Here is a 170,467-nt window from a genome sequence, read left to right as displayed (position 1 = left end):
CTCTTGCTAAATGTTTCAGAATTTGTAATTCTACATCCATTGCCCTACTTACCTTCCAGAGTTTTTTCTTTTAATCCTTTTATTCAGAATACTCGGAAAGTGACAGAAGAGGGATAAGCTTCTCGGCGGACGGTATTCGTAATCGTAGCGATCTCTTGATTTTGAGCGGTACTCAGATCCGCACCCCGACTGACAAAAAACTGAGTCAACTGTTCCAGTCGCTGCTGCGTTGCCGGCATTGCTTCCGAACTGCATCAGGTTCCGCCACTGGTTTCCTCCAGGTTAAATTGAAGGATTGCCAACCAATATAGCCATTTGAATTCATTCATAAACTTTTCTTTTTTCTTTCTTTCTTCCCTTCTTACTTCGCGCCTTTGCGGTTCAATCACACTCTTTTTATGATCGCTAGGGAAGAATGCCAATTTTCGTATAAATAGGGCGAACCAAGCGTCTTATGCCAGGAAGCTGTTTTGTAAATACGAAAGAACCGAGAATACAAAAGATTCCCCCCAGCATTAACGTATTGGGAGCGCCGATTTGACTTGCTAAAGAACCCGCAAACAAATTTCCTAAGGGAATAACGCCAAAAAATGCCATTGTGTAGATGCTCATCACCCTACCACGCTTATCATCCTCGACAATGGTTTGGAGAACTGTATTACTAGATGTAAATTGCAAAGTAAAACTCAATCCAACCACTAACATCATTAGTAAAGAAAGTCCCAGCAGGCGAGACAAAGAAAAACCAATCAATCCCATCCCCATGAAAGCCGGAGAATAAGCAATCAATCTGCCCAAGCCTAAAACATTTTTCCGCGTACTTAAATGAACTGCACCAATTAACGCTCCTACTCCCGCCGCCGCCATCAGAAAGCCCAGAGTTTCAGCATTCCCATAAAGAATTTGCGTGGCAAATATTGGTGTGAGAACGGTATATTGCATTCCCATAAAACTAACTAACGCTAGCAGCAAGATGATAGAACGAATTGGTGGAAAGCCAAAGGTATACACAAATCCTTCTTTCAATCTTTGCCAAGGATGAGCGTGAGAGACTGCTATTTTACTGGGCTTTACCTTCATTGCTAATAAAGCGGCAATGACGGCAATATAGCTGAGACCATCAATTAAAAAACAGTAACCTGCTCCAACTGAGGCAACAAGCAACCCTCCAATGGCAGGGCCAATCAATCGCGCCCCATTAAACATGGAAGAATTCAGCGCGATCGCATTCGCTAAATCATCTTTTCGTTCGATAATTTCTGGTACGAAAGCTTGACGAGTGGGGGCATCAAAGGCGTTAATGATTCCTTGAAATATACTCAAAACAATTAGATGCCAGACTTGGGCGATTCCGGTTAGCGCTACAAAAGCTAGCGCTAAGGACTGGAGCATGGCGAGGCTTTGAGTAATGACTAAGAGCCGATGACGAGAGACTCGATCGACTACAACCCCACCAAATGGAGTCAGTATAAAACTGGGAAATTGCCCTGCAAACCCAACTACACCCAGTAACAAGGCTGAATTCGTGAGACTATAAACTAGCCAAATCGTGGCGATTTGCGTCATCCAAGTTCCAACGAGTGAAAGCCCCTGACCGGCAAAAAATAACTGATAATTTCTCGATCTCAATGCCGGTAAAACTGGCAGAAACTTGATGGCGTTTTTCTTCATAATTTCTTGGTTTTCAGCGAATGCTTAAATAGCGGACAAGTTAGTTATTTCTTAGCAGGGAAGACCCAGCCAGGGTTTAAATTGGGGGTAAATTGGGGGTGTCCCTCTGCGGGCGGAAGCCGTGTGGCTTCCTGGGTTTCAACATCAGTATCAGGGGTTGCTTGTAGTTCTGATTACCTATCTACTGTCTGTTGATTTATTGCTACTGGAACAGCACATCCTCTAGAGAGGCATCTGTCCTTGGTTCAGTTTGTTGTTATCAATTTTTAGCTGCTCGGCAAAGTATTTAATAAGCGGTCATTCCGAATACGTAATGTTCGTGAAGTTATGCTTAGCCAGCGTTTACTTCGTATACGTAATATTTTTAAATAAATCCTTAATGCCCTGCTTCACTCAGCCGGATGAAGATTGCCCCTATCTTCTACAAGCCTTAAGAGAGATTCGCGATCGCTTGATCTACCAATTGAGAAAAATGTTCGCGTTCAGCCATCGGAATCCCTTTCATCGCCTGTTCCCGAATTTCTAGCGCGATTGGCGGTAGGACTTCTTGTAGTTGCTTGCCTGCTTCCGTCAACCAAATGCGCCAAATCCGGCGATCGCGAAGGTCGCGTTCCCGACGAATCAGCCCCCGCTCTTCCATCCGATCTAGCACCCCGGTGATCGTACCTCCCACTTGCTGTAGTTTTTCCCCAATACTGCAAGTGGCTAAGCCGTCTTCTTCCCACAAACAGCACAATACAACCCAGTGAAAGGGAGTCAGTCCCAAAGGCTCCAGCCGTTCCTGAAACTTGCGGCTAAACACCTGGGAGAGCAGTTTGATCCGGTAGCCCAAACTATAGGGTGCCATTACTTCGTGCCATTGCTCAAAAGGCTTGCTCTCAGCAGATGTAGAAGACATTGGTTAATTATTTAGCGTGCGTAATATTAATTTAGCTTTGTTTCTCGGTTGCTGGCAAGGGAAACCCCGCCAGGATTTGAAAGAGGGTTTTTTAACGCAAAGAACGCAAAGGCGGGCGCAGAGGTACGCCAAGCTAAGGTTAACAGCAGTCACTGTCAAGGGTGTAGCTTTAGCCTGTGGGCATATCTTTACAGTTCGTAATTTTTCTAAACTGGTGATGTAAAGATAGCTTCAGTTTTAGGTGATGATGCTGCGACCGAATCAACGTACTAAGTTAGACGATACCGATGATACAGAGTTTTACTCCTATCCGCGCTTTGTGACGCACGTAGACGAAGGGTTTATTCAACAACTGACGGATCTATACCGCGATCGCTTGAAGCCGAATACCCGCATCTTGGACATGATGAGTAGCTGGGTTTCCCATCTACCAGAGGAGATGAAATTTGCTCACATCGAAGGACACGGACTGAACGAAGAGGAACTGGCGAAAAATCCCCGCTTCGATCGTTATTTTGTTCAAGATATCAACAAAAATCCGAAGCTACCCCTACCGAATGAAGATTTCGACGCCGTTCTCAACTGCGTCTCGGTGCAGTATCTGCAATATCCGGATGCTGTATTTGCGGAAATTTACCGCATCCTCAAGCCAGGTGGAATCGCAATTATCAGCTTTTCCAACCGGATGTTCTATCAAAAAGCGATCGCTGCGTGGCGGGATAGTTCCGAAGCTAGCCGGGTTGAGCTAGTGAAAAGCTACTTCACCTCAGTCCCTGGATTTAGCTCCCCAGAAGTCATTACTCACCAATCCTCCGCCCCGAAGTTCCTACAGTGGATGGGTACCAGTGGGGGAGATCCTTTCTACGCTGTCATTGCTCACCGCTCTTAAGCGGCAGAATCTCCTCCCCCTTTCTCCACAGGGATTCCGAGGCACCCAATCCCTCCGCTTGATTGGCGCTACACTTCACTTCTCTCTCTCCCTGAAAAAAGGGTTCGAGGAATTCTGATGTAAAATCTCGCGCAAGTAGAATGTAGGGAGAAGAAGAATTGGGGTTGAGACTTGTCACAGCTTAAGTGAGTGAACCGCTTGAGAATCGCTTAAGTTTCTCCATAGCTAGATGCCAAAAATGTGAAGATGGTGATAAAAATGAAACCTCAAGCTATCAGGAGGCGGTAATGATTTTTCAAAATGGGCGGAGAATTTTCGCAGCGATGTTGCTCTCGATGTTGCTGCTAGTAACTTCTTGTGCAACCCAAACTCCCTCTCGTTACGACCAAGCGCAAAAGGAAAGCACTCAAAGGAATGCTCCTCCAGCAGTTGCTAAACAGGCTGAACAGGGAAGCAGCTTTAATAAATTCTTTCCAAAAAGTAGCAGTGGCTTCCAAACTGTACCAGCTCAAGAGAAAAAAGGCTTTGCTGAGTATAAGTTGAAAAAAGACGGCAAGGATGTTGCCGTACTGTCTATTTCTGATACCACTAGCACCCCCACAGCCGCAGCGAAATTTAAGAGCAGCAGTAAAACAATCGCTGGCTATCCAGCGGTGAATCAGGGGAATAATGGCACTGCTGTTTTAGTAGGCGATCGCTACCAAGTCAAAATTCAATCCCGCGATGCTTCCTTTACTCAAAGCGATCGCGAAGCTTGGCTGCAAAAATTCAATCTCAATGGTCTGTCTCGACTAAAGTAAGTAGTCCTGAGAAATCAGTCATGAGTCATTCGTTTGCAATTAATGGCTCATGACTGATTACTGCTGACTACTGATGAATGACAACTGAAAAAACAAGGAGACTACGACTGTGAGCAAATCGATTTTTGAACTGGTTGATGAGCTACCAACCAATAACATCACCACGATGGCTTTGCGATCGCTTGATTTTGTCGTTCCGGGGCAATGGCAAAATATTGTTGGCTTTGACAACACAATTCGTGCTGTCACTGGCGAAACTGATGAAGCGTTAATTCAGCAAATTGGCGAACGCGCCGTCTATCTGTACAACGACAAATCGCAGGGATATCAGCGAGCCATGTGGCTCTATCAAACTGTTGATAGTGCAGATAAAGCTCTCGGTACAGCCGCCTTGGCGAACAAAGTAGGCGAAAAAATTCCGCTTTTCGGTTTTTTAAACAACATCACTCCTAAAGCGGACAAAGCTCAAACGATTGATTTGTGTATAAAATTGGTGGTTGAGTTGGTTGCCTTTTGCCAAATCAACGGCATCCCAGGAGACAGCATTGGAGATTTTGTCGCCTCTTTAGCTGATTATAGTGGCGAATCTTTGATGCGGATGGTGGCTTTAATTAGCTTTGATGGTTTAGTTCCCCTTGGCTCTGACTTCCTCCTCAAAGCCACCTCCGGATTGAATCAAGCGAGTCCCGCCGAGTTAGAAGGAAATCAGACTTACCAGCGTGTCCACGATTTAATTCCTGGCGGCAGTCCGGAAGGTAAGCTCAACTTTATCGGTCAAAGTTTCGATTCAGTTAAAGGCTGGATGAGTGGTTTTGTCACCTCACACAATTTAACCCCACAAAAAGTTGTCAGTAACCTGCAAAATTTTGTGGAAGTTTCCGGTGACAAGTTGGACTATCTGGGTGCCTTTCTAGATGTGACAACGAACTATTACGAACACACAGGCACTCAAACCTTGGCTCGTCGCTTGATTGAACGCGCCTCCGCCGAAATTTAAAATCTTCGTGCTGGTATGTCTTAGCACAAGTGTATTTAGCTGCCGGTATTTGCAGATACCGACAGCTTTAATTTTTGTCAATATTTTGTGACTTGTATCACAGAAATCTTTATCCTAAAAGGTAACTAGGTTCAGCCGACATGATATGCAGGGGTAGAGACTTATTTCACCTCAGCTGTGATGCCGACGCGATGCACTATCTAAATATCTTTAGTGCATCGCAATCACGCATTTAAATCACACATATTTAATGGAGATGTATTGTCATGGCACAGGAAAGCGCTGCCAGTTTGTTCAAAGCAGTTAAAGAAGATCAAGCATTACAAGCAAAACTCAAAGCAACCACTAACCCGGAAACCTTCATCCAGATTGCCCGTGAACGTGGCTATGACTTCACGGTTCAAGAACTGAATAATGAAATCGAAAATCTATCTGAGGAGGAGTTGGCATCTGTCATCAATCCGGGTATTGGCCCCCGGAGACACCTAACTCCTAGGTAATCTGATTGATTCTTGCCAAAACTACTCAATCATCAATTAAAAATGCAAAATTAAGAACTTGGCATTTTTAATTTCTAATTTTTAATTGATGATGGTGCTAGGGAAAATTCATGGTTTTACTGGTGGGAAACGCGATCGTGTTTTACGCGCGATCGCACGGTGCAACCTAAGCGGGCGCGTCCAATTGAGCCAGAATTTCTGAGGCTTGGGCGCAAAGCGTGTCGTGACAGTGACCATTACTCCCAATCAGACAACCCCATTGATTCACATCCCCCTGGTTGTACTTGGGGGGAGTGCCATCAGCGTGGGTGAATTGTCCGCCTGCTTCCGTCAAAATCAGCTCTGGAGCCGCCATATCCCAATCTTTGGGAGCAGATTTACCAGACAGAGAGATATAAACGTCTGCTTGGTGGTCGATGATGGTGGCAATTTTGCAGCCGACACTGCCGACATAGTGTTTATTTTTAAACGGCAGGTGTTGCACTAGCTGATTGAAGCGCTCATCTCGATGGGTGCGGCTAACGACTAAGGTGAGTTCCTCAAGGGCGTTGCGTTCCGATACGCGAACTGGCTTGGGTTGACCTTCACGAGTTTCCATATAGGTGCCGCCGCCTTTGGTTGCGTAATACAATTTTCCTGCCTCTGGCAACGCGACCACTGCCAGAATGGGACGCCCTTGGTGCGTTAAGGCAATATGAATTGCAAATTCACCCGTCCGATCGATAAAGTCTCGCGTTCCATCGAGGGGGTCAACGATCCAAACCCAAGGTTGCTCTACTGCTGGTGTCTGAGATTTATAAGTTTCTTCGCTTAAATATCCGAAATCCGGGCTGTTGAGAGACGCCTGCAAGTTATAGAGGATGTATTCGTTGACGGCGACATCTGCTGCCGTGACTGGGCCATCTTTTTTGTTTTCAACTTCCAAATCATCGGTGCTACGATCGCCGCGATAGTAAGACTGGAGGATATCGGCGGCACCCCAACCTACACTTCGAGCGATCGCGACAATTTCTTCTAGCCCCTCATATCGGTTTTCGCCCAACGATTTTAATACTGTCACTTTAAGCTTCCTCGGCTGTCGGCACTTGGGTGGAGGCTATCCAGTAGCGGCGACAACTCCACAGCAGCGCAGCGCCAACCGCTATGTAAATTAAACCCCTCACTTCAAAACTAACACCCGCACGACGTAATCCGATACCAATGGTCATCATTGCCACAATTAAAGCAATAGTTTTGACTCCAAACATTTGGAAAATACTCTTAAACGGGTTTGGTTCCTGTAGCATTTCTACTCGATTAATGACGCGATTTGCAGTGCGATCGAGAATCAGTTTCCCTTTAATTAGACCCAGGCTAAGCGCTGCTGCACCCCACCCCAAATGCTGTCCATCTAACAATCCCAAATAAGGGAATTTAAACCAGAATACTAACCCCATGCTAAAAAGCCCTAAGCCTACTAGCGTCCAGAGGCTACCAGCAATCCAAAGATGTTGTCTGCGGGTCAAACCGCTTTGTTTATAAGTGCTTTCCATTTCTGAGAGTTTCTGTCCTAAGCCAGTTGAGTTATTATATGCTGCCGGTTCCCTCTCCCAAGTTTAAGATTGGTTAATTCTGATTACTTTGGTGCTGTTTTCTGCATCCATCGACGAGTGCCAAAAAATTGACAGGAATGAGAGGCAATTTTTGCCGCCGATGCGATCGCATCGGCAAAACTTTTCCGTAGGATATAGTTACAAAAGGCACCGTGAAAAATGTCCCCAGCACCCATCGTATCAACGGGATTTATTTGGGGAACTTCTATCGATCCGCTTGTACCCTGCGAAAGATATTGGATAGGTTTCTCTCCGCCAGTGATAGCGATGTGAGGAATCCCTAGTGTGGATAGATAAGAAAGAACTTCCTGCTGTGCGCGATCGCAACTTGGGGGATGAAAATTTTCCGAACAAATGGCGTAATCTACAAAGGGCAATATTCTTTCAAATCCAGGCTTCCAACTGCCGCCATCTATGACAACGGGGATCTGATTTTCTTTAGCTAATCGGGCAATTTTCTCGCCAACTGCCATTTGGTGCCCATCAATGAGTACAATATCAGTTTCCTGTAAAATATTGAGGGGCAGACATTCACCGCTAACTTGTGTTTTCGTCGCATTGATCGAGATTGCCGCGCGCTCGCCTGTTGCCTGAGTCGTGATAATAGAAGATACCGGCGGAGGTTCAGATTGGCTAGGTGACAGGTCTATCAGCGTCACTGAGTGACTGTCCAAATCAGTCCGGATCAGGCAATTAATTGGATGAATACCAACTATACCTAAAAGACTTGCTCGATTGCCCAAATAACTAAAAGTCACGGCTGCATTGGTCGCAGGGCCTCCTGCCGCCACCGTATAGTCAGATGCAACAATTTTCTGATTTTGTTCGGGTAGACCCGTCGTTAAATACACCAGGTCTAAGGTAACTAATCCTACAAAAAGTCCCTGAAAAGCCATTGATTATTTTTCCTGTTCCGACTGACCCAATTCTCTACGGACAAGTGGGTTAAATGCTAGTTGCTAAAATTATTACCGACAACGATTAACACATAAAAATTAACTCAAAAGTTTATCTAGAAAGCCAATTAATTGTGAAATGCAGCAAATTTTTTGGGCATCCTAAAAGTAGCGGGAACCTTTGTTGAACATCCTTGCAGATTAATCAAACCTACCGCTAATCCTTAAGGATTCACGACTAATGCTGCAATTTTTAAAAAATTTAATCTCTCCAAATTGGTTTATTCCCCACGGGCGCGGCTATCTCTGGCAACCAGGGTTAGTCTCGCTGCATATTGTGGCAGATGCGTTGATTGCGATCGCCTATTACTCGATTTCCCTCGCCTTGCTCTATTTCATCCACCAACGACAGGATTTGCCCTTCCGAAGGATATTTTTCCTGTTTGGAGCTTTCATTGTTTCCTGTGGCACGACCCACCTGATGGAAATCTGGACGCTCTGGCATCCAGCTTATTGGCTTTCGGGTGCCGTCAAAGTGATTACTGCTATCATTTCCAGTTACACAGCTGTCGAACTGATTCGTTTGATTCCCAAAGCACTGGCAATTCCCAGTCAGGCACAACTAGAAGCAACGAACCAAAAACTCAGTCAGGAAGTCATCGAACGCCAGCAAGCAGAAGCAGCATTGCGGCATAGCGAAGCTCGCTTTCGCTCAATTTTTGAGGGAGCAGGCATGGGAATCGCGATCGTAGACATGGAAGGTCATGTCGTGACAACGAATCCGGCACTCCAACGGATGCTGGGTTGCAAAGAGGATAATTTGCCGGCAGGATATATTCAAGAAGATACCACTCCAAACGAAGTGGGTTGGGATCGTTACATTAACTTACTCGCCGGAAAATATGACTATTCTCAGATGGCGAAGCGTTATCTGGGAAAGGATGGACATCTGATTTGGGGTCGCGATTGCTATCAAATGGAGCAGCGTTACCTGGGAAAAAATGGGCAGATGTTGTGGTGCAACATTACTGTTTCCCAAGTGCGGGACGCTGAGGGCAAACCGCAATTTGGCATTCGCCTGGTGGAAGATATCACCGCCCGCAAGAAAGCAGAGGCAGCACTCAAACAGTACCAAGAACATCTAGAAAAAGTGGTGGGAGAACGAACTGCCGAACTCACCAAAGTCAACGAAAAACTCTCCTGGCAAGCAAACCACGATCCACTGACGGGAATCGCCAACCGTTACGAATTTGAGCAACGTTTGCAAGAAGCGGTGTCAAATACCAGAATGCAAAACCAAGAACACACGCTTTGCTATCTGGATCTCGATCGGTTCAAGATTGTTAACGATACTTGCGGTCATGTTGCTGGCGATGAATTATTGCGTCAAATCAGTAGTTTGTTGCAAAGCCGGGTGCGGAGAACTGATGTTCTGGCACGATTGGGCGGTGATGAATTCGCCGTGCTGCTGTACCAATGTCCGACAGATGAAGCATTACGAGTTGCTCAGTCGCTCTTGGAGACCATTCAGGAGTTTCGATTTGCGTGGCAGGATAAAACTTTTACGGTCGGTGTCAGTATTGGTGTCGTGACATTTGACGCCAATTCTTCCAGTTTGTCGGGCGTTGTTAGTGCTGCCGATGCAGCTTGCTATGAAGCTAAAAATCGGGGACGGAATCGCGTGTATGTCTACCAAGCTGACGATCAAAAACTGGCGCAGCAGCACAATGAAGTGCAATGGTTGAGCCGATTGAATCAAGCGATCGCGCAAAGCGGGTCTGTGAAGCTTTTGGCTACTCCTGAAAATACGTTACCAGCCAAGAATCAATTCTGCTTGTACTACCAACCGATTGCCCCTTTGAATGCCGAACTAACCACCGGCGAACATTACGAAGTTCTGCTGCGTTTCGTGGATGACAGAGGCGAGTTGATCCCGCCAATGGCATTTCTCCCCGCCGCTGAGCGATACAACCTAATGCCTGCAATAGACCGCTGGGTGATCCGTACCTTCTTGGCGATGCTTCACCAATCAGAAATTCAGAATTTAGAACCCCAATTTCAGAATTTTGCATCTTACCCTAGGGGAAGGATTCGCAACTCCTTCGTTGCTGGTGCTAGCAATGTTGCCACTTCGCCTCCGCTAACACCCTACATCCTTCCTCCTTCATCTTTTCCCCTGTATACTATCAATCTCTCTGGTGCTACCGTTAATGACGACCAGTTTATAGAATTCCTTAAAGAGCAGTTTTCTGTCTATAAAATCCCCCCACAGATGATCTGCTTTGAGATTACTGAAAGTGTTGCGATTGCAAATTTGAGTAAAGTCTCAGGGTTAATTAAGGAAGTTAAAGCTTTAGGGTGTCGTTTTGCTTTAGATGGTTTTGGCAGCGGGATGTCCTCGTTTGCTTATCTCAAATATCTGCCACTAGATTACTTAAAAATTGATGGAAGTTTTGTCAAAGATATTGCCGATGACCCAATTCATTTGGCACTGGTGGAAGCGATTAACCGCGTTGGGCACGTCATGGGTCTGAAAACAATTGCTGAGTTTGTCACGAATGACTCGATTTTAGAGAAGGTAAAATTTTTAGGAATAGATTATGCCCAAGGTTATGTCATCGCCAAACCCCAGCCACTAGAATTCAATTAAAAATGTAAAATTAAAAAGGAAATTGTTCTTTTTTAATTTTACTTGTTAATTTTTAATTGATTTGATGCAAACTGAGCCAAAATTGGGGACACTTTACATCGTCGGGACACCGATAGGCAACCTGGAAGATATGACCTTTCGGGCAGTGCGAATTTTGCAAACGGTGGACGCGATCGCAGCCGAGGATACGCGCCACACGGGGAAGCTGTTGCAGCACTTTCAAATTAAAACTCCCCAGTGGAGTTACCACGAACACAACCAGCAGCAGCGGATTCCAGAGTTGTTGGAACAACTCAAAATCGGGAAAGCGATCGCACTTGTCACCGATGCCGGAATGCCGGGAATCTCCGATCCAGGCTACGAACTGGTGAAAGCTTGTATCGAAGCAGCCATTTCCGTCGTTCCCATCCCTGGTTGTACTGCCGTCACGACTGCCTTAAGTGCCGCCGGACTCCCCCCAGACAAATTTGTGTTTGAAGGCTTTTTACCCGCAAAAGGTCAAGAACGGCAAGAACGTTTGGAAGCTTTACAAAGCGAAAGCCGTACGATTGTATTTTACGAAGCTCCTCATCGGTTGCGACAAACACTGCAAGACTTAGGGGCTGTATTGGGACTCAGCCGCCAAATTGTACTGGCGCGGGAGTTAACCAAGTTGCACGAGGAATTTTGGCGGGGCACCATTAGGGAAGGAAGCGATCGCTATGCCACCCGCGAACCCCAAGGAGAATTTACCCTCGTCGTTGCCGGTGCCGAGTTAACGATGCCAATGCTGTCGGAAGAGGCGCTAAAAGCCGAGTTACAACATCTCCTGCAAGCAGGAATCTCGCGATCGCAAGCCAGTCGCCAGTTAGCAAAAGCCACCTCTTTTTCCCGCCGCCACCTCTATCAGTTAGCGCTAGAAATTCCGGCTGAAGCTCTAACTGAGGAGAAAGAAGTAGATGAACCCTAAAATTAGTTATTAGCCTTTAGTTCTTAGTTAGTAGCAACATAAGCACTAAGGGCTAAGGAAAAATGACAATTACTCATTACCTCATCTCAATAACAGACTCGATACATAATTGCGTTAGGTTTAGCCCGTGAAAGCTCGATTTTTTCTCTCTAGTTCCTTGCTTTTGCTCATGACACTCGTGGGTTGTAGCACGGCGACGCCGCCAACTCCACAAGCATCCGTTTCACCTACCAGCACAGCGACACCCCAGACAGTACAAGGGTCGCCTAGTCCCACCCCGGCTACAGAATCTCCAAGCCCTAGCCCAGTTTCGGAAACAATTTCTGAAAGCCAAAAAATTTCAGCCACAGGGATTGGCCCGGCTAAGCTGGGAATGACTTTAGGCGAACTCAAAAAAGAGCTGGGTTCAAAAGCTGAATTTAAGGTGCAGTCGCCTTACATCGTGGATTTTGATGCGATCGCTGTCAGCCAAAATGGAAAGGTGCAATATTACATCCTCTACCCAGCCGGGAACCCCTTAGCTGATTCGGGCAAAATCGATGCTTTAGTAACCGAAAATTCCGACTATAAAACTGAAAAAGGAGTCGGTCCCGGAACCTCTCTCAAACAAGCAGAGGCAGCCTACGGAGACGCCACCTTGTCTTACAACCTTGACAATGAAGGCAGAGAATACGTCCGGTTTGCTAATCAACCAGCTAAGAGTATCTCCTTCCGTCTTGGAAATGCTAATGATGCAAGCTTGATAGGAGTTTATTCTTCAAAATCAGGATCGGGCGGATTGTCTGAGACAAAGCAATTTAAAGACGCTGCCTCTATTCGCTCAGTTGAAGTGAATTGATAAAGGAACTGCGTTTTAGATTTTCGAGTTCGCAATCCAAATTGTGAACTCCTTAGGGTTATTCCATCTCTGCCAGTAGGCACTTCCAAAAATTTATTTGTGGCGACCTTTAGGCGAAAGGGTATCGATATTCTCCCTCATCGCTTTTCAATCTATGCAAGACCCACATCTCTTGAAATCTGGTAGGGTTGCAGCTAAAGGATTGTGAAACTTATCGGTAATACATAAGCTTTTCGGAAAGCTTAGAAGGTTATGAGTAGTCATTCGTTAAGAATGACTACTCACTAATTACTCATCACCTCAGCCGCCCTGAAACACTTCCAAAGAAAACATTTCCGTCATCGTCCGTAAATAAGGTAACAAGATTGCCATATCATCAGCGCTCAGATGGGAGTGCATTGCCCAACCCATTGCCTGAAGCATATCTTGCACCAATCTCCAGCTCACATTTAAGCGAGGATATAACATCACGCATAAAGGAAACAGTTCTCGCTGTACGGAGCAGATATCATGTTCCAAAACGCATAAACACAGATAAACCTGAAACATCTCAGCATCGCGAATGCTAGCGGTTCTGACGACTGCTTCGCTCAGAGATCCGCTGTAAGTGCGATGGTTGGAATGTAAGCGGCAAACCTGATTACAAACCGTTTCGGCAATTTTGCTACTAATCGGTAGAAGATGCTGAACTGCGGCTAAAACTGGAGAATCATAATTATAGTTAGCCGCTGCTGAGTAGGCAGCTCGTAGCGGCATATACATATGATCGTCCATCATTTTTAAGTACGGCATCCACAGCGCTTTCTCTGGCGGCGAAAGCCACTCCAGTAACATCTGACCTGTGTAATGAAACTGCATACTTACAAAGCCGATGGCACGGGGATCGACGTTAGTGTATTTGTCGCGTACCTGCCCAAAGTCACTACCTGCAATCACTGACACCCGTTGTGCTGTAGCTCGCTCAGCATAACCATTCAAAACTTTTTGAAATAAGTAGCGAGTATCGGCAGCAATTTCTAATGGATTGATTAAGTCTGGGTTGATGCCATGACGCCGAATCTCTTCCGATAACAGCGTTTCTGTCTTAGTCCAGGCTCTAGCACTCGCCAAAGTCAGGTTTTGCATTAGCTTGTTCGCTGTGCAAGCTCGACCTTCCTTGGACGTTACTTCTTTTAAAAATTCATTTTGTCTTAGATGCTCGGTATCATAGTCCACTGTAACTGCACGATAGTATTTTCGTGCCCACAGTGCTGCCAGAGAATGAACATTCGATTTTGATGAGTTGCGGATTGCAACGTGAGGAGACTGAACTTTAGCCGGAGCAGATGCTAATGAGGGAGTCATCACAAAATCCAAAATTGTTAAAAAAAGGGAAATTTAGCCATCCAAGGCAATTCAGCCAAGGTTTCTCAATCTGGAAAAATCAAGCTAACACATAGTAGGGTTATCCGGGTCTGTTGCCAAAAATACAAAACTTGAAAATGGTTTTGTATTTTACCAACTTTTTACAAAAGTTATACAAATTCTTTAATTAAGATTGAGTATTCAGTATTTTTACTGATTTCTGACAATCGGAGAACAAATATTTACGAATGTTAACTTAAATCAACGATTCTCATAAATTTGCTGATTTATTTGTCCAGCGGAGGGTTCTACACGCTTTCTTCACTCTGGCTAGCTATTATGTAGTGTTACATTTAAGTAATTTCCTCTACCGGAAGTTACAACCTGAGATAAGAGTTCGGTAAAACTAAGGGTTGCGGTACTGACTCGGCTGCATACAATAACTTTAGTTAGAAACCATAGCCAAAATTATGACTAGACTCTTCATCAAATTAATAGGATTCATCCTGCTTCTGGCTGGAGTTTACTTTTTAGGTAAAAATATTATTTTTGCTAGTCACTACTTCCCTTACTATTGGCGGAACTTACCAGCAATGGGTTCCGTTTTAGCCATTATGGGCGGTGTGATTTGTCTGATGTTTTTTAGAAGAGAAACGGGCACCTTTGGGGCATTTTTGTTGGGTTTAGGAATTGTGCTAGTTTTTATGAGCGGTGGCGTTATTTTAAGACAAACTAGCCTCTGGAACTTCTTTGTCGGATTTGCTGCTTTGGCTGGCGGCTACAAATTGCTCAATGAGGGAAGAATTACTTTTTAAGTTAAGCCGCTTGTTACCGAATCGTCTATTTATGAGTAGAGACGCAATTAATCGCGTCTCTAGTGTTTTATATTGCTGTAATGATTCGTTTTGAGAAGATTTGAGTTTAGCTAGTGAGTGAGTCCCAAAAAAAAGATGCTGAAAGCGATCGCGCTTATTTTCTAATTCTTAGAATTAACGATAAACTCACTAATAATAATGGGCGTCCGGCTGATAATAGTGCTGGGATTTGCTGTTAGTTGCTCTAAGGAATAGGGTTCAATTCCATAGGTTATTACGCGCAATTGTTGCGTGGAGGCATCTACTTCAAACTCAGTCCAGCCATAGACATGAGCCGCCACATAGCTACCTTTAAGCAGGGTAGCATCAATTCCCGAACCTTCCAGCCCTAGAGGATTGTAGCCGAAGGGGATAAGACGGGCATCCACTAAATTTTTGACAAATTCATCCTTCTCGTGGATAGTTGGCAGAGCCTCATAAGCAGCTTTTTCCTCTGACGTGAGGCTGGAAAATCTTACGCTAGTAGGCCCAAACGGCTCATAGAATGCCACCGGACTCGTCATAATGTCAAAGGCATCAACCGGGATCTGAACCCCATCGGGAGACTCTTGATAGGTGAGATTGTTCACCGCTGTGCCATGAAAATCAGCAGAGATAAACACAACATTTTTGATGCAATTTTCTTTAATAAAACGCAGCAGTTGGGTGCGTTCTGCTGCAAAACCTTCATAGCGGTCGTTGGCAACGGGGATGCCCAAATTTTGGATGGGTTCGGGAATCAAAATAAACTTCCAGGTAATGCAGTTATTTTGGGCATCTAGCAAATCCCGTTGTAAGTCCGTAAGTTGTTGTTGACCTAAGAACGTGCGATTTGGCTCAAAAGAACGAGTTAAAAACTCTTTTTCTTGTTCTTTAGTAGGGTTAAAAGAAAGCGGCAAATTAGCATCGCGGAAAGAGCGGGTATCTAGGATGAAAACAGCCGCGTCGCTGCCATAGGTGTTGTAGCGATAAAGCTTGCGCTTATTTGTCGTGCGTTCTTCGCCCGTTTCCCCATAAAATTCATCGCGTAGAGGATGGTATTCCTGAAATGCTTGTAGAGCATTTTTAAACAGTTCGGTATTGTTAATTAACTCGCCACCTGTGCCGAAGCGCACATTCCGATGAGAGGATGCTGGTGCGCCCCCTGCAAAATTATCATCAACTTCGTGGTCATCAATTGTAGCGAGGATGGAAGTAGAGGCGCGAAGATCCGCCCATGTATTTAACCCCAAACGGGCGGAATAAACTTCGTTGAACTTGATGCGAAACTCGTCAAGGGTAGAAGCGGGTCTGTCTAAATCCGGCGTCTTCAGGTCAGCGTAAGCAGTATCACCATGTGCAACAAAGAACTCTAGTTGACGTTCTGGTACATTAGCGATCGCTGGGTAGGGTGCTAAATCGCCGTGCCAGTCCCCCGCCACCCCGAACCGCAAACCAGCAGGAGTCCCCAACTCAGCGGCGGTACGGAACTGACCACCAGCACACGTTCCAGCAGCGTCGGTGACTCGATAATAATAAGTTGTCCTAGGCTTTAAGTTAGTTAACTCTACCTTTACAGGTTGGTTGGAATCGGTAACTAAGCCGCTGGCAGTGCCAAGAATGGTGCAGAAGTTCGGGTGAATTGAGTATTCAAAGAAAACTGTCCCTTTGGCGGTGCTGCGTGTCCACAAAACGGTTGAGGTTTGTGTTGTATCCCCAGAAGCAACGCCATTAGGTAAGGTAGATAGACTCAAATCAATAGAGGTAAACATAGATGTTTCCGAACGAGAATCTGATATATATTTTTTCTTCTCTTTAGGAAAGCCCCGTTCCGGAAACCCTCTATTTTTATTTACTTTCAGAAACTTGGAATGATTTTCCTTAACGCGCCCATTGCTGCAAAATGTAATCGTAGAATCGCTCCTTATCTACCTTTTGCATCACCCGAATTTTCCTCGCACCTGGTTCCACTTTGGTTCGTCCTTGACTGATGCCAGTAGCCACAATTATTGTCTCCTCTTCTCGCACTTCATAAAACTCCGGATGAGCAAGGTAAGCCGTCGCTAAAATATCCCAAAAATAATAATCTTGAGGAATCACCAGCGCATAACATTGCCCTGCTAAATCGGAAATAGGATAACGCCGCTGTTTACCTAATTGGCGCACTACTTCTGAAGTCACCGGCACATTGTTAGTCAGGTCTAATGGGCAAAGTACGATGGGGATTGATGTTTGCCAAACTCGATTTGCTGAGATGGGGTCCCAGTAGACATTCCATTCAGCCGAACCATCTTGTCCTGGTTCGATATCGCGGCTAACGTTACCCGGAACATTCAACGCACCTCCCATCCAAACAATTTTCTCGATTTTCCCTTCAATCTCCGGTGCCATATCCAGTGCAGTGGCTACTGTTGTCAAAGGGCCAGTTACCATCAGTGTGACGGGTGCGGGTGCAGCTTGGAGCGATCGCACCATAAATTTCTGACCCGATTCTGGCACTAGCGGTGTCTGAATTGTTTCTCGTTCGTTAAGAATTGGGAGATGATCGACAACAAACGAATCGCGGCGAAATAGTCGCGGAAATGGATTAATCCCCCGCACTGTACTTTCTGCCACTGGCACTTCTGAACGTCCCATCAAATCTAGAATTTTGCGCGTAGCACTCACGGCTGGCTGAATATAGCAATCTGCTGGCGTGACAACGATGCCGAGTGGCTGAACGTCATCCATCGTCATCACCAGCATCGTGGCGAGATAATCATCAACACCGCCATCGTGATCCATGAGTACCAGTTGTTTGGACATAAATCTCTGCCTGAATTAGGGTCAGAATCAGATACAACGCATTGTGCTAACATCGGTGATTCTCCCCTCTGAAGTGGAGTTAAAGATAGCGATCGCATCTTCTGTTGCACATGGGTAAGACAACAAATATCTATCACCATTCTCAGAGATAACACTTGTTTGAGCCAGCACTACAGGGGATATGCTGATTCCCGCAAGGATGCCGATACTGATGCAGATAAGGGGTTGAATAAATGCTGACTTCCAGTGGCTTTTTAGCTTCATAAGAAGCTATGCCAAAATAGCCTATTTTCAAAATAGTTGAATTGTAGAGTGGGCAATGTCTGCCAACACTTTTTTAAACGCAAAGGTACGCTAAGGAAATCGCAGAGGTTCGCAGAGAATTTCCTTGGCAAACGTTTGGGGTAGGGACGGGTTTAAAACCTGCCCTACTGCGTACCTTTGCGTTAAAAAAATTACGCTTCTTCTCGGAGTTTATCCAAGACGCCACGATCCTCTAGCGTAGAGGTGTCGCCAGACACTTCTTGACCGGAGGCGAGATTTCGCAATAATCGACGCATAATCTTACCCGAACGAGTTTTGGGTAAGGAGTCGGTGAAGCGGATTTCGCCGGGACGCGCGATCGCACCTATCTCCGCGACAACGTGTTTTTTGAGTTCTTTGCTCAGTTCTTCACTGGGACTATGCGTACCTTCTAAAGTTACAAAAGCTACTACTTCTTCACCTTTGAGTTCATCCGGCTTACCCACGACCGCAGCTTCAGCGACCGCAGGATGAGAAACTAAAGCGGATTCAACTTCCATCGTCCCTAAGCGGTGTCCTGACACATTCAACACATCGTCAACCCTTCCCATCACCCAAAAATAACCATCTTCATCGCGTCTGGCACCATCTCCAGCAAAGTAGACATACTGCCCATCTTTGGGGGGGATGTGTTCCCAGTAGGTGCGGCGGAAGCGGTCTGGATCGCCGTAGACGGTTCGCATCATCCCAGGCCAAGGATGCTTAACGACCAGATATCCACCTTCGTTGTTGGGGACTGGGTTACCTTCCAAATCCACAATATCAGCGAGGATTCCAGGGAAGGGTAGGGTAGCAGAACCAGGTTTGGTGGGAATTGCCCCAGGTAGCGGCGTAATCATAATGCCAGCCGTCTCAGTTTGCCACCAGGTATCGACAATCGGACACTTTTCGCTACCAATTACGCGGTGATACCACATCCACGCCTCCGGGTTAATTGGTTCGCCTACGGTTCCCAGCAATCGCAGAGAAGAGAGATTTCTGGCGTTGGGTAAGTCTTCGCCCATCTTGATGAAAGCGCGAATTGCAGTCGGTGCGGTATAAAAAACGTTGACACCGTGTTTTTCAATGACATCCCAAAAACAACCGGGATTCGAGGCACGCGGCGCACCTTCGTACATTACGGTGGTGGCACCGTTGGACAAGGGGCCATACACAATGTAGCTATGACCAGTAATCCAGCCTACGTCAGCGGTACACCAATAGACATCGGTATCTTGAAGGTCAAAGATCCACTTGGTGGTCATGTGGGTGTAGAGATTGTAACCAGCAGTGGTATGCACAACGCCTTTCGGTTTGCCTGTACTGCCGCTGGTGTATAAAATGAACAGCAAATCTTCGCTATCCATCGGTTCGGCGGGACAATCGGCGGAGATATTCTTTTGCATCTCATGCCACCAATGGTCGCGTCCGCCTGTCTGCATATAAATTTCTTGTCCAGTGCGCTTGACAACTAGGACGTTTTGGACGCTGGGGACAGCGCCATCAGCTAAAGCTTTATCAACTTGATCTTTAAGGGGAACGATCGCATCTTTGCGCCAACCGCCATCAGCCGTGACAACTACTTTGGCTTGTCCATCGATTAAGCGATCGCGCAAGGCTTCGGCACTGAAACCGCCAAAAACAACGCTGTGGGCTGCACCAATTCTGGCACAAGCTAACATCGCGATCGCGGCTTCCGGAATCATCGGCATATAAATCCCGACGCGATCGCCTTTTTCCACACCCAGCTGCTTCAGGACATTGGCAAATTGACAAACTTCCCGATGCAACTGGGCATAAGTCAGGGTGCGCGAGTCGCCCGGTTCCCCTTCCCAAATCAAAGCGGCTTTGTTCTTGCGCCAAGTAGTTAAGTGTCTATCCAGGCAATTGTAGGAAATATTTGTTTTACCACCCACAAACCACTTGGCAAAAGGCGGTTGCCAATCCAGCACCGTATCCCACTTCTGGAACCAGTGCAACTCTTGTTCTGCAAGTTCTGCCCAAAACTTCTGCGGATCGGCTTTGGCGCGGTCATAAAGTTGCTGGTATTCCTCCAGGCTTTTAATATGTGCCTTTTGTGAAAATTCAGCCGGTGGCTGGAATAAGCGTTTTTCTTGAAGGATGGATTCTATTGTGGGCTGAGACATGATGATTGCTGTAATCGGCGTTGTTACTCAAAACCATTCTGGAGGTAGATCCGACCAAAAGTGTTGTGAGTTTCGTAAAGAAAAGCAAACTGTCCTCAGCCCCCACTCTGCGATCGCTACTTAAGATACATCTAACCCCCTAATCCCCTTCCTTACAAGGGAAGGAGGACAATTGAAAGCTCTCCCATTCTGGAGAGAGGTTGGGGAGAGGTGACAAGAATTACCTATACAAACGGGATTGGCAGCCCATTTTCGGGAATTCTATCCAGTTCGATCCGGAAAGTCCCCTCAAACCCGGTTTCTCTGACATCAAACTGCCAGCCGCCGTTCACCTTCTGCATCTCCTCCTGCGGCGAAGGCTGGAAGCCTTCCCGCATAAACTGCTCATCGGCATGGAGGTAGAGTTTCAGGTTGGGCTGTAGATTGGTTGGTAGCAAGGCACGGACGTAGTACTGCTTGTTGAAAATCTTGTTGTCCGAGAACCCAAAGCCATAAAGATCGCGTTCGCCAATATAAAATTCTACGCGCAACACCATATCTTTGGCACTGAGGCTCTTTTTCGTGTCGAGGTATCCTTGCCAGATGAGTTTGTTAGTATCTGCCCAAGGAAAACCGAGACTCTGATTGGCTTCCGAAAAGTTAACATTTTTGTCAAGTGGATCAACTTGACTAAAGGGGCCATAGCAATTTTCGGCATCTTTACTTTGATGGAAAAGCTCGAAATCTACACCCCGCGGCTTGATAGAAACGCCCAGAAAAAATTCGCTCTTGCCGAAGAAATCCTTACCACGAGTAACTTTTCCCTTCACCAAGCGCAGACGCGATCGCACGTTCCCAAAAAAGAAGCGGGTTGCCACTTCAAACGCTTCTCGTGAAGTAATCAGCGAGTCGTCACCCCCGTGGCACTTGTGAACGAAAGTGCGCGGTGTTCCGGGGATTTGCGCCGAAGTTTGTTTGACTAAACCATCGCTGCGATTGTAGTTTGCCCCATACTCGCCCTCTAAAGAGAAGGCGCGATTTAACCGGGATGCGATCGCGGTGTCGTAGCTACGGTAGTTCGTTCCAACCACTGTCAGCAGTCGTTCTGCGGGAAAATAGTTGTGAAAATTAACGAAAGCCGCATCATTTCTAGGGTCTTTTTGAAAATCAGGATTAAAATGCTTTAACTCATCTTCCGCACTAATATTGATCCAATTTTTGAGAATTTGGAAACTGATGCCTTGGTGCGGCGTACCGAGGGTGACAATTTTGTTAATGTAATTCTCTGCCTTCTGTTGCTTCGAGGTTGGATAAGTGCGTTGAACTGCCTCGCGTGCGATGAGTCCACCCATTGAATGGGCAATGATATTCACCTTGGGCTTAAAGCCTTCCTTTTGGACTGTAAGTTCCCGAATAAAGTCGATCAAGCGAACCAGTGCTTCACCATACACGTTGAATTTTCGCTCGTCCAAGTCGTAGTAACGAAATACCCAGAGAGTTTGCCAGGGTTGCTCAACCGTTTCCAGCAGATGTAGCGCCATGCCGGGGTCGATAATGATCTTATTGCCAGAAAAATAGCCCAACTCCTTCAAGCGCATAAATTTTTCCACGACATCCTTATCTGTGGAGCGCTTCAGTTTCTCCGGTAGCAGCGGTTCGTAGGCATAAGTTTTACCGTAGTACCCGACGACGTTAGTGGTGTCTTGGTACTTCCAGTTCGACTTCATAAACCGCAGAATTAGCCCCTCGTAGATGTAGTTTTCACCTTGTTTTTGAGGGTAAACGGTACCAACATTAAATCTCTGGTAGGTGTCTTTTTTCTCGTCGGCAACGTCGAGTCCACCAAAACCTCGAATTAAAATGATTGGTTGGGGACTTCTTGTGGGTTCAGACATTGTGACCTCTGTACTTGGGGTATGAAGCACTATTGTCTACCCATTGGAGGAACCAGACTCCAGAGTTGTTTGCAGATGTTAATAAGCGCGATCGCAGTGGAAAGAGATGCGATCGCGTTTGCATGAAGTGCTGTTCGTTGCTTCTTGAGCAGCAGCTTCGGCTTGAGCTGTTGTCACTTCCGCTTGAGCGGCTTCAGCTGGCTCTTCAGGAGGAGATCGCATCGATAAACCAGTTAATGTTATTTTCTACACAGCGCTCGCAAACATGAGAGAGCGAGCGCGCATTGCGCCCATTTACCTGGAAAAAGCTCCCTATAAGCTCCATTCAGGCAAACCTGATTTTATTGTTGTCATATCTATTCCGGCTTTTTATGCCAGTTCCCATCATCTCCCTTTTCGTAATCGCGCTTTACCGCACTCCAAGCAACCTTGAAGGCAGTTTCTTCCTCTGTATACTCTTCGTTAGCCTTGTTAAAGGCAGCGAGAAAAATTTCTTGGGCGTGCTTGGGTAGGTGATTTTTTACCGAATCTGGTAATTCGTCAGTTTGTTTATAAGGCATAAATTTAATCACCTGATTCATGTAATACTAACTTGCAATTTTAAAATTTTAAAATCCTATCTCTAAAGACCTATTTTCTAATTTAATTAACTAGAGATAGCAAATAAAATAACTTGAGTCTCTCTAGAACCTGAATCAATAATCTCATTATGAACCTCTACCTTGGCATTGATTTTGGCACCTCTGGCGCACGAGCCGTCGCAATTCACGCGGATGGGACGATCCAAGCTGAGGCGGAATATCCCTTTGAGGGAGTGGCATTGGCTGCAAGCTGGGAGAAAGCTTTGTTTTCCTTGATTGAGCAAATCCCTTTGGAAGTACGCGGGGAAATTAAAGCGATCGCTATCGATGGAACTTCTTCCACAGTGCTGCTGTGCGATGACGCTGGTAAACCTGTTACTGAACCTATCCTCTATAACGATGCGCGAGGGGTGGAAGTCATGGCGCAGTTGCAGGAAATTGCGCCCCCAAACCACACGGTATTAAGCGCTACCTCCAGCCTCGCCAAACTTTTATGGTTGCTTCAAAATTCAGAGCAGGTACAAGGGTCTACTCCTATAATTCAAAATTATTACTTCCTTCATCAGGCAGATTGGCTGGCATTTTTATTACATGGAAAACTGGGCATAAGTGACTATCAAAATTGTTTAAAATTAGGCTACGATGTTGAAAATTCATGTTATCCAGAATGGTTAGTAAATCTCAAGTTACCCGTTCATCTTCCTGAAGTTATTGCCCCAGGGACACCTGTTGCTGAATTAAAACCTGAAATTGCTACTAACTTGGGATTACCCAAAGATTGCGTAGTGTGTGCTGGAACCACTGATAGTATTGCGGCTTTTCTCGCTAGCGGTGCAAAGTCTCCCGGTGAAGCGAGTACCTCCCTCGGTTCAACGCTAGTGCTGAAGCTGTTAAGTCGCACTCGCGTAGATGATGCAAAATACGGAATTTACAGCCATCGTTTGGGCGATTTGTGGTTAGTCGGCGGTGCTTCTAATACTGGCGGTGCTGTGCTGCGAAAATTCTTCACCGATGCTGAATTAGAAAGCCTCAGCAGTCAGATTGATGCAGAAAAAGAAAGTTTGCTGGATTATTATCCGTTGTTAAAAAAAGGCGATCGCTTCCCGATTAACGACCCCCATCTATCGCCGCGACTGGAACCGCGTCCAGATAACCCAGTAGAATTTCTACACGGTTTGCTCGAAAGTATCGCCCGTATTGAAGCACGAGGGTATCAACTTTTACAACAACTCGGTAGCACTCCTCTAACTCGCATTTATACGGCTGGAGGCGGTGCGAAAAATCCCACTTGGACAACAATTCGCGCCCGTCATCTGCAAGTGCCAATTGTTCCGCCAATGCACGCAGCCGCTGCTTATGGTTCGGCGTTATTAGCTATGCGCGGACTCAATATCAAGTGAGAATTCCTCTCCTAGTATCTAGAGACGCGATATATCGTGTCTCTACGTTTCCTTTACAAATTTGTACATCAATACACTATCGATATACTTTCCAGATGCTAATTTCATATCTTTGGGACATCTTCCTTCTTCTTGAAAACCGAATTTTTTGTAGAGAGCGATCGCACTGCGATTTGTAGAGAACACTGCAAGAGTCACCTTTTCTATCAGCGGCTCATTCGCTGCCCAATCAAGCAGTTCTTGCAGCAAAAACGATCCGATGCCTTTTCCTCTCCATTCTCTGTCAACAAAAATGGAGAGTATCCCGCTATGAGAGGTACGTCTTCGGTTTCCGTTTTCAAATTCAATGAATCCTACAACTGTGTTGTCAATCTCAGCCACCAAGTAAAGTTGTCCTGGTTGCTGAGAATGCTGTTCAATTGTTTCTTTTTCCTCCGATTTGGTTAAGTTAAATTCCTCAGCCTCAGTCACCATATACTTGCCTTCCTGAGCGACTGAAAATTGAAGCTCGACGAGAGCTTTTGCATCCTCAATCAAGGCACTCCGGACTGTAACAACATCTCCAGTTTTCGAGTGGTATTCCTTTGGGGCGATTTTACTCACGACTCAATCAATTGTTTTGAGTTTTGAATGAATCAGCTCTCCTGACTGTTTATTCCGCTCGTTGCAGTTGGGCAATCTTAGGATCGATGATTTTTATACCGATGCCAGGAAATCTCACGGCGAGAGTTATTTTGTTTCCTTGCCCGAAAATGTTAGTAATTTGACCGACACCAAAGGCTTTGTGGAGGACGCGATCGCTCACGCTCCAATTCTGCCCTAGACTGCTGGCACCATTGGATGTTTGTCTCGGAGATGTTGACGCCATACCAGCGCGACTATTAGCAGTTGCCTTGGGTAAATTACTACTCAGCAAATCTGCGGGTAACTCCTTGAGAAACTGAGAATGAATGGCTGGTTCGCGGGAACCCCAGAGGCGACGTTCGCGGGCATGGGTGAGATAGAGTCGTTCTTGAGCGCGGGTGATGCCCACATAACAGAGGCGGCGTTCTTCTTCCAGCTGCGCCGGATCGTTGAGAGTCCGAGTATGAGGAAGCAATCCTTGCTCCATTCCTACTAAAAAGACGACTGGAAATTCTAGTCCTTTGGCAGAGTGCAACGTCATCAGCGACAAGCGCGATCGCTCTTCTTTCACATCATCCAAATCAGAAGATAGGGAAGCACTTGCGAGAAAACCCTCTAAGCTTGAATCTTCGTTTTCTTCCTCAAATTGCAGAACAGCGTTTTTGAGTTCGAGGACGTTTTCCAATCGGTTTTGCGATTCGTCGGTGCCTTGATTTTTCAAATCCTGAATATAACCAGAATCTTGCATCACTCCCTGCACGATTTCCGAAGCTGGCAGCGTGTCCAATTGTAGCTGCCAGTGGCAAATCATCTGCACAAAGCTGTTGATAGACTTCGCCGCACGTCCAGCTAACGTCTTGACTGAGGTTTCATCTTTGAGGATTTCCCACATTGATACGCCTAATTCTTGGGCGACATCCGAGATCGCATCCAAGGTTGCTTTGCCAATACCGCGACGCGGAGTATTAATGATTCGCGACAAACTCAGCGCATCTGCTGGATTCACAATTAGCCGCAGATACGCGATCGCATCTTTAATTTCTTTGCGGTCGTAAAATTTTAAACCCCCAACAATGTTGTAGGGAACACCCGCACGCACCAAGCACTCTTCAAAAGCACGAGATTGAGCATTCGTGCGGTAGAGAATAGCAAAACTCCCCCAGTCTAACTCTGGATCTTTATGTTTCAGGTTGCGAATTTGATGCACGACGAACTCAGCTTCTGTAATCTCGTTGTCGGCTTTGTGACAAAAAATTTGTTCGCCTGCCCCGCGTGTCGCTTTGAGAATTTTATCAATCCGCTGAGTGTTATTTTCAATGAGTTTATTTGCCGCTTGGAGAATATTTTCCCTAGAGCGATAATTTTCCTCCAGCTTCACCATCGTCCGCGTATCGTCATCCGGCAAACCATCCCCAAAGTTTTCTTGAAATTCCAGCAAGATGGTGAAATCTGCCATGCGGAAAGAGTAAATAGATTGATCCGCATCACCGACGACAAAAACTGAGCGATTTTTCCAATCCCACTCATTCTTTCTAGTTTCTCCATTCGTCGTCAGCAGGCGAATCAAATCGTACTGAATCCGGTTTGTATCTTGATATTCATCTACCAAAATGTGACCAAATTTTCGATGCCAGTAACCTAAGACTTGCTCGTTTTGTTGAAATAGCTTTACCGGAATCGCAATTAGATCATCGAAGTCAAGCGCGTTATTTTCTGCCAGTCTATCTTGGTATTTGCTGTAAACTTCCGAGATTACCCGTCCGCGATAGTTCGCCTGTTCCGCCTCAAATTCTTTGGGGGAAAATCCCTGATTCTTGGCGTTGCTGATGGCATAACGAACCGAACGCGGCTCAAACTTTTTCTCATCCAGGTTCATTTGTTTGGTGACAATCTCTTTCACCAAACTTTGAGCGTCGGATTCATCAAATATTGAAAAATTGCGGCTCCACTTACGTCCTCTTTCGTCTTGATATTTTTCGATATCGTATCGAAGGATACGAGAGAACAGACTGTGGAAAGTCCCAATCCATAAGTCTTTGATGTAAATTTTGTAAACGCGCGATCGCAATCTTGTCTGTTCATCCGCTGGTAACGCTGTCAGCGGCTTCCCATATTCTTTTTCAGCAAGCTGTTCGGCAAACAGCTTTTCCATCCGCTGCTTCATCTCCCGTGCGGCTTTGTTGGTAAAAGTCACCGCCAGGATATTTTCCGGATCGACCCGGTGCTTCAAAATGAGATTGGCAATTCGATAAGTCAGCGCCCTCGTTTTGCCGGAACCAGCACCGGCAACAACCAGCAAAGGCCCGCAGAAATGCTCGACAGCGCGACGCTGGGAGGGGTTGAGGTGGCTAAGGAAGTCAGTAGTGGTGGTCATGGTTCAACTGGAGGGATGCGACGCAAGAGCGTATTTTAGCAAGGCTATCCCATACTACCTAACCTGGTTGACCACCATTGCCGTCCCTCCCTTAAGAGAGTGCGATCGCCCAGCATTAACTTTATCATCCCGAATGTGCCACTACGGGTAAGATTCATGCAGACATTTCGCCTGCATCAAGTCCCCACTCGTGCTTCAGAAAGGACTTGTACATATTTTCTTTGACAATCATTTGCTCGTACAGCATAATCAAAAATTCCTGTGCTTGTTCGCGGGACATATTTTGCACTTGGTCTGAGAAGCTTCTAATACTGAATTTTTGCTCTAAAGATAATTCAATTGACTGATTCATAGCGAGTTCCTTTACTCGTCATAAGATGAAATTTGAACCGATTTTTGATTCTCCCTTGTTGTTTGTTATTGACCAGGGAAATGACTCGTTTTTAAATGTTGTGTAGCATCAAAAAGAAAACTTGGTATTAGATGCATAGCAACTTAACCGACACTCAACGCCATTTTGTAGCCTGCATACACGGGAAATCTGAGAAAGAGATTTTGTGAAATTTGATTCACGTTCTTGTAAACTTGTCAAGTCAGCGCACCGGATTTATGCAAAATTTTAAATAAGTTAACATTATCTAGCAACCGTTACAGCGATAACCAATTGCAACGCCTCTGCTGCCGTATCCAGCAAAGCTACGAAGTGACGATTCCTTGTTCAAGTGAAGTCTAATATTGATAACTATGACGAGCATTTCTCCAGGACAAACGCTGCTAGAACGCCATCGGCAGCAATTTCCAGCTCTCGCGAATAAAGCCTATTTCAACTATGGCGGTCAAGGCCCGATGCCCCAAGCAGCATTGGATGCTATTTTCCAATCCTATGAATACGTGCAGCGTGTGGGGCCGTTTTCCAATGAGGTAGGGAGTTGGGTGGTACGGGAGGCGACGGAAACTAGAGTTGCGATCGCGTCTTCTCTGGGTGTCTCTCCCCAGACCATTACCCTGACTGAAGATGTCACCGTCGGCTGCAATATCGCCCTCTGGGGCATGGACTGGCAAGCCGGAGACCATCTGCTAATTTCTGACTGCGAACATCCAGGCATTGTGGCAACTGTGCAGGAACTCCAACGGCGCTTTAGCATTGAAGTATCCTGCTGTCCGCTCATGAGAACTTTGAATGAAGGCGATCCCGTAGCAGCGATCGCAGAATATCTGCGCCCCAAGACCAGAATGGTCGTGCTGAGTCATATCCTCTGGAACACGGGTCAAGTCTTGCCGCTGGCTGAAATTGCTGCCGCCTGCCGCAACCATTCCACCGAGAATCCCCCCATCAGAATTTTGGTGGACGCAGCTCAATCCGTGGGGTCAATGCCGTTAAATTTGACAGAATTGGGGATTGATTTTTATGCTTTCACAGGTCACAAGTGGTGGTGCGGGCCAGAAGGCGTCGGTGGTCTGTACGTGCGACCGGAAGCTTTAGAAAGCCTGAATCCCACGTTTATTGGCTGGCGCAGCATTATCGCCAATTCATCCGGTCAACCAATTGGCTGGCAACCGGATGGGCGAAGATATGAAGTAGCGACTTCTGCCTATCCCCTCTATGCTGGGCTTAGGGCAGCGATCGCTCTTCATCAGCAATGGGGAACCCCAGAATCTCGCTTCCAACAAATCCTAGAGTTGAGCCAATACCTCTGGCAACGTTTAGCCGAAGTTCCTCACATCAAATGTCTGCGAAATGCACCGCCAGAATCCGGTCTTGTCTCCTTCCAGCTTTCAGGAGGGGGCAATCACCAGCAATTAGTACAATCTTTAGAAAATCAAAACTTGCTGGTTCGGACAATCCGCAATCCCGACTGTGTACGCGCCTGCGTTCACTATTTCACCCTGCCATCTGACATTGACCAACTTGTTGAAGCCATTCAAAAATTGAGTCAGTAGTCACGGGTCATTAGACCTTAGGAATTGGCAACTAGATTAATGACTAATCATGACTGACTACTGACTAATGACTGCTAAACACCCAATTTTATACATCGCTATCACCAATCATGGCTTTGGTCATGCAGTCCGGGCGGCATCCGTCGCGGCGGCGGTTCAGCAAATGTATCCAGAAATTTTGCTGATTCTGGTAACAACAGCACCCCGTTGGTTACTAGAATCTTATATTCCAGGGGATTTTATTCATCGCCCCCGCGCTTTTGATATCGGCGTTGTGCAAGCTGATAGTTTCGCAATGGATAAAGCTGCGACTTTGGAAAAAGTGCAACAAATTCGCGCCCAAGAGAAATCGATAATTGCAAGTGAAGTAAACTTTATCCGTCAAAACCGAGTGGGTTTGATTTTGGCAGATATTCCACCGCTGGCAGCGTCAATCGGCAAAGCCGCTGGGATTCCTTGTTGGATGCTGAGTAATTTTGGCTGGGATTTTATCTATCGGGCGTGGGGAGGAGAATTTAATGCAATTGCGGATTGGATGAGTGAATGTTATGCAAAGTGCGATCGCTTGTTTCGCTTGCCCTTCCACGAATCGATGAGCGCTTTCCCACAGATCGTCGATGTCGGTTTAACCGGCGGCACTCCTCGCCACAGCGCAGACGCACTACGATCTCAATGGGGAATTACCACACCAACCGAGCAAACCATCTTGCTCACCTTTGGCGGTTTAGGGTTACAAGAAATTCCCTACAACAATTTGCTGAAGTTTTCCGATTGGCAATTTATCACCTTTGACCGGAATGCACCCAATTTACCGAATCTTATAAAAATTACAGACCAATCTTACCGCCCAGTCGATTTTATGCCAATATGCGGGCGCGTCGTTTCCAAACCTGGATACAGCACTTTTGCCGAAGCTTTGCGATTGGGAGTACCCATTGTGACGCTAACACGAGAAGATTTTGCCGAAGCGCCTCTGCTGCTTGAAGGCATCCAAAATCATACTTATCATCAAATTCTACAACCTGCTGAGTTCTTCCAAAGCAACTGGGAGTTTTTGCATCAACCAATGCTTCCACCCCATCAATCTCAGATGGTGGCGACAGATGGAACCGAAGCGATCGCCCGTGCTGTCGTCAGCTATTTCCAAAACCGTTAATTTTTTCGAGCCGCAATGACTCATTACCAACAGATCCTGACCGTTCAAACTCCTGGCAAATCTTTATACAAAATTACGCCCAAAGTTCAAGCGATCGTTTCAGATTCGCGTATACAGACTGGACTTTGCACCCTGTTTTTGCGTCATACCTCAGCCAGTCTGCTGATTCAAGAAAATGCCGATCCAGATGTTCTCAAAGATTTAGAGAACTTTTTAACAAAACTCGCGCCGGAAAGCGATCGCTACTTCCACAATGCAGAAGGCCCTGATGATATGCCAGCTCACATTCGCACTGCTGTGACTCATACTTCTGAACAAATCCCCATCGCTGGCGGTAAATTGCTATTGGGAACCTGGCAGGGAATCTATATTTGGGAACATCGGCAGCGCGGTCATTATCGAGAAATTGTTGTTCACATCGCGGGTGACTAAGCTAGATGAGCGTTCCAAAACGCTAGTGACTTCAATCCGTAACTGCGACACAACTTTGTAACTAGCGATTGATTGCTTCTGGGTGGCGATCAGCGCTGCTAGTTTCTACTTCTATTGAGTCTTGCTCGACAGGAAGTAATTTGAGCAGCTGTAAACCCAAGAGAATCAAATAAAGAGGATTCAGTAACCAATAGCGCTTCCATAGGCGTTTGGGTTCCTGTAAAAAGCGGAAAAGCCATTCTAAACCCAAGCTTTGCATCCAGAACGGAGCTTCAGGAATGTTGCCAGAATGAAAATCAAAAGCAGCACCCACCGCAACGATCGGACAATCTAGCTGATGGCGATGATTAAAAGCCCATGCTTCTTGGCGCGGACAACCCAAAGAAACAAAGACAATTCCCGCGCCAGATTCCCGAATTTGTTTAGTGTATGCCGCATCTTCTTGCGGCGTTAAAGGGCGAAACGGAGGAGAAACTGCTCCGGCAATTATCAAGCTGGGAAATTTTTCTTGTAGATTCTTCTGTAAAGTTTCCAGAACTGCTTCCGTAGAGCCATATAGAAAAATACTTATTTCTTTAGCAGCAGCTTGTTCGCAAATATTTAACATTAGCTCTGGACCCCGCACCCGCTCCGGGAGTATCTCTTCATCATGATTACGAAGAAGATTGAGCGCCCAACGCACCGGCTGACCATCAGGGGCAACCAGAGTAAACTGATTGAGTTGATAGCCATGACCGTCTGGGTCAAGATAACCGGAGGTAATGCTATGGACATTCACTGCTGCAACGGTACAAGATTGGCGTAATTGGGCACTTTGAATAATCAAATCCGTGCAGTCTTTATATTTAGTACGACTGACTCCAATTCCCAATATATTTGTCTTAATTGGAGTTGTTTTTAAAGTTCGGGTGTTCATCTTGACCTTGAACTCACATATATTTTGTAGAGCGATCATAATTTACCTTTGCAGTATAACTTTGCAAGTACTTTTACGAAATTTATTTTTAATGATTTTTAAGTATTGCTCTTTGAAAATAGGGCAAAGACTGAATCCAATAGCTGTAGCTTAAAATTTCTATCTCTATTTTTTTAATTCTTCAATGAAATTGGTAAGTTATTACCTATTTTTATTTTTTCTTTCATCAGCAAAATTGCTGAATTCAAATTGGTAGACGGGAAATGATTTTATCAACTTGGCTAGGTTCTTTCACCGTCTTTCACTTTTCCTTAGAGTTTTTAATGAGTGGTTATTTTCTCGTCGTCAAAGGAAAATAAATGGCTCTGATTCTAAGAAAAGTTAGGAAGCGAGCGAGCCGCGAAGCGTCTAGGGGCATTTTTGCCGAAAGCAAAGCAACCACAGACCTTACAGCCTTCATGCAGACAAGTTTATGCGAGAGTGCAGTGGCAATATATGCGTGTAATCACTGAAACCTGGAAGGGACACTCACAAATATTCAGTGATGTTCCTCACGCAATATAGACAGGAAATTAGGGAGGATGATAACAGAAGAGTTCTCACAAGCCTTTTGTCTGTCAAGTCGGCATCCGAGATTAACCGAGCAAAGAACAAAAAATAGCGATCGCGCGTCAATGATTAAGTAAGTCTAACGGTCAAAGTTTCTAGAAACGCTCAAATCTCACAGCCAGCATCCGGTAAAAGCAGAGTCGCAGTTGTAGATAAAGGACAGACAGTTAAATTTAGCTTTTTGAAGACTTGAAAAGATAACACAGGAGAAGCATCATGAATGTATCCCAGTATACAGTAAAAAATATTTCCCTGACAAGCTGGTTCTGGATGCCTCAAGAAGAGGTTTCCCAAAAGGTAGCCCCGATTCAACAACCCACAAAAGCACGGACGCGGTTGAACTTCCTGCAACCTCTGCGCGAGTGGATTGACAACATACAAGTGCGCGATCGCGAACTCGCTCATCGCCTGTGCAAGTCAATCCCCTCCCAGTGCCCCTTTGAGCGCGATATCAAAGTATTTGGTCGCACCCTGTTTCACATTCCTCCAATGTGCAAACTGAATCCGCTTTACGAAGAAGTCGTAAGCTTGCGTTTCCGGGCACTGTGCTATCTAGCAGATGAATGTGGAGAAGATGTCACCGCATACTGCTAAGATTCCTTCTCAGACGTCTTAAATTAAAGACGTGAAGATTCTGTGCATTATTGATAAGACATCATGGCTATCATTGCCCTGAGAGGCTGGTATCTCCAAGAGTATGAGCCGATTAAAGAATTAGAGAAACGTCCCCACGATCTGCGATTGAGCAAAAATAGCTTGCTGAAGTCTGGATTACGGGCAGATTTTTTAGAAGACAGCCAGGATGTTAAGCGCTCAGCTTGGTTTGGTCGTTATCTAGAAGGGGAATCGGTAGAGTTTTACATCGAAGGCAGCGGTGGCTACATAATCTCCAACATTGACCTGACAAGCCACGAGATTTATTTCACTAAACAGACGGTGATGGCGAATCTGGAACCGATTATCTTCCTCTGCCATCAGACTGAATATGCGGCGTCGAGTGAAGCCCTGCGAGAGGGACTGGCTAACGCCCTAGAAGCATTAAACACGCGATCGCGTCTTCCTTTGACGCTAGAAGTATCCAACCGCCCCACAGGTGCCTCAAATCGCCTCAACACCACGCAGATGCGAAAAATTCGGAAGAGTCTGCTATTTGTTGCTGATGGGACACCTATCACTAGCATTTCCAGGGAAGAAACGCCCCTACTCATTCCCAGTCCGAATGTTTGTGTAGAAATTGGCTACGCCTTTCAAAGTAAGCGTTCTGAACAAATTCTGCTAGCTCAAATGGAGCGTTCGGAGATGTCGGGACAGTTTCCCTTTGACCTTCCCAACCATCAACAACTGTTGTTTAACAGTGCGTCGGAACTGCATCAAACTTTACCGCCCCTGCTAGAAACCCTGCTGCATCGGTTTAATCTATTTTCCTAGTCATTCGTCACTGGTCATTACAGTATATAAATTTCAACCTGTGAAAACAGGTTCTAGCCGTGAAGCCTGAATTTTAATTCAAGGCTCTGAAGCCAGTGCTATTCGTCATTCGTTGGTTGCTACAGACTAATAACGAATGACCTTTTGAGAAAATTCTGTAGAAATAGCCTGTTATTTTCGACCATTCTCAGCTCATAATAATCAGGACGGATTGAAAATCAATCGACTGTATGCCGAGAACTCCCACCGAATACGCTGTACACCTGATGATAGAAGGTGGTCACAAAGCAGAAGTGCGTTTTGCAACCATTCAAGAGTTTCAGAAGTGGTACAGCGGCGAGCTGATGCCCAAAGCCGCCTCCACGGACTTTATCAGTGTGCCGATCAAAAATATCCAGGGCGAGTACATGGTTATACGTCCCGTCAGCATTAGGGCAATCCGAGTGGAACCTGTCTTCGCCGGAAGTGTCGATAGAAGTGACTACGAATAGCTATCACTTTCCCTTTTGGTGTAAGTAATGAGAAAGACATTGGCTTTACTGTCCCTGAGTTTTGGTGTAACTCTGGGAAATGTCACTTTGCCTGCCCTCGCTAAAGATCCCCTGTCCGTTCCGCTGATACCAGTCAACTCAAACCTTTTAAATCTCGTCTGTTGCCGGTCAGATGCACTGGGACTTGATGAGCAAATCTGGGGGCAAAACGGTCAAGCCGGAGACCGAAAAGCTTTAATCGCCTCGATTGATAACAGTCTGCGATATTTACAGACAAACAGTGCCGCTCAAGCCTACCAGCAGTATCCGGTGCCGGGAATCACCCGCGATCGCGTCCGCCGATCTTTAGTGCGCTTTCGGCAGCTAGTTCTCAACTCTGGTTCGGCTGCCGAACTGCAAGCTGCAATCAAGCGTGAGTTTGTCTTGTACCAGTCTGTAGGCAAGGACAACAAGGGGAACGTTCAGTACACCGCCTACTACGAACCAACCTATACAGCCAGCCGCAAGCAGACGGCAGAGCATCGTTATCCTCTCTATGGGATGCCGTCAAACTTCAACTCTTGGCCCAAACCCCACCCCACACGGGTTCAGCTAGAAGGGGAGGATGGCTTGCTGGGAGCGAACAGTCCGCTAAAAGGGCTAGAAATCGCTTGGATGAGCGATCGCCTGGAAGCCTTCTTGGTGCAAATCCAAGGCTCTGCTCAGCTCCAGATGACCGATGGAAGCGTGATGACGGTCGGTTATGCGGGTGGAACCGATTACCCCTACACCAGTGTTGGGAAAGAACTCGCTAAAGATGGCAAACTGCCCCTATCCGGTCTGACGTTACCTGTGCTGATCAAATACTTCCAGCAAAATCCTTTAGAGCTGAGTAACTATATCCCGCGCAATCAGCGCTTTGTTTTCTTCAACGAAACCAATGGTGCCCCAGCGATGGGAAGCGTTGGGGTGCCGGTGACAGCTGAGCGTTCGATTGCGACGGATAAATCTTTGATGCCTCCGGGTGCCTTAGCTTTAATTCATACAAGAGTTCCCTACTTTAATCGTGCCGGTAAGATCGAACAGCGTCTGGTGAGTCGCTACGTACTCGACCAGGATAAGGGAAGTGCAATTCTAGGTCCCGGTCGCGTAGATTATTTTATCGGAACGGGTAAACGGGCAGGCGATCGCGCAGGTGTCACCGGCGGCAATGGGCAACTGTATTACCTGCTGCTAAAACAGTAAATCTTTTAGCATCCCGCAACCTAAGAAATTGAGGCGATCGCGTCCTAATCCTACCTAGAAATTAAAAGTAAAAAGGCAAAAGTAAAAACTTGTTACTTTTGCCTTTTTTAAGTTTTTACTCTTTCCTTGTGTCCTATTTAATAAGGAGGTTCGCCGTACTCAAATTCATCGTGATAATCGTATGAACTAGACACCCCTGCCATCTCCATTTTGGGCGCGGGGGTTTCCTCTTTCGGTTTTTCTTTTCCGAAGTCTTGGTACTCCTCAAAAGTTTTGCAGATAAGCACAGACTCCTCAGAACTGGAAGAAATTAGATATTCTGTTAAATTCTTAGCAGTAGGATGCTCATAATCTACTGTACTAGCCACCAGAGCCGTATTTGTGCCACTGCCCCTTTCCTCCATTTCAATTAACGGACAAAAAATTCCATGAGCATGAAACAACGGCCCTTTTGGTGTTAAAGGCTGCTTTCGATACTGAGCATAAGCCTTTTCCAATTCAGCAATAAATCCACCGACGACTTGACCTTGTTTCATCTCGCAGTAGGATTTTCCAAAACTAGCACCTGCTGCACCATTCACCGTCAATTGCAATGGCAAGTGATGCAAAAGCTTTTGTTTCTCCCCCACTAAAAAAATCAAGTGGCGAGTGAATGTCTTAAACTTGAGCTTGTCTGCCAAAAAAGCATCGTAGTTATCTTTAAACGTACCCAATTTCATCCCAGTTTCACGGTCTTTCACAGACAATGGACCCCGCCGCACGATGACTAAGCGGGGGGTAGTAGTGATAAACAGCGTTTCGACTCCGGTGCTAAACTCATGCTGCACCTGGTCCCAAGTGGCATCCGGTTTAAAGCCAACCGCATTAGCGTTATCTAGCTTAATTGCCAATCCGTGCGGCTGGATGCCAGTTTTCCCATATCGAGGATTGATCATCTGGCACCAAGGGATAACTTGAGAAGGTGGTGCGTTGAACTTGTCGTCGTCGAAGTCAAAATTCGCAGATGCGTTCATGGTCTTAGGCATCCAAGTCGTGTGCTGATCAAGTTTACAAGTCTGGAGCAAGTGGTGATATCCGAAAAGATACCGTAGAAATGATAAAAGTAACACAAGTGCAGCTAACCGGCTTTATTGACACCCCTACTCCAGTTGAATGCCAGCAAGAAGCAGTGTTTCTTAGAACAGCTTGCTAGGATCGAACCAGCACATTAGGAAGAGGTTCTTTGCGTTCTGAGTGCAGGAACGGTTGTCCAGTGAGAAGATTTGGGGGAGTTGCTGCTGGATTTTTCTCAACAAACGGATTGAAAAGCGTGGTTAAAAGGGCAAGCAATTCAGTAAAGGAGCGATCGCACTTTTCTTCTGTGCCCTTTTCGCATCTACTCTATATACCCTGTTTGCATCACAGACAAATTTTTGCTTTTTCAGTAGATTTTTAGACCAAACGTGTATCATAGACTACAGATACTTGTCTCAAAATATCCGATGCAAAGACAGGTTGACTATTGCATAGCAGCCAGGAAGGGTTAATATTTACTATCCTTTACCAAAGATATTGATATTGATAAAACTTCGTTGGTTTTATCAAAATCTACAACATGGAAACATCCTTTGAACTAACCCTGCAAATCGTTATCACGGTTGTTGCAGGTATCAGCGCCCAGGTTTTAGCCCAATATCTTCAGGTTCCTAGCATCGTCTTTTTGCTGCTGTTTGGCATTCTCCTGGGACCTGATGGCTTGCGCCTGCTACACCCGCATTCTCTAGGTACGGGCTTAGAGGTCATTACTGCTCTGGCAGTGGCAGTGATTCTGTTTGAGGGGGGGCTGAACCTAGAGCTGAGAGAGTTGGGCAAGGTTTCCGGCAGCCTGCGAAACTTAGTGACGCTGGGAACGCTGATCACGCTTCTGGGCGGCGGTATGGCAGCTCACTGGCTGGGTGAATTTCCCTGGCCTATCGCTTTTCTCTACGCTTCCTTAGTGGTCGTAACGGGACCAACCGTGATCAGTCCTCTGCTGAAACAGGTGCAAGTAGATCGGCAAGTGGCAGCACTTCTGGAAGGAGAAGGCGTCTTAATTGACCCAGTAGGGGCTATTTTGGCTGTCGTCGTGCTAGACACCATTTTGAACGCCGATACCGACCCCATCGAAGCTTTCATCGGTCTCGTCTTACGCTTAGGCATCGGCGGCGGCATTGGCGTTGTCGGTGGCTGGTTGATGGGTTGGATTATCAAACGCGCCAAGTTTCTTTCAGAAGACTTAAATAACCTGGTCGTTCTGGCTGGGTTGTGGGGCTTATTTGGTTTGGCGCAAACAATCCGCAGCGAGTCGGGGTTGATGGCAACCGTGATGGCGGGAATTGTTCTGGGTGCCTCCTCAATCCCAGAAGAACGGATGTTGCGGCGATTTAAAGGACAATTAACGATTCTTGGCGTTTCGGTCTTGTTCATCCTGCTGGCAGCTGACTTGTCCATCGCAAGTGTATTTGCGCTGGGGTGGGGAAGTTTGTTTACAGTTCTGGCACTGATGTTTATCGTGCGACCGATAAACATCGGCTTATGTACCTTCAATAGCGACCTGAACTGGCGGCAGAAACTGTTTTTGTGCTGGATTGCTCCTAGAGGAATTGTTTCGGCGTCGGTTGCTTCTCTATTTGCCATTTTTCTAACCCAGCGGGGCATCAACGGCGGCGATTCTATCAAAGCGTTGGTCTTCCTCACGATTATCCTGACCGTATTTTTGCAAGGACTGACAGCACGTTGGGTCGCTCATTGGCTGCAAATTAACCTCCAGGAAGCAACGGGCGCTGTAATTATTGGTTGTAATCCCTTAAGCCGCCTGATTGCCCGTTTGTTTCAAGAACAAGGAGAGTCTGTAGTGCTGATTGACACAGACCCCGAAGCGTGCCAAAAAGCAGAGCAGGAAAATCTGCGGGTATTCTTAAGCAGTGGTTTGGATACGGAAGTTCTGGAAGAGGCGGGACTCGACTCGATGGGAACCTTCCTGGCAATGACCAATAATGGGGAGGTGAATTTAGTGTTGGCGCAGCGTGCTTCTGAGGAGTTTCGTCCTCCTCGTGTGTTGGCAGTATTTCCCCAAGCAAACACACCGACTAATAATAGTAAGGTTCACCAAGCTTTCATTCCTAATTTATCAATTAAGAATTGGAATCAATACCTGAACGATGGACAGGTGAAGTTAGGCAAAACGTCACTCAAAGAGCCTGGTTTTTCGTTTCAACAAGCCCATCTACAAGCCTTAATTCGTTCTGGAGAGCTAGTACCCTTACTATTTTTACGGGAGGGGCGTTTCCAAGTGGTACCTGCGACAGAGGATTGGGAAGCGGGAGATCAGATTATTTATGTGCTGCATGACCCTCGACCAAAACTCTTGAAGCGTTTATCGGGTGCGAGTCCATCTTCTCGTTTGGCGCTAGAGAAACTGCCGGAAGTTGAGGAGGTGCCCATCTCATCTGCAAGTGTGGGTGTCCTTTTAGAAGAACTCAAACCAGAACCTCAAACAGAACCTACAGAAGCGTGACACAAGACAGTCGCGACTATGCCAATCTGCCTGGAAAGCAAGAAAAGCGATCGCATATTCTTGCAATCGGCGGTTGAAGCCGCACAGCGACAGCAAGCACACAACCGAAACCTGCCAGGAGCAGGCTACTAAGTGGAACTAGATTTGCGACTATAAATTTGCTATTTCTGTGACTCAGCACTACTGAGGCTGAGAGATTTTGGATCGTTCTTTGCCTGCGCGGATTCTGACTCGGTGGCTAAGTTAGTGGCGGCTAATTTTATCTGAAGCCGCTTGTGCTGTCTTTCCTGGACTAATAACCCGCCTAGATGAATCAGAGCGATCGCGATCGCTCCCACGGATAAAATGTAGCTGTGTAGGGTGTAGAGGTGTTCGACAGTAGCAGTAGTAATGGCTCCACCACCTGTAACGATGTCTCGCAGTTGAGAGCCAATAAAAGGAATGGCTTCGATAGTTCCCAATTCGATGCTCAGACGCCAGTAGCCGAGTTGAGTCCAGTCGAGAATCATCGCCGTCCAACCGAGCGCGATCGCGGTTAATGTCAATAGAATGCCACTAATCCAAGCAGTTAGCCAACTATTCGTAAATTGTCGCCCCAGAAACATCACGACAATTTCGATTAAAGACACTGCAATTAACCCATTTCCCGCGAGATCGTGAACGCGGAGAATCACCCAGCCATTGGAAACTTCATTTGCGATCGCTTGCAGGGAATCATAAGCACCACCCGCCGCCGGTTCGTAGTAGAAAGCTAACAGAATTCCAGTCACAGCAGCGATTAGGCTCAAGGTTAGAATCCCAACAGCCAGGATCGTAGCCAGACGCCGAAGGACAAATTCATACTGCTCGGTTTTCATGGCTAAACTTTACTTTTCTTAACATTAGTCAAATGCTAGCCAGTTACAGAAGGAATTTCGTTGTCCTAACAGCGTATGCCTAAAGGCTGAATCGTTGTGATGAGTCATGAGTGATTCGCCAAGGGTCAATGACTCATCAGCATTACCCATGTCATGCCAAATACTCCACCCAAGACGGTAAAGCGACTGGCGAACCGTACCAAATGCCAGGAGTTCTGGGTGAGTGCTTGACACCTTCGATAACCAGATTGGTTGCTCCCTCCAGATGAGCCGCTTCAATCGGCGTAATCCCATCTCCCCAAGTGTTACCAATCCCGCAGGTGAGTTTGTAACTGCTGTAGGCTAGCCACTGCCCCGGACGCCTCGCCCCGAAGATAGATTTACCGGCAACGCAGATGTAACGCACCGTTGAGTAGAAGGCTCCTGGATAGTTCATTTTGACAAAATCTAGATTTTTCCGCGTCCAGCGTTCCCCGCTGATATGGGGCGTTCCCAAGGTGACAAGCGTGGCAACATAAGGGTGAGCGTGCCACAAACCAGCGTCTTCTGTGACATCTCCGTGAATAGAATAAGGTTTTTCCCCCAGGTAGATCCGGGAAATCCAGCCGCCAGCGGAGTGACCAATCAGGTTAAGCTGAGAAACGTTGTATTGCTGCAACATTTGTTTTACCGTGCGGTCGAGTTGCCGCAAAATCGGAATCATCGACCGTCCTCCTACAGTGGGCACCCAATCCCGACTTCGCAAGGGTACGGTTACAGTGGGGAAACCCGATTCTTGTAGAGATTGTTCGAGTGGACGGTAGGCGATCGCGCCTTCGAGATATCCGGGCAAAATGACAGTCGGTAAAGGCATTTGAGATTTTGGGTTTTGGCTTTTAGATTTTAAATTTTATTGTGCAATCAGGTATCTTGTACGGCATTGGCGTGGGTCCTGGCGACCCAGAACTGATTACAGTGAAAGGACTCGGCATTTTGCAACGGGTGCCAGTGGTGGCTTTTCCCGCTGGGTTACACGGTAAGCCAGGAATCGCTCAGCAGATGGTGGCTCAATGGTTGAATCCCCGCCAAGTGCAATTAGCTTTAACTTTTCCTTACGTACAAGAAAGCGAGATTTTGACTCAGGCGTGGCAAGTCGCAGCCCAAGAAGTCTGGCAATCTCTAAAATTGGGTCAAGATGTTGCTTTTGTCTCGGAAGGCGATGTCAGTTTCTATAGCACGTTTACCTATTTGGCGCAGACACTGCAACAACTGCATCCTGAAGTAATAGTGCAGACAGTGCCGGGAATCTGTTCCCCTTTGGCGGCGGCAGCGGTGTTAGGAATTCCACTGACAATTCGCGCTCAGCGCCTCGTCGTGTTACCAGCGATCTACACGGTAGGAGAGCTGGAAGCCGTTTTAGAATGGGCAGATGTGGTGGTGCTGATGAAAGTGAGTTCAGTTTACGAGCAAGTTTGGAAAGTGTTGCAGCAGCGCGGGTTGCTGGAACGTAGCTGGGTTGTGGAACGGGCAACGCTACCAGAGCAGGTAATTTATGCGGGGTTAAGCGATCGCCCGAATCTGAAATTGCCTTACTTTTCTTTATTAATTGTGCAAGTAAACGAGTCAGTAGATTAATTTCTTCAGGAACTTGAGGAAAGTGGCAACTTTTGGGCTTTTTTTCCAGTCTTGGCGATTGGGTCAGAGAACCTGAAAATTAACTTTTAAGCATTTTAGACTGAAATAATTGAGATTAAAATTCAGAATCTGAAACTAATATAAAAGCGGAGTGCTTGTTTTGATCGCGATCGCGTGCTTGCCGCACGTACCCACCTGACCTGATTCCCAGCCTGTCCTGTCGCTGAGGAGTGTAACTTACCTGCTATGTCCTATCTCTCATTCATTAGAAACCTGCCTGAAAAGTTAACTCAGCCGCCTCTGATTGCAGCTTTGGCTTCCGTGGGCATCCACGGAGTGCTGGCGATGACCCTTCCCAGTTTATCCGCGTCCTCCAAACCGGAAGAGCAGAAGCCGCGAGGGACTGTCAAAGTTGTGGAGTTAACACCGGCAGAGCAAAGCCGCATTCCGCAACTTGCACCGCCGCCCGTGTCGCTGCCACCCATTCCCAACCAAACCCAGCTGTTGCCACCTTTGCCGCCGCCGTCTTCCGTATTGCCGCCGATCCCTAGCTCCCCACCCTACAAATTTCCGCTGAACTCCACACCGCAACCTAACACTGGGGCTGGGTTGCCGGAGATTTTTCAGAGATCGAGCGATCGCCGTCAGCAAAGAGCTAGGCAAAATCCTTTCAATCCCAACAACCCAAACTTTATCGTAGGACGGCTTCCCGATCCCCCCAAAGTTCCCCAATCAGGTTCTCGGAAAGTTACACAGCAAGAGATTCGCCGTCGCCTGTTTCAGGGATTGCCCGCTGGTGTCCAGCCGGGGCAGGACGACATTTCCGCTCTATTTCCGCCGCCACCGCCCACTTCCGATCAACAGACACCTTTCAACCCTTCTGAGGAATCTTCTGGGAAACAGCCGCCTATCGATTTTGGACAACAGACGCCTAGCAATCCCAAGCCACAGAGGTCGATTGATTTTGGACAACAGACGCCAAATTCGGAATCACAAATAGCAGCGAATTCCGAACAACAAACGTCTAAAAATTCTGAGCAACAACCTCCAGCGACTTCCGGACAACAGACGCCTCCTCTTTCTCCACAACAAATAGCAATGGCGCGGCGCGAACTGCAACGGCAGCAAGTCCTTGCTGATATACGGCAGCAACGTCGAAACTACGCCTATGACGGCAATGGCACTCGTGATGACGATTACAGACAAAAGTTAGCGGGTTGGGGTTCTAGACTCAACAAAGTCCCATCGAAAGAACAAGAAATTACGCTGACTTCTCAATTTCGTGCGTGCTTTATTAAGAAGCCGGAAGCAACTGCTTTAGTTGGGGCGCAGGTGGATGCTAAAGGTAGTGTCACGACCGAACTGCTTAGGAGTTCTGGTTACAACATTTTGAATGAGAAAGCGCAGGAAGTCGTTAAGGCTCATTCCTTTGGTGCAAAGGAACAAGTTTATGTTGTTCAGGTCAAGTTTGCGTACAACGAAAAAGATTGTCCGCCGATGACAGCTTCACGAGAAGCTCGAAATTCTCAAGAAGTTCAAGATTCTAGAAAACCACGAGATTCTCAAGAATCCTCTGAGTCTCAAAAACCGCGGGATTCTCAAAATTCCCAAAACTCCCCTGAGCCGAGAAAACCACGAGATTCTCAAGAATCCTCTGAGTCTCAAAAACCACGAGATTCTCAAAATTCCCAAAACTCCCCTGAGCCGAGAAAACCACGAGATTCTCAAGAAGCTCAAGATTCTAGAAAACCACGAGATTCTCAAGAATCCTCTGAGTCTCAAAAACCACGAGATTCTCAAAAGTCCCAAAACTCCCCTGAGCCGAGAAAACCACGAGATTCTCAAGAAGCTCAAGATTCTAGAAAACCACGAGATTCTCAAGAATCCTCTGAGTCTCAAAAACCACGGGAATCTCAAGAATCCTCGGAGTCCAAAAAACCGCAAGATTCTCAAAATTCTCAAAACTCCCCTGAGCCGAGAAAACCACAAGAATCTCCGGATTCTCAAAATTCTCAACAGACACCCTGAACATAGTTCACAAGAAGCGAAGACAGTATTAGACAGTCTGGTTGGGTTGAGGAACGAAACCCAACCAATACTTATGCGTGTTGAGGTTCGTTCTTCAAGCTAGCCTACAACTTTCAATAATCTCGAACCTCAAGAGGGAGTAGCGGCTAGTGGTTGGAATCCATCTGGATTCATTAAAAGCGCCCTCTTGCAGGATAATAAACCCTTGGACTTTTGCGACCTCCTCTATGGCTTTAGATGCTTCCTTCTTGGCTCAGCTGCAAAATTCATCTGAGCGATTAATTCAGCTACTGGATAACTTTGCCCAAGCACGGGTGCTAGTTGTCGGGGATCTTACCCTCGATGAGTTTCTGACGGGTCAAGTGGAACGAATTTCTCGTGAAGCACCCGTGTTGATTCTGCGCCACGAAAATACCCGGCAGGTACCTGGGGGTGGAGCAAATGCCGTTTATAACCTGGCAACGCTGGGGGCACAGGTGAAGGTGGCTGGATTAGTCGGAAAGGATGACCAGGGGCAAGCATTGCGCCATATCTTTGAGGCAGCTGGAATTGATACCAGTGGAATGTTGCTCGATCCAGACCGCCCGACGGTGACGAAAACCCGGATTTCTGGTCATGCTCGGCAGTCAGTGACTCAGCAGATTGTGCGCGTTGACCGGAAATCGGATGAGTTGCCAGATCAAGATTTGCAGCTACAGCTTGCTAAGTATATTCAGCAACATCTAGATACAGTGGATGCGGTGGTCTGCTCGGATTATGGTGATGGCGTTTTCACTCAGCCTGCAATCGAGGCGGCGTTGTCTCACCAGAAGACAATTGTGGATGCTCAAGCCGGTCTCCAAAGATACCAAGGAGCAACGCTGTTTACGCCAAATTTGCCGGAGGCGGAGCAGGCGGTGGGGTATGCGATCGCGTCTGGACAAACGCTCACCCAAGCTGGACGCGACCTCTTGGCGCTGACTCAAGCTCAGCAAATGCTGATTACTCGCGGTGAAGCGGGGATGAGTTTGTTTGAGCGCAACGGAATAGAGCAACATATCCCAGCGTTCAACCGTACCGATGTGTTTGATGTAACTGGGGCTGGAGATACTGTGGTGGCGGCGCTGACGCTAAGCTTAGTTGTTGGGGCGTCATTCTGGGAAGCGGCGGTGTTGGGAAATTTGGCGGCTAGTATCGTGGTGCGCCAATTTGGAACGGCAACCACCAGTCCAGAAGAGATGAAGGCGGCTTTACTGGCGTTGTTAGAAGAAGAATAAACGAACCGCCAAGACGCAGAGTCCGCAGAGGGAAGAAAAGGAGAGAGTTTGATGAGAGGAAGCCGTCGGTTGTTGGTGACAGGTGGGGCTGGGTTTATTGGTTCCAATTTTGTGCATTATTGGGGTAAGGCTTACCCAGACGATCGAGTGGTGGTACTAGATGCGCTCACTTATGCAGGGAATCGCTATAATTTGGCGTCCTTGGAGGGGCAAGAAAATTTTCGGTTTGTCAAGGGGGATATTTGCGATCGCGCTTTATTAGACTCGCTGTTACAAGAAGAAAATATCGATACAGTGGCTCACTTCGCCGCTGAATCTCACGTTGACCGCTCAATTCTAGGTCCCGGTGCCTTCATTCAAACCAATATTGTCGGCACATTCACCCTATTAGAAGCTTTTCGGAAACATTGGGAAACAAGACAAGAGGGAATTTTTCTTCATGTTTCCACCGATGAAGTCTACGGTAGCCTCAATCCTAGCGATCGCGCATTTACAGAAACAACGCCCTATGCCCCAAATAGTCCCTATTCCGCATCGAAGGCGGGTAGCGACCATTTAGTCCGCGCCTATCACCACACCTACGGCGTCCCCACCATTATCACCAATTGCTCTAACAATTACGGCCCTTATCAGTTTCCTGAAAAGCTAATTCCCTTGATGTGCATCAATATTTTAATCGGCAAATCTCTGCCAGTTTATGGAGATGGGCAGAACATACGGGATTGGCTGTATGTAGGCGATCATTGTAGCGCTTTGGATGTAGTGATTCATCGCGGCAAACTGGGCGAAACCTACAATATTGGCGGCAATAATGAAGTTAAAAATATTGACTTAGTGAATATGTTGTGCCAGCTAATGGATGAATTAGCCCCTAATTTACCCGTGCATCCTTGCAAAAAATTGATCGCATTTGTGAAGGATCGACCGGGGCACGATCGTCGCTATGCGATTGATAGCACTAAATTAAAAACTGAGTTAGGGTGGACTCCTTCTGTAACGGTTGAAGAAGGTTTACGACGCACTGTTGAATGGTATCTCACTCACCGCAATTGGTGGGAACCGTTACTGTCTGAGGAGTACCAAGCTTATTATCGCCAGGTTTATGTTTCTTAAAAATTTCCTACCTTAACGCGAATGGCACTGATTTAAGAGCCGTAAAATAAATTTCCGGCTTCACCACGCAAACCCATTGAAACAAATTGAAATCGCTATCCAGTTGGCTTTAGCTAACTTTAGGGATTAGCTAGCCCGAAATTTGTTTCAGGGCAGAGCTGTGGGTAACGCTAAGCTTAAGCCAGTGCAATTCGATTTAAATTTCTTATGCCCCAGATCCAAAGGGCCAAGTTGTGTATAAGAATACGCTCACGGCGGCGATCGCGAGTAATCCCTGAATCAAATTCCCAATCAGCGAACCCACCACAATGCCTATCCCGGCTTTCAGCGCTAGCTTGATTCTCGGCTCAAATTCTAAGTCGCGCCGGTAGAGAAACTCTCCAGTAATCGCTCCCAGTAGCGGCCCGATCAAGATTCCAATCAGTGGCCCCGCAACCAGAAAAGCGGGCAACAATCCCAAAAAACCCAGCACTAAGCCAACAACGGCTCCAATCTGCCCCCACTTACTAGCCCCTGCTTGTTGTGCCCCCAAGTAGGTCGCTAAGAGATCGACGCCAACGCTAAGTAGCAACACTAGGATAGCAACGCCCAGCGCCACAGACACGCTGCTAAAACTGTGAACCGCTCCCCAAACCACAATAGCAATCACAATCAAGCTAGTTCCGGGAATGCCGGGAACCACTGCGCCCACGACGCCAACGAGCATGAGGACAACGAGAAGCCAGTAGAGAATCGTCATGGATATTTAAATTCCAGCGGGTGCAACATCATCTAAGTGGTAGCTGAGAGTAACGTCTAGTTTTTCAGCAATCCCAGCTATCCAGTTTTCATCTTGCTTGGTGTAACTGCGCGGAGCATTGGCACCTAAAATCAAGACGCCTTGATTGCCAATCGGCTGACAGATCGCTCCTTGAGTATTCTCTGGTAGATAGTCAAATTCAATCCGTCCTGGGTATATTTTTAGAGCCACTAGATAAACGGGTTTTTGTTTTTCCAACACCCGCTGTAAAATTGGCCCTGGTTTTACTTCTGGGTTGACGCCTAAGATACCCCGCCGCAATAACACTCGTCCTTTGTACCAAACGACGAGCGATCGCGTCCCAGTGTTCGCGAGCAACAGATGTGATGCCCAAGCCAGTTCTATCTTTACGGCTTCCGGCAAGTCGGGTGCTAGTTCAAACCCTTCCTCGCCGATCAATTCGACAGCTTCGGGCGATCGCGGCTGTACTTGCTGCCACAGCAACCCCGTTAAAATTAACACCGCACTGATTATCACGCCCAACGCATCCGAACGAGCTTGAGAATCCGCTAGCTGCGGTGTCAATAAACGGTTAATCAACAGCAGCACCCCTGCCAACCCACCAACCACAAGGGGGAGTTGCCGTAAAACCTGATTTTGATCTGGCTTAGCCATTTTCTTAGTGCTGAGGATTGAGGGCTGAGGAATGAGTAGGAATAAAAGAGTAGAAATTTTCTCGCCTTTTAACGTAATTCATTCTTCATCCTTCAGTTCAGATTTCATCCGGTTCAATGATCCGTTGAAACAGATAGCCAGTGCCTCGCGCCGTCAGTATTAGCTCTGGATTGCTCGGATCGTCCTCTAACTTTGCTCGAAGGCGCGAGATATGCACATCCACCACGCGAGTGTCTACGTGGCGTTCTGGCGTATATCCCCACACCTCTTGCAAAATCTCAGAACGGGAAAAAGGTTCTCCAGAACGGCTGACTAACAACTCCAGCAGACTGAACTCCATTCCGGTAAGCCGAATTCGCTCATCGCCTTTATAGACTTGCCGCTTATTGGTGTCAATCTTGATATTCCCGACATGGATGACCCCAGAACTGGGAATCCCAGAGGCACCCGTTTTGTCTACCCGCCGCAACACAGAGCGGATGCGGGCTTCCAGTTCCTTAGGTGAAAAAGGCTTGACAACGTAATCATCTGCACCCAGCTCTAAACCAGTGATGCGGTCGGCGACATCCCCTAAAGCCGTTAGCATGATAATTGGCACATCCGATTCCTTCCGCAATTCCTGACAGACGCCGTAGCCATCTAGCTTTGGCATCATCACATCCAAAACTACTAAGTCAGGAGTGGCATTGCGAAAGGTATCCAGCGCTTCTTCTCCATCGGCAGCCGTCACGACATCGTAGCCAATCATGGAAAGGCGCGTTTCCAGAATGCGACGGATGCTAGCTTCATCGTCAACTACCAGAATTTTTTCTTTATGGCTTTCCAAGCTCGTCAACGCTCCTTAAGTTCCGATTTCTAATCGTTAATTTTAGATACCATTACATTAAGATATCATTCTGTTTAGTCGGTTTGGAAAGCCTGAAATCCTCACAGTTGCTGGATTTTTATATTCTCTTATTCCTTGCGATTTATTAAGATTCTTTAACAAATCGAGAATGGTGCATGGCAAAGCCGCGAACTAACTATGTTTGTAACGAATGTGGGTCAGAATCTTCACAATGGTTTGGCAAGTGTCCCGTCTGCGGCACCTACAACTCCCTGGAAGAGCAGTTTGTGTCCCAGCTTAATTCTTCCCTTCCCAGCCGGGGTTTGCAAAGCTCACAGCGCAATGGAAAATTAGCTGCCAAAGCACCCCAGGCGAGGGCATCGCTGACATTCGCGCAAATTACCGACAAGTATCAGGAGCGATGGACTTCTGGTTATGGAGAATTCGATCGCGTACTGGGCGGGGGGGTTGTTCCTGGCTCTTTGGTGTTAATTGGTGGCGATCCGGGCATTGGTAAGTCAACGCTGCTGCTGCAAACAGCGAATCAGATGTCGCAGATGTATCGCATTCTCTATGTCTGTGGAGAAGAATCGGGACAACAAGTGAAACTGCGAGCTTCGCGTTTGGGTGTTAGCAACCTGAATCCGGATCGGGAAAACGGCGATCGCGTGTCTCTCCAGCCAGAAATAGAGGCATCTGTAGAGACATCTGTAGAGACTCCGGTGACATCTATCTCAGCGGGTGCGGATCTGTATGTGCTGGCGGAAACCGATTTAGAAGAGATTATCAGGGAGTTGGAATCTCTGAAACCGAATGTGGCAGTAATTGATAGCGTGCAGACGATTTACTTACCGTCTCTAACGTCGGCAGCGGGATCGGTGGCGCAGGTGCGGGAATGTACTGCTGCATTGATGAAGGTGGCAAAGAGAGAGAGTATCACCCTGCTGATTGTGGGACACGTTACTAAGGAGGGCGCGATCGCTGGGCCAAAAGTCCTAGAACACCTAGTAGATACTGTATTGTATTTTGAAGGCGATCGCTTTGCGTCTCACCGGCTTCTGCGTTCTGTCAAAAACCGCTTCGGCGCAACTCACGAAATTGGCGTTTTTGAAATGGCAGATCGAGGACTCCGAGAAGTTTCTAATCCCTCAGAGTTATTTTTGGGCAATCGGGACGAAGTGGTTCCGGGTACCGCTCTTGTCGTCGCTTGCGAAGGCACTCGCCCGATTGTCGTGGAACTGCAAGCCTTAGTGAGTCCAACCAGTTATAGTTCCCCCCGCCGCTCAACGACGGGTGTTGATTACAACCGACTGCTACAAATTTTGGCAGTATTAGAAAAACGAGTTGGCATCCCTTTATCTAAATTAGATTCTTATGTGGCTTCAGCGGGCGGTTTGAGTGTAGAAGAACCCGCTGTTGATTTGGGAATGGCGATCGCAGTTGTGGCTTCTTTTCGCGATCGCGTCGTCGATCCCCGCACTGTCTTAATTGGCGAAGTCGGCTTAGGCGGACAAGTCCGAGCTGTCTCCCAAATGGAACTGCGCCTGAAAGAAGCCGCCAAACTAGGCTTTAAGCGAGCAATTGTCCCCAAAGGGCAAACTTTCCCAGAATTGGGATTAGAAATTGTACCCGTCGCCAAAGTTATCGATGCCATCATTGCTGCTATCCCAGCCTCTCATCATCATGATGATGAAGAAATGCTAGATGATGATGATGAATAGACGGCATTAAGGTGCAAGTGGTAGCGCTTGGGGAATGATGCGCGATCGCCTTTATTGCGTTTTTTAAGCATCTTGTATCATTTTGGAATCTATCCATTTCTCCAATTTTTGCAATATACGCTCTCTCAAAAACCGTTATTAAGCGGAACCAAGGAGAAAGCGAATATAGCAATTCTATTTGAGTTGTGAGCCAGCTCTTCAGATCCCCGACTTCTCTAGAAAGTCAGGGATCTCGCTTGCCCGCATGATTTAGGATTGCTGTATATTGGCTCAAAAAAATGAATTTATTTATATTCCCAATTATAGAAATTTAACTTTCAATCCCTTAAGAAAATAAACTTTTTATAAAACTAAATAGTTTTATTTGTTAATATTTATCCGCAATTTTATCCGTAATATTACTGATGCAAAAATACAAAAAAATAGGCTGAATTAAGAAAAGGGTTAATAATAATTAACCGTCTGGGTGCAGATAATCGATCCTGTTATTGATGAAGAACTCTGGTAAACCTTAACAGAGAGTTACAGCCAATCCAGCACCCAGATTCAGTTTAATTTAGCAATGAATATTACTACCAAGAAAAACGCATGGAAGCTTGAAAGCTCAGTTCCATTATGGTTTTTCGCTTTTGTTCCTTATAAAATAGGCGAAGGTCTACTAATTATACTAATGCCCCTATTTATCATTCAGGTAGTAGGGGGAACCGTCTCTGATGTCGCTAAAGTAAACTCACTGATCGCCCTAGTAGGTATGTTTGCCTTCATTTTATGGGGCAACCTATCAGATAAGATGGGCTATCGTACTCCCTTCTTAATATTGGGATTTCTGGGATTCACTCTCTGCACATCAATGCTCAGCTTTAGCGATAACCTCTCACAAGTATTAATTCTTGGCAGTGTGGGGGGCTTTTTCATGGCAACGATTACCCCAGTAGGTTCAGCATTGGTACTGGATAGTTTTCCCGAACAGGAGTGGCCTAAGTTTTTCGGTAAATTTTATCAGGTAACAGGATGGAGTTTTGTCGCTAGTGTTCTATTCGGGATGACCTGGCTCAACTTTGCTTCCAAATTCGTGAGTAATGTTGCAGCAATGCGCGGATTATTATTATTTGCAGGGGTTGTTTCGTCGCTGAGTTTACTTCTGTGCTTTCTTTGGGTAAAAGAACCGAAATTTGTTCGCAAACGCCGAAAATTTAATCCGAAACTGCTAGGACAATTGACTGTAGGAGTGATTGAAAGGCGAGCAGTTTTTTACCCATCCCGCGCCCTGTACTTTGTACTGCGCCCAAGCACTCTGAGCCAAGCGGTTCAGCCACTAGGAAGCCCTTTAGGGCGTTATTATCTATGTTCTTTACTATTTTTCGTTGCCATCAACCTGGTTATTGTGCCCTTCCCGGTTTTTCTCACCAACACATTAAAAGCTACGAATACTCAGGTATTCTTAATTGCCTTAGTTAAGTCAACAATAGAGTCTTGGTTGTACGTTCCTGTCGGTCATTGGGTGCATCAGCGACCTGGTATCAAACTCCAAGCGCAGGCTACCGCTCTCAGGGGTGGCGTTTTTGGAATTTTTGTCTTGTTGGCTTTAATTCCGCCTCAACCGAGCAGTCTGGCGTTCGTTGGATTAGCCCAGATATTAAGCGGTATTACTTGGGCAGCGATCGCTGTATCTAGTAGCACGGCAGTGGGTATACTGGCTGGCAAAGACAAGGAAGGTTCGGCAATTGGGTTTTACAACGCAATAATTGGGGCATCAGGCGCACTGGGTAGCTTGGGAAGCGGATACCTTGCTGCTACCTTTGGGTATAGCGTTTGTTTTGGGATAGGCGCACTATTGACAGCATTCACTGCATGGTTGCTTTGGCAACTACAGCCTGTTGTATTAGCCAAAACGTCCTGAGTGGCTTTTGGGCTTTATAAATAGAAGATACTAGGCAGCAATTTTTGAAAGGGTCGGGCAAGTGCAAACTCCGGCAAGTGCAAACAAAGACAAATTCTTGAGCGCGATCGCTTGCACTCTGTCTGATGAGGATGCGATCGCATTGCCCCCAATTGTTTCTTGTCTATTTTTATACAACTGTAAGCAAATGGACACTTGTCCTCCTTTGCATCCGACCCAAGTTTGATATTCTGCTAACCACAAAAACAAACCGAAGAATACGGAAGCTTTATCTAATCTTCATAATTTAGTTAAGTATTAATATTCAGCAAAACTCCTTAAAGCCAAGGAAATAGCAGCTTTATGGTTTTACCTACTCTATTTGTAGGTAAATCAAGATATTTTTTTGATGAAGATTCCGTGAACCTACTGGGAATTCATAGCAAGCTATGTAAGTATTTTTAAGTAGACGCCTGTATTTTATAAATATTATGTACAACTCTTCCGAAAGCTCACCTTTAAGCACACGTACAAATTTTGATACGCAGAGTGGATGGATTTTGGGAAATCCCATGCAAATCAGCCGACGCAGCCGCCGCTTGCTCTTTTGCGCGTTCCTGCTTTTAGGGTTTGTAGGGTGTGTTTTTGGAATATTGCTGGGAGCGGGTCTGGATATTGGAAAAGCTATACTGACATTTATCGTCTTGTGGGCAGGATTGTGTACTCTTAGTGCCCGCTAAGCGTAAAACGAGAACGATTTTATAGGTCTAGTAGGAAATTGAGCAGATTTTACTCAATTTGCCTAAATAAAGAAAAGAAGTGCTCAGTTTGCATTCAAAAATTCCAGATATCCATTGCTGAGTTCTTTTACGGCTAATTCATAGAATTGCTTGCCGTGTTCGGGTGTTGCCAAAGCGGGATTAGAACCCATACGCCCATCGGGATAACGGTTACGGAAATCAGTAGCACCATAAATTGGGTGTCCAGAAGCGACTTGATCTGAGAGGGGCGCTTGTTTAATGGCTTCTGGATAGACGTACTGAGTGAGGGCAACTTCACTAGGGGTGGCATGAGAACCTTCTTGGTCTTTATATAGCTCTTTTGCCAGCTTGTAGACAGAACTGCACATGAACCAGTTGCCGACTTGACACTGCACTAACTGGGCATTAGGAATATTTAAATCAGCTAAATGAGCGTAAGTTTCCGAGAAAGCCGCCTTTAGCGTCGCAATATTACCGCCGTGACCATTAATAAAGAAAAATTTGGTAAATCCAGCCCTAGCTAAACAGAGGATATAGTCTCGGATTAGCTGAATCATGGTGCTGGGGCGCAGGCTAATTGTGCCAGGAAAAGCCGTATGGTGCAGCGCCATGCCAACATTGATAGTAGGGGCTACCATTGCGTCAATCGCTTCGCCAACCCCGCGCGCGATCGCTTGTGCACAAATTGCATCTGTCCCAATCAACCCAGTTGGCCCGTGTTGCTCTGTCGAACCAATCGGGAAAATTATCCCCTGAGAACGGTTGAGATAGACTTCTACTTCAGGCCAGGTACTTAAGTGCAGCAGCATAATCAGAATAATCAGAAATGTTGGGCGATCGCTAAAGATAAATTTGGGCGAAACAGCGCACCGACTCCATCCTAGCTGGGTTGAGGGGTCATGTACTCGAAAAGGAATCTCTGAGGCAGCAATTTTGTTGTATGAATGAGGATGGAATTACACTCTCAAGTTCCCCAATTATGCTTTCCCTCGACCTCCCGAAGAACCCATCTAGTCCAGAATTAGGGCGAACAAGCCAGATCCTAATTGTTGAAGATGAGGATCTCATCCGGGAAATGATAGTTTTGGCTCTAGAAGAGGAAGGTTTCGAGGTGGTAACAGCCGCCGATGGGCGTACCGCTTTGACATTTCTTCAGGGTGAGACCCCTGCTACGGTAGATTTCCCCTTTGACCTGATTATTCTCGATTTAATGCTTCCTCAGGTCAATGGCTTGGATCTTTGTCGCTTGTTACGGTATCAAGGAAATCCAGTCCCGATTTTGATTCTCAGTGCTAAAGCAACTGAAACTGACCGAGTTTTAGGTCTAGAAGTGGGAGCCGATGACTATTTAACCAAGCCATTTAGTATGCGGGAGTTAATTGCCCGTTGTCGTGCCTTATTGCGACGCCAACGACTTGGCGGATTGCCCCAAGCGCCAGTGCTGCAATTCAAGGATGTGACGCTTTATCCCCAAGAGTGTCGCGTGATTGTTCGGGGCGAGCAAGTTAACCTATCACCCAAAGAATTCCGCTTGCTGGACTTATTTATGAGTTATCCGCGTCGAGTTTGGTCGCGGGAGCAGCTGATCGATCAGGTGTGGGGTCCAGATTTTGTGGGGGACAGTAAAACAGTAGATGTTCACATTCGCTGGTTGCGAGAAAAATTAGAACGCGATCCTAGCCAACCAGAATACGTAATTACGGTACGTGGGTTTGGTTATCGGTTCGGCTAAAAGATGCAATATGAAGAAGGAAGAGTGAATTTTCAACCTTCCTTCTTCATCAGTAGAGGGGCACAACTAAACATGGCTGGTAGCGGTCGATGGTTGAGAGGCGCTGTTTTTATGAATCACTCCCCCCAACCATTCCCATCACCTTACGTTTATTGGCACCCACCTCTACTAACTTTGTATTTTTAACTGATAGCTTAAATGACCCTCATCGCATTTTTTGTGGGGCTAACTTTAGGAGTTGGGTTTTGGCTCTGGCGGCGGAACAAGCTTTACCGCCAGTTAGAGCAAATTCTTGGGTTGCTACCTTCAAGTGTAATTGGGGTATCTTTACCGCTGGTTTCGCAGCTACGCAGTGGAATTGCTTTGGCAAATCAGCAGTCTCTTCAGCTAAAGACGCAGTTGCAAATGAATCAAGAGATTCTGCAAGTGGCACCCATCGGCTATCTGGAGGTGGATGAAGAAAACCAGTTGATTTGGTGCAACGAGCAAGCCCGCATTTTATTAGAGCTTCATCGATGGGAACCAGGACAGGTGCGTTTGCTGCTGGAGTTAGTGCGATCCTATGAACTCGATCAGCTAATTGAGCAAACTCGACACCAGCAAAAGCCTTGTGAACAAGAGTGGGTATTTCACCCAGATTGTTCGGATGCAGCGGTAATTGGGGAGATGCGATCGCTTACTTTACGCGCATCTAGCTTGCCCTTAGCCTACGGACAAGTAGGTGTTTTTCTAGAAAATCGCCAACCTTTAATCGAACTTTCCCAATCGCGCGATCGCTGGGTTTCTGATTTAGCCCACGAACTCAGAACCCCCCTCACCTCCATCCGTTTGGTAACGGAAACCTTGCAAAAACGCTTGCAGTCTACAAAAGAGCGCTCATTAATTGACCGCCTCCTGCCAGAAGTCAACAGACTAATGAACCTAGTTCAAGACTGGCTAGAACTAAGCCACTTAGAGCAAGATCCCAGCAAACACCTCACCCTAAAATTAGTAGAACTGCGAAGCTTAATTCACTCTGCCTGGGAAACAATAGAGCCTTTAGCACGACAAAAGCAACTCAGCTTCAGCTATTCTGGTTCCGACACCTTACTCATCAAAGCCGACGCATCTCGTCTCACCCAAGTATTTCTCAACTTACTCGACAACAGCATTAAATACACTCCCCTTGAAGGAGCTATCCGTGTTGAAGTAAATCTTATTCCGAATAAGGATATCCCTAACTTGGTTCAAATCAATATTATTGATTCAGGGATTGGGTTCCCTGAGTTCGATTTACCCCATGTTTTTGAGCGGCTCTACCGAGGAGATCCCTCCAGGCGGCGTCAGCACAACTCCTCTGGAACTTCTGAAGAATTGTCAGTTGTGGTAACGACTGGCAGCGGTTTAGGCTTAGCGATTGTGCGGCAAATTGTCATCGCTCATGGCGGCTCCGTCAAAGCGAAGAATCATCCAGAAACCGGCGGCGCGTGGCTGCAAATTGAATTACCTTCCTTTCAATCCCCGCTTGAAATTTAAGGTTAGGCGTCGTTGCAGTTTCGATATTCACTTTGAGTTTTTTGCACCATTTAAGAAAATTAGTATTAACCAATCATGCTAGTCAGACAGAACCCACAATTTAAAAGGGTCATGAAACACTAAGATGACCAAAGTATGATTCGACTAAATGATTTTTCAAGGGTTTCAGCGACTGAACTCGGCTCGTTAAGTTATTAACTGTATCTTCCAAAATCAGCCCCTAGAGATTACATCTATCCTACGATAGGTTTTCATTTAGTCTATATGCATACAGCCAAATCAACAAATTTAAGCCATCTTAGAGAGTACAGTCGTTTTGTTTTTCTACCAGCAGAGGTGAATGCTTTCCTCTAAACACGTGCATACGGAACGGATACACTTCGATCGCAGAACTAGGGGCTTATTAAGGGATGTTTTGCGAATGGGAGCCTTAGTAGAAAACTCCTTTCGCCTCTCGCATCAAGCCTTATTTTCCCGTAACCTGGCAGCCGCTAGGGAAATTCCCTTATTGGATAAACAAATTGACCGATTTTATCGCCAAATCGAGCTAGATTGTGCAACTTTAATGACTCTGGAAGCTCCGGTTGCACAGGATTTGCGTTTACTCAGTGCTTGTATGCAGCTGGTGCGAGACTTAGAACGCATTGGTGATTACGCCAAAGACCTAGCAGAAATTGCGATTAAACTCTTTCCTTACCCGCCTCATTCTTGCCTACCGCAGATTGAGGTAATGTCCCATCATGCTCAAGCCATGCTGGCGTCGAGTTTAGTCGCGCTGGCAGATTTGGACGCAGCCGCCGGGAAAGCTGTCAAGCAGCAAGACGATGCCGTGGATAGCGCTTACGAAACGGTTTATCAAACCTTAGCCTTTCAGCGGGATATCAAAGGGGTGGTTGAACCGATTCTGTTGATGGGGTTGATCATTCGGCATTTGGAACGAATGGCAGACCACGCCACCAATATTGGTCAACGAGTTGCCTACATTGTCACGGGAACCCGGTCTTAAAGGCTACAGTCACGGCACGGCAGTGCCCATACTGATTTAAAAGTAAACTTGCACTCATATAGCATTTTTTACTTGCGTTCTATACAGTTCGCGATAAGGGTCTACAGCTAGCTACCTGTAGACCCCTATCGCTGTATTTCCCTCTTATTGAGAAGTGATATAACTGTTACCCTCACTGCTGCTAATGGACTGCATCACTATTACGCTGACACAGTTAACCCGTATTTTGAAGGCAATGGCGGTGGCAATAATGCCCTATCCCGCTTTTCCGAACGCAACCCCATTTATCGGATTGGACCTTTAGGTGCTGGTGTCGGATTGAACTACAAGATTAGCAACGCTCTGAAGTTGGACTTAGGTTATCTCTCCAACACAGCCAACAATCCCGAAGATGACAACGGGGTTTTTAACGGTAACTACTCAGGTTTGGCACAGTTAGTTTTTGGGACTAACCGATTTAAGGTTGGATTCACTTACATTCACGCCTATGATAATGGCGGCAATAATGCTCCCCGCTTTGCTATGGGCGGTACTGGTACTGGTCTTGCCAATTTGAATCCAGCAACGCTAGCTGCTGCGACTACAGGTGGTCTAACCCAAGCTCAGTTGAGCAGACCCGTTTCGAGCAACTCTTACGGGTTAGAGGCTTCCTTCCAATTAACCCCTCAATTTGTTCTAAATGGCTGGGTGGGCAAAACTGACGCTCGTTTGATTGGCTTAGGCGCTGCCGACATTTGGAACTTTGCCCTTGGTCTTGCTTTACCGGATTTTGGCAAAAAAGGCAATTTGCTTGGCATTATCGCTGGGGCCGAACCAACTCTCAGAGGTCTAAATGTTCCAGGCCCAGAAAACTTCGAGCGTGATTTTGCCTATCACATTGAAGGTTTCTATAAGTATCAGATGATAAATAACATCTCAATTACTCCGGGCATTATCTGGCTGACATCTCCTAACCAAAACAGAGATAATGATGACATCATTATTGGTACGATTAGAACAACGTTTACCTTTTAATTAGCGGTCAGGGTGAGGATCGATAGTCACAACTGACAACTAATCATATAAACTAATCTAATCGCTTAATCGCCAACTTTGCTCTTGCCGATTCGGAGCGCAACTTGAAAGCCTCTAAATCGGCTTTATTTGTTGGGTTCCTAGCTAGCGGATTGTCAGGATTGCTTAACCTGTAGATTACCAAATCCTTACCTATCCCTAAACTGACACAACTAGCATTAGAGGAAATTATGTCGCCTACAAGACAATGTTGAGCTTGAGTTGGCAGTGTTTCATGTTTAATAATGATGGAGTTTCTCCAGAAGACTCCCTATAGCGTTCCGTTAATCCGGGATTGTTTCCCTTGAGTTCAGTTAGGTGTGAGGAGATTAGATGTCTAAAATTTTGTGGAATACTCTAAAATTAGGGCCAGCGATACTAGGTGCATCCTTATTAGTTTGCAGTAGCACGCTTGCCGCACAGACGCCTGACACTCAAATGGCGAGCGAACCGATAGCTGCCACTAACCAGGTGACTGATTTATTAAAACCAGCCGACCAATCCCAGCAAGCGCAGCAGACACCTGTTCAAGAACTGGCTGTTCAACCAGAAATTAGTTCTATTCCAGTTTTCACCAACGGCACGTCTGCCCAAGAAACGCCGGTTGCTGAAGCTGAATTAGTGAGTCCGAAACCAGTTTTAGCAGATAACGCGATCGCGCAACCCACTGCTGATGCTGTCCCCACGAGCCAAAACAGCGAATTAGAACAAATCGACCAATACACCACCGAAGCCGGTACAACCGACTCGATGGATCAAGTCACCAACGTGTCGCAGTTGCAGGACGTAGAACCGACGGATTGGGCTTACGAAGCACTGCGGAGTCTGGTGGAGCGCTATGGTTGTATCGCCGGGTATCCCGATGGCACCTTCCGGGGCAACCGGGCACTGTCGCGTTATGAATTTGCCGCCGGAATGAACGCCTGTTTGCTGCAAATCGAAAAACTGATTGCGGCAAGTTCGGCTGACTTTGTCACTAAAGAAGATTTAGCGACGCTACAGCGGCTAATTGATGAATTTGGGGCAGAATTAGCCACCTTAAGAACGCGAGTAGATAACTTAGAAGGTCGCACGGCATTTCTGGAAAGCCATCAATTCTCTACAACGACTAAGCTGACTGGCGAAGTTATCTTTGCGCTTGCTGACGTTTTTGGTGAAGAAAGGGCTGGCGGGGGCGACATAGACGCTAACCTCATTTTTGCTGACCGTGCCCGTTTGAATTTTGACACTAGCTTCACAGGCAAAGACCGCCTGCGAACCCGCCTGCAAGCTAGAAACATCGTCCCCTTTAATACAGGTGTAACCGGAACCAACATGACCCGTTTGGGTTTTGACGGCGATAGCGCGAATGATGTCGCAATTGACGACTTTTACTATCGTTTTCCCCTAGGTGATAAGCTCTTAATCCAAATTGATGCCGCCAACGTTGAATTCAATGACAACGTCTACACCTTCAACCCCAATTTCGAGAGTAGTGGAAGTGGCTCTATCTCCCGCTTTGGGCGTTTCAACCCCATCTACCGACTAGGTTCTGAGGGGACTGGGTTGACTGCGACCTACAACTTTAGCAAGGCATTAAACCTATCTTTAGGTTATCTAGCGCCTCGGGGTAACGATCCTTCAAACGGTTCGGGGGAATTCAGTGGTGCCTATGCCGGTCTAGCTCAACTGGTATTCCGTCCTAGTGACGCCCTTAATGTGGGTTTGGTTTACGCCCATACTTATGAAAACCAAGAAAAAGGCGTCAGCTTCATGTCGAGTACGGGCAGTAGCTTTGCTAATCGACCCTTCGGGAACATTGCGACTTCTGGCAATCACTACGGACTGAATGCCAGCTTCCGGTTTGGCCCTGGCATTAACCTTTCAGGGTGGGCAGGTTACTCAGTAGCTACAGCTGAAATTAGCCCGGCTGGTCTTGCAACTACAGGATCTAATGCAGATATTTGGAACTGGGCTGTAAGCCTAGCCTTCCCAGACTTGGGTAAAAAAGGCAACCTGCTTGGTTTCATATTTGGGATGCCGCCTAAAGTGACTGACAACGATGTCAGTAACCGTAGCGATCGGGACACCTCATATCATGTAGAGGCTCTGTATCGCTACCGCCTAACTAACAACATTGAACTCACCCCAGGTTTGTTGGTGATTCTCAATCCGGAACACAACGACAATAACGACACACTCTACGTAGGAACGCTGCGAACAACCTTTAAGTTCTAAGCACCTGCGTTTCGGTTTCGGTTAGGGGCGGGGGATTCCTCGCCCGCTCGTCTCTGACCCAAGAAACGGTAGATTTACGCGAATAAAATGCTGCGTGCGATCGCTCCTATCTGAAACTTAAGCGATCGCACTTTCTTGTGCAGATCCAAGCCTCCGAAACTGCTTCGATCTGCGCTTCCCTGCTGGCAATCATCATCTTTGCTTAACCTGTAGATTACCAAAGCCTTACCTTTACCTAAACTTACAGAACTAGCATAAAGATCGGCAGGGGTAGCATTTTAATTTTGTAAATACGCTATCTTGTAGAGTTGGTTTTCATCTGCTCTAGTTCATTTCTACTTCCTGGCAGTAAATAAAACGACAATAACCGCCAGGAAAGAACATGCACCTAGCATTTTTGACAATTCTTCAGCGTCAGCTTTTTAAAGACTCAAAGATTCAGTATGTTTTCTCCAATGCATTCAACACGACGGGCTTTTCTCGTTCCCTTTATTGCCCTCTCACTGAGCGTGACTGCCTGTCAGTCGCCAAACACAACTCCTTCCACCAGTCCAACGGCAGGAACCCCTGGTAGCGCCACTCCTGCCGCAGCAAACGGTGGTGGCGGTGGCAACGTCTCCTTAACTGGTGCCGGTGCCAGTTTTCCAGCTCCCTTGTATCAGCGGTGGTTCTCGGAGTACAACAAGCAAAATCCCAACGTCCAAGTCAGCTATCAATCAGTTGGTAGCGGCGCTGGTGTGGAACAGTTCACCCAGGGAACGGTGGACTTTGGTGCCAGCGATACGGGGATGAAACAGGAGGAAATCACCAAGGTTGGCAAGGGTGCTGTGTTATTACCCATGACAGCAGGCAGCATTGTTCTAGCCTACAACCTGCCCGATGTCAAAGGTCTCAAGCTACCGCGTGCAGTTTACACCGATATCTTCTTGGGCAAAATCAAGAAGTGGAACGATCCCAGAATTACCCAAGCCAATCCTGGGGTGAATTTACCAGACAGGGAGATTACTGTTATCCATCGCTCCGATGGTAGCGGTACTACAGCAGTCTTCACCAAACATCTGAGTGCGATTAGTCCGGCATGGAAAAGTGGTCCTGGCGACGGTAAAACTGTCAACTGGCCTGTCGGCGTGGGTGCCAAAGGCAACGAAGGCGTCACCGCTCAACTCCTGCAAAGTGATGGTGCCATCGGTTATGTCGAGTACGGCTACGCCAAGCAACAAAATATCCCTGTAGCGGCGCTGGAAAATAAAGCGGGCAAGTTTATTGAACCCTCCAGCGAAAGCGCGGCTAACACGCTAGCCGCAGTGACTCTGCCCACAGACTTGCAAGTTTCTATCACCGACCCAACGGGCGAGAATTCTTACCCAATTGTCACCTATACCTGGGTCATGGCTTACAAGACCTATGAGAATCCTGACGAGGCAAAAGCCCTCAAGGATGTCTTGAAGTGGTCGTTAAACGAAGGACAAAAGTACAGTGAAGAGCTAGGATACGTGCCTCTTCCCCAGCCTGTTGTAGCCAAAGTTCAAGCAGCAGTGGATACCATCAAGCCGTAAGTTTCAGCGTTAGATATTGCCCGAATCGGCAAGAGGCTAATCCTTTCTGAACCAGAATGTTAGTCAAGTAGGGACTGCTTACCCTACTTGACTATGAAGACTTAACAATGAAGTTTTTGGGATTGGAGAGTGAGAATCTAGAACTTCCAATCCTGAATTCCCCTAGCACTATATTGCCTACAAAAGTAAAAACTTGGGAAAATTCAGAGATTCCCGGTAGACGTATACCTAGCTCTTGATATAAGATTAAAGGCTGTGACTTTTTGGCGAAACCAATGAACGCTCAGGAAATCATCCGCTCAATTGAAGCGGAGCATCTGAAAAAAGAGTTGCCCATTATCCATGTGGGCGACACCGTTAAGGTTGGGGTAATTATCCAGGAAGGCGGTAAAGAACGGACGCAGCCCTATGAAGGCGTCGTTATTGCCAAGGGCGGTAGCAGCATTAACTGTACGATTACCGTACGGCGGGTATTTCAGGGAGTAGGCGTTGAGCGGGTATTTCTGCTCCATTCTCCCCGAGTTGAAAGCATCAAGATTATTCGTCGGGGTAAGGTGCGTCGTGCTAAACTATACTATCTGCGCGATCGCGTTGGGAAAGCCACTCGCGTTAAACAACGCTTTGACCGTAGCCTGTAGTCCAATTTGGACAAGGCTATTCCCGATTGACGCCGCTAGGGGTTAAACTTAAATAGAGAAAAGTTCAGCCTCTCGCTCTCAAATCCACCTGTGCGCTCTTAGTTCAGTTGGTAGAACGCAGGTCTCCAAAACCTGATGTCGGGGGTTCAAGTCCTCCAGGGCGCGCTCTCATCACAAAACAGGACTGAGAACTGAAGAGTGTTCGCGAAGTAGCGCAACAGCGCTAACAGAGTGAAAACTTAGAGGGACTCAGAACTTAGGCATCAAAGCTCTGCCCGAAAGCATTCCTGTGGTTGCATAGTCAGCCTCAAAAACGTTTACTTTCGGGTAGACTTGTGTTGTGTAGGTGGTTCATCAGTATTGCCTAAGTCAGGTGCTAGACCCAACGATTGCATCGGTATCTGCGTAGATTGGCAGCACATTAGGCTGTACACAGCTAAAAGCGGTAGAAATGAACTGCTCAAGAGCTGTATTAACGGGAGAGATATTGTGGCAAAGAAAAACGAAGCCGAGAGCGAAGCAAAAACAACTGGGTTTAATATATCAACCTTTTTTCAGGAAACCAAAGACGAACTGAATAAAGTCGTCTGGCCCAGTCGGCAGCAATTGCTCAGCGAATCTGCTGCTGTGCTGTTAATGGTAACTCTTTCGGCAGTTTTAATTTATCTGGTTGATGGTTTCTTTGCTTGGGCAGCAAAGCAGGTGTTCGGATGAGTTTTGCAACCGACAATCCACAGGATTTCAATCAACTCGAAGACACGTCAGATGGCTCGGTAAAATCCCGGTGGTACGCTGTTCAGGTGGCATCTGGATGTGAAAAGCGTGTCAAGACAAACTTAGAACAGCGGATTCAAACTCTTGATGTTCGCGATCGCATTCTCCAGGTGGAAATTCCTCAAACTCGCACCCTGAAAATGCTCAAAGATGGCACTCGCAAGGAGTCGGAAGAAAAAGTTTTTCCCGGCTACGTGCTAGTCCGGATGCGGCTAACTCCTGGGGCAGATGGTGAATTGGAGATGGACGATGAAGCTTGGCAGGTTGTCAAGAACACCCCAAACGTGATTAACTTTGTCGGTGCAGAACAGAAACGCCGTTACGGACGGGGACGCGGACACGTTAAACCCTTGCCGCTGAGTTTTTCAGAAGTCGAACGTATCTTTAAACAAGCTACCGAGCAAGAGCCAGTAGTGAAAACTCATCTGGCTACAGGAGATAAAATTATTGTCCTTTCTGGTGCGTTTAAAGATTTTGAAGGCGAGGTCATTGAAGTCAGCCCAGAAAGAAGCAAGCTGAAGGCGTCACTATCCATTTTTGGACGCAATACGCCGGTAGAATTGGAGTTTAATCAGGTTCAGAAACAAAGCTAAATAGTTAAGATGGCAAAGAAAGTTGTTGCAATCATCAAGCTAGCTCTTAATGCGGGCAAAGCTAACCCTGCCCCGCCAGTGGGACCAGCGCTCGGTCAGCACGGGGTCAATATCATGGCGTTCTGTAAAGAATACAACGCCAAAACAGCGGATCAAGCTGGGATGGTAATTCCGGCAGAAATCTCAGTCTATGAAGACCGCAGTTTTACCTTTGTTCTTAAAACACCACCGGCATCCGTTCTGATTCGTAAGGCAGCTGGCATTGAGCGAGGCTCCAACGAACCAAACCGGAAAAAAGTGGCGTCAATTTCAAAGGCACAGTTGCAAGAAATTGCTCAAACTAAAATGCCGGATCTCAATGCCAACGACATTGATGCGGCAATGAAAATTGTGGAAGGAACTGCCCGGAATATGGGCGTTACTATTAACGAATAGCGATTCTTTGATTCGCTAATTGCAAGCAAGCGGAAAGCTGGCAACGTAAACCCAATCGGGGGAGAGGTAACATCTCGTTAGTGACCCCAGGAGAAAAATATGGCAAAGAAAGTATCCCGTAGGCTCCAAGAGCTGCAAAAGAAAGTCGAAGATCGACCCTACGAACCCACAGAGGCTCTCAACCTTTTAAAAGAGACAGCCACTGCTAAGTTTCCTGAATCTGCTGAGGCGCATATCCGCCTGGGAATCGATCCCAAATACACCGACCAACAGCTGCGAACAACCGTGGCTTTGCCTAAAGGAACTGGACAAACGATTCGAGTTGCCGTAATCGCCAGAGGGGAAAAGGTACAAGAAGCTAGCAATGCCGGTGCTGATATTGCCGGTTCCGAAGAGCTGATTGACCAAATCCAAAAAGGCATGATGGATTTTGACCTGCTGCTGGCGACACCGGATATGATGCCCCAGGTAGCAAAACTGGGACGTTTGCTCGGACCCCGTGGCTTGATGCCCAATCCCAAAGGTGGGACGGTGACGTTCGATCTGGTGCAAGCGATTGCTGAATTTAAAGCCGGTAAGTTAGAATTCAGAGCTGACCGTACTGGGATCGTCCACGTTTTGTTTGGCAAGGCTGCCTTCCCAACTCAAGATTTGCTCGTGAATCTTAAGGCGTTACAGGAAACGATTGACCGTAACCGTCCTTCTGGAGCCAAGGGTCGCTACTGGCGCACAGTGTACATATCTGCGACAATGGGGCCATCGATTGAAATTGACATCAACGCCCTGCGCGATCTAAAGCTGACTGAAGCTGCCTAAGATTCAGCCCTGTAGGGGCAAGGGTTTCCCACCCTTACAGGAGCAATCGATTGAGTAAACAACAGGAGCAAGATTTAAAGTTTTCAGCCCAATTAACTGAATAGCACGCGCCGGAGACAGCAGGAGCTAATGGCTTAATTTCCTGCCTAGGTTTGCGACTTTACCGCATTAAGGTCAATCTTCTCGCCACACGCAACATGGCAGAAGCTGCACCAAAAATGCGAACCCTGAAAAGGGTTCCTTGGGATATTGCGTAACCCCGGCTCAACCGCTGGGGTTTTTAATTGGGCTTTTTTAGGTTTGGCATTCTGCATTTTCTAAAGGAGGTGAAAGATACATGGGTAGAACGCCGGAAGATAAACGGGCGATGGTCGCTGAAATCAAAGAAACTTTAAATGTAGCTCAGCTGGCAATCGTCATCGATTACCAGGGGTTATCAGTTTCGGAGATTATGGACTTGCGGCGGCGGCTGCGTCCCAGCGGCACCGTTTGCAAGGTAAGCAAGAACAAGCTGATGGGAATTGCCATTGAGGGTGATTCCAACTGGCAACCGATGTCAGAATTCCTTAAAGGTTCTTCTGCTTTCTTGCTAGTCAAGGACGATTTGAGCGGCGCAATTAAGGCTTACCAAGACTTCCAAAAAGCCACTAAGAAGACAGAACTTCGTGGTGGTGTAATGGAAGGTCGAGCTTTGAGCCAAGCTGACATCAAAGCGCTGGGAGATTTGCCTTCCAAGGAACAACTCATGGCGCAAATTGCTGGAGCTATCAATGGCTTGGCAACCAAGATTGCTGTGGCTATCAACGAAGTTCCAGCTTCGCTGGCAAGAGGACTACAAGCGGTCTCCGAGCAGCAGCAAGAAGGTGGCAACGGCGAAAGCGATGCAACTGCTACTGCCTCAGCGTCTGAGGAATAAATTGGCGGTTACAGGTACAAAGTCTGCCGATGAAGGCAGCTACCTAAACGCCTAAAGAATGGATTCGCGGCTACACAAACAAAGCCTGCCTAGGCAGGCTGTAACAAAAATAACGTTACTGGAGTTTTGAAATGTCTGCTACAACTGACCAAATTCTCGATCAACTAAAATCACTGACTCTGCTGGAAGCTTCTGAACTCGTTAAGCAGATTGAAGAGGCTTTCGGCGTTAGTGCTGCTGCCCCTGCTGGTGGAATGATGATGATGGCGGCTCCTGGTGCTGCTGCTGCTGCGGAACCCGTTGAAGAGCAAACTGCGTTTGACGTGATTCTGGAAGATGTCCCAGCTGATAAGAAGATTGCCATTCTTAAGGTAGTCCGCACCATCACGGGTCTGGGTCTGAAGGAAGCTAAGGACTTGGTAGAATCTACTCCCAAGCCAGTTAAAGAAGGCGCTGCCAAAGAAGAAGCTGCTGATATCAAGAAGCAGTTGGAAGAAGCTGGTGCGAAGGTAGCAGTTAAGTAAAAGGCTAATGGCTAATGGCTTTTTTCAATGAGCCATTAGCCATTCAGTAGGCGGGATTAATTATTTGTAGGATGGGTTAGCGATCGCGTAACTCATGCAGATTTGGGGTTTCCTTGCGTTTTTCCAACTAACCTACGAAAATCTACGAAAATCTTCAATTTAATTGCATCCGCCTACTTAGCAAAAAATCACCGAATAGAAATGAAGTAATTTCCTGAAGCTAAACAGGAATTACGATTCAGGAGTATAAAGAAGGCTCCTTTTTTTTTGAGGTGATTTTTTAGGTAATCTAATCCCTCTTTTGTTCCTAGGGGGAATTCCGGGCGACCATGCGATCGAAGACTAAACGAGACATTTTGGGAAAAATTGTCTTATTTTGGGCGTAAGCGGCATCGTCACCAAAGACTGTCAAAATATAAACGGTGCTACCATCTCTGGTTGCGACGAATGCCGCTTCTTGGCGCGAAAAAGAAGTCCAACCCGCCTTTGAGTAAAAATCAATATCCACATCAGACAAAGCCTCGCCAAAAAATTCCTGGATGGGGTTGAAGTCACCCCAGGTTTTTGACTCTAGTGTCCTCATTTCTGGACGCAAATCTCTTCTCAGCCATCCGCACATTTTTTCGCTGGCAGTTGAGGAAACAGCCTGTCCAGTTCCACACATTTCGTACAGGAGTCTAGCTGCCTGATCGGTTGTTATCTTATTCCGAATGGGGTCTTTGGGATCGCCTCGCATTTGCAAATCAATCTCTAGAGGCTCTGGAAGCCTTAGGTAGGGGATTGGATAAGTTTTTTGGCTAATATTAATGTCTTTGTAGCCTGCTTCTCTAAAAAAATGATTAACTTGTTGACGCTTATCTAGCCATATTTTAAACTCTTCATCATTTTCTATTTTCGGTCTAGATTGCGTATCGGTTAACAGGTCAAGAATGACGCTAGATGCCTCGTTATCAGACTCCTTGATCATTTTGGACAGATATAGAGAAAATGCACCTTCGTCTGCCCAAATACCATTTTCTATCTGGCCATAGAGAGCCACCATCCAAAACATTTTGATGACGCTAGCAGGATATCTCAAGGTATCTTGTTTATATCCGGCAATTTCACCCGTTTTAACATCGATTAAGGTAATAGATAAAGGCTTTGTGGGTAAGTCTTTCTCAGTTGCCAATTTCACAACCTCATCAACAATTTCTTCCAACTCCTGGCTCTGTTTAAAGTTCGGCGGAGTCTTGACGTTGTAGACAAGTTGTGAGCTATTACGTCCGGGTAGGCGAGATGGAAGAGGTAATAATGCAGTTTTAACCCAAGGGGGAAGTACCGGCAAGGTAGAATTTAGTTGCTCGGATACGACTGCTGGACGCTGAGTTAACAACCGATTTAACGTTAATCCACAAGTTGTAAAGATTGTAGCGGAGGCGATCGCTAAAGCCGCAAATCGCAGCCGTCGCACCCGTCTCTTGACTTGATGGGCACGAGCTGCACGTCTGGCTTTAAATTTGGCAATTTGTTGGGCACGTTTATGCGGTTTTGGTTGTGGTTGCTGACCCACGAGCTACACCTTACGGTTTTTAAGTTTTCCTGATTTCCAGTTTTAAATAATTTTGAACAGAGCAACTGCACGGGTATTTATTGAATTTCCCTGATCGTTTTGTATTCAAGTATTTTCCATTTGCTGTCTACTGATTGCAAAGTGTATCGCACCAGTCGAGTTTTGAAGTCAGTTTCGTTGGGGTCGATATTACCGTTTTTATAGAGAGTACGTTCTTCAGTTACCCTGATTTCGATAGTTGCGCGATCGCCATCCACAATAAATTGTTCAACATCTCCGACTTTTTGAACGCCGTATTGGTAGTAAGCATTGTTATTCTCTAGCCAAGCCATTGAGCCGCCCTTACTAACGGTATTCTCATAGAGTTGTCCCGTGGTCAGTTCGGCAGCAAGTTCACGATTAAAGGGGGGAGCGAATATTTCTCGCTTACTGTTTACCCACCGATTAATTAACGCGACAGCTTCTTGTTGAGCTTGCTGAGGGTTTTCTATATTGGGAGAACGGTTAGCAAAAAAACTTGGTAACTTTCCAGTTGTGAATAAAATACCACCCAGAATTGCTACCCCAATCGCACTGCCTAAAATTACTGCCTTCTGCCAATCTCTTGAATCGGAGATAGTTCTGGTGGCAACAGGTTGGGAGGATGACACCGCAGCGGTTTGTAAAGAAGCAACTTCAGGAGGGTAAGAAGGCACCGTGGATGGCTGATAAGTGTTTTCTGGGGGTGGAGAAACGACTGACGGAGGAATGTAAGGAACTGTGGGGGGAATTGGAGAGACTGGAGTTTCTAAAGCATGAAGCATTTCTTGGACATTCGTATAGCGATCGCTCGGATGAGACTGAATCGCCTTATCCAGCACCGCCAGCAAACTGGCGCTAACATTCAAAGTGTACTGATGCCACAGAATCTCGCCGCTGTCACGATCGATATTTAAGGATTGAGGGAGTTTTCCGGTCAGTAGATAAATCGCCGTCAAACCCAAACTATACAAGTCACTCGAAAAAAGTGGGCGTCCGATTGCCTGCTCGCTAGGCATAAATCCAGGCGTTCCAATTACAATTGAGCTGATGGTACGCCCCTCAGAATTGATGATGGTGCCCATCGTTTCTTTCACCGCCCCGAAATCAATTAAGACGGGTTTGGTATCCCGTTTTCGCACAATCACGTTGGCTGGCTTAATATCTCGATGGACAATCCCTTTGTGATGCACGTAATCTAGGACAGGTAATAGATTTACCAAAATTTCCCGCACCGAACTCTCGCTGAGTGATCCCTGCTGTTGCACCATTTGAGCCAGCGTTTCCCCCTCAATCCATTCCTGAACTAGGTAGAACTGATCGCCAGCCGCAAAGTAAGCATACAGCCGGGGAATCTGGTAATTGCCTTCGCCCAACTCTTCTAAGATGGCGGCTTCGCGTTGGAATCGATCTTTAATTAGCTGGTACTGGGGATTATTCGTCACCGGCTTGAGTCGCTTGATCGCGCACCGGCGACCCGAAGGCATATGGATATCTTCTGCCAGAAAGGTTTCGCCAAACCCACCAGCGCCCAGCGTCTGAATTATGCGATAGCGATTGTCCAACAGCGTTGGCATCATTGGCCTTCACCGCGTAAGGTTTTCTTTAGAAGATAACATCAGGTATTCAGGACATTTCTAGCAGTTTCAGCAAAATTTACCAATAGTTAAAGAAGGATAAAGAAGGAGAAACCTCGGAAAGGTTTCATTTTCCTAAAAAAAGTTACCCACTTTTAGAGAATGCAATGACCACCCAGCCAGGGCAGCGGACTGTTATCAGCACCAATCCCTATTTGGTGCTAAATAATCAGGGGCAGATTTTACCACCCTTGGAACTGACAGCAGACCGACACATACTGGGACGCGATCGCGCTTTCGCCGATCTAATTGTTCCAGATGATTGGCGCGTCATCTCCGCTTGCCAAGCCGTCTTACATAGAGATGGGGATGACTATTACATTTATGACGGCGATGGACGCAAACCCAGTACCAATAAGTTGTTTGTAGATCACCGATTGATTACGCCCACAGAAGGCTATCGCCTGGAAAATGGCATTGAAATTCAAATTGGTCAAAATCCCCAGAATTTAATTCAGCTGAGGTATTTCAATCCCTCCAGCGCCAAAATGCTGACGCCACCGCGTCCCGTCTCGCTGAAAAATCGGTCGGTGGAAATCGGACGCGACGCCAATGCCACGATGCAGTTAGATTCGCCCATCGTTTCTCGACGTCACGCCACGATTGATACGGACTCTCAAGGGCGTTACATTCTGCAAGATCGCAGTACCAACGGCGTTTTTGTAAACGGGCAACGAGTAACGGGTTCTGCGGTTCTGGCACAAGGGGCAACTATTCGCATTGGGTCATTTACCCTGGTGCTACGCGGCGACAATCTGGTGGTACTCGACCAGGGCAATCAAATTCGCCTGGATGCTGAGGAATTGGTCATCGAACGGCGTCTGGATGACATTTCCCTGGCGATTGAACCGGGACAATTTGTGGCTTTGGTGGGGGGGAGCGGAACGGGTAAATCTACGTTGCTGAAGACTTTATTGGGGATTGAAAAGACGACGAAGGGTGCGGTGTATCTTAATGGCGACAATTTGCAGAAAAACTTTAATATGTACCGGACGCAAATTGGTTATGTGCCGCAAGATGATATTTTGCACCGAGATTTAACGGTGGTAGAAGTGTTGACTTATGCGGCGGCGCTGCGACTCCCGCCGGATACGGATGTGTCACAGGTGGTGCAAAAAACTCTGGCGGATATTGAAATGTGCGATCGCCAGGATGCCTTAATCAAACATCTCAGCGGCGGTCAGCGCAAGCGAGTCAGCATTGGGGTAGAACTTTTAGCCGATCCGAAGTTATTTTTCTTGGACGAACCGACTTCAGGACTCGATCCCGGTTTGGATAAGAAGATGATGCAGATGTTGCGGAGATTAGCGGATCGAGGACGGACGATTATTTTAGTCACTCATGCAACGGCGAATATCAAAATGTGCGATCGCGTTGCTTTTCTCGGTCGCGGCGGACGACTTTGTTACTATGGCATCCCAGAGGACGCGCTGAAATTTTTTGGGGTGACAACGGATAACTTTGCCGATATTTACACGCAACTGGATAAGGAGAAAGAGGAAGAAACCGAAGCAATTGTCCAACAATACGCGCATCAGTTTCGCCAATCGCCCGATTATCAACATTACATCGCTAATTCTCTCGGTTCTGGCAGTCATACACCACAAAACGCCAGTTCTCCCCCCCAGAAAACCAGTATCTCTCCTTTAAAGCAATTGGCTTTGCTAAGTGGACGCTACTTGAAGATGATAAGACGCGATCGCATCTATCTCGCCTTATCTCTTCTAACTTCTCCCATTGGTATCGCCTTAATTCCCTTAGCAATTGGAGGAAAAAATCCTCTCGTTCTTAGCAGCGAATCCGATCCTGCCCTTGCACCTTTAGCGCTGCGAGTATTATTTGTATTTACCTGCGCTGCGATTTGGGTCGGACTTTCCAGTTCTTTGCAAGAAATTGTGAAAGAATCTGCGATTTACTTGCGAGAAAGGTTGGTAAATTTAGGGTTAATTCCTTATCTCGCTTCAAAAATATTCGTTCTTTCCGGTCTAGCCTTATTGCAAACCTTGCTAATTTCAGCAGTAATTCTAATTGGTTTCCAATCTCCGCAACCTGAATTGATACCTTGGTCTTTAGGATTTGCAGTCAATACCTTTTTAACGCTTGTTACTAGCATGAGTTTAGGCTTACTGGTTTCATCTCTTGCCAAAAATAGCAGTCAAGCGAATAGTGCTTTACCTTTACTTTTACTACCTCAGATTATCTTTTCCGGCGTTTTATTTAAGATGGAAGGAATTGCCAGTAAAATTTCCTGGTTGATGCTAAGTCGCTGGTCGATTGGCGGTTATGGTTCTTTAGTCAATGTCAATGCAATGGTTCCCGATCCGATTTTTTTACCGAATGGTACGCTTGCGCCGATGCCGTTTGATAAAACGCCTATTTACGAGCCAACGTGGCAGAATTTAGGGTTAAATTGGGGTATTTTGTTGCTGCACGCGGCAGTTTATTTAACAGTTACTTTTTGGGTACAGAAGCGGAAGGATATATTTTAGTTTCTAACCCGTTCATCCGCCAGCGATTGAAGCCGCACACTTTAAGCCAAAGTTCACTAAGATAGTAGACTGAAAAGCACGATTTAGAAGCCCATGTAGGTGAGGCTGAGGGACAAAACCTAACAAATGTTTGTAAACTACAACTATTAGCATTGTCCCAAAGCGGACGATAAAAATACTAACATTTCCTAGCAGCAGACACATTGTAATCGTGCATATCTGCTTCCCAAATACTGATGTAAATAACATCACAATCTTGCCGGACAATCATGCCTTTTAAAGAGCCTTGAGTAAAACGGTAAGAACTCAAGCGACGCTGTTGCACTTTTTGGAGTCCATCTTTAATGTAATTATCGGCTCCACCTTTTAATAATCCATCCAAAGTAGTCTCCATGACTTGAGGATCTACTGTTGGGTAAAAGGAGGCTTCAGTTTGGCGAAGACGACCGGAATTTCGATCGAATAAGTAGCCAAGATCGATCTGATTTGGCACTAAGTTATAGACGACAGCGCGGGTTCTCCAAGCGCCACTCACATCTATGTTTGGAGTGCCGAGGGATGCTTGTATAGTGCTTCTTGATGTACCGACGGGAAATGTAGGAACGCTCGAAACTGGACGATTTGGATTTGGGTTATTGTTTTCGGGTATGGGTGCAGGTTCTGGAGTTCGTGCGGGTTCGGGCGATCGCGCTGGTTCGGGTGTCGCAGATTGAACGGGCGCGGGTTCTGTAGTGCGCGCTGGTTCAGGTTCGGGCGATCGCTCCGATTGTGGACTAGGAGATTCAGCAATAACTGGCGGCGTCGCTTCGTCCTGTCTTGTCGGAGAATTTTCAGGTGATGGTTCAGGCGATGTCTCCAGGGGACGATTTCTTTCTGGGGTTCGTTCTGTTTCTCTGGTGGTTGGTTGTGATGTTGATGGGGAAGATGACGTGACGGGAGAGGGTTGGCGAGAATTAAACAGTCGAGAAAGACCGACAATAGCGCCCACCAAAACAATTGCACCTACAATGCCGATTAACAGAGGATTCCATCGCCGTCCTTGACCAACTACAGGCGCAGGGTTTTGAGGGGTATGCGGCGAATTGACAGGCGCAGGCGAAACGTTCCTGCCACCACCCGGAGACACTGCAACGGTTGCCATATTAGACACTCCAGCACCCCCAGCAGAAGCCACCGTTGGAGTTGCACCCGATTGTAAAGCATCGAGCATTTCTCTGGAAGTGGAATAGCGATCGCGCGGATGCGACTGAATCGCCTTATCCAAGACAGCAACAAAACCCGGACTAACATTCGCTGCGGACTGATGCCACAAAATCTCCCCCGTTCGCGGATCGGTTGGTAAATCTTGCGGTAGTTTCCCCGTGAGTAGATAAATCGCCGTCAGCGCCAAACTATATATGTCGCTGGCGAAGACGGGTTGCCCGACTCCCTGTTCCGGCGGCATAAATCCCGGCGTGCCAATTACAATCGAGGCGGGAGCATTCCCTGGATGCACCGCCGCACCCATACTTTCCTTAACGGCACCAAAATCAATCAATACCGGCTTCCCATCCCGTTGCCGGATAATAATATTGTCCGGTTTGATATCCCGGTGAATGATGCCCTTGCTGTGGATATAATCCAAGACAGGCAGCAGACTGACAAGTATCTCCTTAACTTGACTTTCAGGCACTAACCCCTGAGTTTGCACCTTTTTGGTCAGGGTTTGCCCTTCAATCAATTCCTGCACCAGGTGAAACTGCCCAGCTTCCGAAAAGTAGGCGTACAACTTGGGAATTTGAGCGCTACCTTCACCCATCGCCTCTAAAATAGCCGCTTCCCGTTGGAATCGATCTTGCGCCATCTGGAACATCTGGGGATTGTTTGCCATTGGCTTGAGCTGTTTAATTACGCAGCGACGCCGTGACGGCATATGAGTATCTTCTGCCAGAAAGGTGTTACCAAATCCACCACTTCCCAGCGTCTGGATAATGCGATAGCGATTGTTCAACAGGTGTGGATTCATGGGATGTTAGGGCGGTCGGGGTTGCTTGGTGCAAGGATTGTAGAAGACTTGCGATTATGGCGTCCTTACTTTAGGTCTAGTAAGCCACTTTCTTTTAACTTTGGATTAAAGCGGAGTTCCTCTTGAACCCCACGAGTTTTGAGCTGTTGAAAAATTTCTTCTTCAACGCGCCTTGCTACATTTTTTAACAGCTTCCCTTGCCCGACTTCATCCATCGCTGGACTTGTAAACTTAGTTTGTTCCTCAGCCGTCATGGCTCGTTTTGCATCAATCGGATCGTTCCATGCAGCTTGTTCGGAACCATTACCGGGAGGGACGGCACCATTTTCTTCAATCCAGGCATTCCGAATGCTTTCTAGCAGGGTACGGTTCGGGCGATCGCTAGTATGTGCTTTTAGCCAATAGCAGCGTTCGTGTTGACGTACCAAATGTTGCTTGAGACTGAGATTGATATCGCGGGAATAGTTGATCAGTTGCAGCACTTTCTCTCGATCGAATATTGCGTATACGCCAATTTTTCCCTGAAATTTCTCTGGTAAATGTCCGGTTTCGTCGAGGTAAGGGATATATTCTAGGCTGGCAAGAGATGGAATATCGCTTTCAGAAGTCATCGGTATTTTTTGAGTTATTTATTTGACTTTTTGATAATCTCACAGAGGTGGCTCGAACAAATTCAAGAAAAAATATTGCTCTTGAATTTATCCCTAGATTTAGATTTAGGCTTAAACTCAGAGGTTCTTCCTTTAGGTGTCATCTTACTGCCAAAAAAGCGCTAGAAAATAATTAACCTTATCTCTACACTTCTGCGCTCACGCTTCACAAGCTTAGTGAAGGATAATGCACCTTCACTATCTTAAAGCGTCTGGAGCAGCGAACGTTGCCGCGCTAACAAGAATTAAATGATTAAGCTATAATAATCAATTTTTTTAATCTGAATGAATCCTTATGCCAATGGGGATGACACAGTTGCTCTATCCGGTAGAAGATTGGAATTATTAGAATAAATAGTAAGTATGGCTACCAGGGAGATTGGCAGAATTGAATACGCAAGGCAAATGGATCTGTGATGGTGTACCGAAAAACAACAATCAACAGTACCCAAGCAATGAAGCCCATCCACCCCAGGAAAATCACGGCCCAGATTGTATTGTTTGTGGCTTGCCTAGAGAGGCAATGAATCCTCAGAAAAGCCAGAAAACGGTCATTTCTAAACCGCCCGGTTCTAAGCCTTCACTTCTGCTGCCAATCCTGATTCTGCTGGGGATTCTGGCGGCACTGGCGGGGGGATTTGGGTTGTATAAACTGACACAGGGCAATAAACAACCGGCAATCGTTGCGTCTCCTGAGACTCAATCTCCCACTTCTAATGACAATGCACCCACGGCAACTGCCGATCCGCAAGCGATCGCAAGCGATACCGCTAATAATGCCGAGTTGATCAGTCAAGGTGAGAAAATCCTGTTAAAGGATGCAACAAATTCCCAAAAAACAGCCGCCGCAGTCGCGTTTGCCCAGAAAAATTGGGAGGAAGCGATCGCGCAATATCAACAAGCGGTTAGCGTCAACCCCAACGATCCCGAAAGCAAAATTTACCTGAATAACGCCAAAGCCAAAAAAGCCGGGAATCCCCTGACAATGGCAGTCGTGGTTCCCATCACCCCCAGTCCAGACACAGCGAAGGAAGTTCTCCGGGGTGTGGGACAAGCACAAGACGAGTTTAATCAGTCTCCGGCGACACCCGGACGCTTATTAGAAGTGGTAATTGTCAACGATGTTGACCCGGTAAAAGCGGTTTCCTTGGCGCAAGACCTCACCAAGTCACCGAATATTTTAGGCGTTTTGGGACACGGGGTAGATAATGGCTCTCAGCAAGCGATCGCCATGTACGAACAAGCTGGATTAACCGTCCTTTCTCCCATCAGCACTAGCATTACTCCCGGTTCTGGCGGTCAGTCTACCTTGCAAACCATCCCCCTCGCCAAAAAAGCCAACGAGTTGCTGGGTACTTATCTGCAAACCGTCGGCACCACCTTAGCAAAATATACCGCTGCAAAGTCCTCCGCGCCGTCTGTGGTGGTTTTTTACAACGCCGATAGTCCTTACAGTCAGCAATTGAAGCAGCAGTTCACCACCGCTTTATCTAAAGTAAATGGCAAAGTCGTTAAGGAAGTAGATGTCACGGGTGCCAACTTCAATGCTGCTACTGAGATTCAGAATGCAACTGCGGCGGGGGCGAAAATTGGTTTCTTGGCACTCAGTAAGAATAAAGTAGATCGAGCCGTTGCGATTGCCAAAGCCAATCCCACAGGGACGCAAGGGTTACAGTTAATTGGCGGAGATGAACTGTATAACCCAACAATTCTCACTTCTGGCGGCGACGCGATTAAAGGCATTGTGCTGGCAGTTCCCTGGAGTTCTCAACCGAACGATCCCTTCGCTAACCAAGCTGCCACGATTTGGAAAGGACGTGTCAGTTGGCGCACCGCTACCGCTTATGATGCGACGAAAGCTTTAACGTCTGCTTTTAGCCAAAATCCTTCTCGGTCAGGCGTATCTCAACTGCTGAATCAAGGAGTGCCCATTAGCGGCACTGCTACCGATTTTAATGTTCTCAATGAAGTTCCGCTTGTGCAAGCCGCGCCTGGTTCTAATGGCCCGCCGGGATCTAAGTATGAATTTAACCCGATTTAGAAGAGAACGAACCGCCAAGGACGCAGAGGACGCAGAGGGAAGGGAGGAGAGAGAGGAGAGAGGAGTTTTTGGGTTGATTGCAGTCCGGAGTTGGTAGTTGAAGGACTGTAGTTTATAGTTTGTTTTTGCTTGTCATGAGTCGTTGTTAATGACTCATGATTCATGACCAATTTACAACAGGGTTCTAAGTGAGTCGTTCTCGTCGCGGTTTGTGGTTGTATCCGTTATTCCAGATTCCGTTGATGTTGCTGGGAGCGTGTATAGTCGTGACGGCACTCATCTGGCTGTTAGGATTAGGTAGGCCGCCAGTAGCAGTTGCGATCGCTCTCGACCTCAGCAGCAGCACTTACAGTACGGAATTTAACGCCCCAGGTACAGTTATGTATCAAGAAGTCGCAGCGGTGCGGTCGTATTTGCAACAAAACACCCAGCAGTTGAGAAACAAAAACCAGATACAAGTTTTGGGATTTGGGGGAGTTGTGCGATCGCTTACGGGTGATTTTAAAACAGACAGTCAACAAGTGGACGCTGAATTAACTCAAGCTTTGGCAAATCCCGATCTCCCTCAACTGGTTGCGAACAATACGACAGATATTAACTTAGCAATTCAAAAAGGTACGGAAGCACTCGGCACTATTCAGCAAAAACGCTGTCGCGAATTACTGTTAGTCACTGATGGCGGTGCTAACGTGTCATCAGACATCGTCACCGATGCTAGGAATCGCAAAGTTAGAATTAATACAGTTGTGGTAGGGGCAGAATCTCCAGAATTGAGAGGTGCAGCTTTGGCTACTGGCGGTATTTACCTATCTGGTCAACAAAATAATCTAGAAATGCTCTTCACAGATACATTTTTTACTCGTTTCAACAGTAACCTTAAATGGCTTATTCTGGGTCTAGGGGTGACATGGATTGCTTTAATGTGGACGCTAGTTTTACCCCTAGATCGGTGGCTGTTTCAAGGTTTAATCGGTCTCAATCGTTCCCTTTCTGGTCAATTATCCTTAAGTAATGCCCTATTTTGGAGCGTTTTGACACCATTGATTGTTTGGCAGCTATTTAATTTATTGGATATCGTTGTTAGATGTTAGGTGAGAGTTTTGAAACGCAAAGGTACGCCGAGGTTTACGCAAAGGTATACGAAGAAACTCTCCCTTTGAGTCCCTCTGCGCTTACCTTGGCGCTCCTTTACATTAAAAATTCTAAAATATAGCTATTAGGAGAAAATATTATGGCAGTAGAAGAAAAAAGCATGGTTCCCACTGTATTAGTGGGTATCGGCGGCACTGGACATGAAGTATTGTCACGAGTGCGCCGCTTAGTAGAAGAAACTTATGGTAGTCTGCAAAATTTTCCCCTGATTAGCTTTTTAATTATTGATACCGATAGAGAGTATAAAGTCAATAATCCTGCCGCCGCCGGTTCTCCCTTCAAAGACAACGAAAAATATTGGGCAAGTGTTGCTGGTAGTGAAGTTAAAAAAATCATGTCGGATATGGGAAACTATCCCTGGATAGAGAGTTGGTTTCCTACCGAATTAGAACGGAATATTGGGGCAATTGAAGTTGGTGCTGGACAAATTCGCAGTTATGGGCGATTTGCTTTTTATTGCAATTATCACAAACTTCAAAGACGGTTTAATGAAGCCGCCGATGCCGTCAAAGGACACGAAACCTTTATGCGCGATCGCTATGGCATTAAGGTAGATACGACGAGTTTAAATGTCTTTGTAACGGGTTCTCTATCCGGCGGGACTGGTAGCGGAATGCTGATTGATATCGGCTATTGCGTCCGACATTGGTTGCGGGGGCAAGCGAGTCCGATGGTGACGGCAATTGTACCGATGCCGACGGCTTTTGCCAGTATTAATGTAGGCGATCGCGTTCTCGCTAACGGTTACGCTGCTTTGATGGAATTGAGCTATTTTTCTGATTATAGAACAGAATATATTGCCCAATTTAGCAGTGGTTTAGTGGATGAAATTCGCAGTAAATCTGCGCCTTTTGATTTTACTTATTTGGTTGGAACAAAAAATGGGGAGAGTGAATTTACTCTCGACCAAATTCGGGAGATGATTTCCCAAAATATCTTCCTTGATTTAACTTCTGATTTTGCGCCTTATAAACGTTCGATTCGAGATAATATCAAAGGAGCTTGGGCGCAAGCAGATCCTGGGGGACGCGGTTATCCTAAAAATTTCATGAGTTTTGGGTTATCTACGGTAGAAATTCCAATAGCTCAAATTCGCACTTATTTATCAGATAGACTTGCCGCTGATTTTATTTGCTGGTGGCTGAATGAATCGGTACAGTTGCCACCGAATGTGTTAGAAATGGTGCAAAGTGACCTGAAACGGATGCGCCTCACAGAAGGGGAACTGATTGCAGATTTAGCTGCGGCTGGTGACAGGTCATATATAACCGAAATCTCCGCTTGGGTAAACTCTATCCGCAATGAAATTGCTACGGATAATAAGTTGCAATGTACCCAGCAAGGCGTAAATATTGTTGGTTCAGAAAAGGGTAAAATTCTTCAATTTTTAGATTATCTCCAGCCGAAAGTTGAAGAATATAAAGCCAACCATTTGCGGAAATTAAGCCCGGATGAGCGATTGCACGGTGACTTCTTGCAAAAGATGTACGATAACCGCAACCGCATCGTGCAACAAGGACGAAAAGCCTTAGACGAAGAGTTTTATCGGATTATTGAGGATCGCACGAGAGGGCCAAAATTTGCCGATGCTTTCGTGACGGCGGTGCGTCAAATTTTTGAAAATGCCGCCGAAAAGTTTCGCCGGGAATCAGAAAAAGTTTGGCAACCCAAGGAAACCGAACGACAGAGAGATTACGAAAAGGCGCTGCAAGATATTGCTGAATTTAAGAATAAGTTTGCCCTTACTAAGCACGCAGATATGGAAAAATCCTGCGAGTTAGCGCTGACGGGTTTAGAAGGTAGCTTGGTGGCAACCATTCAAACTCAAGCCAGATATCTAGGCTTAGAAGTCATTACCAGAATGCTAGAACATCTGGATGAATTAAACCGCCGCTTGGCACGCTTAAATCAAAAATTGAAGCAAACCCGCGATAATTTTCAACAAAAAGCGGATCGACAAGCGGATAGTGCTGATGCTTTGATTGTGAATGGGATTAAGCTGTATAACCGCGAAGAACTCAATGAATTATATCGAGATTTAATTGAGCAACAAGCAGGTGCCAGTGAAGGTTCTAAGAGTCGCTACGAGTTGGGAATTGATGGGATTTGTAGCAATTTGTCAGTACAGGTTCTCGCAGAAGCAAGTCCGCTGTGGAAGCGTAACCGTGCGGCGGGTGAGTTGATGCGACTATTTGATGTGCCGAATTTAGCGGATGTGCAGGAGAATGATTTTAAAGAAATTATTGGCGATCGCGCTAAATTAGTCGTGATCAGTGCGCCGGAAAGTAGCCGATTGAAGCGGGAATTGGCAGCTGGCGCTCGCTTATTCAAAGTCTTCAACAACGACGAAGCCGAAATCCGCAACCGCATCGGCACTGCTTACAGCAAATCGAAGCCGCTGATTTTACTCTCTGACGCCGTTCTCAAGCGTCAAGACGCAGGCTTTACCCCCGCACTCAATGCCAAAGTTGCCCTGGTTGGCGGACGCAACAGCAGCGATCCAGCGGCAATTAAGCTCATCCCGATTCTACGGGAGAGAGTTGGCAGCAATGAAGGGATTACACCGCTGGGAGAAGCTGAACGTCACCGGATTGTCTTTGTACAAGAAATTGGTGGTTTTTCCTTGCGTTGCATTGAGGGAATGCCGGAGTTGCAGCAATCTTATCAAGATTGGAAAGGACAATCGATTCAGGCAAAACGGGCGCAACTTAAAGGTGAAAGCAAAGAACCGCCGATTCCCGTTCACATTCAAAAAGAGCCGCCGTTTTGGGATATCTTTCCAGAAAATCCAGATATTTTCCGCCTGGTTGTGCAAGCAAGGGCGTTACAAGTGCTGCGAATAGAGGAAAATCGCCTCACCAAAGAAAAGGTAATTCGCTACACCCGACAAACCGTAATTGGTTTGGAAAATGTCGATATCGCCTCCAGTTGGGAAGAAGCGGTGCAAGTGCTGCAAGTATTGGCGTGTCGCCCGGATAAAGAAGAAATTCAGCGTCAGGTAACGGCAAAATTAACCCAAGCTGACACGGTGCAGAAAAAACAAGCTCTGTATCACCAACTGAAAGTATATCTGGATCGGCGTGCCGTCGAACTAGAAAAAGAAGGCGCAACTGATAGCTTAAATTACAAGCGCGAAGCAAGAGTGATTCAGGAGATGATTGAAGCTTTTAAGCTTTATTCACCGGGTAGTCAACCTGTTGATTCTCCTGTTACAACTCAGCCAATTGGGGTTGCTTCAAATCATTCTCCGGCTCAAGAGACTCGCACTCACGTTTTCTGTACTAACTGTGGAAATCAGAACCCAGCGAACTCAAAGTTCTGTTCTAAATGCGGCACTAAATTAGTGCAACTGAGCTAACATCAATTCTTCGGGGAAGGGTAGCTTCAGGAACTGATGCTGCTCATCAGGCTAGCGATCGCTACCGCTAACTCGTCTGGCTCAATTGGCTTGGTGAGGTGTCTCTGGAAACCTGCCTTTAGTATTTGCTGATTGTCAGTTTCGCCAGCATAAGCGGTTAGGGCGATCGCTGGAATCTCTCCCCCCTGCTCTGCACTCCTGGCTCGGATTTGACGAATCAGCATATAGCCATCCATTTCAGGCATTCCAATATCGCTCAACAGCAAATCCGGCTTCATCTGAGCTAGCGCCTCCAGCGCCTCAGCCGCCGATGCCACAGCGCGTACCTGTGCGCCACACTCTTCGAGAATGAAGACGATTAACTCCCGCGTATCCACCTCATCATCTACAACCAGTAGCTTTACCCCTTCCAAATTTGGAGAATTATCAAGTAACGGATTGTCCTGACTCGTCTGAGGCGCAGTTGTCATTAGGGGTAGCGTCACAGTGAAGGTTGCCCCTTGCCCTTCTCCCGGACTTGCAGCCGTAACAGTACCGCCGTGAAGTTCTACGAGGTGGTGGACAATTGCCAGTCCTAACCCCAATCCCCCGGATACCCGTGTCGTTTGGCTATCAGCTTGACGAAAGGAATCAAAGACGAAGGGCAAAAAGTCTGGGTGAATTCCCCTCCCCATGTCTCTTACTTGGATTTGGGCATAGGAATTTTGATTGAATTTTGATTGAATGAATTCCGAATTCTCTGGACTGGGGACTTGTGAAAGTTGGATATCTACCTGTCCTCCTATCGGTGTAAATTTAACAGCGTTCGAGAGCAGATTCCAGACGACTTGCTGTAAGCGATTGGCATCCCCCAATACCTTACCCAGATTGGGAGCGATCGCTGAGTGAATTTGAATCGACTTCGCTTCAGCTGCTAGACGCACCGTTTCCATCGCCTCCTCAATCGTTGCCACCAAGTTAACCGGGGCAATATTTAAACTCAGTTTGCCTTGCAGAATCCGCGAAATATCTAGCAAATCCTCGATCAGCCGCGACTGTAATTCGGCATTGCGCTCAATCGTTTCTAGGGCGCGGGCGGTGGTTTTTTCATCAAACTTGCGGCTGCGGAGGAGTTTTGCCCAACCCAAGATCGGATTGAGAGGCGTTCTCACCTCATGGGAGAGGACAGCCAGAAATTCATCTTTCATCCGGTTGGCTGACTCCGCTTGGGCGCGTGCGATCTGTTCCAGCTTGAAGAGGCGATCGCGTTCTTCTTCGGCTCGCTTGCGTTCACTCAGATCGAGGACGTAGCAGACACCCTGCTCTTGTAGAGATCCCTCAAACAAAGCAGTCCCCACCAGTACAAAGACGCGGCTGCCATCTTTACGGATCAATTCTTTTTCAAAGGGAACGCAAACCCCCTGTTCTCTGAGTTCGTTAACCGCCTGCTGAGTCCGCTCGACGTATTCTGGTGGAGTCATCAGATTCCAAGCAATTTCACCAGCTTGTAAATCCTCCCGCGTATAGCCGACGATTTGCAGAAAGGCATCGTTGGCTTCGGTAATTTTGCCACTCAGATCGCCGAAAAAGATGCCAATGATATTTGAGTCAACGATGCGCCGCAACCGCATTTCGCTTTCTTGCAGGGCGATTTCTATTTGTTTGCGATCGCTAATATCAGTAACGGTGCCAACATAGCCGATTGTCTCACCGTTTTCTCCAATTTCAGGAGCCGCTTGACCTAATACCCAAGCCACTGAACCGTCGGAACGTTGATATCGATACTCTGATTGGAAAAGCCGGTTCTCCTGCGCGGCTTGATACCATTCGGCAAAGATACGTTGGCGATCATCCGGATGAAGGGCAGTTTCCCAGCCTGCCCCCAATGCTGCTTCTGAAGTGATTCCGGTAAGTTCACACCAGCGTTCGTTGGTATACAAACACTTTCCCTGACTATCCGTATGGAAGATTCCCACCCGTGAAACTCTCGCTAAGGTAGAATACCGTTCCTCACTCTGGCGCAGAGCTGCTTCTGCTTGCTTGCGTTTGCTAATGTCTTGGAACATTACGACACAGACAGGAGAGTGACCGTGCATCGCTGGCAGGGTATCCGCAAAGACCATCAAGGGACGGATTCCTCCTGGCGTGTGCCAGTTCATCTCAAACCCGTTGAGCCGTTCGCCGCGTGCCACTCGTACCCCTGGCATTTGCTCGTCGGGAATCTGCGCTCCCGTCGCATCCGTGCAATAGTAAACGGTGTGGTACTCTTCGGCTGGTTTATTTTTGGGAAATTCGCCTCCTGCCAACTCGTCAGCGGCTCGGTTGGCGAAGAGGACTCGACCCGTCCCTGGCTCAATAAACAACAAGCCAGATGGCAACAGATTCAGCACGTCTTCTAGCCATTGCTGCTGATTCTGGAGTGCTTGCGATCGCAGTTGCAGCGCTTCCTCTGCTCGCTTGCGATCGCTTATGTCTATCAAGAAGGCCATCCCTTCTTGTTGCTGGTCGTAAGGTTCCTGTAACAGGGCACCACCAATAAGAATGGGAACCCGGCTCCCGTCTTTACGGATATATTCTTTTTCAAATGGGGTACAAACACCATTTTTCTTGAGTTCTTCGGCTGCCTGTGCATCCAAATGCAGATATTCCGGCGGTGTTATCTGTTCCCAGGAAAGCCGACCCGAAACCAAATCCTCCCGCTCATATCCGACTAATTTCAGGAAAGCGTCGTTGGCGTAGTTGATTTTTCCGGTAAAGTTGGCGAAGGTGACACCAAAAATATTCGCCTCAACCAGTCGTCGGAAGCGCCTCTCGCTCTCTTGGAGTGCTTTCTCGGTTTGTTTGCGCTTGGTGATGTCGGTCAGCATTGTCAGCACCCCGATAAACTCACCTTGCCGATTGAGAATTGGGTTTGTGGAGAGGATTGCCCAAAGGTCTTCGCCATTTTTACGGCGAAGCCGAAAGTCAAATTGCTCTCGAATTCCCTGTTTACTTCGCTCAATGTGTTGCTCTGCCTCGATGCGTTCCTCTCGATTGATGAAGTCAAAAACAAAGCGATCGCCCATCTCTTGGACGCTGTAACCCAACATCTCAGCTAACCGCTGATTCGCGTAATCTGTCCGCAAGTTTGGGGTAATCAACCAGATGCCTTCGTGAGCTGTATCAATCAGGCGACGGTAGCTTACTTCTAGTTTTGATAAGCTTGCCTCACTTCGTTGCTTCGCAGCCAGTAATTCTGCATTTAACGAACTAATCAGCAGTGCGACTAAGCTAAATATGACTAGCTGGAGAACGTCCGTCTCACGGCTGATTGCTAGCTGATAGATCGGAGGTACGAAGAAATAGTTGTTAGCTAAAACAGCCACTATCGTAGCCACTATCCCTGGCCCCAGTCCGCCATACCAGGCACTGAACGTCACGGCGGCAAAAAACAACGGTGAAATGGATGTTTTAGTCAGCGGCAATAGCAGAAGCAGCAGCAGCGTTAAGGTGACTGACAAAGCCGCGATACCATAACGTTGCAGTTGAGAGCGCGTGACTTTTAACACTTTTAACATAGGACTGTTAGCTGAGTCCTCAGACTAACTTGATAAAACTGTTTTCACTTTATGACCTTATGATAGATAAATATTTTTGTCTATTTACCTTCTGGATTATTTTTAGCTATTTTAAAAATTCTATTTTTTATTTTTGGAGTCCTTTTAAATAAACGCTGCACAAGCTTGAAACAATTGCCTTGTAAGATGCTAAGAATTCAGATACCCGACTTCTTCAAGAAGTCGGGTATCTCGCTTTGACGACTTATGGAGAAGCGCTCATCGTCAACTTATTAGCCCTGGAAATTGGAAATCGCGGCTAAACAAAATAAGTCCGCGCCAAGCGGACTAACGAAAAATCATAAATTTTAAACCAGAGAAGGCAGGTTTTGTGTGTATAGCTGCGGTTTCAACCACCTAGCCTATCTTAATTTAACTGCGCCTTTCTATAAATGGCACAAAGACGAGACGGTTTAAATATTTTTGCTTTGAACATAAAGTTCGGCGGCACGTTGATGATAATATGCTCGGCAGATTCTTTATATGTTTCAAATTCTGCTGGCATTCCTTTGGGAGTTGCAGTGCTGTAAGGAACAGGTTGAAAAAGTAATTCTGTAAACTCAACCCCTTCCCAGTTTGTCTGTTCGGTAATTTGGGTGAGAAAAGCTTCACCTGTTAATAAACTGAACAGAGCTTCCTTCGCTTCTGGAAGAAGCGCAAAACTACTGTCAAAATTCTCGACGATTTTAAGACCCATTTTACAAATACACTCTAATTAATCAACAACGGTCAACGCGCTGCTATTGGAAAGCAAAGTAGGTAGACCTAAGATATTTTACATATACATGGAGAGTAGATGGAACGCGATCGCGCGTTGATTCAGCCAAGGGATACCTCTAGACAAACGCCGCGCCCTCTTCGCGTTGGGCGATATTCTGCTTTGGTTCTGGGCATCCCTTAAAATGTTCCCAATCCTTTTCACTCATGGATACTGCCATCGGGCATAATTGCCTGAGTCAGAATGGCTCCGCTCAAGTCAACTTCCAACAAATCGGCTCCTCTGAGATTGGTTCGACTCAAATTAGCTCCATATAGATTCACTCCATTCAAGTTAGCTCCTCCTAAAAAAGCTTCACTTAAATTTGCATAACTAAGGTTCGTCCCACTGAGGTCTGCTTTCCATAAGTTCGCGCCAGTTAAATTGGCTTTACTGAGATCCGAGCGTCTTAAGTCGATTGCAGCCAAATCAGCTTGACTTAGGTTAGCGCCAACTAGGACAATTCCGCTTAGACAAGCAGTTCTTAAATTGGCTCCCATCAAGTTAAATGTAGAAATACATAGCTTGCCTGCCTGCATTGTTACCTTACTAAAGGTTCTTTGTCCGGTTGCGTATCGTTTGAGAAGTTCGTCAGCTTTTTTTTGAACTAACTCTGGCTGTGGATTCGCTGATGAATCAGTTTTCTGAGAGATAACTTCCATGTAATACTCTTGTGTTCAGATTGAATATTTTTTTATCATCCCCCTTTGGACATAAAAATAAGCATCGGAAATGATAAAGAATCTATAAAAGTTTAGTGAAGTTTGTCATTTTTTTAGAGGTAAAAAAATAATTAAAAATTTAAGATTGTAGTGCAATTTCTTAATATTTAGTCATACAGATGGTTATAAAGAGATGCCTGTAAAATATAGATTAAGTTACGTATTTTTCAGGAGAAATCAACAAGAAAAGTTTTCACAATTAAGTAATACTACGTAATGTGTAATGCTAATATATTTTGTTTTTTGTTTGCAGTATATAGACTTCTTAACTCCCCAATTTATCGGGAAGCTAGAAAAGAACTGACAAAATTTGGGTAATCGTAGGAACGAAAGACCGTAAAATCAAGGCATGATCTATCAACGCCCTCGCCCCGAAATCCCCGATTGCACTTGGAGTCGTCCCATTGGTCTCGGCTGGGACAAACCCCACACGGTTCGCTACCCTAGTAATCTCGACGATGGCCCTTGGCACGGGATGCCCTTGGGTGGCTTTGGAGCCGGATGCATCGGTCGTTCTTCGCGTGGCGACTTTAACTTGTGGCATTTGGATGGCGGAGAACACGTCTTCCGGAGCCTGCCTGCTTGTCAGTTCAGCGTCTTCGAGCAGCCAGAAGACTCCCCCGCGCAAGCTTATGCGCTTTGTACAGAACCGCCTGATGATGGGACTTTATCCCGGTGGTTGTGGTATCCAAAGGAAGGGAGGAGTCGTGAGTCGGGAGCCGGGAGTCCGGAGTCGGTCGGAAATTCTTCGGGAACCTATCATGCGCTGTATCCCCGCAGCTGGTTTGTCTATGAAGGGGTGTTTCAGTCTCAGTTGACGTGCGAGCAATTCTCCCCCATTTGGGCGGGTAACTATCAAGAAAGCTCTTACCCGACAGGAATCTTTCACTGGACTGCCCACAATCCTACGGATAAGCCGATCACGATTAGCATCATGCTGACGTGGCAGAATGTCGTAGGTTGGTTTACGAATGCAATTCAATCTCCAGAAGTGCGGGTGCGGGATGATGGCAGTCCGGTTTACGAGTACCAGCCGCGCTGGGGGGATAGTACCGGAAATTTAAATCAGTGGATTGTGGACTTCCACCGAGTGGGGTGTCTGCTAGATCGGGTGAGGCTACACGATGAAGTCGGAGAGGGAGAAGGACAGTGGGCGATCGCAACTGTCACAAATCCTAGTTTAGAAGTCTTCTATCACGGTCGTTGGAACCCGATCGGGGATGGCTCAGATATTTGGGATTTATTCGCTTGTAATGGCTCGTTGCCAGATCGAGAAGATGAAACTCCGGCAGCACCGGGAGAACAAATCGGTTGCGCGATCGCTGTCCGGTTTACTCTAAAACCTGGGAGAACTCGCCAAATTCCCTTCATCGTCTGCTGGGATTTTCCAGTAATGGACTTCTCACAGAGTAACCAGCAACCAAATCTAGGCACTCAATACTACCGCCGCTACACCGATTTCTTTGGTCGAAACGGCAAAAATGCCTGGTCGATGGTTCGCACCGCTCTCAAGCAAGATGATATGTGGAAGGATGCGATCCGAGAATGGCAACAGCCGATTTTGCAGCGTCAAGACTTGCCCAATTGGTTTAAAATGGCGCTGTTTAATGAGCTGTACTTACTTTGCGACGGCGGCACCCTCTGGACTGCGGCTTCGGAAGATGACCCTGTGGGGCAATTTGGCGTCCTAGAGTGCTTGGATTATCGCTGGTACGAAAGCTTAGATGTGCGACTTTACGGCTCATTTGCTTTGATGATGCTCTGGCCTAAACTGGACAAAGCGGTGCTAGAAGCTTATGCACGGGCGATTTCCACCCACGACGAGACGCCCCGAATTATCGGCTATAACCAAGCCTCAGCCATTCGCAAAGCCGCCGATGCGACGCCCCACGATTTGGGTGCCCCCAACGAGCATCCGTGGGAGAAAACGAACTACACCAGCTATCAAGATTGCAACCTGTGGAAAGATTTACCCTGCGACTTTGTGTTGCAGGTTTATCGAGATTTTGTCCTAACGGGTTCCACAGATATCGAATTTTTGCGCGAGTGTTGGGTGCCGATTGTGAAGACGCTTGCCTATGTCAAGCAATTTGATATCGATGGGGATGGAATTCCTGAAAATTCAGGTGCGCCCGATCAAACGTTCGATGATTGGAAGTTGCAGGGGGTTAGCGCCTACTGCGGCGGCTTGTGGATTGCAGCATTGGAGGCAGCGATCGCGATTGGTGAAATATTACACAAGTCTGAGTTCAATTCCGAAGAAAATTCCCCTGATTACCAATTACCGATTACCGAGTACCAAACCTGGCTAAAACAATCTCGGCAGGTGTATCAAGAAAAACTCTGGAACGGTCAATACTACCGGCTCGATAGCGAAAGCGGCTCTGATATCGTGATGGCAGATCAGCTATGCGGTCAGTTCTACGCTCGTTTATTAAAATTACCCGATCTCGTGCCGCTTGAGCGTGCCGAATCTGCCTTAAAAACTGTCTATAATTCTTGTTTTTTGAATTTCAATCGGCACCTCCCGTCCTCCCAACCTGAAACCTTTATTGGTGCCGTTAATGGCGTCAAACCCGACGGTACACCAGCAAACCCCGACGCGACTCATCCCCTGGAAGTCTGGACTGGTATTAACTTTGGGCTAGCAGCATTCATGATCCAGATGGGAATGAAAGAGGAAGCCTTCCAAATGACGGAAGCTGTGGTGCAGCAAATTTATGACAATGGGTTGCAATTCCGAACCCCGGAAGCGATTACTGCTGCCGGTACTTTCCGCGCCAGTCATTACCTGCGAGCAATGGCAATTTGGGCAATCTACGGCATGATAACGCACTTTTAACGGCAGTATCCCGATATTTTTCGTTATCCGAATTTCCCTTGGGGATGCTACACATTTAATCCCCCAACTCTCCACTCAATTGGAGAGAAGAGAAGCATTCAGTGTAGCGGTAAAAATGTGAAATGAAATCGTTTTTCCCCGATTAGCCAACAGCATCCTCTAAGGCGAAAGTGAAATTATCCCCCTTCCCTGGTAGGGGGATTGGGGGTTAAGTTTGCCTGATTCAAGAAGGATTGAGCAGTATCCCCGTTTGGAAAATATATCAGATTGATAGAATTTGCTGATACACTAACGAATTTAAAGATTAAATGTGAGACGCAATGTGGAATTTACGGAGTTAAGAATGTTTATTGTAAAGTTACGATGAACAAATCGAACGATTCCATAAAGCTTCCATCATTTTTTTGTAAAGATTCTGTAAAGTTGTATGGAAGCTATGAGATTCGTTAGCGCCTCGGTTGACAAATCCTCAGTAAATTCACTAAGACATATACATTGTTAACGGCTAAACAGCCTTAACTTTCCTTTAATGCTTTTTTTACAAAAACCTAAAGTTAAAAACTTTAGGCTGTTTATAGTTTTCGGGAAATTTATCGAAAAGATGCTTTCTGGCTAAGGATTCTAGCGGTTACTACTGCGATACCTACCGGAAACGCATATTGAGCCAATCACAAACCTTGAAAGCTAAGAGGCTCACTGATGAATCGGATGCTGGTACAGGGTCATCCTCCGCTTCAGGACATACAAAACGCTTACTCTAGCCTTCCCGATATCCTCAATCTCTTGAGGCTGTCCCAATCAGATACGAGCTTTGCTTCCGACTTGAATCAAGCATTTGAACTTTGCGATTTTCAACTGGGCGATCGCCTTGTCAACTATAGTGCCGCCACTGCCTCAGGAAATTCAGTTCGTGATGAACAAAATGAGGGGGATTTTTACCTAGTTTGTGAAGGTCGGGTGCGGCTACTAGCCTTAGACGCAGCACAGGGTAAGGAAGTTCCCGCTCTGGTGGTGGAATCGGGAGAAAGTTTTGGGGCAGAAAAGGTATTTGGCAATCATTGCGAGCTGACGAGCGCGATCGCTGCCAGTGCCGGAATTGTGGCTCGGATTTCAGTTGCAGACCTTCAGCCTTGGTTAGAGCGACTCCCGAATCTGCGAGACTACCTGCAACAGCAGGCAATTTGGCGGCAATGTCTGATTTTCTTCAAAACCTCTACAGACTGGCGGCGCTTGAGCAGCCATAGGCTACGACAACTGTTGCCCTACCTAGTAGAAACGCGGATCGAAGCGGGAGCATCTTTGATTGAATCCACACCCTCCGAGGCGGGTCGCTTTTGGTTACGCAGCGGTCAAATTGAAAGCCGACAAGACGCAGATTTACCCCCCCCTATCGGACAAAGTTGGGGGTATCCTCATCCCACACCGAGCAGTTGGATTGCCCAGACCGATTTAGTCGTTTATCAGTTGCCTAAGCAACACTTTGAGGCAGCACGAGCAATTGCGCTAATCGCAGCAACTTTCTCAGAGCAGTCAGAAGCAGTTGTCGAGCGATCGCTTGAAAACGGGCACCGTGAATCTACGGAGGAAGGGAAATTGCGGCATCAGCCAAAGAACCTGTCTCCACCAGCGTCTTGGAATGGCAATCGACCGCCACAAATTCAGTCAGAGGTGCAGGCAAATATCCAGCCCCCTGAATCGCCTCCGATTGCTTTTCCCAAACCCGTCAAGCGTCCGGGTCGATGGTTTTGGCAACGCTATCCCTTAATTGAGCAGCAAAGCTCTTCTGACTGCGGTGCTGCCTGCTTGGCAATGATAGGGCAATATTGGGGGAAACGATTTAGCATCACTTCCTTACGGAATCTCGCTGGCGTGGGGCGTGCCGGTGCTTCCCTGAAGAACTTAGGCGCAGCGGCAGAAAAGGTTGGATTTCACGCCCAACCCGTGCGGGCAAGTTTAAATCGCCTAGTCGAGGGGAAAAACCCCTGGATTGCTCACTGGCAGGGCGATCACTATGTGGTGGTTTACCGAGTCAAGGGCGATCGCATCTTGATTGCCGATCCTGCTGTTGGTAGGCGATCGCTTTCTGCGGCGGAATTTCTTGCGAGTTGGACAGGATACGCCCTGCTGCTCGATCCGACGCCAGCATTGCACGCCGCCCCAACGGAAAAAAATTCTCTCAATCGCTTTTGGGGTTTGCTTTGGCCTTATCGTTCCGCGATCGGACAAATTATCCTGGCGTCTCTGCTGATCCAGATTTTTGGTCTGATTACCCCCCTGTTTACCCAGATAATTCTCGACCGGGTGGTTGTTCACAAAAGCGCGATCGCCCTGCATGTCTTTAGCCTTGGTCTGCTACTATTTGGCGTTTGGCGCGTCTGCGTCACGGGAATTCGACAATACCTGCTGGATTATTTTGGCAACCGATTAGACCTCACCCTGATCGGCGGCTTTATCAGCCACACCTTGACCTTACCCCTTGCCTTTTTTGAATCGCGCCATGTCGGGGACATTATCACGCGCGTTCAGGAAAACCAGAAAATCCAGATGTTTCTAACTCGCCAAGCGGTCACAGCTTGGTTAGACGCCTCAATGGCACTCGTCTATTTGGGGCTAATGGCTTATTACAACTGGCGTCTCACCTTAGTAGTGGTAGCGCTAATTCCCCCGATTGTTATTTTGACGGTGGTGGCGAGTCCATTTCTCAGAGGAGTATCGCGGAAAATTTTTAACGAAGAGGCGGGACAAAATTCCTCACTCGTAGAAATGATGACCGGCATCGCCACGGTGAAAGCGGCAGCAGCAGAACGACAGTTGCGCTGGCGTTGGGAAGACCGCTTAACCAGCACCCTAAATGCCCAATTTCAGGGTCAAAAACTGGCAAACGGCTTGCAAGTTACCGGCGGCTTAATTAATACCTTGGGTACTACAGCATTGCTTTGGTACGGGGCGACGCTGGTAATTCAGGATCGGCTCACGATCGGTCAGTTTGTCGCGTTCAATATGATGATTGGTAGTGTCATCAACCCCGTGCTGCAACTGGTGAACCTGTGGGATGAACTGCAAGAAGTTTTGGTATCTGTGGAACGGCTGAATGATGTGTTTTCAGCTCAACCCGAAGAAAGTCCTCAAAAACCTTTGCTAGTTCTACCTCGGTTGCGGGGCGAGGTGAAATTGGAGAATGTTACCTTCCGCTACTCTCCAGATCAAGAGCGCAATACGCTTCAGAATCTATCTTTTGAAGTGACATCTGGGCAAACAGTTGCAATTGTTGGGCGCAGCGGGTCTGGAAAGAGTACGTTGGTCAATCTTCTCCAGGGTTTATATCAGCCAACCAGCGGTCGAATTTGTGTCGATGGTCACGATACCCGCCATGTTTCTCCCTCCTCCTTGCGGAGTCAGTTGGGGGTGGTACCGCAGGAGTGTTTTTTGTTTTCCGGAACCATTTTAGAAAACATTACGCTCTACTTGGATGACTTTACCTTAGAGCAAGTTGTTGAAGTGGCAAAACTTGCAGAAGCTCATGCTTTTATTCAAGATATGCCGTTGGGATATCACACGAAAGTTGGGGAACGGGGGGCAAATCTCTCCGGCGGACAGAGACAACGAATTGCGATCGCTCGAGCGCTTTTGGGAAATCCTCAAATTATGATTTTAGATGAAGCTACCAGCTCTCTAGATACTGACTCCGAGCGGCGATTCCAGCAAAATTTAGCTCGAATTAGCCGAAATCGCACAATTTTTATCATTGCCCACCGACTCTCAACGGTTCGACACGCTGACTGCATCCTGGTCTTAGATCGAGGCATTCTAATTGAGCGCGGTACTCATGATGAACTGATTTCGCTTCAAGGTCTTTATTACCATCTAGCGCAGCAACAACTGGATCTTTAACTCCAAATGTTCTAAACCGAGCCAACTTGTATGAATTATTACAGTTTTACTTGAAATTGGTTTCATCCGTTGGCAGGGATGTGGAGCAAATTACAACCGTTACGATGTTAAAGATTCTTGTTCTGCCAAATTCCTCTCCCACGACCATTTGTTCAGTAGCATTGCAATCATCAATTCCAGTCCTCGGTGAATTGGCAGCTAATTCAGAAAATTTTGCAAAAAATATGCCAATTTGGCAGACTTTCCAAGCAGCAGAAATTAGGATAAAAAGGGAGTTCCTGTGGAAAAATTGGTAACGATGAAAAGCCAAACCAAAATGTTGCTGAAACCGGCTAAAAATGGCACCGCTCGTTAAATCCAAGCAACGAGAGCCATCCTCAATCTCAAACTTTGAACTTGCTCATTCTGGGCCACAGCCATGCAAAAACCAATCAGATCGATTTCTGCATCAACGGCCTCAAACCTACCCTTAACTCCACCCGTTGAGCCTTTTGGCTCAGGCTATACAGGTAGCAACCAGAATTCATTCGATAGCCAGGGGATATTATCCCGTACTCCGACTCAAGGCGAGTCGGTTACTCATCCTGGCAAGATTCAGCGTCAGTGCGATCGCTCTTTTGCTGAGATTTATGGGGGTGCGACTGGCTCTATCGAAATGAGCGTACAGCCCACCTCGACTGAAACAGCTAGCAATTCTCAAGTTCATTTCGCGTCTGCCACTTCTCCAGAGACTCGAACCAACCAATGGTCTACCTCGTTACAGACGGTGCTTGACCAGCCACCTTCCACGCTTCCTCGTCAGCTGATATTGGGCGGAATGGCTTTCTGTCTGGCTTTTGGGGCTTGGGCTACCTTTGGGCAAATTGACGAAGTGGGTCACGCTCAAGGACGGTTAATGCCTAAAGGAGCCGTCTATAAGATTGACCCAGTGGAAATGGGGAAGGTTGCTAACATTGCCGTCAAAGAAGGTCAAGCGGTAAAAGCCGGTCAAGTGCTGGTGGAACTGGATACCCAAATTGCGGCGGGTGAAGTAGAGCGTTTGCAGCAAATGCTGGCAACGAATCAAATGCAACTTATTCAGAAACAAGCGCTTCTAGAGAAAACGCATCTGGAAGCGAAAACCCAGACAGCGATCGCTTCTTCAGACACTCAAGCAGCTTTTGCTGCGATCTCCGAAGTCAATGCCAAAGGATCTGCTACCCGCGAACAAATCGCTCAACTTCAAACGGCAAAGACGGCGAATCAAGAAAGACTCGAAACACTAAAACCCCTGTCGGCGACGACGGCAGAACTGCACAAGAAACTAAAAGCTGATGTAGCGGCGGCGGTAGAGGAAGTCGAGAGGGTAAAACCGCTGGTCAAAGAGGGGGCGATCTCCAAGAAATATTTGCTGGATGCCGAGCAAATGATGCGCGATCGCCAAAGTGCCATCACCAAAACTCAACTAGAAGAAGACACAACTCTTAAAGACCGACTGTTTGAGGCCCAGCAAGCTCTGCGAGATGGCGATCGCGCGATCGCCTCTAGTCTTGGCGATTTAAAGCAGACTCTTGCACAAGCACAGCAACTCCAAGCAGCACTCGCTCAAAAACAAGCTCAAGAGCGCAAAACTCAGATAGAAACACAGCAGCAAATTCAGGAATTAGAAGTTGAAATGACTCAGCTTAAAGCCCAAATTGCTGAAACTCAAAATCTGCTGAACGCCGCTAAAGCAAAGCTCAAACAACGGTTTCTGACTGCTGCCGTTGATGGAGTGGTGTCGTCTCTGAAAGTCCGCAACGTTGGCGAAGTGGTTCAACCCAGCCAAACTGTTGCCGAAATCGCTCCCCACAAAGCACCCATGATTCTCGTAGCCAGTTTACCCAATCAAGAAGCGGGCTTTGTAAAAACGGGAATGCCAGTAAAAATCAAATTCGACGCTTACCCCTATCAAGAGTACGGTATCGTTTCCGGGAAGATACAATCCGTCTCTCCCGATGCGAAACCCGATGAGCGACTGGGAGAAGTCTATCGAATTGAAGTAGCGCTGGATCGTAACTATATCAATGCAGATCGTCAAAACATCAAATTTAAAGCCGGTCAAACTGCCTCTGCGGAGATTATCATCCGCCGACGCCGGATTGCCGACATTCTGTTAGATCCCATCCGCCAGATGCAAAAAGGCGGCATCAATTTGTAAAACCAAATTTATCCAAGGGCAATTGTTATGGCTTATCACATTCCCTGTTCTAATCCTAAACTTGACAAAACCATGAATTCCGAACAGTTTAATCAAGTTGTTGAAGCCATCATGGAAGGAAAGTATTCTTGGGCTTGCGTTTTACTATTGCGGTTTGCTGGTTACAATCCCCTACACTACATCCCCTACCGAACATACAACCGATTGCTCAAAGAAAACTGCCAAGTTGGCAGACACACCAACTGTAAAACAGATACTTTAAATACAGATAATCAAAGGGCTGCAATCGGGTCAGAGAGCCTAGAGTCACACAAGTGCTTAAGCACAATTAAAGACCTTGGTTATCTAGAAGCGATCGCTGAGCCACAAGTACGGGGAAGCAGGGGTCATTTTGACCCCTGGTTAGTCATAAAAACTCAAAAAATAAACTCAATTTTTCGGGAATTAAAATAACAAAAAAATCTGCTCTTCAAGATTGAAGTTGATTTTTTGACCAGTCGTAAAAATCCTGCTGCGTTCATCGTTTACTAAAGAATGGGGCAGGTTTTTCTTTTACAATTGCCAAAAAACTGCTCTCACACTATTTTTTAAATCATCGAGGAAAAATGCCAAAATGGCAACACGACCTTAACCATACTGTTTATATTGTTTATATCAACCAAACAAGGTTGTTTCAGAAAAAAACTGAATTGCAAAGGAAACATTTAATGATTATTTCTGACCTAAGCCATTTGGAAGTTGCCGACCAATCTCCCAGTCTTGTTGGTGCTGGCTATAGCTACTCCAGCTACAGCAAATATAAGAGCAATTCCAGCTATCTCAATCAATACGCTTCTTCCAAAGCAACGGCTAAATCAGTATTTGGTCCAGCAACAGCCGTAGCAATTTCTACAAATGTAGCCACCGTTACCCAACTAAATTTTTAAACGTGGCGGTTGCTGTTAAATAATGCTCTAAATATTGAGCATTTATCAGGGTAAACCTCTCTGGAAGTCTATCGACAATAGGCTTTCTAACTCGGTTACTCAAAAAGTAAACCAAATTCTCAATCTGGAAAGGAGACATCGAATGATTATTTCTGACCTGAGCCATTTGGAAGCTGCGAAGCAATCTCCCAGTGTTGTTGGTGGTTGGTATAGCTATAGCTATAGCAATTATAAGAGCAATTCCAGCTATGTCGATCAATACGCTTCTTCTAAGGCAAGTGCTAAATCATTTTTAAGTTCAGCAACTGCGGTAGCAATCTCTACCAATGACGCCAGCGTTTACCAAATTAATTGATGAAAGGTGACTGCTGCTCTAAACTTTGAGCTTTTTCAGTAGTAAACCTTGGGGAAACTTATCCCCGGAATTGGCTTTTCAACCAGATTTCTGCAAAAACTAAACCCATTTTGAAAAGGAGACATCCCATGATTATTTCTGACCTGAGCCATTTAGAAGTTGCCGAACAATCTCCCAGCGTTGTTGGTGCTGGCTATAGCTACTACAGCACATCTAAGAGCAACTACAGCTATCTCAGTCAATACGCTTCTTCCAAAGCGACGGCTAAATCATTCTTCGGTCCAGCAACTGCCGTAGCAATTTCTTCCAATTCAGCCAACGTTTACCAAAGTAACTAATTAACGATGGCTATTGCTTATAGCCATTGAGCAAATTTAAGTCTGAGAACTGCTGAAAGCCAATTTTAAGTAAATAAAAAGGCTTTCAGCGGCCTTTTTGTTAGCAGGAGGACTCCCATGAGTGGATTAACAATCAATGATTTAAATTTTTTCGATTCGGGAATTTCGGACTCAAGTGGGGTGACAGGTGGCTCAAGCAAGATTACCTTGCACGACTTTTTGAAAGATATCAGCATCCCGATTGATTATATCGATGTCAAAGACACGGACTACTTTAGTTATTCGACTAGCAGTAGCAAGGGAACAAAAAATAGCCTGAAGGCCACAGCTAGTGCTTTTGGTAGCAAGGGTAATATGTCTGTTTCAACATGGACTTCCGGTGGTTATTAATCTAGATTTGGCAGATAACAGTTCAAGATATACCCTACCTTGGACTGTTTATCAATCCTTCTGTGACTGTAAAAACTGAAGATAATTATGCCTTAGTTTGCCCTGCTAACTTTATTTAAGTTGTTGATCTAAGGACATATAAACAATATGATTAAATCATCTCAATGCGTTTTGTATCTTGGTCTAGCTGGAAGCTTGATCGTATCTGTTGCTCTACCTTCCCAAGCTAACCCTCCGGGTGGCAAAGATTTCACCAGCGCTTTAAGCGTCATTAGTTCATTTTCCTCTGGAGGCAGTTCTAGTAGTGTCACCGCTACCAGTAGTGCAACAGCAACCTCGTTTGGTGATAGCGGTTTCAGCAGCAGTCAAAGTACCTCTAGCGCATTCTCATCTTCAGCGGGTTCTGGCAGTAGTAGTGCGACAGCAACATCTCCTACAGGAACTCCCAGTAGCCAAAGTGCGACAGTCTTTACTCCTGGCGCAACATCCAGTAGCGCTAGCGCCACAGCTGCCGCATCTACAACTTCTCCTAATATTACGAGCGTCACTGTTGCCGCACCCGCAACCTCTACCAATCCCACTAGCGTCACCTTTCCTACACCTGCAACCTCTGCCAATCCCAATAGCGCTAATATCACTAGCGCTAATATCACTAGCGCTAAAGTTAATGCGCCAGCAACAATCATCCCTAATGCTGCTGGAATCTCAACCACCTTGCCAGTGGCAACCTTCTCTAACCCTAACGTCCCAGGCACTTCCCGCTCATCAACCGTTGCCGCAACCTACATTAGCAACTTCTCTTTGCTATCATCTCTTCCAGACAAGAGTGAGATTATTGAACAACGTAAAGACCTTTCTGTTGAAAATAATAGTAGCAACAATGAAGGAGCTTCCTATAGCCTTGTAGGGCTAGGTAGCCGAGTTTTTCCAGGCCTTGGTCTGAGGCTAGTTACTGATTAAGTCTAACTGAGTGGAGTCATAACAATGATATGACTGATCTTTCAGGGGCATCTATTCATCCGAATGAAGTGGTTAATTTCCTGAAAAAAAATCTTCAGTTGAAGGATGTCCATCAAAAAATTTTATATCAAAGAATCATCGAAAAAGCGGCTCAGGAAAGAAACCTAACAGTCACCGCAGAAGAAATTCAGGCTGACGCGGATAGGCTGCGTTATGAGAAGCGTTTGGAGAAAGCCTCAGACACGCTAGCATGGCTGGCAGACCAGATGATTACTGTGGATGACTGGGAGGCAGGAATTAGCGATCGCATTCTTGCCCGCAAATTAGCTAATTCTCTATTCTCTAAAGAAGTCGAGAAGTTCTTCGCGGAAAATCGGCTTGATTTTGACCAAGTTTTACTCTACCAAATTATTGTTCCTTACGAAAAGGTCGCTCAAGAACTTTTCTATCAAATTGAAGAAGAGGAGATCGATTTTCATCAAGCCGCTCATCTTTACGATTGTGATGAAAGGCGCAGACATCATTGTGGATTGGAAGGCAAGCTTTTCCGCTGGAACTTAAAGCCAGATATTGCCGCCCTTATATTTAGTGCCCAAATCGGAGAAGTAATGGGTCCCATCCAAACCGAGCAAGGTTATCATCTCTTAATGGTTGAAGAGTTCATTCCTGCGGAATTAACCCCTGAAAGGTATCAAGAAATCCTTGATAGACTCTTTGAAGAGTGGTTAACCAGTGAGTTAAATTATATGATTCATAACCAAATGGTTTGAACAAGCCACCAATTTTGGGTGAGTTTAGAATTCTATCTAAACTCTTGCTTTTAATTCAGTATTCAGAAGGGAGGATATCAATCGTGATCCGTTCTAAAGTCTTAATTCAGCGAATCGTCTCATCTGATGGAAAAAGTGTTGCAGAAGCCAAGAGCGTAGTCATTACGTCGGATGATAGTGAGAGTACAATTAGTCAATGCGTCACGGTTGAAGTCTGTTCCGGCAATCGTTGTAGCAGTCGCTCAACATCTAGCGTGACTTCTAAATAGACACCTGCCTGAAAAGTGGGGTGGGATATAATCTTACTGCATCCAAACGAGAATTGTTATATCCCTAGCGATTACAGATCGCCCTTTCTACAAGCATTAGGATGTTCCTATTAGGGACTTCTAGAAAAAATAATCTCTATGCCATTGTAGGGGCACGGCATTGCCGTGCCCCTACAGCAACTATTCCCTACTAAGAGGCTGAAAAATGAAGGCTACGTAGGCACGCTTCGTTCGCGTAGCTACGACTTTAGTCGCCTGACGTTTTTACTTTGACTTCACTGCAACAGCTTTCTTTCTGGCTTCATATCCAACGCCCATTAAGCAGAATAAGAGTAAAGCTAAGGTACTCGAAAACTCTGGGGTTTCAGCAATTGCCTTACTTGCTTTCACTTTATTTGTCTTAGTTTCTACTAAGGTTAGATAAGTTAAGCTATCGAATTTACGCGAAAACTTACCTTGAATAAAAGCTTCAGCAGTTTCTTCGTTGCCTCCAAAAGAAGTCTCTAAAAAAACTTTATTTGGCTTAACGGTTACGTTGGCGCTCTTCTCATAAGCAAGAAAATCACCAGGTTCTAATGTCTTTATTTTTCCGGCTAAGCTAAAAAAGTCTAAAGGAATCCAAGTCTTCGTATCTTTATTATTCTGGGTGTTATATAACTGAAAATTTACCTCTCCAGACGCACTAGCATATTCAAATTCTGGTTCGTCAATAGAGGTTTTAAGACCTAAAAAAGCTGAAAAATCGAAAGAGAAAGTTTGACCTGCATTTACTAGAAAGTTATAGCCAATCACTCCAGCTACGCTTTTCACCTGTCCAAAATAGCTCTTACCTTCGCCCTCAATTTTACTTAAAGAGAAATTGAAAGCTGAGGTTTTTTTAGGGGAGGGATCGGCTGTAAATTCTGCAAAGGCATCAGCATCGGCAGTCACCTCACTACTGCTTGTAAATATCTCAGTAAAAGCCTCAGTAAAAGCCTCCACCTCAACAGGTGAGTGGCTAAATTTATTCAGTTCTACTGTCGCTTCAGACTTGGCTAGAGTTGCAGCCCAACCAGGCGCAGCAACGAACGCAGAGCTAGCCATCAAAGGCGTTGCGAACAGCAAGAAGCGTAAGCTGGGACGTTGTTTGGTTATCATAAAAACCTTATTTCCTTATGTCACTAAAATTTTGGGCATGAGAATTTTGACCTGCTGAAAGTTGCAGATCGAAGCGATGAACTAACAAAGGAACAATTTCACCTAGACTGTTTTCAATAACAATAAACAGCCTGTTTGTTAAATGGATGTCTCCATTTAACAAACCTTTGGGTTACGCTGAAAAGACTGACGAGAAAAGTTTCTATTGCACTTTAGCAAAGAAATACTTAAGGACTTTCACGTAAGTATCATAATCCCAATTCTCTAAAATTAGAGTAAAGCTCCAGTAAATATACTGAAATACTTTTTAAAGATTTGATGAAGTAGGAATGGTCATTCGGATGCTGAACAAAATGAAAAAATTGCCGTTCTATCTATTGGTTCTACAAGGAGTGTTGTTCGGGATAGAGCTACAAGTAGCAGCGCAGGCGCTGGTGCCTCTAAAAGCGGTGGAAAGGTTGGGCGGTCGCCAACAGATGCGATCGCTTGAGGCTGCTGTTACCAAGAAGCAGCTATCTGGAAGCCAGAAGTCAGACCGTTTTACTAATAAATTGCAACAGATTCCTCTCGATCGGGGCAGCGCAAATAAGTTGCCTCAAAAAAGTGAAGAGGGGTCAGCACTCGAAATTCCTACCTCTGTCACGTCTCCGTATTCTCACGTATGGGTCATCAAAGACAGCCAAAATCAGCCAGAGCAACAGCCTTTTGCGTGGATGGTCAAAGATACTAAAAAACAGCATGAAGATGGCAGTACGGTGCCGCTACAACCGATATTGGGGCTGCTGAAAGATACCAACCAGGCAGCGCTTCAGATGGCAGACGCGGGTGACGCGGGTAAAGCTACTAAAAAGTCTGGCTTTGATGAAATCGTTAAAAATACGGAGAAGGTGGAAGGGTTGTTTACCCTCTACCGCAACAAGAAGACGGGCAAAATTTATTTAGAAATCAAGCCCGAACAGCTCAATAAAAACTTCCTCGGCACCGTGACGATGGAATCGGGGATTGGAGAACGCGGGATTTATAGCGGAGTTCCCCTAAATGATTTCCTGTTTTATTTTCGTCGCGTGAACGAGAATTTACACTTTGTGGTTCGCAATGTTAACTTTCGCACGCGCTCTGGGGAGCCGCAAGAGCGATCGCTCAACCGGGCGTTTAGCGACTCTGTCCTCTACTCGCTGGACATCAAAGCGACTCATCCGCAACGCAAAACCCTGCTTATCGATATGGGGGACTTACTCCTCACCGATTTGCCTGGGTTAACCTCGATGTTAAAAACGTTTTTGGATACTTCCTACCGCCTCGACAGTAGCAAGTCGTATTTCGACACCGCCAAAGCCTTTCCCCTCAATATCGAAATTTCCTCGGTTTACGGTTTCTCATCGACGAGTAGCGAGGACGCAAATTTAGCGACTTTGCCCGATAGCAGGGCCCTCAGCCTCAAAGTACATTACAGTTTATCCCAGTTACCGGAAAACAACGGCTATATTCCGCGTCTCGCTGACGACCGAATTGGCTACTTTATCACCGCCTACAAGGACTTCTCCAACGACAACCGCAGAGAACCTTTCGTTCGTTATATTCATCGTTGGCACTTGGAAAAGCAAGATCCGAAAGCATCTCTGTCACCACCCAAGAAACCAATTGTCTTCTGGATTGAGAACACTGTCCCGGTTGAGTACCGCGACGCCATCCGCGAAGGCGTTCTGATGTGGAACAAAGCTTTTGAGAAGGCGGGATTTAAAGATGCGATTGAAGTGCGGCAAATGCCGGATAATGCCACCTGGAGTCCCGGTGATGTCCGCTACAACACCATCCGTTGGATCAATTCTTTGGATGGATATTCTGCCAGAGGACCATCGCGTGTCAATCCGCTGACTGGCGAAATCTTAGACGCCGACATCATTGTAGATGCCAACATGGTGCAATCGATTAAGCAGCGATATCGCACCCTTGTCGAGTCAAGCCAGCCGTCGGGAACCGGGTTATTTTCCCAAATTGCGGAGAATCCCAATCTCTGCAACGGATTGGAGAGAGAGGGAGAGAGAAATTCTCAATCATCTACCCCCGATTTCTCGCAACTCCTCCAAGATCACGATCTCTGCTATGGCATGGAAGCGGCTACTCAATCGGCGATGGGCGCGATCGCATTATCGCTGGTTCACAATGTCTTGCCTAGCAGCAACGAAATGAAAGAATTTGTGCATCAGTATATCCGCCACCTGATTTCCCACGAAATTGGACATACTTTAGGGTTGCGGCACAACTTCCACGGTAGCACGCTGCTAAAGCCAGAAGAATTGAACAACACCGACATCACGCGCATCAAAGGAATGGTGAGTTCGGTGATGGATTACGTTCCCGTCAACTTGGCACCCGAAGGCGTGAAGCAAGGAGAGTATTATCCAGGCGTTGTTGGCCCTTATGACAAATGGGCGATTGAGTACGGTTATAAACCGAGTGGGGCAACAAATTTTGTAGCTGAGAAGCGATTTTTAGAGCAAATTGCCTCCAAATCGCCCGAATCAGAATACGCCTATGCAACGGATGAAGACATCTTGGATCTCGATCCGGGTGCCAGTCTTTGGGATTTGAGTGGCGATGTGCTGCGCTACTCACAGTCGCAGATGGACAACGCCCGGATGATGTGGGGGCGTTTGGATAAGCGTTACCCGTTGCAGGGCGATAGCTATGAAGAAATGCGCGTGTTGTTTAACACGATACTAAGTTACTACTTCAGTAACGCTAATTTGATGAGTCAATACATTGGTGGGCAGTCATTTAGCCGCAACCATGCCGGAGATCCCAACGGGCGTTTGCCGTTTGAACCCGTGCCGCTAGAAAAACAGCGCGATGCATTGACAAAAATAGGAAAATATGTATTTGCCGCAGACGCTTTTGATTTTCCGCCGGAATTACTCAATCAGTTAGCACCGTCGCGCTGGAGACACTGGGGAAATCCGATCCCGATTTTCCGACTAGATTATCCCATTCACGAAAACCTACTGTTGCAGCAACGTCGCGTATTGCGATCGCTTCTATCCGAAGATCGCCTAAATCGTCTGCGCGACATTGAACTGAAAACAAAACCAGGAGAAGCGCTGACGCTACCGGAACTCTTCGACACCTTGCAAAATAGCATTTGGACAGAGGTACAGCAATCCGATCGCAAACCCGCGAATATTTCCAGCCTCCGCCGTTCCTTGCAACGCGAACATCTGGAAATCATGCTGGGGATGGTGTTGCGGACTGAATCGGTACCGGAAGATGCCCGAACCCTAGCATGGTACGAACTGCAACAACTGCGGAAATCGCTGGATAGTGCATCGAAGCAGAAGAACCTCGACACCTATACCAAAGCGCATCTTCTGGAAACACGCGATCGCATTAACAAAGCCTTAAATGCCCAGTTGGAATCGAAGTGAATCCACCATCGACGATAAATGGTGCAACTTGAAAGGGTTGGAGGAGAGGTTAAATCCAGGGGAAACAGCCATCCGCTATTAAATATAAACTTTTTTGGTTTTTTGGCTGGCGCATAGTATTTTTAGACTCCAAAGCGGGAATCTTAAACAGGGAGCCGCTGATGCATTCAAAGATGGCGTTGCAAACGACGTTCAACTTTAGCGTGCAACATAGCTCTCTAGGTTTTATTAAAAAGACAAAGGATTTATGTGCTGTCTTCAGTCCGGCTTAGATGGTGTCTATAAAGCACCAACCCCATCATTGTTTTAACTTGAATCAGTAATCGTCAATCAGTTTAAAGACAAAATGAAAAAATCGCCATTCTACGTGTGTTGTCTTCTGGGATTATTATTTGCAAATGTTTCTTCAGTTAAAGCAGCCATCACGAACGCCCAGAAGCCAGCGGTACATCCTCCAGTTTTAGCTAAAGATATAAATATAGAAAATTCGGATTTTCAATCCTTCGACGATACGGTTAAAAATACTCAAAAATTGGAAGGATTATTTACCCTTTATCGAAACAAACAAACCGGCACAATATATCTAGAAATTAAACCCGAACAGCTCAATAAAAACTACCTTGCCACCATTACCTTAGAATCGGGGATTGGCGAACGAGGTCTTTACAGCGGAATGCCGCTGCAAGATATGCTTTTCTACTTCCGCCGGGTCAACAACAATTTGCACTTTGCCGTCCGCAACGTGAACTTCCGCACTAGTCCCGGCAATCCAGAACAGCGATCGCTAGAACGAGGCTTTTCAGACTCCGTTCTCAGTTCCCTAAAAATCATCAGGATTCATCCGCAACGCCAAACCATTCTCGTCGATTTGGGGAACCTGCTACTCAGCGATTTACCGGGATTAAGTTCGTATTTAAAAACTGCTTTGGAGGCTTCCTACCAGCTAGAAGAAGACAAAACCTACTTCGGCGCTGCCAAAGCTTTCCCCCTAAACATGGAAATTGAGTCGATTTACGGCTTCTCCAACCCTAGTGGAGATGATGGGGCGTACCTGCCGACGCTGCCGGACAGTCGCGCCCTTTCCCTCAAGGTACATTACAGCCTCTCCCAGCTACCGGAAAACAACGGCTATATCCCGCGTCTTGCCGACGAACGGGTTGGCTATTTCACGACGGTTTACAAGGATTTTTCGAGTAAGAGTGGCAAAGATCCGTTTGTGCGCTACATCCAGCGCTGGAATCTAGAAAAGCAAGATCCCGCAGCTTCCCTGTCGCTACCCAAAAAACCAATTGTCTTCTGGATTGAAAATACTGTCCCGGTTGAGTACCGCGACGCTATCCGCGAGGGCGTTTTGATGTGGAACGCCGCGTTTGAGAAGGCGGGATTCAAGGATGCGATCGCAGTGCAGCAGATGCCAGAAAATGCGACTTGGGACCCGGCTGATGTGCGCTACAACACGATTCGCTGGTTCAATTCTTTGGATGCCGCATTTGCATTAGGACCGTCGCGGGTTAACCCGTTGACTGGGGAAATCTTGGATGCTGACATTATCGTGGACGCTGACTTTGTCAATTCGTTCAAGCAGGAATATCACCACCTGATCGAACCGAACCAGAAGGGGAACAGCAGTATTTGTCACCGTGGCTTCTTGCCTTCTCACTCGTCTAAACAAGGTGCAGCGCGGGGTGGTGCCAACAGACAGGTAAAACCTTCGTTATTAGAACAGGATGGTCATAACCATCGGTGCGAGGGAATGCAATTTGCCAATCAGATGGCAGTTGGGTCGTTGTCGCTATCACTATTGCAGAACGTTAGTCCCAGAAGCGATCGCATGAAAGAGTATATTCATCAATTTGTGCGATTGCTCATTGCTCACGAAGTCGGACACACTCTAGGCTTAAGACACAACTTCCGTGGCAGTACCCTCCTCACCCCAGAGGAATTAAATAATACCGACATCACCCGCGCCAAGGGAATGGTGAGTTCCGTCATGGACTATCTGCCACCCAACTTGGCACCCCAAGGCGTCAAGCAAGGAGATTACTATACCAGCAAGGTGGGTGCTTATGACGAGTGGGCGATTGAGTATGGTTACAAACCCAGTGGCGGGGTAATTCCCATCGCCGAACAGCGGTTTCTGGATGAGATTGCCAAGAAATCTAGTCAGCCGGAATTAGCTTATGCCTCCGATGAGGACAGCTTTGACCTCGATCCTACCGTGAACCAATATGACATGAGTCTCGATCCGCTAGGCTACGCGCGATCGCAACTGGATATTGACCGCCAGCTATGGGATCGTCTCAATAAAGGGTATCCCGGCACCGGCGAAAGTTACAGCGAAGTTAGCGATCGCTTTAACACCGCGTTCATGCACTATTTGCAAAACGTGTTCTTGATTACTAAATATATTGGCGGACAATCGTTCTACCGCGATCGCCCCGGAAACCGCAACGGACGCTTACCCTTTGAACCTGTGCCAGTCGCCAAGCAGCGAGAAGCCTTGGCAGCATTGCAAAAGTATGTCTTTGCAGAAGACGCTTTTAATTTCCCGCCGGATCTACTCAATAAGTTAGCACCCTCGCGCTGGATGGATTGGAGCAATAATATTGCAATTAATCGCCTTGATTTTCCGGTTCACGACAGCATCTTCTTCCCGCAAAGCATTGTTTTGAGAGAAGTGCTATCGGGCGATCGCCTCAACCGTCTGCGCGACTTGGAACTGAAGAGTCAGCCAAATCAAGCGCTGACGCTACCAGAACTATTTAATACCTTGCACAGTGACCTTTGGAGTGAGTTGCAGCCAGCAGATAGCAAGTCGGTGAAGATATCCAGCTTTCGTCGGGCTTTGCAGCGAGAACATTTGCAAATACTAATCGGCATGGTGTTGCGGACTGAGGACGTGCCCGAAGACGCCCGAACGCTTGCCTGGTCGAAATTGCGCCAATTGCGCGAAGACATCAACGGTAGCCTTAGGCACCGGAGTGGGAACTTAGATGAATATACCAAAGCCCACCTGCAAGAAACACGCGATCGCATCTCTAAAGCCTTAGATGCTCAGATGCAATCAAATTAAAATCACAGGTCAAGAGTCATTTAACTAATGATTCCTGACCTGTGACAAATAAGCATTTAATCATTAGTCATTAGTCTGTTGCCAATAACTAAGGACTAAGGACTAACTATTTTTTGATGCTCCTGGAATCGCAATATCTATCGACGTAACATTGGGCGTGATGCTGGTTAGAGGCGGCTGAATTGCAGCAGCATTTCCAACCACCAGCGTAACAATGTTCTCTGGCTGGAGATATTTTTCAGCAACCCGTTGAATATCCTCAATCGTGGTTGCTTCCACGTCGCGCTGGTAACGAAAGATAAAATCCTTCGGGTAGCCGTAATATTCATATCGCATCAATCGCGACAGAGTTTGGCTGGGATCTTGGAACTTAAAAACAAAAGAATTGAGTTCCGATTCCTTGGCGTAGGAAAGTTCTGCTGGCGTCACTGGATTGGTGCGGATGCGCTCGATTTCCGATAAAACGCCCTTAATGAAGGGTACAGTCGCATCTGAACGAGTTTGTCCCCCAGCAAGGAATACGCCTGGGTAGTCATATTGAGCGCCCCAATAACCGTACACCGTGTAAGCGAGACCTTGGCGCGATCGCACTTCGTTAAACAACCGTCCGCCAAAACCGTTTAACACTCCATTTAATACTGACAGAGCCGCATAGTCAGGACTGTTCAATTGACCGCCCAGATGACCCATGACAATATTACTCTGCGTCAGCTGCGGCTGATTTACCAGAAAAACCCCTCCTCGCTTTGCCTGTTCCGCTCCTGGTATCGGTGGAGTTTGCGCTGTGCCTTTTGGCTTCCAGTTCCCAAACTTTTCCTGGATCATCTGACGCATCGCCTTACTATCAAAATCCCCCACGATGCCCAGAATCATATTCTTCGGATGAAAATATTTCTGGTAGAAACTGATTAAGTCATCGCGGGAAATGTTGTCTAAGGTTGCATATTCTACGGTGCGAGCATAGGGGCTATTGTTGCCATAGACTAATTTCTCAAATTCGCGGGAAGCAATACCACCTGGGTCGTCATTCCGCCGCGCAATTTCACCGCGCTGTTGCGTCTTGGCTAAATCTAGCTTTTCCTGTGCAAAAATCGGCTCTTGGATTACCTCAGCAAACAAACTAAATACGTCCTTCAAGTCTTCAGAGAGCGTCGTAAAGTCAGCACTACCCGCAGTGCTAACAATACTGCTCTCTACCGAAGCGGCGCGTTGTTCCAACAATTGGTTTAGTTCATCGCTGGAGTGCTTCGCGGTTCCGCCAGTCCGCAGGACTTCCCCAACCAACGTAGCCAAACCTACCTCGTTTTCTGGTTCCAGACGACCGCCGGTGCGAATCATCGCCGTGCCACTCACGAGGGGAAGTTCGTGATCTTCCATCAGATACACAATCATCCCATTGTCCATCTGATAGCGCGTGTACGGCGGTACCTGAATTTCCGGCAACGGCGGAAACTTCAACTCCGTATAATGCCGTGCTGTATCCGCTACCGCTGGCATCAAAAATGTCAAAAGTAAAAAAGAGAAAGTCAAAAGAAACAGAAAATAATTTTTCCTTTGTTTTCCTTTGCCCTTCTTCCGCAAATTCTGCCTAAACCACTGCATACTCATTCCTCTTCCTTCTTCTTCCTCTCAGTCCTCAGTCCTGTTTAGGCAGAATTCGCCCAATTGTCCGGTTTTGTGGCTGGAAAGTTTCTTTCGCCACGCGCTGAATTTCTGCGGGTGTCACGGTAGCGATCGCATCTAGTTGCTTAAACAGGTTCCGCCATGAGCCGGTTTTCACTTCATAGTCCACCAGCGACATCGCCATGCCCATATTGGAATCGAGCGATCGCAATAAATCAGCTCTTGCTTGAGTCTTCACCCGATCCAAATCCATCGCCGCTACGGGTTCCGTCTTCAGCCGCTCAATTTCCTTGCTCAAAGACGCTGCCACTTCATCCACTGTATGACCGGGAGCTGTCAGCGCATAGAACAGCATCAAATTCGGATACTTATCTCCCGGAAAGCCACTAAAACCTTCCGCATTCAGAGCGACTTGCTGCTCTTCTACTAAAGACTTGTAGAGGCGAGAAGTCCGACCATCGCTCAACAATCGACCGATCAGTTCATAAATTGCATGATCCGGATGATTCATCGCTGGGCGGTGATAGCCTTCTAGATACCAAGGTTGGGATTGCAGCCGCAAGGTGACATCCTGCGCTTCCGTTTGCTTGGGTTCCGTCGGTAATTGCTCCTCCGTCGCAGGTCTCGCTTTGTAACGTCCAAAATAAACTTGAGCCAGCCGTTTCACTTCCACTGGGTTAACATCCCCAACGACCGCAATGGTTAACTTGCTGGGGACGTAGTGCGTGTCAAAAAACTCCTGCACATTTTCGCGGGTAAGATTGCGGATGTCCTGGTCGTAGCCAATCACTGGACGCTTATAGGGATGCACTTTGAAAGCCGCATCGAGAAAAGCCTCAATCATTTGACCGATGGGCGAGTTATCAGTTCGCAACCGTCGCTCTTCCAGGATGACTTCTTTCTCTTTATAAAATTCTCGAAACACTGGGTCTAAAAACCGCTCTGACTCCAGCGACATCCACAGCTCTAATTTGTTGGAAGGAAAGCTGTAGAAATAGACCGTGGAATCTGTAGAGGTTGCCGCGTTTAGACCGACGCCTCCCGCTTGTTCGACAATTTGACCCAGTTCATTTTGCTTGACATATTTCGCTGCTTCGGCTTCAACCTTGTTAAATTCTGCCTGCAACTTTGTCACTTCTGCCGGTTTCTTTGCCGCTTTTGCTGCCTCAATTTGTTCGGCTAACTGGTCTAAGCGGTCTAAAAGTGGCTTTTCTGCCTTATAGTCCTGCGTGCCAATGCGGGTGGTTCCCTTAAAAGCTAAATGCTCTAGAAAGTGAGCAACGCCTGTTTGACCATTGGGTTCGTTGGCACCGCCCACATCGGCATAGGTGTAAAACGACACAACTGGCGCTTGGTGCCGTTCCAATACAATAAACTTGAGACCATTCTCTAAGCGAAACTCTGTCACCCGCTGAATCACCCGGTCTAAATAGGGCTGAATCGATTGGGTTGTGGCAGTCCCATCCGCCTTTTCAAGCGTCTGGGTACGAGCTAACGCCACATTTGGCTGCATACCCCACCCCAGCAGCAGCGCGAGCAGAAAAGCCAGAATGCTTTGCCACTGACGCTGTCTTGACGGTTGAGGGCTGGGGTTCAAACTTTCCCGTAACGGTTGTGCTGTCGTTGGGATTGACACACACAGGAATCGACAAAACTGACTCATACAATACTAAAGATTAAGCAGCGCTAATTCCAAGATATTGACTCTAACGTGGATTGTGTGGTGTTAACAATCTGTGAAGGTTTGGGTGATTGATTACTCGCCTATAGCACAATTGCATTAGGGTGTTAGTGGTAATCCATCCATTTATTTCTTAATATGGGAATTTTTAACCGGAAAACAGTAGGGGGAACTAAGCAAGTTGCTCATACTGAAGACGATACCCACACCCGAATTTTACAGGCAGCACAGCGGTTATTTGCCCGCCAGGGATATGAGGGGACAACAACCCGCGATCTTGCCGCAACAGCGGGGGTTGCAGAAGGAACGTTGTTTCGTCATTTTCCGAACAAAAAGGCGATCTTGATTGAGGTGGCGACGCAAGGCTGGGTAGAAATTCTCACAGATTTATTAACGGAATTGAGTGAAATGGGCAGCTATAAAGCTGTGGCTCAGGTGATGCATCGGCGGATGATGAATCTACGTGAAAATGCGGATATGCTGCGGGTTTGTTTTACAGAAGCGCAGTTTCATCCAGAGTTGCGCGATCGCATCCAAGCTGAAGTCATTGTCAAAATGACGGATGTGGCAGAAGCTTTCTTTCAAACTGCAATGGATAGAGGCACCTATCGCCGCATGAATCCAAGAATTGTCGCCCAAGTTTTCTTAGGGATGTTCACAATTGCCGGTTTTAGTCACGACACGCTATTAGGAGAAAATGCTTCCCCGAAAGCAATGCAAGAAATGGCAGAAGGGTTGGCTGATATTTTCCTGAATGGTGTGTTGGCGAAATAAAGAAATTAAGATTTGCTCCGGCGTTTAGAATTTGCATTAATCCGAGCGTTTAGAATTTGCATTAGCTCTGGCGATTAGAAATCGCACCTACATAGACAAAATCCACCTTCGCGGGTTCAAAACAACGCCCCAGTTATTTCCTGTTCGCCCGGTGTCTTAAACTGATGCAAGTGCGCGACAATCGCTAAACCAACAATGAACGCTGAAGAACTTCTAGAAAAATACGCCAACGGCGAACGAAATTTTCGTTCTGCACAACTGAGTGGGGTAAATCTCAAAGAAGCAGACCTGAGTGAGATAGATCTATTTCGAGCGAATTTGACTGGAGCCGACTTAAGTAAGGCAACTCTAACCAAGGCTCATCTGGGGGAAGCAAATCTTAGTAGGGCAGCCTTGACAGGTGCAAAGTTGAATCGGGTGCAGGGTGCTTCACTAAATCTAAGTTGGGCAGACCTCAGCGGTGCTGACTTAAGTAATGCAAACTTGAATAATGCAAATCTGAGTGGGGCAGACTTAACTGGAGCCGACTTAACTCAGGCCGACTTAACGAGCGTGAAAGTTGAAAATACAAATTTCCAAGGAGCTAAACTTAGGGGAATAAATCTTCAGAAAGTTGATCTGTCATACGAGAATTTGGCTAATGCGAATTTGCCTGGAGTATACCTAGGACAGACAAACCTTCTAAGAACTTGTTTGCAAGGAGCAAATTTAGAAAGAGCTAGTCTCGAAGGATCAAATTTAATCAAGGCAAATCTGGATGGGGCAAATCTGAAGAAGGCAAACTTGACAGGTGCAAACATTTATAAAGCAAGCTTCAAGAATGCAGACCTTGATGGTGCGATAATGCCTGATGGAGAACGCTACAAGCCGGAAGCCTCCGATACAATAGCTCCTAAACAAGAAGCATCGTTACCAACACAAATATCAATGACACGCAAAGTAATTCGTACAGAGAACGCACCAGCACCAGTCGGACCGTATAATCAAGCGATCGCTGCCAGTGGTCAGATGATCTTCGTCGCCGGTCAAATTGCTATCGATCCCAGAATCGGCGATATTGTCTACACCGACGATGTAGCCAAGCAAACAGAACAGGTAATGGCTCATCTAGAAGCGATTCTGTCTGCTGCTGGGGCTAAATTTGAAAATGTGGTGAAAACCACCGTTTTTCTCAAAGATATGAATGATTTTGCTGCGGTTAACGCAGTTTATGCTAAATATTTTGACGCAGAGACCGCTCCCGCCCGTGCCTGCGTGGAAGTATCCCGTCTCCCCAAGGATGTACTGGTAGAAATTGACTGTATTGCGGTAATTTAAGACCGACAGCGCCAAGCGCGATCGCATTGTAGGTTAGAACTCGCTACTCTAACCTACGCCTGTATAGCCTGCAAGCGATTGGTAGAAGGGTTTGCCGACAAAGCGCTACCTGCGATCGCTTATGATAATAGTTATCATTATTAAAACTATCCCGGCATTCCGAGAACTACCATTTCATTGGAAATGCTACGCCGCATGGTGCGAATCCATGTCTGCATCGCTCAATTAACACCGACAGAGCAATGAACAATCTTACAGCACCCAAACAAAACCTAATTCCGGATATTCCTAAACGGGGAATGCCAGTCACGATCGTTACAGGCTTTTTAGGCAGTGGTAAAACAACGCTACTCAACCATATTTTGCATAATTGTCAAGACTTAAAGGTAGCAGTTTTAGTTAATGAATTTGGCGATATTAATATCGATAGCCAACTCTTAATATCTGTCGATCAAAATATGATCGAACTCACAAATGGCTGTATTTGTTGCACTATCAATGATGGATTGCTCGATGCAGTTTATCGGGTGCTGGAACGGAGCGATCGCATCGATTATTTAATTGTTGAAACAACCGGAATTGCCGATCCATTGCCCATTGCCTTGACCTTCATTAGTACAGATTTGCGCGATCTAACTCGGCTCGATTCTATCTTGACTTTGGTGGATGTGGAAACGTTTACACCGGAGCATTTTGAAAGTGATGCCGCCCTCAATCAGATTTCCTACGGTGACATCATTCTGCTAAACAAAACCGATTTGGTTCCAGAAGCGCAAGTCAAGGAGTTGGAAGACTACATTCGCGCAATGAAAGTAGGCGCAAGAGTTTTGCGAACCTCCTACGGACAAGTTCCTCTGCCATTAATTTTAGATGTGGGAGTTTCCCAAGCGGAATCTTATCCAGCTAAAGAGGAATCCAGCCATGATCACCATCATCATCACTATCACGATCATCATCACGCTCATTCCCACCACTTAGAAAATGATGGGTTCATGTCATTTTCTTTTGAAAGCGATCGCCCTCTCCTTTTAGAGAAATTTCAAGAATTTTTAACCGAACAACTTCCCGAAGACGTTTTTCGCGCCAAAGGTTTACTCTGGTTTAAGGAGAGTAGTTTACGCCACATCTTTCAACTGTGCGGTAAACGAATTGAGATGAAAACTGACAAGTGGACTTCTCAAAAAAGCAATCAACTGGTATTTATTGGGCGTAACTTGAATGAAGCCCAAATTCAACAGCAGTTAAAAGATTGCTTAGAGTAAATAAAATAGGGATTGTGTCTTATGGCAACTTCAACGATTTCTGCACCTAGTACTGTCGGAATTGGCGGAACCGTTCAGGAATATCTCTGGGCTTGGGAAGGACAAGAATTACCTATAGTTTATGAAACTCTAGGCAAAGGATCTCCTATATTACTTCTGCCAGCTTTCAGCACCGTTTCTACACGCGCGGAAATGCACGGACTGGCAGAGTTATTATCATCTCAGTTTCAAGCCGTTGCTCTCGATTGGCCTGGATTTGGGCGATCGCCTCGTCTACCCTTGAACTACCAACCCGCCCTATATCACCAATTTCTGCAAGATTTTGTCAAAAATGTTTTTGATACTCCAATAGCCATCATTGCGGCTGGACACGCTGCTGGTTATGCGATGCAACTAGCGCAACAACAACCGCCCCTTTTATCACGGATTGTTTTAGCGGCTCCCACTTGGCGCGGGCCATTTCCGACGATGATGGGTAAACAGCAAGGGTGGTTTGGAACGCTGAGAAATGTAGTGCGATCGCCCATTTTAGGACAAGCTCTCTACAAGCTAAACACCACAGAATCCTTCATGAGCTTGATGTATCGTCGCCATGTCTACGTTGAACCTGACTCGCTGACTCCTCCCCGGCTCGAACAAAAGTTGCAGACAGCACATCAACCAGGAGCGCGTTTTGCTCCCGCCGCCTTTGTCACCGGAGGTTTAGATCCGGTGAATCATAGAGACGATTTTCTCGCCTGGTTTCAGCCTTTACCGTTACCCGTGATGGTAGTCATTGGCGAACAAGCACCGCCGAAATCAAAGGAAGAAATGGAAGCAATGGCGAATGTCTCAGGAGTGCAGACAGTCAGGCTTCCCGGTTCGTTGGGATTACATGAAGAGTACGCAGATGCTGTAGGTGCTGCTATCTTGCCATTTTTGATGGATGGATGAGCGCAATCGCACTTAGCTTATATTTATGCGCTGATGCGATCGCATTTACTTGTCCTCAAGCCAAGCCAAGCTAACACAGCTAAGGATTTGGTTGCCGTTAAGCAAAACTTAGCGGGCAATTAATTGGCTATAATGCCATCAAAAACTGTCAGCTTTTGAATTATGAACAGAATTGCTCTTGCTTTGCTTACTTGTCCGATAATTTTGGCATCAATGCTCCTGCTAGCGAATACAGCACAAGCCGCTGAAGCTTCAAATATGATGCTGTCTGCACCAACTGCACAAGTTATTGTCGTGCAATATCAACAAGTGCCTGCATCTGTGCAACCGAGTAATCCTATCAAAGACCATCTAGGGTGCAGTTGTGCTGCTTGCACTAAGGCTCTGAGTCAAATGCAAGGTCAGTTTACGCTTTAGTCAAGATGGACGGCGATGCCAAAAAAGCGATCGCGCTTTCTTGAGTTGAAGAATTTCCTTCTCTTTACCCACTATGCCCGTCTTCAGGCGGTGATGGTGGGTTTTTGCTTAATCCACGTAACTTTTAGGCGATCGCTCTTGCCACGCTACTCGCGCTAAAATTACTATCCATTTAGTAATATTTAAAATCTCTATCAACTGTCAGCTTCAAGCTAACAATTCATCTAGCGCTACACTAAATCCTCTGAGTACAAGTTGCGTACTCACTACATCACCAGTATTAAACCCTAATGTCTGACTTTGAGTAATTAACGATACCCGACGACTCTCAGGAAATACTAGCCAGACTTCCGAACAACCCGATTCTAAATACTCGCTTGCTTTGGCAAACAAATCCTCGGCTGAATCCGTTGGAGAAGCGATTTCAGAAATCAGCGGTGGACTTTGTCGTAAAGCTCCTGCCTCACCAAACTGCGCTACCAATTCCGCTGTGAGATAGGATACATCAGGACGACTCCCCTGCTTTAAAGTCCGACAGGGAAGTTCTACAGCAACCTCCCCTCCTTGTCCAGATTGGGTAATGAAATTTTTCCAGCCCCAAGCTAACCTAGTCTGAACTATACTATGTTTTACCGTTATTCCCGTTTTCTCCACAAGTTTTCCATCCACCCACTCCATGTGTTCGGGGGGGTTAGTCATAAAGTCTTCTAGAGAGCAGCTTTCGGTTACAGTAGCGATCGCCATAGTTATCTACTCGCTTTGGTCAGGTACTAATATTATGGCAGGCTGCACATAGACGATACCCCCAACTTCCTGATAAAAAGAAGTTGGGGGTATGTATTATCTATAAATTACGAAAAATTATTAACGAACCCTAGCCGTTTCGCACTCCAAACGAGGTGCAATTAGCTCTTCAGATACCATCTCATCTGGAAAATGTTTATCTATAATTTCAGGGATTTCTGTAGCGTTAATCCGAGTGTAGCGGGTTTTATCCGGCATAACGATATTTGGCCCTGATTTGCAACGCTTCATGCAGCCAGTTCCTTTAATCGTAACCTGGTCGTCCAAGCCGCGATCGCGCAAACCTTCTTCTAAAGCCTGACAAACTTTATTAGCACCCAACTTGCAACAATCGGACTTTTTACACACCAAAATTGTCGCTTTGACGCCGGAAGGTAGAGGTAATTTTTTAGCAGGTGGAGGCGTTTTTTGAATTGCCTCTACTTGTCCAACTTCCTGAACTTGGCTGGGAGGAACACCCGGTTTAACCAGATAAGCTTTTTGTTTGACTTCTCCACTTTTTAACTTAAGCTTGGTTTCGCCAAAAACCTCAACCCAAGTACCGGGTGTCACTCCTGAGCGAAATAGGGAAATCCGAGCTTCTTTGGCAAGCTTGATCTGACATTCACCCTCTGAAGTTGCGAGTCTCAAATATTTGATTTTATAGCCATCTTCGATGACAAAACCGAGTAACCATCCCTCAAGGCGGAATTCTGAGTTGTTTTGTTTAAATTTACTCATGCTTTTTTACAACCTCTTTTAACTTTCTTTTGGATCGTTACTCGTCTGCCAGCAGCGTTCCAGATGGCTCACTAACTCGCCGCGCGATGCCGTTAACTGCCTAACCACACTCCACAGCTGAATCGCTGCTGTCGTGTTGTAGACCTCAACCAGCAAGGGCTGGTCAACCGCACACCCACAGGAAATTCCTAACTCTCGCAAGCGGTAATAAACTTGCCACCGATCTGCTCGATTCACCTCAACAACCTTGCCGGTTTCTGGTTGTGGCTCAATTGGCTCTATTGGATTCATTCGTTCCCACAGACGCGAAAAATTAGCATTGTCTATAACTTCCCTGGACTCGCTAGCCTTTCCGAAAATTCCCTGACGTAGGGAATTTTTACAATTTCACCCTAGTTAATACATATAACTCAAACGACAACAATTCTCAACTAGCTTAACTGAAAATTTAATTGCTTGCGAGAAATAGGCAAGGATACAACTGAGGAACTAGCGCTTGCTGCGGATCGGGTCAAACTGGCTCAGACTATAGTGAGACACCAAAATTGGGTTAGCGTGATACACTTACTGCATTAGCAACAACCGTTGCTTATTGAGAGGAGAATACAACGATGTCCGAAACTCAGAGTGTATTGCGCTCCTTCGGTCAGGTTTATGACAATCCGGTGTTGCTGGATCGCAGTATCACCACGCCGGTTTGTGAGGGCTTCAACATTGCTCTAGCGAGTTTTCAGGCGCTGTACTTGCAATATCAAAAGCATCACTTTGTGGTCGAAGGTTCAGAATTTTATATGCTGCACGAGTTCTTCAGCGAAAGCTACGAACAGGTGCAGGGACACGTTCATGATATTGGCGAACGGTTGGATGGGCTGGGTGGCGTTCCAGTAGCTGGCTTTGCCAAGTTAGCAGAACTGTGCTGCTTCACGCCAGAAGATGAAGGGGTATTTTCTTGCCGCCAGATGGTGGAACACGACTTAGCCGCCGAGCAAGCGATGATTCAGCTAATCCGGCGTCAGGCAGGACAAGCAGAAAGTTTGGGCGATCGCGCAACCCGTTATCTGTACGAAACAATCTTGCTGAAAACCGAAGAGCGGGCTTATCATCTGGCTCACTTCCTCGCTAAAGACAGCTTGACCTTGGGTTTTGTCCAGACTACGAATAATTAGTATCTGCCTCTTGAATCCCGTTGAGGTAAGCTAGATGTAGCCTCGATATGCAGGCTGCTAAAATTTTCAGTACCTAACCTGTGGTTCTTTAAGACAGAGAGTAACACTAACTGAGCAGAGGGAAGATATCTTCTCTCTGCTTGTTTATTATGAAGTTGTAAAAGTTCTGATTAAGTTGTAAAGAAAAATCCAGAAATTAATTTTAAGCTTGTTGAAACTAGTTGTCAACTAACCTAAAAGGCGGATTTCTTGGCTTCCTTACATCAGGGGAATGAGAACCGAAGAGTTCAGAATGGAAGAGCGGATTTGACGCGATCGCGGTAGAGACGCGATAACCTGGTCTCTAACATCGATAGCCTCGATCAAACTGCCCGGTCAATGGGAGCTGGTTGTACCAAGAAGACACTTGCCAGTTGACACAAAAGAAGTTGCAAAAACCTTTCCTCATCAAATCTTGGGCAAATTGGCAAAAACCACTACCAAGCACAGGGAAGAAAGCCTTTAAAATAATCTGGACTTAAAACAGTCACGCTAGGACAAACAACTATGCCCCGCCGCCAGGACATCCACAAAATTCTGTTACTAGGCTCTGGTCCAATTGTGATTGGACAAGCCTGCGAGTTTGACTATTCAGGCACTCAAGCCTGTAAGGCGCTCCGGGAGGAAGGATATGAAGTCGTGCTGGTGAACTCGAATCCAGCCAGCATTATGACCGACCCGGAAACGGCCGATCGCACCTATATTGAACCGTTGACACCAGAAATCGTAGAAAAGGTAATCGCCAAAGAACAACCTGATGCGCTGCTGCCCACAATGGGAGGTCAGACAGCTCTAAATATAGCCGTCACCCTTGCGAAAAATGGAGTACTGGAAAAGTACGGGGTCGAGTTAATTGGAGCCAAGCTACCGGCAATCGAGAAAGCCGAAGACCGGCTGCTGTTTAAGGAAGCGATGGCGAAAATTGGGGTAAGCGTGTGCCCATCGGGGATTGCTAGCACCCTCGACGAAGCGAAGGCGATCGCGTCCCAAATTGGCAGCTATCCCTTGATTATCCGCCCTGCCTATACCCTAGGCGGCACCGGCGGCGGCATTTCCTACAACCAGGAAGAATTTGAAGAAATGGCTCAGGGCGGTTTGGATGCCAGCCCAGTGTCGCAAATTCTCATCGAACAGTCGCTGTTGGGTTGGAAAGAGTACGAACTAGAAGTCATGCGCGATTTGGCAGATAACGTCGTGATTATCTGCTCGATTGAGAACCTTGACCCGATGGGCATCCACACTGGGGACTCGATTACCGTAGCACCCGCGCAAACCCTCACCGATAAGGAATACCAGCGGTTGCGGGATGCGTCGATTAAAATTATTCGCGAGATTGGGGTAGAAACCGGCGGCTCGAATATTCAGTTTGCAGTTAATCCTCTGACTGGCGACCTGATTGTCATTGAGATGAACCCCCGCGTTTCTCGCAGTTCTGCCCTGGCTTCTAAAGCGACCGGGTTCCCAATTGCGAAGATAGCGGCAAAGTTGGCGGTAGGCTATACCCTCGACGAAATTCCCAACGATATCACCAAGAAAACCCCGGCGTCCTTTGAACCGACCATTGACTATGTGGTGACGAAAATACCCCGATTTGCCTTCGAGAAATTTCCGGGTTCTCAGGCAATCCTGACGACGCAGATGAAGTCGGTGGGAGAAGTGATGGCGATGGGGCGGACGTTCTGCGAGTCGTTCCAGAAAGCATTAAGAGGCTTGGAAACGGGTCGCGCGGGTTGGGGATGCGACAAGAACGAGAAATTGCCGAGTTTGGAACAAATTCGTTCGGGACTGCGGACGCCTCATCCAGAGAGAATTTTCACCGTTCGTCATGCCATGTTGATGGGGATGACGGTAGAAGAAGTCTATGAACTGACGGGAATCGATCCGTGGTTTCTAGATAAGATGCAACAACTGTTGGAAACCGAGAAGTTCTTGAAGCGAAGCAAGCTGAAAGACCTGACAAAAGAAAAGTTGTGGGACATCAAGCAGGAAGGTTTTAGCGATCGCCAGATTGCCTACGGCACCAAAACGACCGAAGATGAAGTCCGCGACTACCGGAAGAATTTGGGTGTAGTGCCCGTCTACAAAACCGTGGATACCTGTGCGGCAGAATTTGAGGCGCTGACTCCTTATTACTACTCGACTTACGAAGAAGAATCGGAGGTATTGCCCTCAGATAAGCGCAAGGTGATGATTTTAGGGGGTGGCCCGAACCGGATTGGGCAGGGGATTGAGTTTGACTACTGTTGCTGTCATGCAGCTTATTCTCTCTCCAAGCAAGGGTTTGAGACGATTATGGTCAATTCAAACCCGGAGACCGTTTCCACCGATTATGATACGAGCGATCGCCTCTACTTTGAGCCGCTGACGAAAGAAGATGTTCTCAACATCATCGAGGCGGAACAGCCAGAGGGAATTATCGTGCAGTTTGGGGGTCAGACGCCGCTAAAATTGGCTTTGCCATTGCAGGAATATCTGCAATCCCACCCCGAAATCACCGCTAAAATTTGGGGAACCTCGCCAGATTCGATTGACACCGCCGAAGACCGAGAGCGATTTGAAAAAATCCTGCGGGAACTTGATATCAAGCAACCAGCGAACGGAATTGCTCGGAGTTTTGAAGACGCCTTAGCGGTCGCGCAGCGCATTGGCTACCCTGTCGTGGTACGTCCTTCTTATGTATTGGGAGGACGGGCGATGGAAATTGTCTACTCCGATGAGGATTTGCAGCGCTACATGATGTATGCGGTGCTGGTGGAACCCGATCATCCGATCTTGATCGACAAGTTTTTGGAAAATGCGATTGAGGTGGATGTGGATGCGATCAGCGATCGCACTGGTAAGGTCGTGATTGGCGGCATCATGGAGCATATCGAACAAGCGGGCATTCACTCTGGGGATTCTGCCTGTTCCTTGCCCTATACTTCCCTATCGGAAGCAGTCTTGGATACCATCCGTACCTGGACTATCGATCTCGCCAAGACCCTCAAGGTGATTGGATTGATGAATATCCAGTTTGCCGTTCAGGGGGAACAAGTTTACATTCTAGAAGCCAACCCCAGAGCCTCGCGCACCATCCCTTATGTCTCCAAAGCGACTGGAGTACCCCTAGCCGCTCTGGCGTCCCGGATTATGGCAGGTGCCACGCTGGAATCCCTCGACTTGACAGAGGAGGTACTGCCGCGTCACGTTGCCGTCAAGGAAGCCGTACTGCCTTTTGAAAAATTCCCCGGTGCTGACACCCTTCTGGGGCCAGAAATGCGCTCGACGGGAGAAGTGATGGGGATTGACGTGGATTTCGGAAGAGCGTTTGCTAAGGCAGCGTTAGCAGCGGGACAGCGGTTGCCCTTATCTGGCACAGTGTTTGTCTCAATGAACGACCGGGACAAGGCGGCGGCGGTGCCAGTGGTCAGAGATTTGATTGAGTTGGGCTTTCATATTGTCGCCACCGTTGGCACGCGCAAAGTGCTGCGGGAACATGGGCTAGAGGTGGATGTGGTGCTGAAACTGCATGAGGGGCGTCCTCACGTTCTGGATGCGATCAAAAACAACAAGATTCAGCTGATTATCACCACACCTTCTGGGGAAGAAGCGCAGGCAGATGGACGCTTGATTCGTCGCAGTGCCCTCACTTACAAAATCCCTATGATCACGACGATTGCAGGTGCTAAAGCTACTGCGGCAGCGATTCGTGCCTTGCAGTCAGCTCCTTTGGAGGTGAAAGCGCTGCAAGACTATATTGGCATCCCCAACTATAGTGATGCCAAGTTGAGTCCAATCCAGGTTTAACTCTCCAGTCCCCTTTTCGGAATCGGGAAGGGGAGGGGCGAGGTCAGAGTGTATGGCATAAAAATAAGAACCGCTATAGATGCCAAACGCCCTTCCGGGAATCCCCCATGAATCTTAGGGGATTTTACCGAAGCGATCGCAAGGTTGCTTACCCAAACCTGTTTTCTTCGAGAACAGGTTTGGGTTCTTTCAAAACTAAGCCGAAATCTACGTAGTGCGATCGTATCCCTACTTCAGTTAGGACTTAAATCAGGTTTTGAAAGAGATAAGCATCCCCGTTCTTAGACCATTTCCCGTTTAAAATGTCAAGCTTGTCATCCCAGAAACCGACGCTGAGCTTTGACAATTTATTGGCAACCTTTATGAATTATTAGGGATAGGTATAAATTTATTGCCCTTCGTAAAGGCAATATTTGGCAGCAACTGAGTTGAGATTTTTTGACATTCAGAAGAAATTACTACTTTGTTAAATTGTCAGCAAATCGTCAGATTCGCCTTCTATCGAGAAGCGTGGATTCACAATTATTCTTTTATGCAATTTGATAGAAACTTGACTAAAAAGGCATTTCGAGCAAAGGGAATCTCAGTAGGCAAAAGTATTATAGGTTACATAGTAATTTCGCTTGGTGTTCCCCTGATGCAACTGAACTGATGCGCTCGCCACATAGCCATTTCAATTGCAGCATATGCTGTCGGCTACGCAACACGATCGCTCGATAAGCGATCGCCCAAAGTTCCTCAAGCAGGTCAAGGTTAAATCTTCTTTCTCTGAGTCTGATAAATGTCTGCCCGTAACGATCCCAGCTATTTTGTTGGGGAAATGCCAACCAATAGAACTTTAGACAAAAACAACCGTAAAGTTTTTTCGAGCGAGTTCAATCCAGAAATCAAAATCCAAGTACCCAAGTATAAAAACATACTAAATATTGCTTTTGTTTTACTGGTTGAGAATCAAAATTTTTTTCTAAAACTCATGCAGCTTCAGACATCTAGACGAAAAGGAGTTTGTTACTTTTCCATAACTTGATGAACCCTCAAATTCACGTAAATTTTAGTGGATATTTCCCCGGCAATCGCAGTGCAATGTTATTTTTAGAATGGGTTTACTTAAGCTAAATGATGTTGAGGTAAAAAATGCAATACTCAAATTCTAAAAAATCCCACCTAGAGATGGTTGATGAGGAGTCAACAGACAGTCTCGATAAATCCTTAGAAGCAATTTTGGCTCAACTAGAGCAAAATAACCAATTTGTAAGTGAATATCCGGATGTCGAGGAACTGGGGTTGAAGCATATTAGTCGTAACAAGAGGGCGGTAATAGAGAGAATGATTGCCCTCTGCCTATTCAGGTCCAAACAAAAGCCTAATGAAAGCCGGACAGAGTTTGAATGTGCCTAATGAGAAATCTCTCCAGCGACTGAAAGACTTGATCTTACACGTTGTAGAGGCAGATACAGATAACTTCCTTGAATTAGCAGAAATTGCTGGATTAAATCCCGTTAAAGATTTTGCGGGTGCTAATCTTAGTGGCGTTGACCTACATGGTGCCGACTTAAGCGGTTCGATTTTGCTGGGTACGCTGCTGCTGGGTGCCAATCTGATTGGTGCCGATCTCGCGGGTGCCAAGCTAAATAAAGCCAACTTGAATATGGCTGATTTGAGCGGTGCTAATTTGCTCAGTGCCAATCTCAACAGAGCTGACGCCATTAAAGTCTGTTTGATGGGTGCCAACTTGATTGGTGCTAACCTCAACAGTGCCAACTTACTATGTGCCCAACTCAATGAGGCTCAAATGATTGGAGCTGACCTTTGTCGCGCCAACTTAATTGATGCTTCCTTGTGTAGTGTCAACTTGAGTGAGGCGAACTTGAGTTATGCTATCCTGCGTCGTGCTGACCTGAGTAGTGGCACGTTGATAGGTGCAAACTTGATGGGTGCCGACCTAAGCGGCGCTGACCTGCGTCGTGCCAATTTGAGCGATGCGGATTTAGGCACGGTAAAAGTGGAAAAAGCTCGATTTGGAGAGAATACAGGACTTTCAGAAGCAATGAAGCGTGACTTGAAGCGGCGAGGGGCAATCTGGTAAGAATATTTGCGCTCGTCGTTGCTCCTCAAGAGCCGCTTACCGAATCCGCCATAACTAAGTTTTATAATACTTTTCGGTTAACCTCTCTCCAAAGAGTTTAGATGGGGGAGACACGCAGGGAAGTAGAGAATTCCGTTTGCCGATAAAGAGGGACTCTCCCACTCCAGAAGCCAGATTGGGTAATGCTATAGGTTGAGTCTAGGATCAATGGTTGTTGATTATTGAGGCGAGTGTAGTGAATGCGATCGCTTCCGCATCCCAAACGCCAAAACGCTCAAAAACACCAACCCGATTACCCCCGCCAAGGGATTCCTGTCCACGCCGGTAATCCAGTCGGAAACTTGACCAGAAAATTGCACCAGATTTCCCACATTAATGATGTAGTATCCCCAAACCAAGCCAGCATGCAGACCAATCGAGAGTCCCAGACGCCCCCTGCTTCCGCGCTTCGCCCAAACCAGGGTTAATCCCAGCAGCAACAACCCTGGAAATCCCGGCAAAGTCCGAAAAATTTCCCTCAGCGGCTTCAGAAAATGCAGCAGCGCAAAGATAAAAGCGTCTGCCAAAAGAGATACACCGGGACGATAATCCCGTTCCAACTCATCTAGCAGCCAGCCTCGGAATACCAATTCCTCTGCAAAACCGATACCCAGCGCGCTCGCTAACCCTTCTAAAATCAGCTTGGCTAATGGAATTGTCGGAGGCTGCCACACCAGCCAACCCAATAGCCCCTCCAGCCCAAACAGACTGAAAGTAATCAAGACGCCAACACCCAGTCCAGAGAAAAGCTCTTTGGCATTTTGCCGCGTTCCTTGTAAACCATAGCGTCTCAGTAGCTGGGGTTGCTGATAGACTTTCTGACCCCACCACCGAACAAGCAGGAGAAACGCTGCAAACAACAGTCCCATCGTCAGGATGGTGACTAAGTTGGGATCTTTACTCAAGAGTAAGTAGATGGGTGCAGCCACCGGCAACCAGAGCAAGAGTAAACTCAGCACAAAACAGCCCAGCCGCGCCGGTGCCGGGTACTGGGCTAAACGGACAAAGTTTATTTTTAACAACCTCTTGCCTCTTACTTGTTGCCTGGGCGTATCCTATTCGTCTGGTTCTATGGTGCTGGTCAATCCGTGGTTGTTCAATGTTTCACTATAGAACTCCGCATGCTCCAAGGCGCAAGTAATCACGAGAGCAAGCCCATTGGTATGAGCTTCCATCATGATACTGACAGCCTGAGGTTGCGTGATACCAGGCACCGTCGTTATCAAAACCTGCACCACGTACTCCATTGGGTTGAAGTCATCATTATGGAGCAACACACGATAACGAGGTGCGAGTTTACGGACTGTTGAAGGCTTTTGTACGGTTTCGACAGACACTGCTCTTCCCTCTTCGTTACTGATCTACGATTGATAAACGCTACTTGAACTCTCCCCTTCTCTACTCCAGATGTGATGCGAACACAGCTTGCGTACTACCATACGGAAAGCCGCTACGCGCCTACGTTACCCCATCTGAAGTTGGGTCGCTCAAGGCAAATGTTAAGATTCTAGCTGCTTTTTTTATATTACTCAATACTTATGCGTTCTGAGGAGGCAATCGCTCCAGCATTTCCTTAGCGCCTGAGCAAAACCTTTCCTCAACATAACTAACGTGGATGCAGCAACCAAGCCCTTAGACAGAACTACTGAATGTCTAAGGTCATCCAGCCTTCCTGAGAAGCTAAAATAAAGAAGTTAACATTACTTAACATTTTTGTGACATGCAGGCAACCCCAGCAGCCTCTACCGTCCCCATTCCCGGCACTTATTGGCAATGGCGGGGGCAATCCATCTATTATGTACGGGCAGGACAACCGCAACCCGAACGCCCGCCCCTATTATTGATTCATGGCTTTGGTGCCTCTACAGACCACTGGCGCAAGAATATTACTGAACTGAGTCAGGATTTTGAAGTTTGGGCGATCGATCTGCTGGGCTTTGGTCGTTCAGCCAAGCCGGAGTGGGAGTATGGTGGCGACTTGTGGCGAGACCAACTGTATGATTTCATCACTAACGTGATTCGTCAGCCAGTTGTGTTAGCAGGAAACTCTCTAGGCGGCTATTGCGGGCTTTGCGTGGCAGCCCAACGTCCATCAGCCGCTGTTGGATTGGTATTGCTCAATAGTGCTGGCCCGTTCACCAATCTTAAGGTGCCGACTCAACCGAACCCTATCCAAAAAGTGATGGGTGAAGTCGTTCAGTCACTTTTTCGCCAACCCTGGGCTAGTTTTCTGTTGTTCCAGTATGCGCGACAACGTTCAGTCATTCGGAATACACTCCAGAAAGTTTATCTCGACCAGAGTGCGATCACCGATCGGTTGGTGGAAGAAATCTATCGCCCCTCTTGCGATCCCGGTGCTGCTCAAGTGTTTGCTTCTGTCTTTAGAACGCCTCAAGGCGAAAAAGTTGACCTTTTATTAAAGCAGATGCACTGCCCGCTGTTGCTGTTGTGGGGAGAAGCAGATCCCTGGATGAATACAAGAGATAGAGCGGAGCAATTTCGCCAATACTATCCTCAACTGACAGAGCATTTTTTACAAGCAGGTCACTGTCCCCATGATGAGGTACCAGAACAAGTAAATGCTCTGATGCGCTCGTGGGTATTAAGCAATTAAAAATTCAAAAAAACGCCAAATTAAAAATCAGAGAATGTTTAATTTGGCGTTTTTAATTGTTTACCAAGGATTGCCGATCATCGTAAACGCTGCCCAATAATAGGGATGAGAGAGTTTCTTCTCTCCTAACCCTGCCAACTCCGGAGGTAGCGAGATATCCTCTCTGGAAGTATGCATTTTGTTTCCCTCAATGCTTACTTCTCCATTAATCATCGATATCTGTGCCTGCCGTAGTGCCTCCGCTTTGATGGGGGCTTTTTTCAATTGGGAATAGAAGCTGGTCATCAGCCCCAACGTCCCTTCATCACTGACGTACCACAGACTTCCCATTGCCGATTTTACCCCTGCTTGCACAGCCAATCCAGCAAAGCCCATCTCCGCCTGTTCATTGCCTAACGCTGTGCGACAGGCACTCAGAACTAATAACTCTACAGGTGGATCGTTCCAGCCCATTTGCTTTAGCTGATTCAATCGCAGTTTCGTGTCCCATAGCTGAATGTAGGATTGGCTAGGAGGCCCTAATTCAAATTCGGCATGAGTTGCTAGATGGACAATCCCAAAAGGCTGCGAGTAGCGCTGAGACTTCAGATTCTTGAGGGTGAAGGCATCGTTAAGGAAGGCTTTGCCTTTCCACAGCTGGGGCGTAATCATTGACAACTCCAGGGGCACTGATGGTAAAGCGCTTTGTTCGGGAAACTTCTCTGCTCCCATTGCCAGAACTTGGGAATTTTTAATGTCTTTGAAGAGAGTATCCGTCAAACTAAGACTGGGCATCAGCCCCGTACTGTATTTCTCCACCAGAAACTTTTGACCATCGTGGAGAGCGGCAATCGGGATGGAGCGTAACCCACTGTCTGCAAGGAAGACCATATTCTGGATACCCCGCGCTTGTAAATCGGCTTCAATGGGTGCAATCATCCACTTATAAAGTTTTTGGGCTGGAGCCAGGTAAGCCTTCTGTCTTCGGGGGTTAATCACTTCGGCACGGAATTGATCGGCAACCTTGATTACTTGCGATCGCGTTGTCCCAGGAATCCGCTTGCGAATGGGGACACCCTCAGAAGTCACCACCAATATTTCCAACTGGTCGCTATTGTTATGTCCTCTCCCATTAACCTTCCCTAGGGAACTAGATTGCTGCACATTTTCTGGTTGATTTAACGGCTGTAGTGACTTAGTTCCATTGAAAGCCGTTGTATCCAGTAGGCTCGGATCGAGTGCAATCGTCTGAGGCACAAAAGTTACATAGATGAGTGCCGGTTTCACTCCAGTCGCTTTCTCAATTTTTTGCAGAATATTCCGAGCCTCTACCAGTGTGGTTGTCTGAGAATCAACCTGCTGACCCAAATACTCCTCAAATTCACGGGTGAAGGATTCTTCCAGAACTGCAACAGATTCACCTGCATCAGTTTGTGAAGATGATTCCGTATCCACCTTTCGTGATGATGAATTTTCCTTGCCGGAAGAGGTGGAAACCGGATCGTTTCCTGAGCCGGATAAGTTATCTCCCTGACTTGTTCCGTCATCTCCCTTGCTTGCTTGATCGTTGCTAGGGCTGCCGGAGCCTGTGTTTTTGCCCGTGCCACCAGTGCCGGTGCTACCGCCCCCCGTGCCACCGGAGGAGCCTGTGTTTTTGCCTGTGCTTCCACCCGTACCCCCAGAGGAACTTGTGTTTTTGCCCGTGCCACCAGTGCCGGTGCTACTACCGCCCGTGCTACCGGAGGAGCCTGTGTTTTTGCCTGTGCCGGCCCCAGTGCCACCGGAGGAGCCTGTGTTTCCACCCGTACCCCCGGATGAGCTGGTGGCGCTGCCACCTGTATTACTGCCACCTGTATCTATGCCGCCCGTGCCGCTGCCACCTGTATCTATGCCGCCCGTGCCGCTGCCACCTGTATCTATGCCGCCCGTGCCGCTGCCACCTGTATCTATGCCACCCGTGCCGCTGCCACCTGTATCTATGCCACCCGTGCCGCTGCCACCTGTATTACTGCCCGTATCTATGCCGCCCGTGCCGCTGCCACCTGTATTACTGCCCGTATCTATGCCGCCCGTGCCGCTGCCACCTGTATTACTGCCCGTATCTATGCCGCCCGTGCCGCTGCCACCTGTATCTATGCCGCCCGTACCGCTGCCACCTGTATCTATGCCACCCGTGCCGCTGCCACCCGTGCCGCTGCCACCTGTGTCTATGCCACCTGTGTCTATGCCACCCGTGCCGCTGCCACCTGTATTACCGCCCGGATTTGGGGCAATATCTGTACCTACCTTGGTAGGTTGGGCAGATCCCGTAGATCCCGTGTATTTTATGGGGGCTGCTGTACCCGTTGTTAAAGTAATCGTGCCATCAGTGCCTTGACCGAACTTTCCATTACCAGAAGCGCCCGCCGTTATCTTGTTATACGTAATGCTACCCTTCGCAGTTAACGTTACATTGCCACCATCGTTGGGGCCGCCTGTAGCTTTCGTTATGATGTTGCCAGTTTTAATGTTTCCGTCTTGTGCGGTCAACGTTACACTACCAGCACCGCCCATGTTGCCCTTAACAGAAGTGTTAATCTCTCCAACAGTTACATTTGCGCCTGTAATGGTTAACGCTCCCCCGGAAGTTGTGATGGATTGCGATTGATCCATTGAAAAAGACCCGGCACCATTTTTATCCGCGTCGGCAGTAAAGGTAATCGAGCCACCAGAAGAAAAGTCCAGCGACACACCGTTGTCGATGGTAATATCATTCGTTGCTTGTAGTAAGACATTACCAGTCTGATTTTCGAGTAAGCTCTTGGAGATAGTGAAGTCTACCTCATCCCCTCCATCAGCCGATAAAATTTGCCCCGCTAAGTCTCCTGTAGGAGTATCGGCATTGAGTTGATCGTCGTTCGTACCACCTGTATTGACTATCTTGATATTCTTTGGATCGAGCAGAATGGTGCCGTCTACCCCGTTAGGGGCACCTACATTCACCTCTCCTTTAAATGCTAAGTTTTCCTTGCCGGATACTTCGACAAAGCCACCATTACCTTGATTAGTGCCGCCACTAGCACCGATTTTGCCATAGAAGCCGGTTACTTTGTCTGCCCAGACGATGACATGACCGCCATCGCCGTTGAGCAAACTGTCAGCATTGATCGTAGAGTCGCTGCTGATGTAAGTATGAGAGGCAGTGGGAATGGTGCCTTTCCCCTGAAAATCCCCTCCAATCAGGACGGTGCCGCCACCATTGGTGCCTGAAGCGTTAACATTGCCACTAACCAGCCCGACTTTGTCGCCCAAGACCTGCGCCGTGCCGCCAGTCTGACCTGAAACGTTGAGACTGCCAGAGGCGATCGCAGTGCCTGGATCTGTGGGAATGCTAACCCCAGATCCCGTTAACACTACCTGACCATTGCTGTTGACTGTTAGCCCAGTGGCACTCCCGGCACCGCCTCCCGTTAACAGTTCTGGGATGGAAGCAACTGGCAATGTCCAATTTTCCGGCTGGCTACCGGCTGCTGCTATGGGTTGAATTTCTAAGCTTAGTAGATTCCCTGGTTGACTCAGGCGTACTATGTTCTCACCAGGTACGGCTGTTAAGGTGATATTACCCCCAGGAGCTGTCAGGGTTCCGGTATTTACTACGGTACCACCCAGTAAAGCAATATCCTTTGCCGCGCCTACACTCAGTTGCCCTGCGTTGATAATTGCACCGGGTTGAGCGTTGGTGAAGGCAAAGGCGTTGGGTTCTCCCCCCAGGGCAGCATAATTATTGTTACCAGATGCATTGAACCAGTTGTTGCCAAAACCAATTCCTGTAGCAGTGGTGGCGGTGAAGCTTCCGTTTACATTTAAGCTGGCGTTGGCACCCAATACAATGCCAGATGGATTAATTAGAAATAGATTGGAATTGCCATTCGTAACTTGGAGCAGACCGTTAATAATAGAGGGGTTTCCGCCAGTGACGCGACCCAATATATTTTTAATATTTTGGTTCGACAGAAAATTCGCAACTTGGTTGGCGTTTAGCCCAAACTCGGAGAAACTGTGAAAAAGGTTTGCCCCATTACTGGAGGTTTTTCCCCCAGTAATGTCGAAACTGTTGCCATTGGTATTGACAATGGTGTTCGTGCTGTTGGTGGGGTCTTGATCTGGCACAATTTGTGCCTGCGCGATCGCCCAATCGACGCCTCCTGGAGCGATCGCAGGCAACATCCAAAAGGCCAAGGGTAAAACTAAATATTTTATCCTTTTTCCTTTTTCTTTTTTCACTTTAATATAGCTTGCCTTCAGCAATAGACTGATTTCACATACAGCGACTTTCATTTGCCTAATTCCTGGGAAGAAACACGTCGCTCGTTGCCACTTCTGGAACTGTCACCCCAGCTTGTGTTGCAGGTAGCAGGTAGCCAGATACTTGGTAAGAATGCACCGATTTTTTTCTACTCTCAATTAGAAAAGTGGCGAGGCGGCAAAAAAACCAAATTTAGATTGCCCTGCCTAGCCTTATCTCCAAGCTATCCTCAAAAAGCAGATTTTAGGCATTTTTAATGCATTTATTTTAACAAGATGTGTTAATGCACTTTTCTCTCTACAGCTATATAAAATCCATAGGCGAACGCATTCCTTTTAGGGGATGGTAAAATTATTTTTTCTATAAAACTAATTGGCTGTAACACTGTTTGAGTCTATGCCAATCGTGAAGTGCCAATCATCGCCAAAACGGATGAGTAGGCGAATTTCGATTCTCCATTTCGGGCAGTTCAGTCGGCAACATATACCCTTCCGGAGTATACCCCTTTCTGCCCTTAAACGTACCCCTTTCTTTTAAACGTTACCGCATGGGCCGATGATAGCCCAGGGCTTTGCTGTACCGATCCGAAAAGTCTGTCATTCATTTGGGAATTTTCCGAGATGAATGACAAAAAGTCACTACCGCTTTTGCTAGCCCCTACATGCTGAGTTCGAGGATTTCCGCAAGAATATGACCTTATCTAAATAAAAACGCGATCGCGCTCTTCAGATGCACTTTGTGCAATACGCGCCTCAAGTCTTCTAGAATTCACAATCCGATGCACGAGCTTCTAGATCGAGGATTGCTGGGAGTTAAGTCGGAGAAATGAATGAAACCCTGTCATTCGTAGGCTGGTAAGCCACTCCGTGTAGATGAGTTCTCCGCGTTGGGGGCGTGGCGTTTGAGGAACGCAACCCACAACATTGAGAAGAGTTCGATGGGTAACGCTTAGTAGCTCTACCCTTCACACAGATAATTATGGGTTGGGGAGAGATTAACCGAAAAGTATTGACTTCAATCTTACTCAAATATTTCCCTTCACTGCGCTTCGCCGATCAGGGTAAATACCGCCCAGTCTAATGGGCTCAGGTATGTTTTCAGAGTTTTTCACATGGCACTTCGCAGTGCAGATGCTCGGTCTGGATTTCCCTGGAGATTATTATAAAACTTCGTCATTAGGAAAGAAGTGGGGGCAGCAGGGATCGCCCATAATGACACTTGAACACTAGGAACTCTAGCGGAAATAAAAACCCGAGACAGCCTGATGACGCCATCGCCTGTAATCCGACCTCTTCCCGTGTCAAAAGCACTCAAAACCACCAATTCGGCTTTTAAAGACGAACTGTGCGGTGTGTCGAAGGCAGTTCGCTCCGATCGTGCGTACAAATCCAGTATTTCACCCGCCGTCAGCAAACCACTATCTTTCCCGTCTGATGCAAGGGCGAGCCTCCCTTCGGGAGGAGCTAGCGCTATCTACGTTTAATTCTCCGACCTTTTGTGGCTTTTAATCTTATGAAGATTTGGCTAAAAGTATTTCCTATCCTTGAGCTAGATGCGGGTTTTTAGGGTTTAATTGCTTTTATGAATTGGTTCAGGGGAGTTGTTCCCACAGCTCTTGAGCCAACCGATTTCCACTTTTCCTCTGCCTAGAGTGACAAAAGAGCGATAGTGTGGTTTGTGATGTACTCCATCTGATTCAGTACTAATTTTCAGAATTTCTTTTTCAGGAGCCGATAGTCGGCTTGAGCGATGGTCGGCTTGAGACAATAAAAAGGCAAAATGCTAAAGAAAGGAGCAATTTTCTTGATGCATTTGCCTTTTAATTTTTGTTGTAGGTTGTAAAATCATCGCTTGTGTTCTTCGCTTCCTTTGCATCTAAAGCGGAGAATAACGCATCCGCAGTGCTATGCGATCGCTAACGGAGTTTTTTAGAAGAGACTCTCTTCACAAATCAGATAGAAGTGCAATAGAAACCTTTTAGGCGATCGCTAATTGTGCTTTTCCAGGTACAGGTAAAAGGTAGAAACAAATCAAAATTATTTAAATCCCGATTGTTTTCTTCTAATTTCCTATGTAAAAATTTCCGCTCAACGATTAAACTGATTGGAAATCTGAGGAACAACTTGAAGTATCCGGTGAATTCAAGATGCTGGGAATACCCAACACCGCGCAAGGAAAATTACAACCTAGTTTCTGAACAATTGGATGATTGGCAGAGGTACAGCCCAGCAACAATAAAGTCGCAGCTTCTGATTCAACAACTTTTCTGAGTTCTGTAGAAATGCAACCAAACCGTAGATGAGCTTTGAAAGAACCTCGCCATTCTTCAGCCAGACAACGGGCTTGCGATAGGATACGATCTGCTTGCTCAAAAGGATTCGTTTGATAGAAAATTGCCCTCAAATAGGAAGGATCTATCTCCGTCATTCGTGTGCGTGCTTCTAATTCCACAGGGGTAGGTTGAGTTAAAACAGGTGTGGCACACTTTCTTGCCGATGCTTCTAGAGACTCTAGGGGAAGCTGTTGGCTTAAAGGGCGTCTAGCATCGCCCTCGTTAGAGATATGTGGACAATGGCTGCTTTGCTCTTCATCGACAACGTAAACGACTTGAACCGTGACTTGCGCCTTTGTAACTAACCGGGTTTGATGGGCAATCCATAGGGCAAGATCCAGAGCGGTTTGACTGCTAGGAGAGCGATTATAGCCCACGACTAAATTGATTGATTTAGCAGCGTTAGCGCGTTTGGAAGTGGGGGAAGCTGGCTCTGGTAGTAATACCATTTGTTCAACTACATCCTGACGACCCATTGCGCTTTCAAGACGGGCTAACATTGACTTAATATTCACAAACTCAAACCTCCTGAAGTAATTAGGCTAGCTTTGCAAGAACTTAAGTAAGGGTTTTAATGGGTTAGAAACGCAATAGAGCGTGTTTCCAGTTCAGTTGTTTTTTCTTTGATAAACAGTTGACCAATGGCTCGTCTACTCGTCTTGATTGAAATATTCATCGAGGAAGTTCAAAGCGTGGTTACGCAATTCAAAATACTCGCGGGAGTTGCGGAGGGCTTGGCGATCGCGTGGATGCTTAAAAGGCACGTCCAAAATTTCCCCAATTTTCGCGTGGGGGCCGTTGGTCATCAGTATAATTCGGTCAGACATATACAGCGCTTCATCTACATCATGGGTAATCATCATCACTGCCTGCCGCTGATGTTCCCAAATATGCAGTACCTGCTGCTGTAATTTGCCTCTCGTTAAGGCGTCGAGTGCCCCAAAAGGTTCATCCATTAACAACATTTTGGGGCGAATTGCGAGGGCACGAGCAATCCCCACCCGTTGTTTCATGCCGCCAGAAATTTCATCGGGATATTTGTCAGCAGCTGCTGTTAAATTCACCATTGCCAGGTGTTCGTTCACAATGCTAATTTTTTCAGCACGAGAGGCATTTTTTAGCACTTCATCGACCGCCAGACGGATATTTTCTTTCACCGTCAACCAAGGCAGCAGTGAATAGTGCTGGAACACCATCATGCGCTCGGCACCAGGTTTACGAATTTCTTTACCTTCTAATTGCACTGAGCCGGAAGTCGGTTTTTCTAACCCGGCAACCATTTTGAGAAGCGTTGATTTGCCGCAGCCAGAGTGACCAATCACGCAAATAAATTCATCTTCACTCACACTAAGATTAATGCCATCCAGAACAACAAATTCACCTCCATCTGCTGTGGGATAGGACTTGCAAAGATTTTCTATTTCCAGAAATCCAGTGCGGTTGACACTTTGATTATTGGCATCCGTTGAGAATGAGGTGGATTTAGTCATATCATGCTCCTTCTGGGGACGAACTCTTGAGAATTTTAAAGGTATGAACGAGGCTGGCTTTTGCCAAAAAGTAAAACTTAGCCGAGCCGCTTGAACTGTAGCCAGTGCAGCTAATTAAGACAGAAAGAAACGAGTGGGACGGTTCGCCCGAATCTCAAAACCATTGACATATCCAACAGGATCGCTGGGGTCAAAACCTTTCTTATCAATAAATACTTCCGGTACTTCAACTTTGTAATCTTCTTGGGGACACTCAATGCCCATTTCTGCGGCAATTTCTCGATAGAGATCGGTTCTCCAGCCTTGTTTGGCAAGTGCTTCTGCATTCTTTGGAAATTCTTTGATTTGTCCCCAACGAGCTGCTTGAGTCATTAACCAGAGACTTTCAGATTGCCAGAGAAATGTCGAATGTTCTCCTGGACGTTTGGGAATGTTGTCGGGGATATCGAAGAAGATTGTACTGTCCTCGGCTTTCGCAATCCGAGCTTTACCATCAAAACCGCCATAATTGTAGTCGCCAATAATTGCGGGACGAGTAAATTTGGGTTTGGCACCTGTAAAGGAACGCTCGGAAATAAGTGTTGCTACTTCTTCGCGGTTTTCAGGCTTGCTGCAATACTGGCAAGCTTCAATCATCGCTTTGACGAGGGAACGATAAGTTTTGGGATTTTTTTGGATGAAAGATTCCATCACACCCAGCAGTCGATCTGGGTGTCCCAACCAAATTTCTTTGCCTTGAGCGAAGGTAAAACCAACACCTTCATTTCCGGTAATTGCGCGGGTATTCCAAGGTTCTGCCACCATGTAGGCTTGCATCGCTCCTATCCGCACGTTCGTCACCATTTGCGGTGGGGGAACGATGATGACGCGAAACTCTTTCAGGGGATCGACTCCGGCGGCGGCGGATAGGTAGCGGACGAAGTATTCGTAAATGGCAGAACTGAGGACAACTGCCCAAACTCGTTGTTCTCGCGGCTGCTTCTCAAAGTAGCTGCGGAAATCCTTCCCAAATGCTTCTAAATCGCCGTTATACTCCCGCCAGGGACGCAAACCTGCTTCCCACATTTTCCGGTTCATCGTCATGGCGTTACCGTGTCGGTGAATGGTCATGGCGGCGCAGAGAGGGGCATGGCGTGCGCCTTCAGCACCGATTCTGGCGTTGGTGACGGCACCAGAGACTACGGGGGCGGCATCAGTGCGACCAAAAATTACGCCGTCACGAGAGGTTGCCCAGCTAGCTTCCCGATTAAGTTGGACGTTGAGACCGTACTTGCGGAAAAATCCTTTTTTCCAAGCGATCGCAAACGGCGCACAATCATTCACCGGCACATAGCCAACAATCAGATCGGGTTTTTCTAACGATCCTGGCTCTACGACTTGTTTGATGGATGCGGATTCTTCAGTGAGTCCTTTCGCTGAGCGATCGCCGCTAATCGCACAAGATGATAGTGCCATTCCTGCTGCTGTGGCACCCATACCCTCCAGAAATTTTCGTCGCGTCCAGTTTGTGGTGTCACTCATAATTCGTCCTTGCGATCCATTTCCACTCAGCTCAAGCCACTAGGTTTGAGCGATTACTGCTCATGAGTTCTCTGAAAAAATTGACGCCGTAGGTACTACGTCTCGCAACCCACTCGTTTGAGCGGTCAGCGTTACCACGACGGCCGTGAGTCTCGCTCACACTAGCGATTTCTGTTAGAGCAGAATCATCCCTACTTAACAGAGGTTTACAGAAAATTATTAGACAGAGGTTGCCCTAGGGCGACGGTGAGTAACCAAAGCTTCAACTTTGCCTAGGGCGTAGTCCAGCAGTAGTCCTGTCAGCCCAATCACTACCACTGCCAAAAATACTGAGCTTAGGTTTAAGCGACTCCATTCATCCCACACAAAAAACCCAATCCCGATGCCGCCTGTGAGCATTTCTACAGCGACAATGACCAGCCATGCAATTCCCAAACTAATCCGTAAACCAGTGAAGACATAAGGCAAACTCGCAGGCCAAATAATCTTGGTAATTCGTCGCCAACGGGGCATTTCTAGCACCCTTGCCACATCGAGGTAATCTTTGGAAACGCTAGAAACACCGAGAGCAGTGTTAATAATGGTGGGCCACAAAGAGGTAATGAAGATAACAAAAATTGCTGACGGATCTGCTAGGTTAAAAATTGCTAAAGCAATGGGCAACCAAGCTAGGGGCGATACTGGCTTGAAAATCTGAATTATGGGATTGAGTGCCATCATTGCTTGCTTGGACATCCCAATCAAAAATCCAATGGGAATGGCAACAACTGCACCTAACAAAAATCCCAGCAATACTCGTCGAAGGCTTGCCAGTAGTAACCAACCAATCCCTAGATCGCCAGGACCCCGTCGGTAAAAGGGGTTCAGAATGTAGTCTAAATTCTTGACGAACGCCTCTGGTGGGGTGGGTATTAATTCATGCTTGAAAAGCGCAACAATCCACCACAGAACGAGAATTCCTAAAAAACCAAGGGCGGGGAGGACGACGACATCCCGAATCAGAACGGGTTTTGCCCGTTTCCAGGCTACCTGTCCAGCAACTGCAATCGCAGACAAATTCAGCTGCAATATCATTATGAAGCTCCTCAGAGTCACTCTTCAGGTACAAAAAAGTAGAGCAGTACCAGCCGGGGACACTGATGAGTTCAGAACATTTCAAAAAATGCTGACTCTTCAGTCTCCTCTCAATGCCTACGAAGTTAGCTGACGGGCTAGAGCTGAGAGATGCTCTTCTCTAATGGATAAGGGATGAAGGATAAATAAACAGTTTTTTATTCCGCCTTACACCTTTTGCCTTACTCCTGGCAGAGATACGCCCCATTAATTGGTTCCTCCGTTCCAGCGCTTATACAGAGCGATCGCTTGCTAAGACGCTGAATTAGGCTGACTTACTCGGATTAACCGATAAGTTTAGCACGCCTTTTTAAGACAGTCCACCTTTCCGAAGACATAGCTTTCTAGCGATCGCTTCTCCATCAAATTCACAATAGTTTACGAACTTTTTGAGGCATTCTAGTGATGTTTGTATTCTCTACTACATCTTGCCTTCCTTCAACCCCATCTTTAGGTAGAAGCCGCTTGAAGCAGTCGAAGTTTATATTATCTATCTTGTTAATCAGCCAATTTTATCGTTCGTTCAAGGCACCCAATATGATGTCAGTATTCTCCTCTTTAGTTTCTGAACCTTCCGAACAAATACTTTGTTTTTATACAAATTGCACAAATAAGATTCAAATTGTTAGAGTTGATAATACTCAAGACTTAAGCTTTGAACGGATTGTTTTCCCTGGTCAACGTTTATTGTTTAAAGCCTTACTAGACTCCCAACTAGAAATACATACTAACCCAACAAGAATTTTTACTGAAAACTTAGCTTTAATAGAAGTAATTCCCTGCGCTAATCTCCGCGTACAGGAAGAAATGAGCGCCTGAAAATGAAGTTTTTAACCCTTAGGGTGGCTTTTGATTAAAAACATTTTAAGAGCTTATAGCCGAAGTATTTGGGCGCGAAAACAAGAAGGAAAAACAAATTAGCTACTCCCCAAGCTAATCTTAGTCTATGGAGAGCATTTGTAAACGAGTCAATAGCGCCAAAAAATGATGGATTTTAGTCAATTACTGATCGATAAATCTGCCACGATTGTAGAGAAATGGATTGAAGCTGTCCGTGCTGATAGTCGAATTGAGACCGCAGCAGAATTATCTTACAAGGGTTTGCGCGACAGCCTCCCCCGTGTCCTCAAGGCATTAGCGACTGTACTTTCTAAGTTTCAAGACAGTGATGTTCAGTCGTTAGTAGATGCAAGTTTAGAACATGGTATACTTCGGGCTGAACAAGGTTACGATCCAGTAGAAATTGTCCGTGAATACCGAATTTTACGGGAGACAATCGTTTCCACCTTAGAGGGAGAGTTGCTAGACTCATCACCGATTGAGATAATCCGAGTCATTCGTCTGATTGATACAGTAGTGGATGAAGCGATCGCTCAATGTTTTAAAAGCTATATGGATGAGCGATTGCACGAACTCCAACAGCTGCAAAGTCAGTTAAAATTGACCAATCAAGAATTAACTCGTTTGCTTCGGGCGAATAAAGATAACCTTTCTCATCTAGCCCACGAATTGAAAACTCCCCTTACTTCCATTATTGGCTACTCAGATTTATTTTTGCGCCAACAACAACGGAAGCAGGAGGAGAGTGATAACCTTCCGAATCTAGAACACATTGAGAAAGTGCTACGAAATGGACGACAGCTACTTCGATTAATCAACGATGCGTTGGAAATTTCTCGCTATGAAGCGGGGAAAATGAAATTGCAGCCATCTGTAACAGATGTACGCTCTTTAATTCAGAATATCCTGGAAATGGTAGAACCTTTGGCGGATTCCAAGGAGCTACAGATAATCGTTGATTACGATTCAGCTAGCGCCGATAGCTGTGCTGCTCTTCGAGAAGGACTACACCCCACATGCGCCCCCGATCGGGTGCTGACAGATCCGCTGAGACTCCAGCAAATTATTACTAATCTCTTGAGTAACGCGATTCGTTACACCGACTCTGGAACGATTAAATTAAGCTGCCAAACGCTATCAGATAAAGAGTGGGCGATCGCTATCAGCGATACGGGAATCGGCGTTCCTCCAGAAGACCAAGCTCGTATATTTGAACCCTACTTTCGCTCTATCCCCCAAGAAAAGTCTTTCCTTCCGGAAAGTACAGGTTTAGGATTAGCGATTGTCTCGCGGTTGGTAAAATTATTACAAGGAAGAATAGAGCTAGTTTCACAAGTAGGCATTGGCTCCACCTTCACTGTCATTTTACCGTTAGCAGTGAATACTTCTGAGGAAATCGTGACGCCTTCAACAACCCAGGTATAGCACTTTCAACTAATTTTTAAAGATGAAACCCCAGACTCCTTAGAACAGTCTGGGATTTGAACTCTAAACTCGAATCAAATAGCGATGAAGCCTGTTTTCGGGAAACAACTGCTAGTTTAGGGTCAAGCAGACGACCTGCAAGACTCTCCAAAATTCTTGAACCCCTTCAAAAGCCGTAGGTGCCCGTGCGGGAGCGTAGGTGCAGCCTTGGAGAGTCAATAGAGCGAAACACTGGCTGCTGTTGGGGGTGCATCCACTTCAACCCAAGCCAGACGTAAAGATTGGTCAGCCAGCCAAAACTAACCACCTGAAATTCTCGAAGGGGTGGAGTCACGATTGAGCGCTAGGTGAATTGGAAACAGGAGGAATTTGACAAGCAGAAAACTGAGTGTTGCGATCGCTCGTAAACTTTACCATGCGATCTCTTTGCTAGCGTATGCCGCGATCGCTCGGTAGCTGCCCATCTACCTTCGATCGGCAGGCGAGTGAAAAGTTGTACTTCGCGTATGATTAGTAATCAGCTGCTCAGCACTGGGAATAATAACTTAAGAGTTGAAAGCGGTTATTTTTCAAGTGCTGAAAAAACAATTAAAAACATTTCCAGAAAATCCGAGCGGGGAAAAACCTATTCGAGCTGACTTGAATAGCCAATACCTAAGGGGGCAAAAACCCAGGGGGCATACGCCGTGATTGTAGACTTGAAAGAAACTGAACTCAGGGGAGCTTTTCTCAAAGGGAAGGAGCTGAGGGGAGCAGACCTAAGAAGGGTAAACCTCAGCGAGGCGAACCTCAGTTATGCAGATCTCATAGAAGCAGACCTAACAGAGGCAAACCTGAATGGGTCAAATCTAAGTGGAGCCTGTCTCAATTTAGCAAATCTGAGCGAGGCAGACTTGACGAAAGCAGACTTGAGTGGAACCACCCTGATTGGAGCAGATTTAACAGCAGCCAACTTGAGCGGAGCCAACTTGAAAAAGGCGAATCTGGTTGGAACTAATCTGGAAAATGCTAACTTGGCTGGAGCGAACCTGGTAGGAGTAGACTTGAGCGCAGCCGAGCTAAAGGGGGCTATCCTACAAAAGGCTGTCTACAATCAAGAGACTCGATTCCCTCCAGACTTTGACCTTCAGGAAGCGGGGGCTTACTTGATTGCCTCTGGCACTTTACTCATCGGCGTCAACCTGAGTGAAGTCGATCTCAGTGGGGTTTATTTAAAGTCAGCCGACCTGAAAGCAGCAAATTTGATGAGGGCAAATCTGGTCGGCGCAAATTTGGAGAACGTTAACTTGGCGGGTGCCAATCTGGTTGGAACCGATTTGAGTAAAGCCAAGCTGAGGGGAACCATTCTAGAAAAAGCTGTCTACACGCAAGAGACTCAATTTCCCTACGAGTTTGACCCCAGTGAAGCTGGAGCTTACTTGATTGCTGCGGGTGTATCCCTGCCTGGGGTTAATTTGAGCGGAGTCAATCTGAGCGGAGCCGATTTAAGGGCGACCAATCTGCGAGGGGCAAAGTTACGAGGAGCAAACTTGAGAGGGGTAGACTTAAGCAAAGCTAACTTGAGGAAGGCTGAGCTGGATGATGCCAACTTGAGCGGAGCCGACTTACGAGGGGCGGACTTTACGGGAGCCATTTTGAAGCTGGTGAACTTCAGCGAGGCGGATCTAAGAGGAGTAGACTTAACGCGAGCCGACTTGAAGGGAGCCAATCTAAGTAGAGCCGACTTGAGAGGAGTAGACTTGACGGGAGCTAGCTTGAAGCAGGTGAACTTAAGTGAAGCCGACTTGAGGGGGGTAGACTTAACGCGAACGGATTTAAGGGGAGCCAACCTAAGTGGGGCAGACTTGACGGATGTGGATTTGAGTCGGGCGATGCTCAAGGGTGCCGACCTGACAGAAGCCAACGTTCCGCAAGAAAATTTCTTTAACTTAGAAATAGAGGCACGATGAAGCTTAAAGCGATCTGCGATGGATGTGCAATGAATAGGGGGGCGAATAAATAATCGGAGTATTCACCCGGAGACGATATCCATTATTTTTTCTTGCGAGTCCAAAGATCCGTGAACATCATGGTCAACCCGCCGATAAAAATTGCGATCGCCATCCCGCCTGCCGTAACATTCATCCAATCAATATTTTCCATCTGATTATTCAGCCGTTTTTTCGATCAACGGTACTAGATTAGCAACTTTGGCATCCAGACAAACATTCCCGCCCAGAAAAGCGCGAACTAAGCGAACATTAAAGGTTCTGTAACCTGCTCCTGGCAAGTTTTGCTTGCGTGCTTGCTGGTGCGCTTTCAATCGTCCGGTGCAAGATGCGAACTCAAGGGACTTATTTTGCTCGAAGCAGTCTTAGACCTAGCCAGAATCGCCCCTTAGAAAGCGACAGGCGAGGGGAACTATCTTCAAACCCCTCTCCGATACGGAGAGAGGTTTGGCTACAGATCTGCCCGCTTGTGTCTTCCAGAGACTTGTACAAAAGGTTTAGTGTCTGACTTCAAACTCAGGTGAGATTTTCGGAATTTCTTTGAGATAAACCCGCGAAAAAGGTTCGGCTGAGCCAAGCTGGTACTGTTCAAGCAAGCCATGAGAGCGGATGGAGATAGTGTCTCCTTCCTTAATCACGACAGTAGAGTCGTGGAGAATGTCTCTCGCCAGCATCATCTCGGTTTCCGTAGGATTATCCAAGATTACAAGATTGCTCCCGTAGTAGAACATCCCATCTGCCTCTAGTACGTCTTCTGTGTACTCGACAATCAGCAGATCGAGCTGGGGATTCCGGAGCAGGTTTTGAACGTTACTGTTGTAATCTTTGTTCAAGTTTTTCTGGGAACGATTGACGAAAACTCCATCCCGACAAACTGCGCCAATTGTCCAGTCGGGGTGTTGCATCAGGATATCGTCAATGACTTCTTGAAGTTCTTGAACTGAGATCCGGTTGAAGGTGATGAAAGGTATTCTGGCTTTTTCGGCGGAGTCAAAGAAGGTTTCCAGAATATGGGAAGGCACATCGACGCTGTCACCAACGGCGGGTCTAAGATGCATATAGATGCCGGGGGCGGCGTTGATTTCGATGATGCCAAACTCACCATCCTTCCAAGATTTGGATAAATCTTGGGCGATGACATCAATACCGAGGCAAGTCAGGCGGAAATGCTGGGCGATATCTTGCGCCAGGATAATGTTGTCCGGATGAACAGTGCTAGTCTTATCGATGCTCAAGCCGCCAGCCGATAGGTTGGCAACTTTGCGAAGATAGACGGTGCGATCGCTTTCAATCACGCTATCTAGACCTAATCCCTGTTCTTCTAAGTACATTTCCATTGCCTCATCGCACTGGATCTTGCCCATCGGCGACGTTGGCGTATCTATCCTGTCTGGCTTCCGATTTTCCTGCTCGATCAATTCCACAATCGTTGAGTGTCCATCACCCATGACTGATGCGGCGCGGCGTTCCGTCGCGGCGACGAATCTACCATTGACGCAAAGTAAACGAAAATCTGCGCCTTTGTAGCTTTTTTCGACGATGATCCGGACTGGCTGCTCTTTAGGAATCGCATTGACTGCCCTGCTAAAGGCATATTTCAGTTCTTCTGAATCTTGCACATCAGCCGTTACCCCAATTCCTTTGTGGCCCACTACCGGCTTCACAGCGACGGGATAGCCAATCTCTCTAGCGGCTGCGCGAGCGTCTTCCAGTGAAGCGACGATGTCACCTTTGGGAACGGGGAATCCCAAGGTACCTAAGAAAGCTTTGCAGTCATCTTTGCGAGTGGTAAAGTCCGAATCCAGATGGCTATCGCAGTCAAAAGTCGTTGCTATCCCGCGAATCTGCTTTCTTCCATAGCCATATTGAACCAGTCCTTCGTCCCACAGATAAAAAACGGGAATTCCTTTTTCGTGAGCTGTACGCCACAGCGCATAGACTGTCGGTCCGCCGTAGACGGAGTAGCGGAACTGATCCTGCATCGCCTTGAACTGATCGTCAATCCTAAAATCTTTGCCTTGAGCGATCGCTTCAAACCAATCCCAAACACTGTAAACGACTGCCCGACTAGTGCGTGCATGAAGTGATTCTACGGCAATCTTCGTGCAAGCGGGAAGTTGCTTGATACTCCAGTGCTTGAGGTGCAGCCCCATGTCCAGTTTTCCCACTTCTGACACGGTTCGAGCGAACAGTTGGGCATGAGATTCGTAGGTTTCATCACGCAGGTGGGGGTAGCGATCGCCAATAATCGATACATAATCGCTAATCGCCGGAGGTTGCGCGTACTCAGTCAGGGCGAAATCGAATATTAGCGCCCCCGTCTGCAAATACGGGTTTGGCCCCATGTAATGCTTGAAGTTAAAGATATCGAATGCATCCGTTTTTCTCGCATTGACACGGACTGCATCGGTCATTATCTCTCTGCTCATTGAGTATCTCCCGTTTTTAAACACCCTTTTTATTAACTTGGCGACTCGCTTACTTGAGCCTAATTCGATTGCATAACCTTTTCAGCTATCAAAGGGCAGAGTCAAGTCAATTCTTTTTTATTGGATTTAATGGTGAATGGTTCGTTGCCTTTCTACCATTTGCGACCGCCATTACCCAAATCACTTAAATTTCTTTAATAAAACACTTTAAAAACCCATTTTCTTTAAGAAAATGGGTTTTCAGATTTGTGGAGTTTCCCCCTTGAAAATTTGATACAAAACCTAAGCTCGATCTACAATTTCTTTTGCTTTATCTTTGAGGTCTTCTTTTAGATGCATAGCAGCAGCTTCATCCTGCTTCATCTGACCTTCTGCTTGGTCTTTTTGGTCGCCGGTTACATGACCAAGCCCCTCTTGCACCTTGCCTTCTATGTTTTTAGCAACCGCTCTGGCTCTATCTTCTACGCTCATTTTTAGCTCCTTTACAAGGATATGTAATTTCTTATACTACTCCCAGTATATGAAGCTTAAGGGTAAAAAAGACATCCCTCGGCAGTTAGATTTTAAAGGCACAGGTAGCATTTAAAAAGTAGGATGGAAAGTACCCACCCTACTTTCAATTAATCAAGAATTGGCTTGCGAGTTTTCAGATCAAATTTGTATCCGTGTGGAAGGATATGAAGCTTAGCTCCACAAACTGCCAAAGGCTCATCCTTCAAAATGTCACCGATGTTGCTATGGGTCAGCTCTGACTCATCGACAATCGTGACAGCTCCTTCCCCGATTACTTCAAACTTGTTATCGCTGACCGCGATCGCTGTATTCTCGTCAATCCCAAATCCTAAGACAGCAGGCTGCTGTGCCAAGGCAGAAATTAACCGTCCCAGACGCCCACGTTGTAAGAAATGCTGATCGATGACCACTCCTGGCAAGAAGCCCATACCGGGGCCCATCTCTACCACTTCAACCCGTGGATTTGTCTCAGAGTCGCCTTCAACGATCATGACATCTGGCATCATCGCAGCTCCAGCGCTGGTGCCTCCCACGACGATTCCTTCAGCGTACCGTCTGTGAATTGCCTCATCGATCTGGGTACCCTTGAGAATGCTGGTGATGCGAGCCTGATCTCCGCCGGTAAAAAATACACCAGTGGCTTTCTCAATGGCCTCTAAGTAAGTGGCTGAAGTTGCATCTTCCCGCTCAACGGTGTCAACGATGCGAACGTCTTCGGCTCCCAGCCGCTCAAACACTCTGATATAGTTCTCTCCCACTTCTCTGGGCAACTCTGTCGCCACGGTCATGACGACAATTCGAGCTTTAGTACCCCCGGCGCGGCGAACAAACTCCCGAAGGATTGTGCAGTCTCCCTCCTTGTCTTCTGCACCCCCGATGATCACCAACTGCCCGCTAGGTTTATTCGCTGGTACGTTTTCTTGAGCTTCCATTGATTTTATGTCCAGGTATTAATGGTTGTTTTGTGCATAAAAATACCCAGGAGATATAGAAGACTCCCAGGAAATTTTTTATGTCTCAGATTGGCTGTCCTGAATAACTAAAATAACTGCATACCGTTTGCCGCAGCTTCTTTCTAGGGATATAACTTGCAGCAAATCTGTAATTTAAAATACATAAGTCTATTTTGAAGCCTTTGACCGCTAAGTATAAATTAAGCTTGTAAGGCTGCAAAACTATATAGCTTACAATTCATTAAATCTTGCGGCTGTTATCCAGATCCTATAGCAGCAATTCTCAGATGCATGAATGAGACGCTTTGGCACACACTATTGCTGTGTTCCGGATAAGCTTTATAGTGCACCATCAGCTAGCTGCATTAGTTCAGATGGATTAATAAAGTAGCTTTGCTTGATGGAACAGTTGAGTTTGCGTACCCAAGACTTCGTAGAGGTCAACTGCTTGCTGCTTACCGCGAGGGATCACCCGGTCAATCAACCGACACTTGAATAACTCCGGTTGTCTCATCTGGGCAATAACGGCATCACTGGCAAGGATGTGACAGCCGTAAAGCTTTGTCAATTCTTCTAGACGGGCGGCAGTATTCACGACATCGCCGATTACAGTAGAGTCCATGCGCCGGTCTGAACCCACTGTCCCAATCATGGCAACGCCTGTATGAATGCCGATACCAATGTTCACCGGCTGCTCCAGGTTGTATTGTTGGCGATCGCGATTAAACCGATTTAAGCTGTCTACCATCGCCACCGCCGCACTTAAGGCATCCTGTCCGTGGTTTCCCGTGCGGTCAAACACCGCCATCAGCGCATCTCCCAGGAATTTATCAATAAATCCATAATTGATGGCGATCTCTTGATTCATCTGGGTAAAGAAAGCGTTCAGCCACTCAAAGGTGTCGCTGGCTGTTTGAGTCTCAGCGATCGCGGTAAATTCCCGAATATCGCAAAACAAAATCGTCAATTCTTCTTCCCTGGCGTTTCCCAGTTGAATTGACTCTACCCCTTCGGGTGCAATGCGTCTCAAGAATTGATCCGGCACAAATAGCCGAAACTTCTCTGAGAGATATTCATTGATTCGCCATGCCGCTGATAGTTGACGCTTCGTTTTTTCTTTAATTTTTTCCTGCATTTGTTGCCCGGAATGCTGCGATCGCATCTCGATCAAACGCAGAGTATTTGCAATCTTTTTCAAAAGGAGAGTAGTTTTAATCGGCTTGGTGAAGTAGTCATCACCTAATATTTCCAACCCCCGAAGCTTGGATTCTTCATCATCCAAAGCCGTCAAAAAAATCACCGGCACCGTTTGTAGCTTTGCATCCTCCCGCAACCGGCGACAAACTTCAAAGCCTCCCAGATCCGGCATCATCACATCCAGTAAAATCAAATCTGGCTGAAAATCTTTGACAACTTCCAGTGCTTGAACGCCTGATGAAGCTATTAGAGTTTCATATCCTTGTGAATACAACAACTCTTCTAGCAGCAATAAATTATTGGGTTCATCATCAACTAACAGAATGCGCGGCAAGGGCTTTGTCATGGAACTGACAATATAAGTGCAAGTGGCGCTGTTATGGAAAACTACTTCTGTTAGCCACCATTACACTCGCGCCTATGATTTTCCTTCAGTGTAACTACTTAAAACAGTTGTTCGCTGAACCAGTAATTCTAACTAGATGCCCCTGACGATTCCTAACCTTGACAAGTTTTCTTTCAGTACAGGTAGGTAGATAGATGGAAATCTAACTCCTCCGAGGTCGCCGGTAACTGAGAGAACTTTAACATTATTGAAACATAGGACTTCGGTAAAGACAATTAACCATCTGGTAGATCGAAAAACCAACCGATTAAGAGATGATCTTTCTCCCAAAGATAGATAGCTCTTTGGTTGTAACAATTCTCGATTGGATGCAGTAAGGGTGAACCCCACCCCGTAAACCTAGAGGTCTGCCACACCTCTCAATTTGCAGATTCAAATAGGGTATAGGGTATAGGGACAGGGTATCCTTGCCCCTCATGGATTCTTTGGGGTTCTAATCCTGCATAAAAGAGCGGACGGTAGTCGTGAGGAGATCGATATCTATTGGCTTACTGATGTAACCATTCGCCCCAGCAGCCAAACAGCGATCGCGATCGCCCGCCATTGCCATTGCCGTTACTGCAATTACTGGCACCGACTTCCACAAGCGATTGGCTTTGAGTTGACGGATAATTTCAAACCCATCCACCCCCGGTAGTTGGATATCCATGACAATCAAGTGCGGCAGCGATTTAGGCGTCACAAAGGGCGATTGCAACGCTTCCATCATCGTGCGACCGTTATAAATTAACTCAACTGCATACCCTTCTAACTCAAGTACATCAGAAATCAATGCCTGATTGAAAGCTTGATCTTCCACCACCAAAACTCGCTTGGCATTCCCAGAAGATACACCACCTTTGAGAAGTGATGACTGCTGTTGGCTTGGCACTGGGTTCGCTGCCTCTGTCAAAGTTTGACTCATTTCCGTTACCGGCAACCAGACGCGAAACGTACTCCCCTGATTTTCCACCGATTCCAGAGAGACGGTGCCGCCGTGGAGTTCCGCCAGTCGCTTCGTCAGCGCCAAACCTAACCCAGTTCCTTCATGTTGCCGCGTTAAGGAAGCATCCACCTGCTGGAAAGGGCGAAACAGCAAATGCCACTTATCTCTAGAAATCCCGATACCTGAGTCTTTGACTTCAAGACACAAGAAAGGCGTGCTAGGATTCACCGGGCTGCGATCCGGTCGAAATTCCCCGATCAACTGGGTGCCATAAGCTAGTCGTCCACTCAATTTAATTTGCCCGCGATCTGGGGTAAACTTGACAGCGTTGGAGAGCAAATTAATTAATATCTGGCGGACACGGCGTTCATCTAAAGATGCCTGCCCCAGCCGATAGTCTATTTCTAGGGTTAAGGCAAGTCGCTTTTTATCCGCACGGGGTTGAATCATTTGCAAACACTGCCTGCAAAGATCCAGGATGGAAACTGGCTGGAGTTCGAGTTCTGCCTTTCCGGCTTCTATTTTGGAGAGATCCAGAATGTCATTAATCAACTGCAACAGGTGTTGACCGCTTTCTTCCATCACCCGCACGTATTTAATCTGGCGTTCGTTCAAAGAACCGGCGATTTGCCGCAGCAACAAGTCCGAAAACCCTAAAATGCTGTTGAGGGGTGTCCGCAGTTCGTGGGACATGGCAGCCAGAAACTCAGACTTCATTTGGGAAGCCCGTTCTAAATTCTGATTAATTTCGCGCAGGTGTTCTTGCGCCTGTGCCCTTTCAATGGCAACACCTAGCGTGCGACAAGCGACCAGGAGTATATCCTGTTGGGGAGCATCCTGAAGTCTCTGATGAGTGCGAGATTCCAGCGTCAAGACACCAATAATCTTGCCATTGGCGGCGGGAATGGGAAAAATGCCCAGTTGACCAATTGCCGGATGGCGAAATGCCGACACTGCCTGGGAATGTTTAGAATAATCGTCAACAAATACTGGCTTGCCGGTTTCTACGACTTGCCACAATAACCCTTGACCATAGGGAATCCCTCGATCGAGAAAGGCTTGCATCTCGGCAACGGCAGCTTCGCCGTGAGTCGCGATGAATCGACCAGAAATTTGATTGGTGAGAATATCGGCATAGGCATCAATGCCTTGACCCGTAATTACCTTGACATCGCCGAACGCTGCACCCATTGTCTCCACCAGATAGGAAAGTGCAAATTTTCCGATTGTCTGCAAGTCGCTGGCAGGCTGCAACCGTTCCATCAAACCTACTAAAAAGGTCAGCCGCCTCACCTCAGCGTTTAAAGTTACCTGGTAGTCTTGATACCTGGTGACATCGCGGAAGGTAAACAGGCGTCCCCCATCACTCGTCAGTGTGGTATCTATCTCTAGGCAGATACCGTTAGATTGCTGTATGGGAAAGGAAATGTATTCTGTTTCGGTTTCGCTAAGGGCTGAAGCGATTTGTTCGCTCTGCTGCTGCGACCAATAGCCCTGCGCCACCACTTCAGCCAAGACTTCGCTACAATGCGGCTGTAGACCCAGCCATTCGGGGGGAAGTCCCCAAAGAAGACTGAATTTTCGATTAAACAAGACTAAGTGATGGGAGCGGTTAAACAAAGCGATCGCATGGTCTACTGGATTCAAAATGAGTTCTTGTTCCTCCTTTGACTGTTGCCCAGCAGCGATTGTCTGCTCTGGTTGCATAGTTTTTTGAGAAGTTGAGGGTGAAGAAGTCGGGAATCAGTCTAGCACCGTCTGAATCTTGTTAATGTGGCTTTCATCGTCAAAAGTAAACCTTTCTTAATTATTCTTTACTTAACAAAATCTAACATTATCGCTCATGAGTTGACCAACTAAATGTTGTGATTCAACGCACAAGGCAATAAGATCAAAATCTCACTCCATAGATGTTAGGAGTCAAACTATCCAGGGTGGTGCGATCACTTCTATCTCAAGGTAGACATGATGAAATAGAGGTCAGTTGCTCCTTAAATGGGTGAGGTCAGAGATGAGGTTTGTAGAGCAAACTTTAAATCAGGAAAATGAGTTTGAAGTCAGTCTTCCTCTGTCTGAATTTCCGGCTTCAAAACTGAAAACTCAAACGATGCTAAATACTCAAAACTCCATGTCACTGGCCCAAGAACTGGCACAGAATTGGCGAGAGCAGATTGTAGCCGACTATCCCGACTCTAGCGCAGCAATGCAAGAAAGTATTACGCGCTGGCTGATCGGAGAAGATTTAGAACGATTTGAAGCCCTGAACCCAAGCCAGATGACAATTGCTCGGCAAGCAATGGAATATCGTTACCGAATTTTACGGCAGCGCTATTTAGGCGTGGGGCCAGAGCGTGCCTATCGGAATCTTACGACTCGCTTGGGCAGCTTAGTGCTGCTTCGCAATAAAATCCGTACTTGGGTAGCGCTTTCGCGCGATCGCCAGCGGGCAGTGGTCGATGTATTGCAAGAAGTAATTCAGGAACTATTACACAGCGATCGCTACATTCAACAGCAAATTGCTTGGATTGCCCAATGTACTCCTAGTGATACTCGCCTCCGCAATTCCCTACTGATGACCAGTATCGAAGAGTATTGCCTCAGACCGATTCGTAACCAACCGCTGTTAGTGTATCGGTTTGTGAATTATCTGCGGCGTTCCCAGAAAGGCGGCATGACTCACGTACCCGATGGCGAACTGGTACGGCTGGTTTCCGAAGAAGTGACGCCCGATGAAACAGACAGCCCGGTGAGTTTGCTAGACGCTCAAGCAGTCACTCAGTACCAAGAAAATCAAGTTTGGGAAGAACAACAAGCGTTACGCACCACGGTCAAGCAGGAATTTAAAGACTATCTAGCCGAAAATGTGAGTCAATCTGCTGCTGATTGGCTGACACTGTATCTGCAAGGCAAGTCCCAAGAAGCGATTGCTAGCGCTTTAAACCTACAGATCAAAGAAGTCTATCGACTGCGTGAAAAAGTCAGCTACCATGCCATTCGGGTTTTTGCCGTTAAAAGCCAGCCAGAATTAGTCGCCAGTTGGCTAGAAGCGTCATTGCAAGAACACAACCTGGGTTTGACCCTAATTGAGTGGGAGCAATTCTACGCCACTCTCCCCTCCGTGCAGCGGCAGTTAATTGATGGTTTAAAAGCAGGCAAAACCCTAGACGCGATCGCTGCTGAGTTGAACCTGAAAAATCACCAGGTCATGGGCGAATGGAGCAAACTTTATCTAGCCGCTCAAGCCTTGCGGAGCGATTCTTAACCTAGTTTTCGACAACTAGCAATATTTTCTTCCCATAGGGGTACCATAACTATAACTATATGGATAAAACTGATTTATTCAGAACAATCTGCTAGATAATAGCCGAAACTCGATCGCAGGGGCATCTAGGATATTCACAACTCAAGTTCTGTAACTCGCCATGACCGCACTCGGAGTAACCAAGCTGCGGCTGGTGATTACTACTGGTGCTGATACCCTCTCCACTTTTTTTCTAAGTGGCTCTGATAGATGCAAATCAAATGTTTAGATTGATTGACAAGCTCCTGCCCTTTGAAGCCTGTCTGTACTATCAAATCTTGCCCATCACCTTAGAAGGCACCTGCCTAAAACTGGGCATGGTAAATCCAGAAGACACCGTCTCGTTGGATTATGTCCGTCGTATCCTAACTTATCAAAACTACTCGTTAGAAACCCAGCCGATAGCCGCTGACGCTCTCCAGGCAATCCTCAGCGCGTATTTGAAACACAACACGGGCATCGGGAAACAACAAGCCCATTCCCAACCGCCCACGCCGGCAACTGGACACTTAGATACGCAGCCAGATCAAGAAAGTCCAAGCAAAAATTCCGATCCGATAGAACGGCAAACCCTCCCAACTCTAATTGTCGATAGTCCGGAAGAGCTGGTCGAAGTGGAGGCAGATCGCCCCAACGCTCAAGTGCAGCAACCAGCTCCAGAAACACCTTTGAGAAAATCGCAGCAGGTGAAACGCAACGCCACAGTTTCACCCGCTGGCGATCCCTCCCCCCAATGGCAAGAGCGATCGCAGCATCACTTATCTGGTTTCACTGCTAATCTGGCAGCCCTACCACCCCAGCAGATGTTAAAAGAATTGTTAAAGCGGGTGCTGAATGGAACCATCGATCGGCTGGATTGCGAACGACAGCTCTATGAAGGAAACATTCTCTGTAGTCGAAACAATGTCTTGCAGTTTGCGATCCCAGGATTGGCGCTACCCATACTTCAAGGAGTCATCGACGAGCTAAAGCGAATCGGAAATCTGCAATTAATGCCAGTCGAACAAACCAAAGTGGTGGAGATTGAGCGATGCTATCAGCACAATCATCTGTTACTGCGCTTGCAAATCATCCCTGGTGAGTACGGAGATGAGGCAGTTATGCAAGTGTTTCGCGGAGAAGCTTTGAGAGCTTATCAGCAGCAGCAACTAGAAAATCTCTGGGGGGAAGCTTTAAATCTTGCCCAGAAGCTCCAGCGCAAGATGAATCAGATATGTCATGCCAGCGCCTCAGACTCAGTTCTCCGGACTTCATCCCATCCCGCCTCAAACCCAGCTCAGATAGAAGCCCTGCCAGCCGTGCATCACTTGCTTACGAGCATCGAGCAACAACTGGAAGGACTCAAACGAATGCCCAGCGATCGCGCGAACCTTGATCCCAAGTCAAAGGACAATATGGCTCATCTGTGATGTAATGAAGAGCGTAGGAGTAACCAGCTTCTTGCCTGAAAGCTGAAGAAAAAAGCATGAATGCTCCAAGCAAGAGGCAGATCGCGATCGCTGAAGTGATAGATGAATTCAAGGCTGTAAGGTGCTACCGATTGCCTTAGCCTGCACGAACGAATTCGCACCCGTTGCAGTAGGGTAGGATAAATCATAAAGGATGAATCGACGAATATCCCAACTTAGATAATCCTATTTTCCAAGCTTGCTCGTTCAAACTTTAAACTTGATAATTCATACTTTATAGTTCACACTTCCTTTCATGCAGACCAAAGCTTTTTCTGAGCTGTTTCCCCTCTTTAACACTGCCGCTCCAGAGACATTAGAATGGCTTTTGTCTGTCGCAGTCGAACACGAGTACCCATCAGACAGAGCGGTTTTGATGGAAGACGCTTGGGGCAACGCAGTTTATTTTGTCGTGTCGGGTTGGGTGAAAGTCCGACGACTCTCTGGGGAGAATGTCGTTACCCTAGCAATCTTGGGCAAAGGTGATTTTTTTGGGGAAATGGCAATTCTTGATGAATCTCCCCGCTCAACCGATGTGATTGCCCTCTCACCCGTAGAATTGCTCAGCGTCTCTGCCCAACGCTTCATTCAAACCCTCTTCAAAGATCCGCAGTTGCACCACCGGATGTTACAACTGATGGTGAAGCGTCTGCGCCAAACGAACCTCCGCTTTCAAATGCGTCATCAACCCCCAGCCGTAAAATTAGCGAACACGCTGATTGCTTTGGGAGAAAACTACGGTGAAGCCACTGAAAAAGGAATGGAAATCTATAATATTCCCTCTAAAGATTTGGCTAACGTTACAGATATTGGTGTTGAAGACACGAGCAAAATTATTGAGAAACTGGAAAGTAAAGGCTGGATTAAAATCGATCCAGCGCAGGAGAAGCTCCATCTTCTCAACATCAAGCAGCTAACGCATCTAGCAGGACGAGTTTAATTGCGATCCAGCCCTTCAGATCCCTGGATTCTCTCTCGAAGTCGAGGATCTCCCCTGCGCGAATCATTTAGGACTTATGTCGTTAATCCTTATCTCTACTAATTGAAAACCGAATTTCTGACTACCGGCTAACCACTGACCAAAAATTGCTAGTTAAATTAGTGGATATCTACGATTGATAAAAGCTAAAAATGACAGAAGCAACAGTTGTTCGCCGCGATCGCTTATCCAATACCGCACCAAAAATTCATTACCAGGTGGCGATACGGGAGCCGGAATCGCATCTTTTTGACGTAACTTTTACCGTACAAAACTGGCAGTCACCGATTCTCGATTTAAAATTGCCCGTTTGGACTCCTGGTTCCTACTTGGTGCGCGAGTATTCTAAACATTTGCAAGACTTTTCGGCTGATTCCAGCGAACAACCTTTAGCGTGGCGCAAGCTTAGCAAAAATCACTGGCAAATAGAGACAAACAGTGTGTCGGAAGTTACGGTACGTTACCGAATGTTTGCCAATGAACTAACAGTGCGAACCAATCATTTGGACGGGACTCACGGTTATTTTAACAGTGCTGCTCTGTTATTTTATATACCCGAATTTGAAAAACAACCCATTCTAGTGACGATTGTGCCGCCCAAACCCGAATGGCGCGTCACAACTCCATTACCCACGGCGGATGGGCAAGCGAACACCTTCCAAGCGCCCGATTTTGACACGCTGGTGGATAGTCCTTTTGAGATTGGTTGCCACCAGTTGTATCATTTTGAAGTTTTGGGAAAAGCTCATGAGTTAGCCATCTGGGGACAGGGGAACGTCGAACCAGAGCGGATTATTGAGGACACGCAGAAAATTATTGGGGTGGAATCCCAGATATTTGGAGGTTTACCTTATGACCGATATGTGTTTCTGTTGCATTTAGCTTCCACGGGTGCTGGAGGTTTGGAACACAAGAATGCTTGCACGTTGAATTACAATCGCTTTGGTTTCCGCGATCGCGAGAAGTACAATCGCTTTATGCAGCTGGTCGCCCACGAGTTCTTTCACCTGTGGAACGTGAAGCGCATCCGTCCCAAAGGATTGGAAGTGTTTGATTATACTGGGGAAAACTATACGCCTTCTCTGTGGTTTAGTGAGGGGACGACCAGTTATTACGACTTGGTGATTCCGTTCCGGGCGGGAATCTATGATGCAAAGTCTTTCTTGAAGGAGTTAGGCAAGGAAATCTCGCGGTTACAAACGACACCAGGGCGGCTGGTGCAACCGGCGAGTGAATCGAGTTTTGATGCCTGGATTAAGCTGTACCGACCGGATGCCAATAGTGGGAATTCCCAGATTTCCTACTATCTGAAAGGGGCGATGGTATCCTTTTTGCTGGATTTACTGATTCGAGGGCGTCATAGCAATCAGCGATCGCTCGATGATGTGATGCGGCAAATGTGGCAGCAGTTTGGACAGCCGGAAACGGGCTTTACTCCAGAACAATTGCAGCAAGTCATAGAATCGGTGGCTGAAACGGATTTGAGCGACTTCTTTAAGCACTACGTTGATGGAACCGAGGAGTTGCCCTTTGACGAGTACCTGAAACCCTTTGGCTTGCGGTTGGTGGTTGAGGAAGAGGAACCCGTTCCTTTTCTGGGTGTGACGGCGAAGACGGAGAATGGGCGCGAGGCGATCAAATTTGTCGAAGCGGGTTCTCCAGCTCAGTTAGCAGGAATTGATGCGGGAGATGAATTGCTAGCAATTGATGGCTTCCGAGTGACGGCACTTTCTTTGAGCGATCGCTTGAAAGATTACCAACCGAGGAATACGATTCAGGTGACAGTTTTCCATCAAGATGAAATCCGGATGCCACTCGTGACTTTAGCAGATCCGCGCCCAAGTGCTTACAAAATTGTGCCAGTGGAGTCTCCTGACGACGCCCAAAAACACAATTTTGCCAAGTGGTTGGGATCGGGATTCTAATGGGCGAACCGACAAAGTCGGCGCTTCGCGATCGCATATTTCACATTCAGTTATCGTGAGAATGCGATCGCTTTTTCTTCTCCTAGAGGGCGATTTTTTCAGTCGGATTTGACGGATTAGGAGATGATTGCTCGATTCGCACATCCAGAGTTTGTCCACCGTTTACATGATTGTTCCAATCTCAATTTGATGTCTGGGATCGATCGCACGTCTCAACCCAAGTGGCTGAATACATGACGCAAATTTATGAAAGCATACCTACGCGCCAAAGTAAGTAAGGGCGGCGCGGAACGCGATGAACCAAACCGAGAGGGTAGCGAACAGATAGAGGTAGAACCGAAGCATAACGAGATTGAATGTACAGTGGACGGCGCTATGCAATCCGCGAAACCCAACGAAGATCCACGCAGCGGTTACGTACACTATATCTACTTGTTTTGTGACGAAAAGGTAGAGTACGAGCGCATAGAAAAGTACCGGAATCTCGAACAGATTTTTTAGGTTATCTGATGGATTGGATACGTTTCGCGGCCAGATTTGTGCGGGTGTGCTAGATGCAACAAGGTCTTGCGGACGGAGCTTCTGGCTTTTGATGAAACCGATCCGACGAATGTACATATACACCCAGACTAGGAGTGTCAGAAACAGTGTTGCAAAAAAGGGACTAAAGATTGCCTCTTGTGTCATCTCTACCTCTTAAACTTGTTCATTATGCCGATGATTGAGCGATAGGCTGCGCCATACACGATGGATAAGGCTTGAGGAAACGTAGAGTAACGAAAATCCTATCAAAGGGTGTAGTATCTCTAGGTGCAAAGAACTTTTGAGATGAATGCTGACAAACTGTAGTGCCAGCAGCACGGGTAGACTCGCAGTGAGGCGTTGTATTTGAGGTGGAAATGAGGTGATAAATGACCATCCTAGTAATACTAATGACAGTCCACCATATCCTCGGACTAGCCAAACGTGAATATTCCACCATGCAGGACTAATAAAGTAGGCGATTCCGACTGTCAATAATTGAGTAATCAAGCATAGGTTAAAGACGACTGAAGTCGCATAAAAGCCGACCTGCATCGCGCGGATAGAAGTGCGATCGATTTCTGGATTGATAGTCATATCAGGGGATTATTGAGATTAAAGCTAATATAGGCTGAGCGCCTTAATGCTTCTAGACCTCGATCGGGTACACTTTAGACCCCTTCACGTATGACAAATTCCTTAGAGCCTCTGTTGTCAGCCATTCGCCAAACCCATAGCAAATCCGACCTGCGATCGCAAATCGCACCAAAAATTGGTGAATATTTTGCAGCGAAACGATGGGCAATTTTTTTTCTTTAACCAACTGCCCTTAAGCGATCGCAATTTTCAGAAAATCTTGAAAATTGCACTCTCAATTGAGCATAACCCTGTGGCGCGTTACTTAGCAGAGCGCTATGCTCCGGTTCACGAAGCATTAGTGACAACCCCCAAGACTTGGAAATTAATCTGTCCTCGTCCAGATCACTGGCATGTGATGGCGGGACCTATCATCAATCACGGTCAAATTGTGGGCGTAGTCGGCTGCACACGTGAAAAGGTAATGCCTGCCTTTGATAGCGAAAATCTAGTCGATTTAGGTGCCATCTGCCTGCACTTATCGAGTTGGGTTGCAACAGTGGATTCACAAAGCATTTTTGCAGGAAAGTTACAGCACCAACTGTTTAATAGCGGTTGCCTTCAGAACGGCAAAGCCGAACGTTTAACACCTCGCGAGTTGCAAATTGCAGAATTGGTGGCGTTGGGGCAAACCAACGCAGAAATTGGCAATCAACTTTGGATTACTGAAAATTCTGTGAAGCAAGCTTTAAAGCGAATGTTCCGTAAGCTTGAGGTTTCATCCCGTGCCGAGATGGTTGCACAGCTTTCAAATACAAGGCTTCATTCATCGGGGGCAAACTCAGACTTATTTAACTCGGTGCTGAATTCCCACTCATAACCTTTTGGTTGTGTTTCCACTCAAGATTAAGTGGTTTGACAGTTGCGATCAGCGGCTGCCAAAAGCTGTGCAATTCAACAGGCAGATGTTACTAAGAAGTTGGCACTCAAGAGAGTGATTCAAAGGTTTGGCAGAAGTCATCGACGCAGCAAAACAGTTCTTCTAGACTGGACATGGGGCAAGCAGATGGATAACAATTTAGCACTTTCAGCCTATCTGTTTTGCCCCTCTCTTATCCCGAACTCAGGTTATATTAATAAAATTTTCAGATGAGTTCTCTACTTACTTTTTAGCGCGATAAAATTTAACCAGTTGAGATGGGGAAACTCCTAAGAAATAGCCAAGAATTACTATCTGATTTATCACCGTAGTTCTCAGCACCCCAAGTTTGTGCCAGCGACGGGCTGAAGTCAGTACCGGAGTCGGAACAATAGCAATTCGCCCCAAGCGTCTCAGACAACGGATCAATTCAAAATCTTCCATAATCGGGAGATCGGGAAAACCTCCAATATCGTGAAATACAGAAGCTTTTAAAAAGATAGCTTGGTCGCCATAGGGTAGGGAAAAAAAGCGCGATCGCCAATTCACCATCTTTTCAACTAGACGTAGCGATCGCATTGGAGAATTAATTTTGAGTTCAAAGGCACCCGCAACGGTTCCAGACTGGGCTAGTGTCAACGGAACTAATTTCTCAAACCCAAGCGGTAAAGAGGTATCTGCATGGAGGAATAACAAGATATCTCCTGTCGCAGCCGTTGCACCCGCGTTCATTTGGCAGGCACGTCCAGCAGTGGAAAACAGAACTTTAACGCCCCAGGATTGCACAAGAGCGACGGTTTCATTCTGACTTCCCCCATCCACTACAATGACTTCCACATTTTTGACATTCCGAACACTCGCTAATGTTGACCGAATCGTGTCAGCAGCTTCATTCAAAACGGGAATAATAATGGAAATTCTTGCCGCTTCTATCACTCAAAACTCAAAACTCGTAACTTTTCAAGATCCTCTGGACGGTCAACATCAAACAGGGAGGGAAGATAAGCAACTGCCAATCCAAGGGAGATAGCGATCGCTACCGTCTTTTCTCGCACCTCCGAGGTTCCCCAGTTGATTCCCTCAAACAATTCTGGAATCATCCGCCGCAACCCAATTAAATAATAGCCGCCGTCCATCGCTGGTCCCAAAACCAAATCATGACCGTTTAGCTGCTCAAATGCTTGCGCCATTATTTTCGCATCCAAACCAGGGCAATCAGTACCGACGATCGCAACGCCCTCTATTCCAGCCGCAAAAGCCGTTTGAAACGCCGACTTCATCCGCTGTCCCAAATCGCCCTCACCCTGCGGCTGATAGATGATATCAGCTCCCAACCAGTCTTCCATCAACTGCTGGTCGCCGCCAGTAAAATAAACTTCCACTCTCGTCGCGCGAGCGCTTTGCAGTTCCCTCACCTGCGAGAGTGTATGCTCGGTCATCTGGCGATGAAGATTTGAAGCGCCCTCTTCCCCCAAAGCCGGAATTAGCCGAGTCTTTGCCTTTCCTGGCTCTGGATAGCGAGTAAAAACGATCAAGCACTCTCTATTCATCGCCATTCAATTCGTTGCTCATTCATCGTTCATTATTGCTTGTTATACCAAGTCCAATCGATCCCCCGAAATGAAGAACCCCAACCAAGCGATCGCCTGCGTCTCTTACTCCATCTCCCCTCCCTGCAAGCGGGGAGGGGCTGGGGGTGGGGTTCTTTTCCATCAGGTTTCGTTCCCGACCCAACATTGACTAGGCGCTCATTTCCAACATCCGCTGAATTGGACGCAGCGCCGCCACTCGCGTTTCTTCTGGCAAAGTAATTTCTGGTGCCCGATTTTTCATCGCTAAATACAGCTTCTCCAGAGTATTTAACCGCATATGAGGACACTCATTGCAAGCACAGTCGTTCATTGGCGGTGCAGGAATAAAGTGCTTGTTAGGTGCCTGCTTCTGCATTTGGTGAATAATTCCCGGCTCAGTCGCCACAATAAATACCTGAGTGGAACTTGCTTGAGAATACTTCAACAGTGCTGAAGTAGAACCGATGTAATTGGCATGGCGCAACACCGACGGTTCGCACTCTGGATGGGCAATAACTTCAGCTTCTGGATGTTCAATTTTTAGCTGGACAATCTTCTTTTCAGAGAAGGTTTCATGCACCATACAGCTACCTTGCCACAGCACCAAATCTCGCCCCGATTGTTCCATTACATATCGTCCCAGATTCCGGTCGGGGGCAAATATAATCGGCTGGTCTTCTGGAATCTGAAGAACCAGTTTAACTGCGTTGGAACTGGTGCAAATAATGTCGCTCATTGCCTTAATTTCGGCAGAGCAATTGATATAAGAAACGACTATATAACCGGGGTGAGCCGCCTTAAATTTAGCAAAAGCATCCGCAGGACAACTGTCTGCCAACGAGCAACCGGCGTTGAGGTCGGGTAAGAGTACCAACTTGTCGGGGTTGAGAATTTTGGCAGTTTCCGCCATAAAGTGAACCCCCGCAAACACGATGACATCCGCATTTGTGCTGGCTGCTTTTCGGGAAAGCTCTAAGGAATCTCCGATATAATCTGCTACATCCTGAATATCAGAATCTTGATAGTAATGAGCAAGAATAACAGCGTTTAACTCTTTTTTGAGGGCGTTAATTGCCTCAAATAAATCGTGAGGGAATGCCGCTGTCTGAGCAAAATTACGCTGAGGAAGTGTAGTAGTAAACACAGTGATAATTTTTTGGGGGAATCAAATCGCTAGGCGTGTAATCAGTAATTATAGTTGTTTTTACCAAAACTTGTGGGCAAGTCAGGTCAGAGAAAATTTGCTTTAATATAGCGGTTCTCAATAAGAGTTAGATGCATCAGTGCGATCGCTCATCGGCTTGTGCTACCTGGCGGTGAATTGTGTCGAAAGTGAACAACGCTCTAGACCCCGCCCAAGCAGGCAAGTGTTCCTGGCAAAATCAAATCACGCGATCGCTCACAAACAAAAAAAAGGAGTTACACCAGAGGATACTGCGAAAACAGGCGATGCTTTTTTATGCTGGAGAAAGACCGACGAGGAAGATAGGATGAGCAATCAGAGGAACCCGGAAAAACCCATCAAAATTGCGGTTGTTGGCGATATTCACGACCAGTGGGACAGCGATGATGAAATTGCCCTCAAGCATCTGGGTGTTGACCTAGTGCTATTTGTAGGGGATTTCGGCAATGAGTCGGTGGATGTGGTGAGAGCGATCGCATCTCTCGATCTTCCCAAAGCGGCAATATTTGGCAACCATGACGCTTGGTACAGCGCCTCAGATTGGGGCAGAAGTCGGTGTCCCTACGACCGCCAGAAAGAAGACCGGGTGCAGCAACAGATGGATTTGTTGGGAGAAACCCATGTCGGTTACGGTTCGCTTGATTTTCCCGCCCTGAATTTAACAGTTGTTGGGAGTCGCCCTTTTAGCTGGGGCGGAGAAGTCTGGAAAAATGCCCAGTTCTACGAACAACGGTATGGGGTGAAGAATTTCGAGGAGTCAACCGCCCGAATTCTCTCAGCGGCTCAGAGTGCTGCTTCTGAAACGATTATTTTTATAGGTCACAATGGGCCTGTCGGGTTAGGCGATCGCCCAGAAGACCCCTGTGGCAAAGATTGGCATCCTATCGGTGGCGACTATGGCGATCCGGATTTTGCAGATGCGATCGCCCAAACTCGCGACGCAGGGAAAACCATTCCCCTCGTCACTTTTGGTCATATGCACCATACTATGCGCCACACAAAGATCGAGTTGCGAACCCCAGTTTATGTCAGCTCAGAGGGAACCGTTTACTTAAATTCAGCCAGCGTCCCTCGGATTATCCAAACGGAGATGAACCGCCTGCATAATTTCTCTCTCGTCTCTCTGCAAGGCGGTATCGTCTCCCAAGTCTCCCTCATTTGGGTTGGGAAAGACTTCACCGTTGCATCTGAGCAGATTCTTTACCATCGCACCGAGCCAGCGATCCAACCCGTTTTAAGTTAGTAGTAACAAATTCCACAACCTTGATATGATAAAAAAACACACCTGGAGAGGTGGCAGAGTGGTCGATTGCGTCCGACTTGAAATCGGATGAACCGAAAGGTTCCGGGAGTTCGAATCCCCCCCTCTCCGTTAGCGAATCAAAGGGGAATGGTTGCGAGCTAACCATTCCCCTTCTATTCATCTATATAAACCAGCCTGTAAACTAGACTGGTTGAAACTTCGTTTTTAGTAGCACAACATTGCCACAAACCTACATCCTTTCTCCCAATGATGGCTTAGGAATTTTCTTAAGGCTATGCCTTGCCTTGCTGGTTGGAGCGGCTATTGGCTTAGAGCGCCAACTCAAGAACAAACCAGCTGGTTTAAGAACCCATCTGCTGGTCAGTCTGGGTTCAGCATTCTTTGTTCTCGTGCCCCTCCAAATCGGTACAGCCCAAGAAAGCGCTGAGGCTCTTGGCAGAGTCATTCAGGGCGTTACAGCCGGGGTTGGATTTTTGGGCGCAGGAGAAATTTTACGCGAGTCTCAGGACGAATCAAAAACAGGTGTTAAAGTTCGTGGACTCACTTCGGCTGCGGCTACTTGGGTTTCCGCTGCTTTAGGAATTGCTGCTGGGTGTGGGTTATGGCAAATGAGCTTAATTGGGGCTTTGCTGTGTTTGGTTGTTCTAAGAGCTTTTAAAAGGTTAGAGCCTCATAAGTAGTTACTTTGATCAAGTTTAGGGTTAGCAAATCAGCGATCGCTCTTAGCGCCATATTTCATCCGTGCAACTTCGCCACCACGTGAGCAACTTTTTCACCTAACTTCTCGACAGACTCTTGCTGTTTGGGATCTTTCATCGTACCGTCGGGATTAAATATTTCAAAAGCTCTAGGCACCGCGATCTGATCGGGAAGAACAATAACTCTAATATTTCCCAGGATCGAGCGCAGGTGGACTAAACAGCGTAAACCGCCCAATCCTCCCGGTGAGGTACTCATAATCGCCGCCACCTTATCCGCAAAAGCCACGAGCGGAGGTTCCTCCGGTGCTGTTGAACGTGACGCCCAATCAATGGCATTTTTCAGAACGGCTGTAATTGAGCTGTTGTACTCCGGAGAAGCGATGAGAAGTCCTTGATGTTCGATCATCAGCTGTTTAAACTTCCGCGCATTTTCAGGCATTCCCTCGCTCTTTTCCAGATCCTCATCGTATAGCGGCATCGGTAGGTCGCGCAGATCCACGTATGTCACCTCAGCTCCCGCTGTCCGCGCTCCGTTCGCAGCAACTTGTACCAGCTTTTTATTGTACGAATCAGTGCGGGTGCTACCTGCAAATGCCAAGATTTTAGGGGTATAAGCCATAGGTGCAAATCAGTTTTGGTGCTACTTCTATCTCTGGTTGATAATAATTCACTAGAGGCGATTTGGGATAGCCAAGATTTGTTAAAGGCGATCGCGTTTTTCGCAGCAGCGCAAAGCAAAGCGGCTCTCGCTTTTATAAACTTCCTGAAGTTCGTTGGAAGTTAATTCCTTTGGGAACATCTTCCGCTGTGATGATATTTAATTCAGCACAGAGAAGGGGACACGACAACAAACCACCTGGTTATCCTTTGGAAGTACACCTGAATCGGAAGGAAACAACACCGATGAACAAGGCACTACTGACGATTCTCTTGTTTTCGTTCATAGTCTTATTCATTACCGCTCCCTTTGCTGGGCTGGCGATGCTAATGTTTGTTGTCTTAGGAGCGGCATTTATTTCGACGTTCTGGAATTTAGTGCAAGCGCTAATCGGTAATGCTCCGAAAGAGCCACTATAGAATTAGAAACGGCAAATTAAAAATTCAGAAAGGAGAATTTTTAATTCCTTATTTAGAGTCGTGTCACTACCTGATTCACGCGGGGTTTGCCGAAGCGTTCCCAAGCATTGCCGCCTCGCAAAAATAATTCCATCCAACGGATAGGCTTTCCATCCTTCGCAGCATTCCAGCCGGAACTTCCTGGTGAAAATGCTAAAGTTCCCTGTGGCACCCGGAAGCTGCCGTCAGAGTAGATGGCATCGCTCACGACATCCCCGACACGAATGACTACTTTTTCTTCCGGTTTTAGGTTGAGGGTATCGGCAGGGATTGTGGTTTTGATGTTACCGTAGCCATCGATCCAGGCAACGCGATCGCTCGGTGCATCGGGGATTTGGCTAGGGTTCAAGACTTCTCCTAAATAGCTAGTATCTCCCTGAGCGATCGCTGCCGCTGCATTGGGAAACACATCCCGCGAACGAAACTGCGATCCCCCTCTAGAAACTTTGACTGTTTGCAGAACTTGAGCGTGGTCTTTGATAAAAGAGAGGGTATAACCCGCAAACACACCCACTACTTTGACGCCATTAGGCAACAGCGCATAAGTTAATCCCTCGCCTTCATTGTTTTGCCGTGCTTCTGGGTCATCTTGGCGAGGAGCGCAGTTGTGATAAATGAGACGCTCTTCGGGACCAGGATTGAGTCCGAGTTGAGCAATCCAGAAACCAGTTGCCAAGGTGCTGAAGGGAGGAACCGAGAGGCAGTGAATCTGGGAGGAAGGTAAAGCCATCAAAAGACGTTGCGTGACCTCTGCAAAAGCTGGATCGCCGGTTCCGTAGTCTGCAATCAGGCTGATGAACATAGCGCCTCTCAAGTGGGGTTTGCTACAGCAATGGTACCTTGTAGCTGGCTTTCTGTAACTGCGGCGATCGCGTTATTGAACACAAAAGCGATCTCGCTGGTGGTGCTACTTTTAACAAAGTACTGCTGATTAGACCAAAAAGCGATCGCTTTGGTTATCGGATACACTCATGAAACTGGAAACAGAGGTCTGAGTAAATGTCCGATATTTATGTCACGATTCGCAATCAGGAGAATCATGCCCTGACTTCAATTGATGGCATTGCCTTTATCACTTTACTTAGGCAAAATGGGCAAGCGATCGCTCAGGAGACAATTGACCTGATTCATGCAGACGCGGGCTTTGATGACCTGCCAATTGGGCAATACACTGTAGTGGTGAGGCATGAACGGGTTTTACCGCAAGAAGTCCTTAATGATGTAACAATCAGTACGGACGAACAAGTAATCATACTGACATTTGTTTATCTAGAGCCAGCACGGGTACTTCTAGACATTCAAGCTTCTGTAGAAAAGAGATTGTAACCATGACTGTTAAAGCCATCCCGTCATACTCCATTAAAATGTTCCGCTATCGAGTACATTGTCTGTCGCGGGATCTTTGGCAAGCAAAAGATCCTGTATGCCGAGTGAATCTGGCTTTACAGTTAGCAGATGCCGCTACATCACTGGCTAGGCTAGAAGTCCTAGAAGCGCAAAAATTGCAGCAACTCTCTTCGATTCATCCGGTTTCCAGTTCTACTGAGTCATAACTGAACTGAGTCATCTGTGAGATGGCTACCAGTTATCAGGCGGGATGTATGAATGGATATTCGGTGAATGGATTGGGATCGGGCACAAGCGTAGATTACAGCCGCTATAAATCAGATTTTGCCCATGAGTACAGTTGCCTTGACTGGAGACGCGATCGCTCTAAATGATATTGGACAATTTTTAGATCGATTCTTTGCCGTTCATCGCTTTGGTGATGACCAAGGTGGCATTTATCACCCATCAACGCGCCCGATTCGTCGGATAGGATTAGCCTTAGAACCTTGGGCGGGACTAGAAAAATGGGCAAAATCTCAACGAATAGATGCTTTATTTTTACATCGTCCTTGGAAGCTGGAAGCGGGCCAACTCGCACCCGATGTTGGGGTGGTGGCGTATCATCTAGCTTTTGACGAACGAATGACGCTGGGTTTTAATCCTCGACTTGCCGATGTGTTGGGGATGTCTGCATTAGAGGTGTTGGGGGAAAAGGAAGGGCGACCGATTGGTACGATTGGGGAAATTGTTACACAGACTTTTGTAAGTTACTGCGATCGCGTTCGGGAAATCTTCGGCGGATACGATAAAACTCTTGCGAGTAGTGAAAGCGACATCCAGCGAGTCGCAGTCGTTGGGGCAATGACTGATGCGCTAATCCGCGAGGCGGCTGTGCGGGGTGCCGATCTATACATTACTGGACAGTTACGACAGCCAGCAGCAGCGGCTGTGGAAGAAACCGGAATCCGCGTTATCGCCGTTGGTCATCGTCGGAGTGAAGAATGGGGATTGCGATCGCTTGCGGGAGTGTTGCGCGATCGCTACTTCAATCTAGAAGTTGTTTTACCGCCTCTAGGGACGATTGCCGTTGCTCGTTCTGATGCCTAGACGACGTTATAAATAGATTATGAGTCGTCAGAAATTTAATCTCTTCAGATTGATTGGGCAACGTTTACGCCAATCTTTAGCAGTTTTCCGATATAGCGATCGCGCGATTAGTTTAGTCTGGACTACCAGCCGCATTCTCACGATCGTTCTTGCCGCTTTCACCTTATTCGCCGGTTTGCTACCAGGGGCTGTTGCTTATGTCAGCAAGTTAATCGTCGATGGGGTAGTTTTGGCTTCTCAAACCGGCTTGCAAAGCGATCGCTGGACAGCGTTAGGTTATGTAGGATTAGAAGCGATCGCTGTCCTGTTGTTGGCAGGTAGTCAAAGAGGTTTATCCGTTTGTCAATCCTTGCTGCGAGTGTTGCTGGGTCAGCGAGTAAATGTCTTAATTTTGGAAAAGGCACTTACACTCAACCTCACGCATTTTGAGGATTCCGAGTTTTACGACAAGATGAATCGGGCGCGGATGGAAGCATCCAGCCGTCCCTTGTCGCTAGTCAGCCGGACTTTCAGCTTAATTCAGGGTGGTCTGTCCCTTGTCACCTACGGCGGTTTGCTGCTGCAATTCTCCATTTGGGCAGTCGTGGTACTGGTTGTAGCCGCCTTACCTGCCTTTATCGCCGAAACTCGCTTTTCTGGGGAAGCTTTTCGCTTGTTCCGCTGGCGATCGCCGGAAACCCGCCAACAACACTACCTGGAAACACTGATTGCGCGGGAAGATTATGCCAAAGAAGTGAAATTGTATCAGTTGGGATCGATGTTGCTGCAACGCTACCAAGACATCTTCTCTCGACTGTACAGCGAAGACCGAGATTTAACCTTACGGCGAGGATTCTGGGGTTACTTGCTGGGGAGTTTGAGTACCGCCGCCTTCTATGTCGCCTACGCCTGGATTGTCTTAGAAGCGATTGCGGGTCGGATTTCTCTCGGCGACATGACGATGTACTTGATGGTGTTTCGGCAAGGACAGTCTACCTTCTCCGCCGCCCTGACTTCCATTGGGGGAATGTATGAAGACAACCTGTATCTCTCCAACCTCTACGAGTTTCTAGAACAAGACATCCCCAAAACTTGGGGGATGGCAACTCAGGGTGTACTTCCGAATGATGGGGTGCGTTTCGAGAATGTCTATTTCACCTACCCAGGAAGCCCTCAACCCGCCTTAAATGGAGTCTCGTTACACCTGAAACCAGGAGAAAAACTAGCGATTGTCGGAGAGAACGGTTCTGGAAAAACCACGCTAATTAAACTGTTAACTCGATTGTACGCCCCCGATTCTGGGCGCATCTTACTCGATGGCTTGGATTTGCCGGAATGGGACATTGAGGTGCTGCACCGACGGATTGGCGTGATTTTCCAGAACTTCGTCCGCTACCAGTTCAAGGTAGGAGAGAATGTGGGCGTTGGGGATGTCAACTACTTAGAAGACGAAAAACACTGGGAAATTGCCTCAGAAAAAGGCATGGCGAAACCTTTTATCGAAACGATGACAGACGGGTTTCAGACTCAGTTAGGACGATGGTTTAAAGGAGGAACGGAACTTTCTGGCGGTCAGTGGCAAAAAATCGCCCTCTCTCGCGCTTTTATGCGAACGAAAGCGGATATCTTGGTATTGGATGAACCAACGGCGGCGATGGACGCAGAAGCGGAAGTGATGATTTTTGATCGCTTTCGGACGGTAACAAAAAATCAGATGGTTCTCCTCATTTCCCACCGCTTCTCAACGGTGCGAATGGCTGACAAGATTGTAGTTTTGGAAGCCGGAAAGGTGATAGAACAAGGAAGTCACGAGGAGTTATTGAAAGCTGGAGGACGCTACGCGCGGTTGTTCACGTTGCAAGCAGCGGGATACCAGTAGAAATGACTAATCCGATTGGGGGATTCCGATCGAATTAGCAACTATCGCGAGCGATCGCTAGTCGAGGAGAACAGGCACAACCAATATTTGCCTTTCCCTTGGATTTTTCAGGTATCGCGGAATAATGAATTTCACTCATAAAGCGATCGCTATTTTAGGAATTATTACTTCCCTCGCTGGATTGATGATTGCTAGCCGCGTCACCCTTCACTCATCAGGTAACGCACAGCAATCACAGACACAAATTCCCGTAAATCTACGCTATAGCATCGCTAATCTGGACACCCTTCATAGCCGTGCCAGCGTCGCTAAAAAAATTAATAATAACGGTCAAGTTGTTGGCTTTTTTAACCCTAACGACAGTACCCAAACGGCCTTCATCTATCGTGATGGCAAAATGACCGAAATTAACAGTATTAACAGCCGCTACAATGCCGCTACGAGTATCAATGACAACGGGGAAATAGTCGGTGTGATGACCTTTGCCAACGACAATTATCACGCCTTTTTTTATAAAAATGGCAAGACAATTGACCTTGGCACTTTTGGCGGTAAAAGCAGCGACGCCAGAAGTATCAATCGTAAAGGTCAGATAGTCGGATTTGCCGAAACTCGCAACGATAAGGCGCACGCCTTCCTGTACAGTAACGGCAAGAAGATTGACCTCGGCACCTTCGGAGGTGCGAATAGCTACGCCAACGACATCAATGAAAACGGGCAAGTCGTTGGTTCCGCAGAGAATCGCGATCGCATTCCCCAAGCTTTCCTCTACAGCGGCGGCAAGATGGTGAACCTTGGCACTTTAGGGGGACAAAGCAGCACTGCTAATAGTATTAACAACCAAGGTCAGATAGTTGGTGTGGCAGACACCGCGAATTATCGCCCTCAAGCCTTCCTCTACAACAATGGCAAGATGCTCGACCTCGGAACTTTAGGGGGACAAAGCAGCATTGCTCACAGTATCAACAATCTTGGGCAAGTGGTCGGTGAAGCAGAGAATGCCAGCCGCATCCCCCGCGCCTTTCTTTACAGTGGCGATCGCATGATTGACCTAAATCACGTCATTCCAGCCAATTCGGGTTGGGATTTAACTAGTGCCACCGACATTAGCGATCGCGGAGTCATTGTTGGCATCGGTACTTATAACGGCAAAACCCAAGCTTTCCAGTTAACACCCTTTGCACGCTAATACCGTTTTACGGCTTGTCCGCAACAAATCCCCTTAATGCTTTTGAAAAAAAGCGTTGAAAACGTGAAATCTTCTTCTCTCTGTGTACTTTGCTACAAGTCTTTAAGTTAGTGCAATTGGAGCTAAGTTGCTTCTAAGTTTTTCTTGATACGAACAGGCCAGACGCCAAAAGCAATCAAACGCGCCGGGATGTCGCGCAAAATCGGTAACCGAAGCAAGAATGGCGGCTTAAATGTCTGGGTCGAGTCAATCGCCCTCGCAATAACCCGCTGCTGAACCAAAGACTGAAAGGCTTGGATAATCCGCGTCGGCAACTCCCGTTGGCGCTGTACTTTCACCAAGTCGCTTTCTTGCAACTGTCCTTTTTTCAGCGGCTCATTCAGCACATTTGCAGCGACCACTGCATCCTGAATCGCGTAGTTAATGCCAACTCCACCAACTGGCGACATGACGTGAGCCGCATCGCCAATCAGCAGCAAACCAGGGCGATACCAACGCTTGACGCGGCTAGACTCGACGGTAAGCAGCGCCACTTGGCTCCAATCATGTAATTCTTGCATCCGGTCTGCAAACAGGGGTGATATCTCAGCTACAGACTGACGCAAAGTTTCTAAACCCGCTTCCCGCAACTGTTGATAGCTACCCTTAGGAATCACATAGCCAACCTGCCAATAATCAAAGCGGTTCAGCAGAACCAAAAGATGACCGCCAGCAACGCGCCCCATTGTTTCTTCGGGATCGTCCGCTTTGCGAGGTAAGCGGAACCACAGCACATCCATTGGCGGCGAAGTCTTGATCGGTTCCATCCCGGCTAATTGGCGGATGCGAGAGAAGCGTCCGTCTGCGCCAATGGTCACTTGACATCGGACTTCATGCCAGCCGCCGTGTCCCCGGTAGCGTACACCCTGGATGACCCCATTTTCTTCAATCAGCTCCTGTACGTTCGCTCCCATCACCAACTGAAAATTTGGATAGCGTTTCGCTTCTTCAGTAATGAATTGCAGGAAATCTACCTGGGGAAGCATGGTGATGTAGGGGTACTTCGTCTTCAAGTGGCTGAGGTCAACAAATCGAATCGGCCCCTCGGTCGTCTTCAGAGTAAGACTGGGAACCTTTGTGTGACGCATCTGCAACAAGCGATCCGCCAAACCGAGTTCATCCATGATTTCCATCACCGATGGATGAAGCGTGTCTCCCCGAAAATCGCGGTCGAAATCTTTGTGTACCTCCAGCAACATCACTGGGATGCCTTGACGGGCTAGGAGAAGCGCTAGGACAGCCCCCGCAGGCCCTCCACCGACAATGCAGCAGTGTGTTTGCTGTACATCAAGAATATCGTGGGTCGTGGCGGGGATCTCGGTCTGCGGAGTAGTTGGAATTGCGTTCATCTTGAACACCTCGTGAAATCAGTTCAACTTGAAATCAGTTCAACTAGAGGCGATCGCTTCTGTTTCTAAAATCGGCTGGGAAAGAACAGAGGCTTGCATTCCCATCGTTGCAACTAATTCTTTGGGTGCATTCACCCGACTGGGCGATTCTAAATATTCACCCGTAACGGCTGGCGAAACTACCTTCATCTGGTGGCGAATGCTGTAGTATCGATGAGTCTGAGCAATGATATCTCGCTCCTGCATCGAGTCATTGGCAATTTTCTTACGCAGTTTAATAATTGCATCAATCACGGCTTCTGGTCTGGGAGGACACCCCGGCAGATAAACATCGACCGGAATCAACTTATCGACTCCCCGCACCGCTGTTGGTGAGTCTGCGCTGAACATACCGCCGGTAATCGTGCAAGCACCCATTGCAATGACGTACTTGGGTTCTGGCATTTGTTCGTAGAGGCGCACCAATGTTGGAGCCATTTTCATAGTGATGGTGCCTGCGGTAATCATCAAGTCAGCTTGACGAGGACTTGCCCAAGGTTTCAAGCCAAATCTGTCAAAATCAAAACGGGCTGCAAACATTCCCATCATTTCAATAAAACAGCAGGCAGTCCCAAACATCATAGGCCACAAGCTGGAGAGGCGTGCCCAGTTGTAAAAATCGTCTACGGTTGTCAAAACGACATTTTCCGAAAGACTATGGGTAATCTCAGGTCGTTCTATGGGGTTGAGAATCTGAGTTTTTTGATTGTCAGGTTCAATAATGGTTGCTGTCGAATTCATCTTTTCCTCCTATAGCTCAATCTATAAATGCTTGCATCGAGAATGCTGTGGATCCCGGTCTACATAGAAATTGGAATTGCGTTCATCTTGAACACCTCGTGAAATCAGTTCAACTAGTAGTTAACCATAGAGATTATGACAGGCTAGGAGTTGGATAGAGACGCTTGAACTTTGTGCGAGCATCGACTGTAGAAAAGCGCCAATTGACAGTCGCTTGGTTTTGATT

Annotated in this window: 145 protein-coding genes, 2 tRNA genes, 2 pseudogenes, 1 riboswitch and 1 other annotated feature; of the genes and pseudogenes, 83 read left to right on the top strand and 66 right to left on the bottom strand. The window is 46.9% G+C overall.

The annotated features are described in order from the left end of the window. Positions 1-83: 83 nt before the first annotated feature. From NDA03_RS13795 to NDA03_RS13785, 3 genes are all read right to left on the bottom strand, one after another. Positions 84-239 (bottom strand): hypothetical protein, encoded by a 156-nt coding sequence (locus NDA03_RS13795; protein WP_348238291.1) that lies wholly within the window; start codon positions 237-239, stop codon positions 84-86. Between the two features lie 166 nt (positions 240-405). Beyond that, a complete protein-coding gene (locus NDA03_RS13790) occupies positions 406-1,671 on the bottom strand; it encodes an MFS transporter (RefSeq protein ID WP_348238290.1) in 1,266 nt (421 codons plus the stop codon). A 430-nt stretch (positions 1,672-2,101) separates the two neighbouring features. After that, positions 2,102-2,569, bottom strand: coding sequence for a MarR family transcriptional regulator (locus NDA03_RS13785; protein ID WP_190415287.1), 468 nt, complete (start codon positions 2,567-2,569; stop codon positions 2,102-2,104). A 244-nt stretch (positions 2,570-2,813) separates the two neighbouring features. Here NDA03_RS13785 and NDA03_RS13780 point away from each other — a divergent pair, with 244 nt between their 5' ends. The 4 genes from NDA03_RS13780 to NDA03_RS13765 all read left to right on the top strand — a co-directional run bounded on the left by NDA03_RS13780 (position 2,814) and on the right by NDA03_RS13765 (position 5,755). Continuing rightward, positions 2,814-3,458, top strand: coding sequence for a class I SAM-dependent methyltransferase (locus NDA03_RS13780; RefSeq protein ID WP_348238289.1), 645 nt, complete (start codon positions 2,814-2,816; stop codon positions 3,456-3,458). A 287-nt stretch (positions 3,459-3,745) separates the two neighbouring features. Next, entirely contained in the window at positions 3,746-4,258 is a 513-nt protein-coding gene (locus tag NDA03_RS13775) for a hypothetical protein (RefSeq protein WP_190441150.1), read from the top strand. A gap of 109 nt (positions 4,259-4,367) precedes the next feature. Next, positions 4,368-5,255: a hypothetical protein gene (locus NDA03_RS13770; RefSeq protein WP_190441153.1), complete on the top strand. Its 888-nt coding sequence runs from the start codon at positions 4,368-4,370 to the stop codon at positions 5,253-5,255. Between the two features lie 266 nt (positions 5,256-5,521). Further along, a complete protein-coding gene (locus NDA03_RS13765; RefSeq protein ID WP_348238288.1) occupies positions 5,522-5,755 on the top strand; it encodes a Nif11-like leader peptide family natural product precursor in 234 nt (77 codons plus the stop codon). 166 nt (positions 5,756-5,921) lie between these two features. Here the strand turns inward: NDA03_RS13765 and NDA03_RS13760 are convergent, their stop codons facing one another. From NDA03_RS13760 to NDA03_RS13750, 3 genes are all read right to left on the bottom strand, one after another. After that, positions 5,922-6,815 (bottom strand): 3'(2'),5'-bisphosphate nucleotidase CysQ, encoded by an 894-nt coding sequence (locus NDA03_RS13760; RefSeq protein WP_190415277.1) that lies wholly within the window; start codon positions 6,813-6,815, stop codon positions 5,922-5,924. A 1-nt stretch (position 6,816) separates the two neighbouring features. Beyond that, positions 6,817-7,287: a hypothetical protein gene (locus tag NDA03_RS13755; protein WP_348238287.1), complete on the bottom strand. Its 471-nt coding sequence runs from the start codon at positions 7,285-7,287 to the stop codon at positions 6,817-6,819. 83 nt (positions 7,288-7,370) lie between these two features. Beyond that, positions 7,371-8,243, bottom strand: coding sequence for a sugar kinase (locus NDA03_RS13750; protein ID WP_190674091.1), 873 nt, complete (start codon positions 8,241-8,243; stop codon positions 7,371-7,373). A gap of 241 nt (positions 8,244-8,484) precedes the next feature. Between NDA03_RS13750 and NDA03_RS13745 the strand changes: the two genes are divergently transcribed. The 3 genes from NDA03_RS13745 (at position 8,485) to NDA03_RS13735 (ending at position 12,680) form a co-directional block, all read left to right on the top strand. Then, positions 8,485-10,893 (top strand): EAL domain-containing protein, encoded by a 2,409-nt coding sequence (locus NDA03_RS13745; protein ID WP_348238286.1) that lies wholly within the window; start codon positions 8,485-8,487, stop codon positions 10,891-10,893. Positions 10,894-10,957: 64 nt separating this feature from the next. Beyond that, on the top strand, positions 10,958-11,842 hold the full coding sequence (rsmI, locus tag NDA03_RS13740; RefSeq protein ID WP_348238285.1) for a 16S rRNA (cytidine(1402)-2'-O)-methyltransferase: 885 nt from the start codon (positions 10,958-10,960) through the stop codon (positions 11,840-11,842). A gap of 127 nt (positions 11,843-11,969) precedes the next feature. Beyond that, the gene (locus NDA03_RS13735; protein ID WP_242031285.1) at positions 11,970-12,680 is read left to right on the top strand and encodes a DUF3558 domain-containing protein; all 711 of its coding nucleotides are present in this window, start codon (positions 11,970-11,972) and stop codon (positions 12,678-12,680) included. A 300-nt stretch (positions 12,681-12,980) separates the two neighbouring features. Here the strand turns inward: NDA03_RS13735 and NDA03_RS13730 are convergent, their stop codons facing one another. Then, on the bottom strand, positions 12,981-14,024 hold the full coding sequence (locus NDA03_RS13730; RefSeq protein WP_190415269.1) for a hypothetical protein: 1,044 nt from the start codon (positions 14,022-14,024) through the stop codon (positions 12,981-12,983). Positions 14,025-14,494: 470 nt separating this feature from the next. Here NDA03_RS13730 and NDA03_RS13725 point away from each other — a divergent pair, with 470 nt between their 5' ends. Then, positions 14,495-14,839 (top strand): hypothetical protein, encoded by a 345-nt coding sequence (locus tag NDA03_RS13725; protein ID WP_190415267.1) that lies wholly within the window; start codon positions 14,495-14,497, stop codon positions 14,837-14,839. Positions 14,840-15,000: 161 nt separating this feature from the next. Here the strand turns inward: NDA03_RS13725 and NDA03_RS13720 are convergent, their stop codons facing one another. The 4 genes from NDA03_RS13720 to acs all read right to left on the bottom strand — a co-directional run bounded on the left by NDA03_RS13720 (position 15,001) and on the right by acs (position 20,091). Continuing rightward, positions 15,001-16,629, bottom strand: coding sequence for an alkaline phosphatase D family protein (locus NDA03_RS13720; protein WP_190525618.1), 1,629 nt, complete (start codon positions 16,627-16,629; stop codon positions 15,001-15,003). A 109-nt stretch (positions 16,630-16,738) separates the two neighbouring features. Beyond that, positions 16,739-17,662, bottom strand: a complete 924-nt coding sequence (locus NDA03_RS13715; protein ID WP_348238284.1) for a nucleoside hydrolase — start codon at positions 17,660-17,662, stop codon at positions 16,739-16,741. Between the two features lie 27 nt (positions 17,663-17,689). Beyond that, positions 17,690-17,926, bottom strand: a complete 237-nt coding sequence (locus NDA03_RS13710) for a hypothetical protein (protein ID WP_348238283.1) — start codon at positions 17,924-17,926, stop codon at positions 17,690-17,692. 191 nt (positions 17,927-18,117) lie between these two features. Continuing rightward, positions 18,118-20,091, bottom strand: a complete 1,974-nt coding sequence (gene acs / locus NDA03_RS13705) for an acetate--CoA ligase (RefSeq protein ID WP_348238282.1) — start codon at positions 20,089-20,091, stop codon at positions 18,118-18,120. Here acs and NDA03_RS13700 point away from each other — a divergent pair. Continuing rightward, a complete protein-coding gene (locus NDA03_RS13700) occupies positions 20,090-20,215 on the top strand; it encodes a hypothetical protein (protein ID WP_277877671.1) in 126 nt (41 codons plus the stop codon). The genes acs and NDA03_RS13700 overlap by 2 nt on opposite strands. Before the next feature lie 100 nt (positions 20,216-20,315). Here the strand turns inward: NDA03_RS13700 and NDA03_RS13695 are convergent, their stop codons facing one another. From NDA03_RS13695 to NDA03_RS13685, 3 genes are all read right to left on the bottom strand, one after another. After that, positions 20,316-21,965 carry a hypothetical protein gene (locus tag NDA03_RS13695; RefSeq protein ID WP_348238281.1) on the bottom strand — a complete coding sequence of 550 codons (1,650 nt, stop codon included), beginning with the start codon at positions 21,963-21,965 and terminating at the stop codon, positions 20,316-20,318. Positions 21,966-22,043: 78 nt separating this feature from the next. Continuing rightward, a complete protein-coding gene (locus NDA03_RS13690; RefSeq protein ID WP_190441179.1) occupies positions 22,044-22,187 on the bottom strand; it encodes a hypothetical protein in 144 nt (47 codons plus the stop codon). A 134-nt stretch (positions 22,188-22,321) separates the two neighbouring features. Further along, positions 22,322-22,525, bottom strand: coding sequence for a ChaB family protein (locus NDA03_RS13685; RefSeq protein WP_190415255.1), 204 nt, complete (start codon positions 22,523-22,525; stop codon positions 22,322-22,324). A gap of 149 nt (positions 22,526-22,674) precedes the next feature. Here NDA03_RS13685 and NDA03_RS13680 point away from each other — a divergent pair, with 149 nt between their 5' ends. After that, complete coding sequence (locus tag NDA03_RS13680; RefSeq protein WP_190415253.1) at positions 22,675-23,946, top strand: FGGY-family carbohydrate kinase; 1,272 nt, start codon at positions 22,675-22,677, stop codon at positions 23,944-23,946. 42 nt (positions 23,947-23,988) lie between these two features. On the opposite strand, the gene NDA03_RS13675 is transcribed toward NDA03_RS13680, so the two are convergent. Both NDA03_RS13675 and pcrA read right to left on the bottom strand, forming a co-directional pair. Beyond that, positions 23,989-24,549: a GNAT family N-acetyltransferase gene (locus tag NDA03_RS13675; protein WP_348238280.1), complete on the bottom strand. Its 561-nt coding sequence runs from the start codon at positions 24,547-24,549 to the stop codon at positions 23,989-23,991. Positions 24,550-24,598: 49 nt separating this feature from the next. Continuing rightward, complete coding sequence (gene pcrA, locus NDA03_RS13670; RefSeq protein WP_348238279.1) at positions 24,599-26,944, bottom strand: DNA helicase PcrA; 2,346 nt, start codon at positions 26,942-26,944, stop codon at positions 24,599-24,601. Between pcrA and NDA03_RS13665 the strand changes: the two genes are divergently transcribed. After that, positions 26,943-27,095, top strand: a complete 153-nt coding sequence (locus NDA03_RS13665) for a hypothetical protein (RefSeq protein ID WP_190674064.1) — start codon at positions 26,943-26,945, stop codon at positions 27,093-27,095. The two genes, pcrA and NDA03_RS13665, sit on opposite strands and share 2 nt — an antisense overlap. 3 nt (positions 27,096-27,098) lie before the next feature. On the opposite strand, the gene NDA03_RS13660 is transcribed toward NDA03_RS13665, so the two are convergent. Next, positions 27,099-27,296 carry an NblA/ycf18 family protein gene (locus tag NDA03_RS13660; protein WP_348238278.1) on the bottom strand — a complete coding sequence of 66 codons (198 nt, stop codon included), beginning with the start codon at positions 27,294-27,296 and terminating at the stop codon, positions 27,099-27,101. 392 nt (positions 27,297-27,688) lie between these two features. Here NDA03_RS13660 and NDA03_RS13655 point away from each other — a divergent pair, with 392 nt between their 5' ends. The 3 genes from NDA03_RS13655 (at position 27,689) to NDA03_RS13645 (ending at position 30,473) form a co-directional block, all read left to right on the top strand. Continuing rightward, positions 27,689-28,885 (top strand): aminotransferase class V-fold PLP-dependent enzyme, encoded by a 1,197-nt coding sequence (locus NDA03_RS13655; RefSeq protein WP_348238277.1) that lies wholly within the window; start codon positions 27,689-27,691, stop codon positions 28,883-28,885. Between the two features lie 67 nt (positions 28,886-28,952). Next, complete coding sequence (locus tag NDA03_RS13650; protein WP_348238276.1) at positions 28,953-30,041, top strand: glycosyl transferase; 1,089 nt, start codon at positions 28,953-28,955, stop codon at positions 30,039-30,041. A gap of 15 nt (positions 30,042-30,056) precedes the next feature. Further along, entirely contained in the window at positions 30,057-30,473 is a 417-nt protein-coding gene (locus tag NDA03_RS13645) for a secondary thiamine-phosphate synthase enzyme YjbQ (protein ID WP_348238275.1), read from the top strand. A gap of 61 nt (positions 30,474-30,534) precedes the next feature. On the opposite strand, the gene NDA03_RS13640 is transcribed toward NDA03_RS13645, so the two are convergent. Then, complete coding sequence (locus tag NDA03_RS13640) at positions 30,535-31,389, bottom strand: WecB/TagA/CpsF family glycosyltransferase (RefSeq protein ID WP_348238274.1); 855 nt, start codon at positions 31,387-31,389, stop codon at positions 30,535-30,537. A gap of 825 nt (positions 31,390-32,214) precedes the next feature. Between NDA03_RS13640 and NDA03_RS13635 the strand changes: the two genes are divergently transcribed. The 4 genes from NDA03_RS13635 (at position 32,215) to NDA03_RS13620 (ending at position 35,141) form a co-directional block, all read left to right on the top strand. After that, the gene (locus tag NDA03_RS13635; protein ID WP_190415239.1) at positions 32,215-32,592 is read left to right on the top strand and encodes a Mo-dependent nitrogenase C-terminal domain-containing protein; all 378 of its coding nucleotides are present in this window, start codon (positions 32,215-32,217) and stop codon (positions 32,590-32,592) included. A 63-nt stretch (positions 32,593-32,655) separates the two neighbouring features. Beyond that, positions 32,656-33,426: a hypothetical protein gene (locus NDA03_RS13630; RefSeq protein WP_190415237.1), complete on the top strand. Its 771-nt coding sequence runs from the start codon at positions 32,656-32,658 to the stop codon at positions 33,424-33,426. A 230-nt stretch (positions 33,427-33,656) separates the two neighbouring features. Beyond that, on the top strand, positions 33,657-33,917 hold the full coding sequence (locus tag NDA03_RS13625) for a hypothetical protein (protein ID WP_190415235.1): 261 nt from the start codon (positions 33,657-33,659) through the stop codon (positions 33,915-33,917). 27 nt (positions 33,918-33,944) lie between these two features. Then, a complete protein-coding gene (locus NDA03_RS13620; RefSeq protein WP_190415233.1) occupies positions 33,945-35,141 on the top strand; it encodes a murein transglycosylase A in 1,197 nt (398 codons plus the stop codon). Positions 35,142-35,278: 137 nt separating this feature from the next. On the opposite strand, the gene NDA03_RS13615 is transcribed toward NDA03_RS13620, so the two are convergent. Further along, entirely contained in the window at positions 35,279-36,154 is an 876-nt protein-coding gene (locus NDA03_RS13615) for a DUF5895 domain-containing protein (RefSeq protein ID WP_190415232.1), read from the bottom strand. Positions 36,155-36,735: 581 nt separating this feature from the next. Between NDA03_RS13615 and NDA03_RS13610 the strand changes: the two genes are divergently transcribed. Then, positions 36,736-38,676, top strand: coding sequence for a cation:proton antiporter (locus NDA03_RS13610; protein WP_190441201.1), 1,941 nt, complete (start codon positions 36,736-36,738; stop codon positions 38,674-38,676). Between the two features lie 161 nt (positions 38,677-38,837). Here the strand turns inward: NDA03_RS13610 and NDA03_RS13605 are convergent, their stop codons facing one another. Further along, the gene (locus tag NDA03_RS13605) at positions 38,838-39,533 is read right to left on the bottom strand and encodes a cytochrome b N-terminal domain-containing protein (protein ID WP_190441204.1); all 696 of its coding nucleotides are present in this window, start codon (positions 39,531-39,533) and stop codon (positions 38,838-38,840) included. A gap of 151 nt (positions 39,534-39,684) precedes the next feature. Continuing rightward, positions 39,685-40,386: an alpha/beta hydrolase gene (locus NDA03_RS13600; protein ID WP_190441206.1), complete on the bottom strand. Its 702-nt coding sequence runs from the start codon at positions 40,384-40,386 to the stop codon at positions 39,685-39,687. Positions 40,387-40,427: 41 nt separating this feature from the next. Here NDA03_RS13600 and NDA03_RS13595 point away from each other — a divergent pair, with 41 nt between their 5' ends. From NDA03_RS13595 to rfbB, 4 genes are all read left to right on the top strand, one after another. Beyond that, positions 40,428-41,147, top strand: a complete 720-nt coding sequence (locus NDA03_RS13595) for a precorrin-2 C(20)-methyltransferase (RefSeq protein WP_190415225.1) — start codon at positions 40,428-40,430, stop codon at positions 41,145-41,147. A 246-nt stretch (positions 41,148-41,393) separates the two neighbouring features. Then, the gene (locus tag NDA03_RS13590; protein WP_348238273.1) at positions 41,394-43,175 is read left to right on the top strand and encodes a hypothetical protein; all 1,782 of its coding nucleotides are present in this window, start codon (positions 41,394-41,396) and stop codon (positions 43,173-43,175) included. 227 nt (positions 43,176-43,402) lie between these two features. After that, the gene (gene rfaE1 / locus NDA03_RS13585) at positions 43,403-44,431 is read left to right on the top strand and encodes a D-glycero-beta-D-manno-heptose-7-phosphate kinase (RefSeq protein WP_348238272.1); all 1,029 of its coding nucleotides are present in this window, start codon (positions 43,403-43,405) and stop codon (positions 44,429-44,431) included. Between the two features lie 51 nt (positions 44,432-44,482). Next, on the top strand, positions 44,483-45,544 hold the full coding sequence (rfbB, locus tag NDA03_RS13580) for a dTDP-glucose 4,6-dehydratase (RefSeq protein ID WP_348238271.1): 1,062 nt from the start codon (positions 44,483-44,485) through the stop codon (positions 45,542-45,544). A gap of 205 nt (positions 45,545-45,749) precedes the next feature. Here the strand turns inward: rfbB and NDA03_RS13575 are convergent, their stop codons facing one another. The 3 genes from NDA03_RS13575 to rpaB form a co-directional block, all read right to left on the bottom strand. Further along, positions 45,750-46,283, bottom strand: a complete 534-nt coding sequence (locus NDA03_RS13575; RefSeq protein WP_190441218.1) for a DUF456 family protein — start codon at positions 46,281-46,283, stop codon at positions 45,750-45,752. A gap of 6 nt (positions 46,284-46,289) precedes the next feature. Further along, a complete protein-coding gene (locus NDA03_RS13570; protein ID WP_190525599.1) occupies positions 46,290-46,958 on the bottom strand; it encodes a cofactor assembly of complex C subunit B in 669 nt (222 codons plus the stop codon). Positions 46,959-47,055: 97 nt separating this feature from the next. Beyond that, positions 47,056-47,784 (bottom strand): response regulator transcription factor RpaB, encoded by a 729-nt coding sequence (rpaB, locus tag NDA03_RS13565; protein WP_190415215.1) that lies wholly within the window; start codon positions 47,782-47,784, stop codon positions 47,056-47,058. Between the two features lie 176 nt (positions 47,785-47,960). On the opposite strand from rpaB, the gene radA reads away from it, so the two are divergent. Then, entirely contained in the window at positions 47,961-49,505 is a 1,545-nt protein-coding gene (radA, locus tag NDA03_RS13560) for a DNA repair protein RadA (protein WP_348238270.1), read from the top strand. A 562-nt stretch (positions 49,506-50,067) separates the two neighbouring features. Next, positions 50,068-51,405 (top strand): MFS transporter, encoded by a 1,338-nt coding sequence (locus NDA03_RS13555; protein ID WP_190987150.1) that lies wholly within the window; start codon positions 50,068-50,070, stop codon positions 51,403-51,405. Positions 51,406-51,435: 30 nt separating this feature from the next. Here NDA03_RS13555 and NDA03_RS13550 read toward each other — a convergent pair whose 3' ends face one another. Beyond that, positions 51,436-51,600: a hypothetical protein gene (locus NDA03_RS13550; RefSeq protein ID WP_348238269.1), complete on the bottom strand. Its 165-nt coding sequence runs from the start codon at positions 51,598-51,600 to the stop codon at positions 51,436-51,438. Between the two features lie 607 nt (positions 51,601-52,207). Then, positions 52,208-52,954 (bottom strand): creatininase family protein, encoded by a 747-nt coding sequence (locus NDA03_RS13545; protein ID WP_348238268.1) that lies wholly within the window; start codon positions 52,952-52,954, stop codon positions 52,208-52,210. 170 nt (positions 52,955-53,124) lie between these two features. On the opposite strand from NDA03_RS13545, the gene NDA03_RS13540 reads away from it, so the two are divergent. The 14 genes from NDA03_RS13540 (at position 53,125) to rplL (ending at position 65,920) form a co-directional block, all read left to right on the top strand. Continuing rightward, positions 53,125-53,877 (top strand): response regulator transcription factor, encoded by a 753-nt coding sequence (locus NDA03_RS13540; protein WP_190415208.1) that lies wholly within the window; start codon positions 53,125-53,127, stop codon positions 53,875-53,877. A gap of 198 nt (positions 53,878-54,075) precedes the next feature. Continuing rightward, the gene (locus NDA03_RS13535; protein ID WP_348238267.1) at positions 54,076-55,392 is read left to right on the top strand and encodes an ATP-binding protein; all 1,317 of its coding nucleotides are present in this window, start codon (positions 54,076-54,078) and stop codon (positions 55,390-55,392) included. Between the two features lie 340 nt (positions 55,393-55,732). After that, positions 55,733-56,398 carry a phosphate signaling complex protein PhoU gene (phoU, locus tag NDA03_RS13530; RefSeq protein WP_190415204.1) on the top strand — a complete coding sequence of 222 codons (666 nt, stop codon included), beginning with the start codon at positions 55,733-55,735 and terminating at the stop codon, positions 56,396-56,398. 147 nt (positions 56,399-56,545) lie between these two features. After that, a complete protein-coding gene (locus tag NDA03_RS13525; protein WP_199304984.1) occupies positions 56,546-57,412 on the top strand; it encodes an iron uptake porin in 867 nt (288 codons plus the stop codon). Between the two features lie 372 nt (positions 57,413-57,784). After that, the gene (locus NDA03_RS13520; protein ID WP_190415202.1) at positions 57,785-59,668 is read left to right on the top strand and encodes an iron uptake porin; all 1,884 of its coding nucleotides are present in this window, start codon (positions 57,785-57,787) and stop codon (positions 59,666-59,668) included. A 443-nt stretch (positions 59,669-60,111) separates the two neighbouring features. Continuing rightward, positions 60,112-61,224 (top strand): phosphate ABC transporter substrate-binding protein PstS, encoded by a 1,113-nt coding sequence (pstS, locus tag NDA03_RS13515; RefSeq protein WP_190415200.1) that lies wholly within the window; start codon positions 60,112-60,114, stop codon positions 61,222-61,224. 275 nt (positions 61,225-61,499) lie between these two features. Next, positions 61,500-61,862: a 50S ribosomal protein L19 gene (gene rplS, locus NDA03_RS13510; protein ID WP_190415198.1), complete on the top strand. Its 363-nt coding sequence runs from the start codon at positions 61,500-61,502 to the stop codon at positions 61,860-61,862. A 92-nt stretch (positions 61,863-61,954) separates the two neighbouring features. Then, a tRNA-Trp gene (locus tag NDA03_RS13505) sits at positions 61,955-62,027 on the top strand. Positions 62,028-62,351: 324 nt separating this feature from the next. Next, on the top strand, positions 62,352-62,576 hold the full coding sequence (gene secE / locus NDA03_RS13500) for a preprotein translocase subunit SecE (RefSeq protein WP_190415197.1): 225 nt from the start codon (positions 62,352-62,354) through the stop codon (positions 62,574-62,576). Beyond that, positions 62,573-63,229 carry a transcription termination/antitermination protein NusG gene (gene nusG, locus NDA03_RS13495; protein WP_190415196.1) on the top strand — a complete coding sequence of 219 codons (657 nt, stop codon included), beginning with the start codon at positions 62,573-62,575 and terminating at the stop codon, positions 63,227-63,229. Before secE ends, nusG begins: the two co-directional genes overlap by 4 nt. 9 nt (positions 63,230-63,238) lie before the next feature. Then, positions 63,239-63,664 carry a 50S ribosomal protein L11 gene (gene rplK, locus NDA03_RS13490; RefSeq protein WP_190415195.1) on the top strand — a complete coding sequence of 142 codons (426 nt, stop codon included), beginning with the start codon at positions 63,239-63,241 and terminating at the stop codon, positions 63,662-63,664. Between the two features lie 99 nt (positions 63,665-63,763). Further along, complete coding sequence (gene rplA, locus NDA03_RS13485) at positions 63,764-64,480, top strand: 50S ribosomal protein L1 (RefSeq protein WP_190415194.1); 717 nt, start codon at positions 63,764-63,766, stop codon at positions 64,478-64,480. 92 nt (positions 64,481-64,572) lie between these two features. Further along, positions 64,573-64,772, top strand: a sequence feature (ribosomal protein L10 leader region). Positions 64,773-64,817: 45 nt separating this feature from the next. Beyond that, on the top strand, positions 64,818-65,396 hold the full coding sequence (rplJ, locus tag NDA03_RS13480; protein WP_190415193.1) for a 50S ribosomal protein L10: 579 nt from the start codon (positions 64,818-64,820) through the stop codon (positions 65,394-65,396). A gap of 131 nt (positions 65,397-65,527) precedes the next feature. Then, positions 65,528-65,920 (top strand): 50S ribosomal protein L7/L12, encoded by a 393-nt coding sequence (gene rplL / locus NDA03_RS13475; RefSeq protein ID WP_190415192.1) that lies wholly within the window; start codon positions 65,528-65,530, stop codon positions 65,918-65,920. Between the two features lie 307 nt (positions 65,921-66,227). Here rplL and NDA03_RS13470 read toward each other — a convergent pair whose 3' ends face one another. Then, on the bottom strand, positions 66,228-67,472 hold the full coding sequence (locus NDA03_RS13470) for a serine hydrolase (protein ID WP_190429065.1): 1,245 nt from the start codon (positions 67,470-67,472) through the stop codon (positions 66,228-66,230). Positions 67,473-67,549: 77 nt separating this feature from the next. Next, a complete protein-coding gene (locus NDA03_RS13465) occupies positions 67,550-69,070 on the bottom strand; it encodes an IMS domain-containing protein (RefSeq protein WP_190429066.1) in 1,521 nt (506 codons plus the stop codon). 164 nt (positions 69,071-69,234) lie between these two features. On the opposite strand from NDA03_RS13465, the gene NDA03_RS13460 reads away from it, so the two are divergent. After that, the gene (locus tag NDA03_RS13460; RefSeq protein ID WP_348238266.1) at positions 69,235-71,616 is read left to right on the top strand and encodes an ATP-binding cassette domain-containing protein; all 2,382 of its coding nucleotides are present in this window, start codon (positions 69,235-69,237) and stop codon (positions 71,614-71,616) included. Positions 71,617-71,794: 178 nt separating this feature from the next. Here NDA03_RS13460 and NDA03_RS13455 read toward each other — a convergent pair whose 3' ends face one another. Both NDA03_RS13455 and NDA03_RS13450 read right to left on the bottom strand, forming a co-directional pair. Then, complete coding sequence (locus NDA03_RS13455; RefSeq protein ID WP_348238265.1) at positions 71,795-73,621, bottom strand: protein kinase; 1,827 nt, start codon at positions 73,619-73,621, stop codon at positions 71,795-71,797. 65 nt (positions 73,622-73,686) lie between these two features. Then, on the bottom strand, positions 73,687-74,232 hold the full coding sequence (locus NDA03_RS13450; protein WP_190529296.1) for a GIY-YIG nuclease family protein: 546 nt from the start codon (positions 74,230-74,232) through the stop codon (positions 73,687-73,689). A gap of 427 nt (positions 74,233-74,659) precedes the next feature. Here NDA03_RS13450 and NDA03_RS13445 point away from each other — a divergent pair, with 427 nt between their 5' ends. From NDA03_RS13445 to NDA03_RS13435, 3 genes are all read left to right on the top strand, one after another. Then, complete coding sequence (locus NDA03_RS13445) at positions 74,660-76,312, top strand: ABC transporter substrate-binding protein (protein WP_348238264.1); 1,653 nt, start codon at positions 74,660-74,662, stop codon at positions 76,310-76,312. 188 nt (positions 76,313-76,500) lie between these two features. Continuing rightward, on the top strand, positions 76,501-77,403 hold the full coding sequence (locus NDA03_RS13440; RefSeq protein WP_348238263.1) for a vWA domain-containing protein: 903 nt from the start codon (positions 76,501-76,503) through the stop codon (positions 77,401-77,403). 140 nt (positions 77,404-77,543) lie between these two features. Further along, a complete protein-coding gene (locus NDA03_RS13435) occupies positions 77,544-80,822 on the top strand; it encodes a tubulin-like doman-containing protein (RefSeq protein ID WP_348238262.1) in 3,279 nt (1,092 codons plus the stop codon). Positions 80,823-80,848: 26 nt separating this feature from the next. On the opposite strand, the gene NDA03_RS13430 is transcribed toward NDA03_RS13435, so the two are convergent. The 3 genes from NDA03_RS13430 to NDA03_RS13420 all read right to left on the bottom strand — a co-directional run bounded on the left by NDA03_RS13430 (position 80,849) and on the right by NDA03_RS13420 (position 85,816). Continuing rightward, positions 80,849-84,358 (bottom strand): PAS domain S-box protein, encoded by a 3,510-nt coding sequence (locus NDA03_RS13430; protein WP_348238261.1) that lies wholly within the window; start codon positions 84,356-84,358, stop codon positions 80,849-80,851. Between the two features lie 406 nt (positions 84,359-84,764). Further along, positions 84,765-85,094: a hypothetical protein gene (locus NDA03_RS13425; RefSeq protein ID WP_348238260.1), complete on the bottom strand. Its 330-nt coding sequence runs from the start codon at positions 85,092-85,094 to the stop codon at positions 84,765-84,767. 221 nt (positions 85,095-85,315) lie between these two features. Continuing rightward, the gene (locus NDA03_RS13420) at positions 85,316-85,816 is read right to left on the bottom strand and encodes a pentapeptide repeat-containing protein (RefSeq protein WP_190676796.1); all 501 of its coding nucleotides are present in this window, start codon (positions 85,814-85,816) and stop codon (positions 85,316-85,318) included. 409 nt (positions 85,817-86,225) lie between these two features. Here NDA03_RS13420 and NDA03_RS13415 point away from each other — a divergent pair, with 409 nt between their 5' ends. From NDA03_RS13415 to NDA03_RS13380, 8 genes are all read left to right on the top strand, one after another. Then, complete coding sequence (locus NDA03_RS13415; RefSeq protein WP_348238259.1) at positions 86,226-88,718, top strand: GH116 family glycosyl hydrolase; 2,493 nt, start codon at positions 86,226-86,228, stop codon at positions 88,716-88,718. Between the two features lie 699 nt (positions 88,719-89,417). Continuing rightward, positions 89,418-92,609 carry a peptidase domain-containing ABC transporter gene (locus tag NDA03_RS13410; RefSeq protein WP_348238258.1) on the top strand — a complete coding sequence of 1,064 codons (3,192 nt, stop codon included), beginning with the start codon at positions 89,418-89,420 and terminating at the stop codon, positions 92,607-92,609. Between the two features lie 418 nt (positions 92,610-93,027). Then, the gene (locus NDA03_RS13405; RefSeq protein WP_348238257.1) at positions 93,028-94,788 is read left to right on the top strand and encodes an HlyD family efflux transporter periplasmic adaptor subunit; all 1,761 of its coding nucleotides are present in this window, start codon (positions 93,028-93,030) and stop codon (positions 94,786-94,788) included. A 27-nt stretch (positions 94,789-94,815) separates the two neighbouring features. Then, the gene (locus tag NDA03_RS13400) at positions 94,816-95,241 is read left to right on the top strand and encodes a HetP family heterocyst commitment protein (RefSeq protein WP_190433762.1); all 426 of its coding nucleotides are present in this window, start codon (positions 94,816-94,818) and stop codon (positions 95,239-95,241) included. Between the two features lie 254 nt (positions 95,242-95,495). Next, positions 95,496-95,714, top strand: coding sequence for a hypothetical protein (locus tag NDA03_RS13395; protein ID WP_190429765.1), 219 nt, complete (start codon positions 95,496-95,498; stop codon positions 95,712-95,714). A gap of 142 nt (positions 95,715-95,856) precedes the next feature. Continuing rightward, a complete protein-coding gene (locus NDA03_RS13390) occupies positions 95,857-96,069 on the top strand; it encodes a hypothetical protein (protein ID WP_190415177.1) in 213 nt (70 codons plus the stop codon). Positions 96,070-96,197: 128 nt separating this feature from the next. Then, a complete protein-coding gene (locus NDA03_RS13385; protein ID WP_190415176.1) occupies positions 96,198-96,407 on the top strand; it encodes a hypothetical protein in 210 nt (69 codons plus the stop codon). A 117-nt stretch (positions 96,408-96,524) separates the two neighbouring features. Further along, positions 96,525-96,797: a hypothetical protein gene (locus NDA03_RS13380; protein WP_190415175.1), complete on the top strand. Its 273-nt coding sequence runs from the start codon at positions 96,525-96,527 to the stop codon at positions 96,795-96,797. Positions 96,798-97,162: 365 nt separating this feature from the next. Here NDA03_RS13380 and NDA03_RS13375 read toward each other — a convergent pair whose 3' ends face one another. Beyond that, on the bottom strand, positions 97,163-97,552 hold the full coding sequence (locus tag NDA03_RS13375; RefSeq protein WP_190433760.1) for a hypothetical protein: 390 nt from the start codon (positions 97,550-97,552) through the stop codon (positions 97,163-97,165). Between the two features lie 234 nt (positions 97,553-97,786). Between NDA03_RS13375 and NDA03_RS13370 the strand changes: the two genes are divergently transcribed. Both NDA03_RS13370 and NDA03_RS13365 read left to right on the top strand, forming a co-directional pair. Continuing rightward, entirely contained in the window at positions 97,787-98,527 is a 741-nt protein-coding gene (locus tag NDA03_RS13370) for a peptidylprolyl isomerase (protein ID WP_348238256.1), read from the top strand. An 83-nt stretch (positions 98,528-98,610) separates the two neighbouring features. Beyond that, positions 98,611-98,796, top strand: coding sequence for a hypothetical protein (locus NDA03_RS13365; protein ID WP_190433756.1), 186 nt, complete (start codon positions 98,611-98,613; stop codon positions 98,794-98,796). Positions 98,797-99,060: 264 nt separating this feature from the next. Here NDA03_RS13365 and NDA03_RS13360 read toward each other — a convergent pair whose 3' ends face one another. Further along, on the bottom strand, positions 99,061-99,933 hold the full coding sequence (locus tag NDA03_RS13360; RefSeq protein WP_190415171.1) for a hypothetical protein: 873 nt from the start codon (positions 99,931-99,933) through the stop codon (positions 99,061-99,063). A gap of 353 nt (positions 99,934-100,286) precedes the next feature. On the opposite strand from NDA03_RS13360, the gene NDA03_RS13355 reads away from it, so the two are divergent. Then, positions 100,287-103,355 carry a zinc-dependent metalloprotease gene (locus NDA03_RS13355; protein ID WP_348238255.1) on the top strand — a complete coding sequence of 1,023 codons (3,069 nt, stop codon included), beginning with the start codon at positions 100,287-100,289 and terminating at the stop codon, positions 103,353-103,355. A gap of 346 nt (positions 103,356-103,701) precedes the next feature. Further along, positions 103,702-106,428, top strand: a complete 2,727-nt coding sequence (locus NDA03_RS13350; RefSeq protein WP_348238254.1) for a zinc-dependent metalloprotease — start codon at positions 103,702-103,704, stop codon at positions 106,426-106,428. Positions 106,429-106,530: 102 nt separating this feature from the next. Here the strand turns inward: NDA03_RS13350 and NDA03_RS13345 are convergent, their stop codons facing one another. Both NDA03_RS13345 and NDA03_RS13340 read right to left on the bottom strand, forming a co-directional pair. Further along, positions 106,531-108,036 (bottom strand): pitrilysin family protein, encoded by a 1,506-nt coding sequence (locus NDA03_RS13345; RefSeq protein WP_348238253.1) that lies wholly within the window; start codon positions 108,034-108,036, stop codon positions 106,531-106,533. A gap of 28 nt (positions 108,037-108,064) precedes the next feature. After that, positions 108,065-109,648, bottom strand: coding sequence for a pitrilysin family protein (locus NDA03_RS13340; RefSeq protein WP_348238299.1), 1,584 nt, complete (start codon positions 109,646-109,648; stop codon positions 108,065-108,067). 222 nt (positions 109,649-109,870) lie between these two features. On the opposite strand from NDA03_RS13340, the gene NDA03_RS13335 reads away from it, so the two are divergent. The 6 genes from NDA03_RS13335 (at position 109,871) to NDA03_RS13310 (ending at position 114,594) form a co-directional block, all read left to right on the top strand. Beyond that, the gene (locus tag NDA03_RS13335) at positions 109,871-110,506 is read left to right on the top strand and encodes a TetR/AcrR family transcriptional regulator (protein WP_190433741.1); all 636 of its coding nucleotides are present in this window, start codon (positions 109,871-109,873) and stop codon (positions 110,504-110,506) included. Between the two features lie 195 nt (positions 110,507-110,701). Beyond that, positions 110,702-111,823, top strand: a complete 1,122-nt coding sequence (locus NDA03_RS13330) for a Rid family detoxifying hydrolase (RefSeq protein ID WP_190433739.1) — start codon at positions 110,702-110,704, stop codon at positions 111,821-111,823. Between the two features lie 242 nt (positions 111,824-112,065). Continuing rightward, positions 112,066-113,085: a GTP-binding protein gene (locus NDA03_RS13325; protein ID WP_348238252.1), complete on the top strand. Its 1,020-nt coding sequence runs from the start codon at positions 112,066-112,068 to the stop codon at positions 113,083-113,085. A 21-nt stretch (positions 113,086-113,106) separates the two neighbouring features. Beyond that, on the top strand, positions 113,107-114,018 hold the full coding sequence (locus NDA03_RS13320) for an alpha/beta hydrolase (RefSeq protein WP_348238251.1): 912 nt from the start codon (positions 113,107-113,109) through the stop codon (positions 114,016-114,018). Between the two features lie 162 nt (positions 114,019-114,180). Beyond that, positions 114,181-114,435, top strand: a complete 255-nt coding sequence (locus NDA03_RS13315; RefSeq protein ID WP_190415162.1) for a hypothetical protein — start codon at positions 114,181-114,183, stop codon at positions 114,433-114,435. 15 nt (positions 114,436-114,450) lie between these two features. Next, positions 114,451-114,594 (top strand): hypothetical protein, encoded by a 144-nt coding sequence (locus NDA03_RS13310; protein WP_190429615.1) that lies wholly within the window; start codon positions 114,451-114,453, stop codon positions 114,592-114,594. A 48-nt stretch (positions 114,595-114,642) separates the two neighbouring features. Here the strand turns inward: NDA03_RS13310 and NDA03_RS13305 are convergent, their stop codons facing one another. From NDA03_RS13305 to NDA03_RS13295, 3 genes are all read right to left on the bottom strand, one after another. Then, positions 114,643-115,179, bottom strand: coding sequence for a Uma2 family endonuclease (locus NDA03_RS13305; protein ID WP_348238250.1), 537 nt, complete (start codon positions 115,177-115,179; stop codon positions 114,643-114,645). A gap of 120 nt (positions 115,180-115,299) precedes the next feature. Beyond that, the gene (locus tag NDA03_RS13300) at positions 115,300-115,959 is read right to left on the bottom strand and encodes a (2Fe-2S) ferredoxin domain-containing protein (RefSeq protein WP_348238249.1); all 660 of its coding nucleotides are present in this window, start codon (positions 115,957-115,959) and stop codon (positions 115,300-115,302) included. A gap of 18 nt (positions 115,960-115,977) precedes the next feature. After that, positions 115,978-116,250 carry an Asr1405/Asl0597 family protein gene (locus NDA03_RS13295; protein ID WP_190415158.1) on the bottom strand — a complete coding sequence of 91 codons (273 nt, stop codon included), beginning with the start codon at positions 116,248-116,250 and terminating at the stop codon, positions 115,978-115,980. 320 nt (positions 116,251-116,570) lie between these two features. Here NDA03_RS13295 and NDA03_RS13290 point away from each other — a divergent pair, with 320 nt between their 5' ends. Together NDA03_RS13290 and carB are read left to right on the top strand one after the other, a co-directional pair. Next, positions 116,571-117,125, top strand: coding sequence for a Dps family protein (locus tag NDA03_RS13290; protein WP_190415157.1), 555 nt, complete (start codon positions 116,571-116,573; stop codon positions 117,123-117,125). Positions 117,126-117,671: 546 nt separating this feature from the next. Further along, positions 117,672-120,950, top strand: coding sequence for a carbamoyl-phosphate synthase large subunit (carB, locus tag NDA03_RS13285; RefSeq protein WP_190529335.1), 3,279 nt, complete (start codon positions 117,672-117,674; stop codon positions 120,948-120,950). 599 nt (positions 120,951-121,549) lie between these two features. On the opposite strand, the gene NDA03_RS13280 is transcribed toward carB, so the two are convergent. Beyond that, positions 121,550-121,777 (bottom strand): hypothetical protein, encoded by a 228-nt coding sequence (locus NDA03_RS13280; RefSeq protein ID WP_348238248.1) that lies wholly within the window; start codon positions 121,775-121,777, stop codon positions 121,550-121,552. Positions 121,778-122,084: 307 nt separating this feature from the next. On the opposite strand from NDA03_RS13280, the gene NDA03_RS13275 reads away from it, so the two are divergent. Next, positions 122,085-122,348 (top strand): hypothetical protein, encoded by a 264-nt coding sequence (locus NDA03_RS13275; protein ID WP_190415153.1) that lies wholly within the window; start codon positions 122,085-122,087, stop codon positions 122,346-122,348. Continuing rightward, positions 122,317-123,036 (top strand): pentapeptide repeat-containing protein, encoded by a 720-nt coding sequence (locus NDA03_RS13270; RefSeq protein ID WP_190429621.1) that lies wholly within the window; start codon positions 122,317-122,319, stop codon positions 123,034-123,036. The genes NDA03_RS13275 and NDA03_RS13270 overlap by 32 nt, the downstream gene beginning before the upstream one ends. A 218-nt stretch (positions 123,037-123,254) precedes the next feature. Here the strand turns inward: NDA03_RS13270 and NDA03_RS13265 are convergent, their stop codons facing one another. Then, a complete protein-coding gene (locus NDA03_RS13265) occupies positions 123,255-124,088 on the bottom strand; it encodes a CPBP family intramembrane glutamic endopeptidase (RefSeq protein ID WP_348238297.1) in 834 nt (277 codons plus the stop codon). A 42-nt stretch (positions 124,089-124,130) separates the two neighbouring features. Further along, the gene (gene clpS / locus NDA03_RS13260) at positions 124,131-124,412 is read right to left on the bottom strand and encodes an ATP-dependent Clp protease adapter ClpS (RefSeq protein WP_190415151.1); all 282 of its coding nucleotides are present in this window, start codon (positions 124,410-124,412) and stop codon (positions 124,131-124,133) included. 383 nt (positions 124,413-124,795) lie between these two features. Between clpS and NDA03_RS13255 the strand changes: the two genes are divergently transcribed. Beyond that, entirely contained in the window at positions 124,796-125,689 is an 894-nt protein-coding gene (locus tag NDA03_RS13255) for an alpha/beta fold hydrolase (protein WP_348233129.1), read from the top strand. 60 nt (positions 125,690-125,749) lie between these two features. Here the strand turns inward: NDA03_RS13255 and NDA03_RS13250 are convergent, their stop codons facing one another. The 6 genes and pseudogenes from NDA03_RS13250 to ntrB all read right to left on the bottom strand — a co-directional run bounded on the left by NDA03_RS13250 (position 125,750) and on the right by ntrB (position 136,370). Beyond that, positions 125,750-129,985, bottom strand: coding sequence for a CHAT domain-containing protein (locus tag NDA03_RS13250; RefSeq protein ID WP_348238247.1), 4,236 nt, complete (start codon positions 129,983-129,985; stop codon positions 125,750-125,752). A 1,006-nt stretch (positions 129,986-130,991) separates the two neighbouring features. Next, positions 130,992-131,402 (bottom strand): annotated as a pseudogene (locus NDA03_RS13245) (CHAT domain-containing protein); the annotation flags it as partial. Between the two features lie 645 nt (positions 131,403-132,047). Further along, entirely contained in the window at positions 132,048-132,800 is a 753-nt protein-coding gene (locus NDA03_RS13240; RefSeq protein ID WP_348238246.1) for a universal stress protein, read from the bottom strand. A 135-nt stretch (positions 132,801-132,935) separates the two neighbouring features. Then, positions 132,936-133,775, bottom strand: a complete 840-nt coding sequence (locus NDA03_RS13235; protein ID WP_190529343.1) for a nitrate ABC transporter ATP-binding protein — start codon at positions 133,773-133,775, stop codon at positions 132,936-132,938. Between the two features lie 114 nt (positions 133,776-133,889). After that, on the bottom strand, positions 133,890-135,296 hold the full coding sequence (locus NDA03_RS13230; protein WP_190677135.1) for an ABC transporter substrate-binding protein: 1,407 nt from the start codon (positions 135,294-135,296) through the stop codon (positions 133,890-133,892). Positions 135,297-135,515: 219 nt separating this feature from the next. Beyond that, positions 135,516-136,370: a nitrate ABC transporter permease gene (ntrB, locus tag NDA03_RS13225; RefSeq protein ID WP_190677137.1), complete on the bottom strand. Its 855-nt coding sequence runs from the start codon at positions 136,368-136,370 to the stop codon at positions 135,516-135,518. Positions 136,371-136,469: 99 nt separating this feature from the next. Further along, positions 136,470-136,691: riboswitch (cyclic di-AMP (ydaO/yuaA leader) on the bottom strand. A 123-nt stretch (positions 136,692-136,814) separates the two neighbouring features. Here ntrB and NDA03_RS13220 point away from each other — a divergent pair. Further along, on the top strand, positions 136,815-137,228 hold the full coding sequence (locus NDA03_RS13220) for a DUF1830 domain-containing protein (RefSeq protein ID WP_348238245.1): 414 nt from the start codon (positions 136,815-136,817) through the stop codon (positions 137,226-137,228). A gap of 168 nt (positions 137,229-137,396) precedes the next feature. Continuing rightward, positions 137,397-138,674, top strand: a complete 1,278-nt coding sequence (locus NDA03_RS13215) for a sensor histidine kinase (RefSeq protein WP_348238296.1) — start codon at positions 137,397-137,399, stop codon at positions 138,672-138,674. A gap of 166 nt (positions 138,675-138,840) precedes the next feature. On the opposite strand, the gene NDA03_RS13210 is transcribed toward NDA03_RS13215, so the two are convergent. Beyond that, positions 138,841-139,008, bottom strand: coding sequence for a hypothetical protein (locus NDA03_RS13210; RefSeq protein WP_190529350.1), 168 nt, complete (start codon positions 139,006-139,008; stop codon positions 138,841-138,843). Between the two features lie 352 nt (positions 139,009-139,360). On the opposite strand from NDA03_RS13210, the gene NDA03_RS13205 reads away from it, so the two are divergent. After that, on the top strand, positions 139,361-140,623 hold the full coding sequence (locus tag NDA03_RS13205) for a pentapeptide repeat-containing protein (RefSeq protein ID WP_348238244.1): 1,263 nt from the start codon (positions 139,361-139,363) through the stop codon (positions 140,621-140,623). Positions 140,624-140,820: 197 nt separating this feature from the next. On the opposite strand, the gene NDA03_RS13200 is transcribed toward NDA03_RS13205, so the two are convergent. From NDA03_RS13200 to NDA03_RS13175, 6 genes are all read right to left on the bottom strand, one after another. After that, positions 140,821-140,976, bottom strand: a complete 156-nt coding sequence (locus NDA03_RS13200; RefSeq protein ID WP_206755346.1) for a hypothetical protein — start codon at positions 140,974-140,976, stop codon at positions 140,821-140,823. 183 nt (positions 140,977-141,159) lie between these two features. Further along, positions 141,160-143,091 (bottom strand): acetate--CoA ligase family protein, encoded by a 1,932-nt coding sequence (locus NDA03_RS13195; protein ID WP_348238243.1) that lies wholly within the window; start codon positions 143,089-143,091, stop codon positions 141,160-141,162. Between the two features lie 282 nt (positions 143,092-143,373). Further along, positions 143,374-143,562: a CsbD family protein gene (locus NDA03_RS13190; RefSeq protein WP_190415139.1), complete on the bottom strand. Its 189-nt coding sequence runs from the start codon at positions 143,560-143,562 to the stop codon at positions 143,374-143,376. Positions 143,563-143,711: 149 nt separating this feature from the next. Further along, on the bottom strand, positions 143,712-144,536 hold the full coding sequence (locus NDA03_RS13185) for a cyanophycinase (RefSeq protein ID WP_190415138.1): 825 nt from the start codon (positions 144,534-144,536) through the stop codon (positions 143,712-143,714). A 400-nt stretch (positions 144,537-144,936) separates the two neighbouring features. Next, positions 144,937-146,100 carry a response regulator gene (locus tag NDA03_RS13180; RefSeq protein WP_190415137.1) on the bottom strand — a complete coding sequence of 388 codons (1,164 nt, stop codon included), beginning with the start codon at positions 146,098-146,100 and terminating at the stop codon, positions 144,937-144,939. Between the two features lie 493 nt (positions 146,101-146,593). Next, on the bottom strand, positions 146,594-148,792 hold the full coding sequence (locus tag NDA03_RS13175; protein ID WP_190415136.1) for an ATP-binding protein: 2,199 nt from the start codon (positions 148,790-148,792) through the stop codon (positions 146,594-146,596). 421 nt (positions 148,793-149,213) lie between these two features. On the opposite strand from NDA03_RS13175, the gene NDA03_RS13170 reads away from it, so the two are divergent. The 4 genes from NDA03_RS13170 to NDA03_RS13155 all read left to right on the top strand — a co-directional run bounded on the left by NDA03_RS13170 (position 149,214) and on the right by NDA03_RS13155 (position 154,738). Next, positions 149,214-150,347 (top strand): HetZ-related protein 2, encoded by a 1,134-nt coding sequence (locus NDA03_RS13170; protein ID WP_348238295.1) that lies wholly within the window; start codon positions 149,214-149,216, stop codon positions 150,345-150,347. 260 nt (positions 150,348-150,607) lie between these two features. After that, the gene (locus NDA03_RS13165; protein WP_190440345.1) at positions 150,608-151,795 is read left to right on the top strand and encodes a hypothetical protein; all 1,188 of its coding nucleotides are present in this window, start codon (positions 150,608-150,610) and stop codon (positions 151,793-151,795) included. A 295-nt stretch (positions 151,796-152,090) separates the two neighbouring features. Beyond that, on the top strand, positions 152,091-152,774 hold the full coding sequence (locus NDA03_RS13160; RefSeq protein WP_348238242.1) for a Crp/Fnr family transcriptional regulator: 684 nt from the start codon (positions 152,091-152,093) through the stop codon (positions 152,772-152,774). A 191-nt stretch (positions 152,775-152,965) separates the two neighbouring features. After that, a complete protein-coding gene (locus NDA03_RS13155) occupies positions 152,966-154,738 on the top strand; it encodes a M61 family metallopeptidase (RefSeq protein ID WP_348238241.1) in 1,773 nt (590 codons plus the stop codon). Positions 154,739-154,996: 258 nt separating this feature from the next. Here the strand turns inward: NDA03_RS13155 and NDA03_RS13150 are convergent, their stop codons facing one another. Continuing rightward, positions 154,997-155,356, bottom strand: coding sequence for an MAPEG family protein (locus tag NDA03_RS13150; RefSeq protein ID WP_242037192.1), 360 nt, complete (start codon positions 155,354-155,356; stop codon positions 154,997-154,999). 78 nt (positions 155,357-155,434) lie between these two features. Then, positions 155,435-155,857, bottom strand: coding sequence for a DUF6220 domain-containing protein (locus NDA03_RS13145; protein WP_348238240.1), 423 nt, complete (start codon positions 155,855-155,857; stop codon positions 155,435-155,437). Between the two features lie 90 nt (positions 155,858-155,947). Here NDA03_RS13145 and NDA03_RS13140 point away from each other — a divergent pair. Further along, positions 155,948-156,716, top strand: a pseudogene (locus tag NDA03_RS13140) (LuxR C-terminal-related transcriptional regulator). 282 nt (positions 156,717-156,998) lie between these two features. Here the strand turns inward: NDA03_RS13140 and NDA03_RS13135 are convergent. The 3 genes from NDA03_RS13135 to nadA all read right to left on the bottom strand — a co-directional run bounded on the left by NDA03_RS13135 (position 156,999) and on the right by nadA (position 159,470). Next, positions 156,999-157,688, bottom strand: a complete 690-nt coding sequence (locus NDA03_RS13135) for a TIGR04283 family arsenosugar biosynthesis glycosyltransferase (RefSeq protein WP_348238294.1) — start codon at positions 157,686-157,688, stop codon at positions 156,999-157,001. Continuing rightward, positions 157,688-158,305 carry a TIGR04282 family arsenosugar biosynthesis glycosyltransferase gene (locus NDA03_RS13130; protein WP_348238293.1) on the bottom strand — a complete coding sequence of 206 codons (618 nt, stop codon included), beginning with the start codon at positions 158,303-158,305 and terminating at the stop codon, positions 157,688-157,690. The genes NDA03_RS13135 and NDA03_RS13130 overlap by 1 nt, the downstream gene beginning before the upstream one ends. Positions 158,306-158,495: 190 nt before the next feature. Then, on the bottom strand, positions 158,496-159,470 hold the full coding sequence (nadA, locus tag NDA03_RS13125; protein ID WP_190440333.1) for a quinolinate synthase NadA: 975 nt from the start codon (positions 159,468-159,470) through the stop codon (positions 158,496-158,498). Positions 159,471-159,816: 346 nt separating this feature from the next. Here nadA and NDA03_RS13120 point away from each other — a divergent pair, with 346 nt between their 5' ends. The 3 genes from NDA03_RS13120 to NDA03_RS13110 all read left to right on the top strand — a co-directional run bounded on the left by NDA03_RS13120 (position 159,817) and on the right by NDA03_RS13110 (position 161,453). Next, the gene (locus tag NDA03_RS13120; RefSeq protein WP_348238292.1) at positions 159,817-160,752 is read left to right on the top strand and encodes a TIGR04168 family protein; all 936 of its coding nucleotides are present in this window, start codon (positions 159,817-159,819) and stop codon (positions 160,750-160,752) included. A gap of 44 nt (positions 160,753-160,796) precedes the next feature. Beyond that, positions 160,797-160,881, top strand: a tRNA-Ser gene (locus NDA03_RS13115). A gap of 110 nt (positions 160,882-160,991) precedes the next feature. Beyond that, positions 160,992-161,453 carry an MgtC/SapB family protein gene (locus NDA03_RS13110; RefSeq protein ID WP_348238239.1) on the top strand — a complete coding sequence of 154 codons (462 nt, stop codon included), beginning with the start codon at positions 160,992-160,994 and terminating at the stop codon, positions 161,451-161,453. 55 nt (positions 161,454-161,508) lie between these two features. Here NDA03_RS13110 and NDA03_RS13105 read toward each other — a convergent pair whose 3' ends face one another. Beyond that, positions 161,509-162,093: an NAD(P)H-dependent oxidoreductase gene (locus NDA03_RS13105; RefSeq protein WP_190687230.1), complete on the bottom strand. Its 585-nt coding sequence runs from the start codon at positions 162,091-162,093 to the stop codon at positions 161,509-161,511. A gap of 284 nt (positions 162,094-162,377) precedes the next feature. Between NDA03_RS13105 and NDA03_RS13100 the strand changes: the two genes are divergently transcribed. Beyond that, positions 162,378-162,551 (top strand): hypothetical protein, encoded by a 174-nt coding sequence (locus NDA03_RS13100; protein ID WP_190687229.1) that lies wholly within the window; start codon positions 162,378-162,380, stop codon positions 162,549-162,551. A gap of 52 nt (positions 162,552-162,603) precedes the next feature. On the opposite strand, the gene NDA03_RS13095 is transcribed toward NDA03_RS13100, so the two are convergent. Both NDA03_RS13095 and NDA03_RS13090 read right to left on the bottom strand, forming a co-directional pair. Further along, on the bottom strand, positions 162,604-163,392 hold the full coding sequence (locus tag NDA03_RS13095) for an SAM-dependent chlorinase/fluorinase (RefSeq protein ID WP_190427529.1): 789 nt from the start codon (positions 163,390-163,392) through the stop codon (positions 162,604-162,606). 8 nt (positions 163,393-163,400) lie between these two features. After that, positions 163,401-163,559, bottom strand: coding sequence for a hypothetical protein (locus tag NDA03_RS13090; protein ID WP_190415124.1), 159 nt, complete (start codon positions 163,557-163,559; stop codon positions 163,401-163,403). A gap of 30 nt (positions 163,560-163,589) precedes the next feature. On the opposite strand from NDA03_RS13090, the gene NDA03_RS13085 reads away from it, so the two are divergent. The 5 genes from NDA03_RS13085 (at position 163,590) to NDA03_RS13065 (ending at position 168,073) form a co-directional block, all read left to right on the top strand. Beyond that, complete coding sequence (locus NDA03_RS13085; protein ID WP_190415123.1) at positions 163,590-163,916, top strand: hypothetical protein; 327 nt, start codon at positions 163,590-163,592, stop codon at positions 163,914-163,916. A gap of 2 nt (positions 163,917-163,918) precedes the next feature. Then, positions 163,919-164,143, top strand: a complete 225-nt coding sequence (locus NDA03_RS13080; protein ID WP_190415122.1) for a hypothetical protein — start codon at positions 163,919-163,921, stop codon at positions 164,141-164,143. A gap of 124 nt (positions 164,144-164,267) precedes the next feature. Further along, complete coding sequence (locus NDA03_RS13075) at positions 164,268-165,026, top strand: Nif3-like dinuclear metal center hexameric protein (protein ID WP_348238238.1); 759 nt, start codon at positions 164,268-164,270, stop codon at positions 165,024-165,026. Between the two features lie 19 nt (positions 165,027-165,045). Further along, entirely contained in the window at positions 165,046-166,884 is a 1,839-nt protein-coding gene (locus NDA03_RS13070; protein WP_348238237.1) for an ABC transporter ATP-binding protein, read from the top strand. Positions 166,885-167,008: 124 nt separating this feature from the next. Continuing rightward, entirely contained in the window at positions 167,009-168,073 is a 1,065-nt protein-coding gene (locus tag NDA03_RS13065) for a DUF3466 family protein (RefSeq protein WP_348238236.1), read from the top strand. 122 nt (positions 168,074-168,195) lie between these two features. Here NDA03_RS13065 and NDA03_RS13060 read toward each other — a convergent pair whose 3' ends face one another. Together NDA03_RS13060 and nuoB are read right to left on the bottom strand one after the other, a co-directional pair. Further along, entirely contained in the window at positions 168,196-169,461 is a 1,266-nt protein-coding gene (locus NDA03_RS13060) for an FAD-dependent oxidoreductase (RefSeq protein WP_348238235.1), read from the bottom strand. 39 nt (positions 169,462-169,500) lie between these two features. Then, positions 169,501-170,241: an NADH-quinone oxidoreductase subunit NuoB gene (gene nuoB / locus NDA03_RS13055; RefSeq protein WP_348238234.1), complete on the bottom strand. Its 741-nt coding sequence runs from the start codon at positions 170,239-170,241 to the stop codon at positions 169,501-169,503. Positions 170,242-170,467: the final 226 nt, after the last annotated feature.

The organism is Trichocoleus sp. Lan (assembly GCF_039961855.1).
Taxonomy (GTDB): domain Bacteria; phylum Cyanobacteriota; class Cyanobacteriia; order Cyanobacteriales; family FACHB-T130; genus FACHB-T130.
This window is presented reverse-complemented; position numbering and strand designations above follow the sequence as displayed.

What these genes read in the sequence shown, in the direction of transcription:
- NDA03_RS13215 (WP_348238296.1), top strand. Translation starts at nt 137,397, where the DNA reads ATGGATTTTAGTCAATTACTGATCGATAAATCTGCCACGATTGTAGAG.
- NDA03_RS13555 (WP_190987150.1), top strand. Translation starts at nt 50,068, where the DNA reads ATGAATATTACTACCAAGAAAAACGCATGGAAGCTTGAAAGCTCAGTT.
- NDA03_RS13180 (WP_190415137.1), bottom strand. Translation starts at nt 146,100, where the DNA reads ATGACAAAGCCCTTGCCGCGCATTCTGTTAGTTGATGATGAACCCAAT.
- NDA03_RS13275 (WP_190415153.1), top strand. Translation starts at nt 122,085, where the DNA reads ATGCAATACTCAAATTCTAAAAAATCCCACCTAGAGATGGTTGATGAG.
- NDA03_RS13100 (WP_190687229.1), top strand. Translation starts at nt 162,378, where the DNA reads ATGAACAAGGCACTACTGACGATTCTCTTGTTTTCGTTCATAGTCTTA.
- radA (WP_348238270.1), top strand. Translation starts at nt 47,961, where the DNA reads ATGGCAAAGCCGCGAACTAACTATGTTTGTAACGAATGTGGGTCAGAA.
- NDA03_RS13710 (WP_348238283.1), bottom strand. Translation starts at nt 17,926, where the DNA reads ATGAAGCTAAAAAGCCACTGGAAGTCAGCATTTATTCAACCCCTTATC.
- phoU (WP_190415204.1), top strand. Translation starts at nt 55,733, where the DNA reads ATGCTTTCCTCTAAACACGTGCATACGGAACGGATACACTTCGATCGC.
- rfbB (WP_348238271.1), top strand. Translation starts at nt 44,483, where the DNA reads ATGAGAGGAAGCCGTCGGTTGTTGGTGACAGGTGGGGCTGGGTTTATT.
- acs (WP_348238282.1), bottom strand. Translation starts at nt 20,091, where the DNA reads ATGTCTCAGCCCACAATAGAATCCATCCTTCAAGAAAAACGCTTATTC.
- NDA03_RS13545 (WP_348238268.1), bottom strand. Translation starts at nt 52,954, where the DNA reads ATGCTGCTGCACTTAAGTACCTGGCCTGAAGTAGAAGTCTATCTCAAC.
- NDA03_RS13290 (WP_190415157.1), top strand. Translation starts at nt 116,571, where the DNA reads ATGTCCGAAACTCAGAGTGTATTGCGCTCCTTCGGTCAGGTTTATGAC.
- NDA03_RS13730 (WP_190415269.1), bottom strand. Translation starts at nt 14,024, where the DNA reads ATGACTCCCTCATTAGCATCTGCTCCGGCTAAAGTTCAGTCTCCTCAC.
- NDA03_RS13420 (WP_190676796.1), bottom strand. Translation starts at nt 85,816, where the DNA reads ATGGAAGTTATCTCTCAGAAAACTGATTCATCAGCGAATCCACAGCCA.
- NDA03_RS13255 (WP_348233129.1), top strand. Translation starts at nt 124,796, where the DNA reads ATGCAGGCAACCCCAGCAGCCTCTACCGTCCCCATTCCCGGCACTTAT.
- NDA03_RS13540 (WP_190415208.1), top strand. Translation starts at nt 53,125, where the DNA reads ATGCTTTCCCTCGACCTCCCGAAGAACCCATCTAGTCCAGAATTAGGG.
- NDA03_RS13455 (WP_348238265.1), bottom strand. Translation starts at nt 73,621, where the DNA reads ATGAATCCACACCTGTTGAACAATCGCTATCGCATTATCCAGACGCTG.
- NDA03_RS13620 (WP_190415233.1), top strand. Translation starts at nt 33,945, where the DNA reads ATGAGAAAGACATTGGCTTTACTGTCCCTGAGTTTTGGTGTAACTCTG.
- NDA03_RS13680 (WP_190415253.1), top strand. Translation starts at nt 22,675, where the DNA reads ATGAACCTCTACCTTGGCATTGATTTTGGCACCTCTGGCGCACGAGCC.
- NDA03_RS13080 (WP_190415122.1), top strand. Translation starts at nt 163,919, where the DNA reads ATGACTGTTAAAGCCATCCCGTCATACTCCATTAAAATGTTCCGCTAT.
- NDA03_RS13325 (WP_348238252.1), top strand. Translation starts at nt 112,066, where the DNA reads ATGAACAATCTTACAGCACCCAAACAAAACCTAATTCCGGATATTCCT.
- NDA03_RS13655 (WP_348238277.1), top strand. Translation starts at nt 27,689, where the DNA reads ATGACGAGCATTTCTCCAGGACAAACGCTGCTAGAACGCCATCGGCAG.
- NDA03_RS13310 (WP_190429615.1), top strand. Translation starts at nt 114,451, where the DNA reads ATGCCAAAAAAGCGATCGCGCTTTCTTGAGTTGAAGAATTTCCTTCTC.
- NDA03_RS13450 (WP_190529296.1), bottom strand. Translation starts at nt 74,232, where the DNA reads ATGACTTCTGAAAGCGATATTCCATCTCTTGCCAGCCTAGAATATATC.
- carB (WP_190529335.1), top strand. Translation starts at nt 117,672, where the DNA reads ATGCCCCGCCGCCAGGACATCCACAAAATTCTGTTACTAGGCTCTGGT.
- nuoB (WP_348238234.1), bottom strand. Translation starts at nt 170,241, where the DNA reads ATGAATTCGACAGCAACCATTATTGAACCTGACAATCAAAAAACTCAG.
- NDA03_RS13330 (WP_190433739.1), top strand. Translation starts at nt 110,702, where the DNA reads ATGAACGCTGAAGAACTTCTAGAAAAATACGCCAACGGCGAACGAAAT.
- NDA03_RS13615 (WP_190415232.1), bottom strand. Translation starts at nt 36,154, where the DNA reads ATGAACGCATCTGCGAATTTTGACTTCGACGACGACAAGTTCAACGCA.
- NDA03_RS13305 (WP_348238250.1), bottom strand. Translation starts at nt 115,179, where the DNA reads ATGGCGATCGCTACTGTAACCGAAAGCTGCTCTCTAGAAGACTTTATG.
- ntrB (WP_190677137.1), bottom strand. Translation starts at nt 136,370, where the DNA reads ATGATATTGCAGCTGAATTTGTCTGCGATTGCAGTTGCTGGACAGGTA.
- NDA03_RS13400 (WP_190433762.1), top strand. Translation starts at nt 94,816, where the DNA reads ATGGCTTATCACATTCCCTGTTCTAATCCTAAACTTGACAAAACCATG.
- NDA03_RS13160 (WP_348238242.1), top strand. Translation starts at nt 152,091, where the DNA reads ATGCAGACCAAAGCTTTTTCTGAGCTGTTTCCCCTCTTTAACACTGCC.
- NDA03_RS13065 (WP_348238236.1), top strand. Translation starts at nt 167,009, where the DNA reads ATGAATTTCACTCATAAAGCGATCGCTATTTTAGGAATTATTACTTCC.
- NDA03_RS13520 (WP_190415202.1), top strand. Translation starts at nt 57,785, where the DNA reads ATGTCTAAAATTTTGTGGAATACTCTAAAATTAGGGCCAGCGATACTA.
- NDA03_RS13780 (WP_348238289.1), top strand. Translation starts at nt 2,814, where the DNA reads ATGATGCTGCGACCGAATCAACGTACTAAGTTAGACGATACCGATGAT.
- NDA03_RS13085 (WP_190415123.1), top strand. Translation starts at nt 163,590, where the DNA reads ATGTCCGATATTTATGTCACGATTCGCAATCAGGAGAATCATGCCCTG.
- NDA03_RS13170 (WP_348238295.1), top strand. Translation starts at nt 149,214, where the DNA reads ATGTCACTGGCCCAAGAACTGGCACAGAATTGGCGAGAGCAGATTGTA.
- NDA03_RS13405 (WP_348238257.1), top strand. Translation starts at nt 93,028, where the DNA reads ATGCAAAAACCAATCAGATCGATTTCTGCATCAACGGCCTCAAACCTA.
- NDA03_RS13755 (WP_348238287.1), bottom strand. Translation starts at nt 7,287, where the DNA reads ATGGAAAGCACTTATAAACAAAGCGGTTTGACCCGCAGACAACATCTT.
- rsmI (WP_348238285.1), top strand. Translation starts at nt 10,958, where the DNA reads ATGCAAACTGAGCCAAAATTGGGGACACTTTACATCGTCGGGACACCG.
- NDA03_RS13605 (WP_190441204.1), bottom strand. Translation starts at nt 39,533, where the DNA reads ATGAAAACCGAGCAGTATGAATTTGTCCTTCGGCGTCTGGCTACGATC.
- NDA03_RS13230 (WP_190677135.1), bottom strand. Translation starts at nt 135,296, where the DNA reads ATGAGTGACACCACAAACTGGACGCGACGAAAATTTCTGGAGGGTATG.
- NDA03_RS13070 (WP_348238237.1), top strand. Translation starts at nt 165,046, where the DNA reads ATGAGTCGTCAGAAATTTAATCTCTTCAGATTGATTGGGCAACGTTTA.
- NDA03_RS13700 (WP_277877671.1), top strand. Translation starts at nt 20,090, where the DNA reads ATGATGATTGCTGTAATCGGCGTTGTTACTCAAAACCATTCTGGAGGT.
- NDA03_RS13720 (WP_190525618.1), bottom strand. Translation starts at nt 16,629, where the DNA reads ATGTTTACCTCTATTGATTTGAGTCTATCTACCTTACCTAATGGCGTT.
- NDA03_RS13425 (WP_348238260.1), bottom strand. Translation starts at nt 85,094, where the DNA reads ATGGGTCTTAAAATCGTCGAGAATTTTGACAGTAGTTTTGCGCTTCTT.
- nusG (WP_190415196.1), top strand. Translation starts at nt 62,573, where the DNA reads ATGAGTTTTGCAACCGACAATCCACAGGATTTCAATCAACTCGAAGAC.
- NDA03_RS13650 (WP_348238276.1), top strand. Translation starts at nt 28,953, where the DNA reads ATGACTGCTAAACACCCAATTTTATACATCGCTATCACCAATCATGGC.
- NDA03_RS13610 (WP_190441201.1), top strand. Translation starts at nt 36,736, where the DNA reads ATGGAAACATCCTTTGAACTAACCCTGCAAATCGTTATCACGGTTGTT.
- NDA03_RS13155 (WP_348238241.1), top strand. Translation starts at nt 152,966, where the DNA reads ATGACAGAAGCAACAGTTGTTCGCCGCGATCGCTTATCCAATACCGCA.
- NDA03_RS13430 (WP_348238261.1), bottom strand. Translation starts at nt 84,358, where the DNA reads ATGTTAAAAGTGTTAAAAGTCACGCGCTCTCAACTGCAACGTTATGGT.
- NDA03_RS13150 (WP_242037192.1), bottom strand. Translation starts at nt 155,356, where the DNA reads ATGTACATTCGTCGGATCGGTTTCATCAAAAGCCAGAAGCTCCGTCCG.
- NDA03_RS13350 (WP_348238254.1), top strand. Translation starts at nt 103,702, where the DNA reads ATGAAAAAATCGCCATTCTACGTGTGTTGTCTTCTGGGATTATTATTT.
- NDA03_RS13320 (WP_348238251.1), top strand. Translation starts at nt 113,107, where the DNA reads ATGGCAACTTCAACGATTTCTGCACCTAGTACTGTCGGAATTGGCGGA.
- NDA03_RS13695 (WP_348238281.1), bottom strand. Translation starts at nt 21,965, where the DNA reads ATGTCTGAACCCACAAGAAGTCCCCAACCAATCATTTTAATTCGAGGT.
- NDA03_RS13385 (WP_190415176.1), top strand. Translation starts at nt 96,198, where the DNA reads ATGATTATTTCTGACCTGAGCCATTTAGAAGTTGCCGAACAATCTCCC.
- NDA03_RS13270 (WP_190429621.1), top strand. Translation starts at nt 122,317, where the DNA reads ATGAAAGCCGGACAGAGTTTGAATGTGCCTAATGAGAAATCTCTCCAG.
- NDA03_RS13295 (WP_190415158.1), bottom strand. Translation starts at nt 116,250, where the DNA reads ATGAATCCAATAGAGCCAATTGAGCCACAACCAGAAACCGGCAAGGTT.
- NDA03_RS13685 (WP_190415255.1), bottom strand. Translation starts at nt 22,525, where the DNA reads ATGCCTTATAAACAAACTGACGAATTACCAGATTCGGTAAAAAATCAC.
- rplS (WP_190415198.1), top strand. Translation starts at nt 61,500, where the DNA reads ATGAACGCTCAGGAAATCATCCGCTCAATTGAAGCGGAGCATCTGAAA.
- NDA03_RS13785 (WP_190415287.1), bottom strand. Translation starts at nt 2,569, where the DNA reads ATGTCTTCTACATCTGCTGAGAGCAAGCCTTTTGAGCAATGGCACGAA.
- NDA03_RS13195 (WP_348238243.1), bottom strand. Translation starts at nt 143,091, where the DNA reads ATGAGCAGAGAGATAATGACCGATGCAGTCCGTGTCAATGCGAGAAAA.
- NDA03_RS13250 (WP_348238247.1), bottom strand. Translation starts at nt 129,985, where the DNA reads ATGAAAGTCGCTGTATGTGAAATCAGTCTATTGCTGAAGGCAAGCTAT.
- NDA03_RS13790 (WP_348238290.1), bottom strand. Translation starts at nt 1,671, where the DNA reads ATGAAGAAAAACGCCATCAAGTTTCTGCCAGTTTTACCGGCATTGAGA.
- rplK (WP_190415195.1), top strand. Translation starts at nt 63,239, where the DNA reads ATGGCAAAGAAAGTTGTTGCAATCATCAAGCTAGCTCTTAATGCGGGC.
- NDA03_RS13175 (WP_190415136.1), bottom strand. Translation starts at nt 148,792, where the DNA reads ATGCAACCAGAGCAGACAATCGCTGCTGGGCAACAGTCAAAGGAGGAA.
- NDA03_RS13335 (WP_190433741.1), top strand. Translation starts at nt 109,871, where the DNA reads ATGGGAATTTTTAACCGGAAAACAGTAGGGGGAACTAAGCAAGTTGCT.
- NDA03_RS13660 (WP_348238278.1), bottom strand. Translation starts at nt 27,296, where the DNA reads ATGAATCAGTCAATTGAATTATCTTTAGAGCAAAAATTCAGTATTAGA.
- NDA03_RS13640 (WP_348238274.1), bottom strand. Translation starts at nt 31,389, where the DNA reads ATGAACACCCGAACTTTAAAAACAACTCCAATTAAGACAAATATATTG.
- NDA03_RS13105 (WP_190687230.1), bottom strand. Translation starts at nt 162,093, where the DNA reads ATGGCTTATACCCCTAAAATCTTGGCATTTGCAGGTAGCACCCGCACT.
- NDA03_RS13590 (WP_348238273.1), top strand. Translation starts at nt 41,394, where the DNA reads ATGTCCTATCTCTCATTCATTAGAAACCTGCCTGAAAAGTTAACTCAG.
- NDA03_RS13370 (WP_348238256.1), top strand. Translation starts at nt 97,787, where the DNA reads ATGACTGATCTTTCAGGGGCATCTATTCATCCGAATGAAGTGGTTAAT.
- NDA03_RS13630 (WP_190415237.1), top strand. Translation starts at nt 32,656, where the DNA reads ATGGCTATCATTGCCCTGAGAGGCTGGTATCTCCAAGAGTATGAGCCG.
- NDA03_RS13460 (WP_348238266.1), top strand. Translation starts at nt 69,235, where the DNA reads ATGACCACCCAGCCAGGGCAGCGGACTGTTATCAGCACCAATCCCTAT.
- NDA03_RS13190 (WP_190415139.1), bottom strand. Translation starts at nt 143,562, where the DNA reads ATGAGCGTAGAAGATAGAGCCAGAGCGGTTGCTAAAAACATAGAAGGC.
- NDA03_RS13355 (WP_348238255.1), top strand. Translation starts at nt 100,287, where the DNA reads ATGAAAAAATTGCCGTTCTATCTATTGGTTCTACAAGGAGTGTTGTTC.
- NDA03_RS13765 (WP_348238288.1), top strand. Translation starts at nt 5,522, where the DNA reads ATGGCACAGGAAAGCGCTGCCAGTTTGTTCAAAGCAGTTAAAGAAGAT.
- NDA03_RS13465 (WP_190429066.1), bottom strand. Translation starts at nt 69,070, where the DNA reads ATGATGCCAACGCTGTTGGACAATCGCTATCGCATAATTCAGACGCTG.
- NDA03_RS13360 (WP_190415171.1), bottom strand. Translation starts at nt 99,933, where the DNA reads ATGATAACCAAACAACGTCCCAGCTTACGCTTCTTGCTGTTCGCAACG.
- NDA03_RS13410 (WP_348238258.1), top strand. Translation starts at nt 89,418, where the DNA reads ATGAATCGGATGCTGGTACAGGGTCATCCTCCGCTTCAGGACATACAA.
- NDA03_RS13535 (WP_348238267.1), top strand. Translation starts at nt 54,076, where the DNA reads ATGACCCTCATCGCATTTTTTGTGGGGCTAACTTTAGGAGTTGGGTTT.
- NDA03_RS13165 (WP_190440345.1), top strand. Translation starts at nt 150,608, where the DNA reads ATGTTTAGATTGATTGACAAGCTCCTGCCCTTTGAAGCCTGTCTGTAC.
- NDA03_RS13380 (WP_190415175.1), top strand. Translation starts at nt 96,525, where the DNA reads ATGAGTGGATTAACAATCAATGATTTAAATTTTTTCGATTCGGGAATT.
- NDA03_RS13390 (WP_190415177.1), top strand. Translation starts at nt 95,857, where the DNA reads ATGATTATTTCTGACCTGAGCCATTTGGAAGCTGCGAAGCAATCTCCC.
- NDA03_RS13220 (WP_348238245.1), top strand. Translation starts at nt 136,815, where the DNA reads ATGTTTGTATTCTCTACTACATCTTGCCTTCCTTCAACCCCATCTTTA.
- NDA03_RS13435 (WP_348238262.1), top strand. Translation starts at nt 77,544, where the DNA reads ATGGCAGTAGAAGAAAAAAGCATGGTTCCCACTGTATTAGTGGGTATC.
- NDA03_RS13235 (WP_190529343.1), bottom strand. Translation starts at nt 133,775, where the DNA reads ATGACTAAATCCACCTCATTCTCAACGGATGCCAATAATCAAAGTGTC.
- NDA03_RS13145 (WP_348238240.1), bottom strand. Translation starts at nt 155,857, where the DNA reads ATGACTATCAATCCAGAAATCGATCGCACTTCTATCCGCGCGATGCAG.
- NDA03_RS13645 (WP_348238275.1), top strand. Translation starts at nt 30,057, where the DNA reads ATGACTCATTACCAACAGATCCTGACCGTTCAAACTCCTGGCAAATCT.
- NDA03_RS13095 (WP_190427529.1), bottom strand. Translation starts at nt 163,392, where the DNA reads ATGTTCATCAGCCTGATTGCAGACTACGGAACCGGCGATCCAGCTTTT.
- rfaE1 (WP_348238272.1), top strand. Translation starts at nt 43,403, where the DNA reads ATGGCTTTAGATGCTTCCTTCTTGGCTCAGCTGCAAAATTCATCTGAG.
- NDA03_RS13130 (WP_348238293.1), bottom strand. Translation starts at nt 158,305, where the DNA reads ATGAATAGAGAGTGCTTGATCGTTTTTACTCGCTATCCAGAGCCAGGA.
- NDA03_RS13725 (WP_190415267.1), top strand. Translation starts at nt 14,495, where the DNA reads ATGACTAGACTCTTCATCAAATTAATAGGATTCATCCTGCTTCTGGCT.
- NDA03_RS13750 (WP_190674091.1), bottom strand. Translation starts at nt 8,243, where the DNA reads ATGGCTTTTCAGGGACTTTTTGTAGGATTAGTTACCTTAGACCTGGTG.
- NDA03_RS13575 (WP_190441218.1), bottom strand. Translation starts at nt 46,283, where the DNA reads ATGACGATTCTCTACTGGCTTCTCGTTGTCCTCATGCTCGTTGGCGTC.
- pstS (WP_190415200.1), top strand. Translation starts at nt 60,112, where the DNA reads ATGTTTTCTCCAATGCATTCAACACGACGGGCTTTTCTCGTTCCCTTT.
- NDA03_RS13300 (WP_348238249.1), bottom strand. Translation starts at nt 115,959, where the DNA reads ATGAGTAAATTTAAACAAAACAACTCAGAATTCCGCCTTGAGGGATGG.
- NDA03_RS13120 (WP_348238292.1), top strand. Translation starts at nt 159,817, where the DNA reads ATGAGCAATCAGAGGAACCCGGAAAAACCCATCAAAATTGCGGTTGTT.
- rplA (WP_190415194.1), top strand. Translation starts at nt 63,764, where the DNA reads ATGGCAAAGAAAGTATCCCGTAGGCTCCAAGAGCTGCAAAAGAAAGTC.
- NDA03_RS13060 (WP_348238235.1), bottom strand. Translation starts at nt 169,461, where the DNA reads ATGAACGCAATTCCAACTACTCCGCAGACCGAGATCCCCGCCACGACC.
- NDA03_RS13395 (WP_190429765.1), top strand. Translation starts at nt 95,496, where the DNA reads ATGATTATTTCTGACCTAAGCCATTTGGAAGTTGCCGACCAATCTCCC.
- NDA03_RS13690 (WP_190441179.1), bottom strand. Translation starts at nt 22,187, where the DNA reads ATGCGATCTCCTCCTGAAGAGCCAGCTGAAGCCGCTCAAGCGGAAGTG.
- NDA03_RS13745 (WP_348238286.1), top strand. Translation starts at nt 8,485, where the DNA reads ATGCTGCAATTTTTAAAAAATTTAATCTCTCCAAATTGGTTTATTCCC.
- NDA03_RS13570 (WP_190525599.1), bottom strand. Translation starts at nt 46,958, where the DNA reads ATGGCTAAGCCAGATCAAAATCAGGTTTTACGGCAACTCCCCCTTGTG.
- NDA03_RS13345 (WP_348238253.1), bottom strand. Translation starts at nt 108,036, where the DNA reads ATGAGTATGCAGTGGTTTAGGCAGAATTTGCGGAAGAAGGGCAAAGGA.
- NDA03_RS13600 (WP_190441206.1), bottom strand. Translation starts at nt 40,386, where the DNA reads ATGCCTTTACCGACTGTCATTTTGCCCGGATATCTCGAAGGCGCGATC.
- NDA03_RS13415 (WP_348238259.1), top strand. Translation starts at nt 86,226, where the DNA reads ATGATCTATCAACGCCCTCGCCCCGAAATCCCCGATTGCACTTGGAGT.
- NDA03_RS13715 (WP_348238284.1), bottom strand. Translation starts at nt 17,662, where the DNA reads ATGTCCAAACAACTGGTACTCATGGATCACGATGGCGGTGTTGATGAT.
- NDA03_RS13795 (WP_348238291.1), bottom strand. Translation starts at nt 239, where the DNA reads ATGCCGGCAACGCAGCAGCGACTGGAACAGTTGACTCAGTTTTTTGTC.
- NDA03_RS13185 (WP_190415138.1), bottom strand. Translation starts at nt 144,536, where the DNA reads ATGGAAGCTCAAGAAAACGTACCAGCGAATAAACCTAGCGGGCAGTTG.
- rplL (WP_190415192.1), top strand. Translation starts at nt 65,528, where the DNA reads ATGTCTGCTACAACTGACCAAATTCTCGATCAACTAAAATCACTGACT.
- NDA03_RS13625 (WP_190415235.1), top strand. Translation starts at nt 33,657, where the DNA reads ATGCCGAGAACTCCCACCGAATACGCTGTACACCTGATGATAGAAGGT.
- rplJ (WP_190415193.1), top strand. Translation starts at nt 64,818, where the DNA reads ATGGGTAGAACGCCGGAAGATAAACGGGCGATGGTCGCTGAAATCAAA.
- NDA03_RS13665 (WP_190674064.1), top strand. Translation starts at nt 26,943, where the DNA reads ATGGTTCAACTGGAGGGATGCGACGCAAGAGCGTATTTTAGCAAGGCT.
- pcrA (WP_348238279.1), bottom strand. Translation starts at nt 26,944, where the DNA reads ATGACCACCACTACTGACTTCCTTAGCCACCTCAACCCCTCCCAGCGT.
- NDA03_RS13075 (WP_348238238.1), top strand. Translation starts at nt 164,268, where the DNA reads ATGAGTACAGTTGCCTTGACTGGAGACGCGATCGCTCTAAATGATATT.
- NDA03_RS13775 (WP_190441150.1), top strand. Translation starts at nt 3,746, where the DNA reads ATGATTTTTCAAAATGGGCGGAGAATTTTCGCAGCGATGTTGCTCTCG.
- NDA03_RS13635 (WP_190415239.1), top strand. Translation starts at nt 32,215, where the DNA reads ATGAATGTATCCCAGTATACAGTAAAAAATATTTCCCTGACAAGCTGG.
- NDA03_RS13315 (WP_190415162.1), top strand. Translation starts at nt 114,181, where the DNA reads ATGAACAGAATTGCTCTTGCTTTGCTTACTTGTCCGATAATTTTGGCA.